The organism is Methylococcales bacterium, from assembly GCA_030949405.1.
Classification (GTDB): domain Bacteria; phylum Pseudomonadota; class Gammaproteobacteria; order Methylococcales; family Methylomonadaceae; genus WTBX01.
In genome coordinates this window covers 401753-632438 of record JAUZSN010000002.1, presented here as the reverse complement: position 1 = coordinate 632438, position 230686 = coordinate 401753, and the positions used below count along the sequence as shown (strand labels likewise).

General features: G+C 37.8%; 219 protein-coding genes, 4 tRNA genes, 3 rRNA genes and 3 pseudogenes (2 of these 229 cut by a window edge). 118 read left to right on the top strand and 111 right to left on the bottom strand.

Annotation, left to right across the window (positions count from 1 at the left end):
* A protein-coding gene (locus Q9M50_03365) for a bifunctional sulfate adenylyltransferase/adenylylsulfate kinase (protein ID MDQ7089667.1) crosses the window boundary here: on the top strand, positions 1-1321 show its 3' portion. The gene continues 392 nt to the left of window position 1, outside the view; the window shows 1321 of its 1713 coding nt (coding positions 393-1713); its start codon lies beyond the left edge, outside the window; its stop codon occupies positions 1319-1321.
* 319 nt (positions 1322-1640) lie between these two features.
* The gene (locus Q9M50_03360; GenBank protein MDQ7089666.1) at positions 1641-1916 is read left to right on the top strand and encodes a hypothetical protein; all 276 of its coding nucleotides are present in this window, start codon (positions 1641-1643) and stop codon (positions 1914-1916) included.
* A gap of 27 nt (positions 1917-1943) precedes the next feature.
* Here Q9M50_03360 and Q9M50_03355 read toward each other — a convergent pair.
* The 4 genes and pseudogenes from Q9M50_03355 to Q9M50_03340 all read right to left on the bottom strand — a co-directional run bounded on the left by Q9M50_03355 (position 1944) and on the right by Q9M50_03340 (position 3483).
* Positions 1944-2318: pseudogene (locus Q9M50_03355) on the bottom strand (transposase).
* A gap of 190 nt (positions 2319-2508) precedes the next feature.
* Entirely contained in the window at positions 2509-2643 is a 135-nt protein-coding gene (locus Q9M50_03350; GenBank protein MDQ7089665.1) for a hypothetical protein, read from the bottom strand.
* 47 nt (positions 2644-2690) lie between these two features.
* Positions 2691-2921 (bottom strand): hypothetical protein, encoded by a 231-nt coding sequence (locus tag Q9M50_03345; GenBank protein MDQ7089664.1) that lies wholly within the window; start codon positions 2919-2921, stop codon positions 2691-2693.
* Between the two features lie 118 nt (positions 2922-3039).
* The gene (locus tag Q9M50_03340) at positions 3040-3483 is read right to left on the bottom strand and encodes a hypothetical protein (protein ID MDQ7089663.1); all 444 of its coding nucleotides are present in this window, start codon (positions 3481-3483) and stop codon (positions 3040-3042) included.
* Positions 3484-3842: 359 nt separating this feature from the next.
* On the opposite strand from Q9M50_03340, the gene Q9M50_03335 reads away from it, so the two are divergent.
* Both Q9M50_03335 and Q9M50_03330 read left to right on the top strand, forming a co-directional pair.
* The gene (locus tag Q9M50_03335) at positions 3843-4061 is read left to right on the top strand and encodes a hypothetical protein (protein ID MDQ7089662.1); all 219 of its coding nucleotides are present in this window, start codon (positions 3843-3845) and stop codon (positions 4059-4061) included.
* A 14-nt stretch (positions 4062-4075) separates the two neighbouring features.
* The gene (locus tag Q9M50_03330; GenBank protein MDQ7089661.1) at positions 4076-4495 is read left to right on the top strand and encodes a hypothetical protein; all 420 of its coding nucleotides are present in this window, start codon (positions 4076-4078) and stop codon (positions 4493-4495) included.
* Between the two features lie 373 nt (positions 4496-4868).
* Here Q9M50_03330 and Q9M50_03325 read toward each other — a convergent pair whose 3' ends face one another.
* Positions 4869-6371 carry a DUF6399 domain-containing protein gene (locus Q9M50_03325; protein MDQ7089660.1) on the bottom strand — a complete coding sequence of 501 codons (1503 nt, stop codon included), beginning with the start codon at positions 6369-6371 and terminating at the stop codon, positions 4869-4871.
* Positions 6372-6538: 167 nt separating this feature from the next.
* Here Q9M50_03325 and Q9M50_03320 point away from each other — a divergent pair, with 167 nt between their 5' ends.
* Both Q9M50_03320 and Q9M50_03315 read left to right on the top strand, forming a co-directional pair.
* Positions 6539-6685, top strand: a complete 147-nt coding sequence (locus Q9M50_03320) for a hypothetical protein (GenBank protein MDQ7089659.1) — start codon at positions 6539-6541, stop codon at positions 6683-6685.
* A gap of 47 nt (positions 6686-6732) precedes the next feature.
* Positions 6733-7038 (top strand): hypothetical protein, encoded by a 306-nt coding sequence (locus tag Q9M50_03315; protein ID MDQ7089658.1) that lies wholly within the window; start codon positions 6733-6735, stop codon positions 7036-7038.
* A 138-nt stretch (positions 7039-7176) separates the two neighbouring features.
* On the opposite strand, the gene Q9M50_03310 is transcribed toward Q9M50_03315, so the two are convergent.
* The 12 genes from Q9M50_03310 to argS form a co-directional block, all read right to left on the bottom strand.
* Positions 7177-7728 (bottom strand): ISAzo13 family transposase, encoded by a 552-nt coding sequence (locus Q9M50_03310; protein ID MDQ7089657.1) that lies wholly within the window; start codon positions 7726-7728, stop codon positions 7177-7179.
* A gap of 60 nt (positions 7729-7788) precedes the next feature.
* Entirely contained in the window at positions 7789-8265 is a 477-nt protein-coding gene (locus Q9M50_03305) for a hypothetical protein (protein ID MDQ7089656.1), read from the bottom strand.
* Between the two features lie 253 nt (positions 8266-8518).
* The gene (gene fbaA / locus Q9M50_03300; GenBank protein ID MDQ7089655.1) at positions 8519-9598 is read right to left on the bottom strand and encodes a class II fructose-bisphosphate aldolase; all 1080 of its coding nucleotides are present in this window, start codon (positions 9596-9598) and stop codon (positions 8519-8521) included.
* 69 nt (positions 9599-9667) lie between these two features.
* Entirely contained in the window at positions 9668-10651 is a 984-nt protein-coding gene (locus tag Q9M50_03295; GenBank protein MDQ7089654.1) for a transaldolase, read from the bottom strand.
* 175 nt (positions 10652-10826) lie between these two features.
* Positions 10827-11465, bottom strand: a complete 639-nt coding sequence (locus Q9M50_03290; GenBank protein MDQ7089653.1) for a hypothetical protein — start codon at positions 11463-11465, stop codon at positions 10827-10829.
* A 3-nt stretch (positions 11466-11468) separates the two neighbouring features.
* A complete protein-coding gene (locus tag Q9M50_03285; GenBank protein ID MDQ7089652.1) occupies positions 11469-12149 on the bottom strand; it encodes a hypothetical protein in 681 nt (226 codons plus the stop codon).
* Between the two features lie 153 nt (positions 12150-12302).
* On the bottom strand, positions 12303-14288 hold the full coding sequence (gene tkt / locus Q9M50_03280) for a transketolase (GenBank protein ID MDQ7089651.1): 1986 nt from the start codon (positions 14286-14288) through the stop codon (positions 12303-12305).
* Between the two features lie 263 nt (positions 14289-14551).
* Complete coding sequence (gene hxlB, locus Q9M50_03275; GenBank protein ID MDQ7089650.1) at positions 14552-15097, bottom strand: 6-phospho-3-hexuloisomerase; 546 nt, start codon at positions 15095-15097, stop codon at positions 14552-14554.
* Between the two features lie 22 nt (positions 15098-15119).
* Positions 15120-15761, bottom strand: a complete 642-nt coding sequence (hxlA, locus tag Q9M50_03270; GenBank protein ID MDQ7089649.1) for a 3-hexulose-6-phosphate synthase — start codon at positions 15759-15761, stop codon at positions 15120-15122.
* 578 nt (positions 15762-16339) lie between these two features.
* The gene (locus tag Q9M50_03265; GenBank protein ID MDQ7089648.1) at positions 16340-17098 is read right to left on the bottom strand and encodes a hypothetical protein; all 759 of its coding nucleotides are present in this window, start codon (positions 17096-17098) and stop codon (positions 16340-16342) included.
* Between the two features lie 22 nt (positions 17099-17120).
* Positions 17121-17804, bottom strand: a complete 684-nt coding sequence (locus Q9M50_03260) for an SPOR domain-containing protein (GenBank protein ID MDQ7089647.1) — start codon at positions 17802-17804, stop codon at positions 17121-17123.
* The gene (gene argS / locus Q9M50_03255; protein MDQ7089646.1) at positions 17805-19565 is read right to left on the bottom strand and encodes an arginine--tRNA ligase; all 1761 of its coding nucleotides are present in this window, start codon (positions 19563-19565) and stop codon (positions 17805-17807) included.
* Between the two features lie 173 nt (positions 19566-19738).
* On the opposite strand from argS, the gene pdxA reads away from it, so the two are divergent.
* From pdxA to Q9M50_03215, 8 genes are all read left to right on the top strand, one after another.
* The gene (gene pdxA / locus Q9M50_03250; GenBank protein MDQ7089645.1) at positions 19739-20746 is read left to right on the top strand and encodes a 4-hydroxythreonine-4-phosphate dehydrogenase PdxA; all 1008 of its coding nucleotides are present in this window, start codon (positions 19739-19741) and stop codon (positions 20744-20746) included.
* Positions 20747-20748: 2 nt separating this feature from the next.
* Positions 20749-21537 (top strand): 16S rRNA (adenine(1518)-N(6)/adenine(1519)-N(6))-dimethyltransferase RsmA, encoded by a 789-nt coding sequence (gene rsmA / locus Q9M50_03245; GenBank protein MDQ7089644.1) that lies wholly within the window; start codon positions 20749-20751, stop codon positions 21535-21537.
* A 427-nt stretch (positions 21538-21964) separates the two neighbouring features.
* Positions 21965-22660 (top strand): 2-C-methyl-D-erythritol 4-phosphate cytidylyltransferase, encoded by a 696-nt coding sequence (gene ispD / locus Q9M50_03240; protein MDQ7089643.1) that lies wholly within the window; start codon positions 21965-21967, stop codon positions 22658-22660.
* Entirely contained in the window at positions 22653-23138 is a 486-nt protein-coding gene (gene ispF / locus Q9M50_03235; GenBank protein MDQ7089642.1) for a 2-C-methyl-D-erythritol 2,4-cyclodiphosphate synthase, read from the top strand. Before ispD ends, ispF begins: the two co-directional genes overlap by 8 nt.
* Positions 23131-24141 (top strand): tRNA pseudouridine(13) synthase TruD, encoded by a 1011-nt coding sequence (gene truD, locus Q9M50_03230; GenBank protein ID MDQ7089641.1) that lies wholly within the window; start codon positions 23131-23133, stop codon positions 24139-24141. The genes ispF and truD overlap by 8 nt, the downstream gene beginning before the upstream one ends.
* 17 nt (positions 24142-24158) lie before the next feature.
* Positions 24159-24965, top strand: a complete 807-nt coding sequence (locus Q9M50_03225; protein ID MDQ7089640.1) for an undecaprenyl-diphosphate phosphatase — start codon at positions 24159-24161, stop codon at positions 24963-24965.
* 27 nt (positions 24966-24992) lie between these two features.
* Positions 24993-26345, top strand: coding sequence for a hypothetical protein (locus Q9M50_03220; protein ID MDQ7089639.1), 1353 nt, complete (start codon positions 24993-24995; stop codon positions 26343-26345).
* 142 nt (positions 26346-26487) lie between these two features.
* A complete protein-coding gene (locus tag Q9M50_03215; GenBank protein ID MDQ7089638.1) occupies positions 26488-26625 on the top strand; it encodes a hypothetical protein in 138 nt (45 codons plus the stop codon).
* 15 nt (positions 26626-26640) lie between these two features.
* Here Q9M50_03215 and Q9M50_03210 read toward each other — a convergent pair whose 3' ends face one another.
* The 7 genes from Q9M50_03210 to Q9M50_03180 form a co-directional block, all read right to left on the bottom strand.
* Positions 26641-27129, bottom strand: a complete 489-nt coding sequence (locus Q9M50_03210) for a TRAP transporter small permease (protein MDQ7089637.1) — start codon at positions 27127-27129, stop codon at positions 26641-26643.
* 45 nt (positions 27130-27174) lie between these two features.
* The gene (locus Q9M50_03205; protein MDQ7089636.1) at positions 27175-27852 is read right to left on the bottom strand and encodes a M50 family metallopeptidase; all 678 of its coding nucleotides are present in this window, start codon (positions 27850-27852) and stop codon (positions 27175-27177) included.
* 3 nt (positions 27853-27855) lie between these two features.
* Positions 27856-28224, bottom strand: coding sequence for a hypothetical protein (locus tag Q9M50_03200; GenBank protein ID MDQ7089635.1), 369 nt, complete (start codon positions 28222-28224; stop codon positions 27856-27858).
* Positions 28225-28406: 182 nt separating this feature from the next.
* Positions 28407-28541 carry a hypothetical protein gene (locus tag Q9M50_03195; GenBank protein MDQ7089634.1) on the bottom strand — a complete coding sequence of 45 codons (135 nt, stop codon included), beginning with the start codon at positions 28539-28541 and terminating at the stop codon, positions 28407-28409.
* Positions 28542-28588: 47 nt separating this feature from the next.
* Positions 28589-28819 (bottom strand): hypothetical protein, encoded by a 231-nt coding sequence (locus Q9M50_03190; protein ID MDQ7089633.1) that lies wholly within the window; start codon positions 28817-28819, stop codon positions 28589-28591.
* A 118-nt stretch (positions 28820-28937) separates the two neighbouring features.
* Positions 28938-29381 carry a hypothetical protein gene (locus tag Q9M50_03185; protein ID MDQ7089632.1) on the bottom strand — a complete coding sequence of 148 codons (444 nt, stop codon included), beginning with the start codon at positions 29379-29381 and terminating at the stop codon, positions 28938-28940.
* Positions 29382-29582: 201 nt separating this feature from the next.
* Complete coding sequence (locus Q9M50_03180; GenBank protein MDQ7089631.1) at positions 29583-30116, bottom strand: Smr/MutS family protein; 534 nt, start codon at positions 30114-30116, stop codon at positions 29583-29585.
* Between the two features lie 79 nt (positions 30117-30195).
* Between Q9M50_03180 and surE the strand changes: the two genes are divergently transcribed.
* A complete protein-coding gene (gene surE / locus Q9M50_03175; GenBank protein MDQ7089630.1) occupies positions 30196-30936 on the top strand; it encodes a 5'/3'-nucleotidase SurE in 741 nt (246 codons plus the stop codon).
* Here surE and Q9M50_03170 read toward each other — a convergent pair.
* Positions 30933-31415: a PilZ domain-containing protein gene (locus Q9M50_03170; protein MDQ7089629.1), complete on the bottom strand. Its 483-nt coding sequence runs from the start codon at positions 31413-31415 to the stop codon at positions 30933-30935. The genes surE and Q9M50_03170 overlap by 4 nt on opposite strands.
* Positions 31416-31531: 116 nt before the next feature.
* On the opposite strand from Q9M50_03170, the gene Q9M50_03165 reads away from it, so the two are divergent.
* The 22 genes from Q9M50_03165 (at position 31532) to Q9M50_03060 (ending at position 49814) form a co-directional block, all read left to right on the top strand.
* On the top strand, positions 31532-32422 hold the full coding sequence (locus tag Q9M50_03165) for a hypothetical protein (protein ID MDQ7089628.1): 891 nt from the start codon (positions 31532-31534) through the stop codon (positions 32420-32422).
* Positions 32347-32670 carry a hypothetical protein gene (locus tag Q9M50_03160; protein ID MDQ7089627.1) on the top strand — a complete coding sequence of 108 codons (324 nt, stop codon included), beginning with the start codon at positions 32347-32349 and terminating at the stop codon, positions 32668-32670. Before Q9M50_03165 ends, Q9M50_03160 begins: the two co-directional genes overlap by 76 nt.
* Positions 32594-33247: a transposase gene (locus tag Q9M50_03155; GenBank protein MDQ7089626.1), complete on the top strand. Its 654-nt coding sequence runs from the start codon at positions 32594-32596 to the stop codon at positions 33245-33247. The genes Q9M50_03160 and Q9M50_03155 overlap by 77 nt, the downstream gene beginning before the upstream one ends.
* Before the next feature lie 166 nt (positions 33248-33413).
* Positions 33414-34595: an ABC transporter substrate-binding protein gene (locus Q9M50_03150; GenBank protein ID MDQ7089625.1), complete on the top strand. Its 1182-nt coding sequence runs from the start codon at positions 33414-33416 to the stop codon at positions 34593-34595.
* Positions 34595-35557 carry a PQQ-dependent catabolism-associated beta-propeller protein gene (locus Q9M50_03145; protein ID MDQ7089624.1) on the top strand — a complete coding sequence of 321 codons (963 nt, stop codon included), beginning with the start codon at positions 34595-34597 and terminating at the stop codon, positions 35555-35557. The genes Q9M50_03150 and Q9M50_03145 overlap by 1 nt, the downstream gene beginning before the upstream one ends.
* Positions 35554-36288 (top strand): ABC transporter ATP-binding protein, encoded by a 735-nt coding sequence (locus Q9M50_03140; protein ID MDQ7089623.1) that lies wholly within the window; start codon positions 35554-35556, stop codon positions 36286-36288. Before Q9M50_03145 ends, Q9M50_03140 begins: the two co-directional genes overlap by 4 nt.
* Complete coding sequence (locus tag Q9M50_03135) at positions 36285-37085, top strand: ABC transporter permease (protein MDQ7089622.1); 801 nt, start codon at positions 36285-36287, stop codon at positions 37083-37085. Before Q9M50_03140 ends, Q9M50_03135 begins: the two co-directional genes overlap by 4 nt.
* A gap of 152 nt (positions 37086-37237) precedes the next feature.
* Positions 37238-38836 carry a hypothetical protein gene (locus Q9M50_03130; GenBank protein ID MDQ7089621.1) on the top strand — a complete coding sequence of 533 codons (1599 nt, stop codon included), beginning with the start codon at positions 37238-37240 and terminating at the stop codon, positions 38834-38836.
* A gap of 148 nt (positions 38837-38984) precedes the next feature.
* Entirely contained in the window at positions 38985-39566 is a 582-nt protein-coding gene (locus Q9M50_03125) for a hypothetical protein (protein ID MDQ7089620.1), read from the top strand.
* Between the two features lie 56 nt (positions 39567-39622).
* A tRNA-Gly gene (locus tag Q9M50_03120) sits at positions 39623-39697 on the top strand.
* 49 nt (positions 39698-39746) lie between these two features.
* Positions 39747-39820 (top strand) — tRNA-Cys (locus Q9M50_03115).
* A gap of 135 nt (positions 39821-39955) precedes the next feature.
* Entirely contained in the window at positions 39956-41185 is a 1230-nt protein-coding gene (locus tag Q9M50_03110; protein ID MDQ7089619.1) for a nucleoside recognition domain-containing protein, read from the top strand.
* Between the two features lie 10 nt (positions 41186-41195).
* On the top strand, positions 41196-43505 hold the full coding sequence (gene pbpC, locus Q9M50_03105) for a penicillin-binding protein 1C (GenBank protein ID MDQ7089618.1): 2310 nt from the start codon (positions 41196-41198) through the stop codon (positions 43503-43505).
* Positions 43506-43819: 314 nt separating this feature from the next.
* Complete coding sequence (locus Q9M50_03100; GenBank protein ID MDQ7089617.1) at positions 43820-44194, top strand: hypothetical protein; 375 nt, start codon at positions 43820-43822, stop codon at positions 44192-44194.
* Positions 44195-44371: 177 nt separating this feature from the next.
* A complete protein-coding gene (locus Q9M50_03095) occupies positions 44372-44650 on the top strand; it encodes a hypothetical protein (GenBank protein MDQ7089616.1) in 279 nt (92 codons plus the stop codon).
* On the top strand, positions 44647-45873 hold the full coding sequence (locus tag Q9M50_03090; protein MDQ7089615.1) for a DUF6399 domain-containing protein: 1227 nt from the start codon (positions 44647-44649) through the stop codon (positions 45871-45873). The genes Q9M50_03095 and Q9M50_03090 overlap by 4 nt, the downstream gene beginning before the upstream one ends.
* Positions 45874-46012: 139 nt before the next feature.
* Positions 46013-47296: a phosphopyruvate hydratase gene (gene eno, locus Q9M50_03085; GenBank protein MDQ7089614.1), complete on the top strand. Its 1284-nt coding sequence runs from the start codon at positions 46013-46015 to the stop codon at positions 47294-47296.
* A 129-nt stretch (positions 47297-47425) separates the two neighbouring features.
* A complete protein-coding gene (locus Q9M50_03080) occupies positions 47426-47659 on the top strand; it encodes a septum formation initiator family protein (protein ID MDQ7089613.1) in 234 nt (77 codons plus the stop codon).
* A gap of 24 nt (positions 47660-47683) precedes the next feature.
* Positions 47684-48331: a hypothetical protein gene (locus tag Q9M50_03075; protein ID MDQ7089612.1), complete on the top strand. Its 648-nt coding sequence runs from the start codon at positions 47684-47686 to the stop codon at positions 48329-48331.
* A 138-nt stretch (positions 48332-48469) separates the two neighbouring features.
* Entirely contained in the window at positions 48470-48988 is a 519-nt protein-coding gene (locus Q9M50_03070) for a transposase family protein (protein MDQ7089611.1), read from the top strand.
* A gap of 26 nt (positions 48989-49014) precedes the next feature.
* The gene (locus tag Q9M50_03065; protein ID MDQ7089610.1) at positions 49015-49386 is read left to right on the top strand and encodes a transposase family protein; all 372 of its coding nucleotides are present in this window, start codon (positions 49015-49017) and stop codon (positions 49384-49386) included.
* A gap of 59 nt (positions 49387-49445) precedes the next feature.
* Positions 49446-49814, top strand: coding sequence for a hypothetical protein (locus tag Q9M50_03060; protein MDQ7089609.1), 369 nt, complete (start codon positions 49446-49448; stop codon positions 49812-49814).
* Positions 49815-49834: 20 nt separating this feature from the next.
* Here Q9M50_03060 and Q9M50_03055 read toward each other — a convergent pair whose 3' ends face one another.
* Together Q9M50_03055 and Q9M50_03050 are read right to left on the bottom strand one after the other, a co-directional pair.
* Complete coding sequence (locus Q9M50_03055) at positions 49835-50206, bottom strand: transposase family protein (GenBank protein MDQ7089608.1); 372 nt, start codon at positions 50204-50206, stop codon at positions 49835-49837.
* Between the two features lie 26 nt (positions 50207-50232).
* A complete protein-coding gene (locus Q9M50_03050; protein ID MDQ7089607.1) occupies positions 50233-50751 on the bottom strand; it encodes a transposase family protein in 519 nt (172 codons plus the stop codon).
* Positions 50752-50919: 168 nt separating this feature from the next.
* On the opposite strand from Q9M50_03050, the gene Q9M50_03045 reads away from it, so the two are divergent.
* From Q9M50_03045 to hemH, 5 genes are all read left to right on the top strand, one after another.
* The gene (locus tag Q9M50_03045) at positions 50920-51204 is read left to right on the top strand and encodes an AAA family ATPase (protein MDQ7089606.1); all 285 of its coding nucleotides are present in this window, start codon (positions 50920-50922) and stop codon (positions 51202-51204) included.
* A 6-nt stretch (positions 51205-51210) separates the two neighbouring features.
* Positions 51211-51816, top strand: coding sequence for a hypothetical protein (locus Q9M50_03040; GenBank protein MDQ7089605.1), 606 nt, complete (start codon positions 51211-51213; stop codon positions 51814-51816).
* 165 nt (positions 51817-51981) lie between these two features.
* Positions 51982-52959, top strand: a complete 978-nt coding sequence (dusA, locus tag Q9M50_03035; GenBank protein MDQ7089604.1) for a tRNA dihydrouridine(20/20a) synthase DusA — start codon at positions 51982-51984, stop codon at positions 52957-52959.
* Between the two features lie 45 nt (positions 52960-53004).
* Entirely contained in the window at positions 53005-53550 is a 546-nt protein-coding gene (folE, locus tag Q9M50_03030) for a GTP cyclohydrolase I FolE (GenBank protein ID MDQ7089603.1), read from the top strand.
* Complete coding sequence (gene hemH, locus Q9M50_03025; GenBank protein ID MDQ7089602.1) at positions 53550-54509, top strand: ferrochelatase; 960 nt, start codon at positions 53550-53552, stop codon at positions 54507-54509. Before folE ends, hemH begins: the two co-directional genes overlap by 1 nt.
* On the opposite strand, the gene Q9M50_03020 is transcribed toward hemH, so the two are convergent.
* The 7 genes from Q9M50_03020 to Q9M50_02990 all read right to left on the bottom strand — a co-directional run bounded on the left by Q9M50_03020 (position 54499) and on the right by Q9M50_02990 (position 58957).
* Positions 54499-54870 carry a VanZ family protein gene (locus Q9M50_03020; GenBank protein ID MDQ7089601.1) on the bottom strand — a complete coding sequence of 124 codons (372 nt, stop codon included), beginning with the start codon at positions 54868-54870 and terminating at the stop codon, positions 54499-54501. The two genes, hemH and Q9M50_03020, sit on opposite strands and share 11 nt — an antisense overlap.
* Positions 54863-55801: a bifunctional riboflavin kinase/FAD synthetase gene (gene ribF / locus Q9M50_03015; GenBank protein ID MDQ7089600.1), complete on the bottom strand. Its 939-nt coding sequence runs from the start codon at positions 55799-55801 to the stop codon at positions 54863-54865. Before ribF ends, Q9M50_03020 begins: the two co-directional genes overlap by 8 nt.
* 517 nt (positions 55802-56318) lie before the next feature.
* On the bottom strand, positions 56319-56519 hold the full coding sequence (locus Q9M50_03010) for a transposase family protein (protein ID MDQ7089599.1): 201 nt from the start codon (positions 56517-56519) through the stop codon (positions 56319-56321).
* Positions 56520-57746, bottom strand: coding sequence for a DUF6399 domain-containing protein (locus Q9M50_03005; protein MDQ7089598.1), 1227 nt, complete (start codon positions 57744-57746; stop codon positions 56520-56522).
* A gap of 103 nt (positions 57747-57849) precedes the next feature.
* Positions 57850-58020, bottom strand: coding sequence for a hypothetical protein (locus tag Q9M50_03000; protein MDQ7089597.1), 171 nt, complete (start codon positions 58018-58020; stop codon positions 57850-57852).
* A gap of 29 nt (positions 58021-58049) precedes the next feature.
* Positions 58050-58373, bottom strand: a complete 324-nt coding sequence (locus Q9M50_02995; protein MDQ7089596.1) for a hypothetical protein — start codon at positions 58371-58373, stop codon at positions 58050-58052.
* 65 nt (positions 58374-58438) lie between these two features.
* A complete protein-coding gene (locus Q9M50_02990) occupies positions 58439-58957 on the bottom strand; it encodes a transposase family protein (GenBank protein MDQ7089595.1) in 519 nt (172 codons plus the stop codon).
* 181 nt (positions 58958-59138) lie between these two features.
* Between Q9M50_02990 and Q9M50_02985 the strand changes: the two genes are divergently transcribed.
* Both Q9M50_02985 and Q9M50_02980 read left to right on the top strand, forming a co-directional pair.
* Positions 59139-59444 carry a hypothetical protein gene (locus Q9M50_02985; GenBank protein MDQ7089594.1) on the top strand — a complete coding sequence of 102 codons (306 nt, stop codon included), beginning with the start codon at positions 59139-59141 and terminating at the stop codon, positions 59442-59444.
* 152 nt (positions 59445-59596) lie between these two features.
* Positions 59597-60115 carry a transposase family protein gene (locus tag Q9M50_02980; GenBank protein ID MDQ7089593.1) on the top strand — a complete coding sequence of 173 codons (519 nt, stop codon included), beginning with the start codon at positions 59597-59599 and terminating at the stop codon, positions 60113-60115.
* 33 nt (positions 60116-60148) lie between these two features.
* Here the strand turns inward: Q9M50_02980 and Q9M50_02975 are convergent, their stop codons facing one another.
* From Q9M50_02975 to Q9M50_02960, 4 genes are read right to left on the bottom strand one after another with little or no spacing between them, the layout of a single operon-like run.
* Positions 60149-60667, bottom strand: coding sequence for a hypothetical protein (locus Q9M50_02975; protein MDQ7089592.1), 519 nt, complete (start codon positions 60665-60667; stop codon positions 60149-60151).
* Positions 60598-61047 (bottom strand): hypothetical protein, encoded by a 450-nt coding sequence (locus Q9M50_02970; protein ID MDQ7089591.1) that lies wholly within the window; start codon positions 61045-61047, stop codon positions 60598-60600. Before Q9M50_02970 ends, Q9M50_02975 begins: the two co-directional genes overlap by 70 nt.
* Positions 60972-61460, bottom strand: a complete 489-nt coding sequence (locus Q9M50_02965; protein ID MDQ7089590.1) for a hypothetical protein — start codon at positions 61458-61460, stop codon at positions 60972-60974. Before Q9M50_02965 ends, Q9M50_02970 begins: the two co-directional genes overlap by 76 nt.
* 23 nt (positions 61461-61483) lie before the next feature.
* Positions 61484-61861, bottom strand: a complete 378-nt coding sequence (locus Q9M50_02960; GenBank protein MDQ7089589.1) for a hypothetical protein — start codon at positions 61859-61861, stop codon at positions 61484-61486.
* 147 nt (positions 61862-62008) lie between these two features.
* Between Q9M50_02960 and Q9M50_02955 the strand changes: the two genes are divergently transcribed.
* Positions 62009-62224 carry a hypothetical protein gene (locus tag Q9M50_02955; protein ID MDQ7089588.1) on the top strand — a complete coding sequence of 72 codons (216 nt, stop codon included), beginning with the start codon at positions 62009-62011 and terminating at the stop codon, positions 62222-62224.
* Positions 62214-62366 (top strand): hypothetical protein, encoded by a 153-nt coding sequence (locus tag Q9M50_02950; protein MDQ7089587.1) that lies wholly within the window; start codon positions 62214-62216, stop codon positions 62364-62366. The genes Q9M50_02955 and Q9M50_02950 overlap by 11 nt, the downstream gene beginning before the upstream one ends.
* Positions 62367-62411: 45 nt before the next feature.
* Here Q9M50_02950 and Q9M50_02945 read toward each other — a convergent pair whose 3' ends face one another.
* The gene (locus Q9M50_02945; protein ID MDQ7089586.1) at positions 62412-64832 is read right to left on the bottom strand and encodes a TonB-dependent receptor; all 2421 of its coding nucleotides are present in this window, start codon (positions 64830-64832) and stop codon (positions 62412-62414) included.
* Positions 64833-64837: 5 nt separating this feature from the next.
* Entirely contained in the window at positions 64838-65425 is a 588-nt protein-coding gene (locus Q9M50_02940) for a YfiR family protein (GenBank protein ID MDQ7089585.1), read from the bottom strand.
* Positions 65426-65521: 96 nt separating this feature from the next.
* On the opposite strand from Q9M50_02940, the gene Q9M50_02935 reads away from it, so the two are divergent.
* Positions 65522-67453, top strand: a complete 1932-nt coding sequence (locus Q9M50_02935; protein ID MDQ7089584.1) for an ATP-binding protein — start codon at positions 65522-65524, stop codon at positions 67451-67453.
* Between the two features lie 395 nt (positions 67454-67848).
* On the opposite strand, the gene Q9M50_02930 is transcribed toward Q9M50_02935, so the two are convergent.
* From Q9M50_02930 to recB, 5 genes are all read right to left on the bottom strand, one after another.
* On the bottom strand, positions 67849-68307 hold the full coding sequence (locus Q9M50_02930; GenBank protein ID MDQ7089583.1) for a transposase: 459 nt from the start codon (positions 68305-68307) through the stop codon (positions 67849-67851).
* Positions 68288-68515, bottom strand: coding sequence for a hypothetical protein (locus Q9M50_02925; GenBank protein ID MDQ7089582.1), 228 nt, complete (start codon positions 68513-68515; stop codon positions 68288-68290). Before Q9M50_02925 ends, Q9M50_02930 begins: the two co-directional genes overlap by 20 nt.
* Before the next feature lie 398 nt (positions 68516-68913).
* Complete coding sequence (locus tag Q9M50_02920) at positions 68914-69219, bottom strand: SemiSWEET transporter (GenBank protein ID MDQ7089581.1); 306 nt, start codon at positions 69217-69219, stop codon at positions 68914-68916.
* 61 nt (positions 69220-69280) lie between these two features.
* Positions 69281-71218 (bottom strand): acetate--CoA ligase, encoded by a 1938-nt coding sequence (gene acs / locus Q9M50_02915; GenBank protein ID MDQ7089580.1) that lies wholly within the window; start codon positions 71216-71218, stop codon positions 69281-69283.
* A gap of 133 nt (positions 71219-71351) precedes the next feature.
* Positions 71352-74864, bottom strand: coding sequence for an exodeoxyribonuclease V subunit beta (recB, locus tag Q9M50_02910; protein ID MDQ7089579.1), 3513 nt, complete (start codon positions 74862-74864; stop codon positions 71352-71354).
* Positions 74865-74948: 84 nt separating this feature from the next.
* On the opposite strand from recB, the gene Q9M50_02905 reads away from it, so the two are divergent.
* The 7 genes from Q9M50_02905 to thiL are packed head-to-tail and all read left to right on the top strand — an operon-like array spanning position 74949 to position 78757.
* On the top strand, positions 74949-75656 hold the full coding sequence (locus Q9M50_02905; GenBank protein MDQ7089578.1) for a HupE/UreJ family protein: 708 nt from the start codon (positions 74949-74951) through the stop codon (positions 75654-75656).
* Positions 75657-76277, top strand: coding sequence for a hypothetical protein (locus Q9M50_02900; protein MDQ7089577.1), 621 nt, complete (start codon positions 75657-75659; stop codon positions 76275-76277).
* A gap of 1 nt (position 76278) precedes the next feature.
* Positions 76279-76458 carry a hypothetical protein gene (locus tag Q9M50_02895; protein MDQ7089576.1) on the top strand — a complete coding sequence of 60 codons (180 nt, stop codon included), beginning with the start codon at positions 76279-76281 and terminating at the stop codon, positions 76456-76458.
* Complete coding sequence (locus Q9M50_02890) at positions 76421-76840, top strand: hypothetical protein (protein MDQ7089575.1); 420 nt, start codon at positions 76421-76423, stop codon at positions 76838-76840. The genes Q9M50_02895 and Q9M50_02890 overlap by 38 nt, the downstream gene beginning before the upstream one ends.
* Before the next feature lie 39 nt (positions 76841-76879).
* Positions 76880-77359, top strand: a complete 480-nt coding sequence (gene ribE, locus Q9M50_02885; GenBank protein ID MDQ7089574.1) for a 6,7-dimethyl-8-ribityllumazine synthase — start codon at positions 76880-76882, stop codon at positions 77357-77359.
* Positions 77360-77797: a transcription antitermination factor NusB gene (nusB, locus tag Q9M50_02880; GenBank protein MDQ7089573.1), complete on the top strand. Its 438-nt coding sequence runs from the start codon at positions 77360-77362 to the stop codon at positions 77795-77797.
* Positions 77798-77821: 24 nt separating this feature from the next.
* Complete coding sequence (gene thiL / locus Q9M50_02875) at positions 77822-78757, top strand: thiamine-phosphate kinase (protein MDQ7089572.1); 936 nt, start codon at positions 77822-77824, stop codon at positions 78755-78757.
* A 46-nt stretch (positions 78758-78803) separates the two neighbouring features.
* Here thiL and sucD read toward each other — a convergent pair whose 3' ends face one another.
* The 11 genes from sucD to amoC form a co-directional block, all read right to left on the bottom strand.
* Entirely contained in the window at positions 78804-79691 is an 888-nt protein-coding gene (sucD, locus tag Q9M50_02870) for a succinate--CoA ligase subunit alpha (protein ID MDQ7089571.1), read from the bottom strand.
* Entirely contained in the window at positions 79691-80887 is a 1197-nt protein-coding gene (locus tag Q9M50_02865; GenBank protein ID MDQ7089570.1) for a malate--CoA ligase subunit beta, read from the bottom strand. Before Q9M50_02865 ends, sucD begins: the two co-directional genes overlap by 1 nt.
* 37 nt (positions 80888-80924) lie before the next feature.
* On the bottom strand, positions 80925-81875 hold the full coding sequence (locus tag Q9M50_02860; GenBank protein MDQ7089569.1) for a CoA ester lyase: 951 nt from the start codon (positions 81873-81875) through the stop codon (positions 80925-80927).
* 391 nt (positions 81876-82266) lie between these two features.
* Positions 82267-83415, bottom strand: a complete 1149-nt coding sequence (locus tag Q9M50_02855; protein MDQ7089568.1) for a fatty acid desaturase — start codon at positions 83413-83415, stop codon at positions 82267-82269.
* 123 nt (positions 83416-83538) lie between these two features.
* Positions 83539-87009: a transcription-repair coupling factor gene (mfd, locus tag Q9M50_02850; GenBank protein MDQ7089567.1), complete on the bottom strand. Its 3471-nt coding sequence runs from the start codon at positions 87007-87009 to the stop codon at positions 83539-83541.
* 51 nt (positions 87010-87060) lie between these two features.
* Positions 87061-87462 carry a RidA family protein gene (locus Q9M50_02845; protein ID MDQ7089566.1) on the bottom strand — a complete coding sequence of 134 codons (402 nt, stop codon included), beginning with the start codon at positions 87460-87462 and terminating at the stop codon, positions 87061-87063.
* 1 nt (position 87463) lies between these two features.
* Positions 87464-89623, bottom strand: a complete 2160-nt coding sequence (locus Q9M50_02840) for a RelA/SpoT family protein (protein ID MDQ7089565.1) — start codon at positions 89621-89623, stop codon at positions 87464-87466.
* A gap of 15 nt (positions 89624-89638) precedes the next feature.
* On the bottom strand, positions 89639-89878 hold the full coding sequence (gene rpoZ, locus Q9M50_02835) for a DNA-directed RNA polymerase subunit omega (GenBank protein ID MDQ7089564.1): 240 nt from the start codon (positions 89876-89878) through the stop codon (positions 89639-89641).
* A 209-nt stretch (positions 89879-90087) separates the two neighbouring features.
* Positions 90088-91332: a bacterial ammonia monooxygenase, subunit AmoB gene (amoB, locus tag Q9M50_02830; protein MDQ7089563.1), complete on the bottom strand. Its 1245-nt coding sequence runs from the start codon at positions 91330-91332 to the stop codon at positions 90088-90090.
* Between the two features lie 103 nt (positions 91333-91435).
* Positions 91436-92185, bottom strand: coding sequence for a bacterial ammonia monooxygenase, subunit AmoA (amoA, locus tag Q9M50_02825; GenBank protein MDQ7089562.1), 750 nt, complete (start codon positions 92183-92185; stop codon positions 91436-91438).
* A gap of 130 nt (positions 92186-92315) precedes the next feature.
* Complete coding sequence (amoC, locus tag Q9M50_02820; GenBank protein ID MDQ7089561.1) at positions 92316-93068, bottom strand: bacterial ammonia monooxygenase, subunit AmoC; 753 nt, start codon at positions 93066-93068, stop codon at positions 92316-92318.
* 324 nt (positions 93069-93392) lie between these two features.
* On the opposite strand from amoC, the gene Q9M50_02815 reads away from it, so the two are divergent.
* On the top strand, positions 93393-93833 hold the full coding sequence (locus tag Q9M50_02815; GenBank protein MDQ7089560.1) for a hypothetical protein: 441 nt from the start codon (positions 93393-93395) through the stop codon (positions 93831-93833).
* A 55-nt stretch (positions 93834-93888) separates the two neighbouring features.
* Here Q9M50_02815 and glk read toward each other — a convergent pair whose 3' ends face one another.
* From glk to Q9M50_02750, 13 genes are all read right to left on the bottom strand, one after another.
* On the bottom strand, positions 93889-94866 hold the full coding sequence (gene glk / locus Q9M50_02810; protein MDQ7089559.1) for a glucokinase: 978 nt from the start codon (positions 94864-94866) through the stop codon (positions 93889-93891).
* Positions 94863-95342: a DUF411 domain-containing protein gene (locus Q9M50_02805; protein ID MDQ7089558.1), complete on the bottom strand. Its 480-nt coding sequence runs from the start codon at positions 95340-95342 to the stop codon at positions 94863-94865. Before Q9M50_02805 ends, glk begins: the two co-directional genes overlap by 4 nt.
* Before the next feature lie 57 nt (positions 95343-95399).
* Positions 95400-96092, bottom strand: a complete 693-nt coding sequence (locus Q9M50_02800; protein MDQ7089557.1) for an SLC13 family permease — start codon at positions 96090-96092, stop codon at positions 95400-95402.
* Positions 96079-96867: an SLC13 family permease gene (locus Q9M50_02795; protein MDQ7089556.1), complete on the bottom strand. Its 789-nt coding sequence runs from the start codon at positions 96865-96867 to the stop codon at positions 96079-96081. Before Q9M50_02795 ends, Q9M50_02800 begins: the two co-directional genes overlap by 14 nt.
* Before the next feature lie 2 nt (positions 96868-96869).
* Positions 96870-97937, bottom strand: coding sequence for a uroporphyrinogen decarboxylase (gene hemE / locus Q9M50_02790; protein MDQ7089555.1), 1068 nt, complete (start codon positions 97935-97937; stop codon positions 96870-96872).
* 108 nt (positions 97938-98045) lie between these two features.
* Complete coding sequence (locus Q9M50_02785; protein MDQ7089554.1) at positions 98046-99341, bottom strand: AAA family ATPase; 1296 nt, start codon at positions 99339-99341, stop codon at positions 98046-98048.
* 2 nt (positions 99342-99343) lie between these two features.
* Positions 99344-100426: a 3-dehydroquinate synthase gene (gene aroB / locus Q9M50_02780; GenBank protein MDQ7089553.1), complete on the bottom strand. Its 1083-nt coding sequence runs from the start codon at positions 100424-100426 to the stop codon at positions 99344-99346.
* A gap of 1 nt (position 100427) precedes the next feature.
* Entirely contained in the window at positions 100428-100955 is a 528-nt protein-coding gene (gene aroK, locus Q9M50_02775; protein MDQ7089552.1) for a shikimate kinase AroK, read from the bottom strand.
* Between the two features lie 65 nt (positions 100956-101020).
* Positions 101021-103261 (bottom strand): type IV pilus secretin PilQ, encoded by a 2241-nt coding sequence (gene pilQ / locus Q9M50_02770; GenBank protein MDQ7089551.1) that lies wholly within the window; start codon positions 103259-103261, stop codon positions 101021-101023.
* A 13-nt stretch (positions 103262-103274) separates the two neighbouring features.
* Positions 103275-103847, bottom strand: a complete 573-nt coding sequence (locus tag Q9M50_02765; GenBank protein MDQ7089550.1) for a pilus assembly protein PilP — start codon at positions 103845-103847, stop codon at positions 103275-103277.
* A gap of 23 nt (positions 103848-103870) precedes the next feature.
* On the bottom strand, positions 103871-104503 hold the full coding sequence (gene pilO, locus Q9M50_02760; protein ID MDQ7089549.1) for a type 4a pilus biogenesis protein PilO: 633 nt from the start codon (positions 104501-104503) through the stop codon (positions 103871-103873).
* Positions 104503-105102: a PilN domain-containing protein gene (locus tag Q9M50_02755; protein ID MDQ7089548.1), complete on the bottom strand. Its 600-nt coding sequence runs from the start codon at positions 105100-105102 to the stop codon at positions 104503-104505. Before Q9M50_02755 ends, pilO begins: the two co-directional genes overlap by 1 nt.
* Positions 105102-106163 (bottom strand): pilus assembly protein PilM, encoded by a 1062-nt coding sequence (locus tag Q9M50_02750; GenBank protein MDQ7089547.1) that lies wholly within the window; start codon positions 106161-106163, stop codon positions 105102-105104. Before Q9M50_02750 ends, Q9M50_02755 begins: the two co-directional genes overlap by 1 nt.
* 504 nt (positions 106164-106667) lie before the next feature.
* On the opposite strand from Q9M50_02750, the gene Q9M50_02745 reads away from it, so the two are divergent.
* Both Q9M50_02745 and Q9M50_02740 read left to right on the top strand, forming a co-directional pair.
* Positions 106668-109091 (top strand): penicillin-binding protein 1A, encoded by a 2424-nt coding sequence (locus Q9M50_02745; protein ID MDQ7089546.1) that lies wholly within the window; start codon positions 106668-106670, stop codon positions 109089-109091.
* Between the two features lie 52 nt (positions 109092-109143).
* Positions 109144-109536: a hypothetical protein gene (locus Q9M50_02740; GenBank protein ID MDQ7089545.1), complete on the top strand. Its 393-nt coding sequence runs from the start codon at positions 109144-109146 to the stop codon at positions 109534-109536.
* A 357-nt stretch (positions 109537-109893) separates the two neighbouring features.
* Here the strand turns inward: Q9M50_02740 and Q9M50_02735 are convergent, their stop codons facing one another.
* On the bottom strand, positions 109894-110604 hold the full coding sequence (locus tag Q9M50_02735) for a hypothetical protein (protein MDQ7089544.1): 711 nt from the start codon (positions 110602-110604) through the stop codon (positions 109894-109896).
* Between the two features lie 14 nt (positions 110605-110618).
* Positions 110619-112202: a glutamate--cysteine ligase gene (gshA, locus tag Q9M50_02730; GenBank protein MDQ7089543.1), complete on the bottom strand. Its 1584-nt coding sequence runs from the start codon at positions 112200-112202 to the stop codon at positions 110619-110621.
* 111 nt (positions 112203-112313) lie between these two features.
* Here gshA and recQ point away from each other — a divergent pair, with 111 nt between their 5' ends.
* The 10 genes from recQ (at position 112314) to Q9M50_02680 (ending at position 123110) form a co-directional block, all read left to right on the top strand.
* On the top strand, positions 112314-114434 hold the full coding sequence (gene recQ / locus Q9M50_02725) for a DNA helicase RecQ (GenBank protein MDQ7089542.1): 2121 nt from the start codon (positions 112314-112316) through the stop codon (positions 114432-114434).
* Positions 114435-114549: 115 nt separating this feature from the next.
* Positions 114550-115206 (top strand): 2OG-Fe dioxygenase family protein, encoded by a 657-nt coding sequence (locus Q9M50_02720; protein MDQ7089541.1) that lies wholly within the window; start codon positions 114550-114552, stop codon positions 115204-115206.
* 27 nt (positions 115207-115233) lie between these two features.
* Entirely contained in the window at positions 115234-116190 is a 957-nt protein-coding gene (locus Q9M50_02715) for a homoserine kinase (protein MDQ7089540.1), read from the top strand.
* Between the two features lie 385 nt (positions 116191-116575).
* Positions 116576-117073 (top strand): TlpA disulfide reductase family protein, encoded by a 498-nt coding sequence (locus Q9M50_02710; GenBank protein ID MDQ7089539.1) that lies wholly within the window; start codon positions 116576-116578, stop codon positions 117071-117073.
* Positions 117074-117078: 5 nt separating this feature from the next.
* Entirely contained in the window at positions 117079-117288 is a 210-nt protein-coding gene (locus Q9M50_02705) for a DUF4266 domain-containing protein (GenBank protein ID MDQ7089538.1), read from the top strand.
* Complete coding sequence (locus Q9M50_02700; GenBank protein ID MDQ7089537.1) at positions 117275-118456, top strand: DUF3570 domain-containing protein; 1182 nt, start codon at positions 117275-117277, stop codon at positions 118454-118456. The genes Q9M50_02705 and Q9M50_02700 overlap by 14 nt, the downstream gene beginning before the upstream one ends.
* 3 nt (positions 118457-118459) lie before the next feature.
* Entirely contained in the window at positions 118460-119374 is a 915-nt protein-coding gene (locus tag Q9M50_02695) for an FAD:protein FMN transferase (protein ID MDQ7089536.1), read from the top strand.
* Positions 119375-119483: 109 nt separating this feature from the next.
* Entirely contained in the window at positions 119484-121385 is a 1902-nt protein-coding gene (locus Q9M50_02690) for a cytochrome c biogenesis protein CcdA (protein ID MDQ7089535.1), read from the top strand.
* The gene (locus Q9M50_02685; protein MDQ7089534.1) at positions 121378-122121 is read left to right on the top strand and encodes a hypothetical protein; all 744 of its coding nucleotides are present in this window, start codon (positions 121378-121380) and stop codon (positions 122119-122121) included. The genes Q9M50_02690 and Q9M50_02685 overlap by 8 nt, the downstream gene beginning before the upstream one ends.
* 74 nt (positions 122122-122195) lie before the next feature.
* Positions 122196-123110, top strand: a complete 915-nt coding sequence (locus Q9M50_02680) for a class I SAM-dependent methyltransferase (protein MDQ7089533.1) — start codon at positions 122196-122198, stop codon at positions 123108-123110.
* A gap of 37 nt (positions 123111-123147) precedes the next feature.
* Here Q9M50_02680 and Q9M50_02675 read toward each other — a convergent pair whose 3' ends face one another.
* Positions 123148-124185 carry a MarR family transcriptional regulator gene (locus Q9M50_02675; protein MDQ7089532.1) on the bottom strand — a complete coding sequence of 346 codons (1038 nt, stop codon included), beginning with the start codon at positions 124183-124185 and terminating at the stop codon, positions 123148-123150.
* A 691-nt stretch (positions 124186-124876) separates the two neighbouring features.
* Here Q9M50_02675 and Q9M50_02670 point away from each other — a divergent pair.
* Genes Q9M50_02670 through Q9M50_02660 form a run of 3 tightly spaced genes read left to right on the top strand, consistent with a single transcriptional unit; the run spans position 124877 to position 127071 of the window.
* Positions 124877-126439, top strand: coding sequence for a cytochrome D1 domain-containing protein (locus Q9M50_02670; GenBank protein ID MDQ7089531.1), 1563 nt, complete (start codon positions 124877-124879; stop codon positions 126437-126439).
* Between the two features lie 3 nt (positions 126440-126442).
* Positions 126443-126757 carry a cytochrome c gene (locus tag Q9M50_02665; protein ID MDQ7089530.1) on the top strand — a complete coding sequence of 105 codons (315 nt, stop codon included), beginning with the start codon at positions 126443-126445 and terminating at the stop codon, positions 126755-126757.
* Positions 126754-127071 carry a cytochrome c gene (locus Q9M50_02660; GenBank protein MDQ7089529.1) on the top strand — a complete coding sequence of 106 codons (318 nt, stop codon included), beginning with the start codon at positions 126754-126756 and terminating at the stop codon, positions 127069-127071. The genes Q9M50_02665 and Q9M50_02660 overlap by 4 nt, the downstream gene beginning before the upstream one ends.
* Positions 127072-127272: 201 nt before the next feature.
* Here the strand turns inward: Q9M50_02660 and fabB are convergent, their stop codons facing one another.
* The 3 genes from fabB to Q9M50_02645 all read right to left on the bottom strand — a co-directional run bounded on the left by fabB (position 127273) and on the right by Q9M50_02645 (position 131026).
* A complete protein-coding gene (gene fabB, locus Q9M50_02655) occupies positions 127273-128493 on the bottom strand; it encodes a beta-ketoacyl-ACP synthase I (protein ID MDQ7089528.1) in 1221 nt (406 codons plus the stop codon).
* A gap of 10 nt (positions 128494-128503) precedes the next feature.
* Positions 128504-129019, bottom strand: a complete 516-nt coding sequence (gene fabA, locus Q9M50_02650; protein MDQ7089527.1) for a 3-hydroxyacyl-[acyl-carrier-protein] dehydratase FabA — start codon at positions 129017-129019, stop codon at positions 128504-128506.
* 81 nt (positions 129020-129100) lie between these two features.
* Positions 129101-131026, bottom strand: a complete 1926-nt coding sequence (locus tag Q9M50_02645) for a transglycosylase SLT domain-containing protein (GenBank protein ID MDQ7089526.1) — start codon at positions 131024-131026, stop codon at positions 129101-129103.
* Between the two features lie 199 nt (positions 131027-131225).
* Between Q9M50_02645 and Q9M50_02640 the strand changes: the two genes are divergently transcribed.
* Positions 131226-132908, top strand: coding sequence for an ABC transporter ATP-binding protein (locus tag Q9M50_02640; protein MDQ7089525.1), 1683 nt, complete (start codon positions 131226-131228; stop codon positions 132906-132908).
* Positions 132905-133738 carry a PHP domain-containing protein gene (locus Q9M50_02635; GenBank protein ID MDQ7089524.1) on the top strand — a complete coding sequence of 278 codons (834 nt, stop codon included), beginning with the start codon at positions 132905-132907 and terminating at the stop codon, positions 133736-133738. Before Q9M50_02640 ends, Q9M50_02635 begins: the two co-directional genes overlap by 4 nt.
* Before the next feature lie 65 nt (positions 133739-133803).
* Here the strand turns inward: Q9M50_02635 and Q9M50_02630 are convergent, their stop codons facing one another.
* The 3 genes from Q9M50_02630 to Q9M50_02620 form a co-directional block, all read right to left on the bottom strand.
* Positions 133804-139692 carry an Ig-like domain-containing protein gene (locus Q9M50_02630; protein MDQ7089523.1) on the bottom strand — a complete coding sequence of 1963 codons (5889 nt, stop codon included), beginning with the start codon at positions 139690-139692 and terminating at the stop codon, positions 133804-133806.
* Positions 139647-143087: a hypothetical protein gene (locus tag Q9M50_02625; protein ID MDQ7089522.1), complete on the bottom strand. Its 3441-nt coding sequence runs from the start codon at positions 143085-143087 to the stop codon at positions 139647-139649. The genes Q9M50_02630 and Q9M50_02625 overlap by 46 nt, the downstream gene beginning before the upstream one ends.
* 75 nt (positions 143088-143162) lie before the next feature.
* Positions 143163-143831 carry a DUF4347 domain-containing protein gene (locus Q9M50_02620; GenBank protein ID MDQ7089521.1) on the bottom strand — a complete coding sequence of 223 codons (669 nt, stop codon included), beginning with the start codon at positions 143829-143831 and terminating at the stop codon, positions 143163-143165.
* Positions 143832-144130: 299 nt separating this feature from the next.
* On the opposite strand from Q9M50_02620, the gene lnt reads away from it, so the two are divergent.
* Complete coding sequence (gene lnt, locus Q9M50_02615) at positions 144131-145639, top strand: apolipoprotein N-acyltransferase (GenBank protein ID MDQ7089520.1); 1509 nt, start codon at positions 144131-144133, stop codon at positions 145637-145639.
* Between the two features lie 171 nt (positions 145640-145810).
* Here lnt and Q9M50_02610 read toward each other — a convergent pair whose 3' ends face one another.
* A complete protein-coding gene (locus Q9M50_02610; GenBank protein MDQ7089519.1) occupies positions 145811-146542 on the bottom strand; it encodes a pteridine reductase in 732 nt (243 codons plus the stop codon).
* Positions 146543-146565: 23 nt separating this feature from the next.
* Between Q9M50_02610 and Q9M50_02605 the strand changes: the two genes are divergently transcribed.
* On the top strand, positions 146566-147171 hold the full coding sequence (locus tag Q9M50_02605; protein MDQ7089518.1) for a GDSL-type esterase/lipase family protein: 606 nt from the start codon (positions 146566-146568) through the stop codon (positions 147169-147171).
* A 93-nt stretch (positions 147172-147264) separates the two neighbouring features.
* Here Q9M50_02605 and Q9M50_02600 read toward each other — a convergent pair whose 3' ends face one another.
* Positions 147265-148446 carry an OmpA family protein gene (locus Q9M50_02600; GenBank protein ID MDQ7089517.1) on the bottom strand — a complete coding sequence of 394 codons (1182 nt, stop codon included), beginning with the start codon at positions 148444-148446 and terminating at the stop codon, positions 147265-147267.
* A 261-nt stretch (positions 148447-148707) separates the two neighbouring features.
* Between Q9M50_02600 and Q9M50_02595 the strand changes: the two genes are divergently transcribed.
* Both Q9M50_02595 and Q9M50_02590 read left to right on the top strand, forming a co-directional pair.
* Positions 148708-148860 carry a hypothetical protein gene (locus Q9M50_02595; protein ID MDQ7089516.1) on the top strand — a complete coding sequence of 51 codons (153 nt, stop codon included), beginning with the start codon at positions 148708-148710 and terminating at the stop codon, positions 148858-148860.
* Positions 148861-148936: 76 nt separating this feature from the next.
* Positions 148937-153778: an NAD-glutamate dehydrogenase gene (locus tag Q9M50_02590; GenBank protein ID MDQ7089515.1), complete on the top strand. Its 4842-nt coding sequence runs from the start codon at positions 148937-148939 to the stop codon at positions 153776-153778.
* A gap of 60 nt (positions 153779-153838) precedes the next feature.
* Here the strand turns inward: Q9M50_02590 and Q9M50_02585 are convergent, their stop codons facing one another.
* The 8 genes from Q9M50_02585 to Q9M50_02550 form a co-directional block, all read right to left on the bottom strand.
* Positions 153839-158503 carry a cadherin domain-containing protein gene (locus Q9M50_02585; GenBank protein ID MDQ7089514.1) on the bottom strand — a complete coding sequence of 1555 codons (4665 nt, stop codon included), beginning with the start codon at positions 158501-158503 and terminating at the stop codon, positions 153839-153841.
* Positions 158504-158961: 458 nt separating this feature from the next.
* A 5S ribosomal RNA gene (rrf, locus tag Q9M50_02580) occupies positions 158962-159077 on the bottom strand.
* Between the two features lie 136 nt (positions 159078-159213).
* Positions 159214-162120 (bottom strand): 23S ribosomal RNA (locus Q9M50_02575).
* Between the two features lie 253 nt (positions 162121-162373).
* Positions 162374-162449 (bottom strand) — tRNA-Ala (locus Q9M50_02570).
* 63 nt (positions 162450-162512) lie between these two features.
* A tRNA-Ile gene (locus tag Q9M50_02565) sits at positions 162513-162589 on the bottom strand.
* A 66-nt stretch (positions 162590-162655) separates the two neighbouring features.
* A 16S ribosomal RNA gene (locus Q9M50_02560) occupies positions 162656-164194 on the bottom strand.
* Together the 16S, 23S and 5S rRNA genes with 2 tRNA genes alongside form the textbook arrangement of a ribosomal RNA operon.
* Positions 164195-164808: 614 nt before the next feature.
* Positions 164809-165294, bottom strand: coding sequence for a L,D-transpeptidase (locus Q9M50_02555; protein MDQ7089513.1), 486 nt, complete (start codon positions 165292-165294; stop codon positions 164809-164811).
* 42 nt (positions 165295-165336) lie between these two features.
* Positions 165337-165666, bottom strand: a complete 330-nt coding sequence (locus tag Q9M50_02550) for a transposase family protein (GenBank protein MDQ7089512.1) — start codon at positions 165664-165666, stop codon at positions 165337-165339.
* Between the two features lie 167 nt (positions 165667-165833).
* Here Q9M50_02550 and Q9M50_02545 point away from each other — a divergent pair, with 167 nt between their 5' ends.
* Positions 165834-166112: a hypothetical protein gene (locus Q9M50_02545; GenBank protein ID MDQ7089511.1), complete on the top strand. Its 279-nt coding sequence runs from the start codon at positions 165834-165836 to the stop codon at positions 166110-166112.
* A gap of 55 nt (positions 166113-166167) precedes the next feature.
* Positions 166168-167334 (top strand): DUF6399 domain-containing protein, encoded by a 1167-nt coding sequence (locus tag Q9M50_02540; protein ID MDQ7089510.1) that lies wholly within the window; start codon positions 166168-166170, stop codon positions 167332-167334.
* Positions 167335-167456: 122 nt separating this feature from the next.
* Here Q9M50_02540 and Q9M50_02535 read toward each other — a convergent pair.
* Positions 167457-167786, bottom strand: a pseudogene (locus Q9M50_02535) (transposase family protein).
* Between the two features lie 57 nt (positions 167787-167843).
* Complete coding sequence (locus Q9M50_02530; GenBank protein ID MDQ7089509.1) at positions 167844-167975, bottom strand: hypothetical protein; 132 nt, start codon at positions 167973-167975, stop codon at positions 167844-167846.
* 268 nt (positions 167976-168243) lie between these two features.
* On the opposite strand from Q9M50_02530, the gene Q9M50_02525 reads away from it, so the two are divergent.
* Entirely contained in the window at positions 168244-169539 is a 1296-nt protein-coding gene (locus Q9M50_02525; GenBank protein MDQ7089508.1) for a DUF3422 domain-containing protein, read from the top strand.
* Positions 169540-169661: 122 nt separating this feature from the next.
* Here the strand turns inward: Q9M50_02525 and Q9M50_02520 are convergent, their stop codons facing one another.
* Together Q9M50_02520 and aceE are read right to left on the bottom strand one after the other, a co-directional pair.
* Positions 169662-170957 carry a 2-oxo acid dehydrogenase subunit E2 gene (locus tag Q9M50_02520; protein ID MDQ7089507.1) on the bottom strand — a complete coding sequence of 432 codons (1296 nt, stop codon included), beginning with the start codon at positions 170955-170957 and terminating at the stop codon, positions 169662-169664.
* Between the two features lie 15 nt (positions 170958-170972).
* Positions 170973-173651 carry a pyruvate dehydrogenase (acetyl-transferring), homodimeric type gene (gene aceE / locus Q9M50_02515; GenBank protein ID MDQ7089506.1) on the bottom strand — a complete coding sequence of 893 codons (2679 nt, stop codon included), beginning with the start codon at positions 173649-173651 and terminating at the stop codon, positions 170973-170975.
* Between the two features lie 1276 nt (positions 173652-174927).
* Here aceE and Q9M50_02510 point away from each other — a divergent pair.
* Entirely contained in the window at positions 174928-175263 is a 336-nt protein-coding gene (locus Q9M50_02510) for a hypothetical protein (protein ID MDQ7089505.1), read from the top strand.
* Positions 175264-175306: 43 nt separating this feature from the next.
* On the opposite strand, the gene Q9M50_02505 is transcribed toward Q9M50_02510, so the two are convergent.
* The 4 genes from Q9M50_02505 to Q9M50_02490 form a co-directional block, all read right to left on the bottom strand.
* Complete coding sequence (locus Q9M50_02505; protein ID MDQ7089504.1) at positions 175307-175501, bottom strand: hypothetical protein; 195 nt, start codon at positions 175499-175501, stop codon at positions 175307-175309.
* Between the two features lie 7 nt (positions 175502-175508).
* Entirely contained in the window at positions 175509-175784 is a 276-nt protein-coding gene (locus Q9M50_02500) for a PD-(D/E)XK nuclease family transposase (protein ID MDQ7089503.1), read from the bottom strand.
* 7 nt (positions 175785-175791) lie between these two features.
* A complete protein-coding gene (locus Q9M50_02495) occupies positions 175792-176196 on the bottom strand; it encodes an Rpn family recombination-promoting nuclease/putative transposase (GenBank protein ID MDQ7089502.1) in 405 nt (134 codons plus the stop codon).
* A 570-nt stretch (positions 176197-176766) separates the two neighbouring features.
* Positions 176767-177468 (bottom strand): transposase, encoded by a 702-nt coding sequence (locus tag Q9M50_02490; GenBank protein ID MDQ7089501.1) that lies wholly within the window; start codon positions 177466-177468, stop codon positions 176767-176769.
* A gap of 133 nt (positions 177469-177601) precedes the next feature.
* Between Q9M50_02490 and Q9M50_02485 the strand changes: the two genes are divergently transcribed.
* Entirely contained in the window at positions 177602-178141 is a 540-nt protein-coding gene (locus tag Q9M50_02485) for a replication initiation protein (GenBank protein ID MDQ7089500.1), read from the top strand.
* A gap of 269 nt (positions 178142-178410) precedes the next feature.
* Here the strand turns inward: Q9M50_02485 and Q9M50_02480 are convergent, their stop codons facing one another.
* The gene (locus tag Q9M50_02480) at positions 178411-179451 is read right to left on the bottom strand and encodes an IS110 family transposase (protein MDQ7089499.1); all 1041 of its coding nucleotides are present in this window, start codon (positions 179449-179451) and stop codon (positions 178411-178413) included.
* Between the two features lie 110 nt (positions 179452-179561).
* On the opposite strand from Q9M50_02480, the gene Q9M50_02475 reads away from it, so the two are divergent.
* Positions 179562-179735, top strand: coding sequence for a hypothetical protein (locus Q9M50_02475; GenBank protein MDQ7089498.1), 174 nt, complete (start codon positions 179562-179564; stop codon positions 179733-179735).
* Between the two features lie 323 nt (positions 179736-180058).
* Positions 180059-180898 (top strand): RepB family plasmid replication initiator protein, encoded by an 840-nt coding sequence (locus tag Q9M50_02470; protein ID MDQ7089497.1) that lies wholly within the window; start codon positions 180059-180061, stop codon positions 180896-180898.
* Between the two features lie 76 nt (positions 180899-180974).
* Here the strand turns inward: Q9M50_02470 and Q9M50_02465 are convergent, their stop codons facing one another.
* Positions 180975-181724 (bottom strand): LlaMI family restriction endonuclease, encoded by a 750-nt coding sequence (locus Q9M50_02465; GenBank protein ID MDQ7089496.1) that lies wholly within the window; start codon positions 181722-181724, stop codon positions 180975-180977.
* Between the two features lie 155 nt (positions 181725-181879).
* Between Q9M50_02465 and dcm the strand changes: the two genes are divergently transcribed.
* A complete protein-coding gene (dcm, locus tag Q9M50_02460) occupies positions 181880-183136 on the top strand; it encodes a DNA (cytosine-5-)-methyltransferase (protein ID MDQ7089495.1) in 1257 nt (418 codons plus the stop codon).
* A gap of 245 nt (positions 183137-183381) precedes the next feature.
* Here dcm and Q9M50_02455 read toward each other — a convergent pair whose 3' ends face one another.
* On the bottom strand, positions 183382-183543 hold the full coding sequence (locus Q9M50_02455; GenBank protein MDQ7089494.1) for a hypothetical protein: 162 nt from the start codon (positions 183541-183543) through the stop codon (positions 183382-183384).
* A gap of 368 nt (positions 183544-183911) precedes the next feature.
* Here Q9M50_02455 and Q9M50_02450 point away from each other — a divergent pair, with 368 nt between their 5' ends.
* Entirely contained in the window at positions 183912-184424 is a 513-nt protein-coding gene (locus tag Q9M50_02450) for an aspartate carbamoyltransferase (GenBank protein ID MDQ7089493.1), read from the top strand.
* 43 nt (positions 184425-184467) lie between these two features.
* Here Q9M50_02450 and Q9M50_02445 read toward each other — a convergent pair whose 3' ends face one another.
* The 7 genes from Q9M50_02445 to Q9M50_02415 all read right to left on the bottom strand — a co-directional run bounded on the left by Q9M50_02445 (position 184468) and on the right by Q9M50_02415 (position 191875).
* Entirely contained in the window at positions 184468-186093 is a 1626-nt protein-coding gene (locus Q9M50_02445; protein MDQ7089492.1) for a L,D-transpeptidase family protein, read from the bottom strand.
* Complete coding sequence (rdgC, locus tag Q9M50_02440; GenBank protein ID MDQ7089491.1) at positions 186093-187001, bottom strand: recombination-associated protein RdgC; 909 nt, start codon at positions 186999-187001, stop codon at positions 186093-186095. The genes Q9M50_02445 and rdgC overlap by 1 nt, the downstream gene beginning before the upstream one ends.
* 238 nt (positions 187002-187239) lie before the next feature.
* Positions 187240-188433: a LysM peptidoglycan-binding domain-containing protein gene (locus Q9M50_02435; protein ID MDQ7089490.1), complete on the bottom strand. Its 1194-nt coding sequence runs from the start codon at positions 188431-188433 to the stop codon at positions 187240-187242.
* A gap of 110 nt (positions 188434-188543) precedes the next feature.
* Entirely contained in the window at positions 188544-188861 is a 318-nt protein-coding gene (locus tag Q9M50_02430; GenBank protein ID MDQ7089489.1) for a hypothetical protein, read from the bottom strand.
* Between the two features lie 272 nt (positions 188862-189133).
* Positions 189134-189853 carry a DUF445 domain-containing protein gene (locus tag Q9M50_02425; GenBank protein ID MDQ7089488.1) on the bottom strand — a complete coding sequence of 240 codons (720 nt, stop codon included), beginning with the start codon at positions 189851-189853 and terminating at the stop codon, positions 189134-189136.
* The gene (gene lpdA / locus Q9M50_02420; protein MDQ7089487.1) at positions 189850-191250 is read right to left on the bottom strand and encodes a dihydrolipoyl dehydrogenase; all 1401 of its coding nucleotides are present in this window, start codon (positions 191248-191250) and stop codon (positions 189850-189852) included. Before lpdA ends, Q9M50_02425 begins: the two co-directional genes overlap by 4 nt.
* A 103-nt stretch (positions 191251-191353) precedes the next feature.
* A complete protein-coding gene (locus Q9M50_02415) occupies positions 191354-191875 on the bottom strand; it encodes a YcxB family protein (GenBank protein MDQ7089486.1) in 522 nt (173 codons plus the stop codon).
* 404 nt (positions 191876-192279) lie between these two features.
* On the opposite strand from Q9M50_02415, the gene Q9M50_02410 reads away from it, so the two are divergent.
* Together Q9M50_02410 and Q9M50_02405 are read left to right on the top strand one after the other, a co-directional pair.
* On the top strand, positions 192280-192762 hold the full coding sequence (locus Q9M50_02410) for a YajQ family cyclic di-GMP-binding protein (GenBank protein MDQ7089485.1): 483 nt from the start codon (positions 192280-192282) through the stop codon (positions 192760-192762).
* A gap of 18 nt (positions 192763-192780) precedes the next feature.
* Positions 192781-193668, top strand: coding sequence for a CPBP family intramembrane metalloprotease (locus Q9M50_02405; GenBank protein ID MDQ7089484.1), 888 nt, complete (start codon positions 192781-192783; stop codon positions 193666-193668).
* A gap of 811 nt (positions 193669-194479) precedes the next feature.
* Here Q9M50_02405 and Q9M50_02400 read toward each other — a convergent pair.
* The gene (locus Q9M50_02400; protein MDQ7089483.1) at positions 194480-194938 is read right to left on the bottom strand and encodes a hypothetical protein; all 459 of its coding nucleotides are present in this window, start codon (positions 194936-194938) and stop codon (positions 194480-194482) included.
* A gap of 160 nt (positions 194939-195098) precedes the next feature.
* On the opposite strand from Q9M50_02400, the gene Q9M50_02395 reads away from it, so the two are divergent.
* From Q9M50_02395 to truA, 9 genes are all read left to right on the top strand, one after another.
* On the top strand, positions 195099-195539 hold the full coding sequence (locus Q9M50_02395; protein MDQ7089482.1) for a universal stress protein: 441 nt from the start codon (positions 195099-195101) through the stop codon (positions 195537-195539).
* Entirely contained in the window at positions 195532-196053 is a 522-nt protein-coding gene (gene cobU, locus Q9M50_02390; protein ID MDQ7089481.1) for a bifunctional adenosylcobinamide kinase/adenosylcobinamide-phosphate guanylyltransferase, read from the top strand. The genes Q9M50_02395 and cobU overlap by 8 nt, the downstream gene beginning before the upstream one ends.
* Position 196054: 1 nt before the next feature.
* A complete protein-coding gene (cobT, locus tag Q9M50_02385; protein ID MDQ7089480.1) occupies positions 196055-197095 on the top strand; it encodes a nicotinate-nucleotide--dimethylbenzimidazole phosphoribosyltransferase in 1041 nt (346 codons plus the stop codon).
* 27 nt (positions 197096-197122) lie between these two features.
* The gene (locus Q9M50_02380) at positions 197123-197536 is read left to right on the top strand and encodes an NINE protein (GenBank protein ID MDQ7089479.1); all 414 of its coding nucleotides are present in this window, start codon (positions 197123-197125) and stop codon (positions 197534-197536) included.
* Between the two features lie 190 nt (positions 197537-197726).
* Positions 197727-198326, top strand: coding sequence for a ubiquinol-cytochrome c reductase iron-sulfur subunit (gene petA / locus Q9M50_02375; GenBank protein ID MDQ7089478.1), 600 nt, complete (start codon positions 197727-197729; stop codon positions 198324-198326).
* Positions 198323-199720 carry a cytochrome bc complex cytochrome b subunit gene (locus tag Q9M50_02370; protein MDQ7089477.1) on the top strand — a complete coding sequence of 466 codons (1398 nt, stop codon included), beginning with the start codon at positions 198323-198325 and terminating at the stop codon, positions 199718-199720. Before petA ends, Q9M50_02370 begins: the two co-directional genes overlap by 4 nt.
* A gap of 2 nt (positions 199721-199722) precedes the next feature.
* Positions 199723-200442, top strand: a complete 720-nt coding sequence (locus tag Q9M50_02365) for a cytochrome c1 (protein ID MDQ7089476.1) — start codon at positions 199723-199725, stop codon at positions 200440-200442.
* 126 nt (positions 200443-200568) lie between these two features.
* On the top strand, positions 200569-201249 hold the full coding sequence (locus Q9M50_02360; GenBank protein ID MDQ7089475.1) for an NrdJb: 681 nt from the start codon (positions 200569-200571) through the stop codon (positions 201247-201249).
* A 16-nt stretch (positions 201250-201265) separates the two neighbouring features.
* On the top strand, positions 201266-202069 hold the full coding sequence (gene truA, locus Q9M50_02355) for a tRNA pseudouridine(38-40) synthase TruA (GenBank protein ID MDQ7089474.1): 804 nt from the start codon (positions 201266-201268) through the stop codon (positions 202067-202069).
* Positions 202070-202148: 79 nt separating this feature from the next.
* Here the strand turns inward: truA and Q9M50_02350 are convergent, their stop codons facing one another.
* Complete coding sequence (locus Q9M50_02350) at positions 202149-202319, bottom strand: rubredoxin (GenBank protein MDQ7089473.1); 171 nt, start codon at positions 202317-202319, stop codon at positions 202149-202151.
* Positions 202320-202636: 317 nt separating this feature from the next.
* On the opposite strand from Q9M50_02350, the gene Q9M50_02345 reads away from it, so the two are divergent.
* From Q9M50_02345 to Q9M50_02320, 6 genes are all read left to right on the top strand, one after another.
* Positions 202637-205468, top strand: a complete 2832-nt coding sequence (locus Q9M50_02345; GenBank protein ID MDQ7089472.1) for a CHASE2 domain-containing protein — start codon at positions 202637-202639, stop codon at positions 205466-205468.
* Entirely contained in the window at positions 205434-205805 is a 372-nt protein-coding gene (locus tag Q9M50_02340; GenBank protein ID MDQ7089471.1) for a response regulator, read from the top strand. The genes Q9M50_02345 and Q9M50_02340 overlap by 35 nt, the downstream gene beginning before the upstream one ends.
* 6 nt (positions 205806-205811) lie before the next feature.
* On the top strand, positions 205812-207155 hold the full coding sequence (locus Q9M50_02335) for a poly-gamma-glutamate biosynthesis protein PgsC/CapC (protein ID MDQ7089470.1): 1344 nt from the start codon (positions 205812-205814) through the stop codon (positions 207153-207155).
* 12 nt (positions 207156-207167) lie between these two features.
* The gene (locus tag Q9M50_02330; GenBank protein ID MDQ7089469.1) at positions 207168-209057 is read left to right on the top strand and encodes a hypothetical protein; all 1890 of its coding nucleotides are present in this window, start codon (positions 207168-207170) and stop codon (positions 209055-209057) included.
* Between the two features lie 62 nt (positions 209058-209119).
* On the top strand, positions 209120-209608 hold the full coding sequence (locus tag Q9M50_02325; GenBank protein ID MDQ7089468.1) for a hypothetical protein: 489 nt from the start codon (positions 209120-209122) through the stop codon (positions 209606-209608).
* Positions 209580-210806 carry a hypothetical protein gene (locus Q9M50_02320; protein ID MDQ7089467.1) on the top strand — a complete coding sequence of 409 codons (1227 nt, stop codon included), beginning with the start codon at positions 209580-209582 and terminating at the stop codon, positions 210804-210806. Before Q9M50_02325 ends, Q9M50_02320 begins: the two co-directional genes overlap by 29 nt.
* On the opposite strand, the pseudogene Q9M50_02315 reads toward Q9M50_02320, so the two are convergent.
* Both Q9M50_02315 and Q9M50_02310 read right to left on the bottom strand, forming a co-directional pair.
* A pseudogene (locus Q9M50_02315) lies at positions 210780-211211 on the bottom strand (transposase family protein). The gene Q9M50_02320 and the pseudogene Q9M50_02315 sit on opposite strands and share 27 nt — an antisense overlap.
* A 26-nt stretch (positions 211212-211237) precedes the next feature.
* Complete coding sequence (locus Q9M50_02310) at positions 211238-211708, bottom strand: transposase family protein (GenBank protein MDQ7089466.1); 471 nt, start codon at positions 211706-211708, stop codon at positions 211238-211240.
* Positions 211709-211925: 217 nt separating this feature from the next.
* Here Q9M50_02310 and Q9M50_02305 point away from each other — a divergent pair, with 217 nt between their 5' ends.
* The 16 genes from Q9M50_02305 to merA all read left to right on the top strand — a co-directional run bounded on the left by Q9M50_02305 (position 211926) and on the right by merA (position 230071).
* The gene (locus Q9M50_02305; protein MDQ7089465.1) at positions 211926-212519 is read left to right on the top strand and encodes a hypothetical protein; all 594 of its coding nucleotides are present in this window, start codon (positions 211926-211928) and stop codon (positions 212517-212519) included.
* A gap of 117 nt (positions 212520-212636) precedes the next feature.
* Positions 212637-213482 carry a hypothetical protein gene (locus Q9M50_02300; protein MDQ7089464.1) on the top strand — a complete coding sequence of 282 codons (846 nt, stop codon included), beginning with the start codon at positions 212637-212639 and terminating at the stop codon, positions 213480-213482.
* 1 nt (position 213483) lies between these two features.
* The gene (locus tag Q9M50_02295) at positions 213484-213606 is read left to right on the top strand and encodes a hypothetical protein (GenBank protein ID MDQ7089463.1); all 123 of its coding nucleotides are present in this window, start codon (positions 213484-213486) and stop codon (positions 213604-213606) included.
* A gap of 87 nt (positions 213607-213693) precedes the next feature.
* Positions 213694-217827: a hypothetical protein gene (locus Q9M50_02290; protein MDQ7089462.1), complete on the top strand. Its 4134-nt coding sequence runs from the start codon at positions 213694-213696 to the stop codon at positions 217825-217827.
* A 278-nt stretch (positions 217828-218105) separates the two neighbouring features.
* Positions 218106-218321 carry a transposase gene (locus Q9M50_02285; protein ID MDQ7089461.1) on the top strand — a complete coding sequence of 72 codons (216 nt, stop codon included), beginning with the start codon at positions 218106-218108 and terminating at the stop codon, positions 218319-218321.
* Positions 218322-218326: 5 nt separating this feature from the next.
* On the top strand, positions 218327-219079 hold the full coding sequence (locus Q9M50_02280; GenBank protein MDQ7089460.1) for an IS110 family transposase: 753 nt from the start codon (positions 218327-218329) through the stop codon (positions 219077-219079).
* 272 nt (positions 219080-219351) lie between these two features.
* Entirely contained in the window at positions 219352-219777 is a 426-nt protein-coding gene (locus Q9M50_02275) for a hypothetical protein (GenBank protein MDQ7089459.1), read from the top strand.
* Between the two features lie 168 nt (positions 219778-219945).
* Positions 219946-221280: a TolC family protein gene (locus Q9M50_02270; GenBank protein ID MDQ7089458.1), complete on the top strand. Its 1335-nt coding sequence runs from the start codon at positions 219946-219948 to the stop codon at positions 221278-221280.
* Positions 221281-221284: 4 nt separating this feature from the next.
* A complete protein-coding gene (locus Q9M50_02265; protein ID MDQ7089457.1) occupies positions 221285-222529 on the top strand; it encodes an efflux RND transporter periplasmic adaptor subunit in 1245 nt (414 codons plus the stop codon).
* A gap of 16 nt (positions 222530-222545) precedes the next feature.
* Positions 222546-225635 (top strand): CusA/CzcA family heavy metal efflux RND transporter, encoded by a 3090-nt coding sequence (locus Q9M50_02260; GenBank protein ID MDQ7089456.1) that lies wholly within the window; start codon positions 222546-222548, stop codon positions 225633-225635.
* Positions 225636-225699: 64 nt separating this feature from the next.
* Positions 225700-226323 (top strand): cation transporter, encoded by a 624-nt coding sequence (locus Q9M50_02255; protein MDQ7089455.1) that lies wholly within the window; start codon positions 225700-225702, stop codon positions 226321-226323.
* Position 226324: 1 nt separating this feature from the next.
* On the top strand, positions 226325-227230 hold the full coding sequence (locus Q9M50_02250; GenBank protein ID MDQ7089454.1) for a cation diffusion facilitator family transporter: 906 nt from the start codon (positions 226325-226327) through the stop codon (positions 227228-227230).
* Positions 227230-227667 (top strand): MerR family transcriptional regulator, encoded by a 438-nt coding sequence (locus Q9M50_02245; protein MDQ7089453.1) that lies wholly within the window; start codon positions 227230-227232, stop codon positions 227665-227667. The genes Q9M50_02250 and Q9M50_02245 overlap by 1 nt, the downstream gene beginning before the upstream one ends.
* 46 nt (positions 227668-227713) lie before the next feature.
* Positions 227714-228082 carry a mercuric transporter MerT family protein gene (locus tag Q9M50_02240; protein ID MDQ7089452.1) on the top strand — a complete coding sequence of 123 codons (369 nt, stop codon included), beginning with the start codon at positions 227714-227716 and terminating at the stop codon, positions 228080-228082.
* 16 nt (positions 228083-228098) lie between these two features.
* Positions 228099-228419, top strand: coding sequence for a cation transporter (locus tag Q9M50_02235; protein ID MDQ7089451.1), 321 nt, complete (start codon positions 228099-228101; stop codon positions 228417-228419).
* Positions 228420-228433: 14 nt separating this feature from the next.
* On the top strand, positions 228434-230071 hold the full coding sequence (merA, locus tag Q9M50_02230) for a mercury(II) reductase (protein ID MDQ7089450.1): 1638 nt from the start codon (positions 228434-228436) through the stop codon (positions 230069-230071).
* 140 nt (positions 230072-230211) lie between these two features.
* Here the strand turns inward: merA and Q9M50_02225 are convergent, their stop codons facing one another.
* Positions 230212-230686, bottom strand: the final stretch of a protein-coding gene (locus tag Q9M50_02225; GenBank protein ID MDQ7089449.1) for an IS481 family transposase. 509 nt of this gene lie beyond the right edge of the window; the window shows 475 of its 984 coding nt (coding positions 510-984); its start codon lies beyond the right edge, outside the window; the stop codon is at positions 230212-230214.

Here is a 230686-nt window from a genome sequence, read left to right as displayed (position 1 = left end):
TTTTACCACCCTAGATCAATCGCACCCCGGTGTTCACTATTTATTTAATGAAGCCAATGAGTATTATTTAGGTGGACGTTTAACAGGGATAACGCCGCCCTTTCATTATGATTTTCAAGAATATCGACAATCGCCCGCCGAATTACGAGCGTATTTTGAAAAAAATGCGTGGACGAACGTCATTGCCTTTCAAACCAGAAATCCTGTCCATCGCGCCCATGTCATTATGATGAAACGCTTAATGGCAGAACACCAAGCCAATGTCGTCATTCATACTGCGGTTGGCCTGACAAAACCAGGTGACATTGATCATTACAGTCGAGTTCGATGTTATAAGCGAATTTTGGACTATTACCCTAAAAATTCAGCCCTCTTACGTTTATTACCGTTAGCCATGCGAATGGGCGGGCCTAAAGAAGCCTTATGGCAAGCGATTATTCGTCAAAACTACGGCTTTAGTCATTTTATTGTTGGGCGTGATCATGCAGGCCCTGGACGTAGTAATCGTGGAGGAACCTTTTACGATGTTAAAGCCGCTCAACAATTAGTTGCAGAGTATCAAAATGAATTAAACATAAAAATTTTACCCGCCCCATTTCTACTTTATTCACCTGATCGGGGGGAATTTTGTGAAGAACATCAATTATTAGAAGGGGAAGAGGGGCTGTATTTATCAGGCGCAGAACTCAGAAAAATTTTACAAAAAGGCGGAACCATTCCGAGTTGGTTTGCTTACCCCTCCATTATTGATGAACTGCATATCACCTTACCCCCGTATTCTAAACAAGGCGTGACCCTTTTTTTCACAGGGCTTTCAGGTTCTGGAAAATCAACCTTAGCCAATGGTATTTTAGTTAAATTTTTAGAATACGGCGGACGAAAAGCCACCTTACTGGATGGTGACGTGATTCGTAACATGCTCTCCAGCGAATTAAATTTTACCAAGGCTCATCGAGACTTAAATGTTTTGCGCATAGGCTATGTTGCCAGTGAAATTACAAAAAATGGAGGAGTCGCTATTTGCGCACCCATTGCGCCGTACGCACGAACACGGCGAAAAGTTCGACAAATGATTGAGGAACTCGGCTCTTTTATTGAAATTCATGTTTCAACTCCCTTAAACATTTGTGAATCGCGTGATCGTAAAGGCCTTTATGCCCAAGCACGAGCAGGAAAAATAAAAGGATTTACAGGAATAGATGATCCTTATGAAACCCCTGAAAACCCCGAGTTATGCATTGATACATCCCTTTATTCAACCGAAGAGGCTGTAACTAAAATATGGGAAAAAATTATTGAAATTGGGATTATTCAACCCTAAGAAATAAGCGAAAATTAACCTTCTCATGACAATGGCGGCTAGGGGTAAATTCTTCCCACCTAGCCACTGGATTTTTTCACAAAAATCACCAACCCAACGTGCAGTTTTCCGTAACGTCAGTCATCAACAAAATATAACCGAGGCAAAAAATGTTTGGATTTCGATTTATAAAACTTCAGCCGACAGATTATGTGCTGCAATACCGTAATGGGCAATTGGTTAGAGAAGGCGCAGGATTTCTTTCTTTTATTTTACGCCGACCACCTCCTTAGTACGTATTCCTGTTGGCAGTGTTGATACCCCTTTTATTTTTAGGGAAATGACATCGGATTTTCAAGAAATTTCGTTGCAAGGGCAGCTAATGTATAAAATTCTTGAGCCTAATAAGTTATCTCAATTAATGAATTTTGTTTTAACCCCGAATGGCAAAGATCATACTTCCGATGACCCGCAAAAATTAGCGCAACGTTTAATTAATCATACCCAAGTTTTAACCAGTTCAGCGGTTAAAACGATGCCTTTACGCGACGTATTAATGGGGTCAGATACTGTCTTAAAAAGCAACTCTATTTTACTTTTATTTATTAAAAATTAAGCTTATTTTGATTTACTCTTTAAAACCCTAGCTCTTAATTTGGTAATTTATATCAAATGGTTTTTCTGACTTTAAGACACCATAGGACAAAATTAATAATTTTCTCATGACAGCGATTATCGCTACTTTTTTAGGCTTACCATTATTAACTAAACGCTCATAAACAAGCTTCAGCATTGGGTTGTATCGAATAGCGACAAGTGCTGGCATATAAAGTGATTTACGCAATCGTTTATGCCCAAGCTTAGATAAGGATGATTTATCAATGCTTGTACCTGACTGTATGATCTTAGGCGTTAATCCCGCATAACTGGCAATTTGTTTTGAACTTGAAAAGAAATTAATATCACCAATATACGCTAAAATACTCCATGCAGTACGCTCACTAATACCGTTAATGCTTGTTAATAATTTGACTTGCTGACTGAGACATTCATTTTTTTAACAATGTCCGCAATGTGTTTTTTAACCCGATCAATTTCATTATTAATCGCTTTTTGTAATCATTTGATAGAACGCGATGTCTGTTTATTTACACTAGCTTCTAAATGATTATTTTGTATCTACTTTAAATTTCAGGGTAAAACAAATATCAGACCTGCAAACTTTGCGCTTTTTGAGCGATAAGATTCGCCATAGACGGCATTTTGAATTCACCACTAACTCGGTCATAAACATAATCATAAAAACTCACGGCTAGTTTTTTAGCCGTTTCAGCAAGACTCATAAAACTGTCTTTGATTTTCGTGCCTTTCTCATTTCGAGTCTGGAAGCTTATGTCTCGCGCACGCGCTTGTCTTCTTGATTCATCACTGTATTAACAGGTATTTGAGCATCAACTTTTACCCGCGCTTTATCAGCTAACTTGAACTCGTCAAGCAAGGATTGAGCTTGTTGATTGTAGATATAATGGCGTGGCGCATAATCGGTCAGCACGTCCAGAACCGATAAACGGTTTTTGTGTTTGGTGGTGAAATAAGCGGTAAACAAGTCATTGCAGACCACCTGACAATAGTGGTTATCACCGTTGACTCGCGCACTGGTATCATCAATATGACCGTATCACTGTTGAGAATACCGCTGCGATAAAGCTCGCTTTTTTCCTGAGACTTAAGCATGGGAATTAAGCTACGAAAAAGCCTTTAGATACTAAGTCGCTAGGCAAGCCAGTTTTGTCGAGTAGGCATTTTAGCGTTTGGTCGATTTTAACTCGTGGGATCTTGGGTTTACGGCGGCGTTTTTTCTTATCCGAGTCCGTATTTTCAGTGTCGTTATTAGTTTCTTTTTGCGCGTCAACTTGTGCTTTTTTACGTTCGTCTTCGGATGAAATATCATCACCCTTATTATTTTTATTGGGTTTGATATCAGGCTTTCCCTGCTCACCTTTCAAGCGATTAACCTCGTCACGAAGTTGCTGTAATTCAGTTTCTAAAGACAATTTATCACTGGCTAAGCGTTCAATAAGATTGAATATTTTTTTGACAATATCCTGCGCTTCGCTACTTTCCATTTGAGCGATTGCTTGATAAATGGCGTTAGTTTCAGCCTGTAGGTCGTGGATATTCAAAGTATGTAACTGTTCGTTCTTTTATGATATGTTGTCAAATCTATTTTAGAAATTTTATCTTTACCCTGAGATTTAAAGTAGATACGAATAAACGTATCCTTCCCCGTATTCCGCAAGCTACATACGGGCTACAACTACCTGAGTAGTTACTGGTTTTTTATAATAAAAGGAAAAAGATGACCGATAATGAACTCAAACAACTGGTTGCCAGTTTAGCCATCGCACAACAAAAACTGATACGCAATTAAAAGAAACGGATCGAAAGCTTGATAAAATTGCTAAAATGATTGGTGGAGTCAGTCGAAACCAAGGGGATATTTTTTGTTACAATAATTCTAAAATCAAGCAAGGAAAATATCATGACAGATAATGAACTGAAAGAATTGGTAGCAAGTTTGGCTATTTCTCAAAAAGAAACCGCTCTTCAAATTAAAGAAACTGGAACTCAGATTAGAGAATTATCTATTTTTCGAAAAGAAACCGATGTTTTAATTAAAGCGCTTTCGTCTTCTCAAAAAGAAACCGATAAACAACAAAAAAAACTGATAAACAACTTAAAGAAACTGACAGAAAATTAGATAAAGTTGCTAAAATGCTCGGGGGAATTGGAGCGAATCAAGGGGATATTGCAGAAGATTTTTTTTATAACAGTTTGATTGTTAATAATTACCTAGGACAATTACAGTTTGATGATGTCACTAAAAATATGGAAAAGCACCGTGGAAAAATTCACGAAGAATATGATATATTTTTAACTAACGGTGAATCTATTGCCATTATTGAGGTGAAATACAAAGCGCATTTGCAAGATGTTAAAAAATTAGAACGAAAAATTCATAATTTTAAAAAATTATTCCCTATTTATAAGGACTATAAATTATATGGTGCAATGGCGTCATTTTATTTTAATCAAGAGACTAAAGATGAATTATTGGAACAAGGGTATTTTGTCCTTGAACGCTGTGGTGATTTAATTCAATCGTCAAACCAAACGTTTTTAAAAGTCACTTAATTGGTTGTGTAGCCTACCAACTTTAGACGGGGTGATTGATAGTTATCGTTCAATTCCTCAAAAGAAATTATTTTCTAGTTCCCAAGATCCAGCTTGGGAGACACTGCGATTAATAAAATGGTTTTTGTAACTCTCAGATTATTATTTACTGTAGCCCGTATGTAGCTTGCGGAATACGGGATGTTTGGCAAAGTATTTTATGATATTTTTAACGAATAAACGTATCCTTCCCCGTATTCCGCAAGCTACATACGGGCTACAACTACCTGAGTAGTTACTGGTTTTTTATAATAAAAGGAAAAAGATGACCGATAATGAACTCAAACAACTGGTTGCCAGTTTAGCCATCGCACAACAAAAAACGGCTACCAATTTAAGACGGGACATCCAGCAATTTCAAAGGGTTAGAAAACACACGCTTTCGACTATTTCTAGGAAGCGGTAACTCGCCCATTTCATTCAGTAGCCATGAAAACAAGTCTGGAAACTCGGTATCAAATAAACGCATGGCGGCGGTTGTGCCATCCTCACGTTTGATTCCGTAGTTATGAATGACCGTCAACGCGTTTAATCGCTTTTTATTCAAACCTCGCCCATTGCGATACATTTGCGATAAACAGCCATTTCGCCCTTCCACCGCAGATGAACTGCGTTGAAACTGCCTTGCCATATGCTCCGCCAATGTTAGCCATCGCTGCATTTCACTGATTGATAACTTTGCACTAAATGGGTCTGATTTGAGCTTATCAGACGCGGTTTCCCAAGCTTTTCGATAGTTTTCCTTTGACCTGCGGCTTTTAGTTTGTTCCATTTTCTGATGCCAATAAACAACGGGTAATAATGTTGTGGTCAACCAATATTCGGTATCCGCATCAAGCCCCAAATTTTGCAAGGTTTCGCGTACCCAAAGCCACCAAAAACTGATGGATACCGCTAACGGTTTTATTTGATTACGAAACTTTTTCATCACGCCTTTATGATCGTTAATCCCTTGTTTTTCCGCTATTTTTTCAAAGGCTCGCGCTCTTAACTCTAGCAACTTCTCAACCTGTTCCGCATCGTTTCTACGACTATCATTGAGTGAAAAAGGATGAACTTCATCCGCAATCCCTTGTAAGTTTTCGTGATAATCTGTTTGTATTTTTTTGGCTTCTTCAAGCTCTTTTTCAGCCGTTATCCGTGTTGTTTTAAGTCCAATAATTTTCTGCATCGTTGCCGTTTTAGAAACAGTAGACTCTGCGGTTTGCGCTGCTTGCCGCTGTTTTTCAGCCCTTGCTGCACGCCTGCCGATTTTCGCGCCTAACCAGCGACTCATATCTTGTTGAGCATGAAAAATATCTGCCCCCGATTCGCACTTAAACCCCGTCACTGCCATTTTTATCAACGCCTTAGCGCGATCACTAATCGCATGATTAACCTCAATGCCTAATGATTCTAATCGTGGCGAAACCTTTTTATACCAAGTATCGTAGCACCTATCATCGCTAATATCTTCCAACAAAAGATAGCCAGAACGTAAGTCCATTAAAACTAAAATCATAAAGTTGCCGAAAAAAGTCTCATCCAGCCCAGCAACAACTTTACGTGTTTGTTTTTTCACACTTTTTTCGCATTCTTGCTGAAACTGCGGCAATAAGACTTCCATTTTATTGATTTGAGTCCGCAGTGCGTCGGGTGATACGCCCACATGGGTGTCAATCCGTATCATTTTAAAAAACAGCGATAAAGTCTCTGCACCTACGCCTGCCTTTAATCCAAAGACATACAAGGCGGAAAACACCATTAATCTTTGCCAAGAACTACCTGCCTCGGTTTCCCATAATGATGATTCAGGATGTCGATTTCGCTTTGTTTGCGCTTGACGATGACGATGCACACTGCTTTTTGAGCGACCAACAATTGAAGCTAAGTTACGAACAGTTTGCTTGCCTGTTGTTGTAATTTCAGCGATAATTGCGTGACTAGCTGCGCGTATTTTCTGTGTTGTTCTGTTTTTTTAGTCATTAACCTATGATACAAGAATATCGCAGTTAGTTCTTTATTTTGTCCCGTCTTAAGTTGGTAGCCCAAAAAACTGATACGCAATTAAAAGAAACGGATCGAAAGCTTGATAAAATTGCTAAAATGATTGGTGGAGTCAGTCGAAACCAAGGGGATATTACCGAGGATTTTTTTACAATAGCCTCATAAAAAATAATCAGTTAGGGCGAATAAAATTTGATGATATTACTAAAAATATGGAAAAACATAGGGGAAAAATTCAGGAAGAATACGACTTATTTTTAACCAACGGAGAATCCATTGCCATTATTGAAGTGAAATACAAAGCGCATTTCAATAATATTGAAAAATTGGAACGCAAATTTAATCATTTTAAAAAATTATTCCCTATTTATCAAAATTATAAACTTTACGGCGCAATGGCCTCTTTTTATTTTAATAAAGAGACAAAAGATGAATTATTAAAGCAAGGTTATTTTATTTTAGAAAGATGCGGTGAGCTGATAAACACTGAAAATAGTGACACTTTAAAAGTGGCTTAATTGATTATAATAATACCTCATCACCCCAGCTTTTAATATGTATTTGCTGGATTTCGCCATCGCTTATTTTTAAATTAAAAATCTATTTAAACTATTATATGATATAAATGCGTCATCTAATAATATTTCACTTACATTTCATCCAATCACGATTTTCTTATCTGATTGATATTTATAGATATTTTTGTGGGAGCGGGAATTGCTGTCCGCCACTTTACGCCCTATTTCAAAGGTTGTATTGAGAATGCTCGAAAATACTTTTAAGCCTGTAGTAGTTTTGGCTTTTGCCATCAAATTATTAACCAATTCAACATTTTTAAAAACAACGCCTTTGCAAGCTCTTGTAATATGCGGAAATAAGCGATGTTCTATTGGGTTATATTTCGATGTATACGGCGGATAATGGGCGATACGAATATTAATCTTTAATTCCTCTGACAATTTTTCCAAATCTTCTTTGAAAATATAATAGCGTGCATTATTACTACCACCGCAGTCACATAGTAGCAATAAATTTGTCGATCCCTCATACAATGCCTGTCCATGCTCTAACCACCATTGACGAATACATTTGCAGGCAAACTCAGAGGTATCATGACTGACTCCCAGAGTGATATAACCTACGTTACGATTAATATCATACAATCCCATGAGGTACAACTTTACCTTTGGCATAGGATGGAAAATCATGGTCATTTACACGGATAATTTCTTGTGTGTAAAGCGTACCTGCACGAAAGAAATTACCGATTAATTCTTTTTTTTAACATCCATACTCAAAACAGGATCTCCCTGTGTTGTATATTCCTGCTTGAGGCGTTCAATATTCTTAAATTGTTCGTCTCGATAAGGGATATTAGACTTTCCTGCCTCGGCTTTAAAAGCTTGCCGTGGACGAAAATTATGTTTTTTCAACAGTCTATCAACAACCGTTACACTCATTGGAAAGCCTTGTTCCCCAAGCTTTTTCGCGATAGCAGGGCGCGATAAATTTGTCCATTTTATCGTTTCATCCATGGGAGATCCCGCCGTGTTATTTTTCAATACGTCTAAAAATACCTCATCTATTCCATCAAGGGTTGGCAGTAAAAAGTTACGTCCTCCTCCTGATTTGCGAATGCGTTGCTTTTCATTAGATAGGTCGGTTTTTAATTCCTGTTGACCGCGAGTAATGGCGACGGTCTTTTTCCGATAAGCTATTATAAAAATTGCGCATTTGCGCTTCAATGTTTACTGGATAATTTTGTATTTTCATAACAATAGAGCATACTTGATTCAAAGCTTGTTATCAACTAATATAATTTATTAATTTTTGGGTTTTATTAAATCCGCATTCCTAAGTGCTATGATTTTTCCTTAATTTTAAACGGACTTGAATTAATCTGATAAGTTTCAAAGCAAAAAAAAGCCGATGCTTATCACATCGACCTTGATTTTTAAACAGCCTTCATAAGGAAGACTATTTATTTTTATTAAACGCTTATAATGAATCCGTTGCGTTTAAATCAGCAAATGTTTGCGCTAAACGGTTTGCCATACCTACTTCACCAGCACGTTGCCAAACACGAGGATCATAGTATTTTTTATTTGGACTATCTTCCCCATCAGGGTTACCAATTTGACCTTGCAAATAAGCTTCATTTTCTTTATAGAAATTCATCACTCCTTCCCAAGTGGCCCATTGTGTATCGGTATCAATATTCATTTTGATAACACCGTAACCAATCGACTCTTTAATTTCTTCTTCGCTTGAACCTGAACCGCCGTGGAATACAAAGTTTAAGCTGTTCGCAGGAAGATTGTATTTTTTTGAAACGTAAGCTTGAGAATCACGCAAAATAGTCGGCGTTAATTTAACATTACCTGGCTTATAAACACCGTGTACGTTACCAAAAGAGGCTGCAATGGTGAAACATGGGCTAATTTTGCTTAATTCTTCATAAGCATAAGCCACTTCTTCTGGTTTCGTGTATAAATCAGCTATATCCATACCTGAGTTATCAACGCCATCTTCTTCACCGCCAGTACACCCTAATTCGATCTCTAAGGTCATCCCCATTTTAGACATACGCGCTAAATATTTACCGCAAGTCTCAATGTTTTCTTCTAAGCTCTCTTCGGATAAATCTAGCATGTGTGAGCTAAATAAAGGCTTACCTGTTTCTGCAAAGTGTTTTTCACCTGCATCTAATAAACCGTCAATCCAAGGCAATAATTTTTTCGCCGCGTGATCAGTATGTAAAATAACAGGAACGCCATAATGCACGGCCATGTTATGAACATGTTTTGCACCCGAAATGGCACCTAAAATTGCATTTTGTTGTCCTTCTAGTTTCAGACCTTTGCCTGAAAAGAAAGCCGCCCCCCCATTTGAAAACTGAATAACAACCGCAGATTTCGCTTTTGCAGCCGCTTCTAAAACCGCATTAACGGAATCGGTGTTAATGGTATTAACAGCAGGTAAAGCAAGGGAATTTTCTTTACAAATTGCAAAGACTTTTTGTACATCGTCACCCGTGATAACACCAGGTTTAACAGCATCTAAAATTTTTTGAGACATATTCTTTAAAATTAAGAGTTTAACAACACCATCGCGCTCATAAAAACGCGATGCTCAGTATAGAGTTATTTAGGCTTCTAAGCTTGTTAGGCGGTCAGCTAATAATTCTTCTAAAGTAACTAATGCTTTAGAAAATCCATCAATGCCTTCAGCTAATTTATCGGTTGCCATTTGGTTTTCAGCGTGCATTTTGTCAAAAGTGGCTTTATCAATCGTGATCTTTTCAATATCTGCCGCATCTGCATTTTCTTGCGTTAATTTACGTGGCAATTCCGCTTCAGTTTCTTGTAACGTCGCTAATAATGCAGGCGAAATAGTCAATAAATCAGAACCTGCTAATTCGGTAATTTCACCGACATTACGGAAACTCGCGCCCATAACTTCAGTTTTATAGCCAAATTTTTTGTAATAGTTATAAACAGCCGTCACTGAAACAACACCTGGATCTTCGTGAGCTTCATAAGAATCACGACCGCTGTCTTTTTTATACCAATCAAGAATACGGCCTACGAAAGGTGAAATAAGTGTGATTCCACCTTCCGCACACGCAATCGCTTGATGTAAACCAAATAATAACGTTAAGTTACAACTAATGCCTTCTTTTTCTAAAACTTCAGCCGCTTTAATCCCTTCCCACGTAGCTGCAATTTTAATTAAGATACGCTCTTTAGAAACACCCGCCGCTTCATACTGAGCAATTAACTCACGACCTTTTGTAATGGTCGCTTCGGTATCAAAAGAAAGACGTGCATCAACTTCGGTAGAAACCCGACCTGATACAATTTTAAGAATTTCAAGACCAAAAGAAACTGCAAGTCGATCAAATGCTAAGGTAACAACCTCTGCTGCGCTTGCCGCAGCCCCTAAAGTGGCTCTTGCACTTGTCAGTGTATTATCTACAATCGCTTGATACTGAGGCATTTGAGCGGCCATCGTAATTAACGAGGGGTTTGTAGTGGCATCACGCGGTGTAAACTTTCCAATTGCTTCCAAGTCACCCGTGTCGGCAACGACAACAGTCATTTCTTTTAGTTGATCAAGTAGATTTGCCATAATTAGAAAATACCTTTAGGTTATTAATATAAAATGAATGCAAATAAATAACCTTTTACAGTTACCTAGCGCTATTGGGTTATAAAAAATATTTTTCATAATCCAATAAGGCTTGCGATGATTATAATTTCTATCTGGACCCGCTAACGCGCATCCAGATAAAGAATTTAATGAGTTAGCTTTTAGCCTGCAAATATTTTTCAACCCCTGTTACGGGTTCTAACGTAACCGTTGACTCAACAACAGCGGCGGTTTCAGCCACTATTGTTTTAGCCATTAAAACTTGCTTTGCCATATATTTACTTACGCCCGTTGCTAACACTTCTTTACGGTTTTCTAAATATAAAGCCACACCACTCGTTTTAATGACAGGCGGGGCATTCCTTGCTGCAATGATTCTTCTGGCCATATATTTAGCTACACCACTTGCAGAGTGTTGGCTTTGGTTTGCTAAATACTTAGCAACTCCACTGGCTTTAGGTCTGTTTTCGTGTGTTTTTAAATATTTTTCGACCCCTGTGGCAGAAATTATTTCAGAAACATCACTTTCTATTTTTTGTTTTGATGCAATCGCCTGTCTCGCCAAATACTTAGCAACGCGACTGGGACTGTGTTGTTCTTTTGTTTTTAAATATTTAGCCACACCTGTCGCAGAAGCGGGTGTTTTTTGACCTTGTAAATATTTAGCAACGCCTGTTAAATCACTCGCGCCATATTCATTAACGGTTGTATTGTCAACGACAACATCATTATCGTTTCTATAAACTTGAGCTTTCGGTGATTCTCCGAATATAAATCCAAATAAACCTGCCATATTCTATCCTCGGTCACGCAAATATTTTTCAACACCTGTTCTTTTTGCTACGGCGGCTGCTTTTGCCGCAACAATTCTTTTCGCCATATACTTAGAAACACCTGACGCTTGAACATTGTTTTTATTTTTTAAATAAACAGCGACGGATGAAAGTTCGGGCATATTTTTACTTAAATACCGAGCAACTCCAGTTGCGCCATTTGCTTGAGGCCTTGCCCTGTTGTTAGAGGCTGCACGCGCTCTTACGGTGGCTTTTTTAGGCTCAGATGATGATTTTTTTCTTAAAAAGACAAATCCAACGGCTGCTAATGCAAATAAACCTAGCAAAGTCACCATAGACTCATCTTCTGATGCTTCGGAAGATTCAGCTACGGTTTCAGATGAGGAAGACGAACTAGAACTTTTACTCGCTGATGAACTAGGCGACGCACTTTTCTTGTAATCTGAATCACTATAAATAACAGTCGGTTGAAAATTAGCCGCAGGATAATTAGAATCTGGCTGGCTGGTTTCACCTTTACTCTGGCTTGTTGATGATGTTGCCGACGATTTTCTGGCTTCATCAGCATCAATATAAATAACTTTTGGTTGAAAATTAGCTGCTGGATAGTCTTCTGCCCCAACGATAGGACTCGCTAATACCATTGCAGCAATCAAACCACTGGTCAAATGTTGTATCTTCACGTTTAAATTCCCCTCATATACGTTATTTTAATACCTATATCTACGCATGAATTAACTTTAAAATTACTATCGTAACGCAACTTGTTAAAAATTGACACTTTTAAAAATATCAATAGCTTAAATTAATTTAGCGTAGATAAAGTCCTTCGTGTTTTAAATGACTGTCTCAACAGTAGCCACAACATTTTCAACGGTAAAGCCAAAGTGATTCAGGACAACGCCGCCAGGTGCTGATTCGCCAAACGTATCAATACCAACAACACCGCCTTCTAAACCAACATATTTACGCCAGTAATCCGTCACACCCGCTTCAATAGCAACACGTTTAACACCCGGTGTTAAAATGCTGTCTTTATAAGTTTGCTCTTGACGATCAAAAACATTGGTTGATGGCATAGACACAACGCGAGTTTGAATGCCTTTTTCAGCAAGGGCTGCTTGAGATTGTAAGGCTAAATTAACCTCTGATCCTGTTGCAATCAAAATAGCGGCTGCATCGCCTTGTGCTTCTGAAACAACATAAGCACCTTGACGAATCGCTGCAATTTGCTCATCCGTACGGGCAATAAACGCTAAACCTTGACGACTTAGAACTAAACTTGTAGGTCCGTCCATCCGTTCAACAGCCATTGTCCACGCAACTGCTGTTTCAGTTGAATCCGCAGGTCTCCACACGTCCATATTAGGAATTAAACGCATTGCCGATGTATTTTCAATCGGTTGATGCGTTGGGCCATCTTCGCCTTGACCAATAGAGTCATGCGTTAACACGGCAATGGTACGAATTTTCATCAATGCAGCCATGCGTAACGCACTTTTTGCATAATCAGAGAACATGTGGAATGTGCCACCGAAAGGAATTAACCCACCATGCAGTGCCATACCATTCATGATGGTAAACATTCCAAATTCACGAACACCGTAAGAAATGTAGTTGCCCATTTCTTTACCGCTAACATGTTTGAAATCGGCACAGCTTGTTAAGTTAGACCCTGTTAGATCAGCAGAACCGCCTAAAAATTCAGGTAATGTCGGTGCTAAACCTGCAATACATTTTTGTGAAGCTTGACGTGACGCTAGGTTCGCTGCATTTCCATTGGTTTCTGCAATAAGCGCATCACTGGCTTCTTTCCAGTTAGCCGGTAATTCATTCGCCATACGACGTTTAAATTCGGCGGCTAATTCAGGATGTGCTGCGGCATACGCATCAAAACGAGTATTCCATTCCGTTTCAACATCCGCTCCTTTAGCTTTTGCATCCCAACCTGCATACACATCATCAGGAATAACAAAAGGTTCAGAATCCCAACCTAATTCTTTACGAACCAAGGCCACTTCTTCATCCCCTAATGCAGCGCCATGACAGTCATGGCTTCCGCTTTTATTCGGTGAACCAAAACCAATAATTGTTTTACAACAAATTAAAGAAGGTCGTTCGGTTTCTTTTTTCGCTAATTCGATAGCCGCATTAATCGCTTCTGAATCATGTCCATCTACAGAGATAACATGCCAGCCATAAGACTCAAAACGTCTAACCGTATCATCGGTATACCAGCCATCAATATGACCATCAATAGAAATGTTGTTGTCATCCCAGAAAGCAATTAAGCTTCCTAAGCCCCATGTTCCCGCTAATGAACAGGCTTCATGAGAAATACCTTCCATCAAGCAACCGTCACCCATAAATACATAGGTTTTATGGTCAACAATGTTATGTCCAGGACGGTTAAATTGGTCAGCAAGTAGCTTTTCGGCCATTGCAAACCCAACACCATTGGTAATCCCTTGTCCTAAAGGCCCTGTCGTTGTTTCAATACCAGGAGCATAACCGTACTCAGGATGACCCGCACACTGTGAATGTAATTGACGGAAAGAAGCCAATTGATCCATTGCTAAGTCATAACCTGACAGATGCAATAAAGAATAAATTAACATGGAACCATGACCATTTGATAAGACAAAACGGTCACGATCAGCCCATGTAGGGCTGGTAGGGTTGTGCTTTAAATGATTATTCCACAATACTTCTGCAATATCTGCCATTCCCATAGGCGCACCTGGATGACCTGATTTTGCTTTTTGTACTGCATCCATGGTTAAAGCGCGTATTGCGTTCGCTAAGTGTCTGCGCGAAGCCATATTCTTCTCCTAATTTGGTTATGATTGCAATGACTATTTCCTGACCCCGTCACGCAGTCATTTAAAATATTTATTTATTCTTTCGGTAAGATTTAAATCGTACACATAGAGATGTACGTTTTTTGTTAATTGATTTATCTGGGGTAGGTTCAGGTTAATCACGTTACGACAAAAATTTAACCGATAAGCTGATTTATTTGTTTATTTTTTTAAAGCATTCAAATAAAAACGAGTGGTTTGACCCACTCGTTTTTTAATAATACTTATTCCATGTTGGCGTGTCGTTCTCTCATTTTTTCTTCTGGGATTTCTTTTTCCCAAACTAAATGAGAAACTAAGGCTTCCAGAAAACATAATGTTGATAGCTCAAATACGGTTCCCATAGGCATTCCCTTTACCTTCTGGTAAAGTTCTTGTTTACCTATTTGAAATACACCATCTGCAATGTCACCAATGGTTGATTGCGCCCTAGATGAGATTAAAACAATGCGTGCTCCGACATCTTTAGCTTTATTAGTAAAAGCAATTAATTGTTCCGTTTCACCTGAACCTGAAATTACAATTAATAAATCACCTTCTCTAATGCTAGGCGTAACAATTTCACCTACCATGCTGACATCATAACCACTATGCATTAAACGCATACCTAGAAAGTTGCCTACAAGTTTTGAGCGACCTGCTCCTGATATAAATATGCGTTTGGCTCCATCAAACATTGCAGTTATTTTTTCAGCATATTCATTATCAGTTGCATCAAGAATTTCTGAAATTTTATCAATGACTAAACGTTGATTTTTTTGTTGCCACATTATATTTATACTCCGTATTTATTTATGCTGCATCAACGAGTTCACGAATTTCACGAGCTGATTCAGCAGGAGAAGGTGCGCCATAGATCGCTGCGCCAACAACAATAATATCAGCCCCTGCACGAACAACGTCTTGAACTGTTGATTGGTTAATACCGCCTGCAACTGAAATACGAACATCTAATTCTAAACCAGCGATTAAGCTTAAGTCATTGAATGGTGTGTCACCAGCGGCTTGTGCATCAAGACCTGTATGAATACCAACAATTTGTGCGCCCGCGTCAACCATATCTCTTGCGCAAGCCACTTTATCGTCAACATTGATTAAGTCAATTTGAGTTTCAGCGCCGGTTGCATTGCTCGCTTTAATTACGCCAACACACGTTGCAGCACCTGAAACACCTAATACAGTACAAATATCCGCGCCTGCTTCATAAAATGGGGTTGCTTCATACTCACCCGCATCCATTGTTTTAAGGTCAACTAAAAGTAATTTCTCAGGAAATCTAGCTCTTAGTTCTTTCACTAAATTGATGCCATTATGTTTAATGCAAGGCGTTCCGATTTCAAAAATATCGACGTGAGGGGCGACTTCTTCAGCAAGAGCGATAGTTGCGTCAAAATCTAAAGAATCTAATGCCATTTGAATTAATGGTGTTGCCATGTTACTTACTCCAATTGATTATAATTTTTTTGCATACTTAATATTACGCGAGTCGCACTTTAAAACAAAATAGGGGCGAATGTCAATGCCCAGCGTTGGTGCGTATAAAAAAATAGGCTCTATTTTAGTTTTTAGAACGGTAAAAATTTCACCTAGCGAATCAAGCTAACCCTTACAAAGAGTTTTCTTTTGTATTTTTTTACCCTGTAACTAGTTGTTAACTATAACTAATTTGTTTTTTTAGTTGGTTTTATACTAGAATTTAATTTTCTTCTGGAATCAAAAGAAGACGATTGAAAATAAATTCAAAGTGGGTAAGAATATTTTTTTTTAACTAAGCCTAAATGAATATTTTTCATTTTTATAAAAATGCCCCTTAATTTACTCAATAATGCACTTAAATATGGCATTCTTACTTAATGGATAAAATTGAGTGAATAGTTTAAGGAAGCTATGCGCAATCACTCGTGTAGATGTAAGTTTAAACGTTAAATTATGGGGTTACTTAAAAATAAAAGGACTCAGTTTTCCAGCGTACAATTTTTGGTTGTCGTTTAGATTTTCAAATAGCTGAAAACTTACCAAAGCAGTGTGGTTAATTTAGAATCCGAATTATATTGATCACTCATGACCTCATAATCAATTCCAGATAAGGGTAAGTAGCTAATATAAAATGTAAATTTAGCTGTATTTTCATCGCCTTGGTAATTAATTTTTAAAATACCATGATTTGTTTTTTTAGGGGTAATCAAAACATCTGGAATTTCAAGCAGGTAGTCAGGGACAAGTGCTTCTAAATACCGAGGAAACCGAAAATGATCCGTTTTATAATTTAAAAAAGCAGGGCGTATTTTTTTAAAAGCAAACCGCCGTTGTTGATTAAGCTCACGAATATCTTTATCAATGACCAGAAAAAAATAGGCGACGGGGCTACTAAAAATAACAAAAACAATGACGAGTGCTAAGATGTTTTGTATCAGCCGACCCGTTTCTGCTTTATAAGCGGCCTGTGCATCGTTAAATTTTAATTTAGCCCATAACTTGAGGTCATAAACGTTATAACTTCCACACTCAGAACACGTTCGTGTCTGACTATTCTCCAGTCGCTCATTGCATTCGCCACAGACTTTAGGAAACCATTTAAGCGTTAATCGGGAAAGAAAAAGCACAAATAAGACGATGGAACCTGTATAAAATAATTCTTGAGGCGTTTTATCAAGCTGAGTAATCACTATCGCAACGGCAAAAATATAGACCAGTTGAAAAATACTAACCAGCGTTTTACTGGTACACGTTTTTTGGGCGATTATGGTTTTTATCGCAACAATCTTTATCATTAATTTTACCTAATTGAGGGGCTTACCCTTTAAACTCCAACACCAAGGTATCAATGCCATTATTTCGTAAACGCGTTTTAATTGCCATTATTGAACTTAGTCCCGAAAAAGGGCCTATTTTAATTCGATGCCAAACCACTTTTCCAACCATTGCTCGCTCAATATGGGATTCAACGCCGAAGGCTGTTAATTTAACATGAAGTTTTTTGGCTTCTAAAAAATCCCGAAACGAACCTGCCTGCATGACATAACGCCCTCCTTTTTTTAAAGTCCCTGTTTGCTCTTCTCTAATACGCGTTTTAATTTCATATTCAGGAATAACGACTTCAAGTTTTGGCAAAATGGTATAAAAATCAAAATGAGGTTCTTTAGGAATTTTATCTTGTTTACTGGGCGAATCAGCCTTTTGTTTAATTTTAGCTTGTGCCTTAGCGGCTAAAGCCTGTATGTTTTTATTTTGTAGCTGTTTTTTTATTTTTAATTCAGCATTTTTTGCATCACTGATATTATTCGTTGATAATAAGGTGTCTAATGAAATTTTTGTATCGGGACTGTCTGGATTCAAAAAGGAGACCCCAAACAAGGAGGCCACAACAATAAAGGCTAAAATTAAGAGTCCGTCAAAACGATTAAACCGTGATTTATTGGATTTATTACCTCGGCTAGGTTTTTTAGTGTAACTACGGTTTTTATAATCTTTAGGCATTTACATCGCCTCAGGTGAATGAATACCTAATAAGTTTAGACCATTGTTAAGAACTTGTTTAGTTGCGCTGATCAAATTGAGCCGCGCATTTCGCAAATTAACATCATCAACCAAAAATTGATGCGCGTTGTAGTAGCTATGAAAATTAGTGGCAAGCTCTCGGCAATACTGAATTAATTGATGAGGCTCATAACTTAAGGCGGCTTTTTCTAAGACTTCTGGGTAGCGCGATAAGGTTGTTAAAAGTGTTATTTCATACGATTCTGTTAAGACGGTTAGGCTTTTCATGCCTAAATTTATATCACGCTCTAAACTTTTTTCATCTAACTGACGTAAAACACTGCATATTCGGGCATGAGCGTATTGTACATAAAACACAGGGTTTTCATTGGTTTTAGAGGTCGCTAGTTTTAAATCAAAATCCATGTGCTGATCGGAGCGACGCATCAAATAAAAAAACCGCGCCGCATCTTTACCCACTTCACTTCGTAATTGCCGTAAGGTAACAAATTCACCTGAACGTGTAGACATCGGCATTTTTTCATTCCCCCGATATAAAACAGCAAACTGGACTAACAAGACCGTAAGCTTTTCAGCATCCGCCCCCAGTGCTAATAAGGCCGCTTTAATTCGTGGGATATAGCCATGATGATCCGCTCCCCAGATATTAATAATTTGGTCATAGCCTCTTTCCAATTTATTAAGGTGATAAGCAATGTCTGAGGCAAAATAAGTCGTTTCGCCATTATCACGCGTGACAACACGGTCTTTATCATCCCCAAAATCAGTTGATTTAAACCACGTGGCTCCCGCTTGTTTATAAAGAAAATTCTTTTCGTCTAATTGACTAATGACCCCATCAATTAATCCCTCTTCCATGAGCTTGCGCTCAGAAAACCAGTGATGATAATCAAGACCAAATTCGCTTAAATCAACTTTGATATCTTCTAAAATAGTCGCTAACCCTATTTGAAAAATATCTCGATATTGAGCGTTACCCAATAAGGTTTTTGCACGTTGAATCAGGGCATCAATATGGGTGTCCTTATCCCCGCCTTCAGGCTCATCACTCGGAATACTTTCTAATACTAATTCAGCAGGATGACGATATTCATTTTGTACACTGTTATGAATTTTTCGGGCAATTTCACGAATATAGTCACCTCGATAAGCATTCGTTGGAAAAACAACGACCTCACCACATTCTTCCAAATAACGTAACCAAATGCTGGCGGCTAAAATGTCCATTTGTCGCCCTGCATCATTTACATAATATTCTCTATCAACTTCAAAGCCAACCGCTTCCAATAAATCAGCAACCGCTGATCCATAAGCTGCTCCGCGTCCATGCCCTACATGTAAAGGCCCAGTGGGATTAGCGGAAACAAATTCAACTTGTACTTTTTTCCCCGCGCCGAGTTTGCTTAAGCCAAACTGCTCACCTTGTTGATGAATTTCGGAAACAACCTGATAAATAGCGTCAGGATGAATAAAAAAATTAATAAACCCTGGCCCTGCAATTTCAACATTCACAATTGCAGTATGCTGGGGCAGTGCATCAACAATTTGTAGGGCTAATGTTTTAGGATTAATCTTAGCCGATTTAGCCAATACCAAAGCTAAATTTGAGGCAAAATCCCCGTGTGAATTATCACGAGCGCGTTCAATCGTAATCGTTGGGGTGAGTGTGTTATCTAAAACCCCCTCTTTTTTAAGACTTTCAACAGCTTGCTGAACAAGTGTTTTCAACGTTTGTTTCATTATTTCACAGCATCTAATGGATTCAAAATATTCTGCATTATCCCTGAATTTTTAAGGATTAGCTATAAGGTACAAGCTAAAAACATGATTCAATCCTAACTTTACAGGGCGTTATTTCTTTTCAGCCCTGTTAGGCTGCTGTAAACTAGTGGATTTTTAAGGGATAAACACTGATGACCTCATCAAAACCTGTTCAACGAATTGCCTTAACAGCAGGAGAACCTGCAGGTATTGGACCTGATTTGTGTATTCAATTAGCCCAGCATCCGCAAGTGTGTGAGTTAGTGATTATTGCTGATCCTGATATGCTGGCATCACGTGCAAAAATACTTAATTTACCGTTAACAATTAATAATTTTGATCCCCTGGCTCCTGCTAAACCGCAACAAGCAGGGATAATCACCGTTTTCCCTACCCCCTTAAAAAAACCCGTTGTCTGTCAGCAACTTGATAAAAACAATAGCCGTTATGTATTAGAAACCATCCGTTTAGCAACCCAAGGCTGTTTAGATGGCTTATTTGCTGCGATGGTAACCGCCCCTGTTCATAAGGGCATTATTAATGAAGCACGGTTAAAATTTACAGGACACACGGAATACATTGCGAAGATTGCAGGCGGGGGAACACCTGTCATGATGCTAGCAACGAAGGGGTTAAAAGTTGCCTTAGCAACGACTCATTTACCGTTAACTAAAGTATCCAAAGCAATTACCAAAAAAAGTTTAACCACCATTATTCAGGTGCTGGAACGGGATTTAAGACAGCGTTTTGGGATAAGTAAACCGACTATACTGGTTTGTGGGCTTAATCCTCATGCAGGCGAAGACGGGCATTTAGGCTCAGAAGAAATTAACACCATTACGCCTGTGTTGGATAAATTTCGAGAGGAAGGCTTTAATATACAAGGCCCTTTAGCCGCAGATACGGTTTTTACCCCGAAATATTTAGATAATGCCGATGCGGTTTTGGCTATGTATCACGATCAGGGGTTACCCGTTTTAAAATATTTAGGCTTTGGAAAGGCGGTTAATATTACCTTAGGTCTCCCCTTAATCCGAACATCCGTCGATCATGGCACGGCATTAGAGCTTGCAGGCACAGGCACTGCAAATTATGGCAGTTTAGAGCTTGCCATCACCACCGCATTAGATATTGTTAGTAGTAACACACTTTTATTTTAATTATGGCACATCAAGCACGTAAACGATTTGGACAAAATTTTCTTGAAGATCACGGCATTATTTATCAAATAATTGCCTCTATTCAAGCCCAAAAAGGTCAACATTGGGTTGAAATAGGCCCAGGACAGGGAGCCTTAACGCACCCTTTATTAGAAACGGGGGTAACACTGGATGTTGTTGAACTCGATAGAGATTTGGTTACCTTGCTCACCCAAAAATTTGAGCCACATCCTCAGCTAACAATTCATAGTGCGGACGCGCTTAAGTTTGACTTTCAAGCCTTGGTTAATTCCGATGAAAAACTTCGTATCATTGGGAATTTACCGTACAACATTTCTACCCCGCTTTTATTTCATTTACTGAGTAATGCTCATTCAATTGCGGATATGCACTTCATGTTACAAAAAGAAGTGGTTGAGCGAATTTGTGCGGTCCCTGGCAGTAAAAAATACGGGCGTTTGACGGTGATGATGAATTATTACTGTGCAAGTGAGCATTTATTTGATGTTCCGCCAGAAAGTTTCAAACCTATTCCGAAAGTAAACTCGGCCATTGTCCGTTTAATTCCACATTCTACCGCCCCTGTTACCCTTAATGAACGAAAGACTTTAAATACAATCGTTACAGCGGCCTTTTCTCAGCGACGTAAAACGATTAGAAATTCGCTTAAAAAACATTTAAATGAAGATCAAATAAAACAGTTAGGGATTGATCCTAAAGTGCGGGCCGAAGAAGTGGGTTTAGAGGACTTTGCAAAACTAGCCAATTTTTTTAATGAAATTAGCGAATAAACTGCGACAGTTTGCCACATGTGACAATTTACCACATTCCCAACACAATAAAGAGTCCGTAAACTAGACACAACTTCAAGCAAAAGCTCTTCCCTCCTAAAGAAAGCTAGTGTTTTTATATCTCCTTAAATTACTCTCTTTTGCGGCTATTTAGCCGCATTTTTTTTGCCTGTCGAAAAGGTACCGCTGTTTGTTCAAACAGTTTCATGCCCCTGCTTAACGATTCATTATCTGTAAACATAAGACTGGACTAAGTTCCTTGAGTATTGTTATTATTCCGCTCGTTACACCGTTTGTCTTATACCAATCAAAGAATTACTTTGCCCGCTTGATTTAAACGAATGGGTCGATGTTAAAAAACAATTGATAATTATTTTTAACCCAATTCTAATCGATTTTTTCAATTATAAACTCAAAAATAATGAGCATGACTAACACAAATTATTACGCTGTCGTTCCCGCCGCAGGGGTTGGTAAGCGAATGCAAGCGGATAAACCTAAACAATATTTACCCTTACTCGATAAAACGGTGATTGAGCAAACGTTATTGCAGCTTTTAAGTACGGATGTTTTTTCTGCCATTGCCGTGGCGATTTCAGACGGTGACACGTATTGGCCAGCCTTAAAAATAGCAAAACATCCCCAAATAATTCGAGCCAAAGGCGGTAAAGAACGAGCCGATTCAGTGTTATCCGCCTTAAGTGCATTAGAAAATAAAGCGGTGGATGATGATTGGGTACTCGTTCACGATGCCGCCCGTCCGTGTGTGAGTTCAAAAGAGATACACCAGTTACTTAAATCACTACAAAATGAAGCGTGTGGTGGAATTTTAGCGTTGGCTTCCCATGATACCTTAAAACAAGTTGACGGCGATGTGATTCAAAAGAGTGTTGATAGACGGACTATCTGGCGCGCCTTAACCCCTCAAATGTTTCGGTACGGGGTTTTAAAAAAATCCTTAACACAAACGATTGGAAACCCTGCCATAACTGATGAAGCCAGTGCCATCGAACTTACAGGGGGCGTGGTTAAAATAGTGGAAGGTTCGACTGAAAATATTAAAATTACGCGCCCTGAAGATTTAGCTTTAGCACAATTTTATTTGGAGAATCAACGTGATTAGAATAGGTCAAGGGTATGATGTCCATCGTTTCAAACACGGTGATGAAATTATTTTAGGCGGAGTCACGATTCCTTATGAAAAGGGACTTGAGGCTCACTCCGATGGTGACGTTGTTTTACATGCCTTAGCGGATGCTTTATTAGGCGCGGCGGCTTTAGGGGATATTGGTCAACACTTTCCTGATACGGATCCTAATTTTAAGGGGGCTGATAGTCGCGTCCTTTTACGCCATGTCTATAAAATAGTTAATGAAAAAGGCTATCATCTGAATAATGCCGACATCACTATTGTTGCACAAGCCCCTAAGATGTCCCCTCATATTGTTGCTATGTGTGAGAATATTGCGGTTGATTTAAAAACCACCGTCGATAGAATTAATGTGAAAGCGACAACCACTGAAAAATTAGGCTTTGAAGGCCGTAAAGAAGGCATTGCTGTTCATGCCGTTGTTTTGATTGAGTCATCCCCTCTTGACTGAGTTATTGACGCTGCCGCAATGGAGTTATGCTTATGGCTCACCTGCATCAACCGGCGTCATTAAAACGCAGCCCGATGATTTTATTGTTGAAGAACAGTTACCTTTTGAAGCGGATGGCACGGGTGAACATGTTTTTGTTCAGATTCAAAAACAAGGTGAAAATACAGACTATGTTGCCCGCGTATTAGCCCGAGTTGCGAAGGTTAGGCAACGTGATATTGGGGTTGCAGGCTTAAAAGATCGTCATGGACTCACGACACAGTGGTTTAGTGTCTGGTTACCTGGTAAAGCCACGCCTGATTGGTCTGAAGTGGAAACCGAAACCATTAAAGTCCTTCAAAGCACGCGCCATACACGAAAGCTTAAGCGGGGGGTTTTAACAGGAAATCAATTTCAGCTATTAATTCGTGATTTCTCAGGGGATCGTGAGGCGTGTCAGCGACAACTGAATCAAATAAAAATGCTAGGTTTCCCTAATTATTTTGGGTCACAGCGTTTTGGTTTGCAAGGGAAAAATATTGATACCGTATTGGCGTTATTTGCAGGAACACGAAAAATTAAACGCCCACAACGAGGTATTTATTTATCCGCTGCCCGCTCTTATTTATTTAATCAGATTCTTAGCCATCGGGTTGAAAATAATAGCTGGGATTCCGCGCTTGAAGACGATATTTTAATGTTTGCAGACTCCAATAGTTATTTTAAAGTCACCGCGTTAGATGATGAACTCAAACAACGCATTAGCCAAGGCATCCTTCACCCTACAGGCTGTTTATATGGAAAAGGGGAAGTTTTAGCGAATGAAATGAACCTTCTAACCCCTTATGACGCATTAACCACAGGATTGGTTAAGTTTGACCTTGAAAGTGATCGCCGTGTCTTACGTGTCATTCCTCAAAACTTACAATGGCAATTTTTAACCCCCGAACAACTACAACTCCGTTTCTTTTTACCCGCAGGTGGTTATGCAACCGCTTTGTTAAGAGAAATCATTAATTTTTAATCTTCAAGTGAATCTTCATGGATATTATACAAGCGATTGCATTAGCAATATTGCAAGGGTTAACCGAGTTTTTACCTATTTCAAGCTCAGCTCATTTAATGCTATTACCGATATTAGTCGGCTGGGAAGACCAAGGGCTTGCATTTGATGTAGCCGTACATATAGGAACCTTAACCGCCGTTATTATTTTTTATCGCCGTGATTTAATACAAATAAGCCAATCTTGGGGAAAGTCACTCTGTGGCGGGGAATCAAATGAGGATTCTAAACTCGCGTGGTACGTTTTATTAGGCACCATTCCCGTCGGACTGGTGGGTATTTCCTTACCTGATAGCGTCGAAGAAATGATTCGATCGCCTATCGTTGTGGCGATTGCAACCATCATTTTTGCAATCCTATTATGGTTTGCAGAAAAAAAAGCCACGGAAAAGCGGGATACGATTACCTTAATGGATGCTATTGTAGTGGGACTCTTTCAAGCCATTGCCTTAATTCCAGGGACATCACGTTCAGGCATTACCATTACAGCGGGGTTATTAACAGGCCTAAAACGTGAACATGCAGCACGGTTCTCGTTTTTATTATCTATCCCTGTTATTAGTCTCGCAGGTATGCTTAAATCGTATGAACTTTATCAGACTATAGAGCCTGTTAATTGGGAATTTATGGCCATTGGCGCGTGTATATCCGCGTTGGTTGCTTATTTAAGTATTGCTTGGTTTTTGAAATTTTTAAATAAAGTAGGAATGATGCCATTTGTCTATTATCGGTTTGCATTAGGTATTTTTTTACTCTGGCTATTTAATCCATTCCTTTCAATTTAAACGTTAAATTAAGATCAGAGGTTATTTATGAATAATTCAAAATTTAGAGCTATTCCCGAAAATAATAATATTAAAATACCTTTTAAATTAGAAAAAAAGTTATTACTCGAATGGTTAAACACTCGGTTAGAACAGGACAGTAAAACGGCGTGTTTAGAATTATTACGCTTATTACAAGCCTTAAATATAGCAAATATAAGCTCTAAAAAGCGCATTACTTTTTTATGTATTATTGCGGATTATTTAAAAAAATATATCAATGATCTTGAAGGTGTTTGTTGGGATGTTGGGTTTCCCTTAACAGTTGACGAAAGAATCTATGCCGAAGCCGTTACCTGGAATTATTTACTGCTCAGTGAAGGCTTTTTTATTGCCGCAGAAGATACACAGGTCAAACAAGATGCCGCATTTGCATTCGTTGTTGCTCTGCAAGCAAAACGACAAGCCCAATTACATATTGCGGCCATTTATTCATTACCGACGGATGGTTTTTGGCGTGATATTTATGAAATGTTTCATATTGCCGAAAAAAGAAACCTTTTAAAAGTCCCCGTTAAACAATTAAATGATATAACACCTGAAACTATTTTTAACAAAATATTTATCTTTCAAGCCTGTGACACCAATCAGTTTCGCGCACGCGATATGCAAACTATTTTTTATTTTCTGGATATGGTTTGTGAAAATATTGTTATTAAGGTAAAAGCGGATAAAGAACACACTGTTTTTGTTTTTGATTTAGAAACGGATAATCCCCCCGTTAACTGTACGGATTATCATGAGGCTAATTTGATTGAAACCTGTCGTTATTTTTCAACCGTTGATATTGCCCATGAAATTTACGATAAACTTAAAAAAGGAATGTCATGGAGCGGTACCTTAAAATCAATTAATACCGCTCTGTTTTTACGGGTCATAAAAACATTGGGATTAGGGCAAAAAAGAAAATATACGCGCTTAGATGATGGTCATCAAATGTTAGGAATTATTGGCTTCGATGATATTGTTAACTTTTTACGTTACAAAGAACGACCCCTTACGGATGGGCTTGAACCTAAAAATGACATTCAAAAAGCAAAAATTGCCTCAGAAGAATTAAAACTCTATATTAAAAATAAGCATATTGAATCACTGAATTCTGATCATGACGACGATTCATGGCAGCCTCCAAGTACTTATAATACCAAAGAAATAAACGAAATAAATGTTAAAAAAATACATATTTTTGATAGTTCAGCAAAAGGCTATTCTGTTTACTGGAGTGATTCTAATACCAAGCTTAAAGCTAAAATAGGGGATGTTTTTGGTATTATTTCGGCGGATAAAACCCGCTTAGAGATCGCCCTTATTCGTCGAATTGCAATGAGAACAGGGGGATAGTTTTCGCTTTGGTGCCGAAGTTATTGGCTTTGAATCTGAAATTGTTTATATTTGTCATTTACATGACAAAGAACGTTCTACATGGGCTATTTTTATTCCAGGGATTAAAGCGTTAGAGCAAGCCGATACCTTAATTTTTTCAATGGGATGTTTTAAAGCAGGCGATCAAATTTACATTTATAAAAACAAAGAAAAAAACCAAGGACTCGTCGTTAAGGAGCTGCATTCAACCTCGGGTATTATTTTAGTTGAGTTAGCATATCCGTCTAATGATGAATAAGGCACTTAAGTGTTATTAAATTTTTGGACGTAAATCAAAGCAGCTCGTTAATAGGTAACGACTTCCCATAAGCGCGAAAGCAAAAGGAATAATGATTTCACACAGCCAATTAGGAACGCTAGCAAATGCAATTCCTCCATCTTGGTAATCAGAATAGATTAATAGACTGCTGTGATAACTCACAACAAAACAAATAAGGCCGCTAAATAAATCATTAAAACGATTAACCCAACGTTGAATGGAGGGAGTTAGTTTATTAATCAAAACATCAATGGCAAGGTGACGATGATGGCGACAAGCCAGCGTCGCACCGAAAAATGCAAGCCATAAAACAGCAATCCGAACATAGGACTCCCCCCATAAAATCCCTACGCCCCAAAAATTACGCATAATAATTTGTAAGGTTGCGATCATTATCATCGATAACAATAAGCCAACCGTAATAGCCACTTCAATTTTTAAAAGAAACTGATGGGTTTTAACTATCCAATGAGGTGATTGCATTATTTATAGAAAGATGATGGCTTGAAAAACCGTTAAGGGCATAAACTAAAATGACTCATGCTTTTTTATTCGAGTTTGGTTTTGTTTGACTAATGACCATTTCAAACAATAATAAATGACAATCAAGCTAATCGCAATCCATAAGCTCCCCCATAAAACAGTGGAACCTCCCGTATGCTGAGCCAACATATAAGCATCGGATTCTAAATGCGCTCGAAAAATAGTATCACTATAAATATCTAAGGGGACATAAATCATACTGGTTAAGCCTAATAATCGTAACAAAAAATCATTATAACTATTAGCTAAAAAGCGAGCGATAACCAGCATTCCTATTCCAGAGGTTAAACCAAATAACCAACTAAATTTAGAACTTGAAAGCAAAACGGTAATTAAAATAATACTAACCCCTAAGCAGCCCATCAATACTTTATCGTATAAAATTTGAACGCTCGCAACATAAATAATAACCCCCCATAATAATGAGCCTAAATAGCCCGAACTCAAAATTATAAAACGATTTCCACCCAAGGACACCACATGCCCGCCTTGTTCATAATTAATCACAAACTCTTTAACCTGCCCACCTGTTAAAACGGTTGCCAGTGCGTGAGAGGATTCGTGAAAAAAAACGACCAGTAATTTTAAAGGATAAAGAACGGGGTGTTCCCAAAAATAAGTAATCAACCCCATTAAAAAAATTAAATAAGCAAGCTGTTTCATGAATTATGACTCAGGGACATGGAAATCTCTTAAAGCGGTTTTAAAGCTATTAATCGGGGAAATAATCGCATTAATCATGACGATGGCCAGACCAATACCATAAATAAAAGGTAAGCCATGTTCCGTTCCCCACCACAAATAACTACTAAAGCCACTGGCCATTGCAACGGAGGTGGTTGAGCGAATAATTAATAAGGTAAAGTTATGGTGTGAAATATTAGAACTATTAATAAAACCAAAAACTAAGGCGCATAAAAATAGGACAAATAAGCTTTGTTCAATTACCCCTTCAACAGGAATTTGGCTTTCATAAAGTCCAATAAGTGTAACAACAATGACAAAATTCCAAGGTAGAGCTGTAATAAAACGCATAGCGTAATTCCTAAAAAAACAAATAAACTATCGATTATTATAGCAACTGCGACACAAAAGGTTATTTTTCTAACGAGATCAAGGACTGAGAGCCTTTTTTGAAATCTTAGGCGGTTTTGTAAGTGTGAGATGATAAAGGACATTTGAAGGTATCTACTTTAAATTTCAGGGTAAAATAAATATCAGACCTGCAAACTTTGCGCTTTTTGAGCGATAAGATTCGCCATAGACGGCATTTTGAATTCACCACTAACTCGGTCATAAACATAATCATAAAAACTCACGGCTAGTTTTTTAGCCGTTTCAGCAAGACTCATAAAACTGTCTTTGATTTTCGTGCCTTTCTCATTTCGAGTCTGGAAGCTTATGTCTCGCGCACGCGCTTGTCTTCTTGATTCATCACTGTATTAACAGGTATTTGAGCATCAACTTTTACCCGCGCTTTATCAGCTAACTTGAACTCGTCAAGCAAGGATTGAGCTTGTTGATTGTAGATATAATGGCGTGGCGCACCGTCGGTCAGCACGTCCAGAACCGATAAACGGTCTTTGTTTTTAGGGGTGAAATAAGCGGTAAACAAGTCATTGCAGACCACCTGACAATAGTGGTTATCACCGTTGACTCGCGCACTGGTATCATCAATATGACTGTATCACTGTTGAGAATACCGCTGCGATAAAGCTCGCTTTTTTCCTGAGACTTAAGCATGGGAATTAAGCTACGAAAAAGCCTTTAGATACTAAGTCGCTAGGCAAGCCAGTTTTGTCGAGTAGGCATTTTAGCGTTTGGTCGATTTTAACTCGTGGGATCTTGGGTTTACGGCGGCGTTTTTTCTTATCCGAGTCCGTATTTTCAGTGTCGTTATTAGTTTCTTTTTGCGCGTCAACTTGTGCTTTTTTACGTTCGTCTTCGGATGAAATATCATCACCCTTATTATTTTTATTGGGTTTGATATCAGGCTTTCCCTGCTCACCTTTCAAGCGATTAACCTCGTCACGAAGTTGCTGTAATTCAGTTTCTAAAGACAATTTATCACTGGCTAAGCGTTCAATAAGATTGAATATTTTTTTGACAATATCCTGCGCTTCGCTACTTTCCATTTGAGCGATTGCTTGATAAATGGCGTTAGTTTCAGCCTGTAGGTCGTGGATATTCAAAGTATGTAACTATTCGTTCTTTTATGATATGTTGTCAAATCTATTTTAGAAATTTTATCTTTACCCTGAGATTTAAAGTAGATACCATGAGTGGTTACCTTTGGATTGTTATTTAAGTTATGAACATTTAAAAAAATCAGTTTTAGAGATATTAGATAATTTCGGTAAAAAATACTTAATAACTTTTGTTGGAGTACTTACTTATTGATACTTATCACTAACCTGCAATAAAACTAAAACCGCCCCCGTTCCACCGTCTTTAGGTGAGGCGGAACAAAAAGCCAGCACATCATTGTGTTGTCTTAACCACATATTCAGATTATTTTTTAAAATCGGAAAATTATTTTCTGAACGATAGCCTTTACCATGAATAATATGAACACATTCACAACCCTCTTTAACGGTATCACGCAAAAAATGCTGTAATTGTCGTCCTGCTTCTAAACTACTTAACCCGTGTAAATCTAACTCAGCATCAACCCCAAAATAGCCATTGCGTAATTTTTTTAATACTTTTTTATGCAAACCTGAGACTAAAAAACTTAAATGATCTTCGGCACGTAATTGCTCAATAACCGCAGTCGTTTTTTGCAAAAAATGATCCGTTTTATTCGGTGGTGACTTAATCGTAACTTTAGGGCTTAAAAGTACCGTATCTTGTTCAATGACCGTTACTTTACCGATGGTTTGTCGAAATAATGCTGAATCTTCGTCTGAGAGTATTTTTTTTGCCACGTCAGTTTAATGTTGTCTACAGTGTTTATAGGATAGAATGAGCTAATTTTATAGCTTTTTTAAGCACAGGGCTAACACTATGCACATTTTGTTGAGTAATGATGATGGTTATCTTGCAAAAGGTTTGCAAGCATTGGCGGAATCACTGGCTAATTATGCAAAAATTACCGTGGTGGCTCCCGATAAAAACCGTAGTGCCGCAAGTAATTCATTAACACTCGAAACCCCCTTAAGAGCAAAACGTTCTGAAAATGAGTTTATTCGGGTCGATGGGACTCCCACGGATTGTGTTCATTTAGCCTTAACAGGTTTGTTAGATACGGAACCCGACATGGTGATTGCAGGGATTAATCATGGGGCCAATTTAGGGGATGATGTCTTATATTCAGGCACGGTTGCCGCTGCAACAGAGGGGCGATTTTTAGGTTTGCCTGCCATTGCAATTTCGCTAGCCGCCTCTGATCCTCATCATTTTGAAACAGCGGCCTCTGTGGCGGTGACGTTAATGCAGCAAATTATAGCGAACCCTTTACCCTCAGACACCTTATTAAATGTAAACGTTCCTGATCTGCCGTTAGATGCACTTAAAGGCTATCAATCAACACGATTAGGACAACGTCATAAAGCGGAAGCGATGATTAAGGCTCAGGATCCTCGTGGTAATGAAATCTATTGGGTTGGCCCACCTGGAGCGGCGCAAGATGCGGGCGAGGGAACTGATTTTTATGCGGTTAAAATGGGCTATGTTTCAGTCACCCCATTGCAATTAGATTTAACCGCACATCAACGGATTAAGTCATTAGCGACATGGCTGCCTTAAAAATCTTGAAAAACTAACTCGGTTTGACTTTCAAGTAAGTAATCCCCTAAATCATGACGTGCTTTGTCAAACATAAGCCCATACGTTTTTTCGGCATAAACTTCTTCCCGAATAACTTTAGAGAAAACTTCAAATTTTTTTTGTCCTTTAAAAATAAGCGTTAAGATAATTTTTTTATCCATACGAATTTTTTTAGGACTAGAAATTAAGGCCCCTTTTGTACTAATATCCAATAGCTTTACTTTAATTGGACGATTATAACTAAGCGATCGATAGCCGCCAAAAATATTAGCTAAATTAATACTGGCCTCTATATCATTCCTAATATAACGTACGGTTTTACGTTTGTTATCATAGCTCTCCATTGTGGGGTCAATGCCTAAATCATCATGCTTTAACCACGTATGTAGCGATAAGTTTTCATTAGGATAATCAAAAAAATCATCATCTATATCGACTTCTTCTGGGGAATCACGCATTTTTATAAGTAGAGTAATTTAAGATAAAAAGGTATCTACTTTAAATCTCAGGGTAAAGATAAAATTTCTAAAATAGATTTGACAACATATCATAAAAGAACGAACATTTACATACTTTGAATATCCACGACCTACAGGCTGAAACTAACGCCATTTATCAAGAAATCGCTCAAATGGAAAGTAGCGAAGCGCAGGATATTGTCAAAAAAATATTCAATCTTATTGAACGCTTAGCCAGTGATAAATTGTCTTTAGAAACTGAATTACAGCAACTTCGTGACGAGGTTAATCGCTTGAAAGGTGAGCAGGGAAAGCCTGATATCAAACCCAATAAAAATAATAAGGGTGATGATATTTCATCCGAAGACGAACGTAAAAAAGCACAAGTTGACGCGCAAAAAGAAACTAATAACGACACTGAAAATACGGACTCGGATAAGAAAAAACGCCGCCGTAAACCCAAGATCCCACGAGTTAAAATCGACCAAACGCTAAAATGCCTACTCGACAAAACTGGCTTGCCTAGCGACTTAGTATCTAAAGGCTTTGCGGAAGTGGTGATTCAAGACATTGTCATCAAAACCAATAATATTAAGTATCTCCGTGAGATTTTTTATTCACCTTCTGAAAATAAGTATTACCGCGCCCAATTGCCTGAAGGCGTTCGAGGTCAGGGCGAATTTGGTATTGGAATTCGTAGCTTGATTCCCATGCTTAAGATGATGGGCGTGACCGAAAAACCCATGGTCGGTTTTTTGAAAATATTGGCATTGTGGTGTCGCCGACTTATGTTTCTCAGCAATGGACAGGCGGTTATGACTGGGCGCATCAGGAAAAAAGCGAACTTTATCGCAACGGTATTCTCAACAGTGATTACGGGCAGATTGATGATACCAGTGCGCGAGTCAACGGTGATAACCACTATTGTCAGGTGGTCTGCAACGACTTGTTTACCGCTTATTTCACCACCAAACACAAAAACCGTTTATCGGTTCTGGACGTGCTGACCGATTATGCGCCACGCCATTATATCTACAATCAACAGGCTCAATCCTTGCTTGACGAGTTCAAGTTAGCTGATAAAGCACGGGCAAAAGTTGATGCTCAAATACCTGTCAATACAGTGATGAATGAAGCGCAATTTAAGTTGCACTTAGCGATCTTAAATACGCTTAGGCGTGAGACAGGTAGCGCATGTCACCGAAGCTTGTGCCATTGCCTATTATCAGCAACAAACGGATTTTCCTGTTATTGAAACCTTGCTTGCAGACGATGCGCCGCAATTCAAATTACTGACGGAACATTTGGGGTTATGCTGGGTTCACGATGCTCGCCACTACAAAAAACTCCGTCCAATTCTGGAAATACATCAGCAAGCATTAGCCGATTTTCGAGGGCACTATTGGGAGTATTATAAGGAGTTGCTTAACTATCAAAAAAATCCCTGCCCCGATAAAAAGGCATGGTTGTTAACGCGATTTAATGAATTGTTTGCAACCACAAGCGATTATGAAGACCTCAATGATCGCATCGCCAAAACACTGGCGAAAAAGACTGAATTATTGCGAGTTTTGGAGCTTCCACAATTACCACTCCATAACAATGCAGCCGAACTTGGCGCAAGAAGACAAGCGCGTGCGCGAGACATAAGCTTCCAGACTCGAAATGAGAAAGGCACGAAAATCAAAGACAGTTTTATGAGTCTTGCTGAAACGGCTAAAAAACTAGCCGTGAGTTTTTATGATTATGTTTATGACCGAGTTAGTGGTGAATTCAAAATGCCGTCTATGGCGAATCTTATCGCTCAAAAAGCGCAAAGTTTGCAGGTCTGATATTTGTTTTACCCTGAAATTTAAAGTAGATACATAAAAAGGATCTTTTTTAGGCATGAAAAACGTATTTTTCGTTCCATTGCGTAACATCAATTAATGATAACCTATAAACCGTTAAAATTTATGATACAACCTAGAAACCATGAATGAATCAGGCATTGACTTTATGAAAAAACCATTAACCTTACTCTTTTTATGTCTTATTTTCACCCTATTTCAGGTTAAAAATGGTGTTTCCGCACCTAAACAACGAATAAAAATTGCCTATATTACCCAAGAGAAAGCGGTTCCTGCGGCTCTCTCTAATCTTGATGACTTCATTCAAAATAAAGGGATAATAGGTGCAGAACTTGCAATTAAAGATAATAATACAACAGGACAGTTTACCGCTCAACAGTATGAGTTAATTAAAATCGTTGTTCCGTTAACCTGTGATGCAAATCAGTGGTTTATTGACGATATTACGGATGATATTAATTTTATCGTGGTGAATTTACCTGCGGATAAGTTAAAGCAGTTAGCTGATTTACCGCAAGCGAAAACTAAATTATTGTTTGATGTCGCGACCCGTGATGATGACTTGCGAGGGTCAGAATGCCGTGATAATATTTTACACCTACAACCCAGTCATGCGATGCGTGCGGATGCGTTAGCCCAGTTTATGCTTAAAAAACGTTGGAAAAAATGGTTTCTAGTCACAGGTACGGATGAAAAGGATGTTTTATTTTCTAAAGCCCTTAAGCGTTCGGCCAAAAAATTTGGTTTAAATGTTGTTGCTGAAAAAATATGGAAACATACCTACGATGCTCGCCGCACCGCCCAATCGGATGTGCCTGTTTTCACTCAAGAGGTCACCGATTATGATGTCTTAGTGGTGGCGGATGAAAAAGGCTTGTTTGGTGAGTATTTAAATTATCGAACGTGGCTGCCACGGCCTGTGATTGGCACACAAGGTTTAATCGCAACCGCTTGGCATAAAACACATGAACAATGGGGTGCAGTACAAATTCAAAATCGTTTTAAAGAAGCGGCTGGACGCTCTATGGAAGAAGTGGATTATGGGGCGTACTTAGCGGTTCGTGCGATTGGTGAAGCGTCAGTACGCGCTAAAAGTAATCAACTGGCGCCCATAAAAGCTTATTTATTAGGCGATCAACTGGCCTTACAAGGCTATAAAGGGAAGCCGCTCTCTTTTAGAGCGTGGAATGGTCAATTAAGGCAACCTATTTTATTAGCTGCCCCTCGTTCATTAGTGACTGCGGCCCCTATAGAGGGATTTTTACATAAAAAAACCGAACTCGATACATTAGGTATTGATTTTCCTGAATCAACTTGTGGAAAAAAATAATGAAAAAATGGCTGTTAAACACGAGCTTATTACTCCTTTCGCTTTCTTCGGTACACGCAGAAACCGTTTTTGTAACTTTGGAAAAAGATAATGCGTTAGCGATTGTTGATCCCATTAAAGGCACGCTTTTAAAAACGGTGGCAATCGGTCAACGACCACGCGGCCTTACTTTAAGTTCGGATAAGACCCAATTATTTATTGCCACTAGTGATGATGATACGATTAGCATTATTGATACGCAGACCTTAAAAGAAGTTGGGCAGCTCCCATCAGGGGAAGACCCTGAAACCTTTGCGCTTTCTCCCAAAGGCGATCGACTTTATGTCTCCAATGAGGATGATAATTTAGTGACGGTGATTGATATTCCCTCTAAAAAGGTTATAAAATCTATCAAGGTCGGCGTTGAACCAGAAGGTATTGCGGTCAGCCCTGATAATAAATGGATTGTTAGCGCCTCTGAAACCACGAATATGGTTCATTGGATTGACAGTCAAACCCTAGAAATTGTTGAGAATACTTTAGTTGATCCACGTCCTAGAGCCGCTCATTTTACAGCCGATAGTAAACAACTTTGGGTGACTTCAGAAATGGCAGGGACGTTAATGATTTTAGACGTTGCCAGTCAAAAAATTATTAAAAATATTCCTTTAGAGATTCAAGGAGTCAGTCGTGACAAGCTACAACCCGTGGGAATTGCGATTGATAAAGAGGGAAAATATGGGTATGTGGCAATGGGGTCGGCTAATCGAGTGGCGGTTATTAATGCAAAAACCTTTGAGGTGGAAAAATTTCTATTAGTGGGCCAACGCGTTTGGAATTTAGCGTTTTCTCCCGATGAAAAGCGACTTTATACCACCAATGGCCTCAGTAATGATATTTCTATTATTGATTTAACCAATCATAAGGTCACAAAATCGGTCGGTGTCGGTCGTTATCCGTGGGGAATTGTGGCAAAACCATGAAAACAGCGTTAACCGTTAAAGACCTCAGTTTCGCCTACGGTAAAAAAAAGGCCCTGGATAAAATTAATTTTAACGTTAATCAAGGGGAATGCACTTTATTACTCGGCCCGAATGGCGCGGGAAAAAGTACCTTATTTTCATTAATAACCCGTCTTTATGAAAGCCGTGAGGGGTCGATTCATTTATGTGGTTTTGATATTAAAGCCCAATCCAGACAAGCGTTAATGCGTTTGGGGGTTGTGTTTCAACAAACGACTTTAGACATTGATTTAACGGTCTTACAAAATTTACGCTACCATGCGGCCTTACATGGAATGAGCCGTAAACAGGCTAATCAACGGATTCAAGAAGAATTAGAACGTCTAAATATGTATGAACGACGGAGTGAAAGTGTTCGTCAATTAAATGGCGGACATAAGCGTCGTGTGGAAATTGCAAGAGCCTTATTACATCGTCCTGCGTTGTTATTGCTTGATGAACCGACCGTTGGTTTAGACCTTCCCAGTCGTAAAAGTATTGTTGAACATGTCCATCAATTAGTCAACGGCCATCAATTAGCTGTTTTATGGGCGACTCATTTAATTGATGAAATTTATCCTGATGATAATGTCTTAGTGTTACACCAAGGACAAATTAAAGCCAATGGGTCAATTCCCCATGTCTTAAAAACAAGTGAAAGCAAAACGATTAGTGATGCTTTTCATAAGTTAACGCAAGGTATATCTGTATGATCCTTATTTATTTTTTACGCGTTATGTGGGGCATTGTTCAACGTGAATTATTACGTTTTTTAAACCAAAAAGAGCGATTTGTTTCCGCCCTCGTACGCCCTTTAATTTGGTTATTTGTTTTTGCCGCAGGGTTTAGAGCCGCGTTAGGGTTAGCCATTACGCCGCCTTATGAAACTTATATTTTATATGAGGTCTATATTGCACCAGGGTTAATTGGAATGATCCAACTATTCAACGGGATGCAAAGCTCATTATCAATGGTTTATGATCGCGAAATGGGCAGTATGCGAATTTTAATGGTCTGTCCGTTGCCACGTTGGTTTTTATTGGTTTGCAAGCTGATTGCAGGAACGGCAGTTTCAATTTTACAAGTGTATGTTTTTTTAGTGATTGCTTGGTTTTATGATATTCAAGCCCCTGAAATAGGCTATTTATTACTCTTTCCTGCGTTAGTGTTATCAGGGTTAATGCTGGGCGCATTGGGCTTATTGCTGTCATCCTTTATCAAGCAATTGGAAAATTTTGCAGGGGTTATGAATTTTGTTATTTTCCCCATGTTTTTTATGTCTACCGCCCTTTACCCCTTATGGAAAATAAAAGAATCCAGCCCTTTATTGCATAACCTCGCCCTTTATAATCCTTTTTCTCAGGCCGTTGAACTCATTCGTTTTGCGTGGTATGGACAGTTTAATCATTATGCCTTTTTTTATACCCTTGTTGCATTTTGTCTATTTATGTTCGCTGCAATCCTAGGTTATAACCCGTCTAAAGGAATGATGAAACGAAAAGGGAGGTAAATAAATTAACCACCAATAAATCGTTATTTTAACGATTTTAACTATTTTTTTTACGATTAATCGACACTAATCGTATTTAAAATTGACGAAATAAAGTCGTTACGCTTAAATTTATCACTATCTAAATTCATTTAAATTATAACGAGAAACGTGTGAAAAACTCTTTTTTTCTAGTTCTTCCGTCTCAACAAAAAAGTTCAAAACGCTTAAAGCTTTACGAAGAAGAAACTTTAAGCCAATGGATTGTTGATCTACCTACAGCAAACCAAGGGTTAACCACCCGTTTGTTCCATGATTTTATTAAAGAATTAAATCGAACCTGTATGAGCGTACAGCTTCGGCTTGAGACCCTTGAAGCCTTGAAACCGAGTTTTCTTGAAATAGAAGATTATTTACGCATACGGTTAATAAAAAGAGGATTTCCTAAAGGCGAAAATGAGCAAAAAATTCTTAACGTCGTGGTTTCACTAGAGAAAGAATTTTCTTTGGGGTATTGGATTGCCGCTAAAGAATTAACCCTGCGTAGTGGCGGGTGGTTTCAAGGTAAAAATACGGCTTTAGCGATTCAACGTACAGTAAAAGGCTTAGGCGATATTATAGTCACGCACTATATGATGTATTTAACCGTTCCTGATTGGGTCTGGATAGATTTACATTCGCTTTATAAGTTGAGTGTGAAAATGAAGAAAAACAACACCCGTGTTCCTGATGATTTAGATAATCCGAGTGATGAAAGCTCCATTACAGAAAGCTATCTACAAATTTTATTATTAAGCCTCACCGACGCGTGTGGGCTGATGCAAAAAGAAGTTCAACAGGTTTATCGTTTTATTGGTAAATTTACTAATCTAGCCGCGTTACAAAAAACACCAGTGACGACGCATAAAAGACAATGTGTCGTTCGGGTCGATGAAGATGCCCCGCCTGAGTTTGAACGTGAAGGTCATGTCACCAATACTGAAAAGCTGTATCTTAATTTTACCGAGCTTTATAAAGTGATAGCGCAACCTGATAAAATGATTGATAAAAATAATCACCGTTTTAACTCAATAAATATTGTTAAGAATCCAACAGAAAAATTATCAACCGAATTAGTGGATTATTTAGCGCAACGATGGATAGGAACAACCCACCAAGGAATGCCGTGTTTTGTTGATCGTTTAGATCGATTTTTTTCGATTGGGCTTGAAACGACCCATGAATTACAACAGTCATCCGAGTTACAACAAAATAAAACATTGGAATATCTGGCACAATCGGCTTCTGAAAAAGCGTTATCGTGTTGTTTCGATAAAGAAGGGCTTGTTTCAACGGGCAGTTTAATTAGCTTTAGAAAAATAGATACGCCTCAAAACCAACGCGCTTTAGGGGTCATTGAAAAAATTAGTATGCCTAAACGCAAGAAAAACCAATTAGATTTTGAAATTAAATTAATTGCCTCTAAAATCTATGCTGTTTCTTACGTTTTGAAAGATAAAACGGGTCAAAATTTCCCTCAAAACGCGTTGTTTTATAATGAAAAATCCGATAATACCCCCAAACAGTTTATTATTATCGAATCCTATTTATTAAAAGAAGGTGATGTTATTCAATTAACGTTACTCCCTGATAAATTTTGGGTGGAACTTTCAAATAAAAAAAATGTCGGTTTGGGGTATTGGCAGTTTGAATGCAAACGTATTGTTGAGTTAAAAGCTAAGCCTAAAAGGGTTAAGAAGACCGAAGAAAAAAAAGGCTATGATTTTATTTAATTTTTTTTGCTTGAGACACTTGACGTTTTAAAGCTAAATTGTGATAGTGGTCTAACAACACACGGTTGTATTTTACATTCACGTAAATGTAATTACGTTATCCATTAAGGATACCTATAATAATAATTAATATGTAAAAGGAAATGAAATGAGCAATTCTGAAACACCTGAAACACCTGAAACATCTGAAACATCTGAAACATCTGAAAACGAAAATACCACGTTAAGCAGTGACAGTGTAGAAACTGCAATAGACGAAACGGTTGATACGGCTGAAATAATGGATACCACTGAAAGTAATTTACTTTCGAATATCAAAGACTTAAAAGAATCTAACCCTAAAGTTTTTTTCGGCGCAATCGGTGGGGTTGTGGCGTTAATCGTTATTGCTATCATGATGATGTCAGGGGGCAGTAAAAAAATGCCACATACCTCGTTTAAAAGCCTTTCTGTTGGGCAAGAATATGTTTTAAAAGGGGCCAATAGTATGGAAGGGCAAAAATCAACGGTAAGTATGGTTGGTGCGCCTGGGGCTATTACGGCCTTTGATGATACGGTTGAAGAGGGTGATAAATCGGTCTGTAAGCAACAGCCTGAAGGAACCACTGTTAAAGTGATTAAACTTCAAGATTTTGCAGGAAAACAAGGGGCCTTTGCTCAGGTTGAAATATTAGCCGAAGGTGCTTGTCAAGGTAAAAAGGGTTGGATACTTTCAATTGATATTGATTAAAATAAAGGGTTGACAAGAAATTACTTTAACGTCATAATGACTGGATAAATTGAAATGCGGGAATAGCTCAGTGGTAGAGCACAACCTTGCCAAGGTTGGGGTCGCGAGTTCGAATCTCGTTTCCCGCTCCAGAATTTTAAAAAGCCGCGATCTTCGCGGCTTTTTTATTAATCCTATAAGGGCTGCGTAGCAAAGTGGTTATGCAGTGGCCTGCAAAGCCATCTACACCAGTTCGATTCTGGTCGCAGCCTCCATTTATTTAAACCGTTTGGAAATTTCTTATTTCCCCCCCTCTCATGGTTTAAAATCTCTATTTATACGTTTCTAAATTTCATTCAAAGCGATTTTTTTGTTAGCATTTCGATTATTGATGCTTACCTTAATTTATTATGCTTAATATTATCTGGTGTTTATTTTTCATCATCGCCTTTATCGTTGCACTTTACAAGTGGCTCATTTTAGGTGATTCGCACGTTTTTGCTGAAATAATGAATGCGATGTTCAGCTTATCTAAGACGGCGTTTGAAATTTCATTAGGCTTAACAGGCGTATTGGCTTTATGGCTAGGAATTATGAAAATTGGAGAACGCTGTGGATTTATCCAATTATTAACCCGTGGTTTAACCCCCTTATTTAAACGGTTAATGCCCGATATTCCTGAAAATCACCCTGCTTTAGGGGCCATCGTGATGAATATTTCAGCGAATGCGCTCGGTTTGGACAATGCTGCAACTCCGTTTGGAATTAAAGCCATGCAAGCGTTACAATCACTCAACCCAACACCTGATACCGCAAGCGATTCACAGATCTTATTTTTAGTGATTAATACCTCAGCGGTCACCTTATTCCCCGTAGCTATTTTCACTTATCGCGCCCAATTAGGGGCGGCAAATCCAACCGATGTTTTTATCCCTCTATTGATAGCGACGTATACTTCAACGTTAGTCGGATTAGTGGCCGTCGCGGGAATACAAAAAATAAATTTATGGGATAAAGTCATCGCAAGTTATTTTTTGGGTTTTAGTGCCTTGATTGCATTGCTGGTTTATTATTTTTCACAACTAAGCCAAGCGGATATGCTGGCTCAGTCAGCATTAATCAGTAATGTCGTTTTATTTACCTTAGTCGTTGTTTTTATTTTAACGGCTATTTATAAACGGGTTAATGCTTACGACGCTTTTATTACGGGGGCTAAAGAAGGCTTTAATACCGCAATCACCATTATTCCCTACCTTGTCGCGATGCTCGTTGCGATAGGCGTGTTTCGTGCGAGTGGGGCATTAACGATTGTTGAGGAAGGGTTACGTTATTGGGTTCAATTAATCGGACTCGATGCCCGTTTTATTGATGCCATGCCAACCGCGTTAATGAAACCTTTCAGTGGAAGTGGCGCAAGAGCAATGATGATTGATACCATGAAAGAACACGGTGCGGACTCCTTTGCAGGGCATCTAGCTTCCATTGTTCAAGGCAGCACAGAAACCACTTTTTATGTTTTAGCGGTTTATTTTGGGGCGGTTGGCATTAAAAATATACGTCATGCTGCGGTATGTGGGGTCATCGCCGATATAGCAGGCATTATTACAGCTATAATGGTCGCCTATTGGTTTTTTGGTTAACGATAATCTTGTGCGTTATTTAAAATCCAAACTCATTTATTTTATTATTATCAGTCTCTTCAGTCTTTTATTGTTTGATCGCTTATTTCCAATCAGTCTACACGCCTCTCAACGGCACTATGCTCAAATTATTGTCGCAGAAGATGGCACTCCTTTACGTGCCTTTGCCGATAAACAAGGCATCTGGCGTTATCCCGTGACCTTAAAACAAGTTTCCCCACTTTATATTGAAGCCTTACTCAATTATGAAGATCGTTATTTTTGGGATCATTTTGGCGTTAATCCCTTTGCCTTAATACGGGCCAGTTTTCAATATCTTCAATACGGTAAAATCATCTCAGGCGGATCGACCTTAACCATGCAAGTGGCTCGTTTAATTATTCCGCGAAAACGAACTGTTATTGGAAAATTCTTACAAATATTACGCGCCTTACAATTAGAATGGCAGTACAGTAAGATCGAAATCTTAAACTATTATCTCAATCACGCCCCTTTTGGCGGCACCTTAGAAGGCGTACAAGCGGCCAGTTATATTTATTTAGGAAAATCCGCTTTAGAGTTAAGTCATGCCGAAGCTGCCTTATTAGCGGTTTTACCTCAAGCCCCTAGCCGTAATCGTCCTGATCGACATCCTAAAAAAGCACAGTTTGCGCGTGATAAAGTAATTAGACGCTTACAGGATTATCATGTTTGGACCAACGAGCAAGCCGAAGAAGCCATCATTGAAATAGTCTATGCACAACGTAATACGCCGCCTGTTATCGCGCCTTTGTTTGCACGACGTTTTAGAAAATTAGTCACCGATAATCAGCCCCTGATAACGACATTAGATTATGAAATGCAGCGAGGATTAGAAGATTTAGTGAGTAGTTATATTAAACGATTACCCCCTAAAACCTCCGCCGCTGTTTTAGTGGTTGAAAATGAAACCTTAGCGGTTAAAACCTACCTTGGTTCGGCTGATTTTAGCGATAATGAACGCTTTGGCCATGTCGATATGATTACCGCATTACGCTCACCTGGTTCAACTTTAAAGCCTTTTTTATATGGTTTGGCCTTAGATGAGGGCTTAATTCATTCAGAATCTTTATTGACCGATGCACCCATTACCTTAGAGGGTTATCGGCCCAAAAATTTTAGCCGTGGTTTCATCGGCCCTGTGAGTGTCAGTAATGCCTTAAAACGCTCGCTAAACGTCCCAGCTATCCAAGTGTTATATCATTTAGGAGCCGATAAATTTGTCAGTCAACTTAAAAACTCAGGTTTAAGGCTCCAGTTTGATTATCACGCAAAACCTAATTTATCCGTGATTTTAGGCGGGATAGGAACAACCTTAGAATCGTTGGTTTCCACTTACACTGCATTAGCCAATGAAGGGTTAACAGGACAACTGCGTTTTGTTAAACAACAACCCAAACAATCGCGTTATTTATTATCAAAAGGTTCGGCATGGATTATTCGTCAATTATTGCAAAATGAACATCAAAATAATAACCAATTAGCGTGGAAGACAGGAACGAGTTACGGGCATCGAGATTTTTGGAGTATCGGCGTTACGAACAAGTATACGATTGGAGTTTGGTTAGGACGACCTGATGGCACATCAACCGCAGGACATTATGGCGCACGTACTGCATCGCCATTATTATTTGAAATTGTCGAACGCTTGTTACCGCAACACACTTACTCGCCCCCGAAAAAACACCCTAAATCGGTAACGCAAGATTTTATATGCTGGCCACTCGGTAGTTTACAATCTGCCACACCGCCAGAATTGTGTCATGAAAAAAAACAGGCATGGTTATTAAATCAAACTGTCCCGAAAACACTTCCTGAGGTCAATACTAGTCGCTGGGAAACCAACCCCGTAAGCTTGCTTATCAATGTAAAAACAGGGCGTTTAGTGGATAGATCCTGTCAGGCAAAAAAAATTGCACGTAAAAGGGTCGCATTGTGGCCATTAGAAGTTGAACCGTGGATTCCCCCGAACCAACATCGCCGACAACAAATAGGCACGTATGATCTAAGCTGTGAACATCCGCCACAATTTCAACAAGGTGAGCTTAAAATAGAGGGTTTGGATAATCTAGCTAAATTACGTTCTGCGGGGGCAGCTAAAAATTTACCGACGGTGAAACTTGAAACAACAGGGGCGCAAGGGATCGTTTATTGGTTTATTAACGGTAAACTGCTTTATAAAGTTCATCCAGAGAAACATTTAAAGCATCAATTTCAAAAAACAGGACGTTATCAAATTGCGGTGAGTGATGAAATGGGGAAGATCGCGAGTATTCGTATTGAGGTGTTAAAAGGTGAATAAAAGGTTGTTTTTTGAAATTTAAAAGAAAAAATAGAGTTTTATTGGTAACATAGTTTATACATGAAAGTATTGAAAATCAATACTTCGGACAGTTTTAAAAAAGATAGCGGTCTTAATTCTATAAGACATTGATTTTAAAGGGTTTTATATTTACGAGATGTGTTGGTAAATTCTTTTTTAAATCAATGTGTTACAAAAACTGTCCGAACTATTGGAAAATACAGAATAAAATATTAAAAGGTTTATTTTGCGTCTTGATGTGTAATTAGGTATGAGTTATTAAAATTTGCTTGAAACTATTGGAGTTAGCGATTATGTTACATTTACTCAATATTAAAAAAGAGGGGGGCTTTCAAAATACGACTATTGATCAGAATGAAAAGGAGGATCTTTTTTTAATGGCAAATTTTCGAGAAAAACCTACAGGATTACCTATGGTCATTTGGGTAAGCGAGAGAGGTAATACCAAACATGCGCCTAGAATTAAAGTAAGTACTAATAATAATGATAAAATGATTGAAGGTCAGACCGTCTCTGTTTCAATTACTGAGCCACCTGAAATAATGGCTGAGTTTGGTTTAAGAAGTAAAGACTTACAATTAGTTATAAAGTTTATTGAGCTAAACCGATCACTTTTATTGGATTATTGGGATAGTAAAATAGATACGACTGATTGGCTACCAACTTAAGACGGGACAAAATAAAGAACTAACTGCGATATTCTTGTATCATAGGTTAATGACTAAAAAAACAGAACAACACAGAAAATACGCGCAGCTAGTCACGCAATTATCGCTGAAATTACAACAACAGGCAAGCAAACTGTTCGTAACTTAGCTTCAATTGTTGGTCGCTCAAAAAGCAGTGTGCATCGTCATCGTCAAGCGCAAACAAAGCGAAATCGACATCCTGAATCATCATTATGGGAAACCGAGGCAGGTAGTTCTTGGCAAAGATTAATGGTGTTTTCCGCCTTGTATGTCTTTGGATTAAAGGCAGGCGTAGGTGCAGAGACTTTATCGCTGTTTTTTAAAATGATACGGATTGACACCCATGTGGGCGTATCACCCGACGCACTGCGGACTCAAATCAATAAAATGGAAGTCTTATTGCCGCAGTTTCAGCAAGAATGCGAAAAAGTGTGAAAAAACAAACACGTAAAGTTGTTGCTGGGCTGGATGAGACTTTTTTCGGCAACTTTATGATTTTAGTTTTAATGGACTTACGTTCTGGCTATCTTTTGTTGGAAGATATTAGCGATGATAGGTGCTACGATACTTGGTATAAAAAGGTTTCGCCACGATTAGAATCATTAGGCATTGAGGTTAATCATGCGATTAGTGATCGCGCTAAGGCGTTGATAAAAATGGCAGTGACGGGGTTTAAGTGCGAATCGGGGGCAGATATTTTTCATGCTCAACAAGATATGAGTCGCTGGTTAGGCGCGAAAATCGGCAGGCGTGCAGCAAGGGCTGAAAAACAGCGGCAAGCAGCGCAAACCGCAGAGTCTACTGTTTCTAAAACGGCAACGATGCAGAAAATTATTGGACTTAAAACAACACGGATAACGGCTGAAAAAGAGCTTGAAGAAGCCAAAAAAATACAAACAGATTATCACGAAAACTTACAAGGGATTGCGGATGAAGTTCATCCTTTTTCACTCAATGATAGTCGTAGAAACGATGCGGAACAGGTTGAGAAGTTGCTAGAGTTAAGAGCGCGAGCCTTTGAAAAAATAGCGGAAAAACAAGGGATTAACGATCATAAAGGCGTGATGAAAAAGTTTCGTAATCAAATAAAACCGTTAGCGGTATCCATCAGTTTTTGGTGGCTTTGGGTACGCGAAACCTTGCAAAATTTGGGGCTTGATGCGGATACCGAATATTGGTTGACCACAACATTATTACCCGTTGTTTATTGGAATCAGAAAATGGAACAAACTAAAAGCCGCAGGTCAAAGGAAAACTATCGAAAAGCTTGGGAAACCGCGTCTGATAAGCTCAAATCAGACCCATTTAGTGCAAAGTTATCAATCAGTGAAATGCAGCGATGGCTAACATTGGCGGAGCATATGGCAAGGCAGTTTCAACGCAGTTCATCTGCGGTGGAAGGGCGAAATGGCTGTTTATCGCAAATGTATCGCAATGGGCGAGGTTTGAATAAAAAGCGATTAAACGCGTTGACGGTCATTCATAACTACGGAATCAAACGTGAGGATGGCACAACCGCCGCCATGCGTTTATTTGATACCGAGTTTCCAGACTTGTTTTCATGGCTACTGAATGAAATGGGCGAGTTACCGCTTCCTAGAAATAGTCGAAAGCGTGTGTTTTCTAACCCTTTGAAATTGCTGGATGTCCCGTCTTAAATTGGTAGCCGACTGATTTAGTGCTTGATCTTAAGAAAATTACTTAAAAATATTTAATAATGAATGTTTTTATAAAATAAATAATAATAGCAATGCACTGTTGCTTTTATCCTTTTACATAAAATTTGGAAAAAATTACATGACTAGAATCGTTGATATTAAAGCGAGAGAAATTCTTGATTCACGCGGAAACCCAACTATTGAAGCCGATGTTATCTTAGCTTCTGGACATATCGGTAGTGCGATGGTTCCTTCAGGTGCATCAACAGGTGAACGTGAAGCGATTGAATTGCGTGATGGCGATAAAAGTCGCTATTTAGGTAAAGGTGTTTTAACAGCGGTTAATAACATTAATACTGAAATTCGTGATGCTGTTATCGGTATGGATTCAGCCGATCAAGCGGCGATTGATCAAAAAATGATTGATTTAGATGGCACTGAAAACAAAGGACGTTTAGGCGCAAATGCTATATTGGGCGTGTCTATGGCCGTTGCTCATGCACAAGCAAAAGATGCGAATATTCCTTTATATCGTTCTTTAAATACCAGTGGTAAATTTGTATTACCTGTGCCGATGATGAATATCATCAATGGCGGTTCACATGCGGATAACAGCGTTGATTTACAAGAATTCATGATTCTACCTGTTGGCGCACCAACTTTTCGTGAAGCGATTCGTTATGGCGCAGAAGTTTTTCATAATTTAGCGAAAGTTTTAAAATCAAAAGGCTTGGCAACGACAGTGGGTGATGAAGGGGGTTTTGCACCTAACCTTTCTTCAAATGAAGAAGCCATTAGCGTTATTTTAGAAGCGATTGAATTAGCGGGCTATAAAGCGGGCGAAGATATTTATTTAGGGATGGATGCAGCGGCTTCTGAGTATTACAAAGACGGTCGTTATGTCTTGGCTGCTGAAGGAAAAAGCTTAACGTCGGAAGAAATGACGGACTTCTTTGTTGATTGGGTTGAAAAGTACCCAATTATCTCAATTGAAGATGGTTTAGATGAAAATGATTGGGACGGTTGGAAAATTCATACTGAAAAATTGGGTGATAAAATTCAATTAGTCGGGGATGATTTATTCGTAACGAACCCTAAAATTTTGAAAGAAGGTATTGAAAAAGATATTGCTAACTCTATCTTAATTAAAGTGAATCAAATCGGGACGTTAACTGAAACTTTAGAAGCTATCAGTACTGCGTCTGCTGCGGGTTATAGCGCAGTTGTTTCACATCGTTCCGGTGAAACTGAAGATACCACCATTGCTGATTTAGTGGTTGCTACAGGCACAGGACAAATCAAAACAGGTTCATTAAGCCGTTCTGATCGTATTGCAAAATACAATCGTTTAATGAAAATTGAAGATGAGTTAGGCGATGACGCAAGCTATGCAGGTCGTAGCGCATTTAGAATGCTTAACTAGTTTTAACCGTTAAAGCTTTGTTTTATTAGGACACAAAAAACATTTAGATTAAATGGGGTTTGTGTCCTTTCTCGTTTTAAGGAGAGCGTTATCAAATTTTTTCTAGTCGGCATTATTACGGTATTCATTATGCTGTTACAAACCCGTCTATGGTACGGCGATGGGAGTATCACACAGGTCTATGAGTATCAGGAACAATTAGACGCGCTTAAAAAGGAAGAATTAAAAAATAAAGAGCGCAATGAAATTCTTTATGGTGAGGTGTTGAATTTAAGAAGTGGAACGGAAGCCTTGGAAGAACGCGCTCGGCATGAGCTAGGGATGATTAAGAAAAATGAAACGTTTTTTCAGATTATTGAGTGATTTTTAACGGTAAAAAATAAGGTTATGAGATTAAAGTTAGAAAATATTGGGATGATTTCTCATGCGGATATTAGGCTAGATGGGCTAACCATTATTGCGGGTGAAAATGACACGGGGAAAAGTACCGTTGGTAAACTTATTTTTTCTTTGATTAATGCTTTAAATCGTTGTGAGGGTGATTTTAATAAAAATAAGGATATACAGAGTTTAGAGCTTATAGAAAATATTTATTTTCAATTAAGAAAAATTTATAACTTTGATAAAAATAAAGAATTACAAATAGAATTTAATCCAAAAAAATTCTTTAGTGAAATAAAAATAAACAAAGGAGCCGAAACTCAATTATTCGAAAAAAAAATTAATTTATTAAAAAAAGAAAAGGACGCTAAAGTAATAGAGAATCTTGAATCACTAAAGATAATTTTTCAAAAAAACATAGAACAAAATACAATTATAAAAACAGCCTTAACTTATGTCCTTAATTCTGAATTTTATTTTGATTTAAGTCCTAAAAATTCAGATATTACTTCTTTAATTAGTTTGTCAGAAGGATTAAATGATATATTAAATATTAAGATTAATAATAAAATAAATGCACTTAAACTTTATGATACCTTACTGTTTAATGATGTTACTTTTATTAGACTTGTTCTTCTAAATAAAATATATTAAAATCAATTGCTTATATATACTTGATAACATTCACAATCAGTTGATACAGCCTAATAAATAAACTTTAAATTAAATTATTAAAAATAATAAATAAGCTTTATAATAAATTTCTATAAAAAATAAAAATCAAAGTATAACATGAAAATAAAAGAAATTTTACCAAGAATTTATGATGATAGACAGTTAAGAGCTTTAACAGGATTAAAAACAGAACATTTTATTTTACTATTATCTCTATTTGAAAAGACCCTTATTGAAGATCAAAAAGAAAAACATGAAAATAAAGAAAGAAAATACGGTAGTGGTTTAGATAGCACATTAAAAACACCCGCAGACAAATTATTATTTATATTAAATTATATGAAGTGCTATTCTACTTTCGATCACTTAGGGTTTTCTTTTAATATGAATAAATCATGCGCCCATACTCATGTATACAAATTATTTCCAATTTTAATAAAGACGTTAGATATATTTAATGTTTTACCTGCAACAAGTTTTTCAACCCCTGAAGAAATGCAGCAGGCTTTTGGCGGAGTTCAAACATTGATAATAGATGCTACAGAGCGTGCTGTACAACGCCCTAGTGACTATGAAGAACAAAATGAATTTTACAGTGGTAAAAAAAACAGCATACAATTAAAAATACCACTATAGCTTCTTTAGGTCATTTAATTTTATATATTGGGGTTAGTTTTCCAGGTAAAAATCATGATTATGGAATGTTTAAAAAAGAATTTAATCCAGAATTAAATTGGTTTAGTAATTTTAATATATTTATTGATTTAGGTTATTTGGGGTTTAATAATGAATATAAAACTAATTCGGTAAATATTCCTCATAAAAAACCAAATAAATCTAAGCATAATCCAAACCCAACATTAACTGAAAAACAAAAAAAAGAAAACAAAGAGATGAGTCGTGAAAGAGTCATTGTTGAGCATGTAATCGGTGGAATGAAAAGATATAGATGCCTAGTTGACAAGTTTAGAAATAAAAAAAGAAGGTGTAAAAGATTTATTTTCTTTTTTAGCGGCTATCCTATGGAATTTTAACATGATATATTAACTTCTTCTTAAAGAACAAGTCTATTGAAACCCCTATTTTTTTACAGATGTATAATTTAATTAGTTCAGCCTTTTCTTTAATTGAAATACTCTACGATAAAAATAAATTAGAACGTCCAAAAATAACATTACACAATAAAGATTTACTTTTAAAGCTAGAAAGTTTTTCATATCATAAATCAAATTTATCAGAGAAAGATAGAAAAATAATTAAAGATATACTTAGCATAACAAACGGAAATGGATTTTCCTTTGAAAAAGATAAAAAGGATTTTTATTTTAATAAAGATGATAACACGCAGTTTAAGTCTATTAATACAGCAACAGGCTTAAAGTCATTTGGTATTATTCAATTACTTATTCAGGCTAATGTTTTGAGTGAAAGAAGCTTACTCATTATTAGACTTGTTCTTTAAGAAGAAGTTAATATATCATGTTAAAATTCCATAGGATAGCCGCTAAAAAAAGAAAATAAATCTTTTACACCTTCTTTTTTATTTCTAAACTTGTCAACTAGGCATCTATATCTTTTCATTCCACCGATTACATGCTCAACAATGACTCTTTCACGACTCATCTCTTTGTTTTCTTTTTTTTGTTTTTCAGTTAATGTTGGGTTTGGATTATGCTTAGATTTATTTGGTTTTTTATGAGGAATATTTACCGAATTAGTTTTATATTCATTATTAAACCCCAAATAACCTAAATCAATAAATATATTAAAATTACTAAACCAATTTAATTCTGGATTAAATTCTTTTTTAAACATTCCATAATCATGATTTTTACCTGGAAAACTAACCCCAATATATAAAATTAAATGACCTAAAGAAGCTATAGTGGTATTTTTAATTGTATGCTGTTTTTTTTACCACTGTAAAATTCATTTTGTTCTTCATAGTCACTAGGGCGTTGTACAGCACGCTCTGTAGCATCTATTATCAATGTTTGAACTCCGCCAAAAGCCTGCTGCATTTCTTCAGGGGTTGAAAAACTTGTTGCAGGTAAAACATTAAATATATCTAACGTCTTTATTAAAATTGGAAATAATTTGTATACATGAGTATGGGCGCATGATTTATTCATATTAAAAGAAAACCCTAAGTGATCGAAAGTAGAATAACACTTCATATAATTTAATATAAATAATAATTTGTCTGCGGGTGTTTTTAATGTGCTATCTAAACCACTACCGTATTTTCTTTCTTTATTTTCATGTTTTTCTTTTTGATCTTCAATAAGGGTCTTTTCAAATAGAGATAATAGTAAAATAAAATGTTCTGTTTTTAATCCTGTTAAAGCTCTTAACTGTCTATCATCATAAATTCTTGGTAAAATTTCTTTTATTTTCATGTTATACTTTGATTTTTATTTTTTATAGAAATTTATTATAAAGCTTATTTATTATTTTTAATAATTTAATTTAAAGTTTATTTATTAGGCTGTATCAACTGATTGTGAATGTTATCAAGTATATATAAGCAATTGATTTTAATATATTTTATTTAGAAGAACAAGTCTATTGATGAACCTGAAATCCATCTACATCCTAAATGGCAAGTGGAGTATGCTAAATTAATTGTTGCTTTAGTAAAAAATGATATTCCTGTTTTAATTACTTCACACAGCCCTGAAATAATACAAGCAATAGATGTCTTTAGTAAAGAATATGGCATTCAGGATAAAACCGCGTATTATTTAACAGAAAGTGATGGAATTAGTTCTGAGATTAATGATGTCACTAATGATATTAATAAAATATTTGCTAAATTGGCTGAACCTTTACATAACCTAGTTTGGGGATAACTAGCAATGCTTGAAAAATTAATAAAGAAGGGTATTGAGAAGGAATTTTTTAAATTAAGTGAACTAGGACAATTGAAAAGTAGTTGTTGTCCTAATTCAAGATTATTTGTAATTGATTATGATAAAGCTAAAGAAAAAATAATTTATGAAGAGAAGGATAAAGAATTACAAGAACCAAAATCTGCTGATGCACTTAAAATATTACCTGAATTAAATCGTGTGGACTTTATAGAATTAAAAGGTTTTAAGCTTTTTTTTAAGTATGATAAAGGAAAGAATTTTGATGAAAAAATAAAATCTTTCAATCTGGAAAGAAAAATAATTGATAGTCTTTTTGTTTTGAAATGTATTATTCAAAACAATACGCTTCATTTTACCAACGAAGAAAAGCAAGAATACCATAATGCTGAAAAAAATTATTTTATCGTTGTTGATATTGAGCGACCTAAAAAACCGATAGAAGACAGATTAATTTCACTAATATTTTTATCTTTAAAAAAAACTGTCAATAATATTCCAACTTCTTCTCTTGATAAACTCAATAAATCTAAATTATTTACTTGCACTGAAATAGACAATTACTATCAACAGCTGCTTAATGAAAAAAAGTGAAATGGTTTTATGAAAATAAATAAAATTGAAATAGAAAAAATTAACAAATTCTAAACACGTTAAATCCTTTAATCAACCATAGATAGACCATTCAACAAGTTATTTTTTGTTATATACAGCGTAAATTTTTCCGTTTAAACTCCATATTATTAAAAGCCCATTTCAATGAACTCTCCTGCTCCAATTAATCGTTTATTCAGTGTTGCCCCTATGCTTGACTGGACAGATCGTCACTGTCGTTTTTTTTACCGACTGATGTCACAACAAACCCTACTGTATACTGAAATGGTCACAACAGGGGCCTTAATTCATGGGAATTATCATCGACATTTGCACTTTAACTCTGAAGAATCGCCTTTAGCCTTACAACTCGGTGGCTCTAATCCAATTGATTTAGCGCAGTGTGCCAAAATGGGCGAAGATTATGGCTACGATGAAATTAATTTGAATGTAGGGTGTCCTAGTGACCGTGTTCAGAATGGTTTGTTTGGCGCGTGTTTAATGGCAAAACCGCACTTAGTTGCCGAGTGTGTTGCCGCAATGCGGCAAGCTGTTTCTATTCCTGTCACTGTAAAATCACGCATTGGCATTGATAATCAAGACTCGTATGAAGAGTTACAGTATTTTATTGAAACGGTTGCTAAAGCAGACTGTCAAACCTTTATTATTCATGCACGTAAAGCATGGTTACAAGGGCTATCGCCTAAACAAAATCGCGATATTCCACCTTTACGTTATGACCTTGTTTATCAACTTAAACATGATTTCCCCGATTTAGACATTATTTTAAATGGTGGGGTCACGCAATTAGAAATCGCTAACGATCATCTACAACATGTGGATGGCGTTATGCTCGGTCGTGAAATTTATCAACGCCCCTTTTTATTAACCGATGTTGATGAAGTTATATTCAAACACCCTAAAAATAATAAAACGCGCGAACAAATAGTTGAGGATTTAATTCCCTATGTACAACAACAACTCAAACTAGGGACGCGACTTCATAGTATTTCGCGGCATATTTTAGGTTTATTTCATGGTGAAAAGGGGGCTAAAAATTGGCGGCGTTATTTGAGTGAGCAAGGAACACAAACAGGAGCGAGTGAACATGTCTTACGAGAGGCATTAAAATTTACTCGTTGACAATGGTATACTAGCCCCCATTATTTTTTATTTTTTGAGGATATTATGGAAGCGTATTTTTCTAAAATTATTGAAGCAGTCGGTGAAGATCTCAATCGTGAGGGACTTGTTGATACACCAAAACGAGCAGCAAAAGCCTTTAAGTTTTTAAACAATGGTTATGAAAAAAACCTAGAAGATGTTTTAAATGGAGCTATTTTTCAAGCAGATACAGAGGATATGGTGATTGTAAAGGATATAGAACTCTATTCTTTATGTGAGCATCATTTACTGCCATTCATTGGTAAATGTCATATTGGGTATTTACCGAATGGCAAAGTCATTGGATTATCTAAAATGGCGCGTGTGGTTGATATGTATGCCCGTCGTTTACAAATTCAAGAAAAATTAACCAAAGAAATTGCCAATGCGATTGAAAAAGTCACGGGTGCGCGTGGAGTTGCGGTGGTGGTTGAAGCCAAGCATTTATGTATGATGATGCGGGGGGTTGAAAAACAAAACTCAGTGATGACCACCTCGGTGATGACGGGTGTTTTTAGAGAAGAAATTAGTACTCGTGCTGAATTTTTAAATTTAATTAACCGTAAATAATGGAAAAGAAGACTAAAATCGGGGTGTTATTAGTCAATCTCGGTTCACCTGCCTCCACAAAAACGTCGGATGTTAGGCGTTTTTTAAAAAAGTTTTTAGGTGATCGGCGGGTGGTTAATATCCCACGCCCTATTTGGTGGCTTATTTTAAACGGTTTTATTTTACCTTTTAGACCTCGAAAATCAGCAAAAGCGTATAAAAAGATCTGGCAGAAAGCAGGATCTCCCTTAGTTTTATTGACCAAATCCTTAGCTGAAAAGGTCGCCTTGAGGTTTTCAAATACGCAGTGGCAGGTGGATTATGCCATGAGTTACAGTGAACCTGCGATTGAAAAAAAATTAACGGAATTTAAACCAGACTGTGATGAAATTATTGTCATTCCTTTATACCCTCAATATTCATCAACCACGACAGCCTCAGTTTATGATGAAGTGGGTCGCGTTTTAGGAACATGGCGACATATTCCTTCTTTACGCTTTGTTAGTGATTATCACCAGCATCCGCTTTATATTAAAGCCATTGCCCATTCCGTACAGAAATTTTGGAAAAAAGATCGAAGTGATTTATTGTTGATGTCTTTTCATGGGTTACCTCAAAAACTAACGGAATGGGGCGATCCTTATTTTCATCAGTGTCAAACCAGTGCGCAATTAATTGTTGATGAATTAGGGTTAAAACCATCCGAATGGAAATTAGTGTTTCAATCACGTTTTGGAAAAGCGGAGTGGTTAAAACCCTATTGTATTGAAGTATTAAAAGAGCTTCCGACTCAGGGCATTAAAACGATTGATGTTATATGCCCTGGTTTTGCAGCGGATTGTCTTGAGACTTTAGAAGAAATTGCCATGACCAATAAAGCTATTTTTATGGACGCAGGTGGCGAAAAGTACCACTATATTGCAGCCCTTAATGACAGCCAAAAACAGGTTGATTTAATGGTGGATATTATTAATTCGTAAGTTTTTTGGCTCGCAAGGAAAATTTATAAAGGATAAGAAGGGCTAATGACGCTCCAAAGGTATCAGCAACCCAGTCCTTTATATCCGCGTGACGACCGTCAATAAAGGATTGATGCCACTCATCGGTCAGGCCATAAGCACTACAAAAAATAATGGAAAGGCTGATAATCCAAATAGGCTGCCGTAAAAAATGGCGTAGCGCACGCCAAGTAAGCATGGCCATAATAAAATAAGCCGTTGCATGATGTAGTTTATCTTGATGAGAAAATAACATCGGTACAGGAAGTGCAGGTTGGTGTGATAACCAAAAAATTAAGCCACAGTAAAAAGTCAGTCCGATAAAATCGAATAGTTTAATCATCGTCATTTTTAAAAAACTGTTGAACGGTTATCACATCATTTTTAATTTGTTGTTTAAGTGCGTTTAACGAGTCAAAACGCATTTCATTCCTAATTTTCTTTTTAAAATGTACGTTGACATAAGCCCCGTAGATTTCTTGATTAAAATTAAATAAATGGGTTTCTAAAATAATTTTAGATCCGCCATCGACGGTTGGGCGGGTTCCGACATTGGCGATGCCTTGAATATCACGCGTTCCTATCCCTGACATGGTTATTGCAAACACACCACTGATGGGCGTATTTTTTCTCAATAGCTGAATATTTGCGGTTGGAAAGCCAATCGTTCGCCCTCGTTTATGACCGTGTGCGACCCGTCCACAAATCGAATAATCACGTCCTAATAATTGTTTAGCGAGTTTTAAATCGCCTTTTCCTAGGGTATCGCGAATGAGAGTACTGCTAATGCGCATTCCGATTTTTTGATAAGGCTGAGTATTTTCAACTTCAAATCCTAATTCACGTCCTTTCTCTTTGAGTAACGCAAAATTACCTTGGCGTGCTTTACCAAAATGAAAATCATCGCCGATGACTAAATGGTTAACATTAAGGGTTTCAACCAGTAATTTTTGAATGAAGGTATTGGCATCATAGTCCGCAAGACGACGATTAAACGGTAAGATTAATAGGTCATCAATGGGTAATTGTTTGAATTGCAGTACTTTTTCACGTAAGCGCATTAAGCGTGACGGGGCGTTATCGCCTAAAAAATATTCTAAGGGTTGGGGTTCAAAAATTAGAACGACGACGGGAAGTTTTAAGCGTTGTCCTTGCTTAACCAGTTTATCAATAACAGCCTGATGACCTAGATGTAAGCCATCAAAATTACCAATGGTAAGAACACAGCCCTCGTTTAAAGGCTCTAGGTGGGTTAATCCTCTAATTACACGCATTAATCAACGTCAATAATAAAATTGCTTATTGTACGCGGATTCAAAGGCTAACGATACGTTGCTTAGGAATAAGCATTTAATAACATTAGAAATTTATGGTAGGCTCGGTAGGGTGATAGCGAAACCCAGCAGAGTGTTGCAAAAATCTGGGTTTTCGTAATCTGCAACTCACCTTACGAGTTATCTTATTTTTTGCGCGCTACCTGAGTGGATGCTTAATAAATGTTAAGATAACATGAGTCATCGACCCTGCTTTGTTGTTTGTACCTTTCTTTGGAAATTGATAGGCATGATTGCGTTTCTTAGGTAACTCGTAATAAATAATATAGCAGCAATTCCCGCTCCCACAAAAATATCTATAAATATCAATCAGATAAGAAAATCGTGATTGCATGAAATGTAAGTGAAATATTATTAGATGACGCATTTATATCATATAATAGTTTAAATAGATTTTTAATTTAAAAATAAAAGGAAAAATAATATGCTGTCATTAGACTTGTTCTTTAAGAAGAAGTTAATATATCATGTTAAAATTCCATAGGATAGCCGCTAAAAAAGAAAATAAATCTTTTACACCTTCTTTTTTATTTCTAAACTTGTCAACTAGGCATCTATATCTTTTCATTCCACCGATTACATGCTCAACAATGACTCTTTCACGACTCATCTCTTTGTTTTCTTTTTTTTGATTTTCTGTTAATGTTGGGCTACCAATTTAAGACGGGACATCCAGCAATTTCAAAGGGTTAGAAAACACACGCTTTCGACTATTTCTAGGAAGCGGTAACTCGCCCATTTCATTCAGTAGCCATGAAAACAAGTCTGGAAACTCGGTATCAAATAAACGCATGGCGGCGGTTGTGCCATCCTCACGTTTGATTCCGTAGTTATGAATGACCGTCAACGCGTTTAATCGCTTTTTATTCAAACCTCGCCCATTGCGATACATTTGCGATAAACAGCCATTTCGCCCTTCCACCGCAGATGAACTGCGTTGAAACTGCCTTGCCATATGCTCCGCCAATGTTAGCCATCGCTGCATTTCACTGATTGATAACTTTGCACTAAATGGGTCTGATTTGAGCTTATCAGACGCGGTTTCCCAAGCTTTTCGATAGTTTTCCTTTGACCTGCGGCTTTTAGTTTGTTCCATTTTCTGATGCCAATAAACAACGGGTAATAATGTTGTGGTCAACCAATATTCGGTATCCGCATCAAGCCCCAAATTTTGCAAGGTTTCGCGTACCCAAAGCCACCAAAAACTGATGGATACCGCTAACGGTTTTATTTGATTACGAAACTTTTTCATCACGCCTTTATGATCGTTAATCCCTTGTTTTTCCGCTATTTTTTCAAAGGCTCGCGCTCTTAACTCTAGCAACTTCTCAACCTGTTCCGCATCGTTTCTACGACTATCATTGAGTGAAAAAGGATGAACTTCATCCGCAATCCCTTGTAAGTTTTCGTGATAATCTGTTTGTATTTTTTTGGCTTCTTCAAGCTCTTTTTCAGCCGTTATCCGTGTTGTTTTAAGTCCAATAATTTTCTGCATCGTTGCCGTTTTAGAAACAGTAGACTCTGCGGTTTGCGCTGCTTGCCGCTGTTTTTCAGCCCTTGCTGCACGCCTGCCGATTTTCGCGCCTAACCAGCGACTCATATCTTGTTGAGCATGAAAAATATCTGCCCCCGATTCGCACTTAAACCCCGTCACTGCCATTTTTATCAACGCCTTAGCGCGATCACTAATCGCATGATTAACCTCAATGCCTAATGATTCTAATCGTGGCGAAACCTTTTTATACCAAGTATCGTAGCACCTATCATCGCTAATATCTTCCAACAAAAGATAGCCAGAACGTAAGTCCATTAAAACTAAAATCATAAAGTTGCCGAAAAAAGTCTCATCCAGCCCAGCAACAACTTTACGTGTTTGTTTTTTCACACTTTTTCGCATTCTTGCTGAAACTACGGCAATAAGACTTCCATTTTATTGATTTGAGTCCGCAGTGCGTCGGGTGATACGCCCACATGGGTGTCAATCCGTATCATTTTAAAAACAGCGATAAAGTCTCTGCACCTACGCCTGCCTTTAATCCAAAGACATACAAGGCGGAAAACACCATTAATCTTTGCCAAGAACTACCTGCCTCGGTTTCCCATAATGATGATTCAGGATGTCGATTTCGCTTTGTTTGCGCTTGACGATGACGATGCACACTGCTTTTTGAGCGACCAACAATTGAAGCTAAGTTACGAACAGTTTGCTTGCCTGTTGTTGTAATTTCAGCGATAATTGCGTGACTAGCTGCGCGTATTTTCTGTGTTGTTCTGTTTTTTTAGTCATTAACCTATGATACAAGAATATCGCAGTTAGTTCTTTATTTTGTCCCGTCTTAAGTTGGTAGCCTAATGTTGGGTTTGGATTATGCTTAGATTTATTTGGTTTTTTATGAGGAATATTTACCGAATTAGTTTTATATTCATTATTAAACCCCAAATAACCTAAATCAATAAATATATTAAAATTACTAAACCAATTTAATTCTGGATTAAATTCTTTTTTAAACATTCCATAATCATGATTTTTACCTGGAAAACTAACCCCAATATATAAAATTAAATGACCTAAAGAAGCTATAGTGGTATTTTTAATTGTATGCTGTTTTTTTTACCACTGTAAAATTCATTTTGTTCTTCATAGTCACTAGGGCGTTGTACAGCACGCTCTGTAGCATCTATTATCAATGTTTGAACTCCGCCAAAAGCCTGCTGCATTTCTTCAGGGGTTGAAAAACTTGTTGCAGGTAAAACATTAAATATATCTAACGTCTTTATTAAAATTGGAAATAATTTGTATACATGAGTATGGGCGCATGATTTATTCATATTAAAAGAAAACCCTAAGTGATCGAAAGTAGAATAGCACTTCATATAATTTAATATAAATAATAATTTGTCTGCGGGTTTTTTTAATGTGCTATCTAAACCACTACCGTATTTTCTTTCTTTATTTTCATGTTTTTCTTTTTGATCTTCAATAAGGGTCTTTTCAAATAGAGATAATAGTAAAATAAAATGTTCTGTTTTTAATCCTGTTAAAGCTCTTAACTGTCTATCATCATAAATTCTTGGTAAAATTTCTTTTATTTTCATGTTATACTTTGATTTTTATTTTTTATAGAAATTTATTATAAAGCTTATTTATTATTTTTAATAATTTAATTTAAAGTTTATTTATTAGGCTGTATCAACTGATTGTGAATGTTATCAAGTATATATAAGCAATTGATTTTAATATATTTTATTTAGAAGAACAAGTCTAATTTCTAAAGATTTGTCAATTCCAAATCTGCTGACTATAGTACGTTCTATTTTTTCGGCTATTCCTGAACATCAAAAAAAAAATATCCGTATCTCTTTATCAGATGTACTCATGTCTGCATTAGCCATGTTTTTATTAAAACATTCATCATTGTTACAATTTGATGAAGAGCGTAATGAAGAAATAATAAAGCAAAACTTAAAAAATCTTTTTGGAATTAATAATACGCCTTGTGACACACAAATGCGCGATAGATTAGATCCAATAAACCCATTAGAATTACGTCCTGCATTTGTATCAATAGACTTGTTCTTCTAAATAAAATATATTAAAATCAATTGCTTATATATACTTGATAACACTCACAATCAGTTGATACAGCCTAATAAATAAACTTTAAATTAAATTATTAAAAATAATAAATAAGCTTTATAATAAATTTCTATAAAAAATAAAAATCAAAGTATAACATGAAAATAAAAGAAATTTTACCAAGAATTTATGATGATAGACAGTTAAGAGCTTTAACAGGATTAAAAACAGAACATTTTATTTTACTATTATCTCTATTTGAAAAGACCCTTATTGAAGATCAAAAAGAAAAACATGAAAATAAAGAAAGAAAATACGGTAGTGGTTTAGATAGCACATTAAAAACACCCGCAGACAAATTATTATTTATATTAAATTATATGAAGTGTTATTCTACTTTCGATCACTTAGGGTTTTCTTTTAATATGAATAAATCATGCGCCCATACTCATGTATACAAATTATTTCCAATTTTAATAAAGACGTTAGATATATTTAATGTTTTACCTGCAACAAGTTTTTCAACCCCTGAAGAAATGCAGCAGGCTTTTGGCGGAGTTCAAACATTGATAATAGATGCTACAGAGCGTGCTGTACAACGCCCTAGTGACTATGAAGAACAAAATGAATTTTACAGTGGTAAAAAAAACAGCATACAATTAAAAATACCACTATAGGTATCCACTTTAAATTTCAGGGTAAAACAAATATCAGACCTGCAAACTTTGCGCTTTTTGAGCGATAAGATTCGCCATAGACGGCATTTTGAATTCACCACTAACTCGGTCATAAACATAATCATAAAAACTCACGGCTAGTTTTTTAGCCGTTTCAGCAAGACTCATAAAACTGTCTTTGATTTTCGTGCCTTTCTCATTTCGAGTCTGGAAGCTTATGTCTCGCGCACGCGCTTGTCTTCTTGCGCCGAGTTCGGCTGCATTGTTATGTAATGGTAATTTCGGAAGTTCCAAAACTCGCAATAATTCGGTCTTTTTCGCCAGTGTTTTGGCGATGCGATCATTGAGGTCTTCATAATCGCTTGTGGTTGCAAACAATTCATCAAATCGCGTTAACAACCATGCCTTTTTATCGGGGCAGGGATTTTTTTGATAGTTAAGCAACTCCTTATAATACTCCCAATAGTGCCCTCGAAAATCGGCTAATGCTTGCTGATGTATTTCCAGAATTGGACGGAGTTTTTGTAGTGGCGAGCATCGTGAACCCAGCATAACCCCAAATGTTCCGTCAGTAATTTGAATTGCGGCGCATCGTCTGCAAGCAAGGTTTCAATAACAGGAAAATCCGTTTGTTGCTGATAATAGACAATGGCGCAAGCTTCGGTGACATGCGTTGCCTGTCTTACGCCTAAGGTATTTAAGATCGCTAAGTGCAACTTAAATTGCGCTTCATTCATCACTGTATTGACAGGTATTTGAGCATCAACTTTTGCCCGCGCTTTATCAGCTAACTTGAACTCGTCAAGCAAGGATTGAGCTTGTTGATTGTAGATATAATGGCGTGGCGCATAGTCGGTCAGCACGTCCAGAACCGATAAACGGTCTTTGTTTTTAGTGGTGAAATAAGCGGTAAACAAGTCGTTGCAGACCACCTGACAATAGTGGTTATCACCATTGACTCGCGCACTGGTATCATCAATCTGTCCATAATCACTGTTGAGAATGCCGCTGCGATAAAGCTCGCTTTTTCCTGATGCGCCCAGTCATAACCGCCTGTCCATTGCTGAGAAACATAAGTCGGCGACACCACAATGCCAATATTTTCAAAAAAACCGACCATGGGTTTTTCGGTCACGCCCATCATCTTAAGCATGGGAATCAAGCTACGAATTCCAATACCAAATTCGCCCTGACCTCGAACGCCTTCAGGCAATTGGGCGCGGTAATACTTATTTTCAGAAGGTGAATAAAAAATCTCACGGAGATACTTAATATTATTGGTTTTGATGACAATGTCTTGAATCACCACTTCCGCAAAGCCTTTAGATACTAAGTCGCTAGGCAAGCCAGTTTTGTCGAGTAGGCATTTTAGCGTTTGGTCGATTTTAACTCGTGGGATCTTGGGTTTACGGCGGCGTTTTTTCTTATCCGAGTCCGTATTTTCAGTGTCGTTATTAGTTTCTTTTTGCGCGTCAACTTGTGCTTTTTACGTTCGTCTTCGGATGAAATATCATCACTCTTATTATTTTTATTGGGTTTGATATCAGGCTTTCCCTGCTCACCTTTCAAGCGATTAACCTCGTCACGAAGTTGCTGTAATTCAGTTTCTAAAGACAATTTATCACTGGCTAAGCGTTCAATAAGATTGAATATTTTTTTGACAATATCCTGCGCTTCGCTACTTTCAATTTGAGCGATTTCTTGATAAATGGCGTTAGTTTCAGCCTGTAGGTCGTGGATATTCAAAGTATGTAAATGTTCGTTCTTTTATGATATGTTGTCAAATCTATTTTAGAAATTTTATCTTTACCCTGAGATTTAAAGTAGATACCACTATAGCTTCTTTAGGTCATTTAATTTTATATATTGGGGTTAGTTTTCCAGGTAAAAATCATGATTATGGAATGTTTAAAAAAAGAATTTAATCCAGAATTAAATTGGTTTAGTAATTTTAATATATTTATTGATTTAGGTTATTTGGGGTTTAATAATGAATATAAAACTAATTCGGTAAATATTCCTCATAAAAAACCAAATAAATCTAAGCATAATCCAAACCCAACATTAACTGAAAATCAAAAAAAAAGAAAACAAAGAGATGAGTCGTGAAAGAGTCATTGTTGAGCATGTAATCGGTGGAATGAAAAGATATAGATGCCTAGTTGACAAGTTTAGAAATAAAAAAGAAGGTGTAAAAGATTTATTTTCTTTTTTAGCGGCTATCCTATGGAATTTTAACATGATATATTAACTTCTTCTTAAAGAACAAGTCTATTATTTGATAAAGGGTATTTTTTTAAAAATCTGCCGCTAAACGAAAATAGTAAAAACCACCACCATAACCATAAGGCGCACGGATTAATAAATCTCCATCATCTGTTTCACGTTCTGGATTCGTATTAAATAAATTATGAACGCCAATAGCAATATTAAAATTCTGGTGAATTTGATATGATAAATCTATATCAGCTAACCATTGACTATTTGGTCGCTGTCCTTCTTGAGAAAAAGCCCCTGATTTAATTAATTTAAGCATACTATCAAAATTTCCTCTTTTGTAATGCGCCATTAAAATTAAGCTATCATTAGGCTGACCTAATTCTAAACGCTCTCTATCTATTTCACTAAATACAAGAGCTGCACCATTACTGCCAAAGATAGCTGGCACGCGAACTTCTCCTATCGCTTTATTTTTATTATAGTGATAAGCTGCGGTTAATTTTAATTCTCCTTGTTGCTGAAAATCTAACTTATAATTTGCACGTAAATCATAGCCTTGAGTTTCTGTATCAAGTGCATTAAGAAAAGAACGAATAGCAAATATATCGCTAGATTTTAAAAAATCTCCTATTGCTGGTGAATTAAATCCCCCTATATCTCCTGATAATACGATTCTATCAGTAATTTTAGTATAAAAATAATCCGCAGTTAATGAAAAATTAGTTATCGGCTCAAAAACAAGTCCTATAGTAAAATGTTGAGATTTTTCAGGTTTTAATGGACTACCATTAATTTTTTTAGAAAATTGCGAGTTTCTTGAAATTGTTGCAACAGTAACAATTGACTCATCCACCTCAAGCGACGAGTTGGTATTAAAAAAAGACTGCTGTAATGATGGCGCTCTAAATCCTGAACTCACCGATCCACGTAATAACAGGCTATCAACGACTTGATAACCCAATGAAAACTTACCATTTAAAGTCGAGCCAAAATCACTGTAATATTCATATCTACCTGCAAGACCTAGGGATAATTTATCAAAAAATTGGGTGTTTAAATCAATATAGGCAGCAAAATTATGCCGATCTTCGTTTATTTCATTAATATTACCAAAACCTGGAAACCCTTGCGCGCCTGCCACCTCCTTTTGCCCAAAATTAGGTCCATCTAAAATAGGAACGTTACCCTGAATAAATGCACTTTCATCACCGGCATTAATGGCAAAAGTTTCATAACGCCATTCTAACCCTGCTGCTATTTTAAGCGGTTGTTTAAACCACCAATCAAAGTTTTTAAAGACATCTAAACTTGTAGTATGTTGCCTTGTTCTTAAATCTCCTGCATCAAATGAAGTTGGGCTATTAGAACCTAAAGAAGTATTCAGTGAGTTGTTAACATCATAATGGATATAGTTACCACCCGCAGTATGACTAAAATCCCAATTGAAGCCAGTCGAAGTTTCCCCTTTAGCTCCTATTGTTGCCGAATAATCAAATATTTTCGGGGCAATTAAAGGTAAGAAACCATTCGGATAAATACTTCTTACATTTCTATTATCTAAAGGTCGCCTATAATCAGCTCCTGATTCACTTTCACGGTAATTAGTTGTTCCATAAAAATATAGGATAATATCATCTGATAACGGTAACTCTGAGTTAAGCGCGAATAAAAAGTCTTGCGTATCGGGGTCGCCTCTTAATACATTTCTTTGGGGGGGATTATTATTTCTAAAATCTCCTTCAAAATATTGTTGCCGCGTATCAATAGCAGCCCTATTAAGAGGGTTACGATCCCTAAATTCAGCAGTAATATCAATAAACCCATCTAAAGGTAAAGTAATACCGTAATGTAAATCTGTCTGATAAAGCTCTCCGTCACCTTCGTAAGTTTGACCAATAGTAGTCGTTAAGCGGCGTTCTTCACCCCCTGATTTAAGAATAATATTAATGATTCCTGCAATTGCATCGGAACCATATTGAGCAGCCGCTCCATCTCTTAAAACTTCAACACGCTCTATAGAATGTAACGGAATCGTATTTAAGTCAACACCTGTTGACCCACGCCCTATGCTGTCATTAATATGTAAAATAGAGCTACTGTGAAAACGTTTACCATTAAGCAAAACCAGCACTTGGTCAGGTGCCATCCCCCTTAAAGTAAAAGGGCGAACATGATCTGTACCACCTTTAATACTCGCTCTGGGGAAATTAAATCCTGGAATAAAGCGTTGTAAAACCTTACTCAGTTCGGTATAACCTGAGTGTTCAATTTGCTCGGCAGTAACCACATCAATGGGGGTTTTGGATTTTAATAATTCGACCGCCTTACCTCGGCTACCAACCTTAGCCTCAGCATCAATTTCTTCGTTAAACAATGCCTCTAATGAGGTGTTATATAAATTTTCTGTTTCATTATCAACTACTTCTTTAGCAAAAACTTCTATAGTGAAAAAACATGGAGCTAATGAGAACAATACAAGTAGGAAGAATATCTTCATTAAAATTACCGATTAATAACTTTAGAATATTTTAATAGTGATGATTTAATCTCAAAACCATGATTAAGTGTTACCTGATAATTTATCTTAACATCCAATCGTGAGCCATTTTCATAAAACTGAATCATGCCTTTTTTTTCAGCAAAACCACGAATTAAACTTACAGTTAAAATAGCTTTACCGTCAATAAAGTTAAAAATTTTAGCTAAACTACCGCGTTTAGATTGACCAATAAAAACCAGCTGGCAATCAGCGAGATTTTCAATTTCTTTAGGGTGTAAAATTTTTACAGGTTTATTTTTAATTTTTTTATTATCATATAATTTTAGATAACCACCAAAGCTATCATCACCAAAAATACAAATATTAAAAAAAGAGCTTTCCTGCTGCTGTATTGCTGTATTAGTTAACCAAATAACATGTTTAGAGACAACACCTAAATAAACTGCCTTCATTTCTTCTCGATCAACAGAAAAACTAGGGGTAGAAAAAAATAACATGGAAAAGCAACATAAAATTAGATAGAATCTAATCTTATTAGTTTTTTTTCTAGTAACCTTATTTAAAGGTAAAGTTACTGATTGTTTATACACAATAATCTCATATAAATTCTATAAATTAAGAAGGGCTTAACAAAATGCTTATAAAGTATACCTAATCTCAACAAAATTTTAAACAACATATTTTCAATGATTAAAAAATTTTCTGATTTATCAATTCGTACTAAATTAGTGCTTATTTTAAGTTCAACGGCTGTTATTGCCCTATCCATTGCCTGTAGTTTTATTTTTTATACCTACCTTATTGATGTTAAACAAAATGAAATAAAAACGATTACACAAATAGCTAATGTAAGTAGTATTAACATTGCAACGGCACTTAGTTTTAGTAAAAAAGAAGATACTAAAGAAATGATAGCCTCATTGGCGGATAATTCTAGCATGGTAGCTACCATAATTTACCAAGAAAATAGCGAAGTATTTGTTAGCTATTTTCATGAGCATCTTAGTGTTAATGAAAAAAATAAATTAATGGAGAATTCCAAAGCTAAGTTACATAATTACCAACATAATAATTTACCGAGTGAACCAAATTTATTTTATTTTTGGGAAAATTTTGACGCAATTGTATCTATTAAGCTTGAAAACAGGGAAATAGGAATACTACATATTATTGCTGATACTAAAGATTTAAAAGCAAGAACTATTAATTTAGCTTACTCATTACTTGCTGTTATTGTTGTAACACTATTGATTATTTTTATCCTTACTTATTTTTTCCAAAGAATTTTTTCAAATCCTATTTATGCCTTATTAAATATTATGAAAAAAGTTCCAGAAAATAGGAACTATAGCCTTGCCAAAGAAATACAACGCAACGATGAATATGGTGCTTTATTTAAAGGTTTTGCAACGATGATGGATGAGTTAAAAACCATTGAAAAAGAACTAATCATTGAAAAAGATAAAGCCAATCAAGCGAATCAAACTAAAAGCAATTTTCTAGCTAACATGAGTCATGAAATTCGTACTCCCATGAATGCTATTATTGGACTCAGTGAATTAGCCTTAAAAAATGATCTTAGCTCTAAATTACATGATTATTTATTTAAAATAAATCATTCGGCCGCCGACCTACTGGGAATTATTAATGATATTTTAGATTTTTCAAAAATTGAAGCAGGAATGTTAGAAATTGAAAATAAAAAATTTCATTTATCAGTAGACGTAATTGATAAAGCACTTAATCTTGGCAATGAGCGTGCTTTAGAAAAAAATATCACTTTATCCTGTTCTATTAACCCTAATGTGCCACAATTTTTAGTCGGTGATGCGTTACGTTTAAGACAAATTTTGATTAATTTAATTAGTAATGCCATTAAATTTACCGAACAAGGGGAAGTCATCGTTACCATTAAAAAAGGTAATAGCACTGATAACACAATTAAGCTAATTTTTAATGTTCAAGATTCAGGTATAGGGATTACCCCTGAGCAAATAAAAAAGTTATTTAAACCCTTTACCCAAGCAGATACATCAACCACCCGACAATTTGGAGGGACAGGATTAGGGCTGGCTATTTGTAAACAACTCACAGAATTAATGGGGGGGAATATTTCTGTCGAAAGTGACTTTGATATAGGAAGTACCTTTACATTTACAGTGAACCTAGGTTTTCAGGATGAACAATCACCTATTATCGTCAAAGCACAAGAAGAGGTCGTTCAAAAACCTGAAAAGGTTAATATTTTAGAGAATGCTCACATCTTATTAGCAGAAGATAATAAAATTAATCAATTAGTCGCCACTGAATTTTTGAAAACAGCAGGAATTAAGGTTGATATAGCCAATAATGGTAAGGAAGCGGTTACCAAAGCACTTGACCCTGAAAACCATTACCATGCTATTTTAATGGATGTACAAATGCCTGAAATGGATGGAATAGAGGCCACTAGAATTATTCGTCAACAGCTTAAAAATATTCCCATTATAGCCATGACCGCCTATGCGATGGATGAAGAAAAACAAAAATTTATTGATGCGGGGATGAATACCCATGTACCCAAACCTATTGATTCAAAACTTCTTTATGATACGTTAGCGCATTGGATTAAAAGATAGGGAGTAAAAATACTACGCCAATTTCATTTGCTTAAGTTGATAATGCAATACGCCCCATGAACCCAGTACCCCCTAATGAAGATGAAATAAACAATAAAATAAGACTTTCAGAAAAGTTTAAAAATAAAACTTCATAACTATTATCGTAAAGCTCAGACAAATGTTCCATTGGACTTTTTAATATCAGCGTAATAACCGTAACAATTGAAAACCAAGGGGTCTGAAAACCAAGGAAACCAAGGGGTCAGCCAGCTTTGAACCAAGGGGTCAGCCAGCTTTGAACCAAGGGGTCAGCCAGCTTGCAAACCAAGGGGTCAGATACTGTCTTAAAAAGCAACTCTATTTTACTTTTATTTATTAAAAATTAAGCTTATTTTGATTTACTCTTTAAAACCCTAGCTCTTAATTTGGTAATTTATATCAAATGGTTTTTCTGACTTTAAGACACCATAGGACAAAATTAATAATTTTCTCATGACAGCGATTATCGCTACTTTTTTAGGCTTACCATTATTAACTAAACGCTCATAAACAAGCTTCAGCATTGGGTTGTATCGAATAGCGACAAGTGCTGGCATATAAAGCGATTTACGCAATCGTTTATGCCCAAGCTTAGATAAGGATGATTTATCAATGCTTGTACCTGACTGTATGATCTTAGGCGTTAATCCCGCATAACTGGCAATTTGTTTTGAACTTGAAAAGAAATTAATATCACCAATATACGCTAAAATACTCCATGCAGTACGCTCACCAATACCGTTAATGCTTGTTAATAATTTGACTTGCTGACTGAGACATTCGTTTTTTTTAACAATGTCCGCAATGTGTTTTTTAACCCCGATCAATTTCATTATTAATCGCTTTTTGTAATCGTTTGATAGAACGCGATGTCTGTTTATTTACACTAGCTTCTAAATGATTATTTTCTTGTGTTTTAGACTTTTCTAATTGGTCACAGCGAGTGACTAAACTATTCGTGCTCTTGCTTAGTTGCAGGCACAAGATACTGTTCGCATTTAAAGGCGTTATAAAAGAGAAGTAGGCACTAATCTGACCCACGACTTTCTAATCAAGAATAATTACAGTGTCTCTACCTCTCATCCAACCGTCATTGGATAGTGCCATTTATTTAACTAAATTAACACTGGAATCTAAGATACAAGTGTTAATTATATTTTCTATTTCCACTTGAACTGAGTAAATAGTTTGATCCTACTAATGCGGAAAAAGAAGGTATTTGCATTAAAATGTACAATACGTTTTATTGTGTTAAAACGTATTGTACATTTATGATTCTTACTTGGCTATTCCCAAAATTGGGGATATTTAGAATATTTTTCATTAAATAATTGATTTTATTATTAATTTAAAACGAGCTTCTAATTTAGTCGTTCCCAACGAAGACGTTGGGAGCAAGCACCTTTACCTAACGCGAATTCAAATCGCATTAAATCCTCCTACAAATCACGCTTTCTTTTTTGACGAATTTTATTAAAAACCTTACGCATCATACCGCTTATTTTAAACGATAAAATAATACCCGAAAGAACCAGCGTAATTGAATTTGCCCAGATTAACGCCGTATCTTCTTTATAAATACCATAGATCAACCAAAGAAATACCCCAATCGTAAATAAGCTATACATCCCTAATGAAAGCGATTCTGTATCTTTAGTACGAATCGTTAAAATAGCTTGCGGTAAAAATGAACTGGTCGTGCAAAAAGCGGCAATATAACCAATGGTTTCAAGAGAGAGTTGCATAATTTAGCGTTCTTAAAAAGTGAGGGTTATTGAGACGCAAAACCTCGCGCCTCTATCAACGTTATTGATTAGCGCGATGCTCAATAATATCATCAACCACCGCAGGGTCAGCCAGCGTTGAAGTATCACCTAAACTCTCAATTTCATTGGCCGCCACTTTACGCAGAATACGACGCATAATTTTTCCTGATCGCGTTTTAGGTAACCCTGTTGCCCATTGAATCACATCTGGATTTGCAATCGCTCCAATTTCTTTTCTAACCAAATTAACCAATTCCATTCTAAGAGCTTCCGTAGGTTCAACCCCGACATTCAACGTGACATACGCATAAATCCCCTGCCCTTTAATATCATGAGGATAACCCACCACCGCAGCCTCGGCAACATGGTGATGTAGAACTAAAGCACTTTCAACTTCCGCTGTTCCCATTCGATGACCTGAAACATTAATCACATCATCAACACGACCTGTAATCCAAAAATAACCGTCTTTATCACGACGCGCGCCATCCCCTGCAAAATAATAATTAGGATAACTGGCAAAATAGGTATCAATAAAACGTTGATGATCCCCATAAATCGTCCGTGCTTGTCCTGGCCAAGATCCCTTTAATAATAAAATACCACTGGCTTCCCCTTCCATAATAAGACCGTCATTATCAACAATTTCAGGTTTAATTCCAAAAAATGGTAACGTAGCCGACCCTGGTTTTAAATCAATCGCACCTGCTAATGGCGTAATTAAAATACCCCCCGTTTCCGTTTGCCACCAAGTATCAACAATCGGACAACGACTCTCACCAACACTGTAATAATACCATTCCCACGCTTCGGGATTAATAGGCTCACCCACTGAACCCAGTAAGCGTAAACTCGAACGGTCGGTACAGGTAACAAACACATTGCCTTGCGCCATTAAGGCACGAATAGCGGTCGGCGCAGTATAAAAAATATTAACTTGATGTTTATCTATAATTTGCCAAAAACGTGAGGCATCAGGGTAAGTCGGGATGCCTTCAAACATTAATGTCGTTGCCCCATTACATAAAGGCCCGTAAATAATATAGGAATGCCCCGTAACCCAGCCTATATCCGCCGTACACCAATAAATATCCCCGTCATGATAATCAAATACATATTTATGTGTCATCGCTGCAAATAATAAATACCCGCCCGTGGTATGCACTACGCCTTTAGGTTTTCCTGTTGAACCCGAGGTGTACAGAATAAATAAAGGGTCTTCTGCATCCATAGGTTCTGCGGGACAATCAAGTGCTGCATTGTCCATTTCAGCAAAATAATCAACATCACGTTCCGAATCCCACGTTATTTCCCCGCCTGTTGATTTAATGACAATCATTTTTTTAAGATTAGGACTTAACGCAGCCGCTTTATCGGCATTGGCTTTAATCGGAATTTTTTTACCACCACGCACGCCTTCATCGGCACAAATTAAATAACGACAATCAGCATCATTAATACGATCCGCTAAGGAATCAACAGAAAAACCACCAAAAACGATGGAATGAACCGCGCCTATTCGGGTACACGCTAAAATAACGGTAGCCGCTTCGGCAATCATCGGTAAATAAATACAAACTCGATCCCCTTTTTTAACCCCTTGTGCTTTTAAGACATTGGCAAATTGACAAACCTGTTGATGTAATTGCCGATAGGTTATTTTTTTAGCCTCATTAGGATTATCGCCTTCCCAAATAATAGCCACTTGATCGGCTCGCGTCGCTAGATGACGATCTAAGCAATTTACACTGACATTAAGTTGTCCGCCTAAAAACCAGCTGATTTCACCTTTCGGAAAATTAACTTCACTGACTTTATCCCACGGTTTTATCCAATCTAAAAAATTAGTCGCTTGTTCCGCCCAAAATACATCAGGTTCATTAATCGACTGTTGATACAAAGTTTGATACGTTTCGCGATTAATATGCGAATGCTCAGCAAAACTGGCTTTGACGGGATAGAGTTTAGTCTTTGACATAATGAGGTCTCGATACGATGGCTTAATAGACGATGAAGAAGAAATATATCACTTAAGACAATAGCATAAAACAAGCGTTTTTTATACTGTGCCACCGTAAACTTAAAGGCCGTGTGCGATGATAAAATCAGTTTTAGTCACGATCAAAGACCGCCGCTAAGGCATTCAATGTTTCTAAGTCAGGTAATGTTTCATAAACTCCGCTCAACGGCTCTTCGGCAATCATCCCACGAACAAATAAATAACGCACGCCCCCAAAATGCTGTTGATAATTATAATGGGGTAATCGAGCCTGTAAATAAAGATGTAAAACCACACTGTAAAGCCAATATTGCAAGCCATAATTATGTTCACGCATCGCGTCAATTAAGCTTACCTCTTCATAATTAGCTAAATAATTAGTTTTATAATCCATCACATAATATCGCCCGTCGTATTCACAGATTAAATCAATAAACCCTGTCAAATAGCCTTCCAGTTGCTTTGAATTTAAGGGCTGATAACTCAAACAAGACTTTAAATGTTTATTAATTTCGGTCACATTAAATACGTTAACCGCTAAATAAAACGGCATTTCTTTAATACATTGCCACGGTTTAAGGTTTTTTAAACAAAATTCCTCATCTGTCAATGAAAGCGGCGTACTTACAACTGCTTGCAAAAGCTGATTAATTACGTCAGGTTGCGCTATTGTTAGCCCATAACGCAAGCAGGTTTTATCCCGTTGTTCACTCATATCCCTCTCAGGATCGGCTAAATTTTTGAAATAATTAAACTCCAATAAACTATGAATCACATTCCCTGTATGCGCCCCTCGGGGTAAAGCCAGAATAAGCGGAGTATCGGGCTTATTAATGTCATTTTCCGTTTCACTCTCATTAGTATCAAAATGCTCAGTTTTAGTTAACGTCGCTAAGGCCGTATAACTACTCAGTTGCCAAGAATTGTTCAGTGACCGTTTTCTTAATTTGACTTTAAAATCAATCATGGGTGAGTTTTCGTTATAAAAACCCGATAAAACAGCCTCTCGATCCAGTAAGGCATAATCAAACACCTCATCCTGTTCATGCTTAAGATGTTGTAATTTTTGTTGCTGCGCCTCAAAATTATCGTCATCAAAATCCATCAAATAAGCCAATGCTGAATTATTAGGCGATTGTTTACTCCGCACATTGGCCCACGTCATGTAACAACGGTATTTTGCCCGCGTCACCGCAACATATAAAATGCGTAAATCTTCAGCTAATTGCTCATTTAACGCCATTAATTTATGCTTCTCAAATTTTGATGACCCTAAATCGGTAATCATTCTCCCCGAAGTATGACAGTTAATTAATTCCTTTTCTTGCTTGAGTCGCTCATTGCTTTGCCATAAAAAAGGACAAAAAACAATTTGATATTCCAAGCCTTTAGAACGGTGCATCGTGACAATTTTAACCGCGTCGTCATCACTCTCAAGACGTAATTGTTGCTCTTCCGAACTTCCGTGTTCTGCTTGTTGAATCGCATGGGCTAAATAATCCAAGGTTTTATGGACGCCTAATGTTTGCTCCATTTCAACTTGCTGCACTAATTCGATCAAATGATTTAAATTACTTAAACTACGTTCGGCTAACGGGTGGGTCGATAAATGTTGATAAACACGTTCGTGAGCTAATAAGCGGGACATCATCACCATTAAACCGTGTTGTTGCCATAATAAATGGTAATCATTAAACCGTGAAACCCAGCCATCTAATTCGATTTCATTATTCATCAAGGCATAGAATGATTGGCCCTGTAAACCAAACCAATCTAAGGCTAATGCTTGTTTTAAACGTGAAATATCGGTTATTAAGGCAACCGCTTCTAAAAGCTGGTACAACTCAAAAGCTTGTGGCGATGCAAACACCGATTGCGTGCTATTAATAACCGCTGGAACACCCCGCTGTTGTAAGGCCAATTGATAATCACTGGCTTGTTGATTGCTTCTCACTAAAATAGCGATGGCTTTAGGGGCGATCTTTATTTTTTCAGCCTTTTGTTTCAAAAAATAATCATTTGTTAATAAATCAACCACTTCATTGACCACCGCAATTTTAATCACTTTCGCCGCTTTGCCACTGGTCCAGTCCCCCGTATTACTGTCACTTTCACCGAGCTGCCATAACATCATCGGCGCACAGATTTCTTGCTGATAATAAATCTCACCTGCGGAGGTTTCAAGGGCAGGATCAACGTTATAAAAAGAAAGTTTTTCAAATACAAAAGCCTCTTTGCGGGAAAAAAGTCGATTCACCGCGTTGACTAAGTTAGGATGAGACCGCCAATTACGCGCTAAGGTAAAGGGATGTTGTGCTTGATCTTTCGCCGTAAAATACGAAAATATATCCGCCCCTCGAAATTTATAAATAGCCTGTTTAGGATCACCGATTAAATACATAAAATGAGCGGATTCTGCAAATAACGCGCTAAAAATTTGCCATTGCTGTTCGTCGGTATCCTGAAATTCGTCAATTAAAGCCACCTGAAATCGTTGCCGTAAAAGATTAATTAACTGCTTTTGTTTGTCATGACGAATCGCTGTGGATAAATGGGTAATTAAATCATCAAATGTCAGCTGATTTAACGGCTGTAAATACACATCAAGCCGTGTCTGTAAATCATTCACCAAGCCTAAGCGAAAATGTAAGCTTACCTGATTAATGGCATCAAACAATTCATTAAAAGCACTGTTTTCAATCGTGAGCGTTGCAATGTATTCTGCTTTACGTTCATCCGTGCTTTGTAATTTTGTTTTTCTAAATTTAGCCCCATTTAAGGCCTGATAAATCATCTGATCGCTGAATAAATCTAACGCGTCAATTTCAGGTAGTGCGAGTGCTTCGCCCTTTAGCCAAGAATGTAAGGTTTTCGCTAAGGTTTCAAAAATTTTCACATAGCTTTTTTTAAATTTTTCATCCTGAAAAGCCTGTGTTAAAGTTTTATAAATAGACTCAAACTGAGACTCTGCTTGATTAATAAGTTGTTCACAGTGCGTTAATAACGCCTCTAAATTCCCCCCTTTTGGAATAACATCAGCCGATGAAGAAACGGTAGCGACACTGGCTAATAATTCACTCGGCGTTTGATAATACGCCGTTAACAATGAAACCTGCAAGGCTGTCCGTGGATAGAGTTGTTTTCGCCAATAATCATCAGCACAGCTTTGTTTAATCGTTAAACTATCGGTTGTTAATTCAAACTTAAATAATTGACCGCTTTCGAGTGCATACTCTGTTAAAACACGCTGGCAAAAACCATGAATAGTAAAAATTCCTGCCTGATCTATATTTAATAAGGCTGTGTCTAAACGCGCTTTTGCTGATAATTTATCGTTAGCACTTAAACCTTCCCACCATTCATTCAACGCACTGTTTTTTTCACGGCCTTCGGTGAGTCTTTTGGCTTCCGCTAAACGTAAACGAATGCGGTCTTTTAGCTCTTCAGTGGCTGCTTTAGTAAACGTCACCACTAATAATTGCTCAATCTTAATATTTTTTTCAACGATAAAACGTAAAACTAACAGAGCAATCGTATAGGTTTTTCCTGTCCCTGCACTGGCTTCAATTAAATTAATGCCCGTTTTTAATGCGGTTGATTCGGGCTGAAAGTTTTCAATATCCATCATTAATGTCCTTTATTTATTAAAAAGCTGAAATCATTAGCGGTGTATAATAGTCAGCTTATTTTGATTTTAGGTAACAAAATTTTGCAAAGGCCCCGAATACTATCCTCTTCAGTCCGATTTTATAGCCTACTTTTATTGCTACTCTTGGCAAGTTTTAATCTTTTCGCGCATGGTGTTGATAGCCATACCGAAGATTTTTTGCGTAACCAGCAAGGGCTGGCGATTGCACCTTTTTTATATATTGGTGCAAAACACATGGTGACAGGTTACGATCATTTATTATTTCTAGTTGGGGTTATTTTCTTTTTATTTCGCCCAAAAGATATATTAATCTATGTCAGCTTATTCACCCTCGGACATAGTATTACCTTACTCTTTGGCGTTTTAGAAAATATTGCCGTCAATGCGTATTTAATTGATGCTATTATTGGCTTATCTATTGTCTATAAAGGCTTTGATAATTTAGGTGGCTTTAAACGATTACTAGGCTTCCAACCCAATACGAAAGTAGCGGTGGTTATTTTTGGCTTATGTCATGGCTTTGGCCTAGCGACTAAATTACAGGATTTTAATTTACCGCAACAAGCCCTATGGAAAAACTTGATAGCCTTTAATATCGGCGTAGAACTGGGTCAATTTATCGCTCTCTTTTTTATTTTAATCGCGCTTGGATTTTGGCGACGACATAAAAGTTATTATCATTTTTCAACGACAACGAATACCTTGCTAATGACAGGGGGTTTTGTTTTATTCGGCTACCAATTAACAGGCTATTTGATCTCTACTTAAATGATGAATGAATTTACTCCCCCAGTACACTCCCTTAAAACACTGTTTATTTCTACGGCATTGGCCAGTCTATTAGCCCTTATTATACTCGTGGTTGCAGTGTTACCCGCCGAATATAATATTGACCCCACAGGGCTGGGAAAAATAATGGGGCTAAACCAGCTTGCCCCGACAAAAAAATCAACGCCTGCTATTTCGGGGCATCCTAAATCCCATATACCCGATGCGATTAATATTACCGTAGTTGACCCCAAGCGCGTTGAAGCACAAATGGCCGAAATTAAACGTGATTTGGAAAATATGTGGATAGATACGGTGACTATTATCGTTCCTGCAATGAAAGGATTAGAATATAAATTTTATCTTGAAAAAGGTGAAAATTTAGGTTTTGAATGGCAAACTGAGGGTGAAAAGCTGCATTTTGATTTTCATGGTGAACCCAAAGGCAATACCACAGGCTATTTTAAAAGCTACAAACTCACTACCGATAATAAATCCAGTGGAACATTAACCACACCCTTTGCAGGATCACATGGCTGGTATTGGGAAAATAAAACCCAATCGCCCATAAGACTCATTTTAAAAACCAAAGGAAATTATAAAATTTTAGGATTAATGTAACGTGCCTGAAAATTTACATGATAAAGGTTACAAGCGATTATTTTCTAATAAACAATTTTTTCGTGAACTCATTGAAACTTTTGTTACCGAAGATTGGGTTAAAGAAATTGATTTTACCCATTGCCAAAAAATTGATAAATCCTTTGTTTCTAAACATTACAAAAAAACTGAATTGGTTTAAACAGCTTGTTTTTCGCGGTAAAAAATCATTGGATGATTACCAACAACTCGAGCATATTTACCAATCAATTAATGAGGTAAAAACCATGATAGATGCAACTAAAGAGCCGTATGCTCAAAGTTATTTTATTAAAGGCCAAGCGGAAGGAAAAATAGCGGGGCTAGTAGAGGGGCGTACTGAAGGACGCAGCCAAGGGCGTACTGAAGGGCGAACCGAAGCAACGTTAAGTTCTCTCATTATTGTTTTAGAATCTCGTTTTGATCCCCTGTCCGTTCAACAAAAACAATTATTATTCAACCTCAATGAACCGTCTCTCTTTCCCTTATTAAAAAAAGCTGCAACCATTGAAAGTTTGTCTCATTTTTTTCAAGATATTAGCTAAAAACTATTTTTATTTTTATATTATTTACCCACAAAAATTATGCCACACATTAACATTATTGAAGGAAACCTCACTATACAAGGGAGTAAATTTTGCATTGTCGCCTCCCGTTTTAATAGTTTTATTGTCCAACAACTTGAAGGCGGAGCTATTGATACCTTGGTCCGTCATGGTGCTAACAAAGATGATATTGATCTTATCAAAGCCCCTGGTGCGTTTGAATTACCGATGGTGGTTCAACGAGTTGCGGCCATGAAAAAATATGATGCCATCATTGCTTTAGGCGCGGTTATTCGCGGGGGAACACCCCATTTTGAATACGTTGCAGGCGAATGTGTTAAGGGCATTGCCCAAGTTTCTTTACAGTACGACATTCCTGTCAGTTTTGGAGTTTTAACCGTGGATACAATAGAACAAGCCATTGAACGTGCAGGGACAAAGGCAGGTAATAAAGGTGGAGAGGCGGCGATGTCGGCGATCGAAATGGTGAGTTTATTTAATAACTTGGAAGCCTTGTAAATGAGTCAAGCAAAAACCAATGCTCGAAAATGTGCCGTCCAAGCACTTTATCAATGGCAAATGACCGGTAATAACCTTAACACCATTGAAATGGATTTTCTTGAAGAAGAACGTTTAAAAGGCGCGCAAAAAAGTTACTTTAAAGAAATCTTTCATGGAGTCCCTAAACAAGTAGACGTTATTGATGACGCGCTTGCTGAATTTGTAGATCGCGAGGTCAATAAAATTGATCCTGTGGAACGAGCTATTTTAAGGCTGGGCGTTTATGAACTGATTAATTTTCTGGATACTCCCTATCGAGTAATTATTAATGAAGGGGTTAATTTAGCCAAACATTTTGGCGCGGAAGGCTCGCATAAATACATTAATAGTATTTTAGATAAGGTGGCCAAAAAAAAACGCTCTGCCGAAATAAAGTCGCCAAAAACTAAAAAATAACCTTCAATTTATTGATTTAAAAAAATGGCACTTTCAGAATTTGGCCTCATACAGCGGTTTTTTACCCAACCCTCGTTAAAAAACCCTATCAATCAATTGGGGGTTGGGGATGATTGTGCCTTAATGGACATTCCAGACGGGTATCAGCTTGCAATTACCACCGATACTATGGTCGAAAATGTACATTTTTTTAAAGAGGTTGATCCCTATCATTTAGGGCATAAATTACTTGCCGTTAATCTAAGCGATTTAGCCAGCATGGGCGCAAAACCTGTTTCGGTTACTTTAGCCTTAACCTTGCCCCATATTAATGAAAACTGGCTGGCTAAATTCTCTAAGGGCTTTTTATCCTTAGCCGATCACTATAACGTCGATTTAATTGGCGGCGATACAACCCGTGGCGCGTTAACGTTAACCGTTCAAGCCTTGGGAGTTGTTCCAAAAAATAAAGCCATGACCCGCTCAAAAGCACAAATCGGTGATTTAATTTATGTCACGGGAAAGATAGGCGATGCAGGCTTAGGGCTGAAGATAAAACAAGGCTATTATTGTGAGAACCCAGCACACGCCCTACAACAATTTAATCAACCGTTACCGTGTATTAATGACGGTTTAGCGATTAGAGACCTTGCTCATGCGTGTATAGATATATCGGATGGCGTGGTCGCCGATTTAGGACATATTTTAGAAAAAAGTAACGTAGGCGCGTTAATAGAGTTTGATAAACTGCCTCTTTCTAATGACGTAAAAACCTATATTAAAAAGACGGGGGATTGGCAACTTCCCCTTATTGCAGGGGATGATTATCAGCTCTGTTTTACCCTTCCTCCCGAAAATGCGGCTCAATTAAACATTGATTGCCAACAAATTGGAATGATCACGGCGGATAAAAAAATGTCTATTCAATACCAAGGCAAAATAATAAACATGAATGCTCAAGGTTATGAGCATTTTTCATAAAAAATAGATAAAGTAAGAGCCAACAAATCATCGGCTCTTCCATTCATTAAAGTCCAGCTAAGACACGAGCAACCGTTTCACCCATTGCTGCGGGCGTCGGTGCAATCGTCACACCCAGTTCAGTCAGCATTTCAACTTTTTCAGCCGCAGATTCCCCTGATTCCGAAATAATTGCTCCTGCATGACCCATACGCCGCCCTTTAGGCGCTGTTAATCCAGCAATATAAGCCACCACGGGTTTACTCATACTTTCTTTGGCGAATAACCCCGCCTCCACTTCTTGAGGCCCACCGATTTCACCAATCATTAACACCACTTTCGTTTCATCATCTTGTTCAAATTGTGCCATGATGTCACGATGAGAGCTGCCATTAATGGGATCACCCCCAATACCGACTGATGTTGAAATACCAATGCCTAACCGTTTCATTTGGTCAGCCGCTTCATAACCTAAAGTGCCTGAACGTCCAACAACGCCTATATTACCTGCCGTATAAATATGCCCTGGCATAATACCCAGCATTGATTTTCCTGGGCTAATCGTTCCTGCACAATTAGGCCCTGTTAAAATCATCCGTTCTTCAGGTGAAAATTTGCGTAAATATTGCTTCACTTTCATCATATCTTGCGTAGGAATTCCATCCGTAATCGCCACACAATATTTAATACCCGCTTCCGCCGCCTCCATAATGGAGTCAGCCGCATAAGCAGGCGGAACAAAAATAATACTGGCATCCGCCCCTTCTTGCTCCACCGATTCTTTAACCGTATTAAAAACAGGTAACTCTAAATGGGTTTGCCCTCCTTTGCCTGGCGTAATCCCACCCACGACATTAGAGCCATAATTAATCATGTCTTGAGCGTGAAAAGTACCAATTTTTCCTGTAAAACCTTGAATGATAATCCTAGTTTTTTCATTAATAAAAATAGACATTATGCCACTTCCTCAGCCAGCTCTTTAGCCACTTGTTGATTACGCGCCTTCACTGCAAGTTCCGCCGCTTCTGCCAACGTTTCCGCCGTTAAAATAGGTAAACCACTCTCAGCAATAATTTTTCGTCCTGCTTCAACATGAGTGCCTGACAAACGAACAATAAGAGGAATTTTCATATCAATTTTTTGAACCGCATGAACCACACCTTCTGCAATCCAATCACAACGATTAATTCCTGCAAAAATATTAACTAGCATGGCTTTAACATTTTTATCGGCTAACACTAATCGGAAGGCTTTTTCAGTTCGTTCGGGTGATGCACCACCGCCCACATCTAAAAAGTTAGCTGGCTCGCCCCCTGCCAATTTAATCATATCCATTGTGGCCATTGCCAAGCCCGCTCCATTAATCATACAGCCAATATCACCGTCTAAGCCGACATAACTTAAACCCCGATCAGAGGCCGCCATTTCGCGTGGATCTTCTTGCGTTTTATCGCGTAACTCAGCAATTTTTTGTTGGCGAAATAAGGCATTATCATCAAACCCCATTTTGGCATCAAGGACTACTAACTCACCATTAGGAGTCACCACTAAAGGGTTAATTTCTAACATATTGGCATCTAAATCACGCATAGCATGATAACAGCCCTGAATTAATTTAACCGCTTGACTAATTTGAGAGGATTCTAAGCCTAAAACAAACGCCATTTCACGCGCTTGAAAATCTAATAAACCCACAGCGGGGTCAATATAAATTTTAGTAATGGCCTCAGGGTTTGATTCGGCTAACTCTTCAATTTCCATCCCCCCTTGAGCAGACCCTACCATCACGATACGCTCAGAGACCCGATCAACTAAAAAACAAAAATAAAGTTCTTTAGCAATATCCGTCCCCGCTTCAATATAAAGCCGACCGCAAATTTTCCCCGCAGGACCTGTTTGATGGGTCACTAATTTACGCCCTAGCATATAATCAGCCGCCGCCTCAATCTCATCATGCGTTTTACAAATTTTAACGCCCCCTGCTTTACCGCGTGCGCCCGAATGAATTTGTGCTTTCACCGCCCAAAGATCACCACCAATTTCATGGCTTTGTTGTATCGCTTGTTCAGGACTATAAGCCAAACCACTTTCAGGCGTTTTCACCCCATAACGGGCTAGAATTTCTTTTGCTTGATATTCATGAATATCCATAGCATCTCTCTTTATCTAAATAAAAAATAGCGATTAATTATTGCTTAGCTGCAATCGCTTCGGCTGTTTTAACTAAATTACTCGCCATTTTTTCAGAAGCCGCATCAATTAAACGCCCGTCTAATGCCGCCGCCCCTTTACCTTGTTCCGCCGCTTCTTTCAGTGCCTCTAAAATACGATGAGCTTTTTCTATTTCAGCTTTCGGTGGCGTAAAAACTTCATTCGCTAAAGCAACTTGCGAAGGATGAATCGCCCATTTTCCTTCACAGCCTAAGGCAGCAGCACGTCTTGCCGCGTCTTTATAACCGTCAGGATCTTTAATATCCCCAAAAGGGCCATCAATCGGACGTAAACCATACGCACGACACGCAACCGTCATTCGACTAATGGCAAAATGCCATTGATCGCCTGGATAATCAGGGTTTAAGCCTCCAATATTAGTGGTTCTAGCCCGATTACTCGCCGCATAATCCGCTACACCAAAATGCAGAGCTTCCAAACGTCCGCCCAAAGCCCCTTGTTTAGCAATATCTTCAACATTCGCCATACCCAATGCCGTTTCAATTAAGGCCTCAATACCAATACGGTTTTTCAAACCTTGCTGCATTTCAAGTTGATTAAGCATCGCTTCAACCATATAAACATCCGCATAAACGCCGACTTTAGGAATTAAGATGGTTTTTAATTTATCACCACATTGCTCGACTAAATTAACCACATCTCTTACCATATACTGCGTATCTAAGCCATTGATACGCACTGAGATCGTAACCCCATGGCCTTCCCAATCTAAATCATTAATGGCTTCGATGACATTTTTACGGGCTTGTAATTTATCATCAGGGGCGACCGCATCCTCTAAATCTAAGAAAATAAAATCGACACCACTTGTAAGGGCTTTTTCGAACATTGAAGGGTTAGAACCCGGTACGGCAAGCTCACAACGTTGCACACGCTGTGCATTAGCTTCATATAAAGTATGACTCATAATTGCTTTCTTCTGTTATGTAATTTAATAATGAAGGATATTCTTTAAATTTAGGGTTAATTTAAGAATTGAAAAAACCCACCATTATACAGCCTAATTTTAGGCTCGTTCGCTTAAATGGCGTTATCATTGTTTATATTTTATTGATTTCAAAGCTAATTTAAGTTAGAAACTTCAAGCTCTTTACTCATAATTTTTTGAGGAATTTAAAAAGACACTTATTTTTCAACAAATAGCCCGTTTATCAATATAGGATTAACACAGTCTCATAGAGATACGATGTTTCGCATCTCAATAAAACGTAAGATTAGACTAAAAGTCTGGCGTACAAAACATGTTTTATATTCCAAACTTTTTTATAGATTAGCTAAGACCAGTAATACCCATCATTTTATTTAACAATACTCGGATCTTTTATCGTTGGATGGGCGGTAATCATTGATGTTCGTCCCACCATAATATCAATCGCTTTAAATAAGCGTTTAAAAACCAAATCCTGACAATAGGGAATCCCATGTTTTTTACACACTTCAACGACTTTAGGTTGTGCATATTGGTATTGATTTAAAGGGATGTCAGGCCATAAATGATGCTCAACTTGATAATTCAACCATCCATAAAAGAAGTCATTCGCATCCGATCCTGTCGGATAATTAACCGAACCTAGTATTTGTCTCAAATAAAATTCTCCCTTGCCTTTGCCCCGTTCATCAAACATCATCACATCATCCCCCGCATGATTAGGAATAATGACTAAAAAGGCGTGCATGTTGGTAAAAATTTCAGCTAAAACCGAGGTTAATAACACACTCATGGCGGCAAAGGAGCTAAACGGTAAAAATAATAACGGTAAAAATACAAATCGAAACGTCACATAAGGAAGAATACTCTGTGACCATAAGGCTCGTCCCTGTTGGGTAAATAAGCTCCATGCGCCTATACGCGTCATTTTAGGAATGGTTTCTCTTTTTTGTCTTGCCCGACTCAGGTGTAATTCTTTATGCGCTCTTGGGGCATAATAAAGTACCTTCCAAATCGTGGTAAATAACCCAATAATGACAAACCGTAAACTCATCGGTATGTTTGATTCACGCAACCATTTTAAATTATGTTGTAAATGATCGGGGTCAATTTTTTCACCTAAATTATAATGATGTAAAATATCATGTTCTTGATGCCAACCTTCGGGAGTAATCCAATCGGGCCAATCCAAAAAACGTCGCCACCCTTGTGCAAATTTTTTACTGGTATAGCTATCAGGGATTTTAGAGATTTTATCATAACCTTTATGAATAATCGGGTGCGTCATTTGTGTCCAGCGGGTAAAACTTCCTTGGCTTATTAATAAGGCCGAAAATGGATTAGGAAAAATCCATGCGGTGCCATAACCCAGTATTGAACAAATACGCCCCCAGCGTTCCATTTTTTTTAAATGTTTAAAATCATTTTCACCCACACGCGCCAAAATATCACGATGAATTTCATCTAAATCTTTTGCTAATTGCTCTCTATCAACCGTTTGATAACTCTTCAATTTCAACTTTCTGTTACTCCTAAAAATAATAAGTCCACGACTCAAATATATGGGTTACGTTAGGAACGTAAAATTAAATAACATTCCAAAAAATAATTCGCTTTAAACGACCAACTCCCTCTTACGCCGCTAAGTTTTGGATACTTCATCCCTTATCGGGCTAAGCTGTTTTAAAAGTTGCTTAATAAAGAGAACCTTTTCTTCCAGATCGGTAAGTTTTTTCATTATTTTTAACTGCTCCATCCCTTTCAACTGATAGCATGTCGCCTGTGTTTGCACTAATATAATTAATTGTTCGCTATTAATCGTCGTTTTTTTACTAAAAACAAACCGCCCGCCGTCACTATTAAATTCAATTTTTTTCAAATTCAATGCCTTAGCGCGTTGTTTAATTTCACTGACAAAAAACAAGGCTTTTACAGCCTCCGAAAACAGGCCAAATCGGTCGATTATTTCAATTTTTAACGCCTGTAATTCTGCGTGTGTTTCCATACTTGCAATTCGTTTATATAAAACTAATCGCGCATGAATATCAGGCAAATAATCATCAGGAATTAACGCGGGAACGTGTAAATTAACTTCAACCCCCGTGTCTAAAGAAAGTTCGAGTTCAGGTTGATGACCTGATTTTAAAGCACTGACCGCTTTTTCTAATAATTCAGTATACAGTGAAAATCCAACCTCTTGAATTTGACCACTTTGTCCATCGCCTAATAACTCACCCGCCCCACGGATTTCTAAATCATGAGAGGACAACATAAAGCCCGCCCCTAAATCCCCAGATGCTTCAACCGCTTCTAAGCGTTTTATGGCATCTTTAGTCATCAAACTTTTAGACGGAACAACAAAATACGCATACGCACGATGATGAGAGCGTCCGACTCTTCCCCGTAATTGATGTAATTGTGCCAACCCTAATTTATCCGCGCGGTTAATAATAATGGTATTCGCCGTTGGTAAATCAATGCCACTTTCAATAATTGTCGTACTCAATAATAAATTAAAACGCTGATGATAAAAATCCAGCATAATCCGTTCTAATTTTCGCTCAGGCATTTGCCCGTGTGCAATTTCGATGCGCGCTTCTGGAATTAATGCTTCCAATGTTAACGCCATTTTTTCCATGGTTTTAACGTTATTATGCAAAAAGAAAACCTGCCCTCCGCGTTTAATTTCTCGCTGGCAGGCTTCTTTTATTTGAGCATCAACCCATTCACTAATAAAGGTTTTAATCGGATGACGATTAGGCGGCGGCGTGGCAATAATTGAAATATTACGCAACCCTGACATCGCCATATTTAAAGTACGTGGAATAGGGGTGGCGGTTAATGTTAATAAATCTAATTCACTTCTTAATTTTTTAAAATGTTCTTTTTGACGAACACCAAATCGATGCTCCTCATCAATAATGACTAAGCCTAATTGCTTGTATTTAATCGTTTTTAAAAGTAATTTATGCGTGCCAATAATAATATCAACGGTCCCTATCGCTAATTCATCCTTCACTTTTTTTTGTTGTTTAGCGGTCACAAAACGCGAGGCCACTTCAACCCGTATCGGCCAATCCGCAAAACGGTCACGAAAATTTTGAAAATGTTGCTGCGCTAATAAGGTCGTTGGGACTAAGACCGCGACTTGTTTCCCACTTTGTACCGCAATAAAAGCCGCCCGCATCGCAACTTCTGTTTTACCAAACCCTACATCCCCACAAACCACCCGATCCATCGGTTGAGCATTTTGCATATCCTCTAAAATAGTTTCAATGGCTGTTTGTTGATCGGGCGTTTCTTCAAAAGGAAAGGCTTCCGAAAAGGATAAATACTCATCTGCATCAATTTTAAATGCATGTCCTGATTTTAAGGCGCGTTGGGCATGAATATCCAATAACTCTGCGGCCACATCCCGTACGCGAGCAATCGCTTTTTGTTTTGCTTTCGTCCATTGATCGGCCCCTAATTTATGCAAAGGCGCGGTTTCTGCACCCATCCCTGTATAACGACCAATTAAATTTAATGAGGTAACGGGAACATAAATTTTGTCACCTTTTGCATACTCAAGGCTTAAAAATTCAGCCTTAACGCCACCCACCGTTAATATCTGTAAACCCAAATAACGACCCACCCCATGCTCCCTATGGACAACGGGATCACTCAGGGTTAATTCATTCAGGTTATTAACCATATTTTCCAGCTCTTTAACCGCAGACTTCCGCCGTTTTCGCTGCTGGATTTTTTCGCCTGATAATTTATTTTCAGGAATAATCGCAATCGCTGGGTTTTGTAAATAAAGGCCTAAATATAAAGGGGCAACCAATAAACTTACGGGATGTTCTGACTCTAAAAATTGCGCCCAGTTTTTTACTTGTTTAAAACGGAACCGATAGTGCGTAAGTTTCTCGATTAAGGCTTCTCTATGCCCCGCAGTTTCCGCAATTAATAACGTTTTTCCATCAAAATTTTTAATAAAATTTTGCAACCGCTCCGCAGGCTGCTTTAACCGACCATCAATCATCAAATCAGGTAAATTATCACCACTAAAACTAATCCCTTCATTTTCAAGCTCATTACTTAAAATAATACGTTTAAAAACATTAATACGCTCTAAAAAAATCGCTGTTTCTAAAAATAAGTGTTCTGGGTTAAGAATCGGGCGTTCAAGATCATATTTTCGTTGTTCAAAACGAACCTGTGCCTCGTCATAAAAATGGGTAGCAATCGCTTCAAATTCAGCGGGTAAAACTAAAACACTACTCTCAGGTAAATAATCAAATAAGGACTCGGTATGATTCACAAATAAGGGTAAATAATACTCGATTCCACTGGGCATAATCCCCTTACTCACATCAACGTATAAACTATTTGATGCAGATGTTTTTGGAAATTTCTGCCTAAATTGTTGACGAAAGAGTTTTATTGATTCATCGGTTAAAGGAAATTCACGTGCAGGAAATAATTCAATACGCGCCACCTTTTCAAGTGACATTTGAGTTTCAACATCAAAGGTTCGTATTGATTCAATTTCATCATCAAATAATTCGATCCGATAAGGTTTAGAGCTGCCCATCGGAAATAAATCAACAATGGATCCACGTACCGCAAATTCAGCATGTTGATAAACTTGGGAGACACATTGATAACCGACACTTTCAAGCTTTCGACGGTTTAATTCTAAGTTAAACGTTCCACCCACCGCCAAGACAAAGCTATGAGCAAGAACATGCTCTCTTGGGGCTAAACGGTGCATTAACGTCGCTAATGAAATAACAACCGCGCCACGCTTAGTTTGCGATAATAACGCTAAGGTTTTTAATCGTTCTGAAATAATTTCAGGTAACGGAGAAAAGACATCATACGGTAACGTTTCCCAGTCAGGAAATTTTAAAATCGGGTATTCATCGTCTAAAAAAAAAGCTAACTCATGTTCTAATCGTAAGGCAGTCTGAGTATCGACCGTAATAATAATAAATAAACGATTTTCATTTTTAATCGCGGACGCTAACGCTAACGCATCACTGCATCCTTTTAATCCTGACCAAACAACGGGTAGTTTTGGTTTATGAGGAATTTTAGGCGAAAAAATAGAATAATTTTGATTGAGCATGAGAATCAGTTAAGCAGAACACAAAGGGAACCGTAGGCAAAAAAAGAGGCGTTAATAACTATAGTCTTCATTATTTAAAACCATCACCGCATCCATTTCGACTTCAACCCCTTTAGGGAGTGCAGCAACCCCAATAACCGCTCTTGCAGGATAAGGCTTATCAAAATAGCGTTCCATAATTTCATTGACCATCGGAAAATGCGATAAATCCGTTAAAAAAATGGTTAACTTAACAATATTGCTTAAATCCCCATTAGCCGCCTGAGCAACTGCCATTAAATTATCAAATACCTGCTGAATATGTGTAGAAATATCACCTTGAACAAGCTCCATTGTTGCTGGCACTAAGGGAATTTGTCCTGATAAGTAAACGGTATTATCTACTCGCACGGCTTGTGAATAAGAGCCTATTGCCTGTGGAGCCGCTGTTGTCTGAATAATTTCTTTTTTCATTTTACGCTTTAATTCGGGTTAATTTTAAAACAATAGGAAGTTTTTTCAGTTGCCGCATAATGGCCGCTAAATGCACTCGATCTTTTACCGAGAGCATAATTAAATCAACTGAAATTTTATCATCCTGATTAGCAACATTGACATTTTCAATATTCGATTCCATTTTAGAGATAATAGCCGAAATGGTCGCTAATGTCCCTCGCTGATTCATCACTTCTAAGCGAATTCCCGTGGAAAAATCGCCACCCGCCTCCTCACACCATTCAACGTCTAACCATGTGGTTTGTTTTTTTCTAACCTCATAACTATTACGACACCCGTGATGATGAACCACAATCCCCTTACCTGGGTTAAAATAACCGACAATAGAATCACCTGGAATAGGATGACAGCACTTAGCTAAAGCAACAACCATTCCTTCTGTTCCTTTTATCGTGAGCGGCGTTTTATTCCCTTCATTATTATCCAATTTTACAGCCGCATAAATATCATCCTGTTTAATACGTTTCGCCACTAAAAAAGGCATTTTGTTACCCAGCCCAATGTCTTCAAATAGCGCATCCACCGACTTTAATTTCATCACGGTTAATAATTCCTCCATTCTTTCCGTAGGAATTTCATCTAATGACGACTCTAAATCGTGTAATTCTTTTTCTAATAAACGCCGTCCTAATTGAATGGCATCCTGTTGCTTAAAATGTTTTAAATAATTACGAATACCCAATCGCGCTTTTGCAGTCACGACATAATTAAGCCATGTTGCATTCGGTCTTGCCCAACTCGTGGTAATCACTTCAACGGTAATTCCATTTTCTAAGGGCGTTTGGAGTGAAACTAATTGTTTGTCGATACGGGCCGAATTACAATGCGTTCCAATATCGGTATGAACGGCATAAGCAAAATCAACCACTGTTGCCCCACGCGGTAACTTTATAACCTGCCCTTGAGGCGTAAATACAAATATTTCCTGTGGAAATAAATCTATCTTTAAATTTTCTATAAACTCTAAAGAGTTTCCTGCGGCCTGCTGCATTTCAAGTAATTCTCGCAACCATTCATTGGCTTGCGCTTGAAAATTATAATTACTCTTATCTTTATATAACCAATGTGCCGCAATACCTGATTCGGATATTTTATGCATTTCATAGGTTTTAATTTGAATCTCTATAGCAACACCATAAGGGCCACTTAGCGTTGTATGCAACGCTTGATAACCGTTGGCTTTTGGCAAGGCGATATAATCTTTAAATCGTCCAGGTATCGGCTTATATAAATCATGTACCCCCCCTAAAATACGATAACAGCTATCAACTTCTTCCGTAAAAATTCTAAAGGCATACACATCAAAAACATCTGAAAATGATATTTTTTTACGCTGCATTTTTTTATAAATACTGGGAAGATTTTTCTCGCGCCCGTGGGTATCACAATCTAAATGAACTTCCGTTAAACGATTTTTAATGGCATTTTCAATCGTTTCAATAATCTCTTTACGATTACCTCGCGCTTTTTTAACCGCATGTTTTAAAATTTTATGGCGCAAAGGGTACATTGATTTGAAACTTAATAGCTCCAATTGATGTCGCATTTCATTCATGTTCAAACGATTCGCAATGGGAACATAAATATCCATTGTTTCTTTGGCAATTCGTCGTTTTTTAACTGCGGGCATCGACTCTAATGTTTGCATATTATGCAAACGATCTGCAAGCTTTACCATAATGACACGTAAGTCCACCGCCATTGCCAAAAACATTTTACGCACACTTTCTGCTTGAGTTTCGGCACGCGACTTACCATCAATTTTAATTAGCTTCGTTACACCATCCACTAACTCAGCAACTTGCTGCCCAAATTCTACTTCAATATCCTCTTTAGTTATGGAGGTATCTTCAATAACATCATGTAAAATAGCTGCAATAATGCCATGCATGTCCATTTGCATTTCCGCTAACAAAATAGCGACTGAAACGGGGTGACAAATATAAGCTTCACCACTTTTTCTAAATTGTCCCTGATGCGCTAAACGTGCATAATCATAAGCCGCAACAACATTATCTATTTGCGGCCGCTCTAGATAACGCTCTAAAATTAAACTTAAAAGCCGAATTAATTTACATTCGGGTTCTTCAATTTTATTATCCTTGAGACTTATTTGCATAAAAAACTCGTTTCGTTAAATATTAATACCCGATAAATGCACTTCGCCCACCTGGTGTAATAGCGCGATGTTATCATCCGTGACTTCGCCTTGAGCAATTTCTCGCAATGCAAGTACGGTATCTTTATCTTTACCTCTTTTTACAAAAGGCTCTGCCCCTTTACTAAGCTGACGCGCCCGCTTACTTGATAATAAAACCAGTTTAAAACGATTTTCTACATGCTCTAAACAATCTTCAATAGTTACTCTAGCCATATTTTTAATCTCTTTATTATAAAATTTCAATCATTTATTATTCTTTTATCTAAAGAATAATCCTTCATTATATAAAAAAACCATCGTTTTCACTAATGGATATTTTTATTTTAATCATTTCCCTCTTCCAGCATAAAAAAAACCCTCACTACCTTACGATAGTGAGGGCTTATCCCTATCTAAAAACAAATGTCCTTAGATATTTTCCATTAGATGAAAGATGGGATTAATGGTGCGTCAACCTGAACCATTTGACGGTTACCTTCTTCATCAAAGAAGAATAGTAAACCAGCAAAACGGCTGTCTGGATCATAGATCAAGTCAGCTAAACGGTAAACTTCCCATGCAGCATCAGAAGCTGTTACTTCAACAGTTCTAGTCTCACCTGGAGCTAGAGGGCTGTTATCAGAAACAGTTAAACCTTCTTCTGCTAATAGGTCATCAGGATAACCTGATTCGTCTTCATAAACACCAGCATCTAAGAAACGTACAGAAGCTGTCATGAATTCGCCTAATTGAACCGCAACATCACCGTTATTAACGATTGTCAAAGTCATTTGCATAGCACGACCTGGAACACGGTAAGTAGCATCATCAACTTTAACAGATACTGTAGGTGTAGGCATTTCGATAGGCTGAATACCACGCATCAAGCCTGCTTGAAGAGGCGTTGTTACAGGGTAGTTATCATTTGTAGAGCCCATAGACGCTGCAACAATAACAACAGTTGCTAAAGCAAAAGCCATACCAACTTTCTTATCAGTAGCTGAAATTAAAGTATCAGCTTTGCCATCAACGATTGCGAGGCTACGAGGAATAAACATTGGGCGTTTAACCCAAAATGCCAACCATGCTAAGCCAATCGCATACCAGAAAGCATGCCAGAAATAGATATTATCTAAGGCATAATCTTCTAAGTTAATTGTTTCGCCAGTCAATGTTACGATTGGGTTAACAAATTCGCCCATAGATCCAGTAATAGTTACCCATTTACCTGGACCAATAATTGGACCACCACCTTGAACGTTCATCATCGTATGAACATGCCAGTCACCAGGGCGACGAGCTTTTAGTAATACTTTAAATTCATAAGTATCACCTAGTTCTAAACTTACTGAACGAGGAACTAACTGCCCACCGATCCAAGAACCCGCACGTATAAATACAGGTCCTGGAATACCGATGTTCAAGAAAGCAACTTCTGGTTTATCAACTGTTTCAGGCCAACCCGCGAAAACGTGGAATTTACCTGAAATTGTCATTGTCTCGTTAATAGCCACTTCGTCTTTTGACCAGTCAAGGTCAAACCAGTGAATCGTACGCATACGCATAAAAGCGGCCTGCGACTTTTCACCGTGAGCCGAAGCTGTTGGCGTATATAACATCGCTGCTGAAAGTGTTGCCAACAGCGCGACAAAGGATAGTTTAGAAACTTTGTCTTTGATTATTTTCATATATCCTCCTCTATTACTAGAGAATCTATTTGTAGATTATATAACTGGTAGTAAACAAAATAACACTACCAGCTCTCAATTTAGCTTTATTTATTACTTATTTCTATAGTTCGTCATCAGCGATGAAGTCTGTTTTAGAGAACCATCTGCCGAAGAAATGCCACAAGAAATAAATAATGATAGATACAAAGCCAGAGAAGAACGCTGATACAGGAGCAACGTCTTTACCGAAAGTTCTTAATGTACCTTTTTCAACCATTCTGATGTACTCAGGAGTACCAGTACGTACGTAATGGTAACCTTGTAAATCAGCTAAAGTCATCATCATACCATTGTACTCAACAGGTACGTGTAATGGTGCAATGATTGGCCAGTTACCTGGGTAGAATAATAAACCCCACGCTAAACCACCAACAACAGCAGTTAACGTCATGCTTCCACCAAGCATTAAGATTACGTCAAGAACAATAGCTCCTGGAATCAAGTTAGATGGGAAACAAAAGTTTACTGGGAAATAAGTCCATCCCCAGAAGTTTAAGTATCTGTTAATCCACTCACCTAACATCAAAGCAACAACAGAAATTGTTGCACCGATAGGCAAGCGATAACGCCACCATAACATAGATTGAACGGCTGCTGGAAAAGTAATCGAAACGATAGGTGCTACAGTTACCCATAAACGTCTATCTTTCCAGTCACTCCAAAAATCCCAGTCACCACCAGTCAACATATAGTGGATGTGATACCCACCAAGAACCGCGGTGAATAATGTAAAAAGAATCATCCAGTCAAACGTGCGAGAAACTTGTACCGCTTCCGCACGAGATCGTACAGCTGATTGAGATGCGCTCATTAGCTTACCTCCTAAAAATTAAAATTATATATTTTTTTATTTTAACTATCTCTTTTATTTCTACACGTTTCAATCAAAGATTGAAACGTGCGGAGGAGATAGTTTATTACATCAAAAAGATATTAACCGATTAAGCTAAATCTTTCTTAAGTAATTTTGAAATTGCCATAACTTCTGTATTTACAACACCCATGATAGCAAGAGCTGCCCATCCAAAGAATACGAAACCGTAATGCAATGGAGCAACAAATAACTCTTCCATAAACCAAAAAGTGTGTCCCCATTCGTTCAAGCCAACATTTGGAAGAATCATGAATGGACCAATTACAGCAACAGTATACATTAAATGCATACCTTGTTGATATGTAGGCAATCTTGTTTTTGCATACAAGAAAGCTGATACACCAGTAATGATGTAAATTGGGTATGACAAATAAAATTCGATAATATGACTTGGAGTGAAATCAGTATCACGAACGATTGTTTGATGCCAAGTACCGTCTTGCTCTGTAAAATACGAAGCGCCCCAGTAAATTGCCCAACCGTACATTACCAACCATGTCCAATGAGTAAAATGTCTTCTTAACTCTTCACGTGGAGTAATAGACATTACTTTACGATCACGAGATTTCCAAATATATCCCCATAATATAGAAGCAGTTAATACTTCTAATACTATTTCAATATATAAAAAATTCATCCAATATGTTTCAAACTCTGGTGCAAATGAATCTAGACCTGCAGACCATCCGTAGACACCTTCGTACCAACGAACCCAAACGTAAAAAACAAAATACAACATCAAACCACCAAATAGGTTCTTTTTGTTTAATAACGGTGCTTCTGCAGCATCAGCCTTAACTGACTCAGTTGTAGCAGCCATTTCTACCTCCTAAATATTATTAAAATTCTTAACTAGTTAACTAGTTAAGAGCTTCTTTGTCTATTTCCCTATATTTAAATCACACAATACTGCTGCAAGCAGAATTGAGACCACAGCATCCTTGTGTGGGGTTCGAGTTTACCAGTTCGAGCTACTATGTCAAGATAAAAAAAAATCTTATACATTTGTATAATTTTCTTTACCTTAAGTCTTACTAAAAATTTTATAACTCACTGAACTGGGGTAATGTTTGTACGACTCATTTCAACATGATTAATTCATTTTTGTTAAAATCTTTTTTTTAAATCCAAACTCGCTTTAATCATGAATCCAAAACTTAAGTTTCCTATTCTCATCATTGGTATAGTTCTCTTGCTTGTCTTTCAAGCAAAAGGCGTTATGCCTGTTGTTTATGACGTTGTTTCCTCTGATATTTTTCTCGAAGACTCACCCGATGAAGCAAGCCAAATGAGTATTTCCAATGAAATGACAGCATTTGCCTTTAACCATTGTAATACTTATATTAAAGAGGATATTGATACTGATTTTTCAGTGAATTTTTCAGAAAAACCCACCAACGTTTGGTCAATGGGAAACTATCAATACATTGTTAATGCCGAAATTGAAATTACACCTGCAGATGGGGTTAGTTTTATGAGGACCTACGTCTGCCGTATTAATTATTCTGAAAAAGATGATTTATCGGCTGCTAATACTCTTGATAACTGGTCAGTTAACGGTCTTTCTGGATTAGATAACCTCTAAGAGTTCATTATTTAACCTCAAGGGTTAGGAGTAAATAGCCCATATTTACTCCTTTTCAATCGTTAACCTTGCTTGCATAATAAGCAGCACCCAACAAGGCCGCTTCCGCATTCGTACAAACCTTAACAGGCATTTGCGCTAAAAGCTCATGGTAACGCCCTTTTGCCAAAAAACCTTTCATTAGCACGCCTTGCTGAATAATAGGCAATACTTTAGCTGCAATCCCTCCCGCTAGAACCACCCCCCCATAAGGCAGACATTTAAGCGCAAGGTTTCCAGCTTCCGCGCCATAAATTCGGCAAAAAAGAGTCAAGGCTTTGACACATAACGGATCATTACCCTTGATTGCATTTTGGCTCACCACCGCTGCGGAATCAGTTGTTTGCATCTGTAATTCCGTTTCATCATTCACTGCAAAATCACTTTTTTGTTTTAAAAATTGATAAATTTTGACCAATCCATCTCCCGAGACAATTCTTTCATAGCTTACATGTTCGGGATAACACGCCATTAAATAGCGCAATAATAAAATTTCTTCTTCATTTGTCGGTGCAAAATCGGTATGCCCACCCTCCGTTGCCATCACATGGTAGCTTTGTCCATTCCAAACAATAACCGCCTCACCTAGCCCTGTTCCCGCCGCTAAAATAGCAATATTACCCGGTCGTGCAACAGCTTGAGGATTTAAACTTACAAAATTTTCAGCTGATAAATTAAGTATACCCCATGCGGTTGCCTCTAAATCATTCAACAAAACAACATGTTCTACACCAACTTGTGCTTGAATTTGTGATGTTTTTAATACCCAAGGCAAATTAGTCGCCTTACAAACACCTTCCATAACAGGCCCTGCCACTCCAATGCAGACAGCAGTAATTTTTTCATTATTTAAAAATTCTACTAACAATGACTCAAAGGTTTTAAACTCATCACTAACAAAGCGTTGTTTTTTAATACATTTTAAGTCATCCCCTTGCTGCTGATATAAGGCTAATAACGTTTTTGTCCCCCCTATATCCCCCGCAAGAATCATTCTTTTGCCTCATAATGATTAAATACTTGGCTTTCATTATTTTTATCAAACCCAATCACTTTATAAGCATCTACTTTCGTTCCCATTTCCATTCCGGGTGTACCTACAGGCATTCCAGGCACAGACAAACCCACAATATCCGCCTTAATGTTTAATAACGCTTTAATATCTGCGGCAGGAACATGACCTTCTATCGCATAACCATTAACAATGGCCGTATGACATGAGGCCATATTTTTAGGCACATGATATTTATCTTTAACCGCCTGCATGTCATGACTTAAAACATCACTGACTTGAAAATTAGATTTTTTTAAATGCTTAATCCATCGTCCACAACAGCTACAAGAAGGGTCTCGATGAACCGTAATTTCAATTGGGTTAGCCATCGAAGGTTCAGATATAGTCGTTGATGTTTCCGCATAACTTCCAAAACTTAAGGCCCATAAACCTGCTATTAATACTGCTTTTATCATTAGAATCCTCTTAATTTATTATTATCATTTACCTATTTTATAATAAAATGGCTTACCTTATCCAACCAACATTAAGGGGATTAAGAGGTAGCAGACTAAACTAATTAATACAATAGCGATTAAATTAAGCCCCAACCCAACTTTTACCATCGCTAACACTTTCACCTTACCACTTCCAAAAATAATCGCATTAGGCGGAGTTGCAACAGGAAACATAAAAGCACAAGAAGCGGCAAGTGTTGCGGGTAACATTAACCAAATAGGTGAAATATTAAGAACGTTGGCTGTCGAAACTAAAATCGGCATAACTAATTGAGTCGTTGCTGTATTAGACGTAAGCTCCGTTAACAAACTCATCCCTAAAGTTACGGTTGCTACCAATACAGCCAAGGGTACGTTATTAAGATCTTCGAGCTGTGAAGCCAAATAAGTCGATAAACCACTTTCAGAAAACCCATAAGCTAACGCAAAGCCGCCTCCAAATAACACAACAACCGCCCAAGGTAACTGACTAAAAACAGCTTCATCCAATAAAAATGTCTTTTTTATCGGAGTTTGAGTCGGAATAATAAATAAGATCATCGCCATGCCAATAGCAACGCTCCCATCATCAATCAACGAACCAAAAGTTAAAAATTCGCCCCAGCCTGTTAAAACAACCTCGCCTAGCTGTAAACTTTTACGCGTAATCCATAATACTGTTGTTATAACAAAAACAATTAATACCGCTTTTTCTTCAAAACTTATCAAACCTAATCGGTTTTTTTCTTCTGCAACCCAGTGTTGTAACTGATTTGAGCGGGGGTAATTTTTGTAAATACATGATAAAAATAATCACCAAAAGACTTATCAGCATTAACAACAACCCAATAGGCACCGCAATGAGCATCCACTCAAAAAAACCCATTAATTCCCCCATTGTCATTTCATAAAAACGCGCAAAAACTAAATTGGGAGCCGTTCCAACTAAGGTCATCATGCCACCTATAGATGCGGAATAAGCAATGGATAACAAGAGTCCTACACTAAATTTATGTAATTCTTCAACCGTTAAAATCGTTTCACAACGTGCAAGAATGGCCAAGGCAATCGGTAACATGACTAAGGTTGTTGCTGTATTTGAAATCCACATTGACAACATCGCCGTTGCCATCACAAACCCACAGACTAACCGAGTAGGATGCCCTCCAAATAAAACCAAAATAGTCAGGGCAATCCGCCGATGCAAATTCCAACGTTGCATCGCCAAAGCAATCATAAACCCACCAATCAGTAAAAATACAATAGAGTTCATGTACTGCCCTGCCGTCGCTTTAGTTGATGCAATTCCTAAAATGGGAAATAATACCAACGGTAACAAGGCCGTCACTGCAAGTGGAATTGCTTCTGTCATCCAAAATACCGTCATCATGAGCGCGACGGCCGTCATAGATTTAATCGATTCTGTTTCACCAAAATCAGTAAAACCTATGACTAAAACAGGTAAAATACTTCCAACAAATAAGCCTATTTTTTTCGATAACAAAATTAGGTTTTATGATATTGAGGACTATAGTGATGGACTGCATCAACCATGGCTTTAACATGATCGGGGTTCATATCAGGCAAAATACCATGCCCAAGATTAAACACATGTCCCGAGCCATTCCCATACTTATTTAAAATTAATTTTACTTTTTTGGCAATAACATCAGGTTGGGCATATAACGCAACGGGATCCATATTTCCCTGTAAGGCTACTTTTTCGCCCACTTTAGCCCGCGCTAATCCTATATCTGTCTGCCAATCTAAACCCAACGCATCAAATCCGACCTGACTCATTTCTTCTAACCATAAGCCCCCGCCTTTCGTAAAAAAAATCGTTGGGATTGTTTGACCGTCCACCGTTGTATTTAATAATTCGCGAACTTGTCGTGCATAGGCTAACGAAAATTGTAAATATTCTTCCGTGGCTAACATTCCACCCCAAGTATCAAAAATCATCACCGCTTGTGCGCCTGCGGCAATTTGTGCATTTAAATAGGCCGCGACCGATTGGGCAAGTTTATCTAACATTTGGTGCATTAACGCAGGTTCGTTATACATTAATGCCTTAACTTTTTGAAAGCTTTTACTACTTCCTCCCTCAACCATATAAGTTGCCAATGTCCACGGGCTTCCTGAAAAGCCAATTAAGGGGACACGCCCTTGTAAATTTTTCCGAATCAATCTGACCGCATCCATAACATAGCCTAACTCAAGCTCAGGATCGGGAATCGGTAAGGCTTTAATATCGGCGGCGGTACGGATTATTTTTTTAAATTTAGGCCCTTCCCCTTCACTAAAATAAAGCCCTAAACCCATCGCATCAGGTATGGTTAGAATATCTGAAAATAAAATAGCCGCATCAAAATCAAAACGTTCTAAGGGTTGTAAAGTCACTTCGCAGGCTAATTCAGGATTGGTACACAAATCTAAAAAACTCCCTGCTTCTGCGCGAATTTTTCGATATTCTGGCAAATAACGCCCCGCTTGACGCATCATCCACACAGGGGTTCTATCGACAGGTTGTTTTAATAAGGTTTTAAGAAAAATATCGTTTTTTAAGTCGGTCATACTGAGTATTTTTTAAGAAGGAAGGAGAACGGTTTTTCAAATACCGCCATTTGAGTCATACAAATTAAGGGGTCTTCATTTTAACGTTGTAAAATGAAAACGACTTCATTAGGGAACTTTTTTTATTTCTGCCTGAATAGAATCAAAGCGTTTAGGCCACGCGTTTTTAAATACTTTCGGCAACGTTTTTACGGCTTTTTGAGCTGTTTTAGCCGTAGGAAATGCACCATATAACAAAATATAGAGCGGTCTATTTTTTCGTATTACCCGTACATAGTTAAGTGAATGCGGCAAGTGAGGGTAATTTTTTAAACTTTGTAATAGGGATTTTTTTTTCGAGGTGACCATAAGTTGTAAACTATAGCCTTTCGGTTTTTGCTGTAATACCCAAGCACTATCATCACTATCGGCTTGTTTTTTAGGCGGAACTAATTTTTCACGCTCAATGACTTTTTCATCCTCAATGATTTTTTCATTTTCGGAGATTTTTTTATCACTCTTTAACAACGGCAACGCATTAATGTCTTTAGGACTATTATCTTGCTCAGGTTTATTTGACAATACCGCAATCACTTCTTTTTTATTTATCAGCTTATCTTCAAGTGCATCCGTAAAAAAAGAGGGGTCTAAATTAATTTTCTCGAATACAGAGTGATAACGATAAACTAACCCCACTCCTATCACCAAACAACTAGCAAAAACCACCCCCCGCTGCCATTTAAACCAAAAACCGTCTTGTTTTTGTAGTTCAGTAATAATTTTACCGGGTATTCCAGCGGTTAAAGGGTAAAGCTTATTAATTAATTTATCATTAATTTCAACTTCAGCAATTAACCCTTCTGGCATTAACGCCGCCCGTTGTAAAAAGGGTCTTAAGTCCTGTTTTTCCAAGCGAGGAAGTTCGATAAAATAACAATTATCAATCATTATATCGGTTCTACTTTTTAGACTTAATTCCTTTTTAGTTAATGAGAATATAAGCTTAATGGCAGGATGCTGTAATGCATATCGAATTAGTTTATCAATAAAACCACTTGACAACCGCTCTACATTATCCAAGATGAGCACAACTTTTTGCTGATGCTCTTCATAAAAATACAGCATATCATCCAAACTTTCAGCATCAGGAATGGAACCGTGGGCTTTTATTGCAATCACTAACCCATGTTTAATCTCACCAAAACTTAACGGCTCTGTTCCCTGAAAAAAACAAATAGCCCAAACCTCTTCTTTATGTTTTTTAAGAGTCTTAAGTAACGTGGTTTTACCGATCCCTTTGGCACCACAGATAATTAATGCTTCACGCTGGTTTAAAATACCTTGAACTAATAAATCAAAGGCATCCATTCGTGCCAAACTGATTAAATCATAGGTATCAACAAAATTCTGTCCCTCAAGCTTCATCGTTACAAGCCGTGGTAATCAGTCAGTGTTTGCTCCAAAATAACTGTTTCTACGCTCATAGGTAAGGTGGCTTTACCCATTTTTTCCAACAAAATAAGACGAATAGAGCCGCCTATATTTTTCTTATCAACCGCCATCAATTCAAGATAACGCTTTGCCGTCAGTTTTTCTGGGGAAAGTATCGGCAAATTAACTCGTTTAAACAGCTTAATAATTCGTGTCACCTCATCATCGGTTAAATACCCTAATCGACGTGATAAATCCGCCGCTAAACAGGTTCCAATCGCAACCGCTTCACCATGCAAATACTGACCATATCCCATCCCTGTTTCAATCGCATGACCAAAGGTATGCCCTAAATTTAGGGTGGCACGAATACCTGACTCATGTTCATCCTCTGCAACGACTGCCGCTTTATTAAAACAAGAACGTTCAATAGCAAACATTAATGCCTTTTCATCTTTTTGGACTAATAAATCAATATTCGCCTCTAGCCATTCAAAAAATTCATAATCTCTAATAAGACCATATTTGATAACTTCAGCAATTCCCGCAGCCAATTGTCGATCATCTAAGGTGGTTAAGACTTTAATATCCGCAATTACGGCCTGCGGTTGATAAAATGCGCCGATCATATTCTTTCCCAGCGCATGATTAACCCCTGTTTTCCCGCCCACTGACGAGTCAACTTGGGCCAATAACGTCGTAGGAATTTGGATAAAATTGATTCCTCGCTGATAACAAGCCGCAGCAAATCCCCCCATATCGCCTACAACACCACCGCCTAAAGCAATTAGGGTTGCATTACGGTTAAATCTTGCTTCTAACAACTGGGTAAAAATAGTTTCTACATAGCTTAAGGTCTTATACTGCTCGCCATCAGGTAAAATAATGTGCTCAACGTTATACGCCGATAAATTATCACACAAGCCTTGTAAATATAAAGGGGCTATTGTCGTATTCGTAACCACAACGACCTGGTTAGCTTGAATATGTTGGGCTAACAATTTTTCTTGCGACACTAAGTCTGAGCCAATATAAATGGGGTAACTTCGATCCCCTAAATCAACATCCAACTGTTTCATCTCATTCATCATTTGCCTGCCAATAAGCATCTAATATTGATTTGATCACCAGTTTGCTCTGTATCACGCCTGTATCTATTTTAAAATCTGCACATTCAAGATATAACGACTCTCGTTGCTCAAATAAAGTTTCAATCTGTTCTTTAGGGCTATCTGTTTGCAATAAAGGTCGCTGAGTATCCCGACGGGTTCGATTTAAAATATTTTCAATCGAACATTCTAAGTAAACCACAAAACCATTGGTCATTAAGAGCTGTCTATTTTTTTCGTGTAAAATAGTCCCTCCGCCCGTTGCTAAAACAATTCCATCAATTTCAGTTAATTGTGAAATCATCGCCTGTTCACGGTTTCTAAACCCTTCTTCACCTTCATATTCAAAAATAGTGGGAATATCAACCCCTGTATTTTCCTCAATGGCTTTATCGCTGTCATAAAAAGGTAACTGTAACGTCGTCGCTAATTGCCGACCAATTGTAGTTTTCCCCGCACCCATTAGGCCAATTAAATAAATATTTTCTGTTCGTTTCATAAATAACGGGAAATAAAGTAAAAAAAGGGCATTATGCCCCCTTTTTACCGATAGTTGAAGTCGGATTAATCTAATAGCAAAGAATTCTTAACAATTTTAGGCGTTACAAAAACCAGTAATTCTTTTTTACCATCCAAATCTTTGGTATTTCTAAATAGAATTCCAATCACAGGAAGGTCTCCAAAAAAAGGCACTTTAGTCACCGTTTTTTTAGTATTCATCGTATAAATCCCGCCTAAAACCACGGTTTCCCCATCATTTACTTGTACCGTTGTCTTAACTTCTTCTTTGCTAATTCCACCTGTAATGGTATCTGCCTTATCATTCTTTATAGCTAATTCCATAATAATACTGCCATTTGGGGTAATTTGAGGATTTACTTTTAATTCCAAAACCGCAGGGATTAACCTGGTTTGCGTCCCATTCGCACTGACGGTTGTAAAAGGAATTTGCACCCCTTGCCTAATAACCGCCTCAACCCGATCTGAGGTTAAAACACGCGGGTTAGAAATTAATTCCCCGCGATCATCACCTTCTAATGCGGATATTTCTAAATTAAGCACATAATCGGCGGCTCTAGCCAAAGTCATTCCTAATGCGGCGGGCGGAAAAGCATTAGCCCCTGCCGAGGCTAAATCAACTAAATAATTACTGACATTAGCATTATCTACCGAAGGAACGACGACACCGCCCCCTGTACGCTGCCCTGTAATGCTTCGTGTCACTAAACCACCCACTGTCGGTGCAGGCCCTATAGCAAACCCGGTGCTTGATCCTAATGCAGCGGCCTTTCCAACCCCAAAACGCATCCCAAGATCTTGTGCAAAATTTTTATCGGCGGTAACAATCCGTGCTTCGATCATCACTTGCCTAACAGGAATATCAAGTTTTTTAATCAAGGCCCGAATTGCTTCCATTTTATTCGCGGTATCTTTAACAATTAAGACATTCGTTCTAATGTCAACATTCGCAACGCCTCGCTTTGAAAGTAAACGCCCTCTTGTTGTCAATTTATCCACCGTTGTATCTGTCCCACCTAACAATAGAACTTTTATATCATCCGCTTTTGCATAATTAATTTGAATGTATTCTGTTCGTAATGGCTCTAATTGCTCAACCACCTTTTTTGCTGCCAGCTCATCTTCTTCAAGCTTAATAATGTGTGAAGTCGGTGCAACTAAAATCACATTACCCGCTTGACGCTTTGATAACCCATTGGCTTTTAAAATTAAATCCAATGCTTGATCCCAAGGAACATCATTTAACCGTAAGGTGACATTACCCGCCACCGTGTCGGAGGCCACAATATTAAGCTCTGTAAAATCCGCTAAAATCTGTAAGACCGAATTAACTTCAATATCTTGAAAGTTTAATGATAATTTATCCCCTGAATAAGGAAACTTTTTTTCTTGTTCAATTTTTTTCTCAGCTTCACTCATCGGCCTAAAATCAACCGTCAACATCCCCTCTTCCTGAAATGAGGAATATTGATAATTACCATTAGTCGGGGTAATGGTAATGATGGTATTAGTTCCTTTACTCACCGCTTCAATTTTTTGTACAGGGGTCGCAAAATCTGAAACATCAAACCGTTTTCTCAAAGCTTTAGGTAATTTTGTATTTAAAAATTTTAAAACAACTTTCCCGCCACGCTCTCGCGTATCAACGATGGTATTGGGATTCGCTAGTTCAACTAATAATAAACCTTCACCACCCACGCCCCGTTTAAAATCAATATCTCTAATGACTTGCTTAGGCAGCAAACGTGAAACCATAGAAACTTTCTGTGTTTCAATCACAGGCTCCTCTTTTACAACCGTCTCTATTTCATTTTCATTACGTTTAACGTTAGGTCGATCTTTTTTGGTCACAACCGCTGTTTTATTTAAAATAATTAAGACCTTATTTCCCTCCACCTTAGTTTCATAAGGAACAGACTCAACAAGATTAATAATAACGCGCGTACGTCCAGCCACTTCAATAACATAAGCATCACTCGCCGCACCCGAGTTAATCGGAAAGTTTTTTTGTTTCAAACCACTTTTAACACCCACAAAATCTAGAGCAATTCGTGCAGGGTTATCGGTATGGAATACTTTAGGCGCAACAGGTTCTGCTGTTAACTCTAATTGCAATTGAACCTTATCTCCAGCAAGTGTAGAAAAATTAAGTTGAGTAATCAAAATTTCACTAGCTAACGCTGTATTTACCGCCAATAAAATTAAAAATAAACCCATCATAAAGGGCATAATAAGATGACCTATCCAAATTTTTAATACTGAAGTCTTTTGCATAATATTCATCATTTAACCTTTACCTTTATTCATCTGTACCCATATTTAAGGGTAATATCGCTTCTTTTTTAATCCAGGCATCCGTTTCACTTTCTTCATCCTTAATAATTTCTTCCAACTTAATTTCGGTTGCTGAAATATTAATAATCTTGCCATGATTTTGTCCTATATAATTCCCTATTTTTACCCGTTGCACGCCTTCCTCAGATCTAATTAACCCCCATAACATCCCTTTTTTAACCGTTCCAACCATATTCAACGCATCTAATGGAAAGCTTTCTAAATCCTCTTTTATCCGTGTAAAATCAGGCTTTATACCATTAGAAACAGGTTTAGATAGATTAACATCCTCCACCTCCTCTTCTTTATCCTTTATTATTAAAAAAGGATCTCGTGAATCATCCAGTTCAAAATAAAAAAAATCATTTTCTGCAATCGCTTCCAACGGCTCGATGCCTTCGCTCGGTCGCGCCTCAACTTCCTCAATAAAAGTATCTAAATCTGATACATCATTATCACTACAAGCCGATAGCATAAAAAAAACACAAAAACACCCGAATCTAATTGGTTTTATCATTGATAATGGGGAAAGTTTCATTTTATATTCCTTGCGTTGAATCCTCATTTACTCATATCATCCGCATCTTCTTCTGAGGCCTCGTTATACGTTTGTACAACCGCTTTCATTTCCAATAAAACGCCTTCATCTTCCTTTTTTTTATCCTTAACTTCTTTGACTTCCAATCGAGAAATAATGACATCATGGACGGTTACAATTCGTGACAAGGTCGACAAGCTACTTACAAACAAACCGATTTCCTCATAATGACCTGAGACTTCTATTTTATTGGGTAACTCATGGTAAAATTCCTTTCGTACAGAGGGTTCTGCACCAAAAAAATTAATCTTCAAACCACTTTCTTGTGCTTTTTTAGAAATTTTTCGCAACAAGGCCGCAACTTCTGCCTCACTTGGCATTTGCTTAACCATTTCTTCAAGTAACGCTTCAATTTGTTTAAATTGCTCTTGATAAGCGGATAAATTCGCCGCTTTTTTTTGTTTTTCCTCAAACTGCCCACGAAGTTCTTGCTCTTTTTGCTCCAAAACAGTCCATTGGCTTAACTGATCCATCGTAAACTGATAAACGCCTCCGCCTGCAATCAACGAACAAATTAATAAAATCATCCCCACTTTAACTTCTAAAGGCCACGATCCCGCTTCATTAAAATCCCAATTAACTTCCGATAAATTCATTATTCTACCCCGCCTCCCATCTCTAAATCATCTGCGTCTTCTTTTGGTTTTTTCTTAAGCTGTTTTGCTAAAATAATAAACTGGCTATCCGTTTCTTTTTCAGAGCGATTACGCCCATCTATATTTTTAAGCCCCGTCCCCTCTAAGCCAATCCATTTTGAAGCCTCAATCGCATCCATTAACGCAGAAACTTCCGAATGAGCCGTTGTTCGTCCTTTAAAGGTTAATTTTTCACCGAGCTGGATAAAATCCGTTAAATAAATACCTTTAGGTGTTATTCGCCGTAAGTCATCAAATACATGTACAATTTCAGATCGACTCGCTTGTAACCCCTCAATAACCAAAATTTTATCTCTTAATTTCGTTCTTTCAGCTTTAATCTTATCTATTTTTTTAATTTTTTTCTCAACTTCCTTAATTTTGTCCTCTAAATATGTATTTCTAATGGTTTGATAGGTTTTTTGATCTTCTATATACCAATAAACCCCTCCAAATAAAAGACATGTCAAAAAAATGGCCGCGACCAGTACCGTTAAAAAAACTTGTTGCTTTTCTTTTCGTAATTCTTCACGCCAAGGCAGTAAATTAATTTTAACCATTAATCAAAACTCCTTAAGGCTAACCCACTTGCAATCATCATTGCAGGGGCATCATTGCTTAGACTTTGCGGTTTCACCCGATTGGATAAGGCCATATTAATAAAAGGGTTTGCGACATACGAATCCATTCCAATATTTTCTTTAATCAGTTCTTCAAGCCCTTGTATAGACGCACACCCGCCTGCAAGAATAAGACTATCTACTTCTCGATTAGCACTGGATGAGGCAAAAAACTGTAAAGCTCTTGATATTTGTTGAACCATTGCTAATTTAAAAGGCTCCAACACATCGGTTGTATAATTATCAGGCAACCCGCCTTGACGTTTGGCGAGCCCTGCTTCTTCATAAGAAAGACCATAGCGTCGTTGAATTTCTTCTGTCAATTGCTTCCCTCCAAACCCTTGCTCTCGAACATAAATAGTTCGACACTCATATAAAACATTTAAGGTCGTCATCGTTGCCCCAATATCCACAATAGCAACGGTTTGTGTTTCAATTCCTTTTGGCAATTGTTCAGCCAATAATAAAAAGGCATTTTCCATCGAAAAAGCTTCAACATCCACAATTTTAGGTTTGAGCCCTGCTTGTATGAGTGCTTCAACACGATCTTCAACATTTTCCCGTCGTGAAGCCGCTAATAAGACATCAACCATCGCTGGATTTGTTTCATTTTTACCCTGAACTTCAAAATCTAAATTTACCTCATCCAGTGCATAAGGAATGTATTGATCGGCTTCAATAAAAATTTGTTCTTCCATTTCATCATTTTTTAAATCCGCTCCCATTTGAATCACTTTACTCATAACGGATGAGCCAGAAACAGCGACACACGCATTTTTTTCTTTGGTTCTGGACTGCTTAACCGCCATTTTAATCGCATTAGCAACCGCATCAATATTCGCTATATTTTTATCAACAACAACATCTTGTGCTAAAGGGATCACCGCATAACTCTCTACCCGATAACGTGATCCTGTCTTACTTAATTCTAATAATTTAACCGCTGCACTACTAATATCTATTCCTAGAACAACGACCTCTTTTCGTTTAAACCAATTCATCATTTAAAACCTTATCCAAATAAACATCGATCACTTACATCGCTTAAATTTTTATCCAATTGAACGTTCAAACAGACCCCAGCTTGCGTTGAAGTATAGTCGTCTTTTTAATTTTGATCGGAAAATATCGCTTATATTAGGTCCCCTATTGTTTAGAAATCCTATTTATATCTCATTTTTAGAATTTATAAATTCAATCGTTTTATCAATTTAGATAAGTATTTGTTAAATGGCTCCACGTAGATTAAACTGTGAGCATTAAAATTAAATAGGCTAAAAAACTAGGACGGCAAGGAGAAATCATTAAATACAGTGTCATTATCATTATCATTATTATTTATTTGCCTAACCTTTCGTTAATCCGAATTTAAATCATAGAGATAACATAGATATTTAAATCATTACACTGTCAAAAAATTACGTAACCCCCTGACTATTTCCATTGAAAATAAATCTTATGAACCTCATTTTAATTATTCTCCAACCAACCCCCGCCGCATAAGCATGATTTTATTTAAATTAATTTTAAAATGGTTCGTTATTTTTAGTCTCATCAGTCTACTTGGCATTAGCGCGGGAGCGTATGTTTTTTACAACCATCTAATCAGTGACTTACCTGATGTTGCCCAATTAAAAAATGTAAAGTACCAAACGCCTTTTAGGATTTATAGTCGCGATAATAAACTGATTGCTCAATTTGGTGAAAAAAAACGCAAACCTATCGCCATTGATAAAATTCCTAAGCAACTTATCCAAGCCTTTCTTGCCGCCGAAGATGATCGCTACTACGATCACCCAGGAGTTGACTATAAAAGCTTAATGAGAGCCTTTATTCAATTAGCCTTAACGGGCAAAAAAAAGCAAGGAGGCAGTACGATTACAATGCAGGTTACGCGTAACTTCCTGTTAACACGCGAAAAAACTTACATTCGTAAATTAAAAGAAATTATTCTCTCGCTACAAATTGAAAAAGCCTACAGCAAAGATAAAATTTTAGAACTTTATTTAAATAAAATTTATATGGGTCATCGTTCTTATGGGGTTGTGGCGGCAGCTGAAGTCTATTATGGCAAAGACCTAGATGATTTAACCTTAGCTCAACAAGCAATGATCGCAGGACTTCCTAAAGCCCCTTCCGCTTATAACCCTATTTCTAACCCAACACGTTCAAAAATACGCCGAGATTACATTTTAAAACGAATGAAATTATTAGCGTATATCTCTCCAGAAGAAGCCGCTAACGCACTGAAACAACCGGTCAGTGCCAAACTTTATATTCCCCCTATTGAGTTAAAAGCCCCTTATATTGCTGAAATGGTCCGTCGTGAACTCTTTAAACGTTACGGCGAAGAATCCTATACCAATGGGATGAAAGTTTACACAACCCTCGGTTCTAAATTACAAACAACCGCAACCGAAGCACTTCGGTTTGCGCTACATAAATATGATAAACGCTATGGTTATCGAGCCTTACCCCATATAAAATTCACAAATTCTGAGCAGTTTAAAGCACTCAAAATCGTGGGTGAAACTTACCCCGCTCATATTCTTAGCATTAAAGATAAAATAGTCACCGTACAATTACAAGACCAATCTATTCTTGAAATTCCATGGAAAAAATTTCTTTGGGCCCGCCATTTTAAAACCAATAACTACCCGCTTGGTGCTAAAAGACCTCGCTCATTAAAAGCAGCAATGAGGGTAGGAGATATTATTCGAGTTAGGCCCTTAAAAAAAGAAAACCAAGAAACAGTCTCTTGGGAATTAACGCAAGTTCCTAAAGTACAAGGTGGGTTTGCCTCTTTAAATCCAATGAATGGTTCAGTAGAAGCCATTGTTGGTGGCTATGATTTTTATAGAAGTGAATATAACCGTGCAACGCAATCGAAACGTCAACCGGGGTCAGGCTTTAAACCTGTTATTTACGCAACGGCCTTAAAAGAAGGGTATACACTCGCAAGCGTCATTAATGATTCCCCTATTATCATCAAAAAAGGCAGCGCGAAAGATCGTGCTTGGCGACCTCAAAATTATAGTCATCGTTACTATGGCCCAACACGAATCCGAGCCGCTCTTTATAAATCCAGAAATATTATTTCTATCCGTTTAACGCAAGAAATGGGAATAGATAAAGTCATTCAAACCGCTAAAGATTTTGGCTTTACAGATGACCAACTTCCTCGTGGACTTGCGTTAGCATTAGGTAGTGGATCAGCCTCACCCTTAAGAATGGCCAATTTTTATTCCATTTTTGCCAATGGAGGATTTTTAGTTAAACCCTATTTTATAGAGCATATTGAAAATCATAAAGGTGAAATCATTTTTGAAGCCAAACCCAAAACGGCTTGCCCTTTATGTAACAAGCAATCAACTGAAGTCTTAGATGCTGAGCAACTATTAAGCACACGCGCACCACGCGTTTTAAGCTCGCAAATTACGTTTTTAATGGGGTCTGTCTTGCGGGATGTCGTTAGGCGAGGAACAGCCACCCGAGCAAGAGTTTTAAAGCGTAAGGATATTGCAGGAAAAACAGGAACAACCAACGGCCAAAAAGATGGCTGGTTTAATGGCTTTCACCCCAGTATTGTTGCCAGTGCCTGGGTAGGATTTGACTCTTATAAAACGCTAGGGCGCGGAGAAACAGGTGGAAACACCGCGCTACCGATGTGGATTAAATTTATGAAAACCGCGTTAAAAGATGTTCCTGAAGTCACTATTACCCCCCCAAATGGAATTGTTAAAAAAACCATTGGAACCATTAGAAATATAAAAACAACCTCAGGGCTTGAGGGCGGAACATGGGAATACTTTCAAAAAGGAGTTTATCCTAAAAGAAGTACCTACATTCCCACGGGAGTACCGACGTATAAACCACAAACTAAGACTAAAGCTAAAGTCATTAGAAAAACCGTTGAGGATTTATTTTAAAACCCATTTCCTCAACCTAATTGTTCAATGATTTATTTATTTAGGTTTTACCATGACAATTGATTTCAATTTAGACACCCTGAATTATGTTTTGTATGCGATCGCCTATTTAACAACGCTACTCGCTTTTGCAATGAAATCAATTTACTGGTTAAGACTGCTAACCATTATTTCATCGTTCTTTTACTCAGCTTATTATTATTCTGCCCCGCAAGAACCTATGTGGATTAATATATGGACAGAAGGCTTATTAGTCGGTGTTAATCTAGTTATGCTGGTTATCATTTGGTATCAAAACTCGACAATCAAATTTTCAGAATACGAACAAGAACTTTATGAAACCCTGTTTCATGATTTATTAAGCCCTTTTGAATATTTAAAATTAATCCGAATCGCAAAATTTAGTCATTATAAAAAAAGGTTATTTTTTAACGCACCAAAATGAAAAAATAGGGGATTTATTTTTCATCTACAATGGACGGGTTAATATTTATGATAACGATAAATTAATCCGTCAATCTCGAGATGGGGTCTTTATAGGCGAAATTAGTTTTAAACTGAAACAAGAATATGCCTCAGCGACGGCAAAACTTGATACCGATTCTATTATCTTAGAGTGGTCTCAAAAAGATCTCGCCATATTTTTAGAACGAAACCCCACCATGAAAAATATTTTCTTATCACTGCTTGCAACCGATCTTGCAAAAAAACTGATTAAAAAAAACCTAACGTAAGTAGAGACGTGAAGCTTCACGTCTCTATACTCATTCGTATTTAGCGTTTTAAAAACCCGAGCTTAAAATTATTTTTTAATAATTTTTGCATTTTCAAGCATGACAGGATAAACATAGCCATAGCCAAAATCTTTATCTAAAACTAACGCACCCTCGATAACAACAACATCATCCAATTTCGTCACGCTATTCGTTGTAACCGTTAAATCATCAAGCGTACTGTTATCGCGAATATGAATCCAGTTTTTCCCCATAACACCCGCAGTAAATTTAGTCACTAGGCCACGAATACGAATAGTTTTACCTTTTAAGACGGCTTTCTCTTTATAAATTTCAACAATCGTTTTTCCACCCGTGAGTGGCTCAATTTTTTTAACTAACGCGACAGGCGGCTTAGGTTCTGTTCTTTTATGTTTGGATGTAGATTTCACAGCGGGTGTCGCTTTGTCTGTTATAAAGCCACCAATAAAATAAACCACTGGAAAATCACGTTTTAGCGATTTACTATGAAAATTTTCCATAGGCATGGTCGGTGAAAAAGAAACCTTATCACCCACTGCCAAGGTCGTTGTAGGGGCGGCTGCCCACACTTTTTGTTTTCCCGTATCGACTTCAACATAGGTATAGCCTGTAACATTTAATATTTCCGTCACCTTCCCCGCTATAGCGGTCGATTGCGCCGTCTTTGAAGGCATTACAGGTTTTGATTCAGCATATAAAGGACTCGCTAAGAAGACCGTACCGATGACTAAAGAAAAAAAATATCTGTGTTTTATCATAATTAATAATAAGTTTAATGTTGTGCAAAATACTGCGTTAAAAAATCATCAAAACTTAGGACATCATTCGCTTCAATTTGTTGCTGTTGACGATGTGATTTTTCCGCCATTTCTTTAAATTGTGCGACCATCGCCTGATCTAAAGGTGCTTGAGATTTAAAATAATCGTTATGTTTTTTAGAGGCGTCTAACCCAAAACAACCAAAAGGCTGTTGTTGCTGTTTCATGGCCTGTAAAATTCGAGCTGATGGGGTTAAATCAGCATCATTAACGCGAGCTTGCTGTTCTTTTAAGGCCGCACTATAAGGCTTATCACGTTTACCTGCATCTAAAATGTCACAAATGGGCTGCATTGCCTGCAAAATATCATTCGCCCAAGTACGTAGCGGAATCATCTGCCCTTGTCGGTTAATCTTTATGCTAGGCTCTCTTCCTCCATGAGCCACCGCGATTTGATTGCTGTTATTTATGTCCTGCTCATCAGTATTGTGTAACGGACTCTCTTCTAACAAACACTGCAATAAAAATGCCTCTACAAATCGGGCTTTAGTTTCATCAATGCCAATCGGATTAAAAACATCTAAATCTAATGAACGAATTTCCACATACTCAATGCCCCGATTTTTAAGAGCCAAGGTAGGTTTTTCACCTGAATGGATCGTTTGTTTAGGTCGTACGGTACTATAAAATTCATTTTCAATTTGTAACGTATTCGGACTGAGCTGTTTATAATCCCCATTCGCCTTAACCCCAATGGACTCATAATCAGGATACGGGGTGTTCATCGCAACCGCTAAGGTATCTACATAGCCCTTTAAACTATTATAATCAATTTTCAAATTAGCTTGATTCGTGCTTTTATAACCAATATCACTCATTCGCAATGAGGTTGCAAAAGGATAGTACAACGTATGAGCATCCAACTCATCAAACTGAGACATCAATTGAGGGCGGCTTTTAAAAAAACTTTTACAAATAGCCGACGATGCCCCAAATAAATATAAAATTAACCACCCTTGCCGCTGAAAATTTCTAATTAACCCAAAATAACCGTCTGAAATAAAATCCGTTAATGATTGGGTTGTCTTATCCGATTGCTGTTTTAAAATAAGCCATAACGGTTGAGGAACTGAATAATTAAAATGAATTCCCGCAATAGACTGCATTGTTCGACCGTATCGGTACGACAAACCTTGCCGATAAATATGTTTCATTTGTCCAATATTTGAATACCCATAGTGAGCAATGGGAATACTCTCATCTCCATTAATACCACAGGGCATACTGGTTGCAAGTAACATTTCATCCTCTAAATTCTCAGTCACAAACTGATGCGTTTGATGTAAAAATTCAAGAGTTTGTTTTATATCTGCAAAAGGAGGCGTAATAAACTCTAATAACGACTCAGAATAATCGGTTGTAATTGAAGAGTGGGTTAATGCCGACCCCAAAACATAAGGATGCGGGGTTGTCGCAATCATTCCCTGATTAGACACTCTAAGACTTTCTTTTTCTAACCCTTTAAGTCCGTTACAAAGAAGATGTTGTTTGTTATTATCAACAAGATAACGTAAACGTGAAGGCTTTGACTGAGTCATAAAAAATGTTCTCGCGCGGTAAAGCGTTAGGGGGAAACACGCTATTATAAAGCTTTAAAGGTTTCAAAAAAACACTATCTCATAGCAAGTACTAATAAATTAGGAGTCATTATGGAAAATAACCCGCTTGCCATTTTAAAATCTACCTTTGGTTATGATAGCTTTAGAGGCCAACAACAACCGATTATCGAACAGCTTTTAAAAGGCGGCGATGCGTTAGTTCTAATGCCAACAGGCGGCGGAAAATCACTGTGCTACCAATTACCCGCTCTGCTTAAAGAAGGGGTTGCCATTGTTATTTCCCCCCTAATTGCCTTAATGCAAGATCAAGTGACCGCTTTGCATCAATTGGGAATTAAAGCCGCTTTTATTAATTCATCCCTATCGGCACACGCGGCTCATCAGATTGAACAGCAAATGCAAAATGATGAGTTAGATTTAGTTTATATTGCCCCTGAACGCTTAGTGCAGCCCCGTACCTTATCACTATTGGCCCAGCTTACTATTTCTTTATTTGCCATTGATGAAGCCCATTGTGTTTCCCAATGGGGGCATGATTTTCGGGTCGATTATTTACAATTATCATTATTACATCAGCATTTTCCTCACATTCCACGCATCGCCCTAACGGCAACAGCGGATGAAAAAACACGCGAAGAAATCATTAAAAATTTAGCCTTAGATCGCGCTCAAATTTTTATTAGTGGCTTTGATCGTCCTAATATTCGCTACCGAATCATTCCTAAAAGAAATCCCAAACAACAACTCTTAAATTTTATTCAAACAGAACATTGGGAGGATGCAGGCATTGTCTATTGCCTCTCGCGTAAAAAAGTGGAAGCAACCGCTATCTGGCTAAGAGAACAGGGCTTGAATGCCTATCCTTATCATGCAGGAATGGATCACCAAACGCGCGCCCGCCATCAACAGTATTTTTTAACGCAAGAAAAAATAATTATTGTTGCAACCATCGCTTTTGGTATGGGAATTGATAAGCCCAATGTGCGTTTTGTTGCCCATTTAGATTTACCGAAAAGTGTTGAAGGCTATTATCAAGAAACAGGACGAGCAGGACGAGACGGCCTGCCTGCCAATGCGTGGATGAGTTATGGTATGCAAGATGTGGTCTTACTCAAACGCCTGTTAATGAATGGCCAGAGTGATCCTCAACATAAACAGGTTCAGTTACATAAACTGGATACGATGCTGGCTTTATGCGAATCCATACAATGCCGTCGCCAAATTTTACTTCATTATTTTGGAGAAACTCAGCATCCCCCCTGTGGCAATTGTGATACCTGCCTTGAACCTGCTGAAACATGGGATGCAACCCTTGCGGCACAACAACTTTTATCGTGTATTTATCGAACAGGGCAACGCTTTGGAGGGGCGTACCTTATCAATGTATTACTTGGAATCAGTGATGAGCGAATTCTTAAAAATAATCACCATCAACAATCAACCTTTGGAATAGGTAACGCCTTAAATGAAAAACAGTGGCACTCGGTATTAAGACAATTAGTCGCTAAAAATCTAATCGGTGTTGATTTTGAAAATTATGGAACCTTTAAATTAACCGAACAATCCCGTCCTATTTTACGCGGCGAACATCCCCTAATTTTACGAATGGACAACGTTAGCACGAATAAAAGTCAATACAAAAAAACTCAACGCCAACAGCGTGAAGGAGTTTTGTGGAAAGCCTTACAAGCCAAACGGCTTGAAATAGCGAAAGAACAGGACGTTCCCGCTTATATAATTTTTCATGATACAACCCTTGCTGAAATCATGACGGTTAAACCCCTGACCCGCGCAGAAATGGCCCCCATTTCAGGGGTGGGTGAGCGTAAACTAGAACGTTATGCAGATGCGTTTATTACCGTCATTCAAACCTATATCAACCAACAACAAGGAATTAGTGAGACGGTCGCCGAAACGCTCCATTTATTTAACACGGCGATGACAGTTGAAGATATTGCCTTGAACCGTGGCGTTAAAACGACAACAATTTATGGCCACTTAGCCGATGTGATCGAAGTGGGTGGACTGACCTTAAAAAATGTAATTGACTTACCTGACGTAACCATTCAACAAATTCAAACGGCTTTTTTAGCGTTGCCCAAAGAACACGAAAATACAATCAAACCTATTTTTGAATTATTTGAAGCCCGTTATGATTATGGGATTTTACGCTGTATTAAAGCCGCTATTTCCTCAAAAAATGATCATTAAGTCACAATTCATCGCTTCAGATATAAAAGGATAATAAACATGATTACCATTGATCGTACTATTTACTTGGAATTAGAAAAAAAACTATGCTTATCTCTCAGCAGATGAAATAAATATTCCCACCCAACTAGAAACGGCTAAACAGTCATTCCAAAAAGATTGGAATAATCTAAAACTTGATAATTATTTAAAAGACGGGGCGCGATTTCGGTTACGACGTTTTGGCTATTTTTATTTTTTGCCCTCTACGGAGGAAATATTACCCTTTCCTTTTACTCCCTATTTTCAAGATGATACGATTAATAGCTATGCAGGGGGCGTTCAACGCAAATTAGCCCCCTTATTTAAGTCCACATTAACGAATAAATTTCTACAGGCCTTAATTAAATTTGATTTTGAACAGTTCCCACTGTCTCGTGAAAAAAAACAACAACCGTGGCGGCTTGACCTTCATCAAATACGAGTTATTGGAACGGATAATGAGATAGGGGAGCCTACCCCAGAAGGGATTCATCATGATGAAAATGATTTTGTCTGCATCCATTTAATGGGACGTAAAAATACACTAGGCGGTATTAATACTATTTATGATAATAATAAACAGCCCCTCAAAAGTGTCGCCTTACAACAAACAATGGATTCGATTGTAATATGGGATCCCCATGTCATGCACAGTGTAAGCTCGGTCTACCCGAAGAATAAAAATGAAAAGGCCATTCGTGATATTTTAATAATTGGCTATTCTCATGTTTCTGATCTTAAGCGTCCTTAATTTTTAAATTTCAAATAATAATTTTTTATGGCAAATTACACACAATTGACCGCTCATGATATTCAAGCTATTGCGAATAATTATGATTTAACGGTTCTCAACTTTGAATCAATTAATGGCGGAGCGGGAAATTCCAGCTATTTATTACAAACGCGGAAGGAAAAATATGTTCTCACCGTTTGTGACGATAAAGCCTTAAAGGATGCGATTAACCTTGGAAAATTACTACTTTGGTTGGAAAAAAATAATTTTTCAACTACGCGTTTAGTCTTATCCGTGACCAATGCCCCTGTCATACGTTATCAAGATAAACCCGTCATGCTCAAGATTTATATTGAAGGCGATACCCTTGAACAATTAGATTCGGGAATGCTCGCCCAAATAGGGCGCGAAATGGCAAAGCTCCATCAAATTTCTGTCCCTGATGATTTACCGCATCAACATGCGTATGAATCACAATGCTTCTCAGCAATCATGGATCAAAAAATTAATACCGACTATAAAGCATGGTTAGTAAAACAACAGCTGTATTTTAAAGAAAACCTTTCGCCTCAGCTTCGTCACTGCTTAATTCATGGTGATTTATTCTATGATAACGTGTTATTTGAAAACAACCGCCTTAAAGCCCTTATTGATTTTGAGGAAGCTTGTTATTATTACCAAGGCTTTGATCTTGGAATGAGCATTTTAGGGTTGTGTACTCAAAATGAAGTCATCAACCTTGATAAAGCCCGTGCTTTTGTAGCAGGCTATCAACAAATTCAACCCTTAGCGGCCATCGAAAAACAAACATTACAAATTTTTATCCAGTATGCCGCCGTCACCACATCATCTTGGCGATTTTGGAAATATTATATTGATACACCGAGTGTAGAAAATTCTAATAAGCATCACCAAATGATGCAGATTGCTGAGGCTATTAATCAGATTCCCCCGCTTCAATTTTTAACCACTGTTTTTAATTATGAGGGTCTAAAAAATTAAAAAAACGGCCAAAAGAGACGGTGAATTTTAATATTTTTAAAGTCTAAATTAAATGGAAACGCGGTCTATAAAATAAAATGACCGATTTCTTCTTTCCCTGCAAAAATGGTTATTTTTTTATTTATCCTACTTTTTTTGCAGTATCTTATTAACTAAAGTTATTATCAATATAATTTTTTATTTTTATATTCTCTATAAATATCAAATGATTAGGATATTAATTAACTATTGGCATGATAAGTGTTTTATAGTTTCTTAAGGCGAATCAAAAAAATATTTGTTCATTTTTTATCTCTCTTCAAATTACTCCCTTGATAACACTTTTTGCACTGTCATTTGATCCGTCTTATTAATTCAACCCCCTTAACTTTATTACAGGTGATCCATGATAATAAAAACCCTAATTTTAAGCCTTCCTTTAATTGCCTTGTCTTATTCTGTTTCGGCAGTTGAATTAAAAAGCCCTGCCCCTGCTTTTTCTTTACCCGCTATTAATAAAACAACTGAAAAAATTACATTAAGTGATTATAAAGGCAAGGTTATTTATTTAGATTTTTGGGCCTCGTGGTGCGCCCCTTGTCGTGTTTCTTTTCCAATACTTGATCGCTTATATCAGAACCACCATCAAGAAGGCTTTGAAGTCATTGCGATTAATTTAGATGAAGAACCCGAAGCCGCCCGTCAATTTTTAAAGGATAACCCCATTCATTTCACCGTCTTACGCGATTCCCTTGGCGAAGTCCCTGAGCGTTATCAGGTCGATGCGATGCCAACCTCTTTTTTAATTGATAAAAAAGGAACGATCCGACATATTCATTCAGGATTTTCAGCAACGGATGAAGCGGATTTAAAACAAAGAATAGAAGGCTTATTAGCTGAGTAATGATGATGCGATTATTAACCCTTAATTTATTGATCTGTATGATAACACTGGCGTGTTCGCCCGTATCATCATGGCAACGCGGTCAATTGGCTCAAGAAAATATGGCCTTAGATACCGATGCCTTAGAAATGGGATTACGTCAACACATGCAATTTAGCAAAGAAGCCGCCTCGGGTGGTTATGGCGGAGGAGGCGGTGGCTGTGGCTGTAACTAAAAAAACATCACTGCTTAGTCGTCTAAGTTGTGCCGCGCTCGCATTACCAGGCATCATCTCGGTCGCCGAGGCAGGAAGAACCGATGAAACCTATCATACAGATTTTCAATATGGCTATTACAGCGAGAGTGAAGATCGTATGCAGGCTCATGTCTATGAAGCCGCTCTATCCGCCCCTATTGCTAAATCAATGTCCGTTCAAATCGGTTTAGTCCGTGATGTCTTATCAGGGGCATCGCCTATGTTTAATGTCCCTGATTTTGATGATAAATCGGATAAGCCGAAACCAAAACAAGTGTTAAGCGGGGCCTCTATTCGTGAAAAACGGGATGCCCTCAGCTTAATGTTTAACCATTATTGGGACGATGTTAGTGTCGGTATTGGTGGAGGAATTTCCAGTGAGCATGATTATTTATCCCGCTATTTGAATACAAACCTTAACTGGGATTTTAATAAAAAATTAACCACATTATCCGCTGGGTTTTCATTGGCATTTGATGAGATTGAACCCACGGGGTTAAGTTATCAGCGTAATAAATTATCGCAACAGTATTCCATAGGTATCACACAGGTTATTGATACCGCCTCGTTAATCAATAGCAATATGACATTTTCTTATGATACGGGATTTTTATCCGATCCTTATAAATCCGTATTTTTTAGATTTAGTGGTATTGCCGATGATACCCGACCCAAAGAACGTTTTAAATGGGCTTGGCTAAATCGTTATGTCCGAAACTTTAAAAATTTAAATAACGCCGCGTTACATATTGATTATCGTTTTTATGCCGATAGCTGGGATGTGCAAGCGCATACCTTTGAAGTGGCATGGCACCAACCCGTCATTGATGACTGGCAAATACGCACATCAATGCGTTTTTATACCCAAAGTAGTGCCGAATTTTACCAACCTTATTTTGATTCTAAAGATGATTTAAATTATTACTCCAGTGATTATCGTTTGGCAAGCTTTGGCGTGTTATCAGGCGGAGTAAAATTATCGAAAGAAATTAAATCCCTTTTTTCATCCACGTCATCCCTAAAATTTGATGCAGGAATTGAATATTTTGATCGTAAAGCGAGTTATAGCTGGAGTAATGACAACAACGGTAATTTTGATGATTTTAACTATTATCTCATCACCGCGTCCTTTAAATTACGGTTTTAATGGGTGAATAATTTTTTTGAATTTCATTTTAAAGCAATGGGATCGCCGTGCCAATTACAGCTTTACGCCTCGTCATTAACAAAAGCAAAACAGATCGAACAATTAGCGATTAAGCGGATTGAACTATTAGAGCAACGTTATTCTCGTTACCGAGAAACCAGTTTGCTCTCACGTATTAATCAACGGGCAGGAACGAAAACCACCACCCCTATTGATACAGAAACACATGCACTTTTACGCTATGCCGAACAATGCTACCAAGAAAGTGAGGGGTTATTTGATGTGAGTTCTGGGGTCTTGCGCCATATTTGGGATTTTAAAACACGAACATTACCCACTAAAAAACAATGTAAAAAAATGACACGGTTGATTAATTGGCCTTCGATTGAATGGGATGAAAAGACTATTTATTTACCTAAAGTAGGCATGGAACTGGATTTTGGCGGACTGGTTAAAGAATATGCCGCCGATACCGTGGCAACTTTATGCCGACAGCAGGGTATTACAGCGGGTTTAGTTGAGTTAGGCGGCGATATTGCGGTTATTGGCGTAAATACTGAAATGAGCGAAGGCTGGTCTATTGCCATTCAACACCCAAGAAAATCAAAATCGACTTTAGGTAAACTTTCTCTAAACCACGGGGGGCTTGCCAGTAGTGGTGATTATCAACGCTACATTGAAATTCAAGGACAACGTTATAGTCATGTTTTGAATCCTAAAACGGCTTTTCCCGTTCAAGGATTACAAGCGGTTAGTGTTATTGCCGATCATTGTTTAGTCGCAGGAAGTATCGCAACCATTGCAATGTTAAAAGGTAAATCAGGATTAGGGTGGTTACAAGAATCAGGGATTTCTTTTATGTGTTGTGACCATAAAGGGTGGCTCCATAGCCATTCATTTTTTAATCACTCACCCTAATTACCCAATCGCTTGTTTCCATCGTTCCTATATCCATTATAAATTTCATACCCTCCCTCAATAAATAGAGTTAAAGAGATACAACTTTATGTTTCTACAGGTGAATATTATGTCTCAAAAACTGAGGTTAACCCTTTTTTTATATCTACTTTTTAGTGGATTATTTTTTATAGAGACCAGTTATGCCGCACCGACAATGCCGCTTACACTATCCCCCACAACACTCACTGATTGGCAACAGTCAATTAAGGTGATGATTGAGGTCCCCAAAGACCATCATGCCTACCTTGATAAAGGAACTGAGAATGCCTATATTCCTTTAACTTTAGACCCCAAACAAAAATTAAATGCATTAGCTTTAAATTTTGAAATTGATCAACAACCATCAGGCGTTTGGGAAGAGGCGGTAAAGGCAACCGTCTTGCGAGGAAAAGGAATTTATCGTATTAAATTGAGTAACTCCATAGGAAAGTTTAACACCCCTCAAATTCCATTGGAATTGAAATATCAACTCTGTAATGACATCACTAATGTTTGTTACCGCCCTCAAGTTGCAAAAGCCTCACTGACAACCACATTATCTTCAAATGAAGCGAATGAAATTAATGAAGATAAATCATGGACTGAACAAATTTCAGAACTTTTTCAACACCATAAAAATAATACCCTCATTATTTTTGGATTAATGCTGCTGGCAGGATTATTATCCGTTGCAACCCCTTGTGTTTATCCGATGCTGCCAATTACCTCGCTCTTTATTGCAAACCGAGGCGGTGAACAGAAAGGCCAAAATATCAAACATGCGTTTATATATATGGTCGGAATTATCAATACTTACATGCTATTAGGTTTATTAGCAGGATTAAGTGGCGGAGCGTTCAATAGTATTATGCAATCGGCTTATGTTAACTTAGCCTTCGCAGGTTTTTTTGCCTTTTTTGGGATTGCTTTATTAGGTGTCATTGAATTTCAATTTATGCAAAATGGCGTTAATCAATTAGATCAAAAAACAGCTCAAGTAAAAGGCGTTTTTGGAACATGGTTAATGGGCGCGGTGGCAGGTTTAGTGATTTCCCCATGTGTCGGCCCGATTGTTTTTGCCGTATTACTCCAAGTATCCGACAATATCGCTGAGCTATCCCAAACCTTAGAAGCCAGCGGGCATGTCGTTACCGTAATGGATAAACTCGCCCTTGCATGGCAAGGGAGTTTAATGATGGCAGGATTTGGCGTGGGCGTGGGTTTCCCTTTTTTCTTAACAGGAATGATTAAATTTAAATTACCCAAAGCGGGTACGTGGATGAACAAAATCAAATACGGTTTTGGACTGGTTATCCTCTATTTTGCCTATACCTATTTTGCAAAAGGACTTGGAATAATGGGAACGCCCGACAATTCCATTTTAGCGTTAGCCCTAGGCATGATTGCCGTCTGGTTTGCCATTATGCACGCAAATATTCTTGCACCCTTATCTGATGGGGCGTCACAAAATCATCGGTTTCACCGTTTTTGTGGCGTGATAAGTATCTTAATAGGAACATGGCTAATCATTAGTCACTTACAGCAAATTCCGCTGTTAACCCCCACTAAGATCGTTACAGCAACAGCCTCTATTCCGACTAACACAACCAAGACGATTGAAATGAAAGCAGGAATTGCATGGTATCGTGATTATAAAGTCGCGCAAATAGCCTCCCAAGAAACAGGAAAACCTATCTTTATTGATTTTTATGCAAGCTGGTGTGCAAATTGTATTGCGTTTAGTAAAAAAACTGAAACGGATTTACATCTAAACCAAGTTTTAAGGGAAGAGGTCATTGCTTTAAAATTGGTTGATAAGGAACCCGAATTTGAACGTTTTCGTCATGATCCTAAATACCGTGCCTTAAAAATTGGCTTACCTTATTTTGCCGTTTTATCAAAAGCAGGTGATAAATGCTGGTCAGGGACGGATTATCAGGCCACTGAAACCATGATAACCGCTATTCGTACGTGCAGTATTCATGTCTGATTTCAAAACTAATCTACTCAGGTTTGATCGAAAAAACTTTATTACAACTCATTTTATTTTTCCTTTTTTAATTTTTATTAGTTTAATCACGTGGATTGAATTAAATAATATAGACCTTATTTTTAGTCAAAATTTTTATGATAGCCAATTAAAGCAATGGCCTTATAAAGAGGACTGGTTAATTTCAACCATTTTTCATAGTTATGGTGGAAAATTCACTAAATTATTAATGGCCTTCATGTTTATTGCCTTACTGATTACGCGAGTTAAAACGAGTTTTAAGTCTTATACGTTACCCTTAGCATTTTTATTTATTACCTCCGTAATAGGCCCTTGTATTGTTATATTTTTAAAAGGAAAAACCCATATTTATTGTCCTTGGGATTTAACTTTTTTTGGTGGCCTGCAGCCTTATATTCACTTATTTGACCCGATCCATGAATCTTTAAAAATTGGGCATTGTTTTCCTGCCGCTCATGCCAGTGGCGGATTTACATTTATGAGTTTTTATTTCTTTTTTATCTTAATTAAACCCCATTATAAATATTATGGACTGGCTTTTGGATTATTACTGGGGTTAATTTACGGGGTTAGTCAACAAATGCGAGGTGCGCATTTTTTAAGTCATGATTTATTTTCTGCGGCCATTTGTTGGTTTATGTCTGTTTTACTGTTTTTTCTTTTATTGAATTTTACTATTCATTATAATAAAGCCAATTACAGTAAAAGCAGTTAAAATAAATTTGCGTTTTTTCAATTACGTGAAACACTGACAAATCCCCCTCCCATTTATAAAAAAAGGAATACTATATGAAATGCGTGCTGTGTGACCATGACTCTTTTGAGGATGTCTCTAAAGTAGATGTAAAAACTTCTGAAAAATTACGCGTTTCTATGTGTCATCAATGTGGTTTTATACAGCAAAACCCATTGCCCACCACCAAAGAGCTAAAAATATACTATTCCCATAACTATCGGCTTGATTATAAAAAAGCCTACGTTCCAGAACCTAAACACATTCATCGCGCCGGTAAAACTGCGCTACAACGCCATCAATTTATGAAGGCGGCTGGCATTGATTCTGGAAATTTACTGGATGTGGGTGCAGGGGGCGGTGAGTTTGTTTATTTAATGGAACAATTAGGATATACATCACAAGGGATTGAGCCGAATATAGGCTATTCAGCGTATGCAAAAAAAGAATATGGCTGTAATATTAAAACGGGCGAATTAAATGATATTGATGGAAAGTATGACGTTATAACCCTATTTCATGTCTTAGAACACCTCTCATCACCGATGCTTACCTTTGAAAAACTTTACCATGCGTTAACCCCTAATGGCGTACTCTTTATTGAAGTTCCTTGGATTGAAGCGAAGGATGCATCACCGCACAACATCATGTTTAAAGCCCATCTTTTTTATTTTAGTATTGATACCTTAATTGCGTGTGCAAGCCAATATTTTGATGCCTTTAAAATAGATACGGATTCCAATTTAAAAATATTTTTTAGAGCCAAAGCAACCCCATCCCCCATAAACTACCCCAGTGATCGTTCTGTTGAGAAGGTAAAACAAAGGATGAATAGCAAAGGCTGGTTTGAATATTTATTTGAGGGAAAAGGCATACAAAAACCCATCATAAAAATAATGAGGCATCTTGAAGAAGCGAAAGTAAAAAATGCCCAACCCAAAGAGATATTGGATACCCTGCTCAATCATTAAAGCTTAAAATTATAATTCTGGCTGCCGAGGTAAAAAGTTATCGCTCAAAACGATGTTCTTGACAAATTTTCTTGCTGTCTATTTTTGTTAATTTTTCCTGTGTTAACTGACAAAAAAAACCCGTTGATTGTTTTTGAAAATTAACACACGTATTGCAAACGCCAAAAGAAAATGAATTATTGGCTTTTTGAAGGGCGGTCAACGCATTAACAAAAAGTATTTCCACATCAACTAGTGAGGTATTTTTTTCCAAAATAAAAGTCGCTTTTTCAAACAATTCAATGAGCGTTGCTTTTTTTAAAATAGCCAAGCCTTTATCCAGTAATTGAATATGAAAAACTCGTTTATCTTTCTCATCCTGATTTTTACTAATAAAGCCTTTTTTTTCAAGAACAATTAAAGATTGAGACATCGTTCCCCGTGTAACGCCTAAATAATTCGCAATCGTTGCGGGCATATCACTGTATTTATTACAGTGCGCTAAATATTTAAAAATTTGAAAATGAACCCGTTGTAACTTTAATTCAGTACAGCGTTTACGTTCTTTTGAACGAATAAGGGTTGTCATCGATTCGACTAAATCAAAAACAGTGGCATTTTTTAAATGATTAAATTTATTAGCTTCAATAACCTTGAAAGAAGCTGACAATGACGCTTTCTGTAAAGCAACCAATACATTTGTAAAAACAATCGTTTTACTCATGTCCTTTTGTGTTTGTTTTAAAATCAGCTGAGCGGCATTAAATAAAGCCGTTTGTTGGGCTTTTTTCAAAATATCACGCCCAAGCGGTTGTAAATTAACATGGATAATGCGCTTATCTATTTCATCTTTATTTTTTTTAATATAGCCTTTTTTTTCTAAAACAATCAGTGATTGTGAAACCGTCCCACAGGTCATACCAAAATAAGACGCGGTGGCTGAAGGCGTATCAATATATCTATTCGAGTGGGATAAGTAGTTTAACAATTCAAAATGAACCAGTTGCAATCGAAGTTCTGCGCATTTTTTTCGCTCTTCCGCACAAATTAATGCGGCCATACATTCGATAGAATTAAAAATAGTTGCTGTTTGCATAGTAAATTAGATATATTAAAGCGTTGAGCGTTTTACCTTGACATAGAAAAAGGTTACTTATAAAGTAGTAGCGAATCGAAATCATATAATATAATCTTGCTCTTATAACGTTCAACTAACGCCAGACTAAATATCCTTCAAAAATTATTTTACCATAGAAGCCTAAAAATATAGCGTTGACATTATTGATCCGCTATTGCGTAAATAAAATAGGCTACCAACTTAAGACGGAACACTATGGAGCGAGGCTTAACCGTTCATCCTGAGCTTAATCGAAGGACGGATGGTTAAGTCTTAAGTGGGTAGCCATAAAATAGAACGTACCTCTAAAAAAGAGTGTGAAAAAATAGATTATTTCACTTTATATATCACGTCAGGTTTTAAAATTAAATGATCCATTATTGTCACCCTTCATTTATCCATTTACAATTTAAGTTAAAGTCCAATATTTTTATAGGGGTCATCAACGCCCCTAACTACTTTTTATCCCATCTTAAGTGAGAAAATCCAACTAAACTAAACTAATGGAATGAGAATTTAATAACACCGACAATACGATCTTTATTTCAAGCGTTATTAAACTCGCACTCCTATTTCGATTAATGCGTCGCCTTGTTTTCAGTTAGCCTAATAGGCAACAACAAGGCTTTGTCAAAACTGTACTTAAAAAATGACTGAATAGGCATAACAAATGAGAAAAAAAATAATAAATTTAAATAAAACCCTCTTAATAAGTGTGACCAGCTTGCTCTTATCCGTCAGTGGTGTTCACGCTGATGCGGATATGCATCAACTATACGAAGATAATTGTGCCAGTTGTCATGGTTCGGATCATGGCGGCTATCTTGCGCCTGCACTCAATTCAACCACCTTAAAAGGACGGAGTCCAACCGCATTACGCTCATTGATTATGACAGGAAGTTTTGAAACGTTAATGCCTCCATTTTATGGGAAATTAACCGATAGCGAAATTCGTTCAATGGTTAAGCATTTGCAATCAACGCCTAAGCAAGATAATCCGCCGTGGACGTTGAAAAACATGAAGGAATCACTCAAGGTTTATGTTAAAGATGAATCCAGCCTACCCAAGAAACCAAGCTATAAAATTGATAGCATGGATGATTTGATTGGCGTTGCGGCACGGGGTAAATACGGTCGCGGTCAAGGATCAAAAGCTATTTTTATCAACAGTAAAACCCATAAAAAAGTAGGGGAAGTGGCAACAGGGACAGCGGCACATATTATTGAATTTAATCCGACTAACCCACGCTGGGCTTATGTAAAAACAGATACCGCTGAAATATTTAAAGTCGATTTATATTCCATGAAAGCGGTACGGAGTATTAAAACGGGCTTTAATGGCCCTTCCATCGGTATTTCACGCGATGGTAAATACATTATGGCGGGGTCATTTGTTCCCCATAATGCCGTTATTTTAGATGCCAACACCTTAGAACCCTTAAAGATGTTTGAATTAGAAGGTATTGATCCTGATGGTAAACAGGTCAGTTCTGATTCAGGCATGATTATCGGTACACCGTATGCCGATATTTTTGCCATTGCGTTGGAAAATGCAGGGCAAGTTTGGGTAGTGGATTTAAAAGATGACTTTCCCGTTACGAAAATAAAAAATGTCGGACGACATTTGCACGATGCTTTTTTAACGCATAAAGGTCGTAAATTAATGGTCGCGTCTTATGATGATAGTATTGTCACCGCCATTGATTTAAAAGAACGTAAAATTATTAAAAAATTAAAAGCAGGTTGTGTCCCCCATGTGGGTGGCGGTGCTGCTGTTAAAATTGATGGTCGCACTTTAGGCTTTGGAACAAACTTTGGAAGCTGTGAAAAAACAGTCGTCAGTGTTTGGGACTTGGATAAAATGGAATTAGTTAAAGAAATTCCTGTTTCGGGTGGAACAGAATCCCCCGCAGCCCATGCCAATGCACCTTATGTCGCGGTTGATATTATCACGAAAGACAGACGAGCTAGAACGGTTCAACTCATTGATAAAAAATCGTTAAAAGTTGTTAAAACTTTAGATGTTGGCGGACATGCTTATTTTCCAGAATACAGTGCGGATGGTAAGTTTCTTTATATTAGTGCCGGCTATGCAGGTGATGAAGTCGTTGTTTACGACTCCAACTCATTGAAAAAAATAACCAGCTTGCCCATGGAAAGCCCCGCAGGTATTTTTTCACGCGGACGCGTTAAGTATATGACGCGTGGTTTATCGCCTGATGAAATGGAGTAGGCTATGAAAATTATAATTTTTTCAACACTCATTTCATTAAGCTTAATTTCAATAACGAATGTAAACGCCGCGAGTATTTTTGCAGGTAAAGCCAAAGCGGCTGCAATATGTTCTCAATGTCATGGGTTGAAAAAAACCAGTGATGACGCGCCTTTCCCCCCTTTAGCGGGACGCGATCAAGACTCTATTGTATCCGCCTTAAAGCAATACCGAGATAAAACACGCGTCTCGGAGATTATGAATGCCTTCGCAGGTTCATTGACTGATCGTGATATTAATAATATTGCCGCTTATTACAGTCGATTAAAATCCGAATGACACTCGTCATGATTGCACTGTTGTTAATAAGTAGCAGTGCCATCGCCGATGAGCCGAGCCAAACACGGCAAAAAGCGTTAACTCATTTACTGAGACATGATTGCGGTTCTTGTCATGGTTTAACGCGTAAAGGAGGGTTAGGTTCATCGTTATTAGCGAAGGATATTGCGGATAAAAGCGATGATTTTTTAGTGGATACTATTTTAAACGGTCGAAAAGGAACCGCTATGCCACCGTGGAAGGCGTTTATGACGAAGGCAGAAGCCTTATGGTTGGTACAAAAACGATTGCGTAATTTTTCAAAAACAAAATAGTCCCCTCGTAGAAAATAAACATTAGAGACTCGAATCAGCGTGTCTCTATCCTTATCTAAATCGGATTCGTTCTGTCTGAGTATATTTTTTTATAATTTATCGGAGACTTTGATGATACCTCCAACACTTAAACGATTGCTTTACTCAAAACAAAAAACCAACCTTCCCTGTCGATTTTTCATCTAAGATCACATTCAAAATTTAATCTTGGTATCGTTGAAAAATTAACGTGGCATTCGTTCCACCAAAACCAAAGCTATTTGACATGATCGTATTTAAGGTGACCTCATTTTGAAGCTCACGAACAATCGGGATACCGACCGCTATAGGATCGAGTTCCTTAATATTCGCCGACGCACTTAAAAAATTCTCCTGCATCATTAATAAGGAGTAAATTGACTCATTAACACCTGCAGCTCCTAAAGCATGACCCGTTAACGATTTCGTCGAACTGACCGCAGGAACATTCTCCGCCCCAAAAACTTCGCGTAAGGCTTCTAGTTCACGCGTATCACCAACGGGGGTACTTGTTCCATGTGCATTAATATAATCAATAGGGCCATCAACAGTCGCCATTGCTTGCTGCATACAGCGAACGGCTCCTTCGCCCGAAGGTTGTACCATGTCATAACCATCTGAAGTCGCGCCATACCCTGTTAATTCGGCATAAATTTTTGCACCGCGTGCTTTAGCATGTTCTAACTCTTCAATCACTAACACACCACCGCCGCCTGAAATAACAAACCCGTCACGGGTGGCATCATACGCTCTGGACGCAGTTTCAGGCTGGTCATTATACTTTGAAGATAACGCACCCATACCATCAAATAACATCGACATTGTCCAGTGAACCTCTTCACCTCCGCCCGCAAAGACAACATCTTGTTTGCCTAGCTGAATCAACTCCATCGCATGGCCAATACAATGCGCACTGGTGGCACAAGCTGAACTAATGGTGTAATTAACCCCTTTAATTTTAAACGGGGTCGCTAGACACGCCGTATTTGTACTCGACATCGTTCGCGTTACCCGATAAGGCCCGACCCGTTTGATTCCTTTACTGCGTAATAAATCGGCGGCTTCAATCAAATTAGCGGTTGATGGCCCTCCCGACCCCATCACTAACCCTGTCTTGAAGTTAGAAACATCACTGTCTTCCAGTCCTGAATCTGTAATCGCTTGTTGCATCGCAATGTAATTAAACGCAGCCCCATCCCCCATGAACCGTTTAACCTTACGATCAATAAAGGCATCCTGATCAATATTAATAGCCCCATGAACATGACTTCTAAAGCCCATTTCTTGATAAACATCCGAGAAAGAAATACCTGATTTTCCCGTTTTTAACGATGAAATGACTTCTTCTTGGTTATTACCAATGCTAGAAACAATACCTAATCCTGTGACAACCACTCTTTTCATTACAACCTCTTTAGAAACCATCTGTCGATGTAAATAAACCAACTCTAAGATCAGTCGCTTCGTAAATTATATTACCATCAACTTCCATCGTTGCATCGGCGATACCCATCACTAACTTACGCAAAATAACGCGCTTTAAATCCAAACGATAAATAACTTTTTTAGCCGTAGGTAAAACTTGACCTTTAAATTTAACGTCACCTACCCCTAAAGCACGTCCTTTTCCAGGGCCGCCCATCCAACATAAATAAAACCCGACTAATTGCCACATCGCATCCAACCCTAAACACCCTGGCATGACGGGATCACCTTTAAAATGGCAATCAAAAAACCATAATTCGGGGGTTATATCTAATTCTGCTATAACTTCACCTTTACCATGTGCGCCGCCTTTGTCGGAAATATGAATAATCCGATCCATCATCAGCATATTGGGCAAGGGCAATTGTGCATTTTTAGGTCCGTATAACTCTCCTCTTCCAGACCTTAGCAATTCTTCACGCGTAAAACTATGCTGTTTTTCCATTTGAATCTATACCTAACTTAGTTATTGTTATAATGTCGCCCGCTATTATCGTCTATCAAGAAAAAAAAATCAGCTCAAATTTTAACTGGGTTGCACCTTCGATAGAAAATCTTGCATCTTTAAGCCACTATCCTTTAACCGTTGTTGATAAATGATAATATTAGCTAAAACAACTGACACATATTTTCGGGTTTCATCAAAGGGAATTGTTTCTATCCAAATATCCATTGCCATCGGTTCTTTAGGACGCCATTTTTTAACCCGATGAGGACCTGCGTTATAACCCGCTGCGGCTAAAGCAGCTTGGTTATCAAACTTATCTAATTGTTTTTTATAATAATAAGTTCCAAATTTAAGATTGGTCTCGGCCTCATAAAGACTACTCGCTGATCGCCATTTCACGCCTAATTCACGCGCAATTTGTCGTCCTGTTGCTGGCATTATTTGCATTAATCCCCGCGCCCCCACTTGAGAACCTGCCAATTCATTAAAAACACTTTCTTGACGAATCAAACCAAACACCATTGCAGGCTTTAAATTTTGATTTTTTGCATGGTGTTTAATTTGTTCTTTAAACAGCAACGGAAAACGTAAATCCATATCATCCCAATACTTAGCCTTTGCAACGGTAAACACGGCTGTTTGAACCATCCCCCATTCTTGGGCAAGTTTAGCGGCGGTTTTAATGTCCTCATTATTCATATTCTTGACACTAAACCACCAATCCCATTTCGCTTCTTTGGTACGGTTTAACGCAAATAACTCTTTAATCATTTTAAATTCAGGACGTTGCTTTAAATTCGCTAAGGCCATATTCGTTAACACAATCGGTTTATCATTCAATTGATAGGCGGCCTGAACCTTATCCGCTGATGCAAAGCCATAATAACTACGTTCTTTTGCTAGCTCGGTATAAATACTATTAGCGTGTTCATATTCCTTTGTTTTTTCTAAGGTTCGAGCTAACCAATAACGCCACTTTTCTTCCTTTTTTTCATCGTCCGTTAAATTCGCTAAGGATTCACTGACGAGCGGCCAATTTTGTTTCCGTAATGCAACACGAATCCGCCATTGTCTAGCTTCCGCATCGGGATTCGTTAAGTCACTTAAATAACGGTAAGCGCGACTCGGTTTACCTCGATAAGCCAGCACTAAGCCCAATCTCTTTTTGGCATAATCCGCACTCTCTGTCGTCATTTTGAATTCTTTTTGATAACGATCCCACGTGCTAATGGCTAACTCTAAATGCTTACGTGATAAACGATAAATCCCTTGTGAAAAAATATCCCCTGCTTTCGCATCCTCCGTATTCCATTTTTTAGGATTCGTAATAATCATCGGCTTGTTATAAACCTTCAACCATAATTGAGCGGATTTTTTAGCCGACCCTGACATCGTTTTAGCCAAATAATTCGCTAAGGCAATATTTTTTTTCTTACCTTTTCGTAAGGCTATTTTAAAGCGTTCCCAGATTAGATCTTGTGTATATTCGGATGATTTTTCAAAAATAGAAAATAACGGATTACACGCTTTTGGTAAAGAGGTAGGGCTTAACCACAACCCTTTAGCGGCCTTGAGAGCTAAGTTGGTTTCACCTGTTTTATACTGCGCTAAGTGGTAATAACACTGTAAGGATTGTTTTTTTGAGGGTTGATAATTTGCTATAAATTTTGTCCATTGACCTTTTTTTGCCATTGAAACTAACCAATAACGACGCAATAAGTTGGCATAACGACTCTTATTATAGGCGGTTAAGTATAATTGAATTTCCTTGTCTTTATCTAAGTGTGTTTTTAAATAGTGATAGTGCAGATAAGGGTATAACGCATAGTCTCTTAACCCTCGCTTAGCGATTAAAAACTCGGTTTCATTGCCTTTTTTTAAGAGCTTTTCCGCGTTAAAAAAAGCCTCTCGTTGCTCTGTTAGGGAAAGTGCAGAAATGGGTAAAGCGGTTAGCAATAAACAGATTACTAAAAACCCCCGCATTAAAAAATTATTTTTCATCATCCTTTAAACCTATAAAATTTTATGTCTAATCAGAACTAAGACCGCTATAATTAACGCCTTCATTCTAAACTTTAAGTCAACGTTAGTGATAAGCTCAGTGAACCCACCCTTGCAGTTCTCATGGCGTTACATTTTTCGTGTAGCATTAGACCATAAAAAACAACTTATCAGCTCGCATATTATTGCTATTTTTGCGGTCATGGTGAGCGTTCCCATCCCGTTATTAATGCCCTTATTAGTTGATGAGGTTCTCCTCAATCAGCCCAGTTTTATACTGACTAATCTTAATATTGTTCTTCCTGCAGACTGGCAACAGCCGTTTGTTTACATCAGCATTATTATTATCATTAGCTTATTTTTACGTCTAACTTCAATCAGTTTAAACATCATTCAAGGCCGTCAGTTTGCGGTTATTTCTAAAGATATTATTTTTAAAATTCGTACCAACTTGATTCAACGCTTACAATCCATATCCATGTCTGAATATGAAAATTTAGGCACAGGAACTGTGATTACCCACATGGTCACTGATGTTGACACCTTGGATCAGTTTATAAGTTCGACGGTAAGTAAGTTATTAGTAGCCTTATTAACCGTACTAGGAACAGGGTTTGTCCTCTTATGGATGCACTGGCAACTAGGACTATTCATTTTATGCTTTAATCCCTTTGTTATTTATTTTACGCGAATTATTGGTTCCCATGTCAAAGAGCTTAAATCAAAAGAAAATTCTGCCTACGGTGTTTTTCAGCAATCGTTAACCGAAACTTTAGAGGCTATTCATCAAATTCGCGCAAGCAACCGAGAACACTATTATTGTCAACAATTAATTGAATCCGCTAAAAAAGTTAAAATCAGTGCCAGTGCCTTTACGTGGAAAAGCGATGCAGTTGCTCGTTTAAGTTTTTTAATCTTTTTATTTGGTTTTGATATTTTCCGAGCAACGGCCATGTTAATGGTTATTTATTCGGACTTAAGCATTGGTGAAATGCTGGCTGTTTTTGCCTATCTATGGCACATGATGGCACCCGTTCAAGAAATTTTAAATATTCAATATGCTTTTTATAGTGCGAAAGCGGCTTTAAATCGAATTAATGAATTTAATAGTTTAGAAGCCGAACCTGATTATCCTACGCTGAAAAACCCATTTAAGAAACAAAAAACAGTCTCTGTCACCTTAAAAGATTTACATTTTAGTTATAAAAAAAACCCTATTTTAAAAGGTATTAACTTACATATTAAACAAGGGGATAAAGTTGCGTTAGTGGGAGCCAGTGGCGGAGGAAAATCAACCTTAGTCCAAACCTTAATTGGTTTATACCCGCCTAACTCAGGTATGATTTATTTTAATGACGTTCCCTTAGATAAAATCGGCTTAAAAATTGTTCGTGAACATGTCGCAACGGTATTACAACACCCCGCTATTTTTAATGACAGTGTCCGCAGTAATTTAACCTTAGGTCGTCCTGTGTCTGATGAGCAACTTTGGCAAGCCTTAGAGATTGCCCAATTAAAAACCACGATTAGCCAACTTGAGTTAGGATTAGATACCTTAGTCGGTAAACAAGGCATGAAATTATCAGGAGGCCAACGACAACGGTTAGCCATTGCACGCATGATTATTGCTAATCCCAGTGTGGTTATTTTAGATGAAGCCACCTCCGCATTAGACTCTGAAACCGAGTACAATCTACATTTAGCGATGAATAGCTTTTTAAAAGACCGAACGACTATTATTATCGCGCATCGTTTAAGTGCGGTTAAACAAGCCGACCATGTTTATGTCTTTGAAGAAGGCCGTATTTGTGAACAAGGTCAACATGAAACGTTAATTCAACAAAAAGGTCTCTATGCAAAACTTTATGGTGAATATCAATCATGACTAAATACGATTTACACAGCCATTCAACGGCTTCAGACGGAGCCTTATCTCCCACCGAACTAATCATCCGTGCAAAAGCACAAGCCGTCACCACACTCGCCTTAACCGATCACGATACGGTTTCAGGAATAGAGGAAGCGATGGCAGTGGCAAAATCTATGGGTATCAACCTAATGCCCGGTATCGAATTATCAACCACATGGCATAAGCGTTGTCTCCATATTGTTGGCTTAAATATTAATCCTCATTCAACTCGATTAGTCGAAGGCATTAAAAACCAGCAAATGATTCGTGAAAAACGTGCTAAAGCGATTGGATTAAAATTAGAAAAAAAAAGGATCACAGGGGCGTATGAAGCGGTTGTAAAAGCGGCTAATGGAGGCATGATTACCCGCAGCCATTTTGCCGATTTTTTACTGAAAGAAAATTATGTCAGCCGAGGCCAAGAAGCCTTTGATCGTTATATTGGCGAAGGTAAGCCTGCGTATGTTGCAACCATTTGGGTTGAACTCGAAGAGGCTATTCACTGGATTAAAGCAGCAGGCGGCGTTGCGGTTATTGCCCATCCTTTACGTTATAAAATGACGGCAACTTGGATGCGTCGATTATTGGCTGAATTTAAAGAAATAGGCGGTGACGGTATTGAAGTGATAACAGGGCGTAGTTCAAAAGATGAAATTCAATTAAGTTATAACTATGCTAAAAAATTCGAACTCGCAGGCTCTGTGGGGTCAGATTTTCATACGCCTAAAAATAAATGGGTGGAGTTAGGTCGATTCTCTCAATTACCCGAAGGCATTCAACCTATTTGGGAATATTTTAATCCTTAACCCCTCTATAGATAATAAAGAGCCATTCCCCTTTAGGCTAATCGCTCTTTATTCCTCCTATTTAATTAACCCGTGGCCTTGTTAAAAACAGATTCTAAATCCGCTAATAACTGCCCTTTATCTTGTTGATAACCAAAAAATCCTGCTTGTTTAACTTGTTCATTTAGACTATGTTTTGCTTTATCATCAGCCGATTCTGTTAACGCGTCCGCTTCAATATTAAATGTTCCACCTAATAATAACGCTAAATTTGAAAAATCATTTTCAAGTAAAACGGCATTTTCATCGTCATTTGGCTCTTCCTCATTAGTTTGATTGTCTTCTTCCGCTTCGGGGGATGTGGGTTCAGCTTCATTTTCGTTAACATCCGATAACGTCTCAGAAGACTCTTCAACGACGGCATCATTAGCATCATCTTGTTGCTGCTGTGCTTCACGTTTTGCTTTGTTTAACGCTTCTTCATCAATATAAAAACTCACTTCAAATGTTGTCGTGACCACATTGTTTTTACTATCTTCTACGATAACTTTGATTGCAATTTTTAGAGTCCCCGCTTCATGAGCGGCATCGGCATCAAAGAGAAAAAGTTTTGAATCAGGATCAAAAGAAACAAAATCAGGTAACGCAGTCCCATCACCTAATGTCGATAAATAGGCTAATTTTTCGTTGGGATCTACATGTTTAAAGGCACTTTTAGGTATTTTATACTCATATTCGCCTTCCATTAAAAATAAGCTTTCCAGTGCCCCTGTTAAACGTAAGGGTTTAATTTTATTAGGGTTATAATCACGTCCGTCATACGAATCGCTTGTATCAATATCTGAGTTATTCCCTCCACGTGTTTTACGCGTGGCATCGGCTTCTGAGCTTTCAACATCAAATCGAACCTGAAAAATACTCGATGCTTGATTATTATGTTTATCCGATGCAATTAATCGAATTAAAACACTTGGAACGCTGGCTGCTTTTGCATCCTCTGCATTAAATAAAAACTGCCCTGAATCAACATCAAAAGTAACAAAATCAGGTAAGGGCTTTCCATCAGAAAGAGCCGCCTCATAATTTAACTTTTCATTATCGGAGTGGGTAAATTTTGACCCCGCATCATACGTTTTAGTGCCATCGGTCACGAATTGATCTTTTAATTGCCCCTCCATCCCCACAGGGTTTATTTCGGGTAACGACAAGATATGATACGTAATTTCATAAGCCGTGGTGACTTCATAAACATAAGGCATGACTTTTAAAGGTTGATAACCAACCTCTTCAGGAACAGAGTGATTCCCTTCGACTAAAGGCGTATATTGTTGGCCCAAACTATTAGAATTTTGTAATAGAAAAACAATGTCTTCTGTCGGTATTAATAGACTATTAGGTAAGATATTAACTTGAACTATCGCGGTACTGGTATCACCATTACGATCGGTTATTGTATATTGAAAACTATCTGAGCCTACAAAGCCTCTATCAGGGATATAGGTTAAATAATCATTCGTTGGATCCCTATCGCCTTGGTCATTGAGGAACACAAAACCATTTGCTGTTCTATTATTATTCGGAATAATAAGTCCGACTATTCCCGCTTGATCGCCACCAAACTTATCATTATTAAGTACATCAATATTAATTAAATTATCTTGACGGGTAATCACTGAATCATTTTGAGCCACGGGAACATTATTAACACGTCCCGTAACAATAACCGTAACCGTTGCCGTACTCGTATCCCCATTACTATCAGTAATAGTATATTGAAAACTATCTGTCCCCACAAAACCTTGATTAGGAATATAAGTAATCGTGTCATTAGTCGGGTCATTATCTCCGCCATTGTTTAGAACAATACGACCGTGATTAGGCTGAGTTAATCCATTGCTATTATTAGGGATAATAATACCCGTCACTCCCGATCCATCATTGCCAAAATTATCTACACCATTGCCATTATCATTGAGAACACTAAAGGTAATTGCATCATTTTTAAGTGTTGTCACCACATCATTTTGAGCAAGAGGAATATCATTCGTCAGACTATTCACGGTAACCTTAACAATTGCGGTACTGGTGTCTCCATTACTATCGGTAAGGGTATATTGAAACGTATCAACGCCTACAAATCCTGAATTAGGAATATAGGTAATGGTATCGTTTGTGGGATCATTATCCCCCCCATTATTCAAAATAAGTGTTCCATTAGTCGGCTGGGTTAGACCATTATTTGCATTGGGAATAATTATATCTGTTATGCCCGCATTATCATTACCAAACTGGTCATTATTAAGCACATCAATGGTGATTAAATTATCTTGAAGCGTGGTCACCGAATCATCTTGAGCAAGAGGAATATCATTAATCTGATTACCGACAACGATTTTTACCGTTGCTGTCTCACTATTGCCATCACTATCGGTGAAGGTATAAGTATAACTATCAATACCCGTGAATCCCAAATTTGGTAAATAAGTAATCGTTCCATCCAAATTATTAGTGACCGTCCCATTACTTGCTTGGGTAATCGCCGTAATCGTTGCCTGCTTATTCCCTAAATTATCATTATTTAATACCGCCGTCTTAATTGCTGTATTAAATGGAGTGGTGACATTATCATCTATCGCATCAGGTAAGCCATTGACCTCAATGGTAACGGTTGCAGTGGTTGTATTACCATTTTTATCCGTTAAGGTGTACATATAATTATCAACACCTATAAAACCCGAATTAGGCGTATAGGTAATCGTTCCATCATTATTATTAACAACCGAGCCATGAGTTCCTTGGGTCACTGAGGTAATTTTAGTGGGTTCACCCCCTAAGTTATCATTTGTTAATACGTTTGAAATAACAGGGATGTTTTTTTCTGTTGATGTTTTATCATCAATCGCATGGGGTAATGGAATAATGGTAATCAATACTGTTGCTGTACTGGTATCGCCATCCTTATCGGTAATGGTGTAAGTATAAAAATCATTACCTGTAAAGCCTGTATCAGGTGTGTAAGTAACCGTGCCATCATTATTCTTTACCACTGAGCCATTACTTCCTTGTGTAACCGAGGTAATTTTTGTAGGTTGGTCGCCTAACGTATCATTTTTTAATACACTTGTAACAACCGCTTGGTCTTGTTGAGTTGTTTCAATATCCTTGATAGCATTAGGTTGTGTATCTATTGGAGTAGGAGTGGGTGTTATGGGTGTATCGGGTTCTGGAGTATCAGTATCGGTAATCGTTGTGGTAGCAATAGGGGTAACAATACTCGCACTTCCACTTGTCGTGGTTGCATTGGTTAGCGTACCAATAATCGTTTCATTATTATCAGCAACACCATCATTAACCGCTGTTAAATCATAAGTAAAGGTACTACCTACAAAAGCATCGGTAAACGTTAATGTTTTAGTTCCATCAAAACTTACGCCAGTTGTTGCATCTGCTTTTGCCTGAATAACAGCAAGCATCGTTGAGGTGTAATCAGTCCCCCCATTTGTTGCTGTTCCTGTTCCTTCAATATCAATAGTCGAAGTTTGACCTGAACTCAGTGGAAACCCTGTCATGGTTAGGGTGAAGGTAGAAGTTTCAGTGCTTTCTTCATTAATAGTCGGTGTGGAGGTCAGAGCAAAACTAACACCCCCATCAGTATCGGTAATCGTTGTGGTAGCAATAGGGGTAACAATACTCGCACTTCCACTTGTCGTGGTTGCATTGGTTAGCGTACCAATAATCGTTTCATTATTATCAGCAACACCATCATTAACCGCTGTTAAATCATAAGTAAAGGTACTACCTACAAAAGCATCGGTAAACGTTAATGTTTTAGTTCCATCAAAACTTACGCCAGTTGTTGCATCTGCTTTTGCCTGAATAACAGCAAGCATCGTTGAGGTGTAATCAGTCCCCCCATTTGTTGCTGTTCCTGTTCCTTCAATATCAATAGCCGAGGTTTGACCTGAACCTAGTGGAAACCCTGTCATGGTTAAAGTGAAAGTAGAGGTTTCAGTGCTTTCTTCACTAATAGTCGGTGTGGAGGTCAAGGCAAAACCAATCCCCCCATCAGTATCGGTAATCGTTGTGGTAGCAATAGGGGTAACAATACTCGCACTTCCACTTGTCGTGGTTGCATTGGTTAGCGTACCAATAATCGTTTCATTATTATCAGCAACACCATCATTAACCGCTGTTAAATCATAAGTAAAGGTACTACCTACAAAAGCATCGGTAAACGTTAATGTTTTAGTTCCATCAAAACTTACGCCAGTTGTTGCATCTGCTTTTGCCTGAATAACAGCAAGCATCGTTGAGGTGTAATCAGTCCCCCCATTTGTTGCTGTTCCTGTTCCTTCAATATCAATAGCCGATGTTTGACCTGAACTCAGTGGAAACCCTGTCATGGTTAGGGTGAAGGTAGAAGTTTCAGTGCTTTCTTCATTAATAGTCGGTGTGGAGGTCAGAGCAAAACTAACACCCCCATCAGTATCGGTAATCGTTGTGGTAGCAACAGGCGTAACAATACTCGCACTTCCACTTGTCGTGGTTGCATTGGTTAGCGTACCAATAATCGTTTCATTATTATCAGCAACACCATCATTAACCGCTGTTAAATCATAAGTAAAGGTACTACCTACAAAAGCATCGGTAAACGTTAATGTTTTAGTTCCATCAAAACTTACGCCAGTTGTTGCATCTGCTTTTGCCTGAATAACAGCAAGCATCGTTGAGGTGTAATCAGTCCCCCCATTTGTTGCTGTTCCTGTTCCTTCAATATCAATAGTCGAAGTTTGACCTGAACTCAGTGGAAACCCTGTCATGGTTAGGGTGAAGGTAGAAGTTTCAGTGCTTTCTTCATTAATAGTCGGTGTGGAGGTCAGAGCAAAACTAACACCCCCATCAGTATCGGTAATCGTTGTGGTAGCAATAGGGGTAACAATACTCGCACTTCCACTTGTCGTGGTTGCATTGGTTAGCGTACCAATAATCGTTTCATTATTATCAGCAACACCATCATTAACCGCTGTTAAATCATAAGTAAAGGTACTACCTACAAAAGCATCGGTAAACGTTAATGTTTTAGTTCCATCAAAACTTACGCCAGTTGTTGCATCTGCTTTTGCCTGAATAACAGCAAGCATCGTTGAGGTGTAATCAGTCCCCCCATTTGTTGCTGTTCCTGTTCCTTCAATATCAATAGTCGAAGTTTGACCTGAACTCAGTGGAAACCCTGTCATGGTTAGGGTGAAGGTAGAAGTTTCAGTGCTTTCTTCATTAATAGTCGGTGTGGAGGTCAGAGCAAAACTAACACCCCCATCAGTATCGGTAATCGTTGTGGTAGCAACAGGCGTAACAATACTCGCACTTCCACTTGTCGTGGTTGCATTGGTTAGCGTACCAATAATCGTTTCATTATTATCAGCAACACCATCATTAACCGCTGTTAAATCATAAGTAAAGGTACTACCTACAAAAGCATCGGTAAACGTTAATGTTTTAGTTCCATCAAAACTTACGCCAGTTGTTGCATCTGCTTTTGCCTGAATAACAGCAAGCATCGTTGAGGTGTAATCAGTCCCCCCATTTGTTGCTGTTCCTGTTCCTTCAATATCAATAGCCGAGGTTTGACCTGAACCTAGTGGAAACCCTGTCATGGTTAAAGTGAAAGTAGAGGTTTCAGTGCTTTCTTCACTAATAGTCGGTGTGGAGGTCAAGGCAAAACCAATCCCCCCATCAGTATCGGTAATCGTTGTGGTAGCAATAGGGGTAACAATACTCGCACTTCCACTTGTCGTGGTTGCATTGGTTAGCGTACCAATAATCGTTTCATTATTATCAGCAACACCATCATTAACCGCTGTTAAATCATAAGTAAAGGTACTACCTACAAAAGCATCGGTAAACGTTAATGTTTTAGTTCCATCAAAACTTACGCCAGTTGTTGCATCTGCTTTTGCCTGAATAACAGCAAGCATCGTTGAGGTGTAATCAGTCCCCCATTTGTTGCTGTTCCTGTTCCTTCAATATCAATAGCCGATGTTTGACCTGAACTCAGTGGAAACCCTGTCATGGTTAGGGTGAAGGTAGAAGTTTCAGTGCTTTCTTCATTAATAGTCGGTGTGGAGGTCAGAGCAAAACTAACACCCCCATCAGTATCGGTAATCGTTGTGGTAGCAACAGGCGTAACAATACTCGCACTTCCACTTGTCGTGGTTGCATTGGTTAGCGTACCAATAATCGTTTCATTATTATCAGCAACACCATCATTAACCGCTGTTAAATCATAAGTAAAGGTACTACCTACAAAAGCATCGGTAAACGTTAATGTTTTAGTTCCATCAAAACTTACGCCAGTTGTTGCATCTGCTTTTGCCTGAATAACAGCAAGCATCGTTGAGGTGTAATCAGTCCCCCCATTTGTTGCTGTTCCTGTTCCTTCAATATCAATAGTCGAAGTTTGACCTGAACTCAGTGGAAACCCTGTCATGGTTAGGGTGAAGGTAGAAGTTTCAGTGCTTTCTTCATTAATAGTCGGTGTGGAGGTCAGAGCAAAACTAACACCCCCATCAGTATCGGTAATCGTTGTGGTAGCAACAGGCGTAACAATACTCGCACTTCCACTTGTCGTGGTTGCATTGGTTAGCGTACCAATAATCGTTTCATTATTATCAGCAACACCATCATTAACCGCTGTTAAATCATAAGTAAAGGTACTACCTACAAAAGCATCGGTAAACGTTAATGTTTTAGTTCCATCAAAACTTACGCCAGTTGTTGCATCTGCTTTTGCCTGAATAACAGCAAGCATCGTTGAGGTGTAATCAGTCCCCCCATTTGTTGCTGTTCCTGTTCCTTCAATATCAATAGTCGAGGTTTGACCTGAACCTAGTGGAAACCCTGTCATGGTTAAAGTGAAAGTAGAGGTTTCAGTGCTTTCTTCACTAATAGTCGGTGTGGAAGTAAGGGCAAAGCTGACACCTGTAATTATAATTGTACTAATCGCGGTATTAGAATTACTTCCTCCATCATTCGCCGTAAAGCTAAAAGTACGCTCACCAACAGTTGGATCGGTTTTACTATTCTCGTACTGCATGGCTCGCATCAAAGCATCAACGTCCGCTTTAAGCAATTCATTAGCAGAATTTGCATTATCTTCAATAACAAAGGTTTTATTTGATTCAGTATATTTTACTCTAAACTCAATACCACTCCCCACTGGCATTACTCTTATACTAAAATTAGTTGCAAGATCACCTGATATATCAGATGACGTAGTCTTAAAAATAACTCGTTCATCTGTACCATCGACTAAATTACCTCCAGCAACAATTGTAAATGTCTTCATGTGACTATCATTACTATCGGTAACAGTTGCATCCGTATTGGTAACGTTGACAGGTGTTCCTGTTGTACTATCAAAAGTATTACTATAGCTGGTAGAGCCTGTTGTTAAAGCATCTAAATCAATCACAGGTGGAACACCTACGTCAGTGATTGTTGTTGTAGCAGTATCCGTTTCAATTGTTGCTATATTGGTGGTAATAGAATGTGATGGATTACTTAACGTTGCAATAACTGTTTCATTACCTTCTGAACTAGAATCATTAATAGCGGTTATATCAAAATCAAAACTACCAACACCTGCACCATTATTAAATTCACTGGTAAACGTTAAAATACTTCCTGAACGAGTGACACCTGTCATTAATCCTGCATCAACAGCAGCATAAAAATCACCGTAATCAGTAATATTGGTAGCCCCCCCACTAGAATCTAAATTGACGGTTGCAGTTTGTTGTCCAACTAGGGCTTTCCCACTCATAGAAACAGTGAAAACAGAGGTTTCTGCCTGACTTTCATCAATAAACTCTTTAGATCTTGATATATCAAAAGATACACCACTCACAGACTCCGTTACTGGAGGACTATCAATCCAATTAGGCCCTTTACTAAAATCAATATAAAAATAAGATGACCCACCTAAAACAGCCCCTGTTTTTAATGAAAAAGAATGAATAGATTCATATAACGCCATGATGCGAATTTTATCGCCTTCTAGTGTTCCAGGACTATCACTAATCGCTTTATTTAACCCCGTTTCAAAACGTGTAAAACCTGTATTTTGTGCTTGACTAAGATTTGTATTGTTAGAAACCGTATAAGAGGCAAAACCGCCAAATTCTTGGTATTGATAATGTAGTTTTGTTTGACCTGCTATATCAAGGTCATAAGAATTAACGGGAACATTTTCCAATAAAACATCCACCCCTTTTGATGCGGTTATATTACTAGCGTTATAACTACCACTTTTAATAAAATCAAAGGTAATGGTCGCATCTCCTCCAGCCGTTTTAACATTCGTATTTAATTTATACCAAGCTTCATCTAGTGATTCTGGAGTTGTTGATAACGGATCTGTTTCCTGACTATTGTTACCATCTGCTAAATCAGCACTACTAATTGTTATATTATTTAATGCTGTCGTTGTCACTATGGCATCAATACTTTGTCCATTAATACTAATAATATTGCTATATAAAATTTTATCACCTACTTTTTCTCCTGCTTTATTAGTATCAGATACAGTCAAAATTGATGGTGTATCAAACGCCATGCTATTACTATTAACATCAAAAGAAGGCATGGTATTAACGACAGAGGCTGTAAAACCTAATACTTTATTACTATTAATATCTTGTATATCATTAGCATCATCATCTGGAGTATAGGTTACCTGTAAATTTGTATCTGATAGTTTAATTAACCCATTCAAATTTAAAGTAACGGTTTGTGCATTGTGATTAACAGATACGCTATTAATCGTTTCAGCCCCTGTTGATAACCCAATTCCTGAAAAAACAAAATCATTAGTATCAATTGTATTGATTTTTAACCCACTTCCAATTTCATCAAAAGTTAAGGTTACTGTTGAGCCTGCACCTACCGCTCCTAATGTTGAACGAAGGACAGGGGATACAACATCTAATACGGCAACCCCCGCATCTATTCGATGAGATGCATTATCAGTCACTGCAAGGTGAGGTAGTATAGCGGCTGCTCCATCTGCTGTTTTATCTATCGAACCTCCATCAAGTGCTAAACTATCTGCAATAATAGCAATACCATCTCCATTCGCATCACTATCACCATTTTGTACCGTATAGCTAAATATTAAATTAGTTGTCCCACTTCCACTAGCGTAGGTTGCTGTTCTTATATTGCCATCTATATCTAATTCCAGTGATGGCGTTCCATTAGTTGTGTCAACAGTAACACTACTTCCAAAAACAACAGTCACGTCTACAGAATTACCAACAATATAACCCCCCCGAAGGTTGTGTAGAGGTAATACTAAGACTTGTAACATCATTTGGGGCAGCAGCTAATGTGCTTTGAAAAGCCTCAGCTATTAAACTCGTTGTCTCAATATCACCTTGTTGATATTCTAAATTCCAATCCCCCCCCCTTTATCATCAGCCCCCGTTACATCATCAGAAGCAGCGACATCTGCACCTGTAATCTCAGCCAATTCACTAACAAACGCAACCCCTGTTGTTCCATCCGCAACATTACAACCATAAAATAAAATATCACCATTGTCAGTTAATGATTCCCCAATCTCTGCTAATAAGGCTTGATATTCGCTTATCGTCTCGCCATTTAACAACGAAGTCCCTAATGCCAAAGACCCTTCTGAGCCATGTGATAAAATATGTAAAGCCGATATGTCTTTACGCCCACGAAGCGCGTCCGCCATTTGAATAATCCCATCTTGTGTGGGATCAATATAAATAATTTCAGATTCTGGATTAACACTTTCAAGCAATAATTGATAATTTTGAATCGAGGTATCAACCACAACTACTTCCTGTGCCTGTACTTGATTAAGCATCACTCCCGCCGTATTTAACAATTCCCATTGATTTTGAGATTCTGTTAAAGGAACTGTCCCTAAAGGAACGGGCTCAGAGGTTGAATTTGAATAATCTGATTGGCTTTCATTAAAGGCTTCTGTTTGCTCATTAATATCTGCATGAACATCAATAGCCGTGGTTGCAGCGGCTGCATCTAATAAAACGCGGGGTTCTAGGGATAATAATTTTAATGTTTTCATACAGATCACCAATAATGCTCTAAATACTGTTTAATTTATGTATTGATTTTAAATCAATAAACATAAAAAATGAAAGATAGATCATATTTTTTTAAAAAGTGTGATGATGGTCATGTTTTACTATTTTATACTTTAGCCTATAAAAAGAAGGGGCTTATATGATAGGATAAATACTAAGGGAAATTACAACTTAAACGGGTTCGTTAGGCTTTTAACTGGATATTCAGGTAAATATGTCATAATAGTTGAGATCTAAATTAAATTTTTAGCGACTCTTTTTTCATTATTTTATCCATTTTATGAAGTTATCTAACGGAGTTTGGAATGTAATAAGCTTTTTTTCAGGTTTATTATTAACTTTCGCCTTTGCCCCTTTTAATTATGCTTATTTAGCCATTATTTCATTAGTCCTGTTATTTTTATCATGGCATTATGCCGATAGCCCTAAACAAGCCGCTTTTAGAGCGTATCTTTATGGACTCGGCTTATTTGGTTTGGGGGTTAGCTGGGTTTTTGTGAGTATTTATTTTTACGGAGGCGCAAGCTTCATAGCCTCTGCCAGTATGGCCTTTTTATTCGCCGCTTTTTGGGCCTTGTTTCCCGCTTTAATTGCTTATGGTGTCGTCAAACTAGCGTGGCTAACGAATAAACGCTTACTCTTTTGGTTTATCCCTTTTATTTGGATTTTTGTTGAGTACTTTCGAGGCATTTGGTTATTAAATGGTTTTCCCTGGTTTCAAATTTCTTATAGTCAATTAAATACCGCTTTTGCAGGCTTTATTCCCTTAGTTGGAGGCTATGGAACAGGGTTTCTAATTATCGGAACCGCCTCATTATTAAGTGCCATGTTAGTAACTAAACAACGCTTAATTTTACAAAGCGCGATTATTTCAAGTTTATTAATCACAGGCTATGGTTTAAAACATATCCAATGGACGGATGCCATTGGCGATCCCATTAAAATAACGTTGGTTCAAGGTAACATTAGCCAAGATCAAAAATGGTTGCCTAAAAATCTGGTTAAAACCTTATTAAGTTATCAACAAATGACTCATAACCATTGGGATTCGGATGTGATTATTTGGCCAGAAACTGCTATTCCTGCGTATTTACACCAAGTTGATGAGCCGTTTATCAAACCCTTAGCCATTGAGGCACAAGCGCATCAAACAGACTTAATTGTGAGTGTCGCTGCTAAAAGTGATGATCGTAAGCAAAGTTATAATATGGTTTTAGCCTTAGGCTCTGAGCGAGGTGTTTATAAAAAGAATCATTTATTGCCTTTTGGGGAATATTTACCGCTGCAACCGTTATCAGGCTGGGTTTTGGATGTAATTGGTGTTCATTTAGGGACGTTTACACCAGGTGGAAGTAATCAAGCCTTATTAAAAGCAGGAGGTTACTCTTTTGCCACCTCAATTTGCTATGAAGATGCTTTTTCAAGTGAGGTGATTTCAAAAATGCCCGAGGCGGCCTATTTAGTCAATGTCACCAATGATGCGTGGTTTGGTGATTCCTTTGAACCCCATCAACATGCTCAAATTTCACGAATGCGGGCTTTAGAAACAGGTCGTTATTTAGCGCGGTCAACCAATACAGGAATAACCGCTTTTATCGCTCCCAATGGTAAAATTATTAAACAAGCCCCTTTATTTAAAACCAGCACCCTTACTGAAAATATTATTCCGATGGGCGGATCAACCCCTTATGTCACCATAGGGGGTGATACGCCTATTTTGTTAGTGCTTATGATTATGTTTATCGGTCTATTAGTCGTCGCCTTTCGATTAAAATTATCCAAGGAATGACCTCAATCGCATTCAAACTAAGACCTTGTGAGTCAATAACCTTTCTCTGTACATGACAAAAAATATTTTGAAAAATAAATTACTTATCAATCGATGGGGTGCAGGAGTCCAAAACATGTTTTGGACTCCGATTTACATTTTTGTCAGTTCCTTTTGTATCTCTACTATCCGTTAACAAAATAATGTCCGCCCTCCATCAACATTAATAATTTGCCCTGTAATGTATGGGGCATCATTAATGAAGAAAGCCACCATTTTAGCAATATCATCAGGTTCACCCGCACGTTTTAAAGCAATTCGGCTCATGATGTCACCTTTGGCAGCTTCTGATAATTCGTCTTCTGGCCATATAATCGCCCCTGGTGAAATTCCATTAACACGAATGGAGGGGGCCAATTCTTTCGCTAATATTCGAGTCATTGAGGCTAATCCTGATTTAGCCATACTGTAAATAGGATAGTCTTTTAGCCCGCGTTCGGCATGAATATCAATAATATTAATAATACACCCGTTATTTGCTCCCAGCGTTTCCATTAACGCCTGCGATAAAAAAAAGGGGGCTTTTAAATTACATCCCATTAAGTCATCCCATGTTTTTTCGGTCACACTCGCCAATGGGGTTGGATAAAAAGCAGAGGCATTATTAACTAACCCATCAATTTTCCCCCAAATAGCGGTTGCTTGGTCGGCAAGTTGCTTTAAGGCGGCAAAATCTAATAAATCGGCTTGAATGATTTGAGCCGAATTAGGGCGTTGTTGATTTAATAGCGTACAAAGTTCACGCACCTGAGTTTCAGATTCTCTATAATGCAAGATGATATTACAGCCTTGACGGTGTAATAAGGTGGCACAGGCGGCCCCAATTCGTTTAGCCGCGCCTGTGATTAAAATATTTTTTTGCATGTATCCCTCTCTCTATCAATGTTATGAAAAAAATTATATTGTGCTTATTATTTATTTTTTTAAATGCGTGTGATGACGCTAAAACTCCGTTTAGTCCTTTAGCGGAAGAGGCGGTTATTCTTGCCTTTGGTGATAGTTTAACTTACAGCTTAGGAACCGATAGACAAACGACCTACCCTGCTATTTTAGCGAAATTAAGCCATCGTAAGGTGATTAATGAAGGCATTTCAGGAGAAATTAGTCAGGCGGGTTTACAACGTTTACCTAAATTATTAGATAAATATAAACCTCAAATGTTAATTTTAATTCATGGCGGTAATGATATATTAAGAAATATACCCCGTAAGAAAACAATCGAAAATCTAAGGCAAATGATTGCATTAGCAAAGCAACGTGAGATTAACGTAGTTATGCTAGGCGTGCCTAGCTTTAGCTTATTAAACCTAAAAAGTGCGGAGATTTACCAACAGGTGGCACAATCAGAAATGATTCCTATTGATCTTGATACTTTACCGACTATTTTAAGTTCCGCCGCGTTAAAGTCTGATAGAGTTCATCCAAATACTGCGGGTTATCAAAAAATGGCCGAAGCGGTTTATACCTTGTTACAGGATAATGGGGCATTATAGTTTTTGTCATTTTCAAATAAAAAGGGGGAACATTCTAATCAATGTTCCCCCTTTTTTAGAACTAAAGTCTGTTTTAACGCAGACTAAATCATCTTATTTACGGATGACTTTTAATTGTACACGACGGTTTTGCGCACGACCTACTGTTGTATCATTACTTGCAACAGGCTTCGCTTCGCCATAACCACGTGAAGTTAAAGACGCTTTACCTTTTGCTTTGTTATTTAAATAGCCTTTAACTGACTTAGCACGACGATCAGATAAACCTAAGTTATATTTATCAGAACCGACATTATCTGTATGTCCTTGAACTTCAATAGCTAAACCAGGATTTCTTTTTAAGACAAAAGCCGCATCATCTAACAAATGATAGTATCTTGATTTGATTGCATGTTTCGCTGTATCAAAGTTAATCCCTTTAATAATCCAACAACCTTGAATATTAACGGTTGCTCCTAACGGTGTTTTTGGACACTGATCTTTACTATCAAAAACACCATCTAAGTCAGCATCGCCTTCCATAACAGGGAATACTTTTTTGAAGAAGACCCCTTCAACAAACTTAGCCATACCATCAGGTGAACTAATATCCGCTGTTGCAGTACTGAAACCACAGGCACCAATATTTGATAGATTTAATAGCGTTGTACGGCCTTCAGCATCTTTAGGATTTCCCGTCCAAACGGTGTAAATACATAGATCATCCCCATAACGAGATTTTAAAGCATGGGCTGATGGGATAGGAGATCTGTCTAATTCAAACCCATCACTAAAGATAATCAAAGCCGTCTTTCCAGAATTTCCTGCTAAATCTTCTTGAGCCGCATCCAATGATTTGTCCATTGGCGAGCCGCCACTACCACAAGCTAAAGTATCAATCGCCGCATTAAAGGCAGATTTAGAATAAGACTCTGAAGCTTGGTTTAATTTTGTGGCTACACCAACACATTTACCAAAACCAAAGCTACGCAAGCCCGAATTTAAGGTCATGCTAGGAATTGTTTTATTCATACGACTTAAAAGTTCTTTTTCAACTTCTAATTTAATCGCCGCAGGATCTGATGCAAGTCCACCATTAATATAGGTTTCAGTCATTGAACCTGATGAATCGCTAATAACAAAAAAGTTATTTGTTTTTTGTTTGAAATCTTTCGATTTAGTCAACGCGCTTAAATCTTTCGCTTGAAAAGATTGAAAGTTTGCAGGTTGTGTCGTTGCACACCCTGAAAGAATGGCAGTGGCAACAGATGCCGCTAATAGTAATGATTTTTTCATTAAATTTTCCTTATTAAAAAAACAAGTGATGAAATACTTTGTAAGTTATTATCCGAAATTAAGGGGTTAAGCCATTTTATTAGGCTCTTTGAGGCGGATAAAGAATTAACCCTAAAAATCGTACTAATTATATAGTGTTGTTTAGGGAACTTATAGGGCAAGTGCGACTTTTATGCGATTGCTCTCAAAAAATGTCGTTTTTTAGAGACACTTAGCGGCTAATTTAACAATATTAACGAGCTTAAAAATAATTAAAATGCGATGAATACCGATTATAACAAAGATTTAGGCTTTACAACGCATCTTTTATGCTGTTGTTTTTATGCTAATAATACTGCAACCATCTTTAGCCTTGAAATTTACGAATTAGCTGAGTGTGACTTTCATCACGCAGCCCATTCAAAGCGTCTATAATTTAAATAGGATCAATAGTGTGATCTATTAAAGTTTTATGCCATCACCTGTAAAAACCAAAACCTAAGGTAATCTCATGACCTATAAAACCGAGCAAGAATTTTTGAAACGTCTCTTAGCCTATATTAAAACCAAGCTAAGTGAGGATACGATCCCCTTAATGAATGCGTTTGCAACCCAGTATTATCAGGGAATGGTGATTGAAAATTTTGAAAGTGATAATAGTATTGAAGATTGGTATGCGGCTTTATTATCCCATTGGAATTTACTGTTAAACGCCACCCCGCATAATTTTTGCGTACAGGTTTATAACCCAACCTTAGAAGAACATAGCTGGCAATCACAACATACTATTGTCGAAATTGTCATGAGTGACCGACCCTTTTTATTACAATCGGTTTGTATGGAAATTAACCGTCATGGGTTTACTAATCATTTAGTCATCCATCCCGTGTTTAATTTTAAACGCGATGAGCAAGGAAAATTATTAGGATTGGCTGAAATGGCTGATGACAACGATATAAGTACCGAATGTTTATTACATGTTGAAATAGACCGACAAAGTAATCAAACCGCTATTGATGAACTAAAAGCCTCTTTAAATCGAATATTAAAGGATGTGCAAGCTGCAACCGATGACTGGAAAAAGTGTCTTGATACCTTACAATCGGTTATTAATGAACTTAAGACACAGCAACACGCCTCGCCTCATCCCCTAGGCGATAGCATTGCCTTTTTACAATGGCTCCATGATAATCATTTTGTATTTTTAGGTTACAGGGAATATCAACTCGTTGATGAAAATAAACAAAAAGGGTTGAAAATAATTTCCGATACGGGTTTAGGGGTTCTTCATGATTCCGTTACCTCAGTACTCAATAAACAAACTCGTTTCTTTCCCCCCGAAACTTATGATTATTTCACTCAACCATCCCCCCTCATTATTACCAAAGCCACCACCCGAGCGACGGTTCACCGTTCTGTTTTTATGGATTATATTGGAATTAAACAATATAACTCCAAAGGCGATGTTATAGGTGAAAAACGTTTTTTAGGGTTATACAGTTCATCGGCTTACTCGTGTGATCTTAGAAAGATCCCCATGATTAGTCATAAACTTCAACACTTAAAAGAGCGTTCTGGATTTAGAGCCAATACCTATGGTGCGCGAGCGTTACTTTATATTTTACAATCGCTACCGCGTGATGAACTCTTTCAAGCTGACGAACAAAGTTTATTTGAATGTGCGATGGGCGTTTTACAATTACAAGAAAGTCAACGCGTCCGTGTTTTTGTCCGTCATGATGTTTATGGGCATTTCATTTCTTTATTAACCTTTGTACCCAGAGATCGCTATCACACTCAGTCGCGTAAAAAAATTCAAAGTATTTTGTTGGAAACGTTTAAAGGCGAAAATGTTGATTTTAGTGTGCAATTATCAGAATCCATATTAGCGCGGATTCATTTTATTATTCACAGTAATAAAGGCTGCTGTACTCAGTACGACTTGAAAGCCTTAGAACAAAAAATTGTTGAAGCCCTCGCTGAATGGAAAGATGATTTACAAATACAGTTAAATCATTATTTTGGTGAAGCAAAAGGCAATACCTTATTTTATAACTATTGTGATGGTTTTTCCGCTGCTTATCGAGAAGAAACCTCGACACGAACCGCATTATTGGATATTGGTAAGTTTGAACAATTAATTGATTGTAATTTACACGCCGAAAGTTTACTTTATAGCCCTTTAACCGTGAGTGGTAAAAAAACGTTACGTTTTAAATTATTTAATCGAGGTCAACAAGCCTCCTTATCTAAAAGTTTGCCTATGTTAGAAAACATGGGCATTAAAGTTTGTGATGAACGGCCTTATGAAATTAAAAATAAAAATAGTGAGGCCATTTTATGGCTACATGATTTTGGATTAGATTATGAAGTAGAACGTAGTGATTTAGATTTAGCCCGTTTAAAGCCTCGTTTCGAAACCGCATTTGAACAATGTTGGTTTGATAAGATTGAAAATGATGGCTTTAATGCCTTAATTTTGAATGCTAAATTAAAGTGGGAGCAAGTTAATCTTTTTCGGGCTTTATACCTTTATTTACGCCAACTAGGAATGAAGTTTAGCCAAACCTATGTCGAACTTACTTTATCTAAAAATCCACAAGTCGTTAGTCTATTATTTGATTTTTTTAATCAACGCTTTAACCCCGATTTAAATCAGCAAGTTAAACAATTGTGTGAAATTTCTTTACCTGTAGAGGAAGCGATTGAACAAGTAAGTTCCCTAGATGAAGATCGAATTTTAAGACATTATTTAAACCTCATTCACGCGGCGGTTAGAACCAATTATTTTTCCAATTTAACCGATGAACAAGGTTTTCCTTTTTTTGCGATTAAATTTGATTCCGCCTTAATCAATGAAATGCCCGCACCCGTTCCGTATTTTGAAATTTTTGTTTATTCGCCCCGTGTTGAAGGCATTCATCTTCGCGGTGGAGCCGTCGCGCGCGGTGGAATCCGTTGGTCTGATCGACGTGAAGATTTTAGAACTGAAATTTTAGGGTTAATGAAAGCTCAAATGACTAAAAACGCCTTAATTGTTCCCACAGGGGCAAAAGGTGGCTTTGTGGTTAAACGTTTGCATAAAATAACCGACAAAGACAAAATTTATCAGGAAGTGATTCAATGTTATCAGATTTTTATTCAAAGCTTATTAACCTTAACCGATAATAAACAAGATGGTCTCTGCATTAAACCAAAAGAGGTGGTTTGTTATGATGGTAATGACCCTTATTTGGTGGTTGCTGCGGATAAAGGCACGGCAAAATTTTCAGATTACGCCAATCAATTATCCCAACAAGCTGATTTTTGGTTAGGCGATGCCTTCGCATCAGGGGGGTCTGTGGGTTATGACCATAAAGTGATGGGAATTACTGCGCGTGGTGCGTGGGAATCGGTTAAACATCACTTTAGTCAGCTTAATTTAAATACCACGAATACACCGTTTACAGTGGTGGGAATTGGGGGGATGTTAGGGGATGTCTTTGGTAATGGAATGCTCTTATCCTCACAAATCAAATTAGTGGCGACATTTGACCATCTTCATATTTTTTTAGACCCTAACCCCGATCCTGCCAACAGTTTTAAAGAGCGTCAACGTTTGTTCCAATGTCCTAAGTCGTCATGGCAAGATTATGATGCTGACTTAATTTCGACAGGCGGCGGCGTATTTTTACGCAATTTAAAATCCATTGCTATCTCCCCGCAAGTTCAAAAATGTTTAAATATCCGCAGTGAAACCTTAACCCCCCATGAATTAATTCGAGCCATTCTCTCCGCGCCAGTTGATTTATTATGGAATGGCGGCATTGGAACGTATGTTAAAGCCCATGATGAATCAAATATTGATGTGGGTGATAAGGCCAATGATGCGGTGCGGGTTAATGGTAAGCAATTACAGTGTAAAGTGGTTGCCGAAGGCGGTAATTTAGGTTTTACTCAAAAAGGACGGATTGAATATGCCCAGCAAGGAGGCTATTGCAATACCGATTCGATTGATAATTCCGCTGGGGTTGATTGTTCTGACCATGAAGTTAATATTAAAATTTTGCTTAATGGGTTAATGCGTAAAGGGGATTTAACTGAAAAACAGCGAAACCAATTACTTGAAGCGATGACTGAAGAGGTTGCCAATAAAGTTTTAGTGAATAATTATCAACAAAACCAAGTGATTTCATTAATAGAATCACATTCCAGTGAAAACAGCGTTGATAGTCAATTGTTAATTAAGGCACTAGAAGACCGAGGACATTTGAATCGACCCTTAGAAAGTATTCCAAGTGACTCTATTTTAAAAGAACGCCATACTCAATCAAAAGGGTTAACGCGTCCTGAAATATCGGTGTTACTGGCGTATAGCAAGCAATTAATGAAGCAAGAGTTATTAAAAGAGCTTACAGGGCTGGATAAAAAGTTATTTTTTAAGACATTACAGGCTTATTTTCCAGCGGCATTACAACAAAAATACCCCGAAGAAATTCAACAACACAGTCTTCGTGATGAAATTGTGGCTAATGGATTGGTTAATCAATTAATTAACCGCATGGGGATGGTGTTACCTTATCGTCTGATGGAGGAAACAGGGTGTAGTACGGTTGCGATTATTAATATTGATAGTTTAGTTTGTGAGGTTTTCAATGTTGATATTCTTTGGGAGCAATTAGAATCTCAAACCACACAACTCAATAAAGAGGTCTTCGCCTCGCTAAAAATGACGCTTAGAAAGGCGATTGAAAAAGCAATGTATTGGTTTATTGATAAAGATAGGCAGCAATTAGGGCTTTTTGATGATCGTCAAGATTATATTGAAGGCATTAAAGCCTTGAATACACAAATAGCGAGTTTTATGACGCAAACTGAACAAAAATGGATTGATGAGCAAGTCGATAATTTTATTCACAAAGGGGTTGCCGCAGAAGTTGCGATTGAGATTGTGGTTTTGGATGTTCTTTATTGGTGTTTGGATGTGGTTTGGTTAAAAAAACAAACCCGAAGTAGTTTACAAGATTGTGCGATTGCTTTTTTTCAAATTATTGATGCGTTTGATTTGTTATGGTTACGACAACAAATTAATGATTTACCTAAAAATACGGTTTGGGAGTCTTTGGCACGCCGAACGGTTAAAAAAGAATTTAATAATGTATGCTGTCGTTTAACGATTGTTGTTTTACAACAATCGTCGTTAAAAGTGAACGATAAGTTAGCGGCGTGTTTGAAACTATCGAATACCGCCATTACGCGTTATCGTAAATTAGTCAGTTTAGTGAAAACGGATAAGGATATTGAGTTGGAAAAGATTACGGTATTGCTTAAAGAATTAGTTGAGATAAATATGTCTATGAGTCATCATCAATAGTTTTAAGCTAATCAAGGATAAATGCTGGTAGAGACGCGATGCTTCGCGTCTCTACAATCGCTAAATGCTTATACCACTAGGCAGTGTTATTAAAGGTGTTTGTATGCCTATTACTTTATGCAAAAATATATCTGTAAACAAGTCTGGTTGAATATTTCCTGTGCCATTATAATACCGTTTAACAGTTCCAGAATTTTCTAAAACAATAGCATTTGCAGACACAGTTTTAAACCTTATATCATTGGCACTAAGCTTAGTTATACCATTTAGAATATTACCTTTATTACCTTCAATAACAGCACCATTCCCTACTAAAGTTATTTTATCCAACGCACCTAAGTCCGCAGCCCCTTTCCATTTTTCTACTGCATCCAACGCTACCAAGGTATTGCTTGCACTTGCTACCTTAATATAAATATCATAATCAACACTACTGCTAAACGTTCTATTACTATGGTCACTACTTTCTCCTGTCGTTAAATCAAAAACAACGACACTTGTATCCACAGTACTCGCTTCTACAACAAGAGCTTTAGAATTTGATAATGATCCCGTAGCACCAACCGTAGGCAAAGTTAAAACTGCACTATTACCACTTGCATCCGTAATTGTTCCTGAGTTTAATTTTAAGGCACTTGTATCGAAATAAGCTAAATCAAGACTTGCGTCCCCAGCTTGTACCGTATAATCAAATGTTAGCGTGTTTGTTCCTGTTCCTGACGTATAATTAACAACCTGATCTGTTGTACCCGTTTCAAGTGTTAAGGTGGGTGTCTCTGTTACGTCAACTACTTCATCAAATAAAATATTAATACTAATAGTGTCCCCAGCAGCATAAGTTTTATCATCATCAAGTGATGTTACACTCGTCACAGCAGGAGTTGTTTTATCAAAAGTCACCAAACTTGAATCAGTAACCGCCGTTACATTCGTTCCAGCATTCCCCGCAGTATCGCTAAAAGCAATATTAATCCCTAATGCTCCTTCATTATTATTTGAATCTAATGTATAAGTAGCGGTATAGCTATTACCCGAAGTATTACTCACAATAGCTGTTTTAGAATCAATAGTCACGGTAGGTGTACTAATGCTTTCACTTGATGTAAAACTTAACGTAACAATATCACCTATTTTTGCTAATGCTGTATTACTATTATTTGAAACAATCGCTACTGCACTTAAAGTGGGAGCTATTTTATCAAATGTTACCGAGCTGGAATTAGTTACCGCAGTTACACTTGTTCCTGTATTTCCCGTAGTATCGCTAAAAGCAATATTAATCCCTAATACGCCTGCTGTATCCGTGGAAAGTAACGTATAAGTCGCAGTATAATTATTACCCGTGTTAGTTACTGTTGCTGATTTCCCTCCAATAGTGACGGTCGGGGTAATAGCTTCATTTGATGTAAAACTCAAAGTAACTACATCGCCTATTTTTGCCAAAGTAGTATCGTTATTATTTGAAGCAATTCCTACTGAACTTAAAGTAGGTGCTGTTCTGTCAAAAGTCACCGAACTTGAATTAGTAGCCGTCGTTACATTCGTTCCAGCATTCCCCGCAGTATCGCTAAAAGCAATATTAATCCCTAATGCTCCTTCGGTATCTGAGGAAAGTAATGTGTAAGTTGCTGTGTAATCATTGCCCGAATTAGTCACACTTGCTGATTGACTACCAATAGTGACAGTAGGTGTATTAATGGTCTCGCTGGATGTAAAACTTAACGTAACGATATCGCCTATTTTCGCTAATGATGTATCGCTATTATTTGAAGCAATTCCTACTGAACTTAAAGTAGGTGCTGTTCTGTCAAAAGTCACCGAACTTGAATTAGTAGCCGTCGTTACATTCGTTCCAGCATTCCCCGCAGTATCGCTAAAAGCAATATTAATCCCTAATGCTCCTTCTGTATCCGAGGAAAGTAACGTGTAAGTTGCGGTATAACTATTGCTTGTATTACTTACTGTTGCCGATTGTCCTCCAATAAGGACAGTCGGTGTGTTAATCGTTTTACTAGATGTGAAACTTAACGTAACGATATCGCCAGTTTTCGCCAATGATGTATCGCTATTACTTGAAACAATCTCTACTAAACTTAAAGTAGGCACTACTTTATCAATCACTATACTATTTGTATTCTTAGCTATATCAGAAACATTCCCCGCTACATCTGTTTGTCTAACTTGAATATCATCTCCCGAATACGCTATATTATCCGCTAATTCAAATGAAGTACTATTATCGGTAACCGCCACCCAATTAGCTGTTTTTAATTTATATTCCCAGCTCGCAACATCATCCACTAAACCAGTAACATCAATTGTTGCGTCATTAGTTATTCCATCTGACGTATTTGTACCTGAATCTGAATTTAACGAAAATGAAGGAATCGAAATAGTATTATCAATCGTAAACGTAGGATTGCTTGGATTAGCGGTAATTACATTCCCTGCAAGATCTTTCCCATTGGTAATCGTTACTGTTCCCGTTAAATCCCCTACAGGTACATTTAAATCATAATAATAAACCGTCGAGCTTTCTTTCGTCATAGTAGCGGCTAATAAAATACTATTATCAATCGCAATTGTAGGAAGTGGGGAGTCGCTCATCGCCTCATTAAAAGTCGCAAAAACTCTTAAGGTATCCGCATCTTTAACGATAATCGTATCAGCCTTTGTTGTCCCTGAATCAATGCTGTAACTTAAAGACGCTGTCGGTGCAACACTTTCCAAATCAACAACAGCCAAAGACACTATTTTTTCAACACTATTGTTTTCTAAATCCGTCGCAATAACCGTAAAACTATAATTTTCTTTCGCTACAAAATCAGGGTTAGCAATTAACTTAATCGCGCCTGAACTACTATTAATACTAAATAAAGCACCATCGTTCACCGCTTTTAAACTATAAGCTACCGTACTATCATCCGTTGATGTTACTGTATAAATGACTTGGTTTTCACCACTATTTTCATTAACAGGGGTTGCTGTTGCTAATGAAGTAATAATAGGATCAACTTCGTCAACATTATTAACAGTTAAAGCAATCGCCTGTTCGCGTGCATTGCCTAAGATATCTGTTGCAATAACAGTAAAATTATAACTGGCTAAGGTTTCAAAATCAGGATTCGCTTTTAAGGAAACCTCACCTGTCTGCCCATTAATATAAAATAACGTATAATCCGAGGCGTTTAAACTGTAAGTGGCATCTGGATCATTTGACGTAACCTTATATATTACCGTGTTTGGTCCAATATTTTCATCAATACTTGCCGTCGTATCAGAGCTAATAACAGGTGCTGGCGTACCTTTAATAATAAGCGTCGCATCACTTTTTAAACTTACCCCAATGCCTAATGCAAACCCTGCTGTATTTCCACCTGCATCTGTAATGGTACCGCTATTCAGGTTAATTGAGAGTACATCTAAATTCTTAGTATCGGTATCCCCACTTTTAATCTGATAACCAAACACCAAACTATTATGCCCACTTCCTGAAACATAACCTGCCAATGTACCATTACTTAAACTTAATGTTGGCAAACCTCGACTAACATCAACAATCACCGCCTCATTATAAGTGAGCGTAATTTCAACCGTATCCAAAATAGCATAGGTTCCACTAGGCGCACTAATATCTGTTAAAATAGGCGCGGTAATATCCGTTGTCGTTGATACGCCTGTCACCTCATCCACAGTTGTGACCGTAACATTACCCGTTTTGTCATTAGTGGTGACATCTATTATTTCACCTGTTGCTCCATCTTTTGTTTGTACCGTTGTTTCTAGTAAATTTCCATCGGCATCTCTAACGGTAGTAACAAAACTTCCTGTTGCCTCGTCAATCGTGGTAATGCCTACACTTATAAGGTCACCTTTCGCATCGGTCGTGGTAATTAAAGGCAGACCATTCTCACCCGTTGTTGTTGCTTTGGTCGTCAGTAGAGAGCCATTTTTATCACTAGTCACAACAGTCAATTCACCTGTTTGAGCGTTTGTTATCGTTTCAATAACATTTTCAGTAGTTTCATCTGTATTAATAATAGAACTTGAAAGTAGCGTTCCTGCCTTATCTTTAACTGTTGAGGTAACCTTTCCCGTTAAAAAGTCTGTACTAACAACCCGTACATCCCCTGTTACTTCATTCGTTGTTATTTGGTCACCTGCGACTTCAATATCTAATGCCTTTATAATAGCAGCTACCGTTAAAGGATCGCTAGTGACCTTTTCAAACGCTTTTTTTGCTAACTCAATATTATTAGATTCTAAACCGTCTACATAATGCAATGAAATATCTGTTTTATTTTTCAACAGGGCAGTATCCAATAATCCCTGTTCACTGGTATTTTCTTTCGCTGCTGTAATTAAACTAATAATGGCAACATCTTTTGTCATTGTCCCTGCATCTAAATGTTTCAACCAAAAGGCTTTACCCTCTTCATCAATCGTTCGATCAAAAAGATTTAAATAAACTTTTTCAAGAAAGTCATTACTAGATAATTCAGGGGGATAAAGCGCAATATATTCGTCAGAAGTGGCTATTGCCTCTGAGATTTTAATGAGTAAAGTTCGCTCTGCATCTGACTGGTTAGGGGTATCTTTTAAAACTTCAGGTAAAAATTGATCATATTTACCTACCCAAAAATCAGCCCCCTCCTTATCAGCCGCACGACCAAAATAAGCCGTATACAATTCGATAATTGTTTCTTTTTGTGTACTAGTTGCCATGATAACCTCCAAGAATATTGATATAAATTAAAGAAAACAGGTAATTCACAAAACTCTTAACGATTTTGGCGGTTTTTCATTTACCTCATTATTCTTAAATCTTACGCTCAATTATATAACACACCCAAAGATAAGCTTGAAATATAAACATCAAAAACGTGATCTATCTCTAAAATAAAAATAAAAATATATTGTTTTTATCTAACTGATTTCATTAACCTTTATAATAAAAAACCTAAATAATAATTGATTCGACTTTTTTTAAAATAATACCTAAGCCAAAATAAAATAGTTTAAGCCTGACTTTTACGGAGCCACGTCAATGTAATTACAGTATTTTATTACTAACATTTTTATTAATAAGGTACCCATTACTTTTTGAAAATATCAGAGAGATCACCTTTATTCCAAGCAAAAAAAAACCGTTGTACTTTCGTAAACGGTTTTTTTAAATTTAAGCTTGGCAATTCCCTACTTTCACATGGCAACCTGCCACACTATCATCGGCGCTAAGAGGTTTCACTTCTGAGTTCGGGATGGGATCAGGTGGTTCACTCTCGCTATGGTCACCAAGCAATTTGGTGTAATAAGTAACTCACTTATTATCAATCAATGCAGCTCTGTTGCATTGAGTTGGAAATCTGTATCAATTCTCTTCGCTTTAAAAGCATGTTAACTTCCAATAACGACCCAAACTGATTGGGTGTTATATGGTCAAGCCTCACGGGCAATTAGTATCAGTTAGCTTCACACATTACTGCGCTTCCACACCTGACCTATCAACGTTGTAGTCTCCAACAGCCCTTCAGGGAACTTTAAGTTCCAGTGAGATCTCATCTTGGGAGGGGCTTCGCGCTTAGATGCTTTCAGCGCTTATCCTGTCCGAACGTAGCTACCCAGCAATGCCTCTGGCGAGACAACTGGAACACCGGGGTTCGTCCACTCCGGTCCTCTCGTACTAGGAGCAGCTTCCCTCAAATCTCAAACGCCCACGGCAGATAGGGACCGAACTGTCTCACGACGTTCTGAACCCAGCTCGCGTACCACTTTAAATGGCGAACAGCCATACCCTTGGGACCTGCTTCAGCCCCAGGATGTGATGAGCCGACATCGAGGTGCCAAACACCGCCGTCGATATGAACTCTTGGGCGGTATCAGCCTGTTATCCCCGGCGTACCTTTTATCCGTTGAGCGATGGCCCTTCCATTCAGAACCACCGGATCACTATGACCTACTTTCGTACCTGCTCGACACGTCCGTCTCGCAGTCAAGCACCCTTATGCCATTGCACTAAACTCCTGATTTCCGACCAGGATTAGGGTACCTTCGTGCTCCTCCGTTACTCTTTGGGAGGAGACCGCCCCAGTCAAACTACCCACCATACACTGTCCCCAACCCGGATAACGGGTCTAGGTTAGAACTTCAAACATACCAGGCTGGTATTTCAAGGGTGACTCCACCCCACCTAGCGATGTGGTTTCAATGTCTCCCAGCTATCCTACACAAGTAGGTTCAAAGTCCAGTGTAAAGCTATAGTAAAGGTGCACGGGGTCTTTCCGTCTAGCCGCGGGTATACGGCATCTTCACCGCAATTTCAATTTCACTGAGTCTCGGGTGGAGACAGTGTGGCCGTCGTTACGCCATTCGTGCAGGTCGGAACTTACCCGACAAGGAATTTCGCTACCTTAGGACCGTTATAGTTACGGCCGCCGTTTACTGGGGCTTCGATCAAAAGCTTCGTGCAAGCACTAACCTCATCAATTAACCTTCCAGCACCGGGCAGGCGTCACACCCTATACGTCCACTTTCGTGTTTGCAGAGTGCTATGTTTTTGCTAAACAGTCGCAGCCACCAGTTTAATGCTGCCCTCTTTGGCTCCATCCGCAAGGGACTTCACCTACCAAGGGCGTACCTTCTCCCGAAGTTACGGTACCATTTTGCCTAGTTCCTTCACCCGAGTTCTCTCAAGCGCCTTAGAATTCTCATCCCACCCACCTGTGTTGGTTTGGGGTACGGCTCGTTATAACCTGAAGCTTAGAGGTTTTTCTTGGAAGCATGGCATCAATCACTTCGGTTCATCCCCGAGGGGATTACTTCTCGTCATCACATCTCAGGATTAACAAAAGTCCGGATTTACCTAAACTTTCTCCCTACCTGCTTAAACAACCTATTCCAACAGATTGCTGATCTAGCCTTCTCCGTCACCCCATCGCAGTTATAACAAGTACAGGAATATTAACCTGTTCTCCATCGACTACGCCTTTCGGCCTCGCCTTAGGTACCGACTAACCCTGCGTCGATTAGCGTTGCGCAGGAAACCTTGGGTTTTCGGCGTGGGAGTTTTTCACTCCCATTATCGTTACTCATGTCAGCATTCGCACTTCTGATACCTCCAGCCCACTTCTCAATGAACCTTCAACAGCGTACAGAACGCTCCTCTACCACCTTACTCAAAGTAAGATCCGTAGCTTCGGTATATAGCTTAGCCCCGGTAAATCTTCCGCGCAAGCCGACTCGACCAGTGAGCTATTACGCTTTCTTTAAAGGATGGCTGCTTCTAAGCCAACCTCCTGGCTGTCTGGGCCTTCTCACATCGTTTTCCACTGAGCTATAATTTTGGGACCTTAGCTGACGGTCTGGGCTGTTTCCCTCTTCACGACGAACCTTATCACCCGCCGTGTGTCTCCCGTGCTGCAACTTGTTGGTATTCGGAGTTTGCATTGGGTTGGTAAGTCGGGATGACCCCCTAGCCAAAACAGTGCTCTACCCCCAACAGTTATACACGAGGCTCTACCTAAATAGATTTCGAGGAGAACCAGCTATCTCCGGGCTTGATTAGCCTTTCACTCCGATCCACAACTCATCCCCTCATTTTTCAACATAAGTGGGTTCGGTCCTCCAGTAGGTATTACCCCACCTTCAACCTGGTCATGGATAGATCGCCCGGTTTCGGGTCTACACCTTGCGACTAAACGCCCTATTAAGACTCGCTTTCGCTACGCCTCCCCTATTCGGTTAAGCTTGCCACAAAATGTAAGTCGCTGACCCATTATACAAAAGGTACGCAGTCACACCGATAAATCGATGCTCCCACTGCTTGTACGCATACGGTTTCAGGTTCTATTTCACTCCCCTCACAGGGGTTCTTTTCGCCTTTCCCTCACGGTACTAGTTCACTATCGGTCAGTAAGGAGTATTTAGCCTTGGAGGATGGTCCCCCCCTATTCAGTCAAAGTTTCTCGTGCTCCGACCTACTCGATTTCACACCTAATAAGTTTTCGTGTACGGGGCTATCACCCTGTATCGCCAGACTTTCCAGACTGTTCCACTAACTTAATAAATGCTTAAGGGCTAATCCCCGTTCGCTCGCCGCTACTAAGGGAATCTCGGTTGATTTCTTTTCCTCTGGGTACTTAGATGTTTCAGTTCTCCAGGTTCGCTTCCTTACCCTATGTATTTAGGTAAGGATACTTATCTTATGATAAGTGGGTTTCCCCATTCGGAAATCTTCGGATCATAGTGGGTTTGAACACTCCCCGAAGCTTATCGCATTCTACAACGTCCTTCATCGCCTCTTACTGCCAAGGCATTCACCGTATGCGCTTATTCACTTGACCATATAACCCCAATAAGTCTGTTAAGGCTTATTTAACGTTATACGGGTTCGCTAACATTTTCGCTTTTTTCTGCTTGAGAACTCATTATTCAACAGTTTAATTATAAAAATTAATCCATTGTTTAACTCGTTTTAAAATATTTATCCTTATAATAAAGATAAACACTATAGTTACAGATTTCCAAATTTTTAAAGAGCTTATTAATAACAAACGTTACCAATTCTATAAAATCTCGTGTGAAATCTTATAGAAATGGTGGAGCTATGCGGGATCGAACCGCAGACCCCCTGCGTGCAAGGCAGGTGCTCTCCCAGCTGAGCTATAGCCCCAATAGATACAGACACAAATAGAGATGAAAAACTTATTTTCCATCCTTAAAATTATCTATAAATTGGTGGGTCTGGGAGGATTTGAACCTCCGACCTCACCCTTATCAGGGGTGCGCTCTAACCAACTGAGCTACAGACCCAATCGTCTGTTGCTTTAAACCGAAATAATTTGTTGTGAGTACTCATGCTTAACATAAGTCATTTTGTAAGGAGGTGATCCAGCCCCAGGTTCCCCTAGGGCTACCTTGTTACGACTTCACCCCAGTTATGAATCACAAAGTGGTGAGCGACCTCCCGAAGGTTAGTCTACCCACTTCTTTTGCAACCCACTCCCATGGTGTGACGGGCGGTGTGTACAAGGCCCGGGAACGTATTCACCGCGACATTCTGATTCGCGATTACTAGCGATTCCAACTTCATGGAGTCGAGTTGCAGACTCCAATCCGGACTAAGACCAGCTTTCTGGGATTTGCTTACTCTCGCAAGTTCGCAGCCCTCTGTACTGGCCATTGTAGCACGTGTGTAGCCCTACCCATAAGGGCCATGATGACTTGACGTCGTCCCCACCTTCCTCCGGTTTATCACCGGCAGTCTCCCTAGAGTTCCCACCATTATGTGCTGGCAACTAAGGATAAGGGTTGCGCTCGTTACGGGACTTAACCCAACATCTCACGACACGAGCTGACGACAGCCATGCAGCACCTGTCACAGAGTTCCCGAAGGCACTCTACTATCTCTAACAGATTCTCTGGATGTCAAGGGTAGGTAAGGTTCTTCGCGTTGCATCGAATTAAACCACATGCTCCACCGCTTGTGCGGGCCCCCGTCAATTCATTTGAGTTTTAGCCTTGCGGCCGTACTCCCCAGGCGGTCAACTTAATACGTTAGCTCCACCACTAAGTACCGAAGTACCCAACAGTTAGTTGACATCGTTTACGGCATGGACTACCGGGGTATCTAATCCCGTTTGCTACCCATGCTTTCGTTCCTCAGCGTCAGTTTTAGTCCAGGAAGCCGCCTTCGCCACTGGTGTTCCTTCAGATCTCTACGCATTTCACTGCTACACCTGAAATTCCACTTCCCTCTCCCAAACTCTAGTCTGCCAGTTTTAAATGCCGTTCCCAAGTTAAGCTCGGGGCTTTCACATCTAACTTAACAAACCGCCTACGAACGCTTTACGCCCAGTAATTCCGATTAACGCTTGCACCCTCCGTATTACCGCGGCTGCTGGCACGGAGTTAGCCGGTGCTTCTTCTAAAGGTAATGTCAAGGTAACGGATATTAACCGATACTTTTTCCTCCCAATTGAAAGTGCTTTACAACCCTCAGGCCTTCTTCACACACGCGGTATTGCTGGATCAGGCTTTCGCCCATTGTCCAATATTCCCCACTGCTGCCTCCCGTAGGAGTCTGGGCCGTGTCTCAGTCCCAGTGTGGCTGATCATCCTCTCAGACCAGCTATAGATCGTCGCCTTGGTGAGCCATTACCTCACCAACAAGCTAATCTAACATAGGCTCATCTAATAGCACGAGGTCCGAAGATCCCCCGTTTTCCCCCGTAGGGCTTATGCGGTATTAGCACGAGTTTCCTCGAGTTGTCCCCCACTACTAGGCAGATTCCTATGCATTACGCACCCGTCCGCCACTCGTCAGCCAGAAGCAAGCTCCTGCTGTTACCGTTCGACTTGCATGTGTTAAGCATACCGCCAGCGTTCAATCTGAGCCATGATCAAACTCTTCAGTTTAAACTTGCATTTGTTGATTTTATAAAGATAAACCAACCAAAAAATCTTGACTCGATTCAGAATTAAACGTAAACATTCAAATGAATGATTGTTCAGTGTAAATACTGTCTCGAATATTTTTTACAAACTTAATATCCAAGCACAAGTACCCACACAAATTATTTCGATTTACTTGTTAAAGAGCGTAAGAACCGAGGTTCTTAATCACTTCAAAGAGTTAATTAACTCTCCTTAGTGAGCCAACCATTATAACTTAATGTTCGTTTTTTGTCAACACCTTGTTGAAAATTCTTTTTCCTTAATTTCTTCCCGAAACGGTGTGTTGCTGAAAGAAAGGCGTATTATACAGTCTCTTTTCTTTTCGTCAACTTTATTTTTACTTTTATTTGATGTTTTTAACCAATCATTTATTTTTCAACAAGTTAGGTTCGCTTTATTTTTACTTTAGCGATGCAAACAAGCCCTATATCCGTTCTTAATTACGTTTAATTTTTTACTTAAACCGAAAAATAGCTAAAATTTCATATCTTTTTATTCAGCATACCCCCTTAAATCTTTACAACCCTGCTTAAATTAGTTATAAAAATTTACGCCCTCCCTACTCTATATATAGATCAGTCCTTATCAATATAGACCTGTGTTTGCGTATCAACCCATTCAAACAGCTCAATAATGTCTGCATTTTTCATTCTAATACAGCCATGCGACTCAGGTTTTCCCTGTAATAAATGGTCTGGACACCCATGAATATAAATATAACGCCAAGTTGTATCCATGTCACCATAGCGATTTTTACGCGCCTCTAACCCACCAAGCCATAAAATACGACTTAGAATCCAGTCACGCTGGGGGTATTTTTTAGCTAATTCAGTCGAGTAAACCTCACCAGTTACTCGTCTCCCAATAAAAACGCTCTTTAAAGGTTCCCCCGCGCCTATTTTGGCACGAATTCGATGTAAACCTAATGGAGTACAGCCACTCCCCATCGTCTGCCCTACTCCATTTTTTGCGGTTGAAACTGAATACTGCCGTATCAATTGGTTATTTTTTATTAAAGTAAGCTGTTGCTCGGCAATAGAAATATTAATTAATTGGGTCATTGGCGTAGAAATTTATCATTAGACTTGTTCTTTAAGAAGAAGTTAATATATCATGTTAAAATTCCATAGGATAGCCGCTAAAAAAGAAAATAAATCTTTTACACCTTCTTTTTTATTTCTAAACTTGTCAACTAGACATCTATATCTTTTCATTCCACCGATTACATGCTCAACAATGACTCTTTCACGACTCATCTCTTTGTTTTCTTTTTTTTGTTTTTCAGTTAATGTTGGGTTTGGATTATGCTTAGATTTATTTGGTTTTTTATGAGGAATATTTACCGAATTAGTTTTATATTCATTATTAAACCCCAAATAACCTAAATCAATAAATATATTAAAATTACTGGCTACCAACTTAAGACGGGACAAAATAAAGAACTAACTGCGATATTCTTGTATCATAGGTTAATGACTAAAAAAACAGAACAACATAGAAAATACGCGCAGCTAGTCACGCAATTATCGCTGAAATTACAACAACAGGCAAGCAAACTGTTCGTAACTTAGCTTCAATTGTTGGTCGCTCAAAAAGCAGTGTGCATCGTCATCGTCAAGCGCAAACAAAGCGAAATCGACATCCTGAATCATCATTATGGGAAACCGAGGCAGGTAGTTCTTGGCAAAGATTAATGGTGTTTTCCGCCTTGTATGTCTTTGGATTAAAGGCAGGCGTAGGTGCAGAGACTTTATCGCTGTTTTTTAAAATGATACGGATTGACACCCATGTGGGCGTATCACCCGACGCACTGCGGACTCAAATCAATAAAATGGAAGTCTTATTGCCGCAGTTTCAGCAAGAATGCGAAAAAGTGTGAAAAAACAAACACGTAAAGTTGTTGCTGGGCTGGATGAGACTTTTTCGGCAACTTTATGATTTTAGTTTTAATGGACTTACGTTCTGGCTATCTTTTGTTGGAAGATATTAGCGATGATAGGTGCTACGATACTTGGTATAAAAAGGTTTCGCCACGATTAGAATCATTAGGCATTGAGGTTAATCATGCGATTAGTGATCGCGCTAAGGCGTTGATAAAAATGGCAGTGACGGGGTTTAAGTGCGAATCGGGGGCAGATATTTTTCATGCTCAACAAGATATGAGTCGCTGGTTAGGCGCGAAAATCGGCAGGCGTGCAGCAAGGGCTGAAAAACAGCGGCAAGCAGCGCAAACCGCAGAGTCTACTGTTTCTAAAACGGCAACGATGCAGAAAATTATTGGACTTAAAACAACACGGATAACGGCTGAAAAAGAGCTTGAAGAAGCCAAAAAAATACAAACAGATTATCACGAAAACTTACAAGGGATTGCGGATGAAGTTCATCCTTTTTCACTCAATGATAGTCGTAGAAACGATGCGGAACAGGTTGAGAAGTTGCTAGAGTTAAGAGCGCGAGCCTTTGAAAAAATAGCGGAAAAACAAGGGATTAACGATCATAAAGGCGTGATGAAAAAGTTTCGTAATCAAATAAAACCGTTAGCGGTATCCATCAGTTTTTGGTGGCTTTGGGTACGCGAAACCTTGCAAAATTTGGGGCTTGATGCGGATACCGAATATTGGTTGACCACAACATTATTACCCGTTGTTTATTGGCATCAGAAAATGGAACAAACTAAAAGCCGCAGGTCAAAGGAAAACTATCGAAAAGCTTGGGAAACCGCGTCTGATAAGCTCAAATCAGACCCATTTAGTGCAAAGTTATCAATCAGTGAAATGCAGCGATGGCTAACATTGGCGGAGCATATGGCAAGGCAGTTTCAACGCAGTTCATCTGCGGTGGAAGGGCGAAATGGCTGTTTATCGCAAATGTATCGCAATGGGCGAGGTTTGAATAAAAAGCGATTAAACGCGTTGACGGTCATTCATAACTACGGAATCAAACGTGAGGATGGCACAACCGCCGCCATGCGTTTATTTGATACCGAGTTTCCAGACTTGTTTTCATGGCTACTGAATGAAATGGGCGAGTTACCGCTTCCTAGAAATAGTCGAAAGCGTGTGTTTTCTAACCCTTTGAAATTGCTGGATGTCCCGTCTTAAATTGGTAGCCAAATTACTAAACCAATTTAATTCTGGATTAAATTCTTTTTTAAACATTCCATAATCATGATTTTTACCTGGAAAACTAACCCCAATATATAAAATTAAATGACCTAAAGAAGCTATAGTGGTATTTTTAATTGTATGCTGTTTTTTTTACCACTGTAAAATTCATTTTGTTCTTCATAGTCACTAGGGCGTTGTACAGCACGCTCTGTAGTATCTATTATCAATGTTTGAACTCCGCCAAAAGCCTGCTGCATTTCTTCAGGGGTTGAAAAACTTGTTGCAGGTAAAACATTAAATATATCTAACGTCTTTATTAAAATTGGAAATAATTTGTATACATGAGTATGAGCGCATGATTTATTCATATTAAAAGAAAACCCTAAGTGATCGAAAGTAGAATAGCACTTCATATAATTTAATATAAATAATAATTTGTCTGCGGGTGTTTTTAATGTGCTATCTAAACCACTACCGTATTTTCTTTCTTTATTTTCATGTTTTTATTTTTGATCTTCAATAAGGGTCTTTTCAAATAGAGATAATAGTAAAATAAAATGTTCTGTTTTTAATCCTGTTAAAGCTCTTAACTGTCTATCATCATAAATTCTTGGTAAAATTTCTTTTATTTTCATGTTATACTTTGATTTTTATTTTTTATAGAAATTTATTATAAAGCTTATTTATTATTTTTAATAATTTAATTTAAAGTTTATTTATTAGGCTGTATCAACTGATTGTGAGTGTTATCAAGTATATATAAGCAATTGATTTTAATATATTTTATTTAGAAGAACAAGTCTATTATAATGAGAATAAAGGAGGACTCATAATACAAGCGGGCTTTTATTCGCTTTAGTTTTTACTTACAATTAGTCTATTTTTAATCACTTAAGGACACTTGTGGCAACCTTATTTCCTTTGCCTGATAATCATACGCAACGCTTTACCTTACATAATGAGGTTCATGCGCGTGCTTCGGTGATTTTAGAACTGCCTGTTCGTTGCAGTCACTTAGCATTATTCTTAACGCCTGATGAAAAACTACAAGCACGACATCACTTAGATTTATTGTGTGAGCGATTTGGAGTCACTCCACCGAATAAAGAGGCCGATCATTTTTCAGCGGCCTTTGATGCCTTTCAACTTCGCTGGGAACAACATGCGGAATTTATTTGTTATACCTTTTATGTGGCTAATAGTTTAGACGACCCTTTTGAATCCCCCGCATTAGAACATGTTCCTGTGGATTGGCTGGCACAGTTACCTGGAAAAATCATGGTATCAACCCACGCAACGGTCATAACACCCACTGAAAAATCATTGAGTTTGGAAACTATTTCAAGTTATTTTTCTAATAATCCTGTTGTAGGCGCGGAGGTATCAGGTGGAGCAGCAAGAGCGTTTACTGATTTTAGAATTCATGTCGATGGCTTTAGTCGTTTTTTAATTATTGATTATAGTTTGAAAAAACAACAGGCAGGACGCTTATTACAACGATTATTTGAGATTGAAGTGTATCGCGTGATGGCCTTATTAGCCTTTCCCATTGCTAAACAATTAACCCCTAAAATTAATCAGAGCGATCAACGCTTATTGGAAATTACGAAAGCCATGTCCCAAGATGATCGGGATGATAGCGTTTTATTAGATGAACTCACCACCTTGGCCGCTGAAATTGAGCATCATATTTCTAATAATCATTTTCGTTTTGGGGCTGCCAATGCTTATTATAAGTTGGTTAGACAACGAATTGCCGATTTGCGTGAAAATAGAATTCAGGGAATTCAAACCATCGGGGAGTTTATGAAGCGGCGTTTAGAACCTGCGATTAATACCTGCCAAATGACGGACAAACGGTTTTTACGCCTTTCAAAACGTATTAGTAATACCAGTCAATTGTTACGTACACGCGTCGATATGAGCATAGAACGACAAAATCAAGCCTTATTAACTTCTATGGATTTACGCGCAAAAATGCAATTACGCTTACAAGAAACGGTTGAGGGGGTTTCTATTGTTGCCATTACAACCTATGTCGTGAGTTTAATCGGTTCTATGAGTACGGCATTAAAAAAAATAGGCTGGAACATCGAGCCTGACGTTGTTTCTGGGTTTTCAATTCCTTTAGTATTACTCATGGTTGCTTTTGGCGTTAGGCGAATTCATAAAATGATTCAACGAGAAGAGGATCTCTAAAAAATGAAATATGAATGATTTTCAAAACTAAAGTCTGGAATACAAAACACAGTTTATACTCCAGCTTTTAGTCTAACCTTAAATAGTTTCCGCCCGATGCAAGTATCTAAATATAAGTCAAGTTATAACAACAATCGACGTATATCCTGTAAATACTTAGCAACCGTCACGACAAACCGTGCGCCGTCAGCCCCATCTATAACACGATGGTCATAGGTTAAGTCCAAGGGCAGTATTAATCTGGGAATAAAGTCACTTCCATCCCAAACAGGTTTCATGGCTGCTTTTGCAATTCCTAAAATAGCCACTTCAGGCGCATTAACAATCGGCGTAAACCCAGTTCCACCAATTCCTCCTAAACTGGAAATAGTAAAACAGCCCCCTTGCATATCGCTCGCTGATAATTTCCCTTCTCGCGCTTTAGCACTTAAGGTTCTCATGGAATCAACTAACTCTAAAATACTTTTTTGATCGGCCTCTTTTATAACGGGAACAACAAGCCCATTAGGTGTATCCACCGCAATTCCGATATTAAAATACTTTTTATAAATTAAACGCTCACCATCCGATGATAAAGAACTATTAAACTGAGGATAGACTTTCATCGCAGCCAACACCGCTTTAATAATAAACGCTAGTGGTGTCACTTTAACTTTATTAGCCGCTACTTGCTCACTGTTTAACGCTTTTCTAAAAGCTTCCATCTCAGTAATATCAGCCTCTTCATGCTGAGTTACCATCGGCAAATTAAGCCAATTACAACTTAAATGCTTCCCTGTTAACCGTTGAATTTTAGTTAACGGTTTTTCTTCCGTTTCCCCAAATTTAGAAAAATCAACCACAGGTAAAGCAGGAATACCTGACCCTGTATTATTAACCTCAGTATGCTTAGTCGCTAACGATTGCTTAACGAAATTTTTAACGTCATCCTTTAAAATTCGCCCTTTACGTCCATTGCCCGATGCCATCAACGATAAATCAACACCCAGCTCTCTAGCAAATCGTCTAACCCCAGGTGTAGCATGGCTATGCGTCGATGTTGTAACCTCGTTCATTACAGTCGCCATATTTACTTTAGGTGCATCAATCACAACAGGAGGTGACGGTTCAACAGCAACCGACGCTTCTTTAACCTCATTAGCCGTCGTAGACGAGTCAATTGAACTCTCTGCTTCGACATTGACCAACAACGTTGCAACGACAGTCCCTTCAGAAACTTTATCTCCAACTTTAATCTTAACTTCTTGGACAGTCCCCGCAGCAATCGCAGGTAATTCCATAGAGGCTTTATCTGTTTCCATCACTAACAAAGACTGCTCTACCTCAACCACATCACCGGGTTGAATAGAAACCTCAATGACTTCAACTTCGGCAACATTACCTATATCAGGAACTTTTAATTCAATTATTTCACTCATCATCATCCTTTATAGTTACATTAACCACGGGGCCGTTTTATTCGGATCAATATCATATTTAGCAATAGCGACCTCAACTTTAGCCTGTTCAAATTTCCCCATATCAGCCAAACTTTTTAACGCGGCAATGACCACATGATAACGATTCACCTCAAAAAAGCTACGCAAATTTTCACGCGTATCGGAACGACCAAAGCCATCTGTCCCTAAAACAGTCAGAGGTGACGCAACATAAGCACGTATTTGTTCGGGATACGCCCGAATATAATCACTGGCAATAACAACAGGTGAGTTTTCGTTCACTAAACATTTTTCAACATGAGACTGTTTAGGCGTTTTCGTTGGATTTAAACGATTCCAACGTTCACAGTTTTGAGCATCCCGCGCAAGTTCTGTAAAACTGGGACAGCTCCATAAATCGGCATGAATGTTCCAATCATTTTGTAATAATTCAGCGGCATAAATAACTTCATTAAAAATAACCCCCGACCCTAATAATTCAACTTTCAATGAATCTGATTCCGCAGCAGCTTGATATAAATACATCCCTTTTAAAATATGAGTCTCAACGCCTTCGGGTAAAGCAGGATGGGCATAATTTTCATTCATCACCGTGATGTAATAAAACACATCTTCCTGTTCTGCGTACATCCGTCTTAATCCATCTTGAATAATAACCGCTAATTCAAAAGAAAATGTCGGATCATAGGTAATACAATTAGGAACGGTTGCCGCAAAAACATGACTATGCCCATCTTCATGTTGCAAACCCTCGCCATTTAATGTGGTTCTACCCGCTGTTGCACCTAATAAAAACCCTCGTGTCCGTTGATCGGCTGCCGCCCAAATCAAATCGGCCACGCGCTGGAAACCAAACATCGAATAATAAATGAAAAAAGGAACCATAGAGACCCCATGCGTTGAATAGGCCGTTCCTGCCGCAATCCAATCACACAAACCACCCGCTTCATTAATCCCTTCTTGTAATACTTGCCCTTTTTTATCTTCCTTATAGAACATTAACTGTTCGGCATCCTGTGGCGTATAAAGCTGACCGACTTGCGACCAAATACCCAGTTGGCGAAACATCCCTTCCATGCCAAACGTTCGTGATTCATCAGGAACAATCGGTACAATTTGTTTGCCAATGTTTTTATCTTTCACCAAGATATTTAAAATCTTTACAAAAGCCATAGTCGTCGATATATCATGCCCTTCTCGACTTGAAGCTAATAAACCTTTAAACGCGGAAAGCTCTGGAACAATCAACGTATTCGCTTTTTCTCGTCTGGAAGGTAAATAGCCCCCTAAATCCATCCGCTTTTGGCGCATATAATTAAGTTCCTTTGACCCCTCTTCAAAGGTTAAATACGGTAAATCATTTAATTCTGCATCGGTTACTGCCAGTTCATATTTATCTCGAAAGCGCCGTAATGATTCAACACTCATATTTTTTTGTTGATGCGAGGTATTTTGAGCCTGTCCCGATTCGCCCATTCCATAGCCTTTTACCGTTTTAGCTAAAATAACCGTCGGCTGTCCTTTGTGATTTGCAGCAGCTTGATAGGCTGAGTAAACTTTAATCGGATCATGCCCGCCTCGATTCAGCTCCCAAATATCTTGATTGGTTAAATCGGCTACTAACGTTTGTAATTCAGGGGTATTAAAAAAGTGTTTACGAACATAAGCCCCATCTTTAGATTTAAAAGTTTGATAATCGCCATCAACACATTCCATCATCCGCTTACTGATTAAGCCTTCTTTATCCCGTTCTAATAAAGCATCCCAACGTCGCCCCCAAACAACCTTAATAACATTCCAACCTGCCCCACGAAAAACGCCCTCTAATTCTTGAATAATTTTTCCATTACCCCGAACAGGCCCATCTAAACGTTGTAAATTACAGTTGACCAAAAAGATAAGGTTATCTAATTTTTCACGCCCTGCCATCCCAATTGCGCCTAAAGTCTCAGGCTCATCTGTTTCACCATCCCCTAAAAAAGCCCACACTTTACGATTTTTAATATCAATAAAATCACGGCCTTGCATATAGCGCATAAACCGAGCTTGATAAATCGCCATAATAGGGCCTAACCCCATAGAAACCGTTGGGAATTGCCAAAAATCGGGCATTAGCCACGGATGAGGATAAGACGACAACCCATTTCCATCGACTTCTTTACGAAAACTATCCATTTGGGATTTAGTCAATCGTCCTAATAAAAACTCACGCGCGTAGTTTCCTGGAGATGAATGCCCTTGAAAGAAAATTAAATCGCCTCCATGCGTATCCGATGCCCCATGCCAAAAATGATTTTGCCCGACATCATATAAGGTTGCCAAGGAAGCAAAGCTTGCGATATGACCGCCCACATTAGTTCCCTTATTCGCTTTTAACACCATCACCATCGCATTCCAACGCACATAAGAACGTATTTTTCGCTCAATTGAGGTATCCCCAGGAAAGCGAGGTTGAAGCGCAACAGGAATGGTATTTAAATACGCGGTATTCGCACTAAACGGAATATCTGAGCCTGCCTTTCTAGCTAAGTCAAGTAGCTTTTCAATTAAAAAATGAACTCGTTCGTGGCCGTCATTCTCCAGAACAGCTTGCAAAGAATCTAGCCATTCTTGGGTTTCGGTTGAATCAATATCATTTTGGATGGCTGATGCCACAGTTAAATTACTCTTCATTAATAACTCTTAAATTAGCGGTGAAATTTAAAAAATAACCTAATTATACGACTAAGTTCTTTTACAGTAAAAAAAGTCGCTTTTTTTAAGTCTATAAAATGCTAATGGTAACCGTATAAACGCCCATCTATCATAATTTTATTCGCCCACTAAAACAGCCCATTCACTCATCTTTGGTTAAAAATATTCGCTTTTTCCATCGGATAAAATTCATCAATATTAATTAAACCATGCAGCCTATTTACTGTTATGTATGTGGACATAATTAACCCACTTAATTTTCGAGGCACGTTGTCGATTGAAACGAAATCAACCTGAATAGGCAACTGATTCTAAAAAAGGAGGCATTTTTAAAAAAAATTACCTTATCATATACTTAACTCAACATTTAATTTTTTCCATTTCAGCAAAAACATCATCAACAGAATATTCTTTCTACCACTGCATAGTAGTCTTTTACTTAAAAAAACCTCTATCGCCTGACATTTCATTTATCGTAAATAGTCCCTTTTAACGCTTTAATCATTTTAAAAATAGCAAAAACCTCGTCATTATCTGCATGATAAGTACGACTAATGCTTTATTAAAATAATAAAATTTGGCATAAAGAAAGAAATGTACTGCTATTTACCTTGTTTTTATATTAAAAAACAATATGATACGGTGATTTAATATAATAAAATTATAAGATGCGTAAAAAACTTGTTTAAAATGTAAAAAATCATCAGCTAAGAAGAATGGTAAAAAGAGAAACCGCCAAAGTTATATTTGTAATATATGTGGTTATTATTGGTTAGAATCACGGGGTAAAAAAACCAATTATAAATCTTATTACAGTGATTACCTATTTGGCAGAAAAACACTTCAAAATATAGCTAGTGGTTTAAATATATCCATCCCTACTTTAAGAAAATAATTTGATACTATAGTCATAAATAATAAGCCAAAACCTGCTCCAAAATATCCAATAAATTGTGTTTTGGATGCAACTTTTTTTGGTAATTAATATGGTTATTTAAGCTTTCATGATACAAAACAAATAATTTATACAAAAGAGATAAAAACAGAGTCACTCTCCAAATTAAATTTTTGCCTTGATGAGCTAGTAAAAGCAGGTTATACATTTAAAAGTTTCACTCTGGATGGCAAACTAGGCTTCATATCAAGGCTAGAAGAGCGATTTCCTAATGCACAGGTACAAATGTGTATCTTTCATCAAAAAATGATCGTAAGGCGATATATTACTGCCAATCCAAAAACTAACTGTGGAATTGATTTGAAGCAATTGGTAGATGATATTTTATATAGTACCCCAAAGGAATTTATAAATAAATTTATTGCTTTTAAAAACAAATATAGAGCATTCATTTCAAAGAAAAATGATGCAAATAAATTTAAACATAAAAAAATACGTTCTGCAATTAGGTTATTAGAAACAAATAAACATTTATTATTTAAATACAAGTGCTATCCAGAATTAAATATTCCTCATACAACCAACCATATAGAGGGAGCATTTTCTCATTTAAAAGAGAAAGTTAATATACATCGTGGAATGAATATTAATAGAAAGAAAAGAGCTATTATTTTCCTGCTTATGGAGGAAAAATAGCAGTACATTTCTTTCTTTATGCCAAATAAGTGAATAAAGGATATTATAACCGTTCAATTTCTTCCGTTGTTAAACCTATTGCGGTGACAATAGTTTCAATAGAGACCCCTAGCTCTTTCAATGCTTTAGCATTTTCTATTTTACCTTCTTTTCTTCCTTTTATTTCGCCTTCTTTTCTCCCTTTTATTTCTCCTTCTTTTCTCCCTTCTATTATACCTTCTTCAAAATAGGTCTCCATGACATTTTTAATTTCCCAATATTCTATAAGACTTTTTTTGATAAGCCTCATATTGTTCAGGTTTTAAATGTGAAATCTCTGCAATTTCAAAGCCTTTTTTAAAAATGGGCTCGTTTAAAATAGAGGGAATATGATCAAAAGTTTCAAGATGTTTTAAAAAATAGATCCATTTATCAAAATGGGTTTCTAACTCATTTTCCTGTTTATTAAATAGAGGCATTTGTAAGAATTTAAAATGCAGTTTCTCATAAAATACCTCACCATCTTGGTCTTTTAGACACACATCGCGTCTAAATTTTCGTTTTTCTTTTTTTCTCATCATAATGAAAATCAAGAATAGCAATAAAATAAACGGGGAGTAGTTCAAAATCCCAATCGCCTTTTTTAGCTTGGTCTTTGATAGGAAACGTTGAATAAAATAAGGAACGATCTTTAAAAAATTTTACTTTGGCTTTTTGCATTTCCACAATGAAACGATTGCCATCGTTGGTTTGACAATAAATATCAAAAATTGCTCGGCGTTCTTTGGCTGTATCATTGATATTTTCGACATTTTTAAATTCAAGTGTGGCTATTTGGTGATAGTCGGGGAGAAGCTGGTTTAAAAAGTCAATTAACAGGTCTTTATTTGCTTCTTCTCCAAAAAGTTTTTTGAATCCAAAATCGGTGTAGGGATTGAAGTATTTTTTTTCCATAGGATTTTTACCATTAAGGTTATGGGTTTGATAGCCATATCACTTAAGCTAGCATTTCAAATAGAGTTGGTGCAAGTTTTTTTCAGCAATTAATTTTGAGATAAACCATAAATGTGCCTATTTTAGCTTAATAGCTGTGGTCGATAAAAAATCGGTTAAAATTTTGGTTTTATGGATTTGTTTGTTTTGAGGGGGGGGTAATGATTAATGAACTTTTAAAATTGCAGGTAAGTAAAGGGGATAGGTCTTGCATTTTTTACTTTTAAAAATTTATTTTATACGGTGAGTCGGGAGGCTGAAAAATGCAAAACCTGCCCCCTATTTTCTATTATAAGTTTTGTTATTAAAAATGTTGAGCTTTGTTACTTAGCCCAATCTACCGCGCCAACTTACTGGAATTGGGGGCAGAGTAACTTGATTCTGGATTCTGAAAAATCAAGTTAATCTGATGCCTTTGATTTTCTTAAAAATTTATTTTTTATCATTATTGGTATTCTTAGAAGTTTTTGTTCGATATGGCCATAAAATAATGTCTATCAAGGAATCAGTATAAAGAGACTGTGTCAATAATTATTTTTTATTCTTTCGCCATCCAACAGGTCGCCCTCTGTTTACACACACTAGATTATGACCTGTTAATACTTTTATCTGTGCAATAAAATTATCATTACCAATTGCCATGCCTTTATTGGTGATTTTGCGAATATCATTAATAAGTTTGTTATCAAGTCGCTGCTTGAATAATAACTTATACTTTTTTTGCCTCTTTTTATCATTATCGCCTAAAGACAAATACTCACTATGTGGAGTACATAAATCAGAAGGTTTACCTAACGCATTAATTTGATAACTGGAAAAGGCATAATCCGCAGGATCATTAACCATAGAGGCGCGTAGAGGGTTTAACTCAATGTATCGGTAAACGGCTAACAAATAATAATCAGATTGCACTAAACTTGATTTGTAGCGACCTTCCCATAATGTGCCTGTTCTATGGTAAGTCCTATTAAAATAACACACATAAAGTCTACCGACATCTTGCATGGTTTTACTCACGGAATTTTTTTTCATCGGGGTACATAGTAGATGAATATGATTAGTCATCAATACCCAAGCATGAATTTGCAAGTCGTGTTTTTTGGAGTAGTTTTTTAAACAATTGAGATAAAAAGTCATGTCGTTTTCATTAGTAAAGCAAACTTGACGATTGTTGCCTCGTACAATGACATGCTGTGGAATACCAATGGGACTAATTCGAGGTTTTCTAGGCATACGGTTAAATCTAGCAAAAGATTGTATTCTACAGTAAAAGCAACCTGTTTTGATACTTTAATTTACACTGACCCCTTTATTTGCTTTATTTAGACCCCTTTATTTACCCCTTTATTTTCTTTATTTTCAGGTTTTGTTAAAAACGGATAAGTTTGAATTATCGGCAACGGATTTTGCGCGTCTTTTTTCAATTTCAGAAGATAGGGCGTATAGCGAGTTACAAAGTATTGCTAAAACGCTTTATCAACGTTCGGTGACAATTTATAACCCTGAGCCTGAACATCCTAAGCTTAAAAAGATAGAGACGCGTTGGATTAGTTCCATTGGTTATATGCCCGAAGAGGGCAAGATTATTTTACGATTTTCTCAGGATATATTGCCTTATTTGAGTGAGTTAAAAGGGCAGTTTACGCGCTATAAGCTTGAGGATGTTGGCAAGATGACTTCTGTTTATGCGATTCGTTTATATGAGTTATTAGTACAATGGAGATCGACAGGGGTGCGAGAAATTGAGCTTGATTGGTTAAAAAAGCAGTTTCAAATTGAAGATAAGTATAAATCTATTAAGGATTTTAAAAAGTATGTGATTGAACCTGCGGTGAAAGACATTAACAATCATTCAAACTATAATACTGAGTGGACACATATATGGTTCGTCCCGTATTGCAAGTAAAGTTTTTTCGTGACATAAAAAAATAGTGCAGCCATATATCCGGCTTTTAAATGAGGCGCTGAAAGCCCTCTAGCCCTGATGGAATCCGCGCATTTTCTCCTCATCAGCTAAACGACCTCGAAGGTCTCCGTCCGCTACAGGTTGCTGGAAATGCAGGTGTTACCTTTTATGCCATCACTTAAACTTTATCTACGCAATTCGTTGTAAACTGATCGTTTGTTCTGTTGCTCGTCTTTAAAAAGTGGATTCGATTTTTCCTAACTAAAATCCTAAGTACTCTTGATGCAGTAATCTTCTTGCTTGCTCAATACCGCCCATGCGATACGCGCGTTTTTGTTGGCGATGGCAACTGTGGAAATATTTTCGCCGCGTCGTTCCTTTAAACTGACAATCCATTTATTACGCTTGTCTTCGTATTTATGCGCTACCCGTAACATCGAGCGTCCACCGTGAATCAGCAAGGTGCGCAGATAAGTGTCGCCGCGTTTGCTAATCCCTAATAATGTCGGCTTGCCGCCTGTGGAATGTTGCCTCGGCACCAGCCCTAGCCATGCCGCGAGTTCGCGTCCATTTTTAAACACATTGATGTCGCCAATCGCAGCGATTAAAGCCGTGGCAGTTAACAGTCCGACACCAGGAATAGTGAGTAATCGTTGGCAGTTTTCATTCTGAGCGCAGACCTGTTTTAACTTGATTTCGATCGAATCAATCCGCTCATTGAGGTGCTTCATTTCATCGTAAAGCTCTTGCAATAATTCTCGAAATATCGGTGAAAGTTGGTTTTCTGCATCCTCTAGCAACTCAGGAATAATCTTACTGACCGAGTGAATGCCTTGCGCAATGATGATGCCATATTCCATCAGCAAGCCGCGAATTTGATTCGCTTGCGCAGTGCGTCGCCCAATCAACTGGCTACGAATGCGATGCATACATTGAATATCCTGCTGCTCAACACTTTTACTGGGGACAAAGCGCATCGACTTCCGTTGCACAGCTTCGCAAATTCCTTCCGCATCCAAGGCATCGCTTTTGTTTGATTTCACATACGGCTTCACAAATTGTGGAGCCATAATTTTGACCGTATGCCCAAATTGAGAGAAAATGCGCTTCCAATAATTCGCGCCGCCGCAGGCTTCAATGCCAATTAAACACGGCGGCAGATTAGCGATAAAGGCACTCAGCTTGTTGCGTGTGAGTTTCTTTTTCAGACACACGTTATCGTCTTCATCCACGCCATGTAGCTGAAAACTATTCTTCGCCAAATCAATCCCTAAGACGGCGATATTTTTGTTTGAATTAACTTTGCTCATGACTATGACCTCACACTTGTGCTGAAAATGAATAACGGTTATTATCATCCCTTTTAGGGCGGTTGTAAAAGTGGGACGAACCATTCCATTAGCGTAAGACAGGTCGAAGGGTGACGCATTTGATTTTTACTTTTTCTGAGAAACAAGCTAAAAAGTCATCTAAGGCAAGTAATAAAGAGCCAATGATGTACGCTTTACCGAAAGCCGAAATAGAACGCGAAGCGCGAGTAGGGGAATCTTGGGAAGATGCGGCTTTTCGTATTAAAGCTGAGAAGCTTAAGTAAATCGGGGTCGTTATCTCGCTATGCCCAATAATCGAACCTGACCTACTTGACTACCTATTTTTTAGTTTCCTTTTATATATTTTTATACTTGTTTTAATATTTTACTACCATGTAACATTTTGATTTTTATCTATTTATATATTTATAAACCTACAAATTCGGTGTTCCATACCTACAAAATCGGTGTTTATAACTACAAAATCGGTGTTTATAACTACAAAATCGGTGCTTTAAAACCTACAAAATCGGTGTATTTAACTACTAAATATTACTCTGTAGTTAAATATGATATATTATTTTATTTTAAAACTCTTTGGAGGATTATGAATCACAAAAAATTAACCGTTTATAAATCTAATAGCGTTGTCGAAGCAGGTTATAAATTAAGTCTAAATGAACAACGGGTTGTGCTAGCGTGTATTGCTCAAGTGAATTCAGCCGAGGAATTATTAAAAACGGATGAATTTGAATTATCGGCTGTTGATTTTGCAAAATTGTTTTCTGTTTCTAAAAATAGAGCTTATAGTGAGTTACAAAGTATTACTAAAACTTTGTATCAACGTTCTATGACAATTTATAACCCAGATCCTGAGCGTCCTAAGTTAAAAAAAATAGAAACCCGCTGGATTAGTTCGGTTGGTTATATGCCTGATGAGGGAAAAATTAGTTTATGTTTTTCTCAAAAGATAATTCCTTATTTGAGTGAGTTGAAAGGTACATTTACTCGTTATGAGCTTAAACATGTTGGAAATATGTCTTCTATTTATGGGATTCGTTTATATGAATTGTTAATGCAGTGGAAAACAACAGGGACACGCGAAATTGAGATTGCATGGATTAAAAGTCAATTTCAGTTAGATGAGAGTTATAACCGTTTGGATAATTTTAAGGCGCGAGTTTTAGAACCTGCGATTAAGGATATTAATCAGCATTCTAATTTACAGGTGACATGGAAACAGCGTAAAACTGGGCGTAGTGTGACGCATTTGATTTTTACCTTTGCTGAGAAACAAGCTAAAAAGTCGTCTAAGCCAAGTAATAAAGAGCCGATGATGTTTGGTTTACCTAAATCAGAAATAGAACGCAAAGCGCGAGTAGGTGAATCTTACGAAGAAGCGGCTTTTCGTATTAAAGCTGAGAAGTTAGCGGCTAAGTCCAATTAGAAATTAGACGACAATGTATATACTTATTGAAATTAAAAAAGACCATTCTTATATTTTAGAATGGTCTTTTTGATGATTAGTATGTACTTGTAATTAAGCTATCCCATAAAGAATTATTAGCACGCCATTGTGAGTAATTTCGATTATTAGTTTGATACATTCCACTATCAAAAAACACAACACCTTTACGGACAAGATTTAACCAGTTTTCGTAATTTATAGGCTCTCCAAAATTAATAGATTCATATTCTCCACTAGAATTTTTTTCACACTTAAACCAACCTTTTTGGTTAAATTTACGTTCTAATTTGGTTTTTAAAGAATTCATTTCCCATAAAGCAATAACTAAATTTTCTACTTGAAAACGCGAAGGGACAATATTTTGCTTATTAGGTCTTTTATCTTCGCTGTAACTGTAAATGGCTTTAATATTTTCTATTTCATCAATATCAAGTTTTTGCCCGAAATTATTATAACCATTTATCTTAGGGCAAGGCTCACCAGACCAAGAAAAACGCCCATCTTTCTTTTCATTAGGTTTTCCAAAAATTTGAAGAAATTCATCGCGAGTAATCGTTGAATTTTCACCTTTAAAAATATATTTATCCGCTGACCAATCCCCGAAAGTTGTTTTAGACGTTGTTGTATTTTTCATTTCATAGCCATAAATATCAGGACTATTACTTGCATTGGCTGATAGTCCCATTTGTCTTTCTAGCCAATGTCCTTCTTTGCCGTCATGCTTACTATTTGAGCCAGATATATCTGATTTTTTGCCTTTCACATTTTGATTAAATAATTCAATTATTTTTTCTTTATCTGTCATGATGATTCCCTATTATTTGAAATAAACAATTTGCCTTTCTATTTTTTAAAGGCAAACTCTTTAAGTCTAAAGGAATTAATAAATTAACGTTTTAATTTAACTTAAAAAATGTTATTATCCGGGTTTAATACAGGATAAGTTGAGAGTAATTAATTATGCAAAAACAAGTAAATTATTCAGCCTTAATTAAAGAAAAAAGATTAAGAATGGGGCTATGTCAAAAAAATTTCGCACAGATTTTAGGCTTGAAATCTAATGGAGAAAGAACGGTTAGAGGATGGGAGAATAATCAACATAAGCCAACTAAATCAAAATGGGCTGAAATTATAAATTTACATGAAACTACCCCTTATAAGTTCAAACAATCAAGTAAAGAAAAGTTTACTTTTATTGATTTATTTGCAGGGATAGGGGGAATTAGATTACCTTTTCAAGCGTTAAAAGGTCGGTGTGTTTTTACCTCTGAATGGGATAAATTTGCTCAAAAAACCTATGCGGCAAATTATGGCGAAGTGCCTCATGGCGACATAACGGAAATTCCCACATCTGAAATTCCTGAGCATGATATTTTATTAGGCGGTTTTCCTTGTCAGGCATTTTCACAAGCAGGGTTAAAAAAAGGATTTTCTGATACGAGAGGTACGATGTTTTTTGAAATTCAACGTATTCTAACCTCTAAACGTCCTAAAGCTTTTTTGCTTGAAAATGTTAAGCAGCTTCAAAGTCATAACAAGGGAAAAACATTTGAGACTATCACTGCGATATTAAGAGGAGAAAGTAATATTGAGTTAGATGAAAATTTGATTTTGTCAGATGAAACATTAGCCGCCTTGAGTCATAAATTAAACTATTGGGTAAGCTATAAAGTGTTAAGGGCGGCAGATTATGGCTTGCCTCAAAACAGACAAAGAATTTATATTGTTGGATTTAATAAAGATTATTACAGCAAAGTTGATTTTGATACGCTTTTTACCTGGCCTAAAGAAAGTAAAGAAGTGACTAAAGTAGGTGATATTCTTTTAAAAGATAAAGATATTAATGAAAAATATACTATTTCTGAAAAGTTGTGGAGAGGTCATCAACGTAGAAAGCAAGCGCATAAAATCAAAGGGAATGGTTTTGGTTATTCTCTTTTTAATGCAGAAAGTGAATATACCAATACAATAAGCGCACGATATTACAAAGATGGTAGTGAAATTTTAATAGATCAATCTCATCTTGAAAAAAGACCCAGAAAATTAACCCCTAGAGAATGTGCTAACCTCCAAGGTTTTCCTCAAGATTTTATAATAGATGCGGTTTCAGATGGGCAGATATATAAACAATTTGGAAATTCTGTAGCAATGCCTGTTATTCGTAAGGTTGCTACAGAAATAATAAGAATAATGGATATTGCTAATAAATTGATATAGGACAAGTAGATAACTATTGATATTTCTCGTTCCCAAGCTCCAGCTTGGGAATGCCTACTCATCAAGCTCTGCTGGAATCAAAGAATCAAAGGGGTCGAATCAAAGGGGTCGAATCAAAGGGGTCGAATCAAAGGGGTCGAATCAAAGGGGTCGAATCAAAGGGGTCGAATCAAAGGGGTCGAATCAAAGGGGTCGAATCAAAGGGGTCGGAGTAACTTGGTTTTATAACCACATGGTCACTTCAATCAAATACCAAACCGATAAAAAACCTTTGAGGCTTTCAAAATATCAAAGATCTGCGCCCACTCCCACTCCCACTCCCACTCCCACTCCCACTCCCACTCCCACTCCCACTCCCACTCCCACTCCCACTCCCACTCCCACTCCCACTCCCACTCGTCACTCATTAATTAATTAAATCTAATCTCAACTTTACAATGTTGATTCATACAATCACGCAAATATAAAATAATCAAACTTTCATAAGAAACACTCGTAAAATTAAGCGTCTGGAGCAATTATTGACTTTACTAATTTTGCAAGCTTTGAAACTTTAAAGCTGTCCCGTATTAAGTTGGTCGCCTAAATTATTGATTATTTATTACAGAACTGCTATTTTTTACTTGAATTTGGAATATTTTCACAGACTTTTTATCCGCCCTACGATTTATTGCCAAATAACTATCGACGTTATCGGGTAAAATGGAGTTGTTGTTTCTTTACCGTCAAGTAAAGTCTGGTTTGACGATAGACATTAACGTTAAAAAGGAAAATTATGAATTATTTATGGGTATCGGCATTAAGCCTATTTTTTATTATGAATCCCGTTTATGCAATAGAAAAAGCAAGTGAAAAGCGACTTGATGAGATAGCCGAACTAGGTGTTCATGTGATGCCCTTTGACTTGGCGTTAACAACTCATGTTTTTTCCAAAACTGCAAAAGGGGGCGTTCAAAAGGTTCTCGTTAAAAATCCTGATGATTGTGAGCAAATAAAGTTAATACGCGAACATCTATCTAAAATTTCTGCTGAATTTCAACAAGGTGATTTTTCTAATCCTGAAAAAATTCATGGCAACAATATGCCGGGTTTAGAGGGGTTACGAAAGGCAAAACTTAATCAGCTTAATATTACCTATAAAGAATTACCTAATGGCGCAAAAATCACTTATTTAACCGATGAAATCTCTCTTATAACCGCTATTCATCAATGGTTTGAAGCCCAGTTAAGTGACCATTCTCGTCATGCTGTTTCAGGACATTCTAATCATAAAATGCACGCTCAATAAAGGCATTAATTATACTTATCATGCCTTTATTAACCGTTGATTCCTAATTAGGCGGAATAGCACTTTTCAAAATTGAATATTGAGGCTTATTTAATTTCGGAGGCGCAAGTTTTGGAGGCTCTTCAAGTTTTGGTGGCGTAGGAGTCACACGACTCACTTCTTTTGTAGTCACCTTATCATTTAAACGCGGCGGCGGGGGGGGTAACGTACTCGTACGTTTGGGTTGATAAGCAGGTACCGAAGTACGACCTGCATTGTTATAACCTGTATTACCTAATTGAATGGGTGCAGGCGTATAGCGTTTTTGTTGAGGCGGTGGCGTTGTTTGAACACGAATAACGGGAGCCGCTGGCGTATTTAAACGAGGTGGAGTCGCTAACCTTTTTTTGACAACCGCTTTGGGTTGATACGTTTTTAAATTATTGCCTTGAACAGGCTGCGGCGTTACAACTCGTACTTCTCTTACCGCATTATCAGAGACAACGGGTGAAGAAACCACATCATAACTTCGATCAACAACAGGAGCAGGTTGATTAAGGATGACAGGGGATACAATGACCTGAGCGGGAGCAATCGGCGTTGATTGTCGTTGCGGCACTGCAGTTTTGTTAACACGAGCAGGTAACGCCGTTGGGGTAACAACGGTTTGTTTTTGAGGTGGTCTAATAATAGTCTGAGTGCTATTAATCAAGGTATCTCTCTTGTAAAGAGCAACAGGAATTCCACTATTCTCAACTAAGGCTTTTTTTAAAGCACTTCCATCAATCGTAATAAATGCATTCGCTTTTGCTCGTTCAATCAAGTTCATGGCACTGGTTAAACGCTGTTGATAACCCCGTTGTTTATCTTCTAAATCGGGATGGACTTCTATATAGAGTCCTTCAGGTGACCAGCCAACTTTAATCGGTTCATTCACAATCATCACCGATGTCCCTACAGAAACAGCGGGGAATATCCGCTCAATGTCTTCTGGGTACATACGAATACAACCGTGACTCACTCGCATTCCAACGCCAAGGGGTTTATTGGTACTATGAATTAAATACCCAGCACGCCCTAAACGCATGGCAAATAATCCCAATGGGTTATTAGGCCCTGCGGGGAAAACAGCGGGTAATATATCGCCTTTAGCCGCATGTTCTCGACGAATAGAGGCAGGCGGAGTCCACGTTGGATTACGGGTTTTAGCGATAATACTGGTTTTTCCTAAAGGCGTATTCCAATCGACACGACCGATACTAATCGGGTGAGTTAAAACTTGACCATTACGATAATAATAAAGCCTATATTCAGGAAGATTTAACACAATCCCTTTACGTGCCGTACTCGGTAGTAGATAGCTATTAGGGATATGAATATCTTTTCCTTCCCCTAATTGTTTAAATTGATTGCCCTCTTTATCACTAGCGTGCTCTTCAACTGATTTACTCGGCATCCAGCGATCAACGGTTTTATTCGCTTTCACAATTTGGTTTTGACCTAAATCATGTTGTCTTGCAATATCTAGCAAGGTTTCACTTTTCGCTGCTTTAATATAAATCGTTTTATTTGGGGTTCCTATCAAAGCATTCGTTTTTGCAGGCAATAAAAAAGCCGTTGCATGAACCGTAGGGGTAAAGGCAATTAATAGGGCGGCGGTTACACCATTGAGTTTAAATAAAGTAATCATTAGTTTTTAATCTCACCGCCGAAAAGTTCGAGTAATCGAGGTAAAAAATGGGCTAATTCTGAGGTCATAATCGAAAAATCAGCATCGAAACGTTCGGCTTCCGTTTCTGCATTAACATCGGTTATTTGATCCTGAATTAAATCTAAAAGACGTAAACGTTTTACAGAAAATTCTTCATCTAATACAAACGATAGCCTATCTTCCCAATTAAGAGCAAGTTTAATGACTAATTTTCCCGTTTGTAGGTGATTTTTAATTTCAGGGAGGGCTAAATCATGATTTTTACAACGGATAACACCGCCCTTATCCTCAGGCGAACGCAATTCACATTCATCTTCAATGACAACCCCTTTAGGGGCTTTATTGTCCATTAGCCATGATGTCATCACTTGACTGGGTTTTTCAAGTGTATTAATGGGAACGACAGGTAATGAACCTAAACAACGACGCAGGCTACTTAATAAATCCTCCGCTTTTTTAGCCGAGGCGGAATCAACCACAATCCAGCCGCCTTTTGGGTCAATATAGGCATAGGTCTTCCGTGAAAATGAAAATGCACGCGGTAGTAAATCAAATATTAGTTCATCTTTAATCGTACTTCGTTCTTTCTTTGATAACTTAGACCCTTGCTGGGTTTCAAGTTCCAAAACTTTTTCCTGTACCATTTCATTAATCACGGCGGCAGGTAATACTTTTTCTTCTTTTTTTGCACACAGCATAATAAAGCCATTGGCTTCATAAATTAATGAATCCGAACCTCGCCCTAAAGGGGATGTCCAGCCAAAGCTTGATTCATCATGATTGCCACAAGGGCTAAACGCCATCGATTGTAACTTTTCAGCGAGTTCATTGCTAGAAAGGCTAAACGATTCGGTAAGACGAAAAAGTGAAAGATTTTTAAACCACATAAGCGTTAAAATTAATTAAGGGGAAGGAAGAAATAAATAAGGAGGAATTCAAAAAAAACCTTTGCTCTATTTATAATAAAGAATGCTGACTAATGCTATTAAGCTAACTGATGTTACGCAAAATTTGTTTTTTCACGCTAAGGCATAACATTAGTCCGTTAAGAAAGAATACGGGTAAATAATGATGTAGAGAGGTGATCTAGCCGTTCTCTACATCTTAGGTTGTTACGATTCAAGGTTAAACAACCGCCTTTCTAAGAATTCTTTCAAAGTTTTCAGCATGACGTTTAATTAAATTGGCTTTATCTAAGCCATTGATAATTTTTCGCGCATTTCGATAATCGGTACGCTCTTTAGAGAGATACTGACTTAAACGGCGACCTGTAAACGTACCTTTTCGCATTCCGTACGACATAATTTGATACGCAATAACAGGATCTAAGGCTTTTTCAGGATTATTCACTAAATCATGCCCTAAAGCATCGCCCAAATTCTTATAGTTTTTTTGCCACGTAATTTGCACAAACCCACGCCCGCGATATTTATAACCATCCCCGCGCTTAGTATTGCCATTGCGTTTAGCTCGCGAACGGCGACGTGATGTATTCGCCAGAATAGAATCATATTTATTAAAATAAGACCGCCCGCCATATTCTGTAATCGGTTGAAAACGGTTCGCGGTTTCATGCTTTACCGTTGCCAACATATAAGCCATATACTGAATATCCGTAATTTCTTCATCGCGTTCTAATGAATCCAGTAATGAACTTAACCCATTAACTTGATGCTGTTTTAAGGATCCAAATATTTTTCGATAGGTGGTAAAAAAAACCTTGCGATTAAATTGTTCTTCCTCAGTTATTTCAGTGGTATCGGGAATAAGCGAACCATCTTTATCTAAAACAACATCGGCGGCACTGATTTCATTTTCAGTTGCTACCTCATAAGGATTAATTTCAACAAACTTATTAGACTGATGCAGCCAACCAAAACTAAAAAAATCTTTAATTTGAGTGAATAACGAGGGTGACGGAATGATAATTTTTTGGCCAATACGAATACGATTGGCATTTTTAATCGATGGGTTTAACTTTAAAAGTTTACTCACCGTAAGATCATATTTTCGAGCTATTTTATCTAAACTCTCACCGCGCTTAACGGTATGAACATTTGAAACAGGGGTACCGTCTTCATCGCTATTTTCTTTTGAAGCCTGAGAACGCGAGGTTGTCTTGGGTTTTCTGGATATTTTTACATTTTTAGGATTACTGGTATATTTTATTTTACGGCCAGGAATTTTAATCGCTTGACCGACTCTAATCTGATTAGCATTACGAATTCTAGGATTCGCGGCTAATATTTGTGCAACGGTAACATTATAACGTTGGGCAATTTCTCCCAAGGTATCGCCACTTCTAATGACATGACTCATTTTATTAGTCCCCTGTTGTTTTATCTTAAAAATTAGAATGGATTTGATTATCCCGAAAAACCGTAGTTGTTACAAGCAAATGACGTTAAAGACGCCCCTTAAACGAGCGTTTAAACCAGTTGCTTTAAAACGGTTCGTAAGTAATTAATTTCCTCTGACGTGGTATCAGCCCAGAGTGCCGTATCCGATTCTATAAATTTAAAATCAGCTAATACTTTAGACAATATTTCTTTACTCGACGCATTTTTTTTATTAAATAAATGAAAGATTATTTTTTGTATTTCTTTGGTTCTAGAATTTAGTCTTGATTTTCCCCAAATTCCCAAATTGCCCGCTAACTGTTTATGCATAGCCGTGACTTGCTTTTTAGTTAGCTCCAACAATACCCCATAAAGATACGCTTCTTTAGGGTCTAATTCATAACTCATAGTAATTAAGCCTAATTCTTAAAAAATTATTAGGGGTTGAAGTATGTTTATTTCATGCTTAAAGAATGACATCAGCTAACGTTTTTCAAGCCTTAATCTCAGACTAAGCGGCGTAGTCTCCGCTAATATAACCCAAAAATAGTTGAGGAATAAAAATTTATTCATCTGAGTGGTTGAATCAAAAACTGATAACCCGATGGGTTATCATAACTCAAAAAAGCATCCGCTTATTGACATCTCATCATGTTATTAAAATTTCATCCCAAAAAGTATTAAGCAAAGCTAAATATTGCGCCTAAAGCACCACCCAAAACACCGCCCCAAACAACTAACCATCCTAAATGTTCACGGATAATCGCTTGTACCATTTCTTTAACCATTTCAGGGGTTAATTCATTGAGACGTTTATCAATAACTGTTTCAATGTTACCTAAAATATCTTCCCCTATTTTATGCGCATTTAAGCCTTGTTTTAAGGCCGTTTTAAAATTATCAGAGGCCACCATCTCACTCAGTGTTTGTTGCATTTTAAGTGTAAACGGTTCCTTAATAGGGACTAATACTTCTTTACCACCCATCATTTCCAGCATACTTCCAAAGGATGATTCCATAATAGCACTGACTAACCCTAGATAAATTTTATCGTAATCAACCGCATTAAGCAGCGGATCAAGATTTAAAACTTTATCACCTTGTTGCTCTTCGGTTTCAATAAATTGTTCAATATTTTCAACAGTAAAAAATTGCTCCATCATTAAGGTTTTTATGGCCGTTTTAAATTCCTCAAAACGCTGTGGAATCACCCCCGAACCATAAAGAAAAGGAACTTTTTCAAACAACATGTGAATGGCTAACCAGTTTGTAATCGCCCCCGATAAGGCAAAAAACCCCACTGATTTTAAAAATTCAGAGCCTAAGGGGTAAGCAATTAGAATCACCAATAAAGCAATTAAATTGGTCATTATGTTTTTATTGGTTACTATTTTTTTCATCGCTTTTTCGGTGGCATTAAATCAGTAATTGAACCTTCAATCATTTCTGCGGCAAAGGCAAAGGTTTCAGAGAGTGTGGGATGCGCATGGATCGTGAGTGCAATATCATCAACACACGCGCCCATTTCCAAGGCTAATACCGCTTCGGCAAGTAATTCCCCTGCATTTACGCCTGTCATTCCTGCGCCTAAAATGCGTCCTGTTTCCTTATCTGATAAAATTTTTGTAAGACCTTCTTTTCGACCCATACTTAAAGCGCGACCACTGGCTGCCCAAGGAAAAGCGCCTTTATCATAGTCAATACCCTGCGCTTTTGCTTCATTTTCAGTTAACCCCATCCATGCAATTTCAGGATCTGTATACGCAACTGATGGAATGGTGAGGGCTTGCCATTGTGACTTATGCCCAGCAATCACTTCGGCGGCAATTTTACCTTCATGAACGGCTTTATGCGCTAACATAGGATTTCCAACGACATCCCCAATGGCATAAATATGGCTAACGTTAGTACGCTGTTGTAAATCAACCTTAATGAACCCGCGTTCATCAACGTCAATCCCTGCTTTATCCGCCGAGATTAAATGTCCATTAGGGCGACGACCGACTGAAACTAACACTTTATCAAAAATTTCAGCCTCATGTTTATCCCCTGAAAAACTTACTTTTAAACCCTCATCTAAGGCTTCAATACTTTCAACCGCCGTAGAAAGTAAAATTTTCTGGTAGGATTTTTTTATTTTTTGCATTAAAGGACGAATTAAATCCTTATCACACCCTGGAATAATTTGGTTTTGCATTTCAACAAGACTAATTTGACTGCCTAGGACATCATAAACCGTGGCCATTTCTAAACCAATGATTCCACCGCCAATAATCAATAATTTTTCAGGAACATCATCCAAAGCTAAGGCATCGGTCGAATCCATTAAGCGGGAATCCTCATTAGGAAAGGACGGAATTTTAACCGCTTGAGACCCCACCGCAATAATCGCCTGTTCAAATTCAATTTCAGTGACGGCCGCCCCTTGAACGGTAAGTGTATTTGAGGATGAAAATGTGCCTAACCCTTGAACAATCGTAACATTACGTTGTTTAGCCAGTCCTGCAAGCCCTGTCGTTAACTGTTTACTGACTTTATCTTTAGTGGCCTTCAATTTTTTTAAATCTATTTTCGGCGCGTCAAAACTAATGCCATACTCAGAAATTTCTTTTGCTTCATTAATAACCGATGCGGCATGTAACAACGTTTTTGAGGGAATACAGCCCACATTTAAACAGACCCCGCCTAAAACGGAATAACGTTCAACTAAGGTGACTTTTTTGCCTAAATCAGCCGCTCTAAAAGCCGCACTATAACCTCCAGGGCCGCCCCCTAAGACTAAAACTTCTGTTTTCACTTTTTTGCCTCTATTTATTATTTAATGTCGTATTTTTAAAGCCACTATTATAAGCCAGTAGACTGCTTTTTGTATCAAGGTTGGTTTTTAGCGAACGTAAGTTTTAACTTAAACGCTCAATCATTTTTTCAGCTTGTTCTGCAAATTTTTCTACATTACCACTTTTAAGTGTTTCCACAGGAATAATTAAAGCACTGTCTAAATCACTATAAATATAAACGGCTTTATTCGCATACTCGACGCGTACCATATCTTCCCACATAAATTTATGCTTACCTCCAGGGGCTTTATCTAATAAATGCTCTTGGGTAATCACCAATTTATGTTCCCCTAAAATCTCTTCTCTTTCCTCTTCACCATAGCCCTCTAAAATTTGGCGGCGCATATCCATTTTAATAATATAAGGTGAAACCACTCCCCAGCCCACCGCGATGAAAGTAACATAAAGAGACGTTGTTAAATCACTGTAATAAAGATAATAAAACATCGCAATAAATAACATCACCGCAGGCACAAATAAACGATTTTTGCGCAACGTTGCTTGTATCTCGGTATTATTTTTTAAACGCATTTCGTTAAACGTCACTAAATCTTCTTCGCGTAACTCGTATTCAATTTCAAACATATCATTATTTTTTTTAGTTAAAGGTTTAAATTTAAAGATTTTTTAAGACAAAATAAAGCCCTTAGATCTCAGCTTAACTCTTATCTTAATTTGATCGTTATAAACGAACATCCAATGCTTAAGAATGGGTATTAAACCCCATTCAAAAAATTTTACGCCCTCGTATGATTCGGATTAAAGCGTAAAAATGGGAGAGGAAAGCGTCATTATAAACGTAAGTTTTAATATAATGGCGTTAAAAAACTATAATTTGTTTTTTAAGGTTTTTTACAAAATAGTCTTGTGGTTAAATTTTCGACAATACGTTTCCCTAAATTCGGACAATCGACTTTTTATTTTTCAGCCTGACAATCTATTTAAGATGCTTTATAGTGCGAAGTCTTTCTCACAATTTACACGGTATTATGCCCTCATTTGATATTATCTCTGAATACGACTCGCATGAAGTTAATAATGCCCTTGATCAAGCGAATAAAGAAGTAACGACACGTTTTGATTTTAAAGGCATTGATGCGCATTTTAAACGCAAAGAGGATGACATCACCTTAACCGCTGAAGTGGAATTTCAATTAGAACAAATGTCGATTATTTTACAAAATAAATTGGTTAAACGAGGGGTTGATTTAACCTGTATGGAAATAAAAAAACCTCAATTTCGAGGTAAAATAGCCTATCAAGTGGCGACATTAAAACAAGGCATAGAAACGTTATTAGCCAAAAAAATAGTTAAATTAATTAAAGCAAAAAAACTCAAAGTTCAAGCGGCCATTCAAGGTGAGAAAGTTCGAGTAACAGGGAAAAAACGCGATGATTTACAACAAGTGATGGCGATGTTGAAAGCAGAAACCTTTGAAGTGCCGTTACAATTTGATAATTTTCGTGACTAATTAATTTTTAAGCTAACTATGAACTATTTACGTTATTCGCTCGCGCCTCTTGCCTTATTAATTTTTCTTGCCTTAATTGCCTGTGTACTTAGTTATCTTATTTTAATGATCGCAGGCGATCTATTACCCTTACGAAAATTAGTCAGCAAAGGCACGCTTATTTTTTTAATTTTAAGTCTTTTTCCCTTGCGTCATTATTTAAATCTGTCGTGGAATCAAATAGGCTTTGCCCCCAAAACCATTTTTTTTAAACAACTTTTTTTAGGAATAGGTTTAGGCGTATTAACTTTATTGCCCTTATTAATTGTTCTGTATGGGCTGGATGTTCATGTTATAGATACCAGTCGAAGTTGGACGATTTTAAAAGCCGTTGAACGTATCGCTATCGCCTTATTATTAGCCTTATTAATTTCATTTGCCGAAGAGCCTTTATTTCGTGGACTTTTACTGACGAGCCTTCGGAAAAAAATGGCCGTAGCCGCCGCGATTGGGATCAGTTCAACTTACTATGCGGCCTTGCACTTTTTAAAAAGTAAAACCCCTATTTCATACGAAGACGTTCAGTTTAGTAGCGGTTTTAAATTACTGGGCGAAGCGTTTTCAAACTGGTTAAATCCTGATATTTTATCCGCTTTTATCGGCTTGTTTATGGTTGGGGTGTTTCTTGCTGTTATCCGAACACAGGTTAAACAGAGTTTAGGCTTATGTATTGGGTACCATGCCAGTTGGGTTTGGCAAATAAAAGTGAGTAAAGATTTTTTTAATACCAACCAGCAATCTGAGTATCTTTATTTAGTCAGTAGTTATGATGGTTTAGTTGGCCCGTTGGTTAGTCTATGGATGCTGTTACTTGCAAGTGCTTATTTAGGTTATCAGTTTTTTTATCGTCAACGAAGTCATAGATAGTTCCAGTCAGTCGAAACGTCACTATAGATTGTTATTTTTTACATGATATTTGGGTTCGATTTTGATAAGACGAGATAGTCAGTATTTTAAACGAACAAAATATATTTCTCGTCTTATTCTGTGTATAGCTCAATTTTTACTCACTCGATTTTTTTATTTTAAACTTGTTTTGTCTTACATTGTGACTTTCAAAATATTTATTTTAAAGGGTATTTATTTTTATAAAGGGAGTGAATCAGTCTTATAAGATGACAAATCCGCAGTATTAAATACTCATATAATTTTTTTATAAAGTTCTCCTCCTCCCTTTGATTATTGAGGTTATCCATAGGTAAAATAGCCGTAATTCCATTTTTTATTTTAAACTTGTTTTAAGTGCTTGATAACAAGTTTTCGTATATTTTAATTATTAGGATACAATGTGAATTATTCAATTTTATTAGTCTCAAATATATGAAATATGTAAGCCCTATTACAGAAGCAATAGAACAGACATGACAAGAAATGTATCTTAAGCATCCTATATCTCGGTGCAGACAGCGAGCGCAAGCAGTTTTATTGAGTGCAGAAGGATTCAGTATTCCTCAGTTGGTTGAAATATTCCCTGTTCGCCGTAATGCGATTACATTTCCCATAATAATGAGTACTCTTATTGAGGTACAATACCTTCGCCAAACGTATAAAGCAAGTTGAAACTCTACTTTTTAATATTGTAACTACTTGATTTTATTAGAACCTAAATATTAGATTTTGAAAAATTCTGGCTCAAAACCTAAATTGGCGAAGGTATTGGCAAATACATGGACGTTATTTAACGTTTAATAAACGTCAATGTCATGCGATCACTTTCGCCAATCGCCAAATATTTTTCTTTATCCTGCTCTTTTAAGCGTAACGCGGGTGGTAACGTCCAAACACCTTTAGGGTGCTGAGTATTATCTTTTCTATTTGCATTTATTTCAGATTTATCTAATAATTCAAACCCTGCTTGCTGTGCTAATTTAATAACATGAACTTCAGTAACATAACCAGAAATAGCTTTCGGATCTTGTTCTGAACCTGCCATAGCCCGATGTTCAACGACCCCTAAAATACCGCCTATTTTTAACGCCTTATACATCGCTTTAAAAACGACTTCGGCTATTGATAGCCCTCTTTTAGCTAAAGATTTATTAGGTATTAAGACTACTTTTAAAGGGGGTTGATTACCTTTACTTTCAGTGGCAGCGGTCTTCTCATGATTGATCGTTTTATACGTAATAAAAAGCAATCAATGATGAAATATTTTTAAATCAGCCGTAGTCACTGATTTTTTTCAAAAAGTAAGAAGCGTTAGGTTAAAATCTCAACTCTTAATGAATATAGTTTTCTTTGCTATAATGAGAAAATTAGTGAATTTGTAAATAAGCTTAATAACTTAAGGAAATAAAATGAGCGATTATCAACATATTTTAGTAGCGGTTGATTTTTCTGAACATGGAAATCACGTAGCCTTAAAAGCAAAAGCGTTAGCCCATTTTTATCAAGCCAAACTTAGTTTAGTACATGTTGTTGATACCGCATCACTGGTCAGTTTAAATTATGAATTGGAATTACCGTATACCAGTTTAGATGATCTTCTTATTGACACCAGTAAAAAAAAATTAAACGAGCTCAATCATGATTTACAGCTTGAAAGCGAACAGAAATGGGTAAAAATGGGATCATCACACAATGAAATTATTAAGGCGGCTAATGAAAATTCAGTCGATTTAATTGTTATCGGCTCTCATGCGCATCATGGCTTACGGATATTATTAGGTTCAACCGCTAATGCCATTTTACATCGTGCCAAATGCGATGTCTTGGCGGTTCGTCTCAATCATGATTAGATTAATTCTAGGCGGTGCGCGTTCGGGGAAAAGTCATTATGCGGAACAATTAGCGATGAAATCGACTAAAAATGTGATTTATATCGCAACAGGTGAAGCACGTGATAGCGAAATGCAGCAACGGATTCAGCAACATCAACATCGAAGACCTTCGCATTGGCAAACCTTAGAAGAACCCATTGAACTGGCTTCGGTATTAACAGCCCATGGAAAAAATACCAATTGTTTATTAGTTGATTGCTTAACTTTGTGGTTAAGTAATAGTTTATTTAATCACGTAGGTGAATTACAAGAAATAATTTTCAAGCAACAAAAAGACGCGTTATTAAACTGTCTTGCTGATTTAAACGCCGATGTTATTTTGGTTTCCAATGAAGTGGGAAACGGAATTGTCCCCATTGATAAAATGTCACGGCGTTTTGTTGATGAAGCAGGGTGTTTACATCAGCAATTAGCACGCTGTTGTGATGAAGTTATTCTTGTAACCGCTGGCTTAGCACAGGTTTTGAAATAAAATGGAATGGTTATTAGACCCTATCGTAAAACCCGATGTACATTATGAATCTCAATCCAGACAGCATCAAAAAAAATTAACAAAACCAGAGGGATCCTTGGGACGGCTGGAAGAAATTGCGATACGCCTCTCAGGAATGCAAAAAACTAAACGGCCTAAGTTAAATCGTGTTTGGGTTTCTGTCTTTGCTGGCGATCATGGCATTGCGGCTGAAAATATTTCGGTCTTCCCGCAAGCGGTTACCGCTGAAATGGTTAGAAATTTCACCTCGGGAGGCGCGGCGGTTAATGTCTTATCCAAATTTATTCGCGCTCATTTTGAAGCGATTGATGTGGGGATGTTACAAACGCTGGATGTACCTTATTTAATTGTTGATAAATTATCGCAAGGCACTGCAAATTTTTTAAATCGTCCCGCAATGAATCCCGATCAACTTGATCACGCGCTGATTGCAGGCAAAAATGCCGTTTTACGCGCGCTTTCAAAAAAATCTGATTTATTTATTGGTGGCGAAATGGGCATTGGTAATACCACCAGTGCGACGGCCATCGCCTGTGCCTTATTAAAACAAACCCCAAAATTATTAACGGGCGCGGGGACTGGCTTATCAGAAGAGATGATAAAACATAAAACGAATATCATTCGACAAGCCTTAATAAAGCATAAAAAAAATTTAGGAACGCCTTTAGAGGTTTTACAACATTTAGGCGGCTCTGAAATTGCGGCCTTAGTCGGTGCGTATATTTACGCCGCTCAAAATCAGCTTCCCGTCCTGATTGATGGTTTTATTGCGACGGTAGCCGCGTTAGTTGCTATTCAAATTAATCCACAAGCCAGACGATGGTTTTTTTATGCGCACGTCTCAGAAGAAAAAGCCCATCAAGTTATTTTAGATGAATTAAATGTTAAACCGTTATTGGATTTATCCATGCGGCTTGGCGAAGCAAGTGGTGCAATTGTTGCCATTCCCATCCTACAAATGGCGTGCAAACTTCATAATGAAATGGCGACTTTTAAACAAGCACAGATAACAAAAAAATAACGTTGCAAATAATCTAAAGAGGCGAGAATGCTCGGACACATAGAAAGTTACGATGAAGACAAACAAATAGGCATCATCAAAGCGGATGATAAATCTTTTGAATTCCATCTGGATAGTTGGAGTGCAAATGTTCCTCTTAAGGTCGGTGATGATGTCGATTTTATTGAAAATGAGGGGGAAATAAGCGATATTGGGCTTGTGGGTGATTATGTTAAGGATGATCGGCCTGTTAAAAGACGCTGGGTGGCTTCATTATTAGGGCTTTTATTAGGGGCGGTTGGCGCGCACCGTTTTTACTTAGGTTTTTATACGATTGGGGTTCTGCAAATTATTTTAACCCTAGCGACCCAAGGTTACGGTGTCATGTGGGGGTTTATTGAGGCGGTATTAATTTTTTCAGGCCATATTTATAAAGATGGTAAGGGACGACCTTTAAAGTAATCTTAAATAATTGAAACGTTTGTCTAATTCTTACCCGTTAGCCTCTTTATGGAATCATTTTTGCATAAAAAAACTATTTTTACCTGACCAATTGCTAATAACTCCTTCAAATACCGAGGTTGGTAGGGTACCATTGAGCCTTATCGCTATAATAATTAGAAGATTCCCTTAACATTTAGGAGTGTTGCAGATGAATAATGAAGGCGTCGATACGTCAAAACGCCAGTTTTTAACTTCGGCTTTAACCGTTGTAGGCGCGGTAGGGACAGGTTATTTGGCTGTTCCCTTTTTATCGCAAATGCAGCCTAGCAGTAAAGCCATGGCAGCGGGTGCGCCCGTCGAAGTTGATATTAGTAAACTGGAAACGGGGCAACTTTTACGAGTTGCATGGCGCGGGAAACCTGTATGGATTCTCAACCGACCGCCACGCATGTTAAAAATTTTAGAAGGGATGGATTCGTTATTAGAAGACCCCTCGTCAAATGAATCTATTCAACCTGAGTTGAGTAAAAATGCAGTCCGCTCGATTAATCCTGAAATTTTTATTGCCGTTGGTTTATGTACGCATTTAGGGTGTTCACCTACGTTTCGCCCTGAAATTGCACCGCCTGACTTAGGGGATGACTGGGAAGGTGGATTTTTCTGCCCGTGTCATGGTTCTAAATTTGATTTGGCGGGGCGTGTCTATCGGGGTGTTCCTGCGCCGACTAATCTTGAAATCCCCCCTTATCGTTATATAACAGAAACTCAAATTATTATAGGCGAGGATACTGTGGAGGAAAACGCATGAAAAAACAAATAACAGCTTGCGGTGATTGGGTTTTAGATCGTTTGTCAATGGACAAAGTCTGGAACCAACACATGGCGCATTATTACGCGCCTAAAAACTTCAATTTTTGGTATTTTTTTGGCTCACTTGCCTTATTAGTACTCGTTAACCAAATTGTTACGGGTATTTTTCTGACGATGAATTACAAGCCCGATGCTAAATTGGCGTTTGATTCGGTTGAATACATCATGCGTGATGTTCCGTGGGGTTGGTTAATTCGCTATATGCACTCGACAGGGGCTTCTGCCTTTTTTATTGTCGTTTATTTGCACATGTTTAGAGGCATCATGTATGGCTCGTTTAAACAACCCCGTGAACTCATTTGGATTTTCGGGATGCTAATCTTTTTCGCCCTCATGGCAGAAGCGTTTACAGGGTATTTACTGCCTTGGGGACAAATGTCATATTGGGGTGCGCAAGTGATTATCTCGCTCTTTAGTGCCATTCCTGTGATTGGCGATGACCTTTCATTGTGGATACGCGGTGATTTTGTTGTTGCGGATGCGACCTTGAATCGCTTTTTTGCGTTTCATGTGATTGCCGTTCCTTTGGTGATTTTGCTCCTCGTTTTCTTACATATTGTTGCTCTACATGAAGTCGGTTCTAATAACCCCGATGGGATTGAAATAAAGAAAAATAAAGATAAAAACGGGATTCCTTTTGATGGGATTCCTTTTCATCCTTATTATTCGGTCAAAGATCTTGTGGGCGTGGGCGTATTTTTATTCTTTTTCGCCGCGATTATTTTCTATACCCCCGATATGGGCGGTTATTTCTTAGAACATGATAATTTTATACCCGCAGATCCTTTAAAAACACCGGAGCATATTGCGCCCGTTTGGTATTTCACGCCTTATTACGCTATTTTACGTGCAGTCCCTGATAAATTTGCAGGGGTTATTGCAATGGGTGCGGCGGTTTTTGTTTTATGTTTATTGCCTTGGTTAGATCGTAGCCCTGTGAAGTCAATTCGCTATCGGGGTGGCATTTATAAAAAAGCTTTATTCTTATTTGTGATTAGCTTTTTAGCTTTAGGGTATTTAGGAACACAACCTGCGACCACGGGTGCCATTCTGGTTACTCGTATCTTTACCGTCATTTATTTTGGCTTTTTCTTATTAATGCCGATTTATACGCGTTGGGAAAAAGTAAAAGAAGTTCCCGAACGCTTAATCGAACAGCCCTCTATTGAAGATCGAATTCCTGCAATAATCGAAACCTTTGATGAGATGACGGTTAGAAAACCCATAAAAACAGCAAATGGTGATACCGTTGTCAAATTAAGACCTAATCTTACGGGAATAGGCTCCGTCTTAATTCGATTTTTGAAAAAACTAAAAGCCAGTTTGGATTAACTATGAAAAAGATTCTCTTTATTACCGCATTACTACTGTCTTTTAACCTTTTTGCAAGTCCAGGTGTTGAATTAGACGATGCTGATATTGACGTATCCGATAGTAAATCGTTGCAACGTGGCGCAAAACATTATGTTGATTATTGTCTAGGGTGTCACTCGGCTAAACACATTCGTTACAAACGTATTGCAATGGATTTAGGGGTAGAAGAAAACAAAATATTAGACAATATAGCCCCGATTGATGCGGGGATTTATGACCCTTTACTCAGTGCCATGAATGGACATGATGCGGCCAAATGGTTTGGGACTCAACCGCCTGATTTATCATTAATCGCGCGTTCACGGGGTGCCGATTGGATTTATAGCTATTTAAAAGGCTTTTATGCGGATGATAGCCGTGCTATCGGAACAAATAACCTCATCTTTGAAGATGCGGGAATGCCGAATGTTCTTTGGAAATTACAAGGAATACAAAAAGCAGTTTATAAAACAGTTGATGGCCGCGAAGTAATTGATAAGTTGGTGATGAAAACACAAGGCACCTTATCGGCGAAAGACTATGATCTTTTCGTTAATGATTTGGTTAATTTTCTTGTTTATGTCGGCGAGCCTACGCAATTAGATCGTCAAAGTATGGGAAAATACGTTTTGTTTTTTCTCTTCATGTTTATTGTTATTGGTTACTTACTCAAACGTGAATATTGGAAAGATGTACATTAATCCTAAGCGCGTAAGGCTGGCATAGTCCCTCCTTCAAAAGCCTAGGATTTAAAATTTTTTATTAAATAAAAGCGGACTTAAAAAATCCGCTTTTTTTATGATTTAAGAATCACGACAGGATAAAGTATGGCAACAAAAATAGATAAAAAAATTATTGGTTATAAAGTGATGAATAATGAGGCGGAAAAAGAAGAACCCGTCAAATCCAAACCTGATATTTTACACGAAGCAACAGAACGTCCGGAAATGCTTATTGGGTCAACTTACAAAATAAAGACCCCGCAATCAGAACACGCGCTCTATATTACCATTAATGATATTGTACTGAATGAAGGCACCGATCACATTGAACGCCGTCCTTATGAAGTTTTTATTAACTCTAAAAATATGGAGCATTTTCAATGGGTACTTGCCCTAACTCGGGTTATTTCTGCTTGTTTTCGTAAAGGCGGCGATATTTGTTTTTTGGTGGAAGAACTGAAAGCAGTTTTTGATCCTAAAGGCGGGTATTTTAAACCTGGAGGTGTCTACATGCCCTCATTAGTTGCCGAAATTGGGGCCGCCATTGAATCACACATGAAGCAAATTGGAATGCTCAATGTGGAAGAAATGGATGATCAGCGTAAACTTTTTTTAATCGAAAAACGAAAAGAATTTGAAGCCTTAAGTAACGACATTGGAAATCAAGAGGATGAGTCTGACTTTCCTGAACGGGCCGAATTATGTAATAAATGTTTAACGAAAGCGTTAGTGATGATGGATGGGTGTCTGACCTGCCTTAATTGTGGCGATAGTAAATGTTCTTAGCCATGATGATTGTCTAATGAAAAGAATTGTTTTAGGAATAGAATACGATGGCAGTCATTTTAAAGGCTGGCAATGGCAAGTGGATACCCGTACGGTACAACATGTTGTCGAACAAGCCTTATCAAAAGTCGCTAACCAAATGATTCGAGTTTCGTGTACAGGGCGTACGGATTCAGGCGTTCATGCGTTAGAGCAAGTAATTCATTTTGAGAGTGATGCCCCCCGTGATTTACACGCATGGGTCATGGGTGGAAATCGTTTTTTACCTGCGGATGTTCGGATTATTTGGGCAAAAAATGCGATTGATGATTTTCATGCTCGTTACAGTGCTATTGCCCGATTTTATCGCTATATCATTTTAAATCGTCCAATGAAGTCCGCCTTATCACGCCAACAAGTTACGTGGTGTTATGAGCCTTTAGCGACTGAAAAAATGCAGTTAGCCGCGAATGCTTTGCTTGGGCATCATGATTTTTCATCCTTTAGAGCGCAAGGTTGTCAATCAAAAAGTCCCTTACGGTTAATGCACTTTATTGATGTTTATCGAGAAGGGGAACAGGTCATTATTGATTTATCAGCCAATGCGTTCTTACATCACATGGTAAGGAATATTGCAGGGGTCTTAATGGCGATTGGTATGGGGAAAGAACCCATTGAATGGACTCAACACTTACTGGAGGTTAAAGACCGTCAACAAGGCGGCGTTACGGCCCCTCCCTATGGCTTATATTTAGCGGGGGTTTATTATCCTGAACGTTACGGTATTGTTAAGCACCCGATATTTGAAAAACTACCCAACGATGCCAAACGGTTTTACTAATCACCCTTCATTTTTAAATTACCATGTCAAAAAAGACAGTTTAGAAATGAAGGGTTTTACATTAAAAGTAAACGAAATATTAATTCATTACTCTAAACATTGCTTTTCCCGCGCCACACTCTGAACATTCCCAATCACTTGGTAGATCTGCCCAAAGTGTTCCTGGATTAATCCCTTTTCTAGGATCACCTAATGCTTCATCATAGATATGTCCACATATTTTACACTTATATTTTTTAAAATCTGTCATGATTATTTCTCTTTTAATTTGAATAGAACTTGCTAATAATACCTTAAGTCCCGTAAGCGAGTATAGTTATTTTAGTGAGATAAATTGAAAATAAAAAATTGTAATAATAACGGTTATGAGAAATAAAATTATACGATAGATCTGAAGGGTTCCCACATTCCACGCGCCCAATGACCGCCTTTCTAACTATAATGTCTCATATTTTTTTCCTAATAGAGAGAACAGAATAATTACTGGAATTGCACTTATAACGTAAATTCAAGTAACTTATTATCAATAGATTATGCCGTTACGCTAAAAAAAGAGTCCATTAAACTATGTCCTTAAAAACTACTGAAAATGAAAAAAATAAATACAAGGCCGTTATTATTGCTTTAGTGATTATCGCTTGTTTGTTGTTGGCTAATTTTTTCTCGTTATTTAAACCTGTTAATTATTTTTTTAATGATACTTTAATGCGTTACACCTTTGGTAAATCAACCTCTAAAAAAATAGTGGTACTAGAGGCGCATAAAGATTACAGCTTACAGGGCGATGAAACTTGGTTGCCCTTATTAAAAAACTTGTTGGCGGAGGATGTGCTGCAAGTGGTCTTTAATTTTTTACCTGAACAAGCCTCTAAAGAATTTTATCAATTAGCCGCCAATAGCCATAAAGTGGTGTTTGCTCGACGTTTTGAACATAAAGGAAGTCATTTAAATGAGCTGGTTTTACAAGCGTTACCTCAAACGACCGCAGGGCTAACTCTTAATTTAGGTTTAATTCAAAACAAAACCCATGAATCAGGGGTTTACCGTCATCAACTGGATCGCATAAAACTGCAACATGGGGATTTTCCTAGTATGGAATTAATCACCGCCCAACAGGTATTAAAGCAAGATGAGTTATTACCTAAAGGTCAATATGCGATTAATTTTAGTGGGGGGTTAAAACGGTTACCTATTATTGATATAGAACGCGTTTTACAGTCAGGGCTAGTCTCTGAATTAGTCGCAGGTCGTACTGTGTTTATTGCGGTGCATGATTTAGAAGCCATCAATGAATACTATACGCCGATTTCTTCAACGGAAGGTTTAATTCCTGCGGTCTTTTTTCATGCGTTTGCATTGGACACTTTATTATCGAAGCGTTCATTAACGCCTGTTCACCAAGCAATCGTATGGCTGTTAATTGTAGCCATTACCATTAAGAGTTTGTTTGTTTTTCAATGGTTATCTTTTCGCTTGTCTTGGCTGGTCTCTGTTTCTTTATCAGTCGTGTATGTTGGTGTGGCTTGGGTGTTGAGGCATCAGTTTTTTTTCGTCTTACCGCTGACCGAATTATTACTCGCACAGTGGTTGACCTTAGCATGGGTGTGGCGTTATCAGCTCGTGCAAGAAAAACGTTTTTTAGACGATATGTTGTTTGATTTATCATTACGATTACAGGAAAAAGTTTTCCCTGTGAGTTTTTATCATTCAGAAGCCCCATGGGAGCAATTGATTGATATGTTAAATCAAACCTTAGACTTTAAGCGTTTGATATTTTTAGAGCGAGTCGAAGATGAACATAGATTAAAAGAAATTAGTGCGTTTAATTGTCAAATTTATGATATTGATGAAGTCCGTCGGGATTATGAACGCGCCCCTTATAGCACCGCGATTAATGAAAACCGCGCTATTTTATTAGAAAAAAACTATTTCAAAAAAATAGACAGTAATGAACTTGAGTATTTAGTCCCGTTGATTTTTGCAGGTAAAGTTTTAGGTTTTTGGGCGTTTACCATTGATAAATCGCGAATGCACGGCAATAGTAAATTTAGCCTTTTAATTGCGGCTTATACTCAACAAATTAGTGAAATTTTACACTATCGTAATGAGTGGAAAAAACATACACAGGCGGAGGGTAATAAGCTATTAAGTTACTTACGAATTGGCACAAATGATAGCTCGTATAAAATGATAAGCCAGTCGATTACATTAATGGATAGACGCATCTCTGAGTTACAAGAAGTCTTTAATAATGTGGTCGGGAGCAGTATTTTATATGATTTATTTGGGCGAGTTTTATTGGTGAACAAACGCATGGAGAATGTAGGGGCTGAGGCTAATATTCCCCCTTATAACTTGAGTATGTTGGAGTTTGTAATTAAAATTACTCAGTTTGATACGCCTAAAGCCCAGCATTTATTACAACAAATAATTTTTGACCGTAAGCCCATGTCCCTGATGGTTTCTTGTTTTGATGAAAAAAGCAGTTACATGTTACATATAAAACCCTTGCAGACTAACCAAACACACGCGGTGAATAATTTTTCAGCCGAAGCGAATGTTTTTCAGATGGTCGGGGTTTTGTGTGAATTGGTTGATGTGACCGAAATGAAAAAAATATCCACCTTAAAAGAACACATGTTCGAGCGTTTTAATTTTCAAATGCATAATGATATGGCGTCGGTTTCATTTGGGTTAAGTCTTTTAAAAAGCATAGAGACGACCCCTGAAGACAAGGAATTTGCATTAGAAAGTATTGAGGGTAAAGTGGATGAAACCTTAAAAACCTTAGATGTTGTTAGTGAGCAAATGAATAAAAATCTGACTGCTTTATTAGATTCTACTTTAGAATGTTATCCCATTGATGTTAAGTTTTCGTTAAAGCAGGCGATTAAACAATGTAAAAAATTAATGGATGAAAAATCTATTAAATTTGTTTTATTCGAGCCTAAATTACTCAGTTTAGTGTTTGCCTCACCTAGAGAGTTGGAAAATATATTAGCAACTTTATTAACCGAAATGCTAGACGATACTTATCAATCAGGGAAGTTATCATTAGAACTCGAAGAAAAAATGACAAAACTTTATTTACGGTTTAAAAATACAGGGATTGGGTTTTCTGATAATAAATTAAAACACGTTAATAATTTTTCAAGTAATGACGTTAATCAGGACGGAATAGACGAGTTAAATCATGTCATTCATTGTGTCAAGCAATGGGACGGTCACTTGCAACTATCAAGTAAAGTCGGTGAAGGCTCTGCAATAGAGTTATCGCTACGATGTTTTTTATGTAACGAAAATAGTGGCATAGCGACGATATATTTGTCGTTTAAATTAACCATAATAACCAACGGATTAAATAATGACACCATTAAAAAAGCGGATTTTAATTATTGATGATGATAAGTTTTTCATAAAATTAATGAATATGGCATTAACACAAAGTGGTTATGAGGTTTTGCTGGCCATGCAAGGTAACGAAGCGATTGACGTTTTAAAACACCAATCCGTTGATTTGATTATTGTTGATTTAATGATGCCTGAATTAGATGGTTTAGGGTTTTTACATTGGCTGCGTGAAGAGAAACATTTAAATATTCCTACATTAGTACAAACGGGGATGGCAACAGAAAGTACGGAAATAGAAGTTAAAGCCGCAGGGGCAACCGCATTACTTTATAAGCCGGTTAAAGTCATTGATTTAATCGCAAAAATTAAAGAATTATTACTCTAAAAACGCGTGGATATTTTTCCTTTACACATTTTTCCACAAGGCAGCTTATCGAGTTCCGTGATTACCACGGTTTGGGTGGGTATGTTTGTGGTGTGCTTTTTTAACTTAAGATTAGGCTGGGTGTTATCGGGCTTAGTTGTCCCAGGTTATTTAGTGCCGTTACTCTTAATAAAACCGTGGGCAGCGAGCGTGGTTTTATTAGAAGGTTTCATTACGTATTTTATCGTCTGGTTTTTATCGGAATATTTATCCCGTTATGCCGCATGGTCAAATCTTTTTGGGCGCGACCGTTTTTTCGCGCTGGTACTGTGCAGTATTGTCATTCGACTGTTTTTTGATGGTTATTTATTACCCGAAATAGGCCAGTGGCTGAATGCTTATTGGGACATTAATTTTGATTACCATAATCAATTACATAGCTTTGGCTTAATTATTATTGCTTTAATTGCCAATCAATTTTGGAAAACAGGGTTTGTTAGAGGCTTAGTACCGCTGATTGTTACCCTAGGTTCGACGCTATTAATTGTGCGTTATGGCTTAATGGAATTTACCAATTTTAGCCTAAGTAATATTGGTTATTTATATGAAGGCGTCGCCACTTCAATTGTCTCTAGTCCGAAAGCGTATATTATTTTAATTTGCACCGCTTTTTTAGCCTCAAGGATGAACTTATTATATGGCTGGGATTTTAACGGAATTTTAATTCCTTCACTGTTAGCATTGCAATGGTATGAACCCATAAAAATTGCCGCGACAGTAGTTGAGTCAACTGTGATTTTAGTAATGGCGATGCTGTTATTAAAAGCCCCAATTTTAAACAAAATGACCATTGAAGGCGGGCCTAAATTACTGTTATTTTTTAATGTCAGTTTTGCCTATAAAATTGCTTTAGGTTATGCCTTATTAGCGTGGTTTCCCGAAGTTAAAATTACTGATTTTTACGGCTTTGGTTATTTATTAGCCACGCTGATTGCGATTAAAATCCATGATAAAGCCATTTTTTCGCGTTTATTAGGTGCGACATTAAGCACCTCTTTCGCGTCGGTTCTGATTGCAGGAATTGTTGGGTTTTCGTTGACTTTACTGCCTATTTCAAAGCTTTTTCAAGATTCAGATATAATTTTAAATGAAGCCGTTGCCGCTGAGCCTTTGAGCGTTTCGTCGCAAGATTTAAACAGTCTATTAGAGCAAGCCCGACTTTCGTTTTATCAAACCAAAGTGCAAAACAGTTTTATCAAGCCCACGATGGAAGAAATAGAACTCTTTTCAGACGCTCTAAAATTGATTAAAGCGCATTTAAAAGTCGCGGATGCTGATAAGTTACAACAAGCACGATTGTATTTGCAGTAATTGGATTATCAATTGAGTTTTATTGAAAACCGTTATTTTTATCTACATGAAAAAGACACGCTGAAAGGTTGGGGCGTGTATGTTTTAGATACCCAAACTAAATCTAAATTAGGCTTAGAAGTTCCTGCCCCTTTAGATGAAGAAGGCGCGTTTGATGCGGGCATGAATTTATTTAAAACCTTAAATGCGCGTAGCTTAGCAATTGCAGGTAGCAACAGAAAGGCGCAAGCCGATTTGTCGGCGGATGCTTTGCAAAGTCGTCGTAGTTTTTTTCATTATTTTCATCATATTATGAGTCGGCATAATAGTTTGCAAATTCGGACGTATACCGATAAAACGGCACGGTTAGTGGCGGGAAAGCGTCGTCAAGAAGGCGAAATCAGAGCTAAAGGTTTGGAATCAACCTTATGGTTTACGTCTAAAATTCCCACGGATTTAAATCTACCGTTAATAAAAAAATCGCTTAAAACATGGCAAATAGAGTGGAATACACCGCCTTTTGTGAGTTTGCAGCGTGATGACAGTGCTTATGGTTTTGCGGAGTTAATGTTAAATAAACAGGCGGTAAGACGCTTAATATTTAGCCCCTTATTATTAAAAGAATTTCATGTCAGTATTTTAGAACAAGCCTTGAGTATTGAAGGTTATTTACAAGATTGGATTTTAAATCGTAAAGATGATATTGCCGCACGGGGCAGTGATTTATATCAAACCCCTAAACAAGGTGAGTTATTATTTTTAGATGAAAAAGTATTAACCCCCTTAATGCAATTATTGCAGCAATATCAATTAAAGGGCAATCACTGGACGCAAAATTTAGAGGATGATTTAGAGGTCATCAATAAAGCAGCCGCCGTGATGAATTATCAGTTAATTCGCTATCATCATAAAGGAACACAACGGCACTATCTTATTTTGCAAGAAAAGTCCTCGCAACGCTTTTGGGGGTTATATGTGTTTCGTTTAGGCGCGCATGATAACTATGGCTTACAAGTTCCGAGACCTTTGTTTGATGTGAATAGCTTTGAATATGCCACCGCGTTATTTGAGCGATTGCAAGCACAAATTTTGATGGTTGCAACCACGCATCCTTATGCAAATATGAATGGCAGTTCGGATTTACTTCATCCTGATAATAGCGTGAGTTTGTTTAATTTGGTGAATCAGGTCGCGTTACGTACCGCCCCTGAACAACCGTTACTAATGATTAGTAGCCGTGCATTTTCCCATAAAATAGAACACGCGTTTATTGATGCCGATGTGTTAATTGCGTTTAAACAAGGGTATGAACAACGCCGTACGTTGAATACGTTAAAAAAACAATTACTGGAAACTTTAGAAGGCGATAGTTTAAAAATTCATCTGGTCGATGGCTCGGAAGAAAGTATAGGTTATGAAGTCGGCAATAACGCGCAAGCAAAATACTTAAATGCCACGCAACATAAAAGCTTTGCTTTATTATGGGTTTCACTTGAGGCACGAAATAACTACAGTCAGCAAAATGAAAATTTTTGGCAAGCCGCCCAATTTAATGCGTTAGGGATTCAAACACGTAATGACGATTTATTGAGTTATTTACAGCAACAAAAATTAAGTTCAGATAATAAACTGAACAATATACAAGGCTTAACTGCCCGCTATACAAACAGTCATGACATCTTGCAATTGCAAGCAATTAAACAGCAAGCAGAAACACAAGCTTATACCATTTCACGCTTGATTGATATTAGCAGTCGCCAAGCATTTTTGTTATTACATAATAATCAGCAACAATTAATGGCGGTGGCAAATTTGTTTCCTAGAAATCAAGAAATCAAATCATTAATGCCACGTGACTTAAACACACAGCTTGCAGAGTTTGTGAATCAGCGTAATTTTTGGTTACAGGTTGGGCAACCCTAATGCGGCGTTATACTCGTCCCTTTTTATTGATCATACTGATATTGCTCGCATTCGCTTGGTATTTGCCACAACTTTGGGATAAATCTCAGCAACATTTACAGGCATTAAAATCAAAACACGATTTAAGCGCGACGAATATTAAAACCAGTATTGTTTATCCTTTAGATGAAGAAACATGGGTAACCATCGCGATTCCTGACAACAGTCCAAAAATTCGCATTATTAGCAACGCCCATATAGATGAAATCGACTCTAGTTTGCCTGATACACGCTGGTCTTATAGTTTGGAATATCAAATTTTAGCCGCGGATGAGTCCGTTTTAAATCAACATATTTATCATCAACGAGCCGCTTTAACCGCCTATCAAAAAAGTCCAACCGAGTTTTATTATGGAAACCATTATGCGAGCGATAAAGTTATTGTTTTAGATGGACGGATGATTTTGGTCGGTTTACAGGGATTAGAACAAGCACGATTTATTCGAATCCGTTTAAATCATCGTCAAGCCGATATAAAAGGGGTTGTCATGCGAGCTTACGCCCCCTGTTAAATTATCTGCGCATCGAGTTGGAAATTTATGGCGTAGATTAAACGCTGAACAACAAAAATCCTTAGCAAAAGGCAATGTTTTTCCCGCTGAAATGTTATCGGAAGCGGAAGCGGAACAAATTAATTTACTAAAAAATCAATGGCAGCCTTTAGGCCCTGTCGGTATTGAAGGGCAGGAATACCAAAGTAAAATTTTATACATTCTAAAAGATATTAGCGAAGATAAAATTGAACCCGCAGTTTTATTAGCTGGGTTACAAGCGGATGCGAGTCATCCTGTGATGATTCCCATTCCAGAACAAGGCGGTTTAATTCGTTTTGAATTTAAAATGTTAGATGGCTCCCCCCTACCTGACAATATTCCGATGAATTTACGCTGGTTTGGACGAGGCAGAGAAGAACGCTGGCAACACAAGAGCATTTGGAAAGCCGATAATATTCCCAGCTATCCATTAAAAGGTGGACTCTTAGACGTTCGTCCACTGGCTGCGGTTATTATCAAAGTGACTTTAGATAATGGCGATGGCATACAGCAAGATATTACCCCCGAACCCTTACGAATAAAAAGCTATTTTACCAATGTTAATATGGATTTTAAAATTGAACATTTAAACGGATTAGCCACACCGATGCGTTTTGATGTACGGCGATTTTTTAGCCCAGAGATTTTGACGAAAGCATCAACAGTTTTAGAGTATCAATGGCTAGATGCCCAACAAACCGTTTTAAACCGAGGTTCAATTAACCTAATCCAGCCTGCTTCAATTTATGACCGTTTAAAATCCATTACCGATGTTGAACGCATTAGCGACCCTGAAAGTTTTTATTGGTTGTTACCTGAAGCCGTTAAATCCGTTCGTTTTAAATCACTGCAAAAAAATACATTAGTGAATGCTTATATTCAACCATCAGGCTTGATTAAGCGCAATAAAATTCCAGAAGATTCCTATGTGAGTCTGGACAAACAATTATTACAACCGAGCTGGTTTCCCATTCAGCCTATGGATCTAAAACCGCTTTTTAAACAGCAGCAATTATTATGGGTCATCGGGCAATATCATCCACCAGAAGAAAAAGAAGATCTTTTAGCGAATGACTACTTATGGAATGAATTTTTACCTGAAAAACCGTATCAAGCCCATTATTTATTAGACTTGTTCTTTAAGAAGAAGTTAATATATCATGTTAAAATTCCATAGGATAGCCGCTAAAAAAGAAAATAAATCTTTTACACCTTCTTTTTTATTTCTAAACTTGTCAACTAGGCATCTATATCTTTTCATTCCACCGATTACATGCTCAACAATGACTCTTTCACGACTCATCTCTTTGTTTTCTTTTTTTTGATTTTCAGTTAATGTTGGGTTTGGATTATGCTTAGATTTATTTGGTTTTTTATGAGGAATATTTACCGAATTAGTTTTATATTCATTATTAAACCCCAAATAACCTAAATCAATAAATATATTAAAATTACTAAACCAATTTAATTCTGGATTAAATTCTTTTTTAAACATTCCATAATCATGATTTTTACCTGGAAAACTAACCCCAATATATAAAATTAAATGACCTAAAGAAGCTATAGTGGTATTTTTAATTGTATGCTGTTTTTTTTACCACTGTAAAATTAATTTTGTTCTTCATAGTCACTAGGGCGTTGTACAGCAAGCTCTGTAGCATCTATTATCAATGTTTGAACTCCGCCAAAAGCCTGCTGCATTTCTTCAGGGGTTGAAAAACTTGTTGCAGGTAAAACATTAAATATATCTAACGTCTTTATTAAAATTGGAAATAATTTGTATACATGAGTATGGGCGCATGATTTATTCATATTAAAAGAAAACCCTAAGTGATCGAAAGTAGAATAACACTTCATATAATTTAATATAAATAATAATTTGTCTGCGGGTGTTTTTAATGTGCTATCTAAACCACTACCGTATTTTCTTTCTTTATTTTCATGTTTTTCTTTTTGATCTTCAATAAGGGTCTTTTCAAATAGAGATAATAGTAAAATAAAATGTTCTGTTTTTAATCCTGTTAAAGCTCTTAACTGTCTATCATCATAAATTCTTGGTAAAATTTCTTTTATTTTCATGTTATACTTTGATTTTTATTTTTTATAGAAATTTATTATAAAGCTTATTTATTATTTTTAATAATTTAATTTAAAGTTTATTTATTAGGCTGTATCAACTGATTGTGAGTGTTATCAAGTATATATAAGCAATTGATTTTAATATATTTTATTTAGAAGAACAAGTCTATTAAGTCTTTACGATAAACCAGCGTTACGTGATGAGGCTTTAGGCAGTGTGTATTGTGAATTATCGCCCACTAAAAACGCCCTAGTTTATTTACAAGCACCGAATCAGTTACAAAATTTTTCGCCTGATTTATGGTTTTTAAATCCTGATAAAAAGCGCGTTAATCTTTCGGTGACCGTCGATGGAAAACAGGTTGTAAAAAGTCCAATGGCAGGACAACAAGCGCGATTAGCCTTACCCAACTTGAAGAAAGGAAACCATCAGCTTCATTTAAACCCTGCTCATTATGGACGTTGGTTATTAAATAATACGCCTAAATGTTCGGGGCGGCGATATTTAAAACGCCGTATTTTTAAGTTAAAACCACGCTTACGTTTTATGTATCAACATACGGGTGAGGATGCGGTTTTATCAGCGCGTTTATACCGAGCCTTGGGCGAACAAAAACGCTCACAAATTAAAGTGACGCTTAAAGCCGTCAACCCTCAAACATTGATTAATAAAAAGGTGTTTAAAAAATGGACGTTTAAACAGCGGCTTTATGATATTCGGGCGATAGAAGGGGAAGAAAGTATTTTACTGTATGCGTCTAAATCATTAAGTGCCGGTGAAAGTTTTTTATTCCGTTTAATCACGATTTAGCCGTAGGTTTGTATCAAGTGGAAATTAGTTCAGAGCAGATGGGAGATACTTATTTAAGTTTGGCACAAATTGTGGCAGGTGAGTATGAATTAAGACGTTTTTATCGGGAGGTGCAGTTTGAAAAGTAAACCTTATACTCGCTCTAAACGGTTCTCGCTTATTGTGATGCTTATGCTTACAACTCAAATACAAGCAGAGATGATTGATAAACAGTTTAAATACGCGTTTTCGAATCAGGATTTTGTCAGCCCAGATACCCAACAATTAACCCCATTTAAAATACATTTTAAACAAGCGTTGCAAACACCGTTAAAAACCGAGTTATGGCAGAGTTTAGGCTTTAAATCTGTTATTGAACCCCCTTTTGTATTTTTGTCTGAGCAAAAAATACAAGGGCGTGGTTTTATTGCTTTACGTTCGGAAAAAACCAAACCGTGGTTATTACAAGCCCCCCATGCAAAAAGTGATTTACACACAGGAAAAATCGCGCGACTTTTATTTTCAGAAGGCCGTTTTAAAGCCGCGATTTGGAATAGCGTACCGCGTAAAAAAGTCGATATGGCGCATAATTATCAAAGCTATTGGCAAGCGGTGACACAGGTTTTTGCAGAAAATTACCCACAAGGACGAATTATTCAATTACATGGATTTTCCGCTAAGAAACGCAAAACGGCTGCGGGTCGCAATAGCGATATGATTATCAGTGCGGGGAATCAGTTCCCCCCCTTATGGGTGCAGAAAGTCGCTGACTGTTTAAAAGCACGCACCGAATTTAAAGTGTCTTTGTATCCTTATGAAGTCACTGAATTAGGCGCGAGAACCAATAGCCAAGGACAATTATTACAAAGTTTAGGGCATCAAGGATTTTTGCACTTGGAAATGAATAAAAAACTGCGTGATACGTTGTTAAAACACGTTGATTTGCGACAACAATTATTAGTGTGTTTGGCTGAGGGTGAATAAGATGTTATTAAAACCACTACGGTCTGTATTGCAATTATTGAGCCTGTGTTTTTTATTGATGCCGATGTTGGTTTTTGCAAAAATAGACGCGATGCAATTACGCTTATTAGAAAGCTATCAATAAGCGTTACGTTGGGACAATATCAGTAGCTTTCCAATGCACGTCAATGGGGTCAAAGCGGAGTATGACGACGTATTAAAAATGCACTTAGTGACTTTAAAACCCGAACAAGAAGTCAGTTTTCGTTTGCCTCGTTATCAAAGTGTGCGTTTATATTCACCGAATAAAAAAATAAATCCCGAAGATATTAAACTCACCTTATCGGATGGCACAGGTTTAGCCTTTGAAGAGTCTCTTTATGAATCGACCGATGGTTATTCGTTAGTTTTATCCCCTCAAGCATCAAAACCTTTGTTGGTTCATATTCAAGTGAATAACAACGCTTTAAAACTCGGTTTATTTGTCTCGCGTACGGTTTCTTTAGATGAAATTGCTCCGTATCGAAATGTAATTCCCTTTTCAAAAAACTGGGTATTATTATCCACAGAAGCCTATCAAATTCCTGAACTCTACTGGCGTTTACCGAAAAATAAAACTCAAAAAATCACCTTAACTGGCGATGCTAAACGTATTGTTTTACGTCACCGTTTACAGTTTGAAAAACAAGCCCACGATTTAATCCAAGATTATCGAATTCATTACCGTTTAGATAAGAATGAAAAACACGCGGTTAATTTAGCGACCAGTGTTGATAGTAGTTATGAGTTGGAAATCAATTTTAAAACAGCGGTATTAAGTCGCACCGAAGAAACTTATATAGAAATTCCTACAGGTGAACACACACTGGAATTCAGTGCGGACAGAGCGTTGTATTTACAAGTTTTAACCCAAACCGAACATGATTATTTATTTCCTAATTTAAACGAGCCACATCAACCTGTAGAAGAGATTCGCAAACACGGGTTATTGCCCACGCAACCGCAGGTTTTAAAAGCACAACAAAGCAAACAACTTGCAGAAGATAATAGTCTGAAAGAGGCGGAAATGTTCGCCACTCAACAATTAAAACAAACCGCGTTACAACGTCCTGATTATCCGCCGTTAATGCGAGAATCGGAGCAATTACGCGGTTTTAGAACCTTTTATCGAGATTTATTACCCAATCATAAAAACAGTGAGCCATCACAATACCTCGCCTATTTCACCCCCAAACGTCTATTACCTTATCAACGGACACAACATCATCCGACGCTTGCCCCACAACATTTACAAGCGGTTTTAAAGCGTATTGGTAAAACGATTTTTACCCCGTTATCGAATAAAGGTGCGTCACAGGCGAATGAATATTTTTTGCCACCTCGTTCCACCGCCAGTGAATTACGACTGGTGGTGGATAAATCGTTTTGTGAACCAAAGCAGAGCTTATGGGTGCAATTTGATGACCAACAACCGAAAGCGTTAGAAGTGCGTTGTGATGAGAAAAATATTCATTTAGATGATTTTGTGCAGACGTTTTTTGAAGTCGCGGTGAAAGATTATCAGCATTTATTATTTGATGATTTAAGCCTTATAAAAAAAGAACCGCCTGATAAAAATAAAAACCCTACCCCGCAGAAAAAAGAATTGTCGTGTTCACAATTTGAACGATTACAACCGCGTTTAGGGTTTAAATCTAAACCCTGTGCCAGTTTAGAAAAACGGCGTTTATTTTATCGTTTAATCGAACAACATTTTAAAGAAGGGGCTTTGATTGATAGCGCGACTGTTGAATTATCATTAGCTAAAAAAATTAAGCGCATTAAAATTTGGCGTGATGAAAGTTCGACCCAGCCTGTGGCGATTGCGGTGCAATATCGCAGTGCAAAAAGTTTTGTTTTTTCTGAACAAAGTTTTTTAGCGCGATTACAAGAAACGAATCCTGCCGCGTTATTAACGCAATTTAAACACGACTTATTATCGCCTTTAGAAAAACCGAAGGCAGTTTTTGAGGTTGAAAATCAACTTAAAAATCAATGGTTGCCTTTAGTCCAATTAATTCAAGCCCAAGCGCGGTTATATAAAGCGGCGGTGGCGTTGCCTGAATCTAAAAATACGCATCGCACCAATGCAAAACGTTTGGCGCAACTTTATAGGATGGCAAAACAAAATCAAGCACAAAATCAGTGGGTCGAGTCTTTAGAGTTGTGGGCAAAAATCGTCCAACATACCGAAGGTTTAGAACGTCATCGCGCTCAATTTGAACAAGCAAATTTATTGCATTTGTTAGGTGAATCCTATTTAGCGGAAACTTTGTGGCGGTATTTATTCTTTTATGCGGATGAACCGCTTGCTAACAAAGCGAGTGAAAAATTACGTTTCAAATACCAACAACAGCACAATAATTTTGCCTTGCAATCGTTAGCGGCGAGTGAGGTTTTAAAACAACCTAGCCGTGCTAATTTAGAATTTTTATTAGAGACATTATTAAAGAATAAGGAATACCGTTTCGGCTTGTTATTAGGTTTAACCTTGATGGAACAACCGCCTTTAGCTCTCCTGTTAAAAGCGGCTTATCAGTTGCAATGGTGGCAAAGTTATCAGCACTTAATCGAACCAGTGCCGCTTAAAAAACAAGCGTTTTGGAACGGTTTAAAGTTTCAAACAGATGCCGATTATGTAGGCGCGTTAGCAACGTGGAAAACAGAAAAACCACTGTGGTCGGAGTCCTTATTAAAAGGGTTGCAGTTACGTGATAAGGTGGCGCGAAGTTGTGGCAAGCACGAGGCGGAATATTATCAACAATGGTTAACGTGGCAAAATCAGCAACCGAGTGAAAAGCATTGGCAAACGGCTAATCATTATTTTAAGGATTATGCAGGTGCGGATACTTATTACAGTCCAGAACGGGATGTGTATAGCAAAGGCTTTCGCGCTACCGCTGAACGTCCATTACAGTTGTCTTTATTGGGTGGGCGCACCTTAAAATTTAAAATTCGACCCTTGCATCCTGCGAATGTGTTGGATTCTGCGGTTGATGGTTGGGTTGAAATTAAAGACCGTGCAGGTGAAAATCGGATAGAACAGCATCAATTATATCCCTTTACCAATAATACGCCCTCGCAAGGTTTAGAGCTGACTTCGGTTAAGGTGTTGCAACTCGGCGGGTTAGTCGAATTGGAATATCAATTGGGAGCAGGTTGGCATGAGTTAGCAATTTATTCACAACAAGCCACACTGTCTATTACGATGGAAGAATCACAAGCGCAAATGCCGCTCACGGTTTTGCCGCGATTGAATCCGTATAGTTTTAGGGCACTTTGGCAATTACCGCAATTACCTATGCTGACACAGGGAAATTTAGCGTTAATTAATCCCTTTAGGGCGACGAATTTTCCTAGTCTTGCTAAAGGTAGCCATCCTCTCCATTTATTAAAACAAGCGATTCGTAATGCTGAACATTTATTGACTTTAAAACGGGTAAAAATACCGTTCACGCCGTTAAAAACACCGCTCAATAAAAAGGAATGTTTTTCAACAAAAAATGAAGACATTACCAAAAAACTTAAAACCTTACCGTTTACGCCCTCGGATTCTTTGACCATTAGCGCGAAAGTTTTAACCGTAGCGGAGGTTTTGAATTTGGAAAAAATATCGAATTTGAAACAAGCGAAATTACGGATGATGCACTATGTCCGTTTATTTGAAGCGGATGCGGCAGGTATTGAAAAAATATTATTACCTGCTGAAAAATTACGGGTGTTATATCTGAATGACGCGTTAATACAGTCCTTGTGGCAACGCATCGCCCGCTTTACGCAATGGCAAACGGTGGAATCTGTGGAGTCCAATGCAGGTTTGCGTTTTATAGACATTGAAGGTTGGCAGCCTGAAAGCCCGTTTATTCGCACACGCAAAGCGTTATTACCTTATGTTGCTAACAATGAACATCTGATTTTTTCCGACCAACGCTTAGTTTTATTCAGTCAAAATTTAAAACGTGTTAGTTTGCATATTGAAGCGCGTTTAAATGATGTCCCTTTTTTACCTGAAGTGGATGCTTATTTATTTTATAGGATAGATGAAAAACCGCCGCAAAAAATTCATTTAAAACGTCAACAAGGCTGGCAAACGTTTACGGTTTATTTGCCAAAAGGTGAACACAGTTTGCGTTTTTATCAGCCTAAAGCGTTAGGTAATCAGTTTGTGAAATTACGCTTTGACGATCACGTTTCGGATTTAAGCTTTACTCAGGAACGCGGTTATTTTGTGAGTACAAAAAATGAGCCAGTAAAAATTAATCTTCAAGGCTCAACCCGTTTACGAATAGATGAATGGGTCAATGAGTCCGAATATCAAGCTGGCTGACCCCTTGGTTTGCAAGCTGGCTTGTATCTTAGATTCCAGTGTTAATTTAGTTAAATAAATGGCACTATCCAATGACGGTTGGATGAGAGATAGAGACACTGTAAGTACTCTTGATTAGAAAAATCGTGGGTCAGATTAGTGCCTACCTCTCTTTAATAACGCCTTCAAATGCGAACAGTATCTTGTGCCTGCAACTAAGCAAGAGCACGAATAGTTACAAGAATGCCATGACGTTATTTTATCCAATCTTTAGTTTACACTTAACTGGGGATAATACGATGATTTTTATTGGAATTGATATTTCTAAACTTACCTTTGATGCGGCTTATAATCTTAATTCACGCACTCTTCACAAACAGTTTTCTAATAGCACCAAAGGGTTTGAAGCATTTCTTTTATGGGTGAATAAAAGTAACGAAAAGATTTATACCTGTCTCGAAGCAACAGGTGTTTATAGCTTTCATTTAGCGGAATATTTATCCCAGAAAAAATAAACGTGATGGTTGTTAATCCAATGGTTACTCATGCTTTTTTTAAGATGGAATTAAATCGTAATAAAACAGATAAAGCAGATGCTCAGCTTATTGCCAGATATTGTGAATATGCTGTTTCAACAGGTGATTACAAAAAGAAATCATACCAACCTAAAGGCAAAGACTATGAAGCAATACAACGCTTAGTCACTCGCTGTGACCAATTAGAAAAGTCTAAAACACAAGAAAATAATCATTTAGAAGCTAGTGTAAATAAACAGACATCGCGTTCTATCAAACGATTACAAAAAGCGATTAATAATGAAATTGATCGGGTTAAAAAACACATTGCGGACATTGTTAAAAAAAACGAATGTCTCAGTCAGCAAGTCAAATTATTAACAAGCATTAACGGTATTGGTGAGCGTACTGCATGGAGTATTTTAGCGTATATTGGTGATATTAATTTCTTTTCAAGTTCAAAACAAATTGCCAGTTATGCGGGATTAACGCCTAAGATCATACAGTCAGGTACAAGCATTGATAAATCATCCTTATCTAAGCTTGGGCATAAACGATTGCGTAAATCGCTTTATATGCCAGCACTTGTCGCTATTCGATACAACCCAATGCTGAAGCTTGTTTATGAGCGTTTAGTTAATAATGGTAAGCCTAAAAAAGTAGCGATAATCGCTGTCATGAGAAAATTATTAATTTTGTCCTATGGTGTCTTAAAGTCAGAAAAACCATTTGATATAAATTACCAAATTAAGAGCTAGGGTTTTAAAGAGTAAATCAAAATAAGCTTAATTTTTAATAAATAAAAGTAAAATAGAGTTGCTTTTTAAGACAGTATCTGACCCCTTGTTTCCTTGTTTCACCTTGTTTCAGATTTTAAAACAAGCTACTGCGTAACATCAGTTACTAAAATAGGGGATTATTTTTTTAAAAAAATATAGGAAAAACATTAAATATAGGGTAGGATTATAAATTAATAAATTTTTTATAATTTCAATTTCAATTTCAATTTCAATTTCACAAGCATCGTTATATGAAGCAACTGGGGTTTTACTTTTTAGCATTTTCAACTTTTTGGGTATCAACGTGGATGGTCACTGATATTCATGATTGGTCTATGCTTGAACAACCTCACCCCATTTTTTCCATTCAATCCTCTGTTCATCAAGAAAGTGTTTTAAAAAATAATACCTCTGATGATAGTCAACATTTTTCAGATTGTCGTAGCGTCTGTAGTTATGATCATGGTGGACATTTAGGGCAGACTTTATTAACAAGTTCTGTTTTAAATAGCTTTATTCCTATTCAAAAAAATATTTTTTCCCCCTATGCCTCTTTTTGGCATTTTCGAGTTATCCCTCCCAAAATCCGCCCCCCCGATTGTCGCATAAATTTTTTAATTTTATGGCTGAAAGACTTTTTTGTCATCGGTAAGGCTTGGATTCACTCTAAAATTTAAAATTCGCGTGTTTAGCAATCGTGTGTTTTTAATGTTTAAATCGCTATTATCTGTCAATGATTCCGCTTTTTTTTCAAGGATTTTTGTGCTTGGAATTTAAGCTAACAAAGCTTTCAGTCTCCAATGGTCTTTTATTTAAGACCAAGTTTATGTAAACAGGGAGATTTTATGAATTTTCAATCACACTTTTTTTACCCTAATAAAAGTATCGCTTTATTCATAGGGCTGATACTTTATTTACTCTTACAATACGCTGTTGCTAATACCTCAGTGACTTCAAATTTACCGCATCTAAATGCCGATGAACCTAGAGGCGTATTGGTTTTATCTCAGGCATTAAGTTTAGCTTTGTTACAAAACCCTAATCTTGATGTATTTTCTAAAGAAATTCGCATTCAAGAAGCCTTACAATTACAAGCAGGCTTACGACCTAATCCTACCTTTAATGCCAGTGCGTCAAACTTTGGAAACAGTGCTTATGAGGGATTTGATGGTGAAGCGGTGAGTTTAGAACTCAGTCAGTTGATTGAATTAGGCGGTAAACGTGCGGCTAGAATTAAAGCGGCAGGAATAACGCAAGAACTGGCTAATTGGGATTATGAGACTAAACGCATGGATGTTCTGACTCAAGTGGCTCAAGCCTTTATTCAGGTATTGGCGGCTCAGGAGTCATTAATATTAGCTAAAAAAATGCAGGAGGTTGCCGATAAAATGACTGCAACGGTTTCAGCTTTGTTTGAAGCAGGTAATGTTGCTTCGGTTGAAAAAATAAAAGCGCAAGTAATGCAATCGACAACAGGCATTAAATTAATGCGTGCTGAGAAAAAATTGGCGATGGCGCGTAATACACTAGCGGCAACCTGGGGAAGTTATCAGCCACATTTTGAATCGGTAATAGGTGATTTGAATACGATTAAAAAATTACCGACGCTCAGTTATTTGTGGGAACAATTAAGATTAAATCCTGATTTAGCGCGTTGGACGGATGAAATTAGTCAACGTCATGCCTTGATGGAACTGGAACAATCAAAAGCAATCCCTGATGTGACGGTTACTTTAGGTATTAATAATAATTTAATTCCTAATGAATATGCAATGTTAGCGGGTATTTCTATTCCTTTACCCTTATTTGACCGTAATCAAGGTAATATTTCGGCAGCGCGATATCGTGTTAGTCAAGCAGAAGATGAACAGCGTAGCCGTCAACTCAACATTAAAACCGCATTAAATACTACTTACCAGCAATTACAAATAGCTTATCAAGAAATCGAAACCTTAGATGAAGTAGTGATACCCAGTGCTAACAGTGCTTATAAAATTGCTCAGAAAGGCTATCAACTAGGTAAATTCAATTTACTTAATTTATTAGATGCCCAACGCACATTATTTAGTGTGCAAACCCAATACTTACGCGCATTAACCGATTATCACTTGAATGTGGCTCAAATTGAGCGGCTAACAGGCAGTGCATTAACCCCATTAGCTGAAAAAACGGAGCAATAATTTTATGAAGTTTTTAATTTTATCGCTTTTTATGGCGAGTCTATTAAATCCCACTTATCTTTTTGCGATAGAAGATAATCATTCAGAAACAACACATGAAAAACATGATGAAGATAAAAGACATGATGAGCATAATGAAGATGACGGACATGAAAGTCATGATGAGCATGAAGAAAGTAAACTTGAATTTTCAAAGGCTCAATTAAAGGAATTTTCAATTGAGTTAGCTCAGGTTTCATCAGGAATGATTCATAAAACATTGGAGCTAAGAGGTGAAATCGTTGTTGAACCTCAACGGTTACATCATGTATCCCCCCAAGTCTCAGGCATTGTGCGTAAGGTTTATAAACAGTTGGGGGACTCGATTAAAAAAGGCGACTTATTAGCCACTCTTAGTAGTCAGGATTTAACTAATGCTAAAGCTCGTTTGATTACTGCGAATAGTTTACTTAATTTAGCCAACACCACTTTAAAGCGTGAACAGAGTTTGTATCAACAACAGATTACCGCAAAACGTGATTATCTGGCGGCACAACAGGCACACGCTGAAATGTCAGCAAAATATCAGGCTGAAAAGCAACGTTTACTGGTGTTAGGTTTAAATCAACAAGCGATTCGCTCTATTTTAACCAGAACCGATAAAAATAGGGGTTTGTATCAATTATACGCGCCCGCAAATGGCATTATTATTAAACAACATTTAGCCCAAGGTGAAATTTTTAAGGGCAATACCAATAGTTTTACGCTGGCAGATTTATCTAAAGTTTGGGTTAATTTAACCGTTTATCAAAAAGATTTACCTGATATTTACACAGGACAGACGGTTTGGATTACCAGTCGCTTTAAGGAAAAAGGTAAAGCCATCATCGCAAAAGGGGTGATTAATTGGTTAAGCCCCATTTTAGACGAAGCAACCCGCAGTGCCACCGCACGAGTCAGCATTGATAATCCTAAAGGCTATTGGCGACCCGGTTTATTTGTCAATGCTGAGGTCACCATTGAAAAGGTACAGGTGAACACGATTGTACCGCAATCAGCCTTGCAAACCCTCGAAGGGAAAACCGTGGTTTTTGTTCAACATGCAGACGGTGAATTTGAACCTCAAACGGTAAAAATTGGACGTAAAGATTCACAACAAGTCGAAATTTTAGAGGGCTTAAGCATGGGGCAAACTTATGTCAGTAAAAATTCATTTGTGTTGAAAGCACAGTCACAAAAAGGTGAATTTAGTGAAGGTCACAGCCATTAAAGGCAAGGAATAAGACATGATTAATCAAATAATTAATTTATCCCTGCGAAGTCGGCTATTAATGCTAGTGCTTGCAGTGCTGGTTGTGGTTGCAGGGTATCGCAGTTATCAACAACTCCCTGTTGATGCGTTTCCTGATGTTTCACCTAATTTAGTCCAAGTATTCACGATTACCGAAGGGCTTGCCCCCGAAGAAATTGAAATGTATGTTACTTATCCTGTTGAAGCAGCAATGACAGGCTTACCCAGTATCGAAAAAATTCGCTCTGTCTCTAATTTTGGCTTATCAGTAGTCAATATTTATTTTAAGGATGAAGTCGATATTTATTTTGCACGACAATTAGTCGGTGAACGCTTGCAAGAAGCTAGAAATCAAATCCCTGCAAGTTTTGGTGAGCCTTCAATGGGACCTATTTCAACAGGGATGGGATTAATTCTATTTTATTATTTAAACGATACCACCGATAGTTATTCATTAGAAGATTTACGCACCATGCAGGATTGGATTGTTAAATTCAATTTACAAACGGTACGCGGGGTGACCGAAGTACTCGGTATTGGCGGTTTTGAAAAACAATTTCAGGTGATAGTACAACCTGACGCGCTATTGCGTTATCAACTGACTTTAAATGAGATTTTGGCACGAATTAAAGCCAATAATCTGAATGTAGGCGCGCAATATTTAGAAAAAAACAGTGAACAGTTTATTATCCGCTCAGTGGGATTAGCCACTAACATTGCTGACTTGAATAATATTGTGGTTAAAACAGTCGATGGACGCGCGGTTTATTTAAGTGAGGTCGCGGAAATTAAAATAGGCGGTGCGTTACGACGAGGATTGCAAACTCATAATGGTCAAGGTGAAGTGGTTGCAGGGATGGCAATTAAACTCTACGGCACAAATGCTTCAACGGTGATTGAACGGGTTGAAAATAAAATCAAGGAAATTAATAAAACCTTGCCTGAAGGGGTGAGTATTGTGCCTTATTATCAACAAAAAGATATTGTTGAATCAGCCGTCAACACGGTTAATAACGCTTTGATACAGGGAATTATTTTAGTCGCACTGGTCTTACTTATCTTTATGGGTGGATTTCGTCCTAGTTTAGTGGTCGCTTTATCTATTCCCTTTTCAGTGATGTTTGCCTTTATTGCGATGGGCTTGTTTAATTTATCCGCCAACCTGATGTCCTTAGGCGGACTTGCGATTGCGATTGGGATGATGGTCGATGGAACGATTGTGATGGTTGAAAATGTTGATCGTTTATTACGTGAATCCGATCGCAGCGAATCTCACTTTTCAGTTGTCAGTCGCGCGTGTCGTGAAGTTGGACAACCGATTTTATTTGCGATTGCGATTATTATTATTGTCTTTTTACCCTTATTTACCTTAGAAGGTGTAGAAGGAAAAACCTTTAGACCACTTGCTTATACGGTTGCCTTAGCGATGTTAGGCTCATTAATTTACGCACTGTTTTTAGCCCCCGTGTTATCGGATGTGTTAATGCGTCGTAAATCGGTGGAAGATCAAGATAAAATAGGCTTGGATGAACGTATTCTTAACGCGCTGTTAACACCGTATCGTCCTGTGGTGAAATATTTTATTCAACACCGTTCGGTTGCCGTCATTATGTCCGTTGGGTTATTAATCGTAGGTATGGTTATTTTTCCTTTTTTAGGCTCTGAATTTACCCCAAAATTACAAGAAGGTACGATTGTAGTGCGCTTAACCATGCCGCCGTCTATTTCCATTAATGAAAGTAAGCGCAATACCTTAATTGTTGAACGGCGTTTATTAAAAATCCCTGAAATTATTGAAGTGACTAGCCGAATTGGTCGTGGGGAAGTTGGCGCGCATGCAGACCCTATTAATTCAGCAGAAATGTATGTCATCTTAAAACCGAAAGACGAATGGCGAAAACCGAATAATCAAGCCTTTATTGAGCAAGAAATTCGTCAAGTGGTCGCAAAGTTACCAGGGATTACGGCTAATTTAACTCAACCCATTGAAATGACCGTAGATGAGTTATTAGAAGGCGTTCGTGCTGAGTTAGCAGTCAAATTATTTGGCGATGATTTAACCCAACTTAAAACCAAAGCCGATGAAATTGCCAGCGTGATTAAGCAAGTGAAAGGCGCGGCAGACGTGCAAGTTGACCAAGTATCAGGCACACCCCAATTAGTGATTATTCCCGATCGTCATGCGATTGCACGTTATGGGCTTAATATTTCGGATGTTCAAGACGTTGTAAGTAGTGCGATAGGCGGGGTTAATGCAGGGCAAGTTTTTGAAGGCATTCGTCGTTTTGAGATTTTATTACGCTATCGAGAGCAAGATAGAAACACCCCTGAAGTGATTCGTAATCTATTAATTACAGGGGAAAATGGCATTAAAGTGCCTTTAGGACAAGTCGCCACGGTGAAAGAAATTATTGGGCCTCGGCAAATTACCCGTGAAAATAATCAACGCTTTATTAGTATTCAAGCAAATGTGATTGATCGTGATATTGTTTCTTTTGTGGAAGAAGCTCAACAAGCGATTAATAGCAAAATCAAACTGCCTCCAGGTTATTTTACGACGTGGGGTGGGCAGTTTCGGTTACAACAAGAAGCCAATAAACGCTTGGCTATTGTGATTCCTGTGACTTTATTAATCATTTCATTGTTACTTTATAGTAGCTTTAATTCGCTTAAAAATGCAGGCTTGATTTTACTGAATATTCCTTTAGCGTTAGTTGGGGGCGTGATTGCTTTATGGATTAGCGGGCAGAATCTTTCAGTGCCTGCTTCGGTTGGATTTATTGCTTTATTCGGTATTGCCTTAGAAAATGGCATGGTGTTATTGACCTATTTAAATCAATTAGTACGTGATGGGATGCCGATTGATGAAGCCTCTATTAAAGGCGCGTGTTTAAGAATGCGTCCTGTTTTAATGACAGCGGTAACTACCGCATTAGGGTTAATTCCCTTATTATTGGCATCAGGAACAGGCTCAGAAGTTCAAAAACCCTTAGCAACCGTGGTTATTGGGGGATTAGTCACTTCAACCTTACTCACGTTATTAGTGATTCCCGCCTTATATAAATGGTTTGCGGTTAAGTCTTAAATTGAAAACATCCTGTTGGCGCAGGATGTTTTTACTGAATTAAATTTAATAAAGAGTAAATATCATGTCAGATTGTAGTTGTCATTTAGAGGTAAAAAATAAAGCGGAAAGTCGGGTGTTAATTATTCTGCTATGTATTAATAGCCTAATGTTTGTTGTTGAATTAACCCTTGGGCTTCTTAGTGAGTCCACCGCATTAATTGCAGATTCACTGGATATGTTTGCTGATGCGGTTGTGTATGCCATTGGTTTATATGCCGTGGGAAAAGAGGCGTTAGTCAAAATAAACGCGGCAAAAATAAGTGGTATGTTTCAGATCCTATTGGGTCTATTTGTCTTAGTTGATATTACCCGCCGCTTATTATTGGGCAGTGAGCCAGAATCTTTATTAATGATTTACGTAGGCATGATTGCCTTAGTAGCTAATGTTATTTGTCTTCGTCTGATTGCCAAGCATAAATCAGGCGAGGTGCATATGCGGGCAAGCTGGGTATTTTCTAAAAATGATGTGATTGCAAACATAGGGATTATCATCAGTGGTTTATTAGTTTATCTGCTTGATTCACGTTTTCCTGACCTAATTGTTGGCGTTGCCATTGCAATACTGGTTATTTATGGGGGCATTCATATTATAAAAGATGCATACCATGAAAAAACATCCCTAAATAAATCGTCAGTTGAAAATTAACATGTCAGATCACCATCACCACCATCATCACGGCGTACAAAATTACAATAAAGCATTTGCCTTGGGTATCATGCTTAACAGTGTTTTTGTGGGTATTGAAGTCGCTTATGGACTTTCATCTTCTTCTTTGGCCTTATTAGCTGATGCTGGACATAATTTAAGCGATGTTTTTAGTTTGATTTTAGCATGGGGAGCAAGTCTATTATCTAAAAAATCTGCCTCTGAAAAAAGAACCTATGGCTATCGAAAAATCACTATTATCGCCTCTAATATCAGCGCGATTTTATTACTGATGACATTAGGCGGCATTGTTTGGGAAGCTATCGGGCGATTTAATGAACCTCATGAGGTCGATAGTCTTGTTATTATTATTGTTGCAGGCATCGGGGTGATTATTAATTCTGTTACCGCTTGGTTATTTGTACAAGGGCAAAAAGAGGATTTGAATATTAAAGGAGCTTTTTTACACATGGTTGCCGATGCAGTTATATCACTTGGCGTGGTTATTTCTGGACTGGTGATTATGAAAACAGATTTGATGATTATTGATCCAGCAATCAGTATTTTGGTAGCTATTGTTATTCTTATTAGTACGATGAGTTTATTAAAAGATTCCTTCAATCTTGCCATTGATGCTGTTCCTGAAAATATAGCTATTTCTAAAATAAAAGTCTATTTTTCCAGCTTGCCCTCAGTAGTGAATTTACACGATTTACACGTTTGGGCTTTAAGTACCACAGAAACAGCTCTATCTGTTCATTTAGTGGTAACAGATGAGCAGATTAGCAATGATTTTTTACAAAAAATCCAACACGATTTGCACGCGCATTATCATATTGAACATGCAACAATTCAGCTTGAAAAACAGGCTGAAAATGCGATGTTACATGATCCTAAATGTAGTTAATGGCTCAATTTATAATGCAAATCAAAGCAATCAAATTGACTATCGGAAAATTAGCCAAAAAAGCGAATATCAATATTGAAACCATCCGCTTTTATCAACAACGTGGCTTAATCTCAATCCCCGATAAACCCAGTTCTGGTTATCGCACTTATTCTGACGAAACCTTATCGAAACTATTATTTATTAAACAAGCTAAATGTTTAGGTTTTACACTGACAGAAATACAAGCACTCTTAAAATTAGATGATGGCGCGCATTGTTCAGAAGCTAAATTATTGGCGGAACAAAAATTAACGATTGTTAAAGCCAAGTTAGATGATTTACGACAAATTAAAACAACCTTAGAAAACTTTATTGATCAGTGTCCTGAAACTGATGAAATTAATAATTGTCCCTTAATTCAGGCATTAAAAAAACCTCTTGACTCTGTAGTATAGTACAGAGTTTATACTTTTAGATAACTTAAACTAACAGAGATTTATTATGACTAATGAAGAAGAAAAACCCGATAAAAGCCTGTCTTGGCTGGGAACAGGTGCGGTACTCGCTGCTATTGGTGCATCGGCCTGTTGTGTTCTACCTTTATTGTTATTGTCTTTAGGGATTGGTGGCGCGTGGATGAGTACATTAACCTCAATGACAGCAATTAGACCCTTTTTATTTGCACTCACTTTATTGTTAATTTGGGTGGCTTTTATGAAATTATACCTCTCCGAAGAAAATTGTGAAGAGGGGGCTATGTGTGTCAATCCTAAAGTTTTGCGTAACCAACGCTTAATTTTTTGGATTGTGTCAATAGTGATAGTATCATTGCTGGCTTTTCCTTGGTATGCGCCTTGGTTGATGGGATAACAATTGGAGAATTATAATGATTAAGAAATTATTTTTAGGTGTCAGTTTATTATTAATGCCTTTTGCGATGCAAAATGTTTATGCCGAAACGACTGAAAAGGTGACAGTAGAAAAAAGTGTTCAAACAGTGATCTTTGATATGCAAAATATGACCTGTGCTATGTGCAAGTTCACTATTAAAAAATCCTTGGAAAAAGTCAACGGGGTTCAAAAGGTAACGGTAGATTCTGATAAAAAAACGGCTACGGTTACTTTTGATACTAAAAAAAGTAGTCTAGAAAAATTAATTAAAGCAACGACAGAAGCAGGTTATCCTGCGACTATTCGTAAAAAATAACCCTGAAAAATATTATGTGGACTAAACATTTAAAAATTGAAGGCATGACTTGTTCAGGTTGTGCCGCTGGCATTGAAAAAAAATTAAATGCGTTTGAGGGGGTGGAAATTGAAGTCTCTCATCCTAAAAGTCTGGGGATTTTAACGGTAACAAGTGAATGTACCTTAGCCTTTTTAATTAACCAAATTACCGATAAAGGCTACACCGTCACCGAGTTAGATAAACCCGACACTCAAAAACAATTGCATGTTGCCATTATTGGGACAGGTTCAGGGGCGTTTGCGTGTGCTATTAAGGCGGTAGAAAACGGGGCTAACGTCACTTTAATTGAGCGAAACCCTGTGATTGGTGGGACGTGTGTCAATATAGGCTGTGTGCCTTCAAAAATAATGATTCGTGCAGCGCATATTGCCCATTTGCAACAACATCATTCTTTTGAGGGAATTGAAAAACAAACCCCTATTATCGACCGTAAAAAATTATTCGCACAACAACAAGCCAGAGTAGATGAGCTGAGAAAAGCTAAATATGAAAATATTTTAGAAAAAAATCCTAATATTCAGCTCATCAAAGGTAATGCCCGTTTTAAAAATGCCAATACTCTTATTATTGAACAAGCGAATAATAAATCCATTGAAGTGAGTGCCGACCGTTTTCTAATTGCAACAGGCGCGTCGGCAAGTATTCCGCCTATTTCAGGCTTAACTGATACGCCTTATTGGACCTCAACAGAAGCCTTGGCAGCAGATAAATTACCTAAACATTTAATCGTTATTGGTTCATCTATCGTTGCTTTGGAAATCGCACAAGCTTATTTGAGGCTGGGAACAAAGGTTACTTTATTGGCGCGACATTCCTTATTATTTAATGAAGATCCTGATATAGGGGCAGAACTGCATAAAATTTTAACAGTAGAAGGGATGACTATTCTTAATAATACCCAAGCTGAAATAATTAGTTATCAAAAAGGCTTTATTTCGTCGGGAAAATTTACTGTAAAAACGACACAAGGTCAAATAATTAAAGCTGATAACTTATTCATCGCCACTGGACGACCCCCTAATACTAAAGATTTGGCTTTGGAACAGGCTGGGGTAAAAACAGGTAAAGAGGGGGCTATCAGTATTGACGATCATATGCGAACTAATGTTGAACATATTTATGCCGCAGGAGATTGTACGAATCAACCGCAATTTGTTTATGTTGCCGCCGCCGCAGGAACGCGTGCCGCTATTAATATGACAGGCGGTGATGCAGCGATTAATCTATCAGCCATGCCTGCTGTGATGTTTACCGATCCCCAAATGGCAACAGTCGGTTTAACTGAAATTCAAGCCGATAAAAACAATATTAAAACAGTCAGTCGATTATTACCTTTGGAAAACGTACCGCGTTCACTGGCGAACTTTGAAACCCAAGGGTTTGTCAAGCTGGTCATGGAGGCTGAAAGCCATCAATTAATCGGGGCGCAGATATTAGCAGCCGAAGCAGGTGAAATGATTCAAACCGCTGTCTTAGCCATTCATAATAAAATGACGATTGAAACATTAGCAGGGCAATTATTTCCTTATTTAACCATGGTCGAAGGGATTAAACTTTGCGCTCAAACGTTTAATAAAGATGTCAACGAACTTTCTTGTTGTGCGGGTTAATAGGGTTAATTTTGCAACCGATTTTCTTGTTGTTGTAAAACAAAGCTATAAATAACAGGAAACACCAATAAACTCAATAAAACAATCAAGAGGGTCAGCCAGCTTGATTTTACCTGTTAATATCAGAGTCCGTTGGTTGGTTATTTGTCAAGACCCGTATGATTATGTACGGTTTTAGTAAAAATATCGGGGGTTGTTTTTTGCCATTCCATTAATGCCTGTATTGGTGTTTGATGGTTTAAGGCACGTTGCGGAATTTGGTGGTTGTAAACTTTCAAATAGGCATATAAAGTAGCTTCAAGTTCAGCCGCACTGGTGAAGTGGGTTTGTTTATTTAGTTCGCTGATGCGTCCATTAAATCGTTCCACCATGCCGTTAGTTTGTGGGTGGCGTGGCGGAATGAGTCGATGTTCAATTGCGTGTTCGGTACAAGCCTTATCAAACGCATGATTGCCTGTAGCTTGCTTTTCCTTGCTGGTAAAGCGATCAGTAAATTGAGTACCATTATCCGTCAATATTTTATTAATGTGAACGGGGCAAGCTTCAGTTACCCGCCGTAGGAAATCAACGCTACTGACTTGGGTTTGGTCAGCATAAATACGAAAGTAAACCCAA

Coding starts and splice junctions, on each gene's coding strand:
- Q9M50_03360 (MDQ7089666.1), top strand. CDS start 1,641: ATGACATCGGATTTTCAAGAAATTTCGTTGCAAGGGCAGCTAATGTAT.
- Q9M50_03350 (MDQ7089665.1), bottom strand. CDS start 2,643: ATGAGTCTTGCTGAAACGGCTAAAAAACTAGCCGTGAGTTTTTATGAT.
- Q9M50_03335 (MDQ7089662.1), top strand. CDS start 3,843: ATGACAGATAATGAACTGAAAGAATTGGTAGCAAGTTTGGCTATTTCT.
- Q9M50_03330 (MDQ7089661.1), top strand. CDS start 4,076: ATGCTCGGGGGAATTGGAGCGAATCAAGGGGATATTGCAGAAGATTTT.
- Q9M50_03315 (MDQ7089658.1), top strand. CDS start 6,733: ATGGAAAAACATAGGGGAAAAATTCAGGAAGAATACGACTTATTTTTA.
- Q9M50_03310 (MDQ7089657.1), bottom strand. CDS start 7,728: ATGATTTTCCATCCTATGCCAAAGGTAAAGTTGTACCTCATGGGATTG.
- fbaA (MDQ7089655.1), bottom strand. CDS start 9,598: ATGTCTCAAAAAATTTTAGATGCTGTTAAACCTGGTGTTATCACGGGT.
- Q9M50_03295 (MDQ7089654.1), bottom strand. CDS start 10,651: ATGGCAAATCTACTTGATCAACTAAAAGAAATGACTGTTGTCGTTGCC.
- Q9M50_03290 (MDQ7089653.1), bottom strand. CDS start 11,465: ATGGCAGGTTTATTTGGATTTATATTCGGAGAATCACCGAAAGCTCAA.
- tkt (MDQ7089651.1), bottom strand. CDS start 14,288: ATGGCTTCGCGCAGACACTTAGCGAACGCAATACGCGCTTTAACCATG.
- hxlB (MDQ7089650.1), bottom strand. CDS start 15,097: ATGTGGCAACAAAAAAATCAACGTTTAGTCATTGATAAAATTTCAGAA.
- hxlA (MDQ7089649.1), bottom strand. CDS start 15,761: ATGGCAACACCATTAATTCAAATGGCATTAGATTCTTTAGATTTTGAC.
- Q9M50_03265 (MDQ7089648.1), bottom strand. CDS start 17,098: ATGATAAAGATTGTTGCGATAAAAACCATAATCGCCCAAAAAACGTGT.
- Q9M50_03260 (MDQ7089647.1), bottom strand. CDS start 17,804: ATGCCTAAAGATTATAAAAACCGTAGTTACACTAAAAAACCTAGCCGA.
- argS (MDQ7089646.1), bottom strand. CDS start 19,565: ATGAAACAAACGTTGAAAACACTTGTTCAGCAAGCTGTTGAAAGTCTT.
- pdxA (MDQ7089645.1), top strand. CDS start 19,739: ATGACCTCATCAAAACCTGTTCAACGAATTGCCTTAACAGCAGGAGAA.
- rsmA (MDQ7089644.1), top strand. CDS start 20,749: ATGGCACATCAAGCACGTAAACGATTTGGACAAAATTTTCTTGAAGAT.
- ispD (MDQ7089643.1), top strand. CDS start 21,965: ATGACTAACACAAATTATTACGCTGTCGTTCCCGCCGCAGGGGTTGGT.
- Q9M50_03225 (MDQ7089640.1), top strand. CDS start 24,159: ATGGATATTATACAAGCGATTGCATTAGCAATATTGCAAGGGTTAACC.
- Q9M50_03220 (MDQ7089639.1), top strand. CDS start 24,993: ATGAATAATTCAAAATTTAGAGCTATTCCCGAAAATAATAATATTAAA.
- Q9M50_03215 (MDQ7089638.1), top strand. CDS start 26,488: ATGGGATGTTTTAAAGCAGGCGATCAAATTTACATTTATAAAAACAAA.
- Q9M50_03210 (MDQ7089637.1), bottom strand. CDS start 27,129: ATGCAATCACCTCATTGGATAGTTAAAACCCATCAGTTTCTTTTAAAA.
- Q9M50_03205 (MDQ7089636.1), bottom strand. CDS start 27,852: ATGAAACAGCTTGCTTATTTAATTTTTTTAATGGGGTTGATTACTTAT.
- Q9M50_03200 (MDQ7089635.1), bottom strand. CDS start 28,224: ATGCGTTTTATTACAGCTCTACCTTGGAATTTTGTCATTGTTGTTACA.
- Q9M50_03195 (MDQ7089634.1), bottom strand. CDS start 28,541: ATGAGTCTTGCTGAAACGGCTAAAAAACTAGCCGTGAGTTTTTATGAT.
- surE (MDQ7089630.1), top strand. CDS start 30,196: ATGCACATTTTGTTGAGTAATGATGATGGTTATCTTGCAAAAGGTTTG.
- Q9M50_03170 (MDQ7089629.1), bottom strand. CDS start 31,415: ATGCGTGATTCCCCAGAAGAAGTCGATATAGATGATGATTTTTTTGAT.
- Q9M50_03150 (MDQ7089625.1), top strand. CDS start 33,414: ATGAAAAAACCATTAACCTTACTCTTTTTATGTCTTATTTTCACCCTA.
- Q9M50_03145 (MDQ7089624.1), top strand. CDS start 34,595: ATGAAAAAATGGCTGTTAAACACGAGCTTATTACTCCTTTCGCTTTCT.
- Q9M50_03140 (MDQ7089623.1), top strand. CDS start 35,554: ATGAAAACAGCGTTAACCGTTAAAGACCTCAGTTTCGCCTACGGTAAA.
- Q9M50_03135 (MDQ7089622.1), top strand. CDS start 36,285: ATGATCCTTATTTATTTTTTACGCGTTATGTGGGGCATTGTTCAACGT.
- Q9M50_03125 (MDQ7089620.1), top strand. CDS start 38,985: ATGAGCAATTCTGAAACACCTGAAACACCTGAAACATCTGAAACATCT.
- Q9M50_03110 (MDQ7089619.1), top strand. CDS start 39,956: ATGCTTAATATTATCTGGTGTTTATTTTTCATCATCGCCTTTATCGTT.
- Q9M50_03100 (MDQ7089617.1), top strand. CDS start 43,820: ATGTTACATTTACTCAATATTAAAAAAGAGGGGGGCTTTCAAAATACG.
- eno (MDQ7089614.1), top strand. CDS start 46,013: ATGACTAGAATCGTTGATATTAAAGCGAGAGAAATTCTTGATTCACGC.
- Q9M50_03080 (MDQ7089613.1), top strand. CDS start 47,426: ATGCTGTTACAAACCCGTCTATGGTACGGCGATGGGAGTATCACACAG.
- Q9M50_03075 (MDQ7089612.1), top strand. CDS start 47,684: ATGAGATTAAAGTTAGAAAATATTGGGATGATTTCTCATGCGGATATT.
- Q9M50_03070 (MDQ7089611.1), top strand. CDS start 48,470: ATGAAAATAAAAGAAATTTTACCAAGAATTTATGATGATAGACAGTTA.
- Q9M50_03060 (MDQ7089609.1), top strand. CDS start 49,446: ATGTATAATTTAATTAGTTCAGCCTTTTCTTTAATTGAAATACTCTAC.
- Q9M50_03050 (MDQ7089607.1), bottom strand. CDS start 50,751: ATGAAAATAAAAGAAATTTTACCAAGAATTTATGATGATAGACAGTTA.
- Q9M50_03040 (MDQ7089605.1), top strand. CDS start 51,211: ATGCTTGAAAAATTAATAAAGAAGGGTATTGAGAAGGAATTTTTTAAA.
- dusA (MDQ7089604.1), top strand. CDS start 51,982: ATGAACTCTCCTGCTCCAATTAATCGTTTATTCAGTGTTGCCCCTATG.
- folE (MDQ7089603.1), top strand. CDS start 53,005: ATGGAAGCGTATTTTTCTAAAATTATTGAAGCAGTCGGTGAAGATCTC.
- hemH (MDQ7089602.1), top strand. CDS start 53,550: ATGGAAAAGAAGACTAAAATCGGGGTGTTATTAGTCAATCTCGGTTCA.
- Q9M50_03020 (MDQ7089601.1), bottom strand. CDS start 54,870: ATGATTAAACTATTCGATTTTATCGGACTGACTTTTTACTGTGGCTTA.
- ribF (MDQ7089600.1), bottom strand. CDS start 55,801: ATGCGTGTAATTAGAGGATTAACCCACCTAGAGCCTTTAAACGAGGGC.
- Q9M50_02995 (MDQ7089596.1), bottom strand. CDS start 58,373: ATGTTTAAAAAAGAATTTAATCCAGAATTAAATTGGTTTAGTAATTTT.
- Q9M50_02990 (MDQ7089595.1), bottom strand. CDS start 58,957: ATGAAAATAAAAGAAATTTTACCAAGAATTTATGATGATAGACAGTTA.
- Q9M50_02980 (MDQ7089593.1), top strand. CDS start 59,597: ATGAAAATAAAAGAAATTTTACCAAGAATTTATGATGATAGACAGTTA.
- Q9M50_02975 (MDQ7089592.1), bottom strand. CDS start 60,667: ATGCTGGGTTCACGATGCTCGCCACTACAAAAACTCCGTCCAATTCTG.
- Q9M50_02955 (MDQ7089588.1), top strand. CDS start 62,009: ATGATTATGGAATGTTTAAAAAAAGAATTTAATCCAGAATTAAATTGG.
- Q9M50_02950 (MDQ7089587.1), top strand. CDS start 62,214: ATGAGTCGTGAAAGAGTCATTGTTGAGCATGTAATCGGTGGAATGAAA.
- Q9M50_02945 (MDQ7089586.1), bottom strand. CDS start 64,832: ATGAAGATATTCTTCCTACTTGTATTGTTCTCATTAGCTCCATGTTTT.
- Q9M50_02935 (MDQ7089584.1), top strand. CDS start 65,522: ATGATTAAAAAATTTTCTGATTTATCAATTCGTACTAAATTAGTGCTT.
- Q9M50_02930 (MDQ7089583.1), bottom strand. CDS start 68,307: ATGAAATTGATCGGGGTTAAAAAACACATTGCGGACATTGTTAAAAAA.
- Q9M50_02920 (MDQ7089581.1), bottom strand. CDS start 69,219: ATGCAACTCTCTCTTGAAACCATTGGTTATATTGCCGCTTTTTGCACG.
- acs (MDQ7089580.1), bottom strand. CDS start 71,218: ATGTCAAAGACTAAACTCTATCCCGTCAAAGCCAGTTTTGCTGAGCAT.
- recB (MDQ7089579.1), bottom strand. CDS start 74,864: ATGGATATTGAAAACTTTCAGCCCGAATCAACCGCATTAAAAACGGGC.
- Q9M50_02900 (MDQ7089577.1), top strand. CDS start 75,657: ATGATGAATGAATTTACTCCCCCAGTACACTCCCTTAAAACACTGTTT.
- ribE (MDQ7089574.1), top strand. CDS start 76,880: ATGCCACACATTAACATTATTGAAGGAAACCTCACTATACAAGGGAGT.
- nusB (MDQ7089573.1), top strand. CDS start 77,360: ATGAGTCAAGCAAAAACCAATGCTCGAAAATGTGCCGTCCAAGCACTT.
- thiL (MDQ7089572.1), top strand. CDS start 77,822: ATGGCACTTTCAGAATTTGGCCTCATACAGCGGTTTTTTACCCAACCC.
- sucD (MDQ7089571.1), bottom strand. CDS start 79,691: ATGTCTATTTTTATTAATGAAAAAACTAGGATTATCATTCAAGGTTTT.
- Q9M50_02865 (MDQ7089570.1), bottom strand. CDS start 80,887: ATGGATATTCATGAATATCAAGCAAAAGAAATTCTAGCCCGTTATGGG.
- Q9M50_02860 (MDQ7089569.1), bottom strand. CDS start 81,875: ATGAGTCATACTTTATATGAAGCTAATGCACAGCGTGTGCAACGTTGT.
- mfd (MDQ7089567.1), bottom strand. CDS start 87,009: ATGCTCAATCAAAATTATTCTATTTTTTCGCCTAAAATTCCTCATAAA.
- Q9M50_02845 (MDQ7089566.1), bottom strand. CDS start 87,462: ATGAAAAAAGAAATTATTCAGACAACAGCGGCTCCACAGGCAATAGGC.
- Q9M50_02840 (MDQ7089565.1), bottom strand. CDS start 89,623: ATGCAAATAAGTCTCAAGGATAATAAAATTGAAGAACCCGAATGTAAA.
- rpoZ (MDQ7089564.1), bottom strand. CDS start 89,878: ATGGCTAGAGTAACTATTGAAGATTGTTTAGAGCATGTAGAAAATCGT.
- amoB (MDQ7089563.1), bottom strand. CDS start 91,332: ATGAAAATAATCAAAGACAAAGTTTCTAAACTATCCTTTGTCGCGCTG.
- amoA (MDQ7089562.1), bottom strand. CDS start 92,185: ATGAGCGCATCTCAATCAGCTGTACGATCTCGTGCGGAAGCGGTACAA.
- amoC (MDQ7089561.1), bottom strand. CDS start 93,068: ATGGCTGCTACAACTGAGTCAGTTAAGGCTGATGCTGCAGAAGCACCG.
- Q9M50_02815 (MDQ7089560.1), top strand. CDS start 93,393: ATGAATCCAAAACTTAAGTTTCCTATTCTCATCATTGGTATAGTTCTC.
- glk (MDQ7089559.1), bottom strand. CDS start 94,866: ATGATTCTTGCGGGGGATATAGGGGGGACAAAAACGTTATTAGCCTTA.
- Q9M50_02805 (MDQ7089558.1), bottom strand. CDS start 95,342: ATGATAAAAGCAGTATTAATAGCAGGTTTATGGGCCTTAAGTTTTGGA.
- hemE (MDQ7089555.1), bottom strand. CDS start 97,937: ATGACCGACTTAAAAAACGATATTTTTCTTAAAACCTTATTAAAACAA.
- Q9M50_02785 (MDQ7089554.1), bottom strand. CDS start 99,341: ATGAAGCTTGAGGGACAGAATTTTGTTGATACCTATGATTTAATCAGT.
- aroB (MDQ7089553.1), bottom strand. CDS start 100,426: ATGAAACAGTTGGATGTTGATTTAGGGGATCGAAGTTACCCCATTTAT.
- aroK (MDQ7089552.1), bottom strand. CDS start 100,955: ATGAAACGAACAGAAAATATTTATTTAATTGGCCTAATGGGTGCGGGG.
- pilQ (MDQ7089551.1), bottom strand. CDS start 103,261: ATGATGAATATTATGCAAAAGACTTCAGTATTAAAAATTTGGATAGGT.
- Q9M50_02765 (MDQ7089550.1), bottom strand. CDS start 103,847: ATGAAACTTTCCCCATTATCAATGATAAAACCAATTAGATTCGGGTGT.
- pilO (MDQ7089549.1), bottom strand. CDS start 104,503: ATGAATTTATCGGAAGTTAATTGGGATTTTAATGAAGCGGGATCGTGG.
- Q9M50_02755 (MDQ7089548.1), bottom strand. CDS start 105,102: ATGGTTAAAATTAATTTACTGCCTTGGCGTGAAGAATTACGAAAAGAA.
- Q9M50_02750 (MDQ7089547.1), bottom strand. CDS start 106,163: ATGAATTGGTTTAAACGAAAAGAGGTCGTTGTTCTAGGAATAGATATT.
- Q9M50_02745 (MDQ7089546.1), top strand. CDS start 106,668: ATGATTTTATTTAAATTAATTTTAAAATGGTTCGTTATTTTTAGTCTC.
- Q9M50_02740 (MDQ7089545.1), top strand. CDS start 109,144: ATGACAATTGATTTCAATTTAGACACCCTGAATTATGTTTTGTATGCG.
- Q9M50_02735 (MDQ7089544.1), bottom strand. CDS start 110,604: ATGATAAAACACAGATATTTTTTTTCTTTAGTCATCGGTACGGTCTTC.
- gshA (MDQ7089543.1), bottom strand. CDS start 112,202: ATGACTCAGTCAAAGCCTTCACGTTTACGTTATCTTGTTGATAATAAC.
- recQ (MDQ7089542.1), top strand. CDS start 112,314: ATGGAAAATAACCCGCTTGCCATTTTAAAATCTACCTTTGGTTATGAT.
- Q9M50_02715 (MDQ7089540.1), top strand. CDS start 115,234: ATGGCAAATTACACACAATTGACCGCTCATGATATTCAAGCTATTGCG.
- Q9M50_02710 (MDQ7089539.1), top strand. CDS start 116,576: ATGATAATAAAAACCCTAATTTTAAGCCTTCCTTTAATTGCCTTGTCT.
- Q9M50_02705 (MDQ7089538.1), top strand. CDS start 117,079: ATGCGATTATTAACCCTTAATTTATTGATCTGTATGATAACACTGGCG.
- Q9M50_02690 (MDQ7089535.1), top strand. CDS start 119,484: ATGTCTCAAAAACTGAGGTTAACCCTTTTTTTATATCTACTTTTTAGT.
- Q9M50_02685 (MDQ7089534.1), top strand. CDS start 121,378: ATGTCTGATTTCAAAACTAATCTACTCAGGTTTGATCGAAAAAACTTT.
- Q9M50_02680 (MDQ7089533.1), top strand. CDS start 122,196: ATGAAATGCGTGCTGTGTGACCATGACTCTTTTGAGGATGTCTCTAAA.
- Q9M50_02675 (MDQ7089532.1), bottom strand. CDS start 124,185: ATGCAAACAGCAACTATTTTTAATTCTATCGAATGTATGGCCGCATTA.
- Q9M50_02670 (MDQ7089531.1), top strand. CDS start 124,877: ATGAGAAAAAAAATAATAAATTTAAATAAAACCCTCTTAATAAGTGTG.
- Q9M50_02665 (MDQ7089530.1), top strand. CDS start 126,443: ATGAAAATTATAATTTTTTCAACACTCATTTCATTAAGCTTAATTTCA.
- Q9M50_02660 (MDQ7089529.1), top strand. CDS start 126,754: ATGACACTCGTCATGATTGCACTGTTGTTAATAAGTAGCAGTGCCATC.
- fabB (MDQ7089528.1), bottom strand. CDS start 128,493: ATGAAAAGAGTGGTTGTCACAGGATTAGGTATTGTTTCTAGCATTGGT.
- fabA (MDQ7089527.1), bottom strand. CDS start 129,019: ATGGAAAAACAGCATAGTTTTACGCGTGAAGAATTGCTAAGGTCTGGA.
- Q9M50_02645 (MDQ7089526.1), bottom strand. CDS start 131,026: ATGATGAAAAATAATTTTTTAATGCGGGGGTTTTTAGTAATCTGTTTA.
- Q9M50_02640 (MDQ7089525.1), top strand. CDS start 131,226: ATGGTGAGCGTTCCCATCCCGTTATTAATGCCCTTATTAGTTGATGAG.
- Q9M50_02635 (MDQ7089524.1), top strand. CDS start 132,905: ATGACTAAATACGATTTACACAGCCATTCAACGGCTTCAGACGGAGCC.
- Q9M50_02630 (MDQ7089523.1), bottom strand. CDS start 139,692: ATGCTTGCTGTTATTCAGGCAAAAGCAGATGCAACAACTGGCGTAAGT.
- Q9M50_02625 (MDQ7089522.1), bottom strand. CDS start 143,087: ATGATGTTACAAGTCTTAGTATTACCTCTACACAACCTTCGGGGGGGT.
- Q9M50_02620 (MDQ7089521.1), bottom strand. CDS start 143,831: ATGAAAACATTAAAATTATTATCCCTAGAACCCCGCGTTTTATTAGAT.
- lnt (MDQ7089520.1), top strand. CDS start 144,131: ATGAAGTTATCTAACGGAGTTTGGAATGTAATAAGCTTTTTTTCAGGT.
- Q9M50_02610 (MDQ7089519.1), bottom strand. CDS start 146,542: ATGCAAAAAAATATTTTAATCACAGGCGCGGCTAAACGAATTGGGGCC.
- Q9M50_02605 (MDQ7089518.1), top strand. CDS start 146,566: ATGAAAAAAATTATATTGTGCTTATTATTTATTTTTTTAAATGCGTGT.
- Q9M50_02600 (MDQ7089517.1), bottom strand. CDS start 148,446: ATGAAAAAATCATTACTATTAGCGGCATCTGTTGCCACTGCCATTCTT.
- Q9M50_02595 (MDQ7089516.1), top strand. CDS start 148,708: ATGAATACCGATTATAACAAAGATTTAGGCTTTACAACGCATCTTTTA.
- Q9M50_02590 (MDQ7089515.1), top strand. CDS start 148,937: ATGACCTATAAAACCGAGCAAGAATTTTTGAAACGTCTCTTAGCCTAT.
- Q9M50_02585 (MDQ7089514.1), bottom strand. CDS start 158,503: ATGGCAACTAGTACACAAAAAGAAACAATTATCGAATTGTATACGGCT.
- Q9M50_02555 (MDQ7089513.1), bottom strand. CDS start 165,294: ATGACCCAATTAATTAATATTTCTATTGCCGAGCAACAGCTTACTTTA.
- Q9M50_02540 (MDQ7089510.1), top strand. CDS start 166,168: ATGATTTTAGTTTTAATGGACTTACGTTCTGGCTATCTTTTGTTGGAA.
- Q9M50_02530 (MDQ7089509.1), bottom strand. CDS start 167,975: ATGAAAATAAAAGAAATTTTACCAAGAATTTATGATGATAGACAGTTA.
- Q9M50_02520 (MDQ7089507.1), bottom strand. CDS start 170,957: ATGAGTGAAATAATTGAATTAAAAGTTCCTGATATAGGTAATGTTGCC.
- aceE (MDQ7089506.1), bottom strand. CDS start 173,651: ATGAAGAGTAATTTAACTGTGGCATCAGCCATCCAAAATGATATTGAT.
- Q9M50_02505 (MDQ7089504.1), bottom strand. CDS start 175,501: ATGGAGACCTATTTTGAAGAAGGTATAATAGAAGGGAGAAAAGAAGGA.
- Q9M50_02495 (MDQ7089502.1), bottom strand. CDS start 176,196: ATGGAAAAAAAATACTTCAATCCCTACACCGATTTTGGATTCAAAAAA.
- Q9M50_02490 (MDQ7089501.1), bottom strand. CDS start 177,468: ATGCCTAGAAAACCTCGAATTAGTCCCATTGGTATTCCACAGCATGTC.
- Q9M50_02480 (MDQ7089499.1), bottom strand. CDS start 179,451: ATGAGCAAAGTTAATTCAAACAAAAATATCGCCGTCTTAGGGATTGAT.
- Q9M50_02470 (MDQ7089497.1), top strand. CDS start 180,059: ATGAATCACAAAAAATTAACCGTTTATAAATCTAATAGCGTTGTCGAA.
- Q9M50_02465 (MDQ7089496.1), bottom strand. CDS start 181,724: ATGACAGATAAAGAAAAAATAATTGAATTATTTAATCAAAATGTGAAA.
- dcm (MDQ7089495.1), top strand. CDS start 181,880: ATGCAAAAACAAGTAAATTATTCAGCCTTAATTAAAGAAAAAAGATTA.
- Q9M50_02455 (MDQ7089494.1), bottom strand. CDS start 183,543: ATGAGTGACGAGTGGGAGTGGGAGTGGGAGTGGGAGTGGGAGTGGGAG.
- Q9M50_02450 (MDQ7089493.1), top strand. CDS start 183,912: ATGAATTATTTATGGGTATCGGCATTAAGCCTATTTTTTATTATGAAT.
- Q9M50_02445 (MDQ7089492.1), bottom strand. CDS start 186,093: ATGATTACTTTATTTAAACTCAATGGTGTAACCGCCGCCCTATTAATT.
- rdgC (MDQ7089491.1), bottom strand. CDS start 187,001: ATGTGGTTTAAAAATCTTTCACTTTTTCGTCTTACCGAATCGTTTAGC.
- Q9M50_02435 (MDQ7089490.1), bottom strand. CDS start 188,433: ATGAGTCATGTCATTAGAAGTGGCGATACCTTGGGAGAAATTGCCCAA.
- Q9M50_02430 (MDQ7089489.1), bottom strand. CDS start 188,861: ATGAGTTATGAATTAGACCCTAAAGAAGCGTATCTTTATGGGGTATTG.
- Q9M50_02425 (MDQ7089488.1), bottom strand. CDS start 189,853: ATGAAAAAAATAGTAACCAATAAAAACATAATGACCAATTTAATTGCT.
- Q9M50_02415 (MDQ7089486.1), bottom strand. CDS start 191,875: ATGTTTGAAATTGAATACGAGTTACGCGAAGAAGATTTAGTGACGTTT.
- Q9M50_02410 (MDQ7089485.1), top strand. CDS start 192,280: ATGCCCTCATTTGATATTATCTCTGAATACGACTCGCATGAAGTTAAT.
- Q9M50_02405 (MDQ7089484.1), top strand. CDS start 192,781: ATGAACTATTTACGTTATTCGCTCGCGCCTCTTGCCTTATTAATTTTT.
- Q9M50_02395 (MDQ7089482.1), top strand. CDS start 195,099: ATGAGCGATTATCAACATATTTTAGTAGCGGTTGATTTTTCTGAACAT.
- cobU (MDQ7089481.1), top strand. CDS start 195,532: ATGATTAGATTAATTCTAGGCGGTGCGCGTTCGGGGAAAAGTCATTAT.
- cobT (MDQ7089480.1), top strand. CDS start 196,055: ATGGAATGGTTATTAGACCCTATCGTAAAACCCGATGTACATTATGAA.
- Q9M50_02380 (MDQ7089479.1), top strand. CDS start 197,123: ATGCTCGGACACATAGAAAGTTACGATGAAGACAAACAAATAGGCATC.
- petA (MDQ7089478.1), top strand. CDS start 197,727: ATGAATAATGAAGGCGTCGATACGTCAAAACGCCAGTTTTTAACTTCG.
- Q9M50_02370 (MDQ7089477.1), top strand. CDS start 198,323: ATGAAAAAACAAATAACAGCTTGCGGTGATTGGGTTTTAGATCGTTTG.
- Q9M50_02365 (MDQ7089476.1), top strand. CDS start 199,723: ATGAAAAAGATTCTCTTTATTACCGCATTACTACTGTCTTTTAACCTT.
- Q9M50_02360 (MDQ7089475.1), top strand. CDS start 200,569: ATGGCAACAAAAATAGATAAAAAAATTATTGGTTATAAAGTGATGAAT.
- truA (MDQ7089474.1), top strand. CDS start 201,266: ATGAAAAGAATTGTTTTAGGAATAGAATACGATGGCAGTCATTTTAAA.
- Q9M50_02350 (MDQ7089473.1), bottom strand. CDS start 202,319: ATGACAGATTTTAAAAAATATAAGTGTAAAATATGTGGACATATCTAT.
- Q9M50_02345 (MDQ7089472.1), top strand. CDS start 202,637: ATGTCCTTAAAAACTACTGAAAATGAAAAAAATAAATACAAGGCCGTT.
- Q9M50_02340 (MDQ7089471.1), top strand. CDS start 205,434: ATGACACCATTAAAAAAGCGGATTTTAATTATTGATGATGATAAGTTT.
- Q9M50_02310 (MDQ7089466.1), bottom strand. CDS start 211,708: ATGAAAATAAAAGAAATTTTACCAAGAATTTATGATGATAGACAGTTA.
- Q9M50_02295 (MDQ7089463.1), top strand. CDS start 213,484: ATGTTATTAAAACCACTACGGTCTGTATTGCAATTATTGAGCCTGTGT.
- Q9M50_02285 (MDQ7089461.1), top strand. CDS start 218,106: ATGATTTTTATTGGAATTGATATTTCTAAACTTACCTTTGATGCGGCT.
- Q9M50_02280 (MDQ7089460.1), top strand. CDS start 218,327: ATGGTTGTTAATCCAATGGTTACTCATGCTTTTTTTAAGATGGAATTA.
- Q9M50_02275 (MDQ7089459.1), top strand. CDS start 219,352: ATGAAGCAACTGGGGTTTTACTTTTTAGCATTTTCAACTTTTTGGGTA.
- Q9M50_02270 (MDQ7089458.1), top strand. CDS start 219,946: ATGAATTTTCAATCACACTTTTTTTACCCTAATAAAAGTATCGCTTTA.
- Q9M50_02265 (MDQ7089457.1), top strand. CDS start 221,285: ATGAAGTTTTTAATTTTATCGCTTTTTATGGCGAGTCTATTAAATCCC.
- Q9M50_02260 (MDQ7089456.1), top strand. CDS start 222,546: ATGATTAATCAAATAATTAATTTATCCCTGCGAAGTCGGCTATTAATG.
- Q9M50_02255 (MDQ7089455.1), top strand. CDS start 225,700: ATGTCAGATTGTAGTTGTCATTTAGAGGTAAAAAATAAAGCGGAAAGT.
- Q9M50_02250 (MDQ7089454.1), top strand. CDS start 226,325: ATGTCAGATCACCATCACCACCATCATCACGGCGTACAAAATTACAAT.
- Q9M50_02245 (MDQ7089453.1), top strand. CDS start 227,230: ATGGCTCAATTTATAATGCAAATCAAAGCAATCAAATTGACTATCGGA.
- Q9M50_02240 (MDQ7089452.1), top strand. CDS start 227,714: ATGACTAATGAAGAAGAAAAACCCGATAAAAGCCTGTCTTGGCTGGGA.
- Q9M50_02235 (MDQ7089451.1), top strand. CDS start 228,099: ATGATTAAGAAATTATTTTTAGGTGTCAGTTTATTATTAATGCCTTTT.
- merA (MDQ7089450.1), top strand. CDS start 228,434: ATGTGGACTAAACATTTAAAAATTGAAGGCATGACTTGTTCAGGTTGT.